Source organism: Amycolatopsis heterodermiae, from assembly GCF_034929455.1.
Lineage (GTDB): Bacteria > Actinomycetota > Actinomycetes > Mycobacteriales > Pseudonocardiaceae > Amycolatopsis > Amycolatopsis heterodermiae.
The window spans coordinates 285,979-514,711 of sequence record NZ_JAYFSI010000003.1 but is presented as its reverse complement, the minus strand read 5'-3'; the positions used below and the strand labels follow the sequence as shown (position 1 = coordinate 514,711).

The following is a 228,733-nucleotide window of genomic DNA, read 5'->3' as shown; positions in this document are numbered from 1 at the left end:
TGGTCACCCAGCTGCCGCCGCAGCTGCCCGCGACGTCGGTGGCGCCGGGGTGCGTGCCCGGCGGTGGCAGCTGCGCGCTGGGGACGCTGGCGCCCGGCCAGACCGTCGAGACGCGGATCTCGCTGGCGGCCAAGGCCGCGGCGGACACGCCGGTGTCCGGCACGGTCAGCACGAGCGGACCGGACACCGACACCGCGGACGACACAGCGAGTTCGCGGGTGGTGATCCGCCAGCCCGTGGTGCGGGTCGATCCGGACATCGGCGCCCTGGGCTTCGTGCCGCGCGTGACGGGCAGCGCCTTCCCGCCGGGCGCAACGGTCCGGCTGGCCTGGTCGGCCGGCATCTCGGCGACACCGGGGCTGGTCACCGTGGGCGCGGACGGGACGTTCCAAGCGCAGTTCCTGATCTTCCACCACGACCTGATCGGGCCGCGGACGCTGGCCGTGGACTCGGTGATCGGGCCGAAGTTCGGGACGGCCCGGTCGAACCCGATCCTGGTGGTCCTCCGCACCGAACAGCCCCCGTTCGTCACCCGCGGCTGAGGCTTCCGCCGTGCACTGCCCGTAGGGGCAACGCACGGCGCACGGCCGCACACCCGTCCGCCGGTGCCGGAGCGGGGACCGGGCGCGGAGACTCGGTGCATGGGAGCAACGGCGACGCTGTCCGAGGCCGGCCTGGTCGCGGAACCGGGCCAGGAGACGAGCTGCTCGGTGACCGTCCGGAACGCCGGGCAGGTCGTCGACCAGTTCGCGATCGACGTCGTGGGCGACGCGAGTGGCTGGGCCATCGCGGAACCCGCGACGGTCAACCTGATGCCGGGGGAGACGGGAACCGTCACCGTGCGGTTCGCGCCGCCGCGGACCTCCGACGTCCCCGCCGGCCTGATCCCGTTCGGGGTCAGGGTGTTCTCGAGCGAGGACCCCGCCGGTTCGGTCGTCGAGGAGGGCACGGTCCGGCTCGGTGCCTTCACCGACGTGACCGCCGAGATCGTCCCGGCCAAGGTGGAGGCCGCATCCAAGGCCGACTTCGAGGTCGCCGTCGACAACCGCGGCAACCGGCCGGTGGCGGTGGACCTGAGCCCGCTCGACCCGGAGGACGAGCTGGACTTCCAGCTCGAGCGCAACCGGGTCGAGCTGGCGCCGGGCCGGGCCGCGTTCATCCGGATGCGCGTCCGGCCGCGGAAGCGCTTTCTGCGCGGGCAGCCCGTCCGGCACCGCTTCCAGGTGTTCGTCACCGTCGAGGACGCCGAGCCGCTCAAGACCGAAGGCACCATGGTGCAGCGGCAGCGGCTCCCGAAGTGGCTGCTGCCCGCGCTCGCCGCGCTGCTCGTGCTCCTGCTCGCCCTCGTGACGCTGTGGTTCACCGTGCTGCGGCCCGCCGTGAAGTCGGCCGCTCGCGAAGCCGCCCAGGAACAGAACCAGGAGGTCGTGAAGGCCGCGCAGGACGCCGGAACCGGGGCCGACCAGGCGAAGAAGAACGCGGACCAGGCCAAGCAGAACTCCGAGCAGGCGATGAAGGCCGTCGGCCTGACCCCGCCGGGCGACAACGGTGCCGGAGCCGGTCCCGCGAGCACCGTGAAGGCGGCCGCCGACGGGACGCCGACGGACTTCCGGGTGGCCGCGGACGCGAAGCCCGACTCGAACGTCGACCGGTTCGCCGAGTTCCCCTACACCCTGCCGGACGAGAGCAAGACGCTGGTGGTCACCGACCTGGTCCTGCAGAACCCGCGCGGTGACACCGGAACCCTGCGCCTGCTGCGGGATTCCGGTGGCACGAAGAGCGTCCTGCTGGAGGTCGGTCTCGCGAACTTCCGCGACCTCGACCACCACTGGCTGCAGCCCTGGCGGTTCCAGCCGGGGGAGAAGATCGTGCTCGCGGTCAGCTGCCAGAACCCGGCGGATCGCGGCCACTGCACCCCGTCGGTCTCCTTCTCCGGCCGGGTCGAGTAGACCGTGCTAGATCAGCCCTTCCCGCATGGCGAACGCGACCGCGTGGGCGCGGTTGCGGAGCTGGAAGCGGTTGGTGATGTCGTGCAGGATCGACTTGACCGTCCGCTCGGAGTAGCTCAGCTCGTCGGCGATCTCCTTGGTCTCGAACCCGTCGGCGACCAGTTTCAGCACCCGGGTCTCCCGCTGGGACATCCCGGCGAGATCCCACCCGTTCGGCTGAAGGACGTCCCGTTGCAACCGCGACACCCGGGACAGCAGGCGGCCGAGGAGGTCGGGCGGCAGCGCGCCTTCGCCGGCGGCCGCGGCCTTGACGAGCCGGACGAGGGTGTCGGGCGTGGCGTCGGCCCGGCGGATGATCGCCGACACGCCGTTGCCCACGACGTCGAGCAGTTCCGAGTCCTCGACCTCGCCGGCGACCAGGACGATGCCCGCGTGTTTGGCGCACTGGAGGCTGCGCAGCAGCTGACGGGCGTCGTCGTTCAGCCGCTCCACGATGACCAGCATCACGGCGGGCTCGCCGGAGTCCCCGTCCGCGAAGCAGATTTCGGGACGTGATCGCAGGGCGGCGGTGACACCCGTGTGGGTGATGGTGTCGGTGGCGTGCAACAGAACCCGGACCTGGTCGGTGATCATCGTGAAGCCCCTCCCGCGAACGACGTCAGTTCCCTCCGGATCAAGGATCGTGCTCCGGGGGCTCGCCGAACAGGGACAGGGAGTCCCGATCTGTCCCGCATTTCGCTACTCCGATCGGGCAATGCCCGCCTCCTTGGCCTTGGCGATGGCCTGGGCGCGGTCGGTGACGCGGAGCTTGCGGAAGATGTGGGACACGTGGTTGCGCACGGTCTTCGGGCTCAGCACCAGCTGATCGGCGATCGACGCGTTGCCCATACCGCGGGCGATGAGCAGCATGATCTCCTTCTCTCGCAGGGTGAGTTGCGGGAACGACTCGTCGCGCGGGGTCGCTGCGCCCAGCAGGGACAGCACCCGGGTGGCGATCGCCGGGCTGAAGATGGCCTCGCCGTCGCCGATCACCCGGATCGCGCGGATGATCTGCTCGTTGCGCGCCCCCTTGAGCAGGTAGCCGCGGGCGCCCGCGCGCATGGCGGCGAACACGGCGGCCTCGTTCTCGAACATGGTCAGCATGAGCACGGCGGTGTGCGGGCTGGCGTGCACGATCCGCCGTGTCGCCTCGACGCCGTCGAGGCCGGGGAGGTTCAGGTCCATCAGGACGACGTCGGGTTCCAGCCGGCCCGCGTCGGCGACCGCGGTCAGGCCGTCGGCGGCCTCACCGGCGACCTCCATGCCCTCGGTGCCGTCGACCATCGCGCAGAGTGCCGCCCGCAGCACGGGATGGTCGTCCACCACGAGGACGCGCAGGGTCCCGAACACCGGCTCACTCCCTGCTGGCGAGCGGGAGCCAGGCGGCGATCCGGGTGCCCCCGGAGGGAACCGGCTCGACCCGGCAGCCACCGCCGAGGTCGCCGGCGCGTTCCCGCATCGACCGCAGTCCGGTCCCGCCGACCGCGGGAAGCGCTTCCCCGTCCGTGCCCACTCCGTCGTCGACGATTTCGACGTGCAGATCGCCGTCGCGTGGCCAAAGGTGGACGGTGCAGTGCCGGGCCCCGGAGTGGCGGGCCACGTTCACCAGTGCCTCGCGGATGATCCGGTACGCGGTGACCTCGACCTCCGCCGACAGCGGCGGCAGCTCGCCGCGGACCTCGACCTCGACCCGCAGCGGCCCGTGCTCGGCGGGCACCCGGTCGGTGAGGGTCTCGGCGTACCGGCGCACGGCCAGGACGAGCCCGGTGTCGTCGAGCGCCGGAGGGCGCGCGTCGGCCACGATCCGCCGCAGGTCGGTGATCGCGCCGAAAAGTTCGTCTTCGAGCCGGGCCAGGAGGAGCTCGGCGCGCTCCCGGTCCCGGGCGATCAGGTCGCGGGCCGCCCGCAGCCCGAGCACGGCGACCGCGAGCGTCGGCCCGAGCCCGTCGTGCAGGTCGTTGAGGACTCTCCTGAGCCGGTCTTCGTACCCGGCAGGACGAACAACGTCGGCGACGACGAATGTCCGGCGCATCTTCCCCCCGTCCGGCAGCATGGTCTGGTCCCCACCGAAACGAGGAACAGCTCTCGCGCGGGTGGTCCAACCGGCTGGTCCGTTTCCCGTAGCGGGATGGTCACCCGCTGTACTAGTCGCCGTATCCTCCCGCGGCGTTTCATCCCAGACACCCGGTTGAGGTCACGGTGTGATTCCGATGCGAAAGTGCCCGTAACGTAGCGGATCCCGAGGCCGTCCGGGTACTCCGTCTGCTGGCTGAGGTTTAGGAACGATTCACGAACTCAGCCGTCAACCGGTCGAAGTCCGACGGCTTCATGGGGCCCGGGGATCGTGGCCTGGGAGGGTGTTGTCGTCGCTCGGATGGGTTTGCTGCTCCCGAAATCGATTCTGTCTTGTATTTCGGAATGGTGTCGCGGGTCTGATTAATGGGAGCTTCATTCGCGCCATCAGACGGTCGAATTAGGTGGTGCATGCAGGGCTTGTGAACGTGATTCGCCTGTGGCCGTTTGATCGGAGAATCTGAGGGGCGTGTGCCGCGTGACATGCCTCAGGGGGTCTCAATGTCCGAAGCGACCATTGAAATGACGAAAGCCGCGTCCATCTGCGTGAACGTAGCTTGTGTGTCGGGCTGGCAGGATTCGAACCGGCGACCCCCTTGCGTTAATTCGGCAGTTGCCAGACCGGTGACCCGGGCATTGAAACGTGCGCTGACCTGGGCAGGTGTGTGTCGTCAATGTTGCTAATCGGGTTGTTACTTCAGTAGTCCGGTGTGGCGCGGATGTGGCATGCAGGCCGAGGGCTGCCGGCCACCTCTGCGCCTGCCGCTACAGCTTTAGAATGTGATCTTGATCGACACTGGCTGTTGATGATCATTTTGGCTCACAGTCTGCCAAGGAGTGTGTGTGAGGCTTGCGGGCTAGATTTCGGCACCGTACTCTGCTAGCAATCGATGGAATTCATCCGAAATTTCGGGGTCTATGTCGATCGTCAGGTGAAGGGTGATGTCAACTTCTTCCTCTCTGGCGAGTTTCTCTGTGAGGCTATCGGCGCGGGAGACAAGAACGTTGACAAATTGCCGAATCGTGTCAATTGGCATGTCGCTCATCTTTGCTTCGATCTGCATAAGCTTTCCGAGCTTCTCGTTGTCAACTCCCGAGCCGCGCAGGTTGGCGGCCCACTTCATCAAATCATCGTAGGTGCCAATTAGTCTGTTTGCGATGTGAATAATTCGGTCAGGGTCCCCTGGCTCGCCGAGCTTGCCAAATGCGGCGGTCTGAACATTGGGGGCGAAGAGTCTTGGGATCACCTCAACGGTTCCTTGGACTGAGGTGAAGCTCGCTCGCATTAATCGAAGTGCGTCATGGTCGTCTAATAGCGAGCCGCTCCGTGGTGCGTACTCCACGATGTGATCGTGATACTGCATCTCAAGAGCGTCAATTCCTTGGCGAAGTACTCCGGCGAAGAGGAGGACTTCCCAGCCTGATGGGCGTTCGGCGAGGAGCGTGCTGATGGCTTGTGAGGTTCGAGGGGTGCGGCCGTCGAACCTAGGTGCGGCTGGTGTGCGCTTCTCTCCCAACTTCTTTTTGATCGCGTCAACCACGCCTTCAAGGCCAACTGAGGCTGCGTTCAGGTACCCTATGGTGCTGTGTAGTCCAGGCAGTTCCGAGTCGTCGAGTCGAACTGGAAGAATGTAGGGCGAGCTCTGCTGGAGTGCTCGATCTTGCGCGGTCTGCCGTTCGTGTTTGGTCCACTTCTTCTCGATATAGTGCCGAGAAATAAAAAGAACCGCGTATTGCGCCCGGCGACCGTAGACTTCTTGGAGGAAATCGACAAGATTTTCGCCCCACATGGTGGAGGCGTTGTCCTCGTCGTAGAACACGCTTATTTTGAATTTTTGGAGTTCGCGGACTACATTGCGTACGTATTCTCGGTCTTCTCCTGCAAATGAAACTGCAATGTCATATTCGTAGTCCTTGACTTCAGTCACGTCGTCTCCCGCCGGTGATCGTTGATCGTGGGTCGGAGTGAGACGGTAAGGTGTGACGTAGTTGGTAAAAAAGTTATGGAAATGAAGTGGCAGCCTTTCGGTATCTCGTCGACACGGCACAGCTCAATCACGCTGCGTCAAGGGGGCGTTGTACGCCCGACCGCCGCTTGACTGCACGCTTGCCCCCTTGACGCGGCGTGATAGCTCTCCGGGAAGTCGTCGAGATGCCGGTTGGCCGCACACGGACGTGACCGTCGCGCTCGACCGGCCATCTCGGAGACCTGCCCGTCCGGTGAGGACATTCTCTCCTTCTTGAGCTGCGGCCCCGGTGCAGCCGCCGGCCGGTCGCGCGGGTGTCGGAGGCGAGCCCCGCGCGTGCGGGCCGATAGCGGCGCGGCCCCGGAGGGCTGCCTTGATGAGGTGGCCGATGTACTCGTCGTCCGGCGTACCGCCGCGCTGGCAGGGATGGCCGCCTGATCCGAGACCCTGGGGCCGTGTGACACGTATGTGGCATGCCTCGGGGTTCTCGCTGTTCCGGGCGAACTCCGGGAATGAAAAAAGCCACGTCCACCTGCGTGAACGTGGCTGATCCGGTCGGGCTGACAGGATTCGAACCTGCGACCCCTTGACCCCCAGTCAAGTGCGCTACCAAACTGCGCCACAGCCCGGACCCGCACTTCTCAGTGCGTGTGAGTACTCTAGCGCGCCCCTGAAACGGTCCTGTAACCAGGGTGCCTTGCCCGCCTGACCTGCGGAAACCCGGCAAACGCCGGTGGGTTGAGGGTCAGGCGGGCGAGGCGGGTGCTCACGCTGGGTTGTTCGCGTGGGTCAGGGTCTGCCACGCGACGAACAGGGCGTTCGTGCCGGCCGGTCGCTTGCTCTCCGTCAGGGTCTGCGTGTTGGCCATCGCGATGCCCAGGCGGCCGTGGAGGGCGTTGAAGCCCACCTCCGTCACCGGGCCCAGGCCGCGGTTGACGCTGCCTCCGCAGAGCCACGACGGGACCGCCGTGCCCAGCTCGTACTTCGACTGGAAGCCCAGGGCCTGGCGCAGGCGCTCGCCGACGTCCGTTCCGTACACGTCCTGGCCCTGGATGCGCAGCGTTTCCGCGACGTCCGCGATTGCCGCTATGCCGTATCCCGTGTGGACGAAGTCGCGGCAGGTTTCCTGGGTGAGGCCGTCCACGAACGTGCTCTGGCCCTGCCAGTAGCCGACGATCTGGTCGCGTGTGGACAGGCCGCTGCCCGGGACTGTCTTCGGCAAAGCGCCGTCCGAAGCCAAATATACATAAGCAGCGACGCGGTTGCGGTAGCGGGTCACCGCCTTGTCGAAGTTCGTCTTGTCCTCCAGGAACACCGAGATGCCGACCGCGGCCTCCATCATGGACAGTTCCCAGTTGCCGTTGCTGTTGCTGCCGTTGATGATTTTGTTCAGGTAGACGTTGCGCAGCATCGTGCCGAAGCGGCCCGAGTTCGGCCAGCTCGTGTACGTGTACTTGATGATCTCCGCCGCGCGGGGCCAGGACGAGCCAGCCCAGCCCGTCTGCAGGGGTGCGTTGCTGTTGGTGTGGTTGGTGATCGTCGCCGACCACGCGTCCATCAGGGCAATCGCTTTCTGGGCGTACCGCGCGTCACCCGAGATGTACCAGATCAGGGCGTCCGTGTACGCCGCGATCGCGTCTTCCCGCTCGTCGGTGCAGCCGTTGTTCGGGTTCGAGTACGGGCCGCATTCGACGACCGAACGCGGCTTCGCGGTGCGCGAAAGCGACGCGTACGCACTGGCTTTCGCCTGATCGTAGGCGGCTTTCCACGGCTGGGCGCCGGCGTTCACCTGCGCCTTCACGAAGTCCAGCTGCGGGCGGCTGACCAGCACGCCGGGGTGCGTGAACGTGGCCGGGGCCGCGGGGGCCGGGGTGGCGATCAGGCCCAGGGCGAGCGGGACGGCGGCGGCGAGCGTGACGACTTTCCTCCAGCGGGATGCGGACATGGTTCTCCTCGGGACGACGATGTGAGGTGGATCACCAGCGCGCTGTCTGGACAGTTTTATGGTCCAGACCACCGTCAGTCAAGGGTGCGGAAAGCCTTTCTTCGTGTCGTGAAGGAAAGAAACAGCGAAATGTTCAGCCCGCTGAACGGAAGGTGTTTTCCGTTCAGCGGGCTGAATTGCCGTGCCGCTAGCCGAGACCCGCGCTGACCGCGTTCATCAACGTCCCGGTGTCACCCGACATCTCCCACGCCATCACGCCGAGCAGGCCGCGGGACTTCAGCCAGGTCGTCTTCGCCGCGATGGACCACGCGTCGTCGAACGTCCACCACTGGCCGCCGTTGCCCGTGTAGCACGACGTCGCGACGGCCGCCGTGTCGTGGTAGACCGTGCACCCGGGGACACTCGCGATCAGGTTCGAATACCCGCGCGTGCCCGCTTCCTCGGCGAACTGCCCTGGCGCCGCGCCGGTCGCCGACTGCCATTCGCCGTGCTTCCCGCCGTCCGCGACGCCCTGCCAGCCCCGGCCGTAGAACGCCAGCCCGAGCGTCAGCCGCCGTGGATCTACGCCGGCGTTCGTGTACGCGTTGATCGCCGCTTCGGCGCTGAAATGGAAGTTGTACGGGTCGTCCGCGTCGGCGTACAGGTTGCCCTGGTGGCCGGTGCGGTTCGGCTCCCACGAGTTGTCGCTGCCCGAGCCGTGGAAGTCGTAGCCCTGCACGTTCGCGACGTCCAGGTAGCTGAAGATCTTCGACAGGTCCCAGCCGGACGCCACCTTCGCCGGGTCCGCCGGGGTGAAGGCCTGCAGCTGGTACCGCTTGCCGGTGGTCGCGCCGTACGCGTCCAGCTGCGTGCGGAACTCGGCCATCAGCGCCGTCAGGTTGTTCTTGTCGTTCGGGCTCCAGTGGTTGCCGGGGTGACCGTCGGCGCTGCCGGGCCATTCCCAGTCGATGTCGATGCCGTCGAATATCCCGGCCGCGGTGCCCGGGCCGCCCGCGCCGCCGTAGGACGCGAGGTTGCCCTTGATCCACGTGTCGACGCACGACGAGACGAACTTCTTGCGCGACGCGTCCGTGGCCGCGACGTCCGAGAAGTACTTCGAATACGTCCAGCCGCCCAGGGAAACCAGCACCTTCAGGTTGGGGTGCTTGGCCTTGAGCTTCTTGAGCTGGTTGAAGTTGCCGCGCAGCGCCTCCCAGCCGGTGTCGGCCACGCCGTCGACGGACTGGGCCGCCGCGAACGGTCGCGAGTAGTCGGCCTCGGCGTCGCCGGCGCCGTCACCCTGGCTCGGGTCCTGCGGGTTCGCCGTGGTGCCCTTGGTGACGCCGGAGAGGCACGTCAGGTTCACCGGGTCGATGTTCTCGAACGCGTACAGCAGGTGCGTCAGCTTCGCCGCCGCGCCGGTCGTCTCGAGATTCTTCACGAAGTACTGGCGCCCGTAGATGCCCCACTGCACGAAGTAGCCGACCTTCGCGTAGCCGGACACGATGTCGCCGGTCTTCGCGGTGACGGCGGCGCTCGCCGCGGACACGTTGTCGTAGCCGTCCCGCGCGCGGACGGTGAACGTGTACGAAGTGGACGGTGCCAGCCCGGTCACCACGGCGGACGTCGTCGTCACCGTGGTGGCCAGAGCAGTACCCCGGTAGACGTCGTAGCTGACGACGCCGGTGTTGTCGGTGGACGCGGTCCACGTCAGCGACACCGAGGTCGCGTCGGCCGACGTCGACCGCAGCCCGGTCGGCACGGTGGGTGCCTGCGTGTCGTTCGCCGGGTTGTTCGTCGTGACTGCGAGGGCGGCGCTCGCGGGCGACGCGGTGCCCTTGGAGTCCTTGGCCTTCACCGTGAACGAGTAGGCCGTGTTCGGCGTCAGCCCGCTGATCGTGGCACTGGTGCCGGTCACCGAGGCGGCCAGGGTCGCGCCCTGATAGACGTCATAACCCGTGACCGGCAACGAGCCGGCGGTGGACGCGTTCCAGGCCAGCGCCGCGGTGGTCGTCGTCTTCGCGACCAGGTGCAGATTGGCCGGCGCGCTCGGTGGCGTGTCCGGTGAACCGTCGCAGTTGGCGTTGTCGACGCGGCACTGGGTCGGCGTCGCGGCCGCGCTGAGCCGGAACGTCGGGCTGTACGGGTAGGTGGTGCGGCCCGGCGCCAGCGTCGCGATGTAGTACGCCGGGGTCAGCGTGACCTGGGTGCCGTTCTGCGTCACGGTGCCGTTGTCGCCGGTACTGGCGGTGACGCCGGCGGGCAGCGTGAAGGTGATCGCCCAGTTGCTCACCGACGCGGTTCCGGTGTTGGCGACGGTGTAGGTGCCGGTCGTGCCGCTCAGCGCGAGCGTCGCGGTCAGCGAACCGGCCGCGGCGGCGGGCGGGGCCAGCGCCGCGACGCCGCCCGCGGCTATCAGGAAGGCGGCGAGCGCGGAGCGTAGTCGTACGGGAGTGCGTCTCATGGCGGTTCTCCAAGCGACACGAAGCAGACGAATGTGATGGTCTAGACCACATCCGAATGTAACCCGGTGCCCGGAGATCCACGCACGCCCGAACGGCGGCAACCGTTGTCCGAACGGACTGTTAACGACCCGAGAACGTCGCCTTGCCAGGCCCGTCCGTGAGGAACGACTTCACGGCACCCCGCAGGTCTTCAGTCTCGAACAGCGAAGCCGCGATCGTCGTGATGTGCGCGTTGGCCTCCGGGACGCCACCGGCGGAGAAGTGGTCGAGGACGCGCTTGGTCGCGGCGTGCGCGCGGGTCGGGCCCTCGGCCAGGCGAGCGGCGAACGCCCGGGCCGCGGCGTCGAAGTCCTCGTCCGGCAGGACGCGGTTGACGACGTTCCAGCGCTCCATCGTCGCCGCGTCGTAGGTGTCACCGGTCATGACGAACTCCTTGGCGCGCCCGACACCCGCCCGCGCGGCGAGCCGCTGCGTGCCACCCATGGTCGGCGTCAGGCCGACGACCTTCTCGACCAGCCCGAACTTCGCGCGCGGCGCGGCCAGGATGAGGTCGCAGGCCACCGCGACCTCGAACGCCCAGGTCAGGCACAGGCCGTGCGCGGCGAACACGGTCGGGAACGGCAGCGCGGCGATCCGGTCGGGCACCGCGAGCATCTCGTCGAACAGCACCTTGGCCTCGGCGGGCGAGCCCTGGGCGTCGAACAGCGAGACGTCCACGCCGCCGCTGACGATCTTGCCCTCGGCGCGGATCAGCAGCGCCCGCGCGGGGGTGTCCTCCAGCGTGCCGATGGCGGCGGCGAGGTCGGCTTGCAGGGAAGCCGTGTAGAGGTTCAACGGCGGTGCGTCGATGGTCAGGACGGCGAGCCCGCCGTCGTGGTCGAGGCGGACCTGGTCGGTCATGCTCACCCTGCTTCTTCGGCTTCGACGATGTCGTCCCAATACTGCTGGGCGTCGGGCCGCCAGTCGACGTGTTTGTGATGGAACAGTTCACCGGCTTTCGTCCCGCTCCACTTCGCCGGGAGGAGCTCGGCGGGCAGCTGCGGGTCGAGGAACGGGAACCGCCGCCACTCGTGGACGAGCTCGGTCTGCGCCCGCAGCACCGCGCGGCCGCCCGTCGGGTTCAGGCCGGTGAAGCGGTCGATGAAGTCCTCGTAGCGGTCCTTCAGCTCGGTGAGGTCCCACGATCGGGCGACCATCGTCTCCTGGTCGCCGACCTCGCCGTAGGTCGAGGTGAACGACATGGCCTGCGCCTCGAGGCCCAGGTCGGTGACGATCTGCTGGGCCTCGCGCTGGCGGCTCAGGTCCGGGCTGACCCAGACGCCGGCGACCGGCGAGCCGAAGCCCGCCCAGGTCAGGCGGGTGCGCAGCCGGTGGCGCAGGTCGCGCTTGGCCTCCGGCACGGACACGATCAGCATCAGCCACTGCCCGTTCCACGGGCGCTCTTCGCGGCCGAACGCGTAGATCCGGTCGGCGCCCTCGGTCAGGAGACGGCGGCCCGGCGGCGTCAGCGACCAGCGCACGCGGCGCCCGACGCGTTCGGAGACGACCCAGCCCTCGGCGGCGGAGCGGGCCAGCGCCTGCCGCGCCGACTTCTCCTCGATGTCCAGGATGCCGAGCACCTCGACCAGCATCGACGTCCAGACCGGCTTGTCGCGGGGTAGCGCGTACTCGCCGAGCACGGTCATCAGGAGCGAGCGCGCGCTCGCGTGGCTGACCTCGCGACGGCGGCTGACCGTCGGCCGGGGCGCCGGCACGCGGCCTTCCCTCGCCTTCGGCCTGCGGCCGAGGGTGACCGGGGAAGCGGGCTCGCCCATTCGATGTTCACCGACCTCACTGCTGCGGGGACTGACAACCAAACAGGTTACCCACACTGAGTGATCAAAGCGCCACCGGACACACACAGTCGGTGTCATTTGACCATGATCTGACAGTTCACCACGTGCCCGTAGACTCGGCTACCTCATGAGCGCAACTCTCGTCGCGAAGGACCTGGCCGCGGGCCACGGCGATCGCCTCCTCTTCTCCGGGCTCGATCTGGTGGTCGCGCCGGGTGACGTCGTCGGCCTGGTCGGCGTCAACGGCGCCGGCAAGTCGACGCTGCTGCGGACCCTGGCCGGCCTGGCCAAGCCGGACGACGGCGAGGTCCGGCTGAACCCGCCGACCGCCACCGTCGGGCACCTGCCGCAGGAGCCGGAACGCCGGGAAGGCGAGTCGGTGCGGGCGTTCCTGGCGCGCCGGACCGGCGTCTCGGCGGCGCAGGCCGATCTCGATCGGGCCACCGAAGCGCTCACCGCGGGCGAGGACGGCTCGGACGACCGGTACGCGACCGCGCTCGACCGCTGGCTCGACCTCGGCGGCGCGGACCTCGACGACCGCGCCGGGGAGGTGGCCGCCGACCTCGGCCTGGACGTCGACCTCGACCAGCTGATGACGTCGCTCTCGGGCGGCCAGGCCGCGCGCGCCGGCCTGGCGTCGCTGCTGCTGAGCCGCTACGACGTCTTCCTGCTCGACGAGCCGACCAACGACCTCGACCTGGACGGCCTCGCGCGGCTGGAGCGGTTCGTCACCGGCCTGCGGTCGGCGACGGTCCTGGTCAGCCACGACCGCGAGTTCCTGGCCCGCACGGTCGACCGGGTCGTCGAGCTGGACCTGGCCCAGCAGCAGGTCAACACCTACGGCGGCGGCTACGAGGCCTACCTGGAGGAGCGCGAGGTCGCCCGGCGGCACGCCCGCGAGGACTACGAGGAGTTCGCCGGCACCAAGGCCGCGCTCGAGGCGCGCGGGCGGATGCAGCGCGGCTGGATGGAGAAGGGCGTCAAGAACGCCCGCCGCAAGGCGCCCGACAACGACAAGATCGGCCGCAAGTTCCGCAGCGAGGCCACCGAGAAGCAGGCGTCGAAGGCACGGCAGACCGAGCGGATGATCGAGCGCCTCGACGTCGTCGAAGAGCCCCGCAAGGAGTGGGAGCTGCGGATGGAGATCGCCGCGGCCCCGCGCGCGGGCGCGGTCGTCGCCACCCTGCGCGGCGCGGTCGTCCGGCGCGGCGGGTTCACCCTCGGGCCGGTCGACCTGCAGGTGGACTGGGCGGACAAGATCGCCATCACGGGCGCGAACGGCGCCGGGAAGTCGACCCTGCTCGCGCTGATGCTCGGACGGCTCGCCCCGGACGAAGGCACCGCGGCGCTCGGCTCCGGCGTCGTGGTCGGCGAGGTCGACCAGGCGCGCCGCCTGTTCCTCGACGACGTCCCGCTCGCGGACGCCTTCGCGCGGCTGGTCCCGGAGCTGCCCGACGCCGAGGTCCGGACGCTACTGGCGAAGTTCGGGCTCAAGGCCGCGCACGTGCTGCGGTCCGCCGCGACGCTGTCGCCGGGGGAGCGGACCCGCGCGGCCCTGGCGCTGCTGCAGGCCCGCGGCGTCAACCTGCTGGTGCTCGACGAGCCGACCAACCACCTCGACCTGCCCGCGATCGAGCAGCTCGAGGCGGCGCTCGACCGCTACCCGGGCACGCTGCTGCTGGTGACGCACGACCGCCGGATGCTCGACGCGGTGCACGTCACGCGCCGGTTCGAGGTCGGCGACGGCAAGGTCCGCGAGCTGTGATCCTCCGCGAGGCGACTCGCGAGGACGCCGACTTCCTGGCCGACATGCTCGTCGAGGCGGTGAACTGGTCGCCCGAGTGGAAGCGCAAGAGCAAGCGGCGGGTGCTGGCCGCGCCGAACACCGCGCACTACGTCACCGGGTGGCCGTTGGACGGCGACCTGGGCGTGGTCGCCGAGGTGGACGGCGCATCCGTCGGGGCGGCTTGGCTGCGTTTCTTCACGGCGGACGACCCGGGGTACGGGTTCGTCGCCGCCGACGTCCCCGAGTTGTCCCTCGGCGTGGTGGCCGCTCGGCGCGGGCGGGGCGTCGGCCGTGCGCTGATGCGGGCCGTCGAGGACCGGGCTCGTACGGCGGGCATCGAGCGGATCAGCCTGAGCGTCGAACGGAAGAACTTCGCGCAGCGGCTGTACCTGGCGGAGGGCTACGAGGTCGTCGGCGCGGGTTCGGCGGACTCCGACACCATGGTCAAGGTCGTGAGTGTTTAGGAGGGTTAGAACCCTTCTAAACACTCACGACCCGGCCACAGTGTCAGGGACGGTCGGTGAGGTACCCGCCCATGGTCGTGAAGTACTCCGCCGCTGGCAGCTCGGTGCCGTCGGCCGTGCGGACCCGCTCCACCAGGAGGCCGGGGGACTGGCCGCGCCGGGCACCCGGGCCTGCCACGATCACCACGCCGTCACCCTCCTTGATGAAGACGCGGCCCGGGGTTCCGCCGTAGTGGCCCTGCGAGACCGACGCCTTCGTGATCCGCAGCTGGTCGCCGCGGTGGTAGGCGAACGCGTTCGGGTACGGGTCGGACTGGGCGCGCACCAGCCGCTCGATGTCCTCGACCGGTGACGTCCAGTCGATCAGGCTGTCGCGCGCGGCGCGCTTGTGGAAGAAGCTGGCCTTCGAGCGGTCCTGCGGCACCGGCGTGTAGCCCGTCTCGATGAGCCGGATCGCCTCGGCGGTGATCGGCGCGATGAGATCCACGGTGCGGTGGAACAGGTCCGTCGTCGTGTCGGCCGGGCCGACCGGGATCGCGCGCTGCAGCACGATGTCGCCCGCGTCCAGCTCGCCGTCCATCATGTGGGCGGTGACGCCGACCTCGGGCTCGCCGTTGATCAGCGCCCAGATCAGCGGGGAGAACCCCGCGTAGGACGGCAGCAGCGAGTCGTGGATGTTGAGGGTGCCGTGGCGCGGCAGGTCGAAGATCTCCGGCGGCAGCCAGGTGCGCCAGTTGTTCGCCACGATCAGGTCGAGGTCGGCCGTCTTCAGCTCGGCCAGCAGCTCGTCGTCGTCCGGGCGGTTGCGGAGCAGGACGCGGATGCCGTTCTCCTCGGCCAGATCGGCGACGGAGTCGGCCCAGATCCGCTCGTACGCGTGGTCGCTCTTCGGGTGCGTGACCACCAGTGCGACCTCGTGACCCGCGTCGATGAGCGCTTGGAGGGTCCGGTGCCCCCAGGTCTGGTAGCCGAACATCGCCACGCGCATTCGAGAGTGCCTTTCCGTAGTCGGGGGACGAACATCACCACGAACGTACTAGGCGAGGCTCGCCTAAGTTAGGTTAGGGTTCCCTGAACGTTACCGGAGTGTGCGAGGGAGCGACATGACTGCAGAGGCCGGCGAACAGGTCCCGATCTACGACGTCGTCGGGGTGGGTTTCGGGCCTTCGAACCTGGCCCTCGCGATCGCGCTGGCCGAGCACAACGCCGGGCAGGGGGAGCCGGTGACCGCGCACTTCCTGGAGCGCCAGCCCCGCTTCGGCTGGCACCGCGGGATGCTGATCGACACCGCGACCATGCAGGTCTCCTTCCTCAAGGACCTGGTCACCATGCGGAACCCGACCAGCGAGTTCAGCTTCCTGAACTACCTGCACGCGGCCGGGCGGCTCGTGGACTTCATCAACCACAAGAACCTGTTCCCGCTGCGCGTCGAGTTCCACGACTACTTCGAGTGGGCGGCCGCGAAGGTCGACGACGTCGTCTCGTACGGCACCGAAGTCGTGTCCGTGAAGCCGGTCCACGACGGCGACGCGGTCGAGTTCTTCGACGTCGAGACCTCCGACGGCAGTTCGCTCCGGGCCCGGAACCTGGTGATGGGCACCGGTTTGCGGCCGCAGCTGCCCGAGGGCGTCACCGCGGGCGAGCGGATCTGGCACAACAGCGAGCTGCTCTTCCGCGTCGAACGCCTGCGCGCCACCGAGCCGAAGCGGTTCGTCGTGGTCGGCGCCGGGCAGAGCGCCGCCGAGGTCGCCGCGCTGCTGCACGACGAGTTCCCGCACACCGAGATCTGCGCGGTGTTCGCGCGCTACGGCTACAGCCCGGCCGACGACAGTTCCTTCGCCAACCGGATCTTCGACCCGGAGGCCGTCGACCAGTTCTACCGCGCGGGCGAGCTGGTCAAGGACCGCCTGATGCGCTACCACGGCGCGACGAACTACTCGGCCGTCGACGTCGAGCTGATCGACGAGCTCTACCGGCGCGTCTACCGCGAGAAGGTGCTGGGCGTGGAACGCCTGCGGCTGTTCAACGTCTCGCGCCCGGTCGAGGTGGACGACTCGGGAACGGTGCGGATCGAGTCCCTGACGACGGGTACGCAGACGCTGCTGGAGGCCGACGCGGTGGTGTACGCGACGGGCTACCGGCCGGCGGACCCGACCCCGCTGCTGGGCGAGCTGGGCGCACGCTGCCTGCGCGACGGCGAAGGCCGCCTGCGCGTGGAGCGCGACTACCGGCTCACGACGGAGTCCCCCCTGCGCGGCGGGATTTACCTGCAGGGCGGCACCGAGCACACGCACGGCATCACGTCGTCGCTGCTGTCCAACACCGCGGTGCGCGTGGGCGAGATCCTGCAGTCCATTGTGGACCGGCGGGCGGCGCCGCTGCCGCGGCAGGGGGAGTACGCGGTCAGCGCGCGGTGAGCTGCTCCCGGAGGATGTCGCCGTGCCCGGCGTGCCGGGCGAACTCCTCGATCAGGAACAGGTAGACGAACCGGAGGCTGACCTCGCCGACGACCGGGTGCGTCCACGTGTCGCCGAGTTCGAAGCGGGCCGCGATCTCGCGTGAGCGGGTGCTGGTCCGCTCGTACTCGGCGATCACGTCCGCCAGCGTCTCGTCGTCCGAGACGGCGAACCCGGCGTCGCCAGGGGTCGCGTGACCGTCGCACTCGGCTTCGTCCAGGCCGAGCACGAGCCGCTGGAACCAGCGGCGTTCGGCGACGGCGGCGTGCTTGACCAACCCGATCGGCGTGGTCAGGGACGAGACCAGCCGCCGCCGGGCGTCGGCTTCGGACAGGCCCCGCGCGGTCTCGACGAGCGCGAGCCGGTTGCGGTCGAGCATCGCCTCGAGCAGGGAACGCTCGGGGCCGGTGGTCTTTTCGGGCAGCACGAACATGGCTCTGCTTCCTGGAGGGGAGTGGCCGGACGGACCCCGGGACGTCACGAGGCGGGCCGAGCCCAGGATAGCGCTAGTCGAGCGGCGCCGGGTGGTGGCGGCTGATCGGGATCACCATCGGTGTCCCGCTCACCGGGTCCGGGGTGATCCGGCAGCGGACGTCGAAGACCTCTTCGACCAGCTCCTCGGTGATCACCTCGACCGGCTTGCCCGAGGCGGCGATCCGGCCGGCCTTCATCGCGATCACGTGGTCGGCGTAGCGGCAGGCCTGCGGCAGGTCGTGCAGCACCATCACCACCGTGCGGCCCTCGTCGCGGTTGAGGTCGACGACCAGGTCGAGCACGTCGATCTGGTGCGCCAGGTCCAGGTAGGTCGTCGGCTCGTCCAGCAGCAGCACCGGCGTGCCCTGCGCGACGGCCATCGCGATCCACGCGCGCTGGCGCTGGCCGCCGGACAGCTCGTCCACGGGCCGGTCGGCCAGCTCGGTCATCCCGGTGGCCGCCAGCGCGTCGTGCACCGCGCCTTCGTCCGAAGTGGACCACTGGCGCCACCAGCTCTGGTGCGGCGCGCGGCCGCGGCCGACGAGGTCGGCCACCGTCATGCCCTCCGGCGCCACCGGGGACTGCGGGAGGATGCCGAGGCGCTGGGCGACTTCGCGGGTCGGCAGGTCGTGGATGGACCGGCCGTCGAGGAACACCCCGCCGGACTTCGGGGTGAGCAGCCGGGCGATGGTGCGCAGCAGCGTCGACTTCCCGCAGGCGTTGGCGCCGATGATCGCCGTGATCTCACCCGGCGGGACGTCGAGGTCGAGGCCGTCGATGACGACCCGGTCGTCGTAGGCGACCCGGAGGTCCTGCACTCGCAGGGACGGTGTCATGTGCTCAGCCTCCGGAGCCGGATCGGTTGGCCCTGGCCAGCAGCCAGAGCAGGAGCGGGGCGCCGAGGACGCCGGTGACGATGCCGACCGGCAGCGCGGACGCGGTGATCTCGCGCGCGATGATGTCGCTGCCCAGCACCACGACCGCGCCGGTGAGCGCGGACGCCGTGATCGGCGGGGACGACAGCCGCGCCAGCCGCTGCGCGATCTGCGGTGCCGTCAGGGCGACGAACGAGATCGGGCCCGCCGACGCCGTCGCGAACGCGACCAGCCCCGCGCCGGCCAGCAGCAACCCCAGCCGCACCGGCTGCACCGGCGTGCCGAGCCCGGCCGCCACGTCGTCGCCGAGCAGCAGCGTGCTCATCCACCGCGACAGCGCCAGCACCACCGGCAGCAGCACCAGCAGTGCGCACAGCAGCGGGATCACGTGCTCCCAGCCGCGGTTGGCGAGGTTGCCGACCATCCAGCCGATCGCGGCTTGGGCCTCGGTGATCTGCGCCCGGCTGAGCAGGTAGTCGGTCAGGCTGGTGCACATCGCGAAGATCCCGATGCCCACCAGCAGGATCCGGTAGCCGGTCGTGCCGCGCCGCCACGCGAGCGCGTACACCAGCAGGGCGGTGAAGAGCCCGCCGAACAGGCCGAGCGTGGTCGTGCCGAGGCCGCCGCCGAAGCCGAACGAGATCCCGGCGACCACGGCCGTGGCCGCGCCCGCGTTGATGCCGATCATGTCCGGGCTGGCCAGCGGGTTGCGCGTGATCGTCTGGAACACCGCGCCGGACGCGCCGAACGCGATGCCGGCCAGCAGCCCGGTGAGGGCGCGGGGCAGCCGCAGTTCCTGCACGATGTAGCCGTTTCCGCTGTCGCTGCCGCCGAAGAGGCCGGACAGGACGTCGGACACGCTCATCGGGACGTCGCCGATCGTCATGCCCACGCAGAACAGGACGAACGTCAGCACGGCGAGGACGAGGCAGACGGTCAGCAGCCGCGGCCGGAAGCGGCCCGACACCGGCGGTGTCGTCAGCCGGAAGGTGCGTCGCGCTTGCAGCAAGGCCATGTCACGCCTCCGCGAGCTTGCGACGGCGGACCAGGTAGATGAAGAACGGCGCGCCGAGGAACGCCACGATCACACCGGCCCGGATCTCGCTGGGGCGCGCCAGGATCCGGCCGAGGATGTCGGCGGCCAGCAGCAGGCAGGGCGCGAGCACCGCGGTGTAGGGCAGCAGCCAGCGGTGGTCCGGGCCGATGACGAACCGCACCGCGTGCGGGACGATCAGGCCGAGGAACACGATCGGCCCGGCGACGGCGACGGCCGCGCCGGTCAGCAGGGTGATCGCCAGCGCGCCGCGCAGCCGCAGCGCGCCGAGCCTGCGGCCGAGCGCGATCGCGACGTCGTCGCCGAGGGCGAGGCTGTTCAGTGCCGGGCCGCTCGCGATCGCCAGCACCACGCCGATCACGAGGAACGGCAGGACCTGCAGCAGTGCTGAGCTGTCGACGCCGGCGAGGGAGCCTGCGGACCAGAAGCGGTAGCGGTTGAGGGCCACCGGGTCCGACAGCACCATCGCGCTGGTGAACGACGCGAGCAACGCCGTGACGGCGGCCCCGGCGAGCGCGAGCTTCACCGGGCTGGACCCGGCCCGGCCGCGCGTACCGAGGAAGTAGACGACCGTCGTCGCGGCCAGCGCCCCGGCGAAGGCGAACCAGATGTAGCCGTAGGCCGAGCTGACGCCGAGCACGGTGATCGAGAACACGATGGCGAACGCGGCCCCGGCGCTGACCCCGAGCAGGCCCGGGTCGGCCAGGGGATTGCGCGTCAGCGCCTGCATCACGCAGCCGGCGAGGCCGAGGCCGGCGCCCACCAGCACCGCGAGGAGCGTCCGCGGCATCCGGACACTGTGGATGATCACGGCGTCCGCGGAGCCGTCGTTGTGCCACAGCACCTGCCAGACGGCGCCGAACGAGATCTCCTTCGAACCCAGCCAGACGCTCAGCAGGCACAGCAGAACGAGGACCGCGAGGGCGGCGAGGAAACCGATCGCGCGGCCCGTGTGTGGCGGGCGTCGCGTGAGAGCGATACCTCCGGGGTCTGTTCGCACCGCACCTCCGACTGGTACCCGTTTTAGGTAAGGCTAACCGATGGTACAGGAGTGCATCCTTACCCAAGGTTTGTTAGGTTCACCTAAGTTCGCACCCCGATCGGGGTGCCGTAAGCAGCGGGAGGCTGGTCTACCGGTGAGCAACGGTGACGCTGTGCAGCAGGTCGCGGACCTCGGTTTCTGGCGTGATCGCCTCGCGTCGGCGCCGAAGGAGCTGCCGCTGCCGGTCGACCGCCCGTACCCGGCCGAGCCCGTTCCGGCGTGGCTGCCCTGGTCGCCCCCGGCGGCCGACGAGCTGACGGTGCTCGCCGCGTTCGCGGTGCTGCTGTCCCGGTACGCGGGAACCTCGGACGTGGTCGTCGGGATCGGCGCGCTGGTGCCGCTGCGGGTCGACCTGGGGGGCTCGCCCGGGTTCGCCGAGGTGGTCGAGCGCGTGCGCGCGGCACGTGACGCAGCTTTGGCGCACCAGGTTCCGTTCGGTGACCTCGTCGCCGAGCTGCAGCCCGAGCCCGGCCGTGGGGGATCGGTGCTCGTCAACGTCGGCTTCGGCGCCGAGACGGACCGGCCGCTCGACCTGAACCTGACCACCGGCGGTGCGCACTACCGCGCCGACGTCCTCGACGAGTCCACGGTGGACCGCATGCTCGGCCACCTCGAACACCTCCTGGCCGATGCCCTGAACCGTCCACAGTGGCCGGTCGAGCGGCTGGATCTGGTGCCGGAGCCGGAACTGCGCCGGATGCTCGACGAGTGGAACGACACCGACCTCGACACGCCGCTGTCGACGTTGCCGGAGCTGTTCGCCGCCCGCGTCCGCGAGGCGCCCGACTCGATCGCGCTGGTCTTCGAGGACACCGAGCTGACCTACGCCGAACTCGACGCGCGGGCGAATCGGCTCGCGCACGTCCTCGTCGAGCGCGGCGCCGGGCCCGAGCGCGTGGTCGCGCTGGCCGTACCGCGGTCGGTCGAGATGATCGTGGCGGAGCTGGCCGTGCTCAAGGCCGGCGCCGCCTACCTGCCGCTGGATCAGGACTACCCGGCCGAGCGGATCGCCTTCATGGTCGCCGACGCCGGTCCGGTGTGCGTGGTGACCACGAGCGAGCTGGCCGGCCGGTTCGACGGCGACGTCCTGCTGCTCGACGAGATCTCCCTGGACGACGCTCCTTCGACGGATCCGGGCGCGTCGATCGTCCCGGCCAACGCGGCCTACGTCATCTACACGTCCGGCTCAACGGGGCGTCCCAAGGGTGTCGTCGTGTCCCACGCGGGTGTCGCGAAGCTGGTCGCGACCCAGTCGCAGCGGTTCGGGATCGGCCCGCAGAGCCGGGTGCTGCAGTTCGCGTCGCCGAGTTTCGACGTCGCCTTCTGGGACCTCTGCCTCGGCCTGCTCTCCGGCGGGCGCCTCGTGGTGGTCCCGGCCGAGCGGCGCGTCCCCGGCCCGGAGCTGGCGGACTACGCGAACGCGCACGGCGTCGACTTCATGATCCTCCCGCCTGCACTGCTCGCCGAGTTCCCCGAGGGCTGCGACCTGCCGCGCAACAGTGTCCTGCTCGCGGGCACCGAACGCGTGTCGCCCGAGCTGGTGCGGCGGTGGGCGCCGGGCCGCCGGATGTTCAACGCCTACGGCCCGACCGAGGCCACGACCAACTCGACGCTCGGGCTTTGCGACCCGGAGATCACGCCGGGCTCGGCCGTGCCGATCGGCGTCCCGGACCCCGGCACCCGCGCGTACGTGCTTGACGCCTTCCTCGCACCGGTCCCGGTCGGCGTGGTGGGGGAGCTGTACCTCGCCGGTTCCGGCTTGGCGCGTGGCTACCTCGGGCGCGCCGGGCTGACGTCGGAGCGGTTCGTGGCCGACCCGTTCGGCTCCGGCGGGCGGCTCTACCGGACCGGTGACCTGGTGAAATGGCTGCCGGACGGCCGTCTCGTGTTCCTCGGCCGGGCCGACGACCAGGTCAAGATCCGCGGCTACCGCATCGAACTCGGCGAGATCGAGTCCGTGCTGGCCGAGCACCCGCGCGTCGGCCAGTCGGTCGTCGTCGCGCAGGACGGACACCTCTACGCCTACGCCGTGCCGGTCCCGGACCGCGCGTCCGAGCAGGGGCACGTCGCCGAGTGGCACGACGTCCACGAGGAGATGCTCGCCGGGTCCACCGGCATCGAGGAGAACTTCGCCGGCTGGAACTCCAGCTACGACGGCTCCGACCTCCCGCTCGACGAGATGCGGGAGTGGCACGCGGCGACCATCGAGCGCATTCGCGCCCTACGGCCGAAGCGGGTCCTGGAGATCGGCGTCGGCAGCGGGCTCATCCTCTCCCGGATCGCCCCGGACGCCGACACCTACTGGGGCGTCGACCTTTCCGAGAGCGCCGTCGAGAACGTCCGGCGCGAGGTCGCCGCGATGCCGGAGCTGGCGGGCAAGGTCCACCTCGCCGCGCGGCCCGCGCACGACCTCGGCGAGCTGCCGGACGAGCCGTTCGACACCGTGATCGTCAACTCGGTCGCCCAGTACTTCCCGAGCGCGGACTACCTCGCCGAGGTCGTCCGCACCGCCGCCGCGCTTCTCGCCCCGGGCGGCACGATCTTCCTCGGCGACATCCGCAACCTCCGCTCGCTGCGCGCTTTCCGCACTGCGGTCGAGCTGCGCCACGACCGCGGTGATGTCGCCGCGGTGGACCAGGCGATCGCCCGTGAAGGCGAACTCGTCCTCGATCCCGACTTCTTCCCGGCGCTCGCCCGGGGCCTCGACGGCTTCGACGTCGATCTCTGGGTCAAGCGCGGCGACGCGCACAACGAGCTGACGCGGCACCGCTATGACGTCGTCCTGCGCAATGTGCCGCCATCGCCGGTTGAGGAGCAGGTCATCGCGTTCGGTGATCTCGCTGCGGTGGAAGGATTCCTGACCGCTGAGACGCCGGAACGACTGCGGGTCACCGGCGTGCCGGACGCGCGGCTGTCCGGTGAACTCGCCGCTGTCCGTGCCCTCGACGCAGGTGATCCGACGGCGGTGCGGGCCTTGGACATCCGGGACGGCGTCGATCCGGAGGACCTGCACCGGCTTGCCGAACGGGCCGGATATCGGGTCGCGGTGACGCCCGGCGCGGCCGGTGAGCTGGAGGCCGTCTTCAGCCGTTCGTCGCCGGACGCGGCCTACCGCCCGGTGCGGGGTGCAGGTGCCCCGGCGTCGTACGCCAACAACCCGGCCGCCCGGCGCGAGACCGGCGCGCTGGTCGCTTCTCTGCGGTCGCACGTGCGCGACCGGCTGCCGCAGTACATGGTGCCCACGGCGTTCGTCGTGCTCGACAAGCTGCCGGTGCTGGCTTCGGGCAAGCTCGACCGTAAGGCCCTCCCGGCGCCGGAGCGGTTCACCGCCGGGCCGGGCCGCGCGCCCCGGAACCCCGTCGAGCAGCTGCTGTGCGAACTGTTCGCCGACGTCCTCGGCGTGCCGCGCGTCGGTCCCGATGACGACTTCTTCGCCCTCGGCGGCCACTCCCTGATGGCGACGCGGCTGATCCAGCGCATCCGCGCGGCCGTCGGCGCCGACATCCCGGTGCGCGCGGTCTTCGACGCGCCGACGGTGGCTGCCCTCGCGGACCTCCTGTCCGGTGCCGTGTCGGGCACCGAACGACGTCCGCTCGAACGCGTCGAGGATCGGCCGGAGCGGCTGCCGCTGTCGTTCGCCCAGCAGCGGCTGTGGTTCCTGCACGGCCTGGAAGGCGGGTCGGCGACCTACAACGTCCCGCTCGTCATGCGGCTGTCCGGTGAGCTGGACGTCGACGCGTTGCGCGCCGCCCTCCACGACGTGCTCGGCCGCCACGAAGCGTTGCGGACGGTCTTCCCAGTCGCGGACGGCGTGGCCTACCAGCAGGTCCTGCCCACAGGCGACGTCGCCCTCGCCGTCCGGGCGATCGCTGAGTCCGAAGTGGACTCCGCCGTGGACGGTCTCGTGCGCGCGGTCTTCGACCTCAGCGCCGGTGTCCCGGTCCGCGCCGAACTGCTGACGATCGACTCGCGACGGCACGTCCTGGTGCTGGTCGTGCACCACATCGCCGCCGACGGCTGGTCGCTGTCGCCGCTCTGGAGGGACATCGCCGTGGCGTACGGCGCCCGCCGTCAGGGTGAGACTCCACAGTGGACGCCGTTGCCGGTCCAGTACGCCGACTACACCCTGTGGCAACGCGAACTCCTCGCCACCGAGGAAGCGGCCCAGCTCGACTACTGGCGGGCGACCCTGCGCGACCTGCCCGAGCGGATCACGTTGCCGCTCGACCGGCCGCACCCGGCCGTGTCCGCCTACCGCGGCGAGTTCTTCACCTTCGGCTGGGACGCCGGGCTCCAAACCGGACTGGCGGACCTCGCGCGAGCCTGCGGCGCGAGTCCTTTCATGATCGTCCACGCGGGACTGACCGCGCTGCTGTCCCGCCTCGGTGGCGGCACCGACATCCCGATCGGCACCCCGATCGCCGGGCGCACCGACCCGGCGCTGGACGACCTCGTCGGGTTCTTCGTCAACACGCTGGTCCTGCGGGTCGACACCGGCGGCGACCCGACGTTCCGCGACCTGGTCGCGAGGGTCCGGGAGCGCAGCCTCGACGCCTACGCCCACCAGAACGTCCCGTTCGAGCGCCTGGTCGAGGCGCTCAACCCGGCGCGGTCGCTGGCGCACCACCCGCTGTTCCAGACCATGCTCGCCTGGCAGAACACCCCCGGCTCCGGCGTCGAGCTGCCCGGCCTGACCGTCACCGAGCAGCCGGTCGGCACCGGCACGGCCAAGTTCGACCTCTGGTTCTCCCTCACCGAGCACGCCGACGGCATCAGCGGCCAGGCCGAGTTCAACGCCGAGGTCTTCGACCGGTCCACTGTGGACGCAATCCTCGCGCGCCTGGAAGTCCTGCTGCGCCAGGTGGTTTCGGCTCCGGACTGCCGTCTCGGCTCGCTGGACGTCCTCACCGCGGCCGAGCGCGACGACCTCGACGCCGTCTGGTCGGGTGCCGTCGAGGACGTTCCGGCGGTCACCGTGCCCGAGCTGTTCGCCGCACAGGTCGCGCGGACACCGGACCACCCGGCGCTGGTCTTCGAGAACGAACGGCTCACCTACGCCGAGCTGGACGCCGCGTCGAACCGCCTCGCCCAGGCTCTCGTCGCCCGCGGCGCCGGTCCCGAGAAGGTGGTCGCCCTCGCGCTGCCGCGCTCGACGCACCTGGTGACGGCCATCCTCGCTGTGCTCAAAGCGGGGGCGGCCTACCTGCCGCTCGACCCGGGTTACCCGGCCGACCGGATCACCTTCATGCTCGAAGACGCCCAGCCGACCCTGGTGCTGGCCACCACGGAGACCGCTGTCCCCGGCGCGCTGCTGCTCGACGAACCCGTGACGGCGGCCGGGTTCCCGGCCAAGGCCCCGGACGTCGTCCTGCAGCCCGAAAACCCGGCCTACGTCATCTACACCTCCGGCTCCACGGGCCGGCCCAAGGGTGTCGTCGTGCCGCACGCCGGCATCGTCAACCGGCTGCTGTGGATGCAGGACGAATACGGCCTGACCGGCGACGATCGCGTGCTGCAGAAGACGCCGTCCAGCTTCGACGTGTCGGTCTGGGAGTTCCTCTGGCCGCTGCTCACCGGCGCCACCGAGGTCGTGGCCCGGCCGGACGGCCACAAGGACCCGGCCTACCTCGCGCGGCTGATCCGCGAGCACGAAGTCACGACCGTCCACTTCGTCCCGTCGATGCTCCAGGTCTTCCTGCAGGAACCGGCGGCGGGGGAGTGCACGAGCCTGCGCCGGGTCCTGTGCAGTGGTGAGGCCCTGCCGCCCGAGGCCGTCACGCGGTTCGGGCAGGTCCTGGACGCCGAGCTGCACAACCTCTACGGCCCGACCGAGGCTTCCGTCGACGTCACGTCCTGGCACACCTCGGCCGCCGAGACGACCGTCCCGATCGGACGTCCGGTGTGGAACACCCGGACGTACGTGCTGGACGCGGCACTGCGCCCGGTCCCGCCGGGCACGCCGGGCGAGCTGTACCTCGCCGGTGTCCAGCTCGCTCGCGGCTACCTCGGTCGGCCGGGGTTGAGCGCGGAGCGGTTCGTCGCCTCGCCGTTTGAGCCCGGTGAACGCATGTACCGCACCGGTGACGTGGCCCGGTTCCGCACCGACGGCGTCCTCGAGTTCCTCGGCCGCGGCGACGAGCAGATCAAGATCCGCGGCTTCCGCGTCGAGCCCGGCGAGATCGCCGCAACCCTGGCCGCGCACGACGACGTCGCGCACGCGGTCGTCGTCGCCCGGGAGGACCGGCCGGGTGACGTCCGCCTGGTCGGGTACGTCGTGCCCGCCGAGACCCCCGCGTCGGTCACGGACGAGACCGAGCAGGTCGGCGAGTGGCGCGAGCTGTACGACTCGATGTACTCCGGCGCCACCGACGACTTCGAGGGTTGGAACTCCAGCTACACCGGCGAGCCGATTCCCCGGGACGAGATGCGGGAGTGGCGCGACGCCATCGTCACGCGCATCCGCGAGACGCGGCCGCGGCGGGTGCTGGAGCTCGGCGTCGGCACCGGCCTGCTGCTGACCGAGCTGGCCCCGCACTGCGAGTCCTACTGGGGCACGGACTTCTCCGCCGAGGTCATCGCGTCGCTGGGCCGCCGGGTCGCGGCCGATCCGGCCCTCGCGGAGCGCGTCGAGCTGCGGACCGGGGACGCCGCCGACGTCTCCGGCCTGCCGGCGGGGTACTTCGACACGATCGTCCTGAACTCCGTCGTCCAGTACTTCCCGAGCGGGACGTACCTTCTGGACGTCCTGGACAAGGCGATCGGCCTCTTGGCTCCGGGCGGCACGGTGTTCGTCGGTGACGTCCGTGACCTGCGCCAGGTGCGGGCGTTCCACACCGAGGTCGCCCGCCAGCGCGGGGGAGACGTCGAGCAGGCTCTGCTGCGGGAGAAGGAACTCCTCGTCGCTCCCGAGTTCTTCGCCGGGCTGGAGGACGTCACCGCGGACATCCGCGTCAAGCGCGGCCGCGGGGTCAACGAACTCACCCAGTTCCGTTACGACGTCGTCCTCCACACGTCGCCCGTCGAGGCCCCGGCGGTCAAGACGCTGACGTGGGGCACGGACGTGTCCTCAGTGGACGAAGTCGAACTCGACGGTGGTGTCCGGATCACCGGCGTGCCGAACGGTCGCATCACCGACGGCGTCAACCCGCAGGACTGGTACGACCTGGGCGACGCCCGTGGCTACACCACGGCCGTCACGTGGTCGGCCGAAGGTGACGGCTCGGTCGACGTCCTGTTCACGAGCGGCTCGGTCGCCGGTGCCTTCCAGCCGGGAAGCGAGCCGCTGCTGTCCTACACCGGTAACCCCGGCCGCTTCCGCCGGATCAGCACCCTCTCGGCCGACCTGCGCGCGCTGGCTGCCGAGAGCCTGCCGGAGCACATGGTGCCCTCGGCGATCGTGGTGCTCGACGCGCTGCCCGTGACGGCCAACGGCAAGCTCGACCGCCGCGCCCTGCCCTCGCCCGACCCGGTCGCGCCGACGTCCGACCGCGAGCCCCGCACCCCGGTCGAACGGCAGCTCTGCGAGCTGTTCGCCGACGTCCTCGGCCTGCCCCGCGTCGGCCCGGACGACAGCTTCTTCACCCTCGGCGGCCACTCCCTGCTGGCCACCCGGCTCATCGCCCGCATCCGCACGACCCTGAACGCCGAGCTGGAAGTCCGCTCGGTGTTCGAGACGCCGACCGCCGCGGGCCTGGCCGAGCTGATCTCCGCCGGCAGCGGCCCCGCCCGCCCGCCGTTGGTCCCGGTCGAGCGGCCCGCGTCGGTGCCCCTGTCGGGCGCCCAGCAGCGGCTCTGGTTCCTGCACCACCTCGAAGGCCCGTCGGCCACCTACAACGTGCCGCTGATCATGCGCCTCGACGGCGACCTGGACGTCGAGGCCCTGCGCGCCGCACTGTCCGATGTGGTCGCCCGGCACGAGGCGCTGCGAACCCGGTTCCCGCAGCACGACGGCGTTCCGTACCAGGACATCCTCCCGGCCACCGAGGTCGAACTGCCAGTTCGCGAGGTCACCGACCTCGACACAGCGCTGACCGGCCTGGTCCGGGGCTCGTTCGACCTAGAACGGCACGCGCCGATGCGCGTCGAACTGCTGCGCTTGGGCGAGGGTGTGCATGTCCTGGCGCTCGTGTTTCACCACATCGCCTCCGACGGCTGGTCGATGGCGCCGCTGTGGCGTGACATCGCGACGGCCTACGCCGCCCGCCGCTCGGGCGAGCGTCCGCAGTGGACGCCGTTGCCGGTGCAGTACGCGGACTACACGCTGTGGCAGCAAGATCTGCTCGGCCGCGAGGACGATCCGGACAGCGTCCTCGCCGCCCAGCTCGACTACTGGCGCGACACCTTGGACGGCCTGCCCGACCGGATCGAGCTGCCCCTCGACCGGCCGCACCCGGCGAAGGCGACGTTCCGCGGCGAGCTGCACACCTTCACCTGGGACGCCGACCTCCACACCGGACTGTCCACTCTGGCCCGCGAGTGCGGCGCCAGCGTGTTCATGGTCGTGCACGCCGCCCTCGCCGCGCTGCTGACGCGGCTGGGCGCGGGCCCGGACGTCCCGATCGGCTCACCCATCGCTGGCCGTACCGACCAGGCCCTCGACGACCTCGTCGGGTTCTTCGTCAACACCCTGGTCCTGCGCGTCGACACCGACGGCGAGCCGACGTTCCGCGACCTCGTCGGGCGCGTCCGCGAGCGCAACCTCGACGCGTACGCCCACCAGGACGTCCCGTTCGAGCGCCTGGTCGAGGTCCTCAACCCGGCCCGGTCGCTGTCGTACCACCCGCTGTTCCAGGTGATGATCGCCGGGCAGAACAACACCCGCGCCGAGGTCACGCTCCCTGGCCTGACCGTCACCGAGATCCCGGTGACCACCGGGACGTCCAAGTTCGACCTCGCGATTTCGCTGACCGAGCGGGAAGCCGGGATCGCGGGCGTCCTGGAGTTCAACGCGGACGTCTTCGACCACCCGGGCGCCGACGCGATCCTGCGCCGCCTCGAAGTCCTGCTGCGCGCGGCCCTGGCCGAGCCGGACCGCGCGGTCGGCGCGCTCGACCTCCTCGAAGGCGACGAGCGCGACCTCGTGCTGACCCGCTGGGCCGGGTCCCTCGAACCGGCCGGGACGGAGACGTTCCCCGGGATGTTCGCCCAGCGCGTCCGGGAGGCCCCGGACGCCGTGGCGCTGGTGTTCGAGGACGTCGAGCTGACCTACGCCGAACTCGACGCGCGAGCCAACCAGCTCGCGCACCTGCTGATCGAGCGCGGGGCCGGGCTCGAGAAGGTCGTCGCGCTGGCCGTGCCGCGGTCGGTCGAGATGATCGTCGCCGAGCTGGCCGTGCTCAAAGCGGGTGCCGCCTACCTGCCGATCGACGTCGACTACCCGGGCGACCGGATCGCGTTCATGGTGGAGGACGCCGCGCCGGTGTGCGTGGTGACCACCCGCGAGATCGACGGCAAGCTGCCCCCCGACGTCCCGCGTGTGCTTTTGGACGACCTCGCCACGATGTCCACTGTGGACCTGGCGGTGCCGGTGAAACCAGAGAATGCGGCGTACGTGATCTACACGTCCGGCTCGTCCGGGCGTCCGAAGGGTGTGGTGCTGCAGCACTCCGGCGTCGCGAAGCTGGTCGCCACCCAAAGGGAACGCTTCGGGATCGGGCCGCACAGCCGGGTGCTGCAGTTCGCGTCACCGAGTTTCGACGTCGCCTTCTGGGACCTCTGTCTCGGCCTGCTCTCCGGCGGCCGCCTGATCGTGGTCCCGGCCGAGCGCCGGGTCGCCGGGCCCGCCCTGACCGAGTACGCGCACGAGCACGGCGCGGACTTCATGATCCTCCCGCCCGCGCTGCTCGACGCGATGCCGGGGGACTGCGACCTGCCGCGGGACAGCGTCCTGCTCGCGGGCACCGAGCGCGTGTCGCCGGAGCTGGTCCGGCGCTGGGCACCGGGCCGGCGGATGTTCAACGCCTACGGCCCGACCGAGGCGACCACCAACTCGACCCTCGGCGAGAGCGACCCGGTCGAACTCGCCGACGCGACGGTTGTGCCCATCGGCATCCCGGACCCCGGGACCCGCGCGTACGTGCTGGACGCCGGGCTGCGGCCGGTCCCGCCGGGTGTGATGGGGGAGCTGTACCTCGCCGGTTCGGGCCTGGCCCGCGGTTACCTCGGCCGCGCTGGGCTGACGTCCGAGCGGTTCGTGGCCGACCCGTTCGGCTCCGGGGGACGGCTCTATCGCACCGGTGACCTGGTGAAATGGCTGCCGGACGGCCGTCTCGTCTTCCTGGGCCGGGCCGACGACCAGGTCAAGATCCGCGGCTACCGGATCGAGCCGGGTGAGATCGAAGCCGTTATTTCCGAGCACCCGGCCGTCGCGCAGTCGGTCGTGCTGGCCCAGGACGGGCAGCTCATCGCCTACGCCGTCCCGGCCGCGAGCCGGGACGAAGAAGCCGAGCTGGACCACGTCGGCGAGTGGCGTGAGCTGCACGAGAACGTCTTCGACGACGCCGCGTCCGGTGGCTTCGAAGAGAACTTCACCGGGTGGAACTCCAGCTACGACGGCTCGGAGATCCCCCTCGGCGAGATGCGCGAGTGGCACGCGGCGACGATCGAGCGCATCCAGGCGTTGCGGCCGAAGCGGGTGCTGGAGATCGGCGTCGGGTCCGGGCTCATCCTGTCCCGGATCGCGCCGGACGCCGAGGCGTACTGGGGTGTCGACCTGTCCGAGAAGGCGATCGCCAACCTGCGCCGCGAGCTGGCCGCCACGCCGTTCGCGGACAAGGTCCACGTCGCGGCGCGGCCGGCGCACGACCTCGGCGACCTACCGGACGAGCTGTTCGACACGGTGATCATCAACTCCGTGGCGCAGTACTTCCCGAGTGTCGACTACCTCGCTGAGGTCGTCCGGACCGCCGCCGCGCGCGTCCGGCCCGGCGGGGTGATCTTCCTCGGCGACATCCGGAACCTGCGGTCCCTGCGGGCGTTCCGCACGGCGACCGAGCTGCGGCACCGCCGCCGCACCACCGTCGCGGTCGACCAGGCGATCGCCCGCGACGGCGAACTCGTCCTCGACCCGGACTTCTTCACCGCTCTTGCCCGAGACCTGGACGGCTTCGACGACGTCGACCTGTGGTTCAAGCGCGGCCAGGCACACAACGAGCTGACCCGGCACCGCTACGACGTCGTCCTCCGGAAGGCCCCGAAACCGGCCCCGGTCGACGAGCAGGTCGTCACATTCGAGTCGCTCTCGGAACTGGAACGGCTGCTGACGGACCGCCCGAACCGCTTGCGGGTGACCGGTGTGCCGAACGCCCGCCTGTCCGGTGAGCTGGCCGCCGTCGCTGCATTGGCTTCAGGGGATGCGGACGCGGCACTGTCCGCTTTGGATGGTGAATCGTCCGGAGTGGACCCGGAGGCGCTGCAGGAACTGGGCGTGAAGCTGGGTTACCGGGTATACCCGACCGTCACAGCACAGGAAGGTGCGCTGGAGGTCGTGTTCGCCACCGGCGACCCGGTGCGGATCCACCGCGCCCGGCCGGTGCGGGCCGCGCTCGCCACCCTGGGCAACCACCCGGCGGGCCAGCGTGACACGGGCGCGCTGGTGACGGCGTTGCGGGCGCACGTCCGCGACCGGCTGCCCCAGTACATGGTGCCGTCGGCGTTCGTCGTGCTCGACCGGCTGCCGCTGCTGGCCTCCGGCAAGCTCGACCGCCGCGCCCTCCCGAGCCCGGACAAGCAGGAGACCGCCGCCGGACGCGCGCCGCGCACCCCGGTCGAGGAAGTCCTCTGCGGGCTCTTCGCCGAGGTCCTGGACGCGGCCTCGATCGGCGTCGACGACGACTTCTTCGCCCTCGGCGGGCATTCGCTGATGGCCACCCGTCTCGTCGCCCGGGTGCGCGCGGTGTTCGGCGTCGAGCTGCAGGTGCGGTCGGTGTTCGAGACGCCGACCGTGGCCGGGCTCGCCGCGCTGTTGTCCACTCTGGACTCGTCGGTCGCCCGGCCCGCGCTGGTGCGCGCCGACCCGCGGCCCGGCGCACTGCCGCTGTCGTTCGCCCAGCAGCGGCTGTGGTTCCTGCACCGGCTCGAAGGCCCGTCGGCGACGTACAACATGCCGACCGCGGTCCGCCTCACCGGCGACCTCGACGTCACCGCGTTGCGGACCGCACTGTCCGATGTGGTCGAACGGCACGAAGCCCTGCGGACGGTGTTCCCGGACATCGACGGCGAAGCGCGGCAGCAGGTCCTCGACGACGTCACCAGCCCGCTGCACACCCGCGAGATCACCGAGACGATGCTTGCCGACGCGGTGTCCGAAGTGGCCCGCACGGTGTTCGAGCTGGAGTCGGAAGTCCCGTTGCGCGCGGAACTGTTGCGCTTGGGTGCCAGCGAACACGTCCTGGTCCTCGTGTTCCACCACATCGCCTCGGACGGCTGGTCGACCGCGCCACTGTGGCGTGACCTCGCGACGGCCTACACCGCCCGCCGCGCCGGCGAGCGTCCCGAGTGGACACCGTTGCCGGTGCAGTACGCGGACTACACGCTGTGGCAGCGTGACGTCCTCGGCGAGCAGGTGATCGAACCGCAGCTGGCCTACTGGCGCGAGACCCTCGCGGACCTGCCGGAACGGATCGAGCTGCCGACCGACCGGCCGCACCCGGCGGAGGCGTCCTACCGGGGTGAACAGTTCTCGTTCGGCTGGGACGCCGACCTCCACAGTGGACTCGTGGACCTGGCCCGCGCCTGCGGCGCCAGCGTGTTCATGGTCGTGCACGCCGGGCTCACCGCCGTCCTGACCCGACTTGGCGCGGGCACCGATGTCCCGATCGGCACGTCCATCGCCGGCCGCACCGACCAGGCCCTCGATGACCTCGTCGGGTTCTTCGTCAACACCCTGGTGCTGCGCGTCGGCACCGACGGCGACCCGACGTTCCGCGACCTGGTCGCCCGGGTGCGCGACCGCAGCCTCGACGCGTACGCGCACCAGGACGTCCCGTTCGAACGCCTGGTGGAGGCGCTGAACCCGACCCGCTCGCTGGCGTACGCGCCGTTGTTCCAGACGATGCTCGCCTGGCAGAACAACGCCGTCGCCGACCTCGGCCTGCCCGGCCTGACCGTCGGGGAGGAACCGGTCCGCACCGGCACCGCCCGCGCCGACCTGACGCTCTTCGTCGGCGAGCGGCCCGGCAACCAGACCGGCATCCGCGGCACGGCCGAATACAACAGCGACGTCTTCGACCGCTCGACCGTCGAGGTGATCCTCGGGCGGCTCCGGACGTTGCTGCGCGCGGCCGTCGCCGGCCCGGACACCCGGATCGGCGCGATCGACCTGCTCACCGACGCCGAGCACGACCAGCTCGCCGCCGATCCCGCGACGCCGCTGCCTGCGGAGACGGTCGCGGAGCTGTTCGCCGCCCAGGTGGCCCGGACGCCCGACGCCACGGCGCTGGTGTTCGGCGCGGACCGCCTCACCTACGCCGAGCTGGACGAGCGCGCGACGACGCTCGCCCGGGCGCTGCTCGCCCGAGGGGCCGGACCGGAGCGGGTGGTGGCCGTCGCGCTGGCGCGGTCGGTCGAACTCGTCACCGCGCTGGTCGCGGTCCTCAAGACCGGCGCCGCCTACCTGCCCCTGGACCTCAACCACCCGGCCGAGCGCGTCGAGCTGATGCTCACCGACGCCGACCCGCACCTGGTCATCGCTCACGACGGCTTTGGAGATCGCCTGGTGCGGCCGGACGCCTCCGGGCCCGAAGCAGAGTGGCCGACGGTCAGGCCGGACAACCCGGCGTACGTGATCTTCACGTCCGGCTCGACCGGCCGCCCGAAGGCGGTCGCGGGCACCCAGCTCGCGCTGGCCAACCGCCTGCACTGGGGCCGCGACCTCGTCCAGGGTGTGCGCGTGGCGAAGAGCGCGTTGACGTTCATCGACGGCTCGACCGAGCTGCTCGGCGGGCTCGTCGCGGGCGACCCGGTGGTCCTCGCCGACGACGTCACGGCCACCGACCCGCACGCCCTGGCCGAACTCGTGCGGAACAGCGGTGCCCAGGTGCTGACCGTGGTGCCCAGCCTGCTCGACACCTTCGTGGAAGACACCGCCGTCGACTCGGTGACCACCTGGATCGCCAGTGGTGAGCCGCTTTCCGCCGCCCTCGCCGAGAAGGTGGCCCGGCGGTGGCCGTCGGCGAAGCTGGTGAACCTGTACGGCTGCTCGGAGGTCGCGGGCGACAGCCTGGCGCAGGTCTGCGGGCCCGTCGCCATCGGACGGCCCGTCGCGAACACCCGCGCGTACGTCCTCGACGCCGCCCTGCGGCCGGTGCCGCCGGGCGTCCGGGGCGAGCTGTACCTGGCCGGCGCCGGGCTCGCCCGGGGCTACCTCGGCCGCCCGGCGCTGACCGCGGAACGGTTCGTGGCCTCGCCGTTCGAGCCGGGGGAGCGGATGTACCGCACCGGCGACCTGGTCCGGCGCCGTCCGGACGGTGCGCTGGAGTTCGTCGGCCGCGCGGACCAGCAGATCAAGATCCGCGGGTTCCGGGTGGAGCCGGGCGAGGTCGAAGCCGCGCTGACGGCCGATCCGTCGGTCGCTCGCGCGGTCGTGATCGCGCGTGAGAACCGGTTGATCGCCTATGTCGCACCGGCCGGTGACCCGGCCGCGCTGCGAGCAACTTTGACCGCGCGGCTGCCGGAGTACCTGGTGCCGTCGGCGATCGTCGTGCTGCCCGAGCTTCCGGTCAACGCCAACGGCAAGCTCGACCGTGCCGCGCTGCCCGACCCCGAGGTCCGGACCTCGGGCCGGGTCGCGCGGACCCCGGCCGAGCAGGCGCTGTGCGACCTCTTCGCGGACGTCCTCGGCGTCCCGGCCGTCGGCCCGGACGACGGGTTCTTCACCCTCGGCGGTCACTCCCTGCTGGCGACCCGCCTGGTCAGCCGCATCCGCGCGCTGCTCGGCGTCGAAGTCCCGATCCGGGCGGTGTTCGACGCGCCGACCCCGGCCCGCCTGGCTCAGCTGCTCGACCCCGGCCGGCAGAGCCGTCCCGCGCTGGTCCCGGCGGACCGGCCCGAGGTGCTGCCGCTGTCGTTCGCCCAGCAGCGCCTGTGGTTCCTCGACCGCCTCGACGGCTTGAGCGCGACCTACAACATCCCGTGGGCGTGGGAGCTGACCGGCCCGGTCGACACGGACGCGCTGCGGGCGGCGCTCGGCGATGTCGTGGCCCGCCACGAAATCCTCCGGACGATCCTGGTCGAGGACCACGGCACGCCCAGCCAGATCGTCCTGGAGGTGAGTGACGCCCGCGCTCGGCCGGTGCTGGTCACGGAAGCGGCGGTTGACCTCGACGAGCGCGTCACCGCCGCGGCGTCGTACTGCTTCACCCTCGACGCCGAGATCCCGATCCGGGCCACGCTCGTTTCGTCGAGCCCGGAGCGGCACGTGTTCGTGCTGCTGGTGCACCACATCGCCGGTGACGGCTGGTCGCTGCCGCCGTTGAAGCGGGACCTCGGCACCGCGTACGCCGCGCGACTGCGCGGTGAACGTCCACAGTGGACGCCGTTGCCGGTGCAGTACGCGGACTACACGCTGTGGCAGCGGGAGATGTTCGGTCGCTCGGACGACCCGGACAGCCTCCTCGGCCGTCAGGCGGCGTTCTGGCGCGACACCCTCGCCGGGATCCCGGACGAGCTGGCGCTCCCGGCCGACCGGCCGCGCCCGGCGCGCTCGACCAACGACGGCGCGGCGGTGCCGTTCACCGTCCCCGGCGACGTCCACCGCGGCCTGCGCGATCTCGCGCACGGCAGCGACACCAGCACGTTCATGGTGCTGCAGGCGACCCTCGCCGCGCTGCTGACCCGGCTCGGCGCCGGCACCGACATCCCGCTCGGCACGCCGGTGGCCGGCCGGATGGACCACGCGCTGGAGGACCTGGCCGGGTTCTTCGTCAACACGCTGGTCCTGCGCACGGACACCGGCGGCGACCCGACGTTCCGCGAGCTGCTGGCGCGGGTACGCGAGGCCGACCTGGCCGCCTACGCCCACCAGGACCTGCCGTTCGAGCACCTCGTCGAGGTGCTCAACCCGGCCCGGTCGCTGGCCCGGCACCCGCTGTTCCAGGTCATGCTCGCCGTCTACCACGCGGGTTCCGAGCCGGAGAAGCTGCTCGGTCTGGATGCGTCCTATCGGGACACCGGGCTGCGGCAGGCGAAGTTCGACCTGTCCTTCGACCTGGTCGAAACGCCCGACGGCATCGACGGCGACCTCGAGTTCAGCCTCGACCTGTTCGACGAGCCGACCGCCCGGACGCTCACCGAGCGCCTGGTGCGGCTGATGAGCGCCGTCGTCGCCGACCCGGACCGGCCGCTGAGCCGGATCGACGTCCTGGAACCTCTTGAGCGGCAACGGATCCTCGGCGAGTGGGGCACCGGCGCACCGGTGACCACGGCGGCGCCGACGGTCGTCGACCGGCTGGCCGCGCAGGTGGCGGCGACCCCGGACGCGACCGCGCTGAGCGACGCGCGGTCGAGCAGCACCTTCGCGGAGTTCGCGGCGCGGACCGACCGGCTCGCGCGGTGGCTGACGTCGCACGGTGCCGGGCCCGAGCGGGTGGTGGCGCTGGTGCTGCCGCGGTCGGCGGCGGTCGTCGAGGCGATCTTCGGGGTGTTCAAGTCGGGTGCGGCCTACCTGCCGGTGGATCCGGACCAGCCGGCGGACCGGATCGCGGCGATCCTCGCCGACTCCGGCGCTTCGCTGGTGCTGACCAGCCGTGCACTGGCCGCGCCGGTGCCGGGGGCGTTGTTCGTCGAGGACATTGTGGACAGTGCCGCAGCGTTGACCCCGCCGTCACCCGCCAACCCGGCGTACGTGCTCTACACGTCCGGTTCGACGGGCAAGCCCAAGGGCGTCGTCATCCCGCATTCGGGGCTGGTGAACCTGTTCCACAGCCACCGCGAGACGCTCTACCGCCCGGCGGTCGCCGCGGCGGGCGGGCGGCGGCTGCGGGTCGGGCACGCGTGGGCGTTCTTCTTCGACGCGTCCTGGCAGCCGCAGCTGTGGATGCTGGACGGCCACGAGGTCCACGTCGTCGACGACGACACCCGCCGCGACCCGGACCGGCTCGCCGCGGTGGTGCGCGACCGCGGGCTCGACTTCCTCGAGCTGACGCCGTCGCACTTCGCGCAGCTGGCCGCGGCCGGCGTGGTCGACGACGGCTCGTGCGCCCTGGGCGTCGTCGGAGTGGGTGGGGAGGCCGTTTCCCAGTCGCTGTGGGAAGAGCTGCGGGCGTTCCCGGGGACCGAGGCGTACAACCTTTACGGCCCGACCGAGGCCACAGTGGACGCTCTGGTCGGCCGGGTCGCGGACAGCGAACGTCCGGTTGTCGGCCGTCCGGTGCACAACGCGCGGGCGTACGTCCTCGACGGCGGCCTCACCCCGGTCCCGGCCGGCGTCCCCGGTGAGCTGTACCTCGCCGGCGCCGGGCTGGCCCGCGGGTACCACGAACGTCCCGCGCTGACCGCGGACCGGTTCGTCGCGGACCCGTTCGGGCCGCCGGGGGAGCGGATGTACCGCACCGGCGATCTGGTGCGCTGGCGGCCGGACGGGCAGCTCGAGTACCTCGGCCGCACCGACGACCAGGTGAAGGTCCGCGGCTTCCGGATCGAGCCGGGCGAGATCGAGACGGCGCTGACCCGGCATTCCGGGGTCGACCAGGCGCTCGTGATCGTCCGCGAGGACCGGCCGGGGGACATGCGGCTGGTCGCGTACACGACACCGTCGTCGGCGGATCCCGCGCGGCTGCGGGAGTTCGCGGCCCGCTCGCTGCCGGAGTACATGGTGCCCGCGGCGATCGTCCCGCTCGAGGCGTTCCCCGTGACGCGCAACGGGAAGCTCGACCGGGCGGCCCTGCCCGTGCCGGATCTCGAGGCGCGCGGCCGGGCGCCCGAGACGCCGTTGGAGAAGACCCTCTGCGAGGTGTTCGCGGAGGTGCTGGACGTCGACGCCGTGGGCGCCGACGACGACCTGTTCACCCTCGGCGGTCATTCGATGCTGCTCGTGGTCCTGCGCAACCGGATCACCGAACGGCTCGGGACCGAGCTCCCGATCGCCGAGTTCTTCCGTACCCCCACCGCGGCCGGGCTCGCCGCCCTGCTGACCGACAACCGAGGAAACTGATGCAGCGCACCCTGATGAACGCCAAGATCCACCGCGCCACGGTGACCCAGGCCGACCTGCACTACGTCGGGTCCCTGACCATCGACGCCGACCTGATGGCCGCCGCGGACATCGTCGAGGGCGAGCAGGTGCAGATCGTCGACATCACCAACGGCGCCCGGCTGGAGACGTACGCCATCACCGGCGAGCCCGGCACCGGCGTGATCGGGATCAACGGCGCGGCCGCGCACCTGGTGCACCCCGGCGACCTGGTCATCATCATCACCTACGCCCAGGTCGACGAGGCCGAGCGCGCCGCGCACCGGCCGAGGGTGGTGCATGTCGACGCCGACAACCGCCAGGTCCACCTGGGACACGACCCGGCCGAGCCGGTTCCCGGCGCGCACGCCCAGCTGTCGGGCCGCAATTGACGCAGGTGGGCGTGGACACAGGTCGGTCGCGACGGTTGCTTTTGACAGGCTCCCCTAAATAAGGTGTGCCTATCCTAAAGTTCGGCGAGAGGTTCTCATGTCCGTGTTTCAAGGCGGTGCCGGGCTCAGCCGGCGTGGATTCCTGATCGGCACCGGCGGTCTCGCCGCGGCCGCGGCGCTCACCGCGTGCGGCAGCAGTGACGACAAGCCGGCGGCCGCCGCCTCCGGGCCGTGGGAGTTCACCGACGACCGGAACCAGAAGGCCTCCCGCGACCAGCGCCCGTCCCGCGTCGTCGCCTACGCCAGCTCGGCCGCCGCGCTCTGGGACTACGGCGTCCGCCCGGTCGGCGTGTTCGGCCCGCAGAAGACGGCCGACGGCGCCAAGGAGATCCAGGCCGGCAACATCGACCTGAACGCCGTCACCTCGATCGGCAACGCCTGGGACGACTTCAGCATGGAGAAGTTCGCCGCGCTGAAGGCGGACCTGGTCGTCACCGGGCTCACCGGCACCAAGCCGACCGACCTGTGGGTGCTCAAGGACGACCTGGGCACGAAGGTGCAGGCGATCGCGCCGATCGTGGCGCTGTCGGAGTACAAGGTCACGCTGCCGAAGGTGATCGAGCGCTACGAGCAGCTCGCCGTCGCCCTGGGCGGCGACGCGAACTCGGCCGTCATCAAGAAGGGCAAGGACGACTTCCAGAAGGCGTCCGACGACCTGAAGGCCGCGATCAAGTCGAAGCCCGGCCTCAAGGTACTCGTGGTGTCCAGCGACAAGGACAACCTGTACGTCTGCAAGCCGGAGTTCTTCGCCGACCTCGCGTACTACCGCGACCTGGGCCTGGACATCATCAACGGCGCGGGCGCGGACGACTACTTCGAGACGCTCAGCTGGGAGCAGGCCGGCAAGTACCCGGCCGACCTGATCCTCAGCGACAGCCGTACGTTCGCCCTGTCGCGCCAGCAGCTCGCCGCGATCCCGACGTGGGCGCAGCTGCCCGCGGTCAAGGCGAGCCAGCTCGCCGACTGGTCGACCGAGCCGCGGTTCAACCCGGTGCTCGCGGCCCCGGTCATCCAGAAGCTGGCCGAGGTCGTGAAGGGCGCCCGCACGGACATCACCGCCTGAGGAGGCCCCCGATGACCAACCCGTTCGAAGACCCCGAAGGCACGTACCTGGTCCTGGTCAACGCCGAGAACCAGCACAGCCTGTGGCCGGAGTCCGTCGACGTCCCGCCCGGCTGGACCGTCACCTTCGGCCCTTCCGCCCGCCAGGCCTGCCTGGACCACGTGGAAGCGAACTGGACGGACATGCGCCCCAAGTCCTTGGCCGACGCCATGGACAACTGACCCTTCCCCCATACGACACGCCGGGAGCCTTCGTGGCTCCCGGCGTGTCGTCCATCTGGGTACGCGTGTCGTCCGCCCAGGTACGCGTGTCGTCCCTTCAATCACGAGTGTCGGCGTTCTGATCACACGTGCCGGCGTTCCGATCACGGTGCCGACCGGACGACACGCGTACCGGGATGGACGACACGCGTGCCTGGAGGGACGACACGGGTGATTGCGGGGTCGACACGCGTGATCCTGAAGACGACACGCCGGGACCCGCTTGGGGTCCGGCGTGTCGTTGTCCGTGAAGGCCACCTTGAGGGACTCTGAGTCCCTCAAGGTGGCCTTCACGGACCGGTCAGGTGCGCTGACCGGACCAGGCCGCCCAGAGCTTGGCGTACTGGCCTTCGGCGGCGACCAGCTCGTCGTGGGTGCCGGACTCGACCACTGCGCCCGCGTCCAGGACGACGATGCGGTCGGACGCCGCCGCCTGGGTGAGGCGGTGGGCGACCACCAGGGCCGTGCGGCCTTCGAGGGCCGCGGCGGCCGCCGACTCCAGGACGCGGGAGCCCGCGCTGCCCGCCTCGGCCGTGGCCTCGTCGAGGATCGCGATCGGCGGGTCGGCCAGCACCAGGCGGATCAGGGCGAGCTGCTGGGCCTGCGTCACCGTCAGCTGGTGACCGCCTTCGCCGACGACCGTCGCGAGGCCCTCCGGCAAGGCGTCCACCCAGGGCAGCGCCCCCACCTTCGTCAGCGCGGCCCGAAGGTCGTCGTCGGACGCAGAGGGGCGCGCCAGGCGCAGGTCCTCGGCAAGAGGGCCGGCGAAGACGTGGACCTCCTGGCTGATCAATGCGACGGTCCGGCGGGTGGCTTCGGGGCCCAGCTCGTCCAGGGGGACGCCACCGAGCGTGACCGAACCCGTACCCGGCCGGTGGATACCGGCGATCAGCTTGGCCAGCGTGGTCTTCCCGGCGCCGCTCGCCCCGACCAGCGCCACCCGCTCGCCGGGCGCGACGCCGAGGTCGACCTCCCGCAGCACCGGATGACCGTCCACATAGGAGTAACCCGCGCCCGCCGTCTTCACCGACGCGTCGACCGGGCGCGCCGGCGACGCGGGCTGGGCCTCGGCGGGCAGGTCGGCGACGCCGATTATGCGCGCGAGGCTGGCCGCGGCCGCCTGCGCGTCGTCGACCAGGGCCAGCGCCGTCGTGATCGGGCCGAACAGGCTGTGGAAGTACAGGGCCGCCGCTGTCGCCACACCGACCGTCACGGCGTCCGCCCCGACCAGTAGGAAGCCCATCGCCAGGATCGCGGACAGCCCGACGAACTCCGCGAGGTTGAGCCGTGCGTAGAACCGCGTCACCAGGCGGATCCCGCGCAGCGCCAGCTCGACCGCGCTGTCGGAGCGCTTCCGCACCCGCTCGATGTGGGCGTCGCCCATGCTGAACGCGCGGACGGTCTTCGCGCCGCCGATGGTGTCCAGCAGCTGCTGCTGTTGCGCGCCGACGGCCTCGCGCTGGCTGGCGTACAACGGTTTCGCGCGCGGCACGTACCAGCGCACGGTCCACAGCTGGATCGGCACGGCGACCAGCGCGGCCAGGAAGAACCGCCAGTCCAGCACGGCGAGCGCGCCGAGCGTGAGGACCACCGTCAGGACCGAGCGGCCCAGCTCGGGCAACGCCTCCCGGACGCCCTCCGCGACCACCGAGACGTCGTTCGTCACGCGGGCGGTGAGGTCGCCGGACCCGGCGCGTTCGACCTGCTCGAGCGGCAGCCCGAGCGCCCGCGCGACGAAGCGTTCCCGCAGCTCCGCCAGGATCGTCTCGCCGAGCCGCGACACCATCGACACGCCGAGGGCGGTCGCGATCGCCTGCGCCAGCGCGACGAGCACCAGCGCGACCACCGGCGTGACGAGCTCGGTCGCCGGCTGTTTCGACGCGACCAGGTCGACGACCCGGCCGAGCAGGGGAGCGGTGAGCAGGCCGATCGCGGTGGCCGCGACCAGCATGGTGAACGCGGCGACCGCGCGTCCCCTAGCCCGGCCGATCAGCTCGCCGAGGACGGCTCGGATGCGCGGCCCATCGGCCACGGGGAGGAGTTCGCGCGTCATGACAGCACCGCCGCCCGGTAGTCGGCCCGGCCGGCCAGCTCGGTGTGGCTGCCCTCGCAGGCGATCCGCCCGTCGTCGAGGAGGACGACACGATCGGTCGCGGCGAGCAGGGCCGGGCTGGTGGTCACGAGGATGGTCGTGCGGCCGCGCCGCAGCTCCGCCAGGCCCGCGGCGATGCGGGCCTCGGTGACGGTGTCGACGGCGGTCGTCGGGTCGTGCAGCACGAGCACCGGCGCGTCGACGGCCAAGGCCCGCGCGAGGGCGACCCGCTGGCGTTGGCCGCCGGAAAGTGATCTCCCGCGTTCGCTGACGGCAGTCGCGACGCCGTCGGGCAGCGCGCTCGCCACCTCGTCGACGGCGGCGGCCGACATCGCCTCGGCGACGCGCGGCCCGGACTCGACGTTCTCGGCCACGGTCCCCGCGAACAGGTCCGCGTCGTGCGCGGCGACCAGCACGACCTCGCGCACCCGGCTCGGGTCCACAGTGGACAGGTCGACCGCGTCGACCGAGACCGACCCGGTGGCGGGGTTGGCGGCGCGGCCGAGGCAGTCGAGCAGGTCGGTCGCGGCGGCCGGGTCGGTGGCGACCACGCCGAGCAGTTCCCCCGGCCGGGCTTCGAAGTCGACGTTGCGCAGGGCGCCCCGGCCCAGCGCGGACAGCCGCACGTGCCCGGGCGCCGGGGCCGGCAGGGTCGCGGTGCCTTCGCCGACGGCGGGCGGCGCGTTGAGGACGTCGGCGATCCGCCCGGCCGACGCCCGGCCCTGGGCGAGTTCGCCGTTGACCCACGAGAAGATCGAGAACGGCGTGATCAGGTACTGGGCGAGCCCGACCGCGGCGACCAGGTCGCCGATGGTGATGTCGCCCGCCGCGGCGAGGTTGCCGCCGACCAGCGCGACCAGCGCGATGAAGATGCCGGTCAGCGCGAGCAGCGCGCCGTTGTGCCAGGCCTGGGCGCGGGCCGCCTTGAGCGTCGCCTTCAGGGAGTCCTGACTGGTCCGGCGGTAGCGGTCGACGGCCGCGCGTTCGGCGCCGACCCCCTTGAGCACCCGCAGCCCGGCGACGAGGTCCGTCGCGATCCCCGAGGCGAAGGCGGAGCGCTCCTGCTCGGCCTCGCTGCGGCGTTCGAGGGGCTTTCCGACGAGGTGCGCGAGGTAGAGCATCGGCGGCGTGCCGAGCAGCACGAGCAGGCCGAGCGGGATCGACATGGTGAGCAGCACGACGGCACTGACCAGGAGACCGGCCAGCCCGGCGATCCCGAACGGGAGCACGCCGTTGAGCTGGCCGACGCGCTTCGCGTCCGACGTCCCGATGCTCACCAGTTCGCCGGCGAGGTTGCCGGTTTCGGCGCCGCCGCCGGGGTGCAGGACGCGGCGGCCGAGGTCGAGGCGCAGTTCGTGGGCCGCGCGTTCCGCGGCGCGCTCGCCGGCGCGGGCGCCGAGCCGGTAGCTGGTCGACAGGCCGGCGAAGAGCACGCCGAGCACCGCCAGCCAGAGCAGCAGGGTCCAGACCGAGCCGCCCGCGACGGCCTGGTCGATCACGACGCCGATCACCACCGGGACCAGCGCCTCACCGCCCTGGTGGCCCGCCGTCAGCAGCGACGCGAGCGCCACCGACCTGCGTTGCCCGGCGATCGAACGGCGGAGGACTTCCCGTCCGGTCGTGCTCACCCGCGCCTCCCTGTCCTGTCGTGGGATAGGTAAGGCTAGTCTAAGTAAAGAACCTACGGGGAAACGGTCGCGTTCGTCTCAGTGGCCGGTTCGCCGAACCGCGCGAGCGCCAGCGCGGCGGCGACGGCCAGGACGAACCCGGCCACCGCGACCAGCACGAACCCGGGCCGGGTGCGGTCGCCGAGCGCGAGCACGCCGACCAGTGACGGGAACACCGTCTCGCCGAGGACCATCATCGCGGTCGAGGTGGTGACGCTGCCGCGTTGCAACGCCGTCGCGTAGAACAGCATCGCCATCCCGCCCGCGACGGCGACGGTGTAGGTCGCCGGGTCCTTGAGCAGGTCGAGCGGCGCGAGGCTGGGGATGATCCGCCCGGCGATCGCGACGACGCCGAAGCACAGGCCGGCGACCAGGCCGAGCGCCGGCGTCCGCACCCGGCGGTTCGCCTTCCCGGCGACGATCCCGGCCCCGGCCAGCACCACGACCGCGCCGATGAGCACCAGCCGGAACCCGAGGCCGACGGGGTCCGAGCCCTCGCTTTCGGCGGCCGCGCCGAGCAGGCCCAGGCCGGCGCACACGACGACGATGGCGCCCCACTCCCGTTTGCCCAGCCGGACGCCGAGGAACCGCGCGGCGACGGCGGTCACGGCGAGGCTGGCGGCGAGCGCGGCCTGCACGACGAACAGCGGCAGGACGTGCAGGGCCACGATCTGCGCCACGAACCCGAGGACGTCCAGCAGGAGGCCGAGCACGAACTTCCACTGGCCGAGCACGCGCACCAGGAGTTTCGGGTCGACGCCGTCGGCGCCGGTGTCGGTCGCCCGAGCGGCGACCGACTGCATGACCGACGCGACGCCGTACGCGCAGGCCGCGCCCAAGGCGCAGAGGAGTCCCCACCACATGCCACCCACCCTAGGACCGTTCCCGTCCGGCGTGATCTTGGCGGCTCCCCGGATTTTGTCGGACCCCCTCGCTATCTTGTCGGCATGTCGAACACGAGTTCGAAGATGCGCCGGTCCTGGCCCGCTCGCCTGGCCTGGGACGAGCTGCGCGTGCAGCTGGACTTCCTGCAGTTCCTCCGCGCGACCGCGGTCAACAAGGTCGCCGGGCTGACTCCCGAGGCCGCCGCGGCGACACCGCTGCCGACGTCACCGCGGATGAGCGCGCTGGGTGTCCTGAAGCACCTGACCGCGGTCGAGCGCTGGTGGCTGGCGATCGAGGCGGGCGGTGCGGACCTGCCGTCCCTCTGGCCGGGCAAGCCGGACCCGAGCTGGGACCTGACGGAGGACGACACCCCGGCGTCGGTGGTCGCGGCGTACAAGGCGGAGTGGGCCCGGGTGGAGAAGGCCCTCCACGGGCTCACCCCCGACGACCGCACGAGGCGGCGCTCGGAGTTCACCGTGCGGTGGGTGCTGGCCCACGTCGTCCAGGAGACGGCGCGGCACGTGGGGCACCTGGACGTCCTGCGCGAGCTGGCCGACGGGGAGGTGGGGGAATGAAAACAGGGTGACACGCGGGAGTGCGTGGCCGTCGTCGCGGAGTACCGCCGATTTACCGGCCCCCTGGCCCTGCACGGGTGCCCAGTGGGGTTCCGGTGCCCTGTCGGCAGCCGGCTGAGACTGCCGTGCTTGTCCGGCGGTGCGGCCTGACCGGCTCGGGTCTGCCGGTCAGTCGCGGAGGCCGGTTCGGCCGGTCTGCTTGAGTCGATCGAGCCGGTCTGCTGCCTCCTGCCGGCCGACGTGGCCGGTCGAGGCGAGCCGCGGAGCGCGTTGTGCACACCGACCTCACCGGGTGTCCGGGCCAGGGGAGCAGTTGCCTCCACGACGCGCGCCACACCCGGCACGCCGCGACAGCTCGACCTGTGGCGGCTGCGGGACCGGCCGCGTCCGTACACAGTGGACGGTGCCCGGCTCGACGTCGAGCACGACGGCGCCTGGGTGGAGGTCGCCGAATGTGGCCTGGCCAGTCCCGCGGTGCTCGCGCGGGCCGGGCTCGCCCTCGGCATGGGCCTGGACCGGATGCTGATGCTGCTCAAGTGCATCCCGGACATCCGGCTGCTGCGCTCGGCCGCACCCACGGTCGCGGACCAGATGCTCGACCTCGAGCCCTGCCGCCCGGTGCCGGCCAGGTCGAGATCCGGCAGGAGACACCGTGCGCGGACCTGCCACCGCAGGCATTGGCCCGGCTCGGCGCGCGCCATGACCAAAAGAACCTGCTGGTACGCCTGGTACTCCGCCCGCTGGGTACGACGCTCTCCGACCACGGGGCCAACGTCCTGCGTGACCCCGTAGGGTGTCCGGCATGACGGATCGGCTCTACTTCCGGCAGTTGCTCGCGGGCCGCGACTTCGCGGTCGGGGACCCGGTGGCGACGCAGATGGTGAACTTCGCCTACCTGATCGGCGACCGCGAGACGCGGGACGCGGTGATCGTCGACCCGGCCTACGCCGTGCGGGATCTGCTGGACGTGCTCGCCGCCGACGGGATGCGGCTCACCGGGGTGCTCGCCACCCACCACCACCCCGACCACGTCGGCGGCGACATGATGGGCTTCTCACTGCCCGGGATCGCCGAGCTGCTCGCCGTCGAGCCGGTGCCGATCCACGTCAACGGCGCCGAGACCGAGTGGGTCCGGCGGGTCACCGGGGTGTCGGACACCGACCTGCGCGCGCACGACCACGACGACGTCCTCGAGGTCGGCGCGATCCCGATCCGGCTGCTCCACACGCCCGGCCACACGCCGGGCAGCCAGTGCTTCCTCGTCGAGGACAAGCTCGTCTCCGGGGACACGCTGTTCCTCGAGGGCTGCGGCCGCACCGACTTCCCCGGCGGGGATGCCGAGGAGATCTACCGCAGCCTGCAGTCCCTCGCCGGGCTGGCCGGCGATCCCGTCGTCTACCCCGGGCACCAGTACTCCGCCGAGCCGTCGGCGCCGCTGTCGGACGTCAAGCGGACCAACTTCGTCTACCGGCCGCGTTCGCTCGACGAATGGAAGGTCATGTTCGGCGGCTGAGAGGCCGTTCCACGGATTGAAACACCGCTATTTCACGGACTGGGAGCCGGCGTCCACGGATTGACTTCACCCGTTCGTGGCTCGAAGCTCGGGACCATGCATCACGGCGCACTCCTCGTCGCCCGCCTGCACGTCGACCTCCGGCGGCAGGCGAGCGCGGCGTGTCCGCTCGCCTGATTCCGCGCTGAAGTGCGAATACCGCTGAGCCCGAATACTGAAGTCCCGGGAGAAATCCGTGTCGATTTCCACCACGGGCGTGCTGGCGCGCGCCGAACCGGCCGCCGAACGGCCGCCCCGCAAGACCCGCCGGAGGATCGACCTGCGCCGGTGGATCAGCCCGGTGGTGCTGGTCGCGCTCTGGCAGATCGCCAGCGGCACCGGCCTGCTGCCGCCCGACAAGCTCAGCTCACCGTGGACGGTCCTGCAGGCCGGCGTCGAAGTCGCGCGCAGCGGCGAGCTCGGTGACGCGTTCGCCGTGTCGCTCGGCCGGGTCGGCGCCGGGTTCGCCATCGGCGCGATCGTCGGGGTGCTGCTCGGCATCGTTTCCGGCCTTTCCCGCTGGGGTGAGGCGCTGGTCGACCCGCCGGTCCAGATGCTGCGGACGCTGCCGTTCCTCGGCCTGATCCCGCTGTTCATCCTGTGGTTCGGGATCGGCGAGGAGACGAAGATCGTGCTGGTCGCGCTCGGCGTGGCCTTCCCGCTCTACCTGAACGTCCACTCGGGAATCCGCGGCGCCGACCCGAACCTCGTCGAAGCCTCGCGGGCGCTCGGGTTCAGCCGCGCGGAACGGCTCTGGCACGTCGTGCTGCCCGGCGCGCTGCCGCAGGCGCTCGTCGGGCTGCGGCAGTCGCTCGGCCTGGCGTGGCTCGCGCTGATCGTCGGCGAGACGGTCAACGCCGACGCCGGTGTCGGCTACCTCATCAACAACGCGCGGGAGTTCCTGCGCACCGACGTCGTGGTCGTCGGCCTCATCCTCTACGCCCTGCTCGGCCTGGTCACCGACGCGCTGGTCCGGCTGCTGGAACGGAAGGTGCTGCGGTGGCGAACCCGGTAGCGGACGTCGCGAACCTGACCAAGCGGTTCGGCGACCGGACCGTCCTCAGTGGACTCGACCTGACCATCGGCCGCGGCGAGTTCGTCGCCCTGCTGGGCCGCAGCGGCTCCGGCAAGTCGACGCTCCTGCGGGTGCTGGCCGGGCTCGACGGCGCCGTCGAAGGGAAGGCCGACGTCCACGGCACCGTCTCGGTCGCCTTCCAGCAGCCGCGGTTGCTGCCGTGGCGGAAGGTCTGGCGCAACGTCGTGCTCGGCCTGCGCCAGGACGGCGTCTCGAAGTCCCGCAACCGCGCGCTGGCCGACCGGGCCCTGGCCGAGGTCCACCTCGGCGAGCACGCCGACGACTGGCCGCTGACGCTGTCCGGCGGCGAGGCCCAGCGTGTCTCCCTGGCTCGTGCTCTGGTGCGCGAGCCGGACCTGCTGCTGCTCGACGAACCCTTCGGCGCCCTCGACGCGCTCACCCGGATCGCGATGCACCGGCTGGTCGAGGACCTCTGGCGACGGCACCTGCCGGGCGTGCTCCTGGTGACCCACGACGTCGACGAAGCCCTGCTGCTCGCCGACCGGGTCCTCGTCCTCGACGGTGGGCGCATCATCGCCGAACACCGGCCGGGCGGCTCCCGGCCACGCAACCCCGCCGACCACATCGACGTCCGCCGCCGCGTGCTGGCGGACCTGGGAGTGACCGAAGATGCGCCTGTATAAGGGAATCGCCGTCGTAGCGGCGGCGCTGGTCCTGGCCGGGTGCGGCTCGGCCGCGAAGGAGGCCGGCCCGGCGGTCGTGCCGCAGGCGGTGAGCGCGGCCGACCTGGCGAAGGTGACGCTCAAGGTCGGCGACCAGAAGGGCGGCGTCAAGTCGCTGCTCACCGCGGCGAAGGGGCTCGACAACCTGCCGTACAAGATCGAGTGGTCGACGTTCACCTCCGGGCCGCCGCTCCTGGAGGCGGCGTCGGCCGGCGCGATCGACATCGGCCGGGTCGGCAACACCCCGCCGATCTTCGCCGCCGCCGCGAAGGCGAAGATCGCCGTCGTCAGCGTCTCGAAGAGCAACGTCGAGCGCGAGGCGATCCTGGTCCCGGACGACTCGCCGCTGAAGGACGTCGCGTCCTTGAAGGGCAAGACGGTCGGTGTCGCGAAGGGCAGCTCCGCACACGGCCAGCTGCTGAACACGCTGCACAACGCCGGACTGTCCACCAAGGACATCAAGATCAGCTTCCTGCAGCCGGCCGAGGCCTACGCGGCGTTCACCCAGCACACGATCGACGCGTGGGCGATCTGGGACCCCTACACCGCGCAGGCCCAGATCGAGGCCAAGGCGCGGGTGCTGGCCGACGGCCGGGGCTCGTCCAACGGCCTGAGCTTCCAGACCGCGAGCACCGCGGCGCTGGCCGACCCCGGCAAGAACTCGGCCATCCGCGACTTCGTGGTGCGCGTGGTCAAGGCCCAGAAGTGGGCCGACGCGCATCGTTCGGAATGGGCGGCGGCGTGGGCCAAGGAGACCGGGCTCAAGCTCGAGGTGGCGCAGAAGGCCGTCGACGCGGGCCGTGACCTGCCGGCCGCGCTGGACGATTCGATCGTGAAATCGGAGCAGCAGCTCGCGGACGCGTTCACCGACGACAAGACTCTGCCGGGGAAGGTGGACTTCGCCGCGTACGCCGACCGCCGGTTCGGTCCCGACCTGGAGACGGCCCGGAAGACGTCAGGGAGCAACGGATGAGCATCAGGCTGCACTGGTTCCTGCCCACCAGCGGTGACGGCCGCACGATCGTGGAACGCTTCCACGCCAACCGGTCCGCCGGTCCGGCCGCGCAGCGCGACCCCGATCTCGACTACCTCGCCCAGGTGGCCCGCGCGGCCGAGCGGCAGGGTTTCGAGGGTGTCCTGACGCCGACCGGGACCTGGTGCGAGGACGCCTGGCTCACGACGGCGGCCTTGATCCGTGAGACGACCAGGCTGAAGTTCCTGGTCGCCTTCCGCCCCGGCGTCATCTCGCCGACGCTCGCCGCGCAGATGGCCGGCACGTTCCAGCGGCTGTCGGACGGCCGGGTGCTGCTCAACATCGTCACCGGCGGCGACGCGGTCGAGCAGCGCCGGTTCGGCGACTGGCACGACCACGACGCCCGGTACGCGCGCACCGACGAGTTCCTGACGATCGTCCGCGGCGTGTGGTCCGGGAAGCCGTTCACCTTCGAGGGTGAGCACCTGAAGGTCGAGGGCGCGACGACGCTGGCCGCGCCGGACCCGGCGCCGCCGATCTACTTCGGCGGCTCGTCGCCGGCCGCGCTGCCGGTGGCCGCCAAGCACGCCGACGTCTACCTGACCTGGGGCGAGCCGCCCGCGCAGGTGGCGGAGAAGATCGCCAAGGTCAAGGCACTGGCGGGGGACCGGGACATCCGGTTCGGCGTCCGGCTGCACACGATCTCGCGCGACACGTCGGCCGAGGCGTGGGCGGAGGCGCAGAAGCTGCTGGACGCGCTGAGTCCGGAGCAGGTCGCGAAGGCGCAGGCGCAGCTGGCCGCCAGCGAGTCGGTCGGGCAGCAGCGGATGGTGGCGCTGCACGGCGGCCGCACCGACGGCGGCGTCCGCGGCCTGGAGATCCACCCGAACCTGTGGGCCGGCGTCGGCCTGGTCCGCGGCGGTGCCGGCACCGCGCTGGTGGGCAGCCACAGCGAGGTCGCCGACCTGATCGAGGAGTACCACTCGGTCGGCGTCAGCGAGTTCGTGCTGTCCGGCTACCCGCACCTGGAGGAGGCGTACTGGTTCGGCGACGGCGTCCGGCCGGAGCTGGCCCGGCGCGGCCTGCTGGCCGACGTCCCGGCGCTGCACCGGCCGTCCCACCCCGAACGCAACGTCGCCGCGCTCTAACCCCAGCGGGTCGAGGCGTAGACGACGATGTTGTCGCGGTAGCTGCGTTTGGCCGCGTCGAAACTGCCGCCGCAGGTGATCAGCCGCAGCGCGCTGCCCGGCGCCGGCCCGTAGACGGCGTCGGTGGGGAAGGCGTTCTTCGGGTAGCGCTGGACGCGGTCGACGACGAACCGCGTCTCCTGGCCGTCGGAGCGCGTGACGAACACTTCGTCGCCGCCCTTCAGCTCGCGCAGCCGGAAGAACGGCGCCGGGCCGGCCCGGGAGTCGACGTGCGCGGCGATCACCGCTGGGCCGGGGTCACCGGGTACCGGGCCGTCGGCGTACCAGCCGACGTCCTCGAACTTCGCGGGCGCTTCGAGCTGGTGGTCGGGCCCGAGCCCGAGCGGGACGAGCGCGGGCGCGTCGATGGCGATCGCCGGGATCCGCAGGTGCACCGGGCGGACCTCGGCGGCCGTCGGCAGCGGCTGGGGCCCGGCCGCGGCCGCCGGGGTGGAGGACGACGTCACCGTCGGCGGCGGGGTGGCCGGGGCCGCCGTCGAGCAGCCCGCGACCGCCAGCGCCGTGACGAGGAGCGCGCCGAGCTCAGCGCGCACGGGCGGCCCCGCGCCGCCGCAGCACCGGCCACGCCACGAGGGCGGCCAGGAGCGCGACCACCGCGGCCGCCGGCCAGAACGGCGAGCCCGGCGACACCGGCGCCGTGCCGCCACCGCCGGTCTCGACGCCGAACTTCGGCGGGTCGGGGAGTGACGCGCCGTCGGCGATCGGGTTGGCCTTGAGCGCCCCGCCGTCTTCGGTGACCAGCAGCGTCGTCGACGTGCCGGCCTTGACGTCGACGTCCGCGGTGGACTTCACCGAGCCGCCGCTCAGCTGCAGCGGCCAGCGGCCCTGCGGGACGTCGACGTAGTTCGAGGTCATGCCGTACGCCGCGTCCTTGGCGATCGCCATGCCCTGCGGGCCGTCGACGGTGACCGGGGCGATGGCCGCCGACCCCTCGACGACGCGGACCCGGCCCTGGCCCGGACCGGGCGGGGTCAGGTCGTCGGTCACCAGCTGGCCGTGCAGCGTGCCGTCCGGGCCGTTCGCGAAGACCAGCAGGGAGTAGGCGTTGCGCTCGGCGACGTCGATGGTGGCCGACAGCGCGGGCGGGGTGGTCGCCGCGGCGTTGGCGGGCCGCATCGAGAGGGTGTACTTGCCGGGGTCGAGCGACGAGTAGGGCGTGACCGCGCCGTAGCCGGCCTTGCGGATGACGACCTTCTCGGCCTGCCCGAACGGCGCGAAGTAGATGTCCACCGGCGGGACCTTCGGGGACAGGTGCCCGACGCGGATCCAGCCGACGCCCGGCCCGGGCGCGTTCGCCGCCGCGGATGCGGGCACCGGCGCGAGTGCGCCGATCAGCAGGGCCGCGGCGATCAGCCCGGCCGGTCTGAGCAGGAGCCTGGTGCGCATGAGAGGGCCTTTCGGGGATTTCAGGGAGAGGAGAACGGGACCAGCAGTCCCGAGGGCGCGAACAACGGGTAGGTGACGAGCACGCCGTCGCGGGTCCGGGCGACGGACGAGGGGCGGAACAGGTCGCGCTGGCCGGTGTAGAACGCGGCCAGGCCGTCCTCGCCGCCGGCGAACTGCACGCGGCGGCGGGGTTGTCCGGCGGATTCTTCGCCGGGGACTTCGGGGAACGCGGTGATCTTCACCGGCTGCAGGGCCGCCAGGGCGGCGATGGTCGCGATGAGCCGGGGATCGACGCGGCCGGCCCGCAGCACGGCGGCGGCGTCCTGGCTGACGGTGATCCGGGTGGACGCGGCCAGCGCGGCACCGGCGTGGGCCCGTGCCGAGTCCTCCGACGACGCGCCCGGGTCGACCGGGGGCAGGTCGAGGCGGGAGACCGTGACCCGCTGGTCGCCGGAGCCGAACGCCGCGACGACCCCGGCGTCGGCCAGTGCGCCGTCGAGGGCGGGGTAGCGCTGGCGGAGGTCGTCGGCGTCCCGGGTGAAGACCGCCCACTCGGCGGCCGGGCAGACGGCCGCGCACGCGGCGGGCGCCGCCATCATGCCGGTGGGCCAGCCCCCGTTCGCGAGTTCGGCCCAGGCCGCGTCGTCGACGAGCAGGCGGGCGCCGGAAGCGTTGTCCCGCAACCATCCCTGCGCGTCGGTCAGCGGCCCGCTGCGGTCGGGGGACGGCTTGAGCGCGGTGAACCCGTACGCCCAGCCGACCCCGACCACCACCACGAACACGGTGGCGGCCACCACGAGCCCGGTCCGGCCCCCGGCCCGTGACTGATGCGATGCGGCCCGGCGCTGCCGGGTGATGGCCTGAGCGACCCCGGCCACGAGCAGCGGGGTCACCGGCAGCAGGAGCGCGAGCACCGCCGTGTCGGGCACCCCCGGCACGAGCAGGACCGCGACGAGCAGCAGGCCGGACACCGCGAACGGCCGCAGCGCCGCGACCGCCAGCCCGGCGACGAGCGCGAAGACCGACAGCACCGCCCAGGCCGGATCGAGCGCCACCCAGTCGGCGACGTCCGGGTGGCCGGCGGCGGCGAGGTGGGGCCGCAGCACGGCGGCGGCCGGGCCGAACGCGACGCCCAGGCCGAGGTTGAGCAGCACCGCCACCACGGCGGCCCGGGTCGGTGAGCGGCGGACCAGCAGCCAGCCGGCCGCGGGCAGCAGGAACAGCGCCAGCGGTGAGGTCAGCACGGCCGCCAGCAGGCACACCGCGGCCGCGATGTCGTGGCGGAGCTTGGCCTCGGGGGTGGTGATCAGCACCAGGGCGCCCAGCGCCCACACCGCCGCCAGGTGCTCGACGACGACCAGCCGCTGCAGGCCGAGCGCCAGCGGTGACACCGCGACCAGCAGCACCGCCGCCGTGGCCGCCCAGCGCGCCAGGCCGAGGCGGCGCGCGAGGAACCACAGCAGGACCGTGCCGATCACGGCCGCGACCAGCATCGTCTCGCGGACCGCCGCCAGCGCCGTGGCCGAGCGGCCGAACGCGTCGGACACCATCGTGTAGGCGGACAGCTGCAGCCAGCCGAACCGGCTGAGCCCGGCGCCGCCCGCGTCGGTGAACGACGTGAGGTGGCCGAGCGCGTACGCGTGGGCGACGGTCGCCGACTCGGACGGCAGGGCCGGCGTCGTGGCGGCCAGGTAGAGCACGCGGAGGCCGCCGGCCAGGGCCAGCAGCGCCAGCACGATGTCGAGGGACAGCAGCCGGTGCGCGGCCGAGGGACGCGCACCCGACTGCTCGGAAAGTGTCGCGGGGGAGTGGCCCGAGAACGTCGTCCCCCAGCTGTGCTGGGCCATTGGACGGATCGTAGCCGCTGCGGATCAGCCGTACAGCTCGGGGAGGTCACGTCATCCGGACGGCCTAGAGATCGTCCCGGAAGATCAAAAAGCCTTGCCCCGCAAGATTATTTCCGACTGTCCGCAGTGGACCCGGAAAGCGTCCGGGTCAACGCGAGTGCGACCGTGCGGACGGCGGGAGCAACCCGTTCGGTCCGCATCCGGTTGGCCCAGCCCGAAATGGACACGGCCGCGACCGCGACGCCGTGCGCGTCGAGCAGCGGGCTGGCCGCGCACACGACACCGACGCCCGATTCCTCACGTTCCAGCGCGATCCCGTCTTCGCGGATCCGGGTGAGCTGACGGCGAAGCAGCCCGGGTGCGGTGATCGTCTTGGGGCTCATGCGGGGTAATCCGGCGTCGATCACCTTGTTCACCACGGATTCCGCGGAAAACGCGAGAATTGCCTTACCGACGCCGGTCGCGTGCGCGGGGAACCGGCCGCCGATGCGCGACGGCAGCGTCGGCGCGTCCGGCCCGCGCAGGACGTCGAGGTAGACGACTTCGGTGCCTTCCAGGATCGCGAGGTGGACCGTGTTGCGCGTCGCCTCGCGGAGATCGGCGAGGTACGGCCGGGCCGCTTCGACGAGTCCTCGCCGGGGTGAGGCCAGTTGGCCGATTTCGAACAGCCGCAGCCCGAGCCGCACCGCGCCGTCCTCGCGGGTCAGCAGGCCGGTCTCGGCGAGGTGGCCGACGAGCCGGTGCACGGTGGTCTTGGCCAGCCCGGTCCGGCGGGCCAGCTCGGACACGCCGAGTGACTCGTCACCCGGGCGGAAGGCCTCGAGGAGCGCGGCGAGCCGGGCCGCGACGAGGCCGTCGCCGCTCGCTCCCTCGTTCCGCCCAGCGGTACGCATGGGTTGAGTGTGCCCGATCCGGCGCGGGACTGTCAGCTGGTGGTGCGGTCAGCGGGACAGGTCGTCGGCGCCGAGCACGAGCTTGACGCAGTGCGCGACGAGCCGCTCGCGCGTCACCTTCAGCGAGCCGTCGAGGTAGGCGACGAAGACGTTGCTCAGCGCGCCGACCAGCCCGACGGCCACGAGCTGGCGTTCGGTCTCGTCCCCGCCCGAAAGCTGCTCGCCGACGACGGCGGTGAACACCGGCAGCAGGTGCAGGCCGCGCCGGGTGAGCGCGGGGTCGGTCAGCGGGGCGAGGAGCAGGATCCGGCCCCGGCGGGGGTCGTCGACGATCAGCTCGACGAACGCGCGTACGGCGTTCTCGGCCCGCAGGGTCGGGTTCGGCGCGTCCTGCACGGCGTCGACGAGGGCTCGGCGCGCCTGCTCGCCGACGTGCTCGTAGACCGCGGCGACGAGCTCCTCGCGGTCGGCGAAGCTCTCGTAGAAGTAGCGCTCGGTGAGCTTCGCGTGCCGGCACACCGCGCGCACGCTGGTCGCGGCCGAGCCTTCGGTGCCCAGCAGCTCGAGGCCCGCGGCGACGAGCTGCTCGCGCCGGAGCGCCTTCCGGTCGTCCAGTGTCGTGCCCGCCCAGGTCCGGCCCGGCATCCCCGCTCCTCGGTTGACTACGTGTGTTGTCAGATCCTAGCCTGACAACAGCCGTAGTCAGTTCGAGACTCGACGAGGAGCCGCCGATGACCCCGCAACCGCTCGGTCCCGACTCGCTGACCTGGAAGTACTTCGGCGACTGGCGTGGCCTGCTGATCGCGCTGTGGGCCGGGTCGATGCAGAACATGCACCCGGGCCTCGGGGCCGGCGTCGAGCAGCACTCGCGGTTCTTCGAGGAGCGCTGGCAGCGGCTCTTCCGCTCGCTCTACCCGATCGGCGGGGTCGTCTACGACGGCCCGCGCGCCCACCAGACTGCTCTCGAAGTCCGCGGCTACCACGACCGGATCAAGGGGATCGACGCGCGCGGCCGTCGCTACCACGCCCTCGACCCGGACACCTACTACTGGGCGCACTCGACGTTCTTCGTCAGCACGATCCTCATCGCCGACCACTTCATGGGCGGCATCGGCGAGGCGGAGAAGCGGCGGCTGTTCGACGAGCACGTCATCTGGTGGCGGATGTACGACATGAGCCTGCGGCCGGTGCCGGAGAGCTGGGAGGACTTCCAGCGGTACTGGAAGCACATGTGCGCCGAGGTCCTGGAGGACAACAAGGCCACCCGGGACGTCCTCGACCTGCGGGGGATCGCAAAACCGCCGTTCCTGCCGTGGCTGCCGGACGTGCTCTGGCGGCCGGTGAGCGTGCTGGTCGCGCGCAACTTCCTCTGGCTGACGACCGGGCTGTACGACCGCGAGATCCGCGACCTCCTCGGCCTGCGCTGGTCCGAGCGGGACGCGCGCAGGCATCGCCGGGTGGGGAAGCTGATCAACGCCGTGTTCCGGCTCGTCCCGCACGACCGGCGCTACCACCCGCGGGCCCGGGCCGGCTGGCGTCGCGCCCGCGGCGAGGTGGCTCCGGACGCCGCCGTGGTCGAGACTCCACCCAGGAACCTGCCGCCGCTGTCCGAGCGTGGCAAACCGGAGCACTACGCGCCGAACATCTAGGAGGTCTTCGTGAAGCTGGGATTCCACGTCGGGTACTGGGGCAGCGGGCCGACCCCGGGTGCGCTGGAGGCCGTCCTCAAGGCCGAGGAGCTCGGCTTCGACTCGGTGTGGACGGCGGAGGCGTACGGCTCGGACGCGTTCACGCCGCTGGCCTGGTGGGGCTCGTCGACCAGCCGGATCCGGCTCGGCACCAACATCGTCCAGATGGCCGCGCGGACCCCGACGGCGACGGCGATGAGCGCCCTGACCCTCGATCACCTGTCGGGCGGCCGGTTCGTGCTCGGCCTCGGCGCGTCGGGTCCGCAGGTCGTCGAGGGCTGGTACGGCCAGCCGTACCCGAAGCCGCTGGCCCGCACGCGCGAGTACGTCGACATCGTGCGGCAGGTGCTCGCGCGGGAGGCGCCGGTGACGCTGGACGGCCAGCACTTCCAGCTCCCGCTGAAGGGCGGTGCCGGGCTGGGCAAGCCGCTCAAGCCGACCGTGCACCCGCTGCGCAAGGACGTCCCGATCCATCTGGCCGCGGAGGGCCCGAAGAACGTCGCGCTGTCCGCCGAGATCTGCGACGGCTGGCTCCCGCTGTTCTTCTCGCCCAAGAGCAACGACTTCTACAAGGCCGCGCTCGAAGAGGGCTTCGCGCGGCCGGGCGCCCGGCGCACCCTGGAGACGTTCGAGGTGCCCGCGTCGGTTCCGGTGATCGTGCACGACGACGTCGAGGAGGCGGCGAGCTGGATCAAGCCGTCGCTCGCGCTCTACATCGGCGGCATGGGCGCGAAGAGCGTGAACTTCCACCACGACGTCTTCGCGCGGCTGGGCTACGAGGACGTCGCGGACAAGGTCCAGGAGCTGTACCTCGCCGGACGCAAGGACGAAGCGACCGCGGCGATCCCGACCTCGCTGGTCGAGGACACCTCGCTGATCGGCCCGGCCGCGAAGATCCGCGAAGAGCTGAAGGCGTGGGAGGACACGGTCGTCACCCAGCTGCTGCTGCGCGGGGACGCGGCGACCCTGGAGAAGATCGCCGAAGCCCTCGGCTGACCCGCGAATCGACGGCGCCCGGGCGGCTTGACGGCACTTTTGTCGGGTTGCCCGGGTGGCCGGGCTCACGTACGGTCCGCAACTAACGCGAAAGTCGTTCACGTTAGTCGGGAGACCGTATGCGGGTGAGTCGTCGTCACGTCCTGGCCGGAGCCGCCGCGCTGCCCTTCGCCGCCACCGTGGCGAGACCCGCCGCGACCGCCTCCGCGCTGAAGGTCGGCGTCGGAATCGGCGACGTCACCGGGCCCGCTGCCGAGAACGGCATGATGGGCTACTCGATGCCGCAGCAGCAGACGGCCGGCATCCACCTGCGCACCCGGGCGCGCGCCTACGTCGTGGACGACGGCACGAACCGGATCGTCTTCGTCACCGCCGAGCTGGGCGCGCTCTTCCAGTCCGTCCACCAGGGTGTCCTGCGTGAGCTGGCGCGGAAGTACGGGACCACCTACACCGAGCAGAACGTGCTGCTCAACGCCACCCACACGCACTCCGCGTGCGGCGGCGACTCGCACTACGCCGCCTACGACCTGTCGATCCTCGGCTTCCAGCAGCAGACCTACGACGCCGTCGTCGCGGGGATCGTCGAGGCCATCGGCCACGCGCACGACACCCTCGCGCCCGGCGAGCTGACGCTCGGCCGGACCGAGCTGACCGAGGCCAGCGCGAACCGCTCGCGCGTCGCGTTCGAACTGAACCCGGACAAGGACCACTTCCCGCTGTCGATCGACCCGGCCGTCACCGTGCTGCGGTTCCGCCAAGGCGGCAAGGACGTCGGCGCGATCACCTGGTTCGCCACGCACGGCACGTCGATGAGCAACGGCAACCACCTGATCAGCAGCGACAACAAGGGGTACGCGGCCTACACGTGGGAGCACGACCACGCCGGCGTCCGCTACCTCGACGGCCCGCCCGGGTTCGTCGCGGCGTTCGCCCAGACCAACTCCGGCGACATGACGCCGAACCTCAACCTCCAGCCCGGCACTCCCGAGACGGAGTTCCAGAACACCCAGCGCATCGGTGAACTCCAGTTCCAGGCGGCGAAACGCGCGTTCGACGCGGCGAACGAGTCCGTGACCGGCGGTGTCGACCACCGCATGACCTACGTGGACATGTCCGCCGTCGACGTCGACCCGCGGTTCACCCCGGACGGCCGTCCACACCGGACCTGCACCGCCGCCATCGGCGTCTCGATGCTGGCCGGCAGCACCGAAGACGGCCCCGGCCTGCCGCTGCCCGAGGGCGTCAAGAACCCGTTCATCGACTGGCTCGGCGGCATCGACGCGCCGATCCCGCAGGCCCTGGCCGACGCGCAGGCGCCGAAGGTCGTCGCCGTGCCGTTCGGCGCCATGAAGCCGTACCCGTGGGCGCCCGAGGTGCTGCCGCTGCAGATCGTCCGGATCGGGCAGCTGCACCTGGTCGCCGGGCCCGCCGAGTACACGATCGTCGCCGGGCTGCGGATCCGGCGGACCGTGGCCGCGGAACTCGGCGTCCCGCTGGAGAACGTTCTCGTGCAGGGCTACTCCAACGCCTACAGCCAGTACGTCACGACGCCGGAGGAGTACGACTCGCAGCAGTACGAGGGCGCGTCGACGCTCTTCGGCCGCTACACGCTGCCCGCGTACCAGCAGGAGTTCGGCAAGCTCGCCGCCGCGATGAAGGCGGGCTCCTCGGTCCCGCACGGCCCGGTCCCGCGCGACCTGCGCGGCAAGCTGGTCAACTTCCAACCCGGGGTCGTCTTCGACAGCGCACCGCTGTTGAAGAGCTTCGGCGACGTCGTCACCGACGCGAAGAGCAGCTACCGCCGCGGCGAGCAGGTGTCGGTCGCCTTCGTGACCGGCCACCCGAAGAACGACCTGCGCCGCGACGGCACGTTCCTGGAGATCCAGCAGTACGCCGACGGCCGCTGGGTCCGCTACGCCGACGACGGCGACTGGGCGACGAGGTTCCGCTGGACCCGGACGTTCGTCTCCGAGTCCCGCGCCGAGGTCACCTGGGACATCCCGGCGAACACACCGGTCGGGAAGTACCGCGTCGTCCATTTCGGAGCGTGGAAGCACGGCCTGACCGGCGCCATCGCCCAGCTCAGCGGGACCTCCCGCGCCTTCGTCGTCTCCTGAAAGGACCAGCGTGCGCAGGACCGCCCTTCTCGCCGCTCTCGTCGCCGTGCTGACCACCATCGCGGTTCCGGCCCAGGCCGCGACCGCGAGCGTGTCCGTCCTGAGCTTCAACCTGTGGCAGCTGCCGTGGATCGCGAACCCGAACACCTCCGACAAGGAAGCCCGGGCGCAGGCGGCCGAAAAGGTCATCCGGACCCAGAGCGCCGACGTCGTCGTGCTCGAGGAGGCCTTCAGTGCCCAAGCCGAGAGTCTGCGCAGCCGCCTGATCGACGCCTACCCGTTCCAGACGCCGCTGGTCGGGCAGTCCTGCTCGACGTCACCGGGCTGGACATCGGTGAGCGGAAACTGCTCGAACTCGCCGATCGTCGTCAACGGCGGGGTCACCGTGCTGAGCAGGTACCCGATCACCGAGCAGCACCAGCTCGTCTACCGCAACTCCTACTCCGGCACCGCCGACTACCTGGCCAACAAGGGCGCGGCGCTGGTCAGGATCTTCGCGCACGGCAAGGCGCTCTGGCTCGTCGGCACGCACCTGCAGGCCGACGAAGCCCCCGACACCCTGCCGAAGGCGCACCAGATCCGGATGGCCCAGCTCGGCGAGCTGCGCGACCTCGCCGCCGCGCACGTCCCGGCGGCGGACCCGGTCGCGATCGCCGGTGACCTCAACATCGAGTACTGGGCCGGGCAGGGCCGCCGCGATGCCCTGGGCCGCTCCCAGTCCGAGCAGGGTGAGGCCGTGCTCGGCGGGACGCTGCGGACGGCCGGCGCGGGGGAGTACAGCTTCGACGCCGTCACCAACCCGGACGCGGCGAAGTCCGTCCCGGCCACCTACCGCGATTCCCTGGACTACGTCGGCTCGCTGCGACGCGCCGAGGTCGGGCCGGTACAGCTGGTGCATTACGACGGTGGCACGATTCCCTCCGACCACTACCCGGTGCGGGCCGAGATCCACTACTGAGTGCCTCATCGGTGTTCATTTCGCGAGGAGGACCATGACGACGCTGTCCGGCCGGACGCGGTTCAGGTATTCGCTCGGCTCGTTCGTCACCGGGTCCTTCGGCACGGTCCCCGGCCTGATCCTGGTCAAGTACCTGACCGACACGATGGCCGTGCCCGCCGCCGCGGCGGGCGTCATCGTGTTCCTCCCCAAGGCCTGGGACGTGCTGTTCAACCCGATCGCCGGGCGGATGTCCGACGCGAACCTGCTGAAGACCGGGAGCCGCCGCCGGTTCCTGCTGATCGGCGGCATCGGCGTCGCGATCCTCTTCGCGCTGATGTTCGCCCACCCGGGCTTCGGTTCGCCGCTGCCGGACGCGCTGTACGTGGCGATCCTGTTCACCGCCTGCGCGACCGCGTACGCGCTGTTCCAGGTGCCGTTCAACGCCCTGCCGGCGGAGCTGACCGAGTCCGCCGACGAGCGGACGAAGCTGACCAGCGTGCGCATCGGCGTCCTGGCCGTGACGATCCTGATCTGTGGCGGCGGCGCCCCGGCGATCACCTCCGGCATCGGCGGGGTCGCCGGCTACCGCGTGATGGCCGTCGTGATCGGGCTGATCGTGCTGGCCGCGACACTGCTCGTGTACTTCGGCCTCAAGGGCGCGCCGGTCGGGTCGCTGCGGCCGAACACCGTGAGCTTCAAGGACCTCTCGCGGACCATCGCGGGGTGGCGGCCGTTCCGCTGGCTGCTCGGCACGTACTTCATCCAGGCCCTCGGGATCGGCACGGTGCTGGCCGCCATCCCGTTCTTCGCTCAGCGCATCCTGGGCAGCGAGGGCTACGGCACGGTGATCTTCGTGATCTTCGTCGGCCCGGCGCTGCTGACGATGCCGCTGTGGCCGCGCCTCGGCGCGCGCGTCGGCAAGCTGAACGGCTTCCGCATCGCCACGGCGGCGTTCGCGATCGGCCTGCTCGGCCTGATCCTCGCCCAGTCGCTGCCGCTGGCGGTCATCCTCGTGTTCGTCGCCCTCTGCGGTGTCGGCTACGCGGGGATCTCGGTGTTCCCGCTGGCCATCCTGCCGGACCTGATCACGGCCGAGGAGGAGCGCACCGGCGAGACCCGCGCGGGGATCGCGGCCGGCGTGTGGACCGCGGGGGAGACGCTCGGCCTCGCGCTGGGCGCCGGGCTGTGGAGCGCGATCCTGGCGTTCGGCGGGTACGTGTCGAGCACCGACGCGACGACCGACCAGCCGCACAGCGCGATCGTCGCGATCCTGCTCGGCTCGTCGATCATCCCGGGTGTGCTGATCGCGCTGGCCCTGCCGCTGTTGCGGCGCTCGGTGCTGGAACCGCGTCATGAACCCGCCTGAGGACGTTCTCGCGTCGCTGCGGGAGCTGCGCGCGGGTGACCTGCCGACGCACGGCGGCCGCACGCTGGCCTACGTCTACGACAGCGGCCTGTCCGAAGTGGACTCCCTGGGTGCCGCCGCGCACGCGCTGGCGTCGTCGGCGAACGGCCTCGACCCGACGGCGTTCCCCAGCCTGCTGCGGATGGAGAACGACCTCGTCGCGGCGGCGTCCCGGCTGCTCGGCGACGTGCCGGGGGTGGTCGGTTCGGTGACGTCGGGCGGCACGGAGTCGTGCCTGCTCTCGGTGCTGGCCGCCCGGGACGCGCACCCGGAGATCACCGCGCCGTCGATCGTCCTGCCGACCACCGCGCACGCGGCGTTCCACAAGGCGGCGCACCTGTTCGGGCTGCGCCGGATCGACGTCCCGGTCGACCCGGTGACGTTCCGCGCGGACCCGGCCGCGATGGCCGCCGCCATCGACGACTCGACCGTGCTGGTGGTGGCGAGCGCGCCGTCGTACGCGCACGGCGTGCTCGACCCGATCGCCGAGATCGCGGCGGCAGCGGCTGCCCGGGGCGTCCGGATGCACGTCGACGCCTGCATCGGCGGCTGGGTGCTGCCGTACTTCGCTCGCCTCGGCGCGGAGATCCCACCGTTCGATTTCCGGGTCCCGGGTGTCACGAGCATTTCGGTGGACCTGCACAAGTACGCGTACTGTCCTAAAGGGACTTCCGTGCTGCTGCACGCGTCGGCGGAGCTGCGGCGGACGCACTACTTCGCGAGCGCGGGCTGGCCGGGCTACACGATGCTGAACACGACGATCCAGAGCACCCGCTCGGGCGGTCCGCTGGCCGCGGCGTGGGCGGTGGTCCGCCACCTCGGCGACGACGGCTACCTGCGCCTGGCCACGTCGACGCGTGAAGCCGTCTCGCGGATCCGCGCCGGGGTCGCCGAAATCGAAGGCTTGCGCATCCTCGGCGATCCGATCTCGACGCTGATCGCGTTCACCGGCGACGACGGTTTCGACCTGTTCACGGTGGCGGACGAAATGAAGACGCGCGGCTGGTACGTCCAGCCACAGTTCGCTCACCTGTCGTCCCCGGCGAACCTGCACCTGACGGTCACAGCAGCAAACCACGGGAGCGAAAAGGAGTTCCTGACGGACCTCGCGTCCTCAGTGGACGCAGCCCGCGCATCGGGCCCGGTGGTGATCGACCCGGCGGTCGCAGACTTCGTCGCCGCCCTGGACCCGGCGACCTTGACGTCGGACCAGTTCGCCGGCCTGCTGACCGCCGCAGGCCTAGGCGGCGCCTCAGGCCTCCCGGACCGCATGGCCCCGATCAACGCCCTCCTCGCCACCGCCCCGGCGCCCCTCCGCGAACGCCTCCTCCTGGAATTCCTCGGCGCCCTCTACACCCCGTAAATGTCCGTGAAGGCCACATTGAGGGACTCAGAGTCCCTCAATGTGGCCTTCACGGACTTGGGCTACTGGTTGCGGGAGGCCAGGCCGGAGGGGGCGGACTTGACGGCCGCGATGATCGCGTCGGCCAGGGCCAGGGCGTCTTCTTCCGTCAGTTCCAGGGCTACGCGGGCCGAGGCGCCCAGGTCCGGGTTGCGGAAGTCGATGTTGACCGTGTGCGCGTACGGCGCGTGGACCGGGTGGTCGACGTAGACCGTGCCCTCGTTCAGGCGGAACCAGCCGCGGGCGCCCTTGCCGCTGCCTTCGAGGGCGAACTTCTCGGTGAGGTAGGTGCACATGGCGGGTCCTCTCAGGCGCTGAGCGTGCGGGAGTAGAAGTCGAGGATGCGTTCCCAGCCGTCCTTCGCGGCTTCCGGCCGGTAGCTCGGCCGGTCGACGGCGAAGAACGCGTGGCCGGCGTCGGCGTAGGTGTGGAACTCGTGCTCCTTGCCGAGCTTCTCCAGCTCCGCCGCGAGCACGGCGACCTCGTCCGGGCTGGGGAACTTGTCGTCGGCGCCGAAGATGCCCAGCAGCGGGCAGGACAGGTTCGAAGCCATGCCCAGCAACGGCTTCATGAACTTCATGGCCTCCGGCGGGTCGTTGACGACGAACGCGCCGTAGCAGTCGACCGCCGCGTCGACGTCGATCGAGCAGCCGACGAGGAACGCCTGGCGCCCGCCCGAGCAGTGCCCGATGACGCCCACGCGGCCGTTCGCGTTCTCCAGCGCCTTCAGGTAGTCGGCCGCGCCGGAGACGTCGCCGACGAGGCGGTCGTCCGGGACGCCGCCGGCCGCGCGTACCGTGGCGGCCGCGTCGTCGGGGTCGGCGCCCGGGGCCTCGCGGGCGTAGAGGTTGGGGCAGATCGCGTTGTACCCCTCGGCGGCGAAGCGGCGCACCATCTCCTTGGTCGACGCGTCGTAGCCGGGCATGTGGTGGATCACCACGACCCCGCCGCGCGGTGCGGCGTCGGTGGGCCTGGCCGCGTAGGCCTCGATCTCGTCGCCGCCGTTCCCGGTGATGGTGACGGTTCCGGCGATGAGTTCGTCGGTCATCGGTTCTCCTTCGGTCCTTCGAGGGTCTGGTGGACGTAACGGGCGCCGCGCGACGCCGAGGCGATCGCGGCGACGACGGCCATTGCCGCGGCCGCGGTGAACACGATCACCAGGCCGTGGTGGAACGGCCCGGAGACCAGCTGCGGGAAGAAGTCGCCGCCGGTCAGGGCCGCCCGGTCGCCGGGCTGGAGACCGGCGAGGACGTCCGGGCCGAGCAGGTGGCCCACCGGGTTGCTGCCGAGGAACGCCGCGAACAGCGTGCTCACCGGCGGCAGCTGGGCGACGCCGTCGGCGACGTTCGCCGGGACGCCGTGGGCCTGCAGGCCGCTGGTCAGCGTCTGCGGCAGCGAGCTCGCGAGTCCGGCGATCATCAGCGAGAAGAACACGCCGATCGACAGCGACGTCCCGGAGTTCTGGAACGTCGCCCGCATGCCGGAGGCGACCCCGCGCTGCTCGGTGGGCACGCTGCTCATGATCGCCGAGGTGTTCGGCGCGGAGAACATGCCCTGGCCGATCCCGCTGACCACCAGCAGCGCGGCGAACACCGGGTACGGGAAGTTCACCGGCAGTGCCAGCAGCCCGAGGAACGCCGCCGCGACCAGGAGCAGGCCGCCGGTGGAGAACAGCCGCGCGCCGAAGCGGTCGGACAGGTACCCGGACACCGGCCCGGCGAGCAGGAACCCGACGGTCAGCGGCAGCATGTAGATGCCCGCCCACAACGGCGTCCGCTCGTAGTCGTAGCCGTGCAGCGGCAACCAGATGCCCTGCAGCCAGATGATGAGCATGAACTGCATGCCACCACGGGCGACCGACGTCAGCAACGCGGCGATGTTGCCCGCGGCGAACGCGCGGATCTTGAACAGCCCGAGGTGGAACATCGGCGCCGCCACGCGCGTCTCGATGAGGCCGAACGCCACGAGCAGCAGCACGCCGCCGCCGATGCCGCCGAGCACCAGCGGGTTGCCCCAGCCGGTCGCGGAGCCGCCGTAGGGCTGGATGCCGTAGGTGATCCCGGCGAGCAGGATCGCCGTGCCGGCGGCGAAGGTGATGTTGCCGCCCCAGTCGACCTTCGCGCGCTTCGGCGTCCCCACTTCGCGGAGGCTGCGGATCGACCAGATCGTGCCCAGCAGCCCGAACGGGACGCTCACCCAGAACACCGCGCGCCAGTCGATCTCGGCGAGCAGCCCGCCGACGACCAGGCCGAGGAACTGCCCGGCCAGCGCCGTGATCTGGTTGACGCCCAACGCCATGCCGCGCTGTTCCGTCGGGAAGGCGTCGGTGAGGATGGCCGCCGAGTTCGCCGTCAGCATCGAGCCGCCGACGGCCTGCACCACCCGCCAGCCGATCAGCCACAGCGCGCCGTTCCCGCCGTGGAACGGGTCGAACGACAACGCCACCGAGGCGATGCTGAACACGACGAAACCCAGGTTGTACATCTTGACGCGGCCGAACATGTCCCCGAGGCGCCCGAGCGTCACCACCAGCACGGCCTGCACCAGCAGGTAGCCGAGGATCATCCACAGCAGGTAGCCGATGTTGCCCGGGGCCAGGGGATCGAGGCCGATGCCGCGGAAGATCGCGGGCAGCGAGATGATCACGATCGAGCCGTCGAGGGCCGACATCAGCACGCCGAGCGTGGTGTTCGACAGCGCGACCCACTTGTAGCGGTTCGGCGCGGTTTCGGTGGCGGTCACAGCTCTCCCGCCAGCCGCTCGATCAGCGGGATGGCCGCCAGGAGCTTGCGTTGCTCGGCCGCGGTGAACTTCTCGGCCAGGGCGGTGGCCATCCGTTCGGTGGTCCGCGAGCGCCGGTCGGTGAGCAGCTGGACGCCGGTGCCGGTCACCGACATGAGCACCTTGCGGCCGTCGGTGTCGTCCTTGCGCCGGGCGACGAGCCCGCGCTCGACCAGCCCGGCGAGGGTGACGCCCATGGCCTGCGGCTTCACGCGTTCGAGGTCGGCGAGGCACCCCGGGGTGGCCGGGCCCTCCCGGTCGAGCCGGGACAGCACCGACCGTTCGGGCAGGGTCAGTTCGCCGACCACGTAGCCCTGGCGCAGCCGCCGGATCAGCCGGCCCAGGGCGACACGCAGGTCGGTGCTCGCCTGGAGCAGCTCCTCGTCCGTCACATTCGTCAACCTAGACTGATAAACCGGGGTTGATCAACTCGGACCTATCGGGTGAGGCGGGAGGTTTCGCCCGGTCGCGGCGGGCGCCCGGTGTTAGCGTCCGAAGTGGACATATGCAGCAGCACGCATCCCAGGAGGCACCGCCGATGACGATCCCGCACGTCGAGCACGCAGGCCACGACCACGTCCACGGCGACGGCTGCGGGCACGCGGCGGTCCCGCACGGCGACCACGTCGACTACGCGCACGAGGGCCACCTGCACCGCGCGCACGACGGCCACTTCGACGAGTGCGAGATCGCCGGCCACGTGCCGCACACCGGCCACGACCACACGCACGGCGAAGGCTGCGGCCACGACGCGGTCCCGCACGGCGAGCACGTCGACTACCTGCACGACGGCCACCGTCACGCGGCCCACGAGGACCACTACGACGACCACTGACGAGGTCTGGCAGGGGTGCCAGGCCGGTGCCAGCGCGGTGTGCGGCCCCTGCCAGCGGCCGACGCCACCCTGATCTGGAACACGATTCCAGAGAAGGAGCGATCATGCGCACTCCCGTCACGATCATCGGCGCCGGCCTCGGCGGCCTCACCCTGGCCCGGGTCCTGCACGTCCACGGGTTCCCGGTGACGGTCCACGAAGCCGAGCCGTCGCCGACGTCGCGGATGCAGGGCGGGATGCTCGACATCCACGACTACAACGGGCAGCTCGCCCTCGAGGCGGCCGGCCTGATGGACGAGTTCCCGGCCCTGGTGCTGGAGGGCCGCCAGGCCATGCGGATCCTCGACCAGGACGGGAAGCTCCTGTTCGAGAAGACCGACGACGGCACGGGCGGCCGTCCCGAAGTGCAGCGCGGGGAGCTGCGGCAGCTGCTGCTCGACGCGCTCCCGGAGGGCACCGTCCGCTGGGGCCACAAGGTCAGCGGCACCCGCACGCTCGCCGACGGCCGCCACGAGGTGACCTTCGACGACGGCAGCACCGTCGTCGCGGACCTGCTGGTCGGCGCGGACGGCGCGTGGTCCCGGGTCCGGCCGCTGCTCACCGACGTCGTCCCCGAATACGTCGGGACGGCGTTCGTCGAGACCTACCTCTTCGACGCCGACACCCGGCACGCGGCCACGGCGAAGGCGGTCGGCGGCGGGTCGATGGTCGCGAACGGGCCGTCCCCGGAGCGGTCGATCAACGCGCACCGGGAAAGCGGCGAGACCCTGCACGCCTACGTGGCGTTCACCGAGTCACTGGAGTGGTTCGCCGCCATCGACTTCACCGACGCCGCGGCCGCCACCGCCGCGATCGCGCGGGAGTTCGAGGGCTGGGCCCCGGAGGTCACCGCCCTGATCACCGACGCCGACACCCCGCTGGTCCTGCGCCCGCACTACACCCTGCCGTTCGGGCACCGCTGGGAGCGGGTGCCGGGCGTGACGCTGGTCGGCGACGCCGCCCACCTCACGGCCCCGAACGGCGAAGGCGCGAACCTGGCCATGCTCGACGGCGCCGAGCTGGGCCAGGCCCTCGCCGCGCACCCCGGTGACGTCGAAGCGGCCCTCGCCGCCTACGAGCAGGCCATGTTCGTCCGCAGTGAGACGCCGATCGACGAAGAGGCGCTCATGGAGAGCCTGTTCGGTGACGAGATCCCGCCTGCCCTGGCGGAGCTGTTCAAGACGTCCTGACCTCAGTGCGCGTGGACCGGACCCCACGCGGGGAAGGGGTCCGGTCCGCTCGCCACGTCGGCGAGGCACTCCCGCAGCGCGCCGAGCAGCGCGTCACCGGCCAGGTCGACGCCGATGAACACCAGCTCCTGACTCGCCTTGGAGGCGACGCCCTGGGGTTCGAACCGCGCCACCGTCCCGGCCTGGGACCACAGGCCGGTCACCCCGGGCCGGGACGCCAGCGTGAAGAACCCCTTGGAGCGCAGCACCGTCCCGAACTCGCCGGAGTCGAGCCGCCGGGCGACGAAGTCCCACAGCGCCACCGGGTCGAACGCCCGGGACGCCCGGAACACCACGCTCGAGATGCCGTACTCCTCGGTCTCCGGCACGTGGTCGCCGTTCAGCTCGGCGACCCAGCCGGGTGCCTCCTGCGCCTTGACCGCGTCGTACCGCCCCGTGCCGAACACGCGCTCCAACGGCACGTTCCCGAAGCTGCTCGTCACGACGTCGGCGGCCGGGTTGAGCCGCCGGAGCACCGCCACCAGCAGGGCCGCCTCGTCCGGGGACACGAGGTCGGTCTTGTTCAGCAGCAGCACGTCGGCGAATTCCACCTGGTCGACCAGCAGGTCGCTGACGGTCCGCTCGTCGTCTTCGTACTGGTCCAGCCGGCGCTCCACCAGGGAGTCGCCGGCCGCCAGTTCACGGGCGAAGTTCGCCGCGTCCACCACCGTCACCATCGTGTCGAGCCGGGCGACGGTGTCCAGGAACGTGAACGTCGCGGCCACCGGCATCGGCTCGGAGATCCCGCTCGACTCGATGAGCACGTGGTCGAAGCGGTCGCCGGTGCCGAGCGCCGCCACCTCCTCCAGGAGGTCTTCCCGCAGGGTGCAGCAGATGCACCCGTTGGTCAGCTCGACCAGCCGCTCCTGCGAGCGCACGAGCGCGGCGTCGATGTTGACCTCGCTCATGTCGTTGACGATCACCGCCACCCGCAGGCCGTCGCGGTTGGCGAGGATGTGGTTGAGCAGGGTCGTCTTCCCGGCGCCGAGGAACCCCGACAGCACGGTGACCGGGACGCTCACGCGTGGAAGTGGCGGATCAGCCGGCGCGAGACGAGCTGCGTCTCGCCGTCGACCTTGATCGGCACCAGGTCCACGGCGGCGGCCTTCCACTGAGATCGCCGGGCGCGGGTGTTGCTGCGCGACTTCTTGCGCTTGGGCACGGCCATCAGCGCGTCCCCCGCTTCCCGTAGCGGCGGTGGAACTTCTCGACCTGGCCGGCGCTGTCCATGATCCGCTGGGTGCCGGTCCAGAACGGGTGCGACCACGAGCTGATGTCGACCTGCACCAGCGGGTAGGTCGCGCCGTCGGACCACTCGATCGTCTTGTCCGAGGTGATGGTGGAGCGGGTCAGGAACGCGTCGCCGGTCGACGAGTCCTTGAACACCACGGGGTGGTAGTCGGGGTGGATGCCGTTCTTCATCGGTCTTCCTTTCGGTTCACCGCGGTCACGTCGTGGCGCGCCGGGTCCGTTTCCGTGTCCTCGCAGGGTTCTTCGTGCCAGTCCCCGAACGGGTCGGGATAGCGCTCCCACGCTTCGGGGCCTGCCGTCAGTTCCTCGTCGGTCAGTAGAGCGCCGCGCAGGGTCGCGTCGATCTCAGCGGGCGCTGTCTGGTCCGTCACCACGACCAGCTCCTGCGCGCGGTCGCCGTGCACCGGGTCCCAACGCAGGGACGCGAGGGTGCGGCGCTCGGGGGAGACGTCCGTCCACTCCGGACCGTCCGGCGACGCGAGCCACGGCCCGGCGTGCCCGATACCCAGGCCGCCGCCGGCCGACTCGATCCAGAACGCGACGTCCGGCTGGCTGGCCACCCAGGCCCGCCCGCGGGTGCGGACGACGCCGTCGAGCAGCACGTCGAGGGCGTCGTGCAGCCGCTGCGGGTGGAACGGCCGCCGCGCGGTGAACGTGAGCAGTTCGATGCCGCAGTCGGCGTGCAGCGGGGGCTCACCGCGCAGCAGCGCGCCGTGCATGTCGGTGACCTCGCCACGCCGCGCGTCGGCCGGGACGGCGTCGAGCACGCTGTGCCCGTCGATCCGGGCCAGCTCGACCCGGGGGATCGACGGCGCGACGCGGTCGAGGACGGCGGACGCCTTGGCCGCCTGCCACGCGTCGCCGGCCGCGCCGGCCAGCACGAGGACGTCGGCGAACTCGACCTGGGACAGCGCCACCTGCGCGACGGTCCGGTCGTCCTCCGGACTGGCCTGCAGGTTGCGCTCCTCCAGGGCGTCGTCGCCGGTCACGTCGGCGAGCCAGGTCGCGCAGTCGACGACGGTGAGCACGGCCCGCAGGTCGACGTCGTCGTGCACCGGGTGGTCGCCGACCAGGACGTTGCGGATCGCCCAGCTCACCGGCTCGGGCTCCATGGCCTCGTCGAGCCGGACGACGATTCGCCGCACCTGCGGCATCCGGGCCAGCCGCCGGAGCAGGGGGAGCAGGTCTTCGCGCAGGGTGCAGGAGACGCAGCCGTGCGCCAGTTCGAGGACGGTCAGCTGGTCGCGCTGGTCGAGCCGGAGGCGGCGGCGGACGACGCCGGAGTGGATGTCGCGCAGGTCGTGGTGGACGACGGCGGTGCCGGGCTCGGCGACGCGCAGCAGCTCGGCGAGCGTGGCGTTCGCGCCCGGGGCGAGGCCGCCGACGAGCACGAGCGGGACGCGGGGTGGGTGGGTCACAGGGGCTCCAGGAATACGGGCGGGGTACGGTGCGTAGAGTAGATGAAAACGACAACCACTATCAACTCGGGAGGGTCCGTGTCCGCCGTGTGCCAGGTCACCGGCCGCAAGCCGGGGTACGGCAAGCAGGTCTCGCACTCGCACCGCCGTACGTCCCGGCGGTGGGAGCCGAACCTGCAGAACCGCCGCTACTTCGTGCCCAGCGAGGGCCGCTGGGTGCGGCTGCGCGTCTCCGTCAAGGGGATGAAGACGATCGACAAGCGGGGCATCGAGGCCGTGTTGGCCGAGCTGAAGGCAAGGGGAGTGAAGCTGTAATGGCGAAGAGCACCGACATCCGGCCGGTCATCAAGCTGCGGTCCACCGCCGGCACCGGATTCACCTACGTCACGAAGAAGAACCGCCGGAACGACCCGGACCGGATGGTCCTGCGCAAGTACGACCCGGTCGCGCGCAAGCACGTCGAGTTCAAGGAAGAGCGCTGATGGCCAAGAAGTCGAAGATCGCGAAGAACGAGCAGCGGAAGGTGGTCGCGGCCCGGTACGTGGAACGCCGTCGTGCGCTGAAGGCCGTCATCGCTTCGCCCTCGTCGTCGCCGTCCGAGAAGGCCGAGGCGGTCGTCGCGCTGCAGAAGCTGCCGCGCGACGCCAGCCCGACGCGGATCCGCAACCGGGACACGGCCGACGGCCGCCCGCGCGGCTACCTGCGCAAGTTCGGGTTGTCCCGGGTCAAGATGCGTCAAGCCGCGCACAACGGCGAGCTGCCCGGCGTCACGAAGTCGAGCTGGTGAGCCGGATGCCGAAGCCGGCCCGGGACCGCCCCGGCAAGCGCAAGGTGAACCTGTTGCACGCCAACCGGATCACGCACGTCGACTGGAAGGACGTCGACCTGCTGCGGAAGTTCGTCTCCGACCGCGGCAAGATCCGCGCCCGCCGGGTGACGGGGTTGACGCCGCAGCAACAGAAACAGGTCGCCACGGCGATCAAGAACGCGCGCGAGATGGCCCTGCTGCCCTACCCGGGCTCGGGGCGCGCGGGCGGATAATTCAGGTGCGGCCGCTGGGCGGGCGCGCGATCATGAGCGCACGAAAGGGGGCGTCGCACCGGATGTCCTGAACCAGGAGGTCCCACGTGCACGCCCAGCTCACGGTCACGCCCGCCCAGCTGCCCGAAGTCCTGCTCAACGCCGCCGTCGTCCGGCCGGTGTTCCTCTGGGGCGCGCCCGGCATCGGGAAGTCCTCCCTCGTAAGGGATTTCGCGGCGTCGCTCGGCCTCGACTGCGTTTCGCTGCTGGGCACCCAGCTCGCGCCGGAGGACCTGATCGGCGTCCCGCAGATCGTCGACGGCCGCAGCCGCTTCTGCCCGCCCGAGCAGATCGCCCGCGACGAGCCGTACTGCCTGTTCCTCGACGAGCTGAACGCCGCCGCGCCCGACGTCCAGAAGGCGTTCTACTCGCTCATCCTCGACCGCCGCATCGGCTCGTACGAGCTGCCGCCGGGGTCGGTCGTGATCGGCGCCGGCAACCGCGCCACCGACCAGGCCCTGGCCCGCCCGATGGCGTCCGCGCTGGTCAACCGGCTCGTCCACGTGCACCTGCGCGCGTCGCCCGCCGACTGGCTGACCTGGGCGACGGGCCACGACATCCACCCGTCGGTCGTCGAGTACCTGACCCAGCGCCCGGACCACCTGTGGAGCCTTCCGCCGAAGACCGAAGAGCCGTTCTCGACGCCGCGGTCCTGGCACATGCTCTCGGACCTGCTGCACTCCTACGGCGACGCCGCGGGCGACGAGACGATCGCGCTGCTGGCGTACGCGACCCTCACCCCGCAGCACGCCGGCTCGTTCCGCGCGTACCTCAAGGTCGCCCGGCACGCCTTCGACCTCGAAGCCATCGTCAAGGGTGACGCCCGCTGGCCCGCCGACCCCGGCGACCGGGACCTGCTGTACTTCCTCGCCGAGACGTTCCGGGCCCGGCTGGTCAAGGACCTGCCCGCGGACAAGCGGCACGCGTCGGCCGCCGTCCGCCAGTTCGCGTTCCGCGCGAAGAGCCTGCTCGTCGAGCTGGCCGAGATCTCACTCGAGATGGCCCAGCTGGTCATCGCGGACGACGAGGCGGGCCACGCGCGGCTGCCGTCGTGGTTCCTGGTCGAGGCCGCCCGCGACCTGCCCCGGCTCGTGGACGCCCGCGCGTGAGCGGCGCGCAGGCCGAGGCCAAGCGACGCGCGCGCCGGGCCAAGGCGATCGACGACGGCTGGGCGCTGGCCCGCGAGCACACCGTGCTCGACCACCTGATGCGCGGCGCGAGCCTCGACAAGGAGAGCCTGACCGGCGTCGGGAGCTGGGCGGTCGTCAACGACTACGGCGTGATCACCGCGAACCGCGCCCGCGACGCCGAACCGCCGGAGTGGGCGTGGGTCTTCGCGCACCTGCTGCTGCACCTCGGCCTCGGGCACCTCGACGAACAGACGCTGAGCGACGCCGAGGCCGTCACCTCCGACCGGGAGATCGACGCGTCCTACGGCGCGGCCTGCTGTGTGGCTGTCCACCGGTTCGCCGAGGCCGTCCACGTCGGCGAACCCGTCGTGCTGCTGCCGGAACTCCCGGGTGGCGACGAGTTCTCGCTGGCCGGCGCGTGGCGCGAAACCGGCGTCCCCGGCGCGTTCGCGACGCTCGGCACCGGCGGCGCGCGGCCGTGTGTCCGGCTCGGGCCCCCGCGGAGTGCCTGGCACCTCAGGTACAACGGGAAGCCCGAGCCGTGGACCGAACGGTTCGCGCGCGGCCTGATTGCCTCCGCCACCGAGGCGATGGAACGCGCCGCGGACACGCGCGGCCAGACCCGGCACCGGCGAGCACAGGGGGAGTGGGACCGGGCTTTGGCGTGGTTCGTCTCGTCGTTCCCGCTGCTCGGCGCGATGGCCGCGGGCTTCACCCTGGTCGCCGACGCCGAGGTCGTCCGGGCCTGGGACATCGCCGTGGCCGCGGTCGACGCCGAGCACGGCGAGATCTACGTCAACCCGCACGCCGCGTTGACCGCGCCGGAATGGCGGTTCGTGCTGGCGCACGAGATGCTGCACGCCGCGCTGCGCCACGACCGCCGCGCGCTCGGGCGCGACCCGTACCTGTGGAACGTCGCCTGCGACTACGTGATCAACGGCTGGCTGGTCGCGATGGCCGTCGGCGAACTGCCCGAGGGCACGCTGCACGACCCGCAGCTGACCGGGATGTCGGCGGAGTCGGTGTACGACACGCTCACCACGGACCTCCGGCGCGCCCGCAAGCTGCTCACGCTGGGCGGCCGCGAAGCCGGGGACGTCCTGGGCGGCTGGCTGTCCGAGCCTGAGGCGGCGCAGCGCCGCTCGTCGCGCCGCGGTGAGCCCCGGCCGATGCCGTGGACGGACCGCGTCCAGGGCGTCGACCTCGACGAGTTCTACCGCCGCGCGCTCACCCAGGGGCTGGAGTACCACCGCAACCAGGGCCGCGGCCTGCTGCCGGCCGGGCTGGAGCAGGAGATCCGGGTCCTGGAGCACCCGCCGCTGCCCTGGGACGCGCAGCTGGCCCGCTGGTTCGACGAGCACGTCCGCGTCGAGCTGCCGGTGCGCAGCTACGCCCGCGCGTCCCGCCGCCAGTCGTCGACGCCGGACATCCCGCGCCCCGGCAAGGTGCGCCCCGGGCAGCTGGACCAGCGCGCCACTTTCGGCGTTGTGCTCGACACGTCGGGCTCGATGAACGCCGAGCTGCTCGGCAAGGCGCTGGGCGCGATCGCCTCCTACGCGACGGCCCGCGACGTCCCGGCGGCGCGGGTGGTGTTCTGCGACGCCGTCGCCTACGACGCCGGGTACCTGGCCGTCGAGGACATCGCCGGCCGCGTCAAGGTGCGCGGGCGCGGCGGCACGATCCTGCAGCCCGGCGTCGACCTGCTGCAGCGCGCGCCGGACTTCCCGCCGGACGGGCCGATCCTGATCATCACCGACGCGCGGTGCGACCACGTCCGGCCGCGGCGCGAGCACGCGTACCTGGTGCCTCGCGGCGCGCGGCTGCCGTTCGTGGCGCGCGGGCCGGTGTTCCGGGTTTCGTGAGAGCCTCCTCGGTATGAGTGACGAGGAGTTCACGCCGGAGATGCTGGCGTTCTGGGCCAAGGTCTTCGAGTTCGCGCGCGAAGGCCGGACCGCGGAGCTGGCCGCCTACGTCGACCGGGGGATCTCGGCCAACCTCACCAACGACAGCGGCGACTCGCTGGTCATGCTGGCCGCCTACCACGGCCACGCCGAGACGGTGGCCGCGCTGATCGAGCGCGGCGCCGACCCGAACCGCGAGAACGACCGCGGCCAGAGCCCGCTGGCCGGCGCCGTCTTCAAGAACGAGCCGGACGTCGTGCGCGCCCTGCTCGACGGCGGCGCGGACCCCCGCGCCGGGCAGCCGTCGGCGATCGACACGGCGAAGATGTTCGGCAACACCGCCCTGCTCGGCCTGCTCGAACGGTGACTCTTCGCACGCCCCGCTGGTGCGGCGCCGGTGCGTAAATAAACTCCCGCCCATGGACGACCCGCACTACCTCTCCGGCCTCCAGCTGACCGGCCGCCGCGTCGTGATGTTCGGCGGCGGCAGCGTGGCCCAGCGACGGCTGCCCCGGCTCATCCGCGCGGGCGCGCGCGTGGAACTGGTGTCGCCGCACACGACGCCGTCGGTGCAGGGCATGGTGGACGCGGGCGAGCTGGTCTGGCACGAGCGCCGCTACATCGAAGGCGACCTTCGCGATGCCTGGTACGCGCTGGCCTGCACGGACGACGCCGAGGTCAACGCGGCGATCTGCGCCGAGGCCGAGCGGGAGCGCGTGTTCTGCGTCCGCGCCGACGAGGGTGAGTCCGGCAGCGCCGTGACCCCGGCGTCCGGCCGCCACGGCGGCCTGCTGTTCGGCGTGCTCTCGGGCGGTGAGCCGCTGCGCTCGGCCGCCGTCCGCGACTCGATCCTGGACGGCCTGCACGCGGGCGCGGTCGAGGACGGCCGCAGCCCGCACCCGGAGGGCAGCCTCCCCGGCGTCGCCCTGGTGGGTGGCGGCCCGGGCGACCCCGAGCTGATCACCGTCCGCGGCCGTCGGCTGCTCTCGCGCGCGGACGTCGTGGTCGTCGACCGGCTGGCGCCCCGCGAGCTGCTCGACGAACTGGCGCCCGAGGTGGAGGTCGTCGACGCGGCGAAGATCCCGTACGGCCGCGCGGCCAGCCAGGACGTCATCAACAGCACGCTGATCGAGCGGGCCAAGGAGGGCAAGTTCGTCGTCCGCCTCAAGGGCGGCGACCCGTACCTGTTCGGCCGCGGCTTCGAGGAGGTGCTGGCCTGCGCCGAGGCCGGCGTCCCGGTGACGATGGTCCCGGGCATCACCAGCGCGTTCGCCGTCCCGGCGGTCGCGGACGTCCCGGTGACGCACCGCGGCGTCGCCCACGAGGTCGTGGTGGTCTCCGGCCACGTCGCCCCGGGCGACGACCGCTCCCTGGTCGACTGGGACCTGCTGGCCCGCATGCGCGGCACGATCGTCCTGATGATGGGCGTCGAACGGCTCGGCCAGTTCGCCAAGGCCCTCCTGGACGGCGGCCGCCCGGCCGACACCCCGGTGGCCATCATCGAGGACGGCACGATGCGCACCCAGCGCTCGCTGAGGTCCACATTGGACACGGTGGTCACCGACGCGGCGGCCTCGGGAGTCCGCCCACCCGCGGTGATCGTGATCGGCCCGGTGGCGGGCCTGGCCCAGCCCCAGTCCTCGTAGGGCATCACGCGTGATCAGAGGGGCATCACGCCGATGCCCCTTCAATCACGCGAGATGCCTGCCCGATCACGCGAGATGCCTGTCCAATCACGCGAGATGCCCGTCCGATCACGCGGGATCCGGGTTCGAGCACACCGGCTCAGTCTTCGTAGCAGCTCGCGGCGAAGTCGCGGATCGCGTCGGAGAGGCGGGTCGGGTCGAACCTCAGCTCGACCGGGCTGCGGGCCTGGACGAACTCCGCGTCCGGCATGTCGACCGCCAGGGTGTCCGCGTCGCCGAAGGGGTGGATCGGGTCGCCCTGGTGGCCGATCACCAGCGCCCGGGTGGTGATCTTGCGGCGGACCGCCTTCGGCGGCGCGATCCGGCCGAACAGGACGCCGTGCAGCAGGGCCGCCATCGGGGCCGGGCGCTGCGAGAGCGTGTCCGTGACGACGTCGACCCACTGGTTGCCGTGCGGGACCAGCGACGCCCCGAGGGCCACCGCCTGCACCGTCACCGGCAGGAACCGGGCCGCCATCAGCAGCGGGGCGAACGTGACCAGCCCCGCGACGATCGCGTTGTCCAGCACCGGCATCTCGACGATCAGCCCGCGGGCCCGGTCGGGGGCCGACACGGCGACCTCGAGGGACACGTTCGCCCCCAGGGACGTCCCGCCGATCACCGCCGAGGAGACCTCGAGGTGGTCCAGCAGCGCCAGGGTCTGTTCGGCGAACGACGGCATCGAGTACCGCCACGACTCGGTCGGGCGGTCCGAGTCGCCGTGGCCGAGCAGGTCGAGCGTGACCACCCGGAACCCGGCGCGGGCCAGCCGCCGCGCGAGCGGCGCGTGCATCCGGCGGGTGAGCATGATGCCGTGGGTCAGCACGACGACCTTGTCGCCGCTGCCGAACTCCGTGTACCAGAGCCGGTGCCCCTCGTGGTCGAACGAGCCGGTCAGCTCGATCGGCCGGGAGGAACGCCGCGCGGGCGGGGCCGGGGGTTCCGGCTCGATCAGGGTTGCGCTGCTGGCCGGGCACATGTCCCACCGTCCTCCCCGTGTCGTGGTCGTCTCTGTTCAGGAAAGCATCCCGGGGTCACATAAGCACAGTGACTCGCGCGTCAATTGACAACGTGCCAATGGCGATCGGCCGCGGGCATGGGTCAAGATGACCTCATGACCGCTACTGCTGACAGTCTGCCCGACCTCGTCTCCCTCAAGGTCGACATCGAAGGCCACGTCGCCGAAGTGACGCTCCTCGGCCCTTCGAAGGGCAACGCGATGGGCCCGGACTTCTGGCGCGAGCTGCCGCTGGTGTTCGCCGCCCTCGACGCGGACCCGCAGGTCAGGGCCGTGGTGCTGACCGGCAGCGGGGCACACTTCTCCTACGGCCTCGACCTGCCCGCGATGATGGGCGGCTGGGCGCCGCTGCTGGCGGGCGACGCCCTGGCCGGCCCGCGCAGCGAGTTCCACACCGAGGTCCGGCGGCTGCAGGCCGCGGTCAGCTCCATCGCCGAATGCCGCAAACCGGTCGTCGCGGCCGTCTCCGGGTGGTGCATCGGGGGCGGCGTCGACGTCGTCACGGCCGCCGACATCCGCCTGGCCAGCGCCGACGCCAAGTTCAGCGTTCGCGAGGTGCGCGTCGCCATCGTCGCCGACATCGGCAGCCTGCAGCGGCTCGCCCCGATCATCGGCGAGGGCCACGTCCGGGAGCTGGCGCTGACCGGCAAGGACATCGACGCCGCCCGCGCCGAGAAGATCGGCCTCGTCAACGACGTCTACCCCGACCAGGACGCGCTGCTCAAGGCCGCGCGGGAACTCGCCGCCGAGATCGCTGCGAACCCGCCGCTCGTGGTGCAGGGTACGAAGCAGGTACTGGCGGCGAACACCGAGCGCCAGGTCGCCGACGGGCTCCGGTACGTCGCGGCGTGGAACTCGGCGTTCCTGCCCAGCAAGGACCTCGGCGAGGCGGTGCAGGCCTTCATGGAGCGCCGGAAGCCGGAGTTCACGGGCGAATAGCACCCGTCGGCCTGTAAAAAGCAGAGGAGGCAGCAGGGTGAGCAACGGCGCTCGAGGCGATTCCGGGGTCCACCACGCGTTCCGCGTGGCGCGCGACTACCTGCAGCAGCACCGCGAGGACTACGACACGGCGTACCGGGACTTCGCCTGGCCGGAGTTCGACCACTTCAACTGGGCGATCGACTGGTTCGACGTCGTGGCCCACGATCCGGACAACGCCGAGCGGCTCGCGTTGTGGATCGTCGAGGAGGACGGCACCGAGAACCGCTGGACCTACCCGGAGATGTCGGGCCGGTCCAACCAGGTGGCGAACTGGCTGCGCGGGCTCGGCGTGCGCCGCGGCGACCGGCTCATCCTCATGCTGGGCAACCAGGGTGAGCTGTGGGAGACGATCCTCGCCGCGATCAAGCTCGGCGCGGTGATCATCCCGGCGTCCACCCTGCTCGGCCCGGCCGACCTGACCGACCGCGTCGAGCGCGGCGCGGCCAAGCACGTCGTGATCCGCTCGGCCGACACGGAGAAGTTCGCGGACGTCGCCGGCGACTACACCCGGATCGCGGTGGGGGAGCCGGTCGAGGGCTGGCACTCGTACTCGACCGCGTTCGCCGAGTCGCCCGAGTTCGCCCCGGACGGCCCGACGAAGGCCGCCGACCCGCTGCTGCTGTACTTCACCTCCGGCACCACGGCGAAGCCGAAGCTGGTGCAGCACACCCAGGTCTCGTACCCGGTCGGGCATCTGTCCACGATGTACTGGATCGGCCTGGAACCGGGCGACGTTCACCTGAACATCTCGTCGCCGGGCTGGGCGAAACACGCGTGGAGCAACGTCTTCGCGCCGTGGAACGCCGAGGCGACGGTGTTCCTCTACAACTACAACCGGTTCGACGCGAACGCCCTGATGTCCCAGATGGACCGGTGTGGCATCACGAGCTTCTGCGCGCCGCCGACGGTCTGGCGGATGCTCATCCAGGCCGATCTCACGGCGTTGAAGACACCGCCGAAGAAGGTCGTCGGCGCGGGCGAGCCGCTGAACCCCGAGGTGATCGACCAGGTCGAAAAGGCCTGGGGTATCACGATCCGCGACGGCTTCGGCCAGACCGAGAGCAGCGTCCAGATCGCCAACACGCCGGGCCAGGACGTCGTGCCCGGCTCGATGGGCCGTCCGCTGCCCGGGTTCGTGGTGGCGCTGGTCGACCCGGTCAGCGGCGAACGCGCTTCGGAAGGCGAGATCTGCCTCGATCTCGACCACCGCCCGGTGGGCTTGATGACGGGCTACACCGGCGACGACGAGCGCACGTCGACGGCCTTCGCGAACGGCTTCTACCACACCGGAGACGTCGGTTCGATCGACGAACGCGGCTACATCACCTACGTCGGGCGCACCGACGACGTCTTCAAGGCGTCGGACTACCGGATCTCGCCGTTCGAGCTGGAGAGCGTGCTCATCGAGCACGAAGCGGTCGCCGAAGCGGCGGTCGTCCCGGCCCCGGACCCGATCCGGCTCGCGGTGCCGAAGGCGTACGTCGTGCTGGCGGCCGGCCACGAGCCGACGGCGGACACGGCGAAGTCGATCCTGGCGTACTGCCGTGAGCACCTGGCGCCGTACAAGCGGATCCGCCGTCTCGAGTTCGCCGACCTGCCGAAGACGATCTCGGGCAAGATCCGCCGCGTCGAGCTGCGCGGCCGGGAGAACGACCCGGCGCGCGGCGCGGGCACGGAGTTCCGCGAGGAGGACTTCCCCGACCTCAAGTCCTGAGGAGCGCCGGCCGTCCGGTCAGGCGCGCGTGCCCTCGACCTGGCGGCCGTCCTCGGTCGAGCAGACCGTGACCGGGTCGTTCGCGCCGCTGCCGCACGTCCACTCGTCGAGCACGACGGGACCCGGGCCGTCGGCCGAGCTCGCCTCGGCCGGGGTCAGCTTCGCGAAGTAGTCCTTCAGCAGCGTCGCCGCCGCCGCGCAGTCGACCTTGCCGTGCGCGACGACCGCCGTCCTGGCGCCGCCCGATCCGGTGACGTCGCCGCACGGCACGCCGGGCGCCGTGCTCTCGGCCGCCGCGGCCGCGGCCGGCAGCGGGGACGTCGGCGGCGCGGCGGGCGCCGCCTCCCCGCCGCCGCAGCCGGCCAGAGCGGCGGTCGCGGCGACGAGCAGCAGGGGGTACGCGAGTGTCTTCATGGGCCCTTCAGAAGCGGACGGGACGGGACGTCATTCGGACGGCACGACGGCGGCGAAGACCGTCTGCTCGCCCTTGGTGCAGGTGGTGCCGCCCTGCGCGGCGGGCGGGCCGGACGTGCACAGCCAGCCGTTCACCGTCTCGTTCACCGCGTCGTTCGACCCGGCGCCCTGGCGGCCGGCGATCTTGCGGTGGAAGTCGGTGACCAGCTGGGTCGCCGCAACGCAGCTGACGCCGCTCGAACCGCTGTCGAACACGTACAGGGTCAGCCCGCTGGCGGCGGTGATGGTGCCGCACGCGCCGGGCACCGTCGGCGGCACCTTGGCCGGCTTCGACGCCGGGCCCGGCGCGGTGGAGCCGCCGGTGGCGGGCGGCGGCGGGGACGTCCCGGTCGTCGAGGACGACGGTGCCGAGGACGTCGCGGACGGCGGGGGAGCGGCGGACGGCGCCGGGTCGCCGGAACAGGCGGCGAGCGCGGGCAGTGCGAGGCAGGCCGCGAGCAGCGGCCGCCACGTGGTCGGGTGGGACACCGCGATCCTTCCTCCCCGGTCGGGCTGGGCCCGGTCATTCTGGCCCATCCGGGTCAGGGGCCCGGGATCGACGCGCCCAGGGGTGTGCCGGAGATTACTCCAGCCGGGTGGCGGCCGGGTCCGGTGGTCGCGGATTGTGTGTCCACAATGGACGATTAACATTCCGTTCACGCTCTGAAACACCAGCCTGTCATCAAGAATCGATCGGTCTAATTCGCGCCGCGCGGGTTAACGTCCCGGCCGCGCGTGCCGACGAACTGGGTGGAGGCCGCAGAGCTTCCCGTCCCCGACCCGCCCCGAACCCCGTGAGAGCGATGAACGCCGAAGCAGTCACCAGCCCCGAAGTGACCAGCCCCGACGCCCCGTCCAGCCCGCCGACCGTGCCCAGCACCGTCGTCTGGTGCTGCGGCCGCCCCTACGTCCTCGAGGCGAGCCCCGGCCGCGCCCGCTGGATGGGCAACGACCACCGCGGCCGCCCCGAGGCCCTGAGCAGCGCCGAACTGCAGCGACGCGGCTGGAGCCACCGCCGCGCGTGCTGAGCCGCCGCCTCTAGGGTGAGCAGGTGAGCACCGCCGCACCCGAAGACACCCCGAACGCCGAGCCGTCCCTGCTGCGACAGGCCTTCAACGTCCCCAACATGCTGTCGCTGCTGCGGCTGGCCGGCGTGCCGGTCTTCCTGTGGCTGCTGCTGGGGCCGGAGGAGGACGGCTGGGCGCTCGCGGTGCTCGTGTTCAGCGCCCTGACCGACTGGCTCGACGGCAAGCTGGCCCGCTGGCTGAACCAGATGTCGCGGCTCGGCGCGCTGCTCGACCCGGCGGCCGACCGGCTGTACATCCTGGCCACGCTCGTCGCGTTCCTGGTCCGCGAGATCATCCCGTGGTGGGTCGTGGTGCCCCTCGTGCTGCGCGAGGCCGTGCTCGGCGTGTGCGTCCTGACGCTGCGCCGCCGCGGCTTCGCGCCGCCGGAGGTCACCTACCTCGGCAAGGGCGCGACCTTCGTCCTGATGTACGCCTTCCCGTTCCTGCTGCTCGCGCAGGGTGGCTCGGACGTCGCGGCGGTGGCCCGGCCCATCGGCTACGCCTTCACCATCTGGGGCGGGGTCCTCTACGTCTGGTCCGGCGTCCTCTACGTCGTGCAGGCGCGCAACGCCCTGCGCGGCTCCGGCGGCGACTGAGCGCGACCGTTACGCCGGGTCGTGCCGTGCCGCTGCGCCGTGTGGGTGTAAGACTTCGCCCAGCACGTTTCGCCAGTGAGGGCATGAAAGGGGACCGGCGGTGTCCGCTCCTGAAGAGCTTCGTTACACCGAGGAACACGAGTGGGTCGCCACCCGCGGCGAGGACACCCTCGTCCGGATCGGCATCACCGAGTACGCGCAGGACCAGCTCGGCGACGTGGTGTTCGTCGACCTGCCCGAGGTCGGCCGCCAGGTCGGCGCGGGCGACGTCTTCGGCGAGGTCGAGTCGACCAAGAGCGTCTCGGAGCTGTTCGCGCCGGTCGACGGCGAGATCGTCTCCGTCAACAACGCCGTCGCCGACTCGCCCGAGCTGATCAACAGCGACCCCTACGGCGAGGGCTGGCTCATCGAGATCCGGCTCGAGGACCCGTCGGCGCTCGAAGCGCTCCTCGAAGCCGAGGCGTACGACGCTCTGATCAAGGGCTGAACCCCGCTCCGACCTCGGATTTCGGCCGATCGGGGCGATCTGCTCACGGTTCGCCGGTCCCGGGGCCCGGAGAAGCGATCAGGCACGGTACGTTGGCAGCTACACGTTCTTGAAGTACTGGCATCACAGCATGTGTGGAGGAGAGCTCAGGTGAGCACGAACGACGGGCCGGGCGGCGTTCCCCCGGAGCAGTCTCCGGAGCGGACCTCTGTCTTCCGGGCCGACTTCCTGGCCGAAGCCGAAGGCCACGAGTCCGCTCCGGCCGCCGAAGCCCCGGTTCAGGGCGTCGACGCCCTGCCCGCGGGTTCGGCCCTGCTGGTCGTGAAGCGCGGCCCCAACGCGGGTTCGCGATTCCTGCTCGACCGCGACACGACCAGCGCCGGGCGCCACCCGGACAGCGACATCTTCCTCGACGACGTCACGGTCTCGCGGCGGCACGCCGAGTTCCGCCGTGAAGGCGGGGAGTTCGTCGTGATCGACGTCGGCAGCCTCAACGGCACCTACGTCAACCGCGAGCCGGTCGACCAGGCCGTCCTCGCGGGCGGCGACGAGGTCCAGATCGGGAAGTTCCGCCTGGTCTTCCTGACCGGCCCGGGGCACGGGGGCCAGGGGGCGCAGTGACGGCGGCCGGGCGGCCACAACGGGACGGGTTGAGCATCGGGGCGGTTCTGGCGCAGCTGCGCCACGACTTCCCCGACGTCACGATCTCCAAGATCCGGTTCCTCGAAGCGGAAGGCCTGGTCCAGCCGGGCCGGACGCCCTCGGGTTACCGGCAGTTCGCCGTGGCGGACGTGGAGCGGCTCAAGTTCGTCCTGGCCGCCCAGCGGGATCACTACCTCCCGTTGAAGGTCATCAAGGAGCAGCTGGACGCGGCGGACTCGGGTGCCGGGCCCGTCGCGGCCCTGCCCCGGCCGCCCCGCCGCCTGGTGCCGATCGACGCGCCGGCCGAGAACGTGGGCCTGCCGGTGGCGGACGACTTCGCCGTCGGCCGGGAGCTGCGCCTGACCCAGGAGGAGCTCCTGGAGCAGGCCGGCGTCGACGCGGCCGAGCTGGCCGAGCTGCAGCAGTACGGCCTGGTCCGGTCCGGTCCCGCGGGGTTCTTCGACCCCGACGCGGTGCTGGTCGCGCGGACGGTGAAGGCGCTGACGGAGTTCGGCATCGAGCCGAGGCACCTGCGCGCCTTCCGCGCCGCGGCCGACCGTGAGGTCGGGTTGCTGGAGCAGATCGTGACCCCGGTGTACCGGCATCGTGACCCGGAGGCCAAAGCGCGGGCCGACGAGGTCGTGCGAGAGCTCGCGGCACTGTCCGTGACCCTGCACACGCTGCTGGTGAAGGCCGGGATCCGTGGCGTCACGGGCTGTTGAGCCGTAACGGGACGGTGAGATCCTCTTTGCGGTCCCATGTCAATGACTGAATGTTCGGCACCTCATGCCGTACCGTGAGAACAACGGTTTGCGGTAGGCGAGCCGAGAGTGTCCGGACAGCGAGCACAGCGCACGGATGACGGGTAGCGTCGGGAGTGAACGGCGCGAAGCGATTTCCGGCGCTGAAGCCCGTGTGCACGAGAGGGAGGCGAAGCCCGATGAGCGAAATGCGCGTCGTCGGTGTGCGGGTCGAGCTGCCCGCGAATCAGCCGATCTTGTTGCTGCGGGAGACCGAAGGCGAACGGTACCTGCCGATCTGGATCGGCTCGGTCGAAGCGACCGCCATCGCGTTGGAGCAGCAGGGGGTCCGCCCCGCCCGCCCGCTCACGCATGACCTCCTCAAAGAGGTCATCGGAGCACTGGGCCGCGAGCTCGAGCAGGTCGTGATCACCGACCTCAAGGAAGGCACGTTCTTCGCCGAACTCGTCTTCGACGGTGACATCCGGGTCTCCGCCCGGCCGAGCGACTCGGTCGCGCTGGCCCTGCGGATCGGCGTCCCCATCCACGCCGTGGACGCGGTGCTGGAGGAAGCCGGCCTGATCATCCCGGACGAGCAGGAGGACGAGGTCGAGAAGTTCCGCGAGTTCCTCGACTCCGTTTCGCCGGAGGACTTCCGCGGAGCCGACACGTAGAGACTTGCCTTGACGCGGACGTCAACGTCTAGCGTCGGGGTATGCGGATCGGAGAGCTGGCCAAGCGCACGGGTACCACCACCCGTGCGCTTCGCTTTTACGAGGACCAGGGCCTCCTCGCGGCCCGGCGCGCGGCCAACGGCTACCGCGAGTACGACGAGGACGACCTCCAGCTGGTCACCGAGATCCTGAAGCTGCAGACCGTCGGGCTGTCCCTCGACGAGACCCGGCCGTTCGTCGAGTGCCTGCGCAGCGGCCACGAGACCGGCGACAGCTGCGCGAGCTCGATCGAGATGTACCGGCGCAAGCTCGCCGAGGCCGACGCGGTCCTCGCCCGCCTCGGCGCCATCCGCGCCGAGCTCGCCGGGAAGCTCGCCGACGCGCTGGCCAGGCAGGATCCCGCCGGCGCTCCCGATCCGTGCGTCGTCCCCGAACGTCTCTGAAGGAGCCTTTTCATGTCCGAAATCGCCGAAGTCACCGATGCGACGTTCGCTGCCGAGATCCTGGGCGGTGACGTCCCGGTGCTGGTGGAATTCTGGGCCACCTGGTGCCCGCCGTGCCGGATGATCGCGCCGGTGCTGGCCGAGCTGGCCCGCGAACGCGCCGGGACGCTCGCCGTGCGCAAGATCAACTCCGACGAGAACCCGGAGACGACCCGGGCGTACCAGGTCATGTCGCTGCCGACGATGATCCTCTTCCGCCGCGGCGAGCCGGTGCTGACGATCGTCGGCGCGCTCCCGAAGGCCCGGCTCGAGGAGCGTCTCGACCGGGCCCTCGAGGCTCAGGGGGCGGTGGCCCTGACGAACGTGTCCGCGACCTCGCGGCCGTAGAGCTCCAGGTCCAGCGACGGGTCGGCCGCGTAGGCCGCGGCCACGCCGTCGACCGCCTGGGCGATCGACATCGCCATCACCTCGGGCGTGAACGGGCCGAACACGCCCTCGGCCTGGCCCTGCTTGAGCTGGCGGGCCAGGCCGTGCACCCGCAGGTCGTCGACCAGGATCTTCGTCATCACCCAGTTGTCGGCGTCGTCGGCGTTGCCGGCCATTTCGGTCAGCACCCGCACGCAGTCCGGGTACGCCCGCAGGAAGGCGATCGACGTCTCGATGTGCGCCCGCAGGTAGCCGGCCCGGTCGGCCGGGTCCAGGCCGCCGCCGGTGCGCTCCTTGAGGAACTCGTTCTTCGTCTCGACGACGGTGCTGAGCACCGCCTGCATCAGCCCGGCCTTGTTGGTGAAGTGGTACGAGATCATCCGGGTGCTGCTCAGCCCGGCGCGTTCACGGATCTTGGCGAACGTGGCCTTGCGGTAGCCGAGGTCGTTGATGACGCCGATCGTCGCGCCGATGATCTGCGCGCGGCGGGCGGCCTCGGTCACGCTGAGGCCCATCTCGGCCATCAGTTCGGTGTTTACTTGCATGAGTAAAAATTAACACGTCTGAGTAAAAGTGTCCAGGAGGTTTGAACCACTGGCCGCTGGGTACGGCGAACGGCTCAAACGCTCATCCGACCGTTGAGGCTTGCCGCGCGTCGCGTTGACCCGCCCTGTCTGGGCGCTTACCGTCGGAGAAGGTAAATCGCCACGATGTGATTCACGGTCTGGGGCCGGATCGTGGCGGTTGATCTCCGGTGGGTCCCGCTCTGGGTCCTGTCCGGCTGTCATTCGCCGGCCGCCTGGTCGGGCGAGGGGAGGCTTGCGTGGTCGAGGCTGGTTCAGAGAAGCAGCCTGTTCAGGTCGCGGCTGGTGAGCAGGGTGAACTGTTCCCCGACGACTCGCTGCCCGACGAGCTGGTCGGGTACCGCGGTCCGGCCGCGTGCCAGATCGCCGGGATCACCTACCGTCAGCTCGACTACTGGGCCCGGACGAAGCTGATCGCGCCCAGCATTCGCACCGCGCACGGCTCCGGCTCCCAGCGGCTGTACTCGTTCAAGGACATCCTGGTCCTCAAGGTCGTCAAGCGGCTGCTGGACACCGGGGTCTCGCTGCAGAACATCCGGGTCGCGGTCGACCACCTGTCCGTCCGCGGGGTCCGTGACCTCGCGAAGGTCACGCTGTTCTCCGACGGCACCACGGTCTACGAATGCACCTCACCCGAGGAGATCGTCGATCTGCTCCAGGGCGGCCAGGGCGTGTTCGGCATCGCGGTCAGCGGGGCCATGCAGGAGATCAGCGGCACCATCCACGAGTTCCCGGCCGAGCGCGCCGACGGCGGCATCGTCGAGACGCACGAACCGGACGAGCTGACCCAGCGCCGCAACGCGCGGCGGACCGGGTGATCATCACCGCGGTACGCGGAGTAAGGTGATCCTCGCAGTCGACGAAACCGCGCGGGAGAGTCCGGACCACAACCTCGAGTCCGGCGCCGAAGGAGCAAGTCCTCCCCGGAACCTCTCAGGCACCCTGGACCGCGCGGTCTAGACGCCTCTGGAAAGCGGGTCGTCAGGACACAACCTGATGGCCCCGCCGACGGTGCAAGCCCGGCTCAACCTCGGGCGAAACTCTCAGGCGCCCCTATGGGGTACGGACAGAGTGGGGAGGGTCCGGACAGCTTTTTTCGAGGATGCTGTCCGGGTCCGGCACCGCCCGTTCGCAGGAGGCCATCGTGCAGCCGTCACTAGCCTCGCTGGAACAGGGCATTCCCTTCGCCGACCGGCACATCGGGCCGGGTCCGGACGAACTCCGCCAGATCCTCGACGTCATCGGCGTCGCCTCCCTCGACGACCTCGCCGAGCGGGCCGTACCCGAGTCGCTGCGGGCGTCCGCCGGGCCGCTCGAACTCCCGCCGCCCGCCACCGAAGCCCAGGCGCTCGCCGAGCTGCGGGAGCTGGCCGCGCGGAACCGGCCGATGGCCCAGATGATCGGCCTCGGCTACCACGACACCGTGACCCCTCCGGTGATCCGCCGGAACGTCCTCGAGAACCCGGCCTGGTACACCGCCTACACGCCGTACCAGCCGGAGATCTCGCAAGGACGGCTCGAGGCGCTGCTCAACTTCCAGACGATGGTCGCCGACCTGACCGGGCTGCCCGTCGCGAACGCGTCCCTGCTCGACGAGGCCACCGCGGCCGCCGAAGCCATGACGCTCGTCCGCCGCGCCGGGAAGTCGGCCTCCCACCGGTTCGTCGTCGACGAGGACACCCTGCCCCAGACCCTCGCCGTGCTCCGGACCCGCGCCGAGCCGCTCGGCATCGAACTGGTCGTCGAAGACCTGTCCCAGGGGCTGACCGGGCTCGGCCTCGGCGGCGACTTCTTCGGGATCCTGCTGTCCTACCCGGGCGCGTCCGGCGCGGTCCGCGAGTTCGACTTCACCATCGCCGACGCCAAGAAGCACGGCGCGGCGGTGATCGTCGCGGCCGACCCGCTCGCGTTGACGCTGCTGCGGCCGCCGGGTGAGCTGGGCGCCGACGTCGCGATCGGCTCGACACAACGGTTCGGCGTCCCGATGGGCTTCGGCGGCCCGCACGCGGCGTACCTGGCGGTCCGCCAGGGCTTGGAGCGGCAGCTGCCCGGACGCCTGGTCGGCGTCTCGAAGGACGCCGACGGCGCGCCCGCGTACCGGCTGGCGCTGCAGACCCGCGAACAGCACATCCGCCGTGAGAAGGCGACGTCGAACATCTGCACCGCCCAGGTCCTGCTGGCCGTGATGGCGTCGATGTACGCGGTGTACCACGGCCCCGACGGCCTGCGCGGGATCGCGCTGCGGGCCCACCGGATGGCGACCGTGCTCGCGGCCGGCCTCTGCGAGGGCGGCGTCGAGGTCGTGCACGGCGAGTTCTTCGACACGATCACCGCGGCGGTGCCCGGCCGCGCGGACGCGGTCGTCGCGGCGGCCCGCGACCTCGGCGTGAACCTGCGGCGCGTCGACGAAGATCACGTCGGTGTCGCCTGTGACGAGACAACCACCCGTGAACGACTCTCGTTGGTGTGGAAGGCCTTCGGCGTCTCGGTGTCCGATGTGGACGGCCTGGACGAGGACACCGCGGACGCGCTCCCGGCGCCGCTGCGGCGCACGAGCGGGTTCCTCGCGCACCCCGTGTTCCACGCCCACCGTTCCGAAACCGCGTTGCTGCGCTACCTGCGGGAGCTGTCCGACAAGGACGTCGCGCTCGACCGCAGCATGATCCCGCTCGGCTCGTGCACGATGAAGCTCAACGCCACCGCGGAGATGGAGCCCGTCACCTGGCCGGAGTTCGCCGGGCTGCACCCGTTCGCCCCGGCCGACGACGCCGCCGGGCTGCTGACGGTCGTCGCCGACCTGGGCGCCTGGCTGGCCCGGATCACCGGCTACGACACGGTTTCCCTGCAGCCCAACGCCGGCAGCCAGGGCGAGTTCGCCGGGCTGCTCGCCATCCGCGCCTACCACCGTTCACGCGGCGAAGGTGAGCGGAACGTCTGCCTGATCCCGGCCAGCGCCCACGGCACCAACGCCGCCAGCGCCGTGATGGCGGGCATGCGGGTGGTCGTGGTCCGGTGTGACGACGACGGCAACATCGACCTCGGGCACCTGACGTCCACAGTGGACGAGCACCGGGCCGACCTCGCGGCCGTCATGATCACCTACCCGTCGACGCACGGGGTCTACGAGGACACCGTCGGCGAGGTCTGCGCACTGGTGCACGACGCGGGCGGGCAGGTGTACGTCGACGGCGCCAACCTCAACGCCCTGATCGGCGTGGCCCAGTACGGCCGGTTCGGCGCCGACGTCTCGCACCTGAACCTGCACAAGACGTTCTGCATCCCGCACGGCGGCGGCGGGCCGGGTGTCGGCCCGATCGGCGTCCGCGCGCACCTCGCGCCGTTCCTGCCGAACCACCCGCTGCAACCCGCGGCCGGCCCGGAGACCGGCGTCGGCCCGGTGAGCGCGGCGCCGTGGGGCAGCGCGTCGATCCTGCCGATCTCGTGGGCCTACGTCCGGATGATGGGCGCGTCCGGGCTTCGCCGGGCGACTCTGGTCGCGGTGGCCAACGCCAACTACGTCGCGCGGCGCCTCGCCAGGCACTACCCGGTGCTCTACGCGGGCCGGTCGGGTTTCGTGGCGCACGAATGCATCCTCGACCTGCGGCCGCTGACCCGGGAAACCGGCGTCACGGTCGACGACGTCGCGAAGCGGCTGGCGGACTACGGCCTGCACGCGCCGACGATGTCGTTCCCGGTGCCGGGCACGCTCATGGTGGAGCCGACCGAGAGCGAGGACCTCGCAGAGCTGGACCGCTTCTGCGCGGCGATGATCGCCATCCGCGGCGAGATCGGCCGGGTCGCGGCGGGGGAGTGGCCGCTGGCGGACTCGCCCTTGCGGCACGCCCCGCACACCGCGCGCTGCGTCACCGGCGAATGGGACCGGCCCTACAGCCGTGAGACGGCGGTGTTCCCGGCCGGCCCCGGCGGCGCGAAGATCTGGCCGCCGGTCCGCCGCATCGACGGCGCGACCGGCGACCGGAACCTCGTCTGCTCGTGCCCGCCGCCGGAGGCGTTCGCCTAGCTCGGGCTTGCGCCGGCCTCACAGGGGCGGGAGGTAGGTTGACGGCCATGGCGAGTGGTGGTGGTCCGGATCGGACGTCCGTGGTCGTGACCGGGGGCAGCGGCTTCATCGGCCGCGCCGTCGTGCGTGCCTTCCGCGAGCGAGGCGTCCCGGTCACCGTCGTCGACCGGGTCCCGTTCCCGGACGAGCTGCCCGGCGTCCGCGTGGTCACCGGCGAACTGGGCGACGCCGCCGTCCGCGAAGCGGCCGTGACGCCGGAAACCGCGGCCATCGTGCACCTCGCCGCGCTGACCTCCGTGCTGCGCTCGGTCGAACTGCCCGAGCAGACCTTCGCCGACAACGTCCTCGTGACGCAGGAACTGCTGGAGCTGGCGCGGCGCCGTGAGGTGCCGAGCTTCGTGCTCGCCTCGACCAACGCGGTCATCGGCAACGTCGGCGGCGCGACCATCACGCCCGATCTGCCGCCGCGGCCGCTGACGCCCTACGGCGCCACCAAGGCGGCGTGCGAAATGCTGCTTTCGGGCTACGCGGGCGCGTACGGAATGACGACGTGTGCGTTGCGGTTCACCAACGTCTACGGTCCGGGAATGTCCCACAAGGACAGTTTCGTGCCGCGGATGATGCGCGCGGCGCTGAACGGCGCCGGCGTCCGCGTCTACGGCGACGGGCAGCAGCGCCGCGACCTCGTGCACGTCGACGACGTCGTCCACGCGATCACGCTCGCCGTCGACAGCGGCTACTCCGGCACCGCGATCGTCGGCGCCGGGAAGTCGGTTTCGGTGCTGGAGATGGTCGAAGCCGTCCGCGAGGTGACCGGCGCGGAGCTGCCGGTGGAGCACGTCGAGGCGCCGGCGGGGGAGATGCCCGCGGTCGTCGTCGACGTCTCGGGGAGCGCGGAGACGCTCGGCTACCGGCCGTCGATGTCGCTGACCGACGGGCTCGCGACGGCGTGGAAGTACTTCTCCGGTCTCGAGCGTCCGAACGCGACGGAGTGACCGCGGGCGTGTCCGGTTTCCTCCGCCGCCACTGGCTCCTGCTCCTGCTGCTGATCCCCGCGATCGTCCTGCGCGTGCTCACCTGGCTCGCCTACCGGCCGGCCCTGCTGTACATCGACTCGTTCCGCTACATCGACAACCTGCACGCGCTGCGCGCCGACCAGCTCGACCCGATCGGCTACGACCTGGTGCTGCGCCCGCTGCTGGCGGTCGGCGGCCTGGCGTGGGTCGCGGCCGTGCAGCACGCCGGCGGGATCCTGATCGCGGTCGGCGTCTACGCGCTCGTGCTGCGCCTCGGCGGCCGGCCGTGGGTCGCCGCGCTCGCCGCGGCCCCGGTGCTGCTCGACGCGTACCAGCTGCAGATCGAGCAGAACCTCATGTCCGAGGTCGTCTTCGAAGCCGTGCTGCTCGGGCTTCTTTGGGTGCTGCTCGGCCGTGGCGCCCCCGGCTGGAAGCGCGCCGGGATCGCGGGCCTGCTCGTCGGGTTCGCCGTGCTGGTGCGGCTGATCGGGATCTCGCTGGCCCTGCCGCTGCTGGTCTACCTGGTCGTCGCCGGGGGCGCGTGGCGGCACTGGGCCGGCTGGCGCCGCGCGGGCGTGGGCCTGCTGGGGATCCTCGTCGTGGTGGTGCCCTATTCGGCGCGGGTGCATTCCGAGACCGGCAAGTGGGGCCTGACCGGGCCGTCGGGGAACATGCTCTACGGCCGCACCGCCGCCGTCGCCGACTGCGCGAACCTGCACCTGACGCCCGAACTGCAGGTGTTCTGCCCGGCTGAACCGCGCGAGACGCGGCTCGTGGACAACTACACGCACGCCGACCTCGACCCGAACTGGCCCGGCCCGCTGCCGCCCGGCGCGGACAAGGCGGCGCTCGCGCACCAGTTCGCGATCGAGGTCCTCAAGGCGCAGCCCGGCGACGTCGCGGGTGCGGTACTGAACGACTTCGCCAAGAGCTTCGCCTGGACCCGCGAACAGGACCCGACCGACGTCCCGCTCGACCGCTGGCAGTTCCAGCTCACCTACCCGCAGTGGGCCGACCAGTCCCTGATCGACCTGGTCACGCTGCAGAACGACGGCGTCGTCGCGAGCGTCGACGAGCCACTGGCGGCGTTGCTGCGCGACTACCAGCTGAACGGCGGATACGTCCCGGGCGCGGTACTCGGCATCGGCGCCCTGCTGGGCCTGCTCACGGTCTTCCGGCGGAAACGGCCGTTGGACGCGGCTCGCGCGGGCGCGCTGCTTGCGTCCACGAGCGGGCTGGTCCTGCTGTTCGCCTCGGCGGTGTTCCAGTTCTCGTGGCGCTACCAGATCCCGGCGCTCGTCCTGCTGCCGCTCGCGGGCGCGCTCGGCTTCACGACGCTCACCTCGGCCAGCCGCAAACGCCTGGGCGCCTTCCCCGACGACGTCGACACCGGCGCGCTCGACGACTTCCGCGGCCGCCACCCCGAGCTGCGGATGTCGTCACTGGTCGTGGTCATCGCCGCCTACAACGAGGCCGGCGGCATCGGCGGCGTGCTCGAGAAGATGCCGGACGAGTGCCTCGGCCTGCCCGTGGACGTGCTGGTCGTGGTGGACGGCGGCACGGACGACACGGCCGCCATCGCCGAGGACCACGGCGCGTACGTCTGCGTCGCGCCGCGTAACCGCGGCCAGGGTGCGGCCCTGCGGCTCGGCTACCACCTCGCGGCCGAGTCGGGCGCCGAGTACATCGTGACCACCGACGCCGACGGCCAGTACGACAACAGCGAGCTGGAGGCCTTGGCCGGCCCGGTCGTCGACGGCACGGCGGACTTCGTCACCGGCTCCCGCCGGTTGGGCCACGAGGAGGCCGACAGCCGGGTTCGCTGGCTCGGCGTCCGGGTGTTCGCGGTGTTGGCGTCGGTGCTGACGCGCCGCCGGATCACGGACACGTCGTTCGGCTTCCGCGCGATGCGCGCCGACCTGGCCTGCTCGGTCCCGCTCAACGAGCCGCAGTACCAGTCGTCGGAACTGCTGCTCGGCATCACCGCGCGCGGCTCCCGGGTGGTCGAGCTGCCGATGAGCATGCGGCTGCGCAAGGCGGGCAAGAGCAAGAAGGGCGGCAGCGTCGTCTACGGCGCCAACTACGCGCGGGTCATGACGGGAACGTGGTGGCGGGGCTACGTCCTGCGCCGCGGCCGTACGCCGCGCGGCGTGAAGACGAGCGCCTAACCGACGTGTCGTCCATCCCGGTACGCGTGTCGTCCATCGGGGTACGCGTGTCGTCCGTTCAATCACGCGTGTCGACCCGCCGATCACCCGTGCCGGCGCTCTGATCACGAGGCGGATGGACGACACGCGTACCTGGATGGACGACACGAGGGCCGCGTCGCCGGTGCCGACGACCGGTGCAGGTCAGGAGGCCGTGGCGCGCGCCGCGTCGCGGCCGAACACCAGCTTGTCGAGCAGCGTGAACTTCACGACGAAGACCAGGGCGTAGCTGGCCACGTACGCGCCGTCGACCAGGACGACCCACCACACGTGGGGCAGGTTCAGCGGGGTCAGCAGCGAGCCGGACAGGGTCGTCAGGCCGATCGACGCGAGCCCGCCGAGGCCGATGACCGCCAGGTAGGGCAGCAGTTCGCGGCGGACGCGGGGGCGCCCGGTGCGGCCCCAGACCCAGCGGCGGGTGACCACGAAGTTCAGCACCGCGCCGGCCGCCCAGGCCAAGGTGCTGGCCAGCACCGCGGCCCCGCCGGTGGCGAGCACCGCCAGGAGCACGACCTGGCTGACGACCGTGGCGGCGACCGACGTCGCCGCGGCGCGGCCCAGGCGGGCCCAGCCCCGGCGTCGCTTCGGGGTCTCCGTCGAAGTCTCCACTGTGCGCTGGCGCACATCGCCGGTTACGGTCGTCATGCCCCCATCCTCCCCGCGGGTCGCGCGCGCCGCCGTCCGACCCCCCTATGCATAGGAGATTCACAGGTCATTGCCAGGCGCTCATCAGCACGTGATAGATAGCGTCGGGTTCTTGCAAGCCTCTGCTACATGGTGGAATCAGCATGCTTGTCGCGTAAACGAGCAGGAAAGGCGGCACAATGCGAGTGCTGGTTCTCGGCGGTGACGGTTATCTGGGCTGGCCCACCGCGTTGCACTTATCGGACAAAGGCCACGACGTGGCCGTTCTCGACAATATGGCCCGCCGTGGCTACGACGTCGAGCTCGGCGTCGAAAGCCTGGTTCCGATCGAGACGCTCCCGGACCGGATCGCCGCGTGGGAGGAGGTGTCCGGACGGCGCATCACCAGCTACGAAGGTGACCTGCTCGACGCGGACTTCCTCTTCGACGCGGTCCGCGACTTCGCGCCGGACGCCGTGGTGCACTACGCCGAGCAGCGGTCCGCGCCCTATTCGATGATCGACCGTGAACACGCGGTGTACACGCAGCACAACAATGTCGTCGGCAACCTGAACCTGCTGTACGCGATCGCCGAAATCGACCCGTCGATCCACCTGGTCAAACTGGGCACGATGGGCGAATACGGCACGCCGAACATCGACATCGAAGAAGGCTGGCTCGACATCGAGCACAAGGGCCGCAAGGACCGCGTGCTGTTCCCGAAACGGCCGGGTTCGTTCTACCACCTGACGAAGGTCCACGACTCGCACAACATCGAGTTCACGTGCCGCGCCTGGGGGCTGCGGGCCACGGACCTCAACCAGGGTGTCGTCTACGGGCAGCAGACGCCGCAGACCGCGCTGGACCCGCGCCTGGCCACCCGCTTCGACTACGACGCGGTGTTCGGCACGGTGCTGAACCGGTTCGTCATCCAGGCGGTGCTGGGGCAGCCGCTGACGGTGTACGGCAAGGGCGCCCAGACCCGCGGCCTGATCGACATCCGCGACACCGTGGAGTGCATCCGGCTCGCCGTCGAGAACCCGGCCGACGCGGGCGAGTTCCGCGTCTTCAACCAGATGACCGAGAGCATGTCGGTCGCCGCGATCGCCGACCTCGTCGCCGAGCGGTTCCCCGGCCCGGTGCAGATCGAGCAGCTGGAGAACCCGCGGACCGAGGCCCCGGAGCACTACTACAACGTGCAGCACACCGGGCTGGTCGGCCTCGGCCTGGACCCGCACCTGCTGTCGGACACGCTCATCGAGTCGATGTTCGACATCGTCGGGGCCAACAAGCACCGGGTGAACATGGACAAGCTGCGCCCGACCGTCCGCTGGCGAGGCGCGCTCAAGAGCTGAACGGGATCAGGGTGGGCTCCTCCTCGCGGGGAGCCCGCCCTTTTCGCGCGTTCAGCCGGGCAGCTTGTCGAGAAAACCGTGCACCTTCGCGATCCGGCCGTCTTCCAGCTCGACGACGTCGAAGCCGATCGCGACCGGCTCGGCACCGGGCGTGCCGAGGTACCACTGGAACCGCGCGAGGTCGTGGTGGGCGTCAGGCTCGGCGGGCAGGCTGAAGGTCAGCCCGCCGAACTGCGCCTGCGCCCCGGCCACGAACTGGTCGATCCCGTCGTGCCCGGCAACTGAGCCGAGCGGGTCGGTGTACCCGGCCCCCTCGGTGAAGACGCCGGCGACGAGCGCCCGCCGCTTCCCGGCATCGGTCTCGTTCCAGACGGCGATGTACTGCTCCACAATGGTCCGGACGTCGGTCATCGGATGCTCCTTCGGTTGGGGGACAACGGGTTGTCGCCGTCCCTCGCTGAGCGCAACTCTGGCGCGTGGACGGCGGCCCGTCGATTACGCGCGAGGTAATGCCGCAGCGTTCGCCTGTCGTATCGAGGTTCGGCGAGGCGGGCTGCGTTCTCGCATCGGACCACCGTGATTCCCGCTCTCCTGGCTCTCGTCCGAGCCATTACCCCCGAAGTAATGGCAGCGCCCCCGTGATCGTCGTAGCGTCGCTCGGGTGACGACTTCGGTGCGGGCGGCCACGCGGCCGGTGGGTGAGCTCCTGCGGGAATGGCGCGACCGGCGCCGGATCAGCCAGCTCGACCTGGCGATCTCCGCCGACATCTCCACCCGCCACCTCAGTTTCGTGGAGACCGGCCGGTCCAAGCCGAGCCGGGACATGGTGCTGCGCCTCGGCGAGCACCTCGACGTCCCGCTGCGGGACCGGAACCGGCTGCTGCTCGCCGCCGGGTACGCGCCCGCCTACACCGAGAGTGCGCTGGGGGATCCCGAGATGACCGCCGTCCGCCAAGCCGTGCGGCAGCTGCTCACCGGGCACGAGCCGTACCCGGCCGCCGTCGTCGACCGGAACTGGAACCTCGTCGACGCCAACGCCGCGACCGGCCTGTTCGTCGGCGGCCTGGCGCCCGAGCTGACCACCAACGTGCTCCGCGCGACCCTGCACCCGGACGGCATGGCGCCGCACATCCTCAACCTGGGGGAGTGGCGCGCCCACCTGCTCGGCCGGCTGCGCCGCCAGGTCGGCCAGACCGCCGACGCCGGCCTCGCCGAACTGCTGGCCGAGCTGCGCGCCTACCCGTGCGACCAGCCGGTGCCCGAGGTGGAGGTCCCCGGACCGGGTGACATCTTCGTGCCGCTGAAGTTCCGCCACGAGGGCACCGACCTGACGTTCTTCAGCACGGTCTCGACGTTCGGCACCCCCCTCGACGTCACCGTGGCGGAGCTGGTCATCGAGTCGTTCTTCCCGGCCGACCCGGCGACCGCCGCGTACCTGCGCGAGCGGGCCGCGCTGGTGGAATGATGGGCTCCGGAAGCCCCGCGCAGCATCCGAAGTGAGGATCACCGGTTGATGGCCGTTCCGCCTTCGCTCGCCCTGTCCGACGGAGTTCGCGTCCCCCAGCTGCTGTTCGGCGTGGGCGGCCTGACGGCCAGCGAGACCGGCCGCGCCGTCCGCATCGCCCTCGACACCGGCTACCGCGGCATCGACACGTCTCCAGGCACCGAGGAGGCGCTGGGCGCGGTGCTCGCCGCGTCGGACGTCCCGCGCGAAGAGGTGTTCGTCAGCGTCAAGATGCCCGTCCAGGGCTACGATGCCACCCGCCGCGCGGCCGACCAGGTGCTGGCGGGCCTGCAGGCCGAGCGGGTCGACCTGGTCCTGGTGGACGGCACCAACGGCGCGTTCACCGACACCTGGCGCGCCCTGTCCCGGATGCGGGGCGACGGCCGCGCCCGCGCGATCGGCGTCGCCGGGTTCAGCGCGGCCGAGCTGCGCCGGCTGATCGACTCCACCGGCACCGTCCCGGCGCTCAACCTCGTCGAGTTGCACCCGTGGCTGCAGCAGCTCCCGCTGCGGGAGTTCCACGACGCGCACGGCATCCTGACCGGCGCGTCGAGCCCGGCCGCGAACGGCGCTCTCCTGTCCAACGAGACGGTCACCGCGCTGGCGGCCAAGTACGGCAAGACCCCGGCCCAGATCGTGCTGCGGTGGCACCTGCAGAACGGCACCGTCGCGGTGGCGGCGTCGGCCACCACGACCCGGACCCGCGAGAACTTCGGGGTGTTCGACTTCGAGCTGGCCGACGACGACCTCGCCGTGCTGTCCGAGCTCGACAACGGCACGCGGGTCGGCCCGTCCTGAGCCTCAGGCGGCCTTGATCCCCGCGGCGGTGAAGTCGGCCTGCTGGGCCGGCTGCTCCAGGTACTCGCGGAAGGTCTGAGCGGCGCGCAGCACGGTGTCGTCGATGCCCGGCCCGGTCAGCCCGACGAACGGGTAGTCGGCCGACCGCGCGGTGGCGACCGACTGGGCGGGCGAGCCGATCAGCTCGGGCTTCTTGGTGGTGAGCTCGCTGACCCAGTACGTCGACTCGGGCAGCCACGCGGAGGGAAGCCCGCCGATCGCGTTGAGGTTGGCGCGGCCGACCAGCGCGTCGAGCACCTGCGCCGAGGGCTTGGCCTCGATGGTCACGTGCACGCACTGGCCGTGCACGACGGTCGCGGCCTGGTTCCAGCGGTTCGCCGCGGCCTCCAGCGGCTTCTGCGCGCTCGGGGTGACGATCACGCGCATCTGCGAGGTGCCGCCGGAGCAGCTGGCGGCCTGGGCCTCGGCGCGGCTGTTGAGCTCGCTGTCGGCCCAGTTCCAGCCGACGATGCCGAGTCCGATGAGCGCAGCGAGCACGACGCAGGCGATCGGCCAGCCGGCGATCTTGCGGCGCGGGGCCTTCTTGCCGACGATGCGGTGGGAGCCGGTCGCCTCGCCCTTGCCGAGGGTCCGGTGCGAGCCGGTCTCTTCGCTCTTGGCCGCGACCCGGTGGGAGCCGGTGTCGTCGCTCTTGCCGGCCACGCTGCCGGTCGCGCGCAGGACGGTGGTTTCTTCGAGGTCGCTGAGGGCGCGCTGGGACTCTTCGCCGCGGCGGTGGGGCCCGGTGCCTTCGCCACGCCCGGGAGCCCGCCGCGAGCCGAGGGTGTCCTTCCGGCCGGCCCGGCGGGAGCCTTCGCCCTTGCCGGACGCGGGGAAAGCCCCGGTGGAACCGCCCCGGCCGGGGGTGCGGAACGAGCCGGTGTACTCACCGCGGACGGGAGCGCCGGTGTCGTCGCCGCGGGCGGGGGCGCGGAAGGTGCCGGTGGACTTGCCGCGAGCGGGAGTCTCGGGGGCCTCGGGGGTGGGGGCGCGGAAGGTGCCGGTGGACTTGCCACGGGCGGGAGTCTCAGGGGCATCGGGGGTTTCGCCGCGGGCCGGGGCGCGGAAGGTGCCGGTGGACCTGCCACGAGCGGGGGCGTCGAACGAACCGGTCGAGTCGCCGCGGCCCGGGGTGCCGCTGGCTTCGCCACGGCCGGGAGTTCCGGAGGACTTGCTTCGGGCGCCGGTGTCGAACGAGCCCGTGGATTCGCCGCGCGCCTGGGTGCCGGACGGGTCGGCGGCCTTGCTTCGGGTGGCGGCGCGGAAGGTCCCGCTGGCTTCCCCTCGACGGGCGGTGCCGGAGGAGTCGGTGGCTTCGCCGCGGGCCGGGCCGCTGGGCGCGCCGGTGGACTTGCCGCGGGTGGCGGCGCGAAAGGTCCCGCTGGCTTCGCCGCGAGTGGTGGTGCCGAAGGATTCGCTGCGGGCGGGGGTACCGGGCGTGCCGGTGGCCTTGCTTCGGGTGGCGGCGCGGAAGGTGCCGCTCGCTTCGCCGCGCGCGGCGGCGCGGGAAGAACTGCTGCCTTCTCCCCGGGCGGGAGTACCGGAGGAGTCACCGCGGGTGGCGGCGCGGGAGGTGCCGCTCGCTTCGCCGGGGGCGGGAGTGCCGGGGGACTCGCCTCGGGTGGCGGCGCGGAAGGTTCCGCTGGCTTCGCCACGGCGGGAAGTCCGGTGTGGACCGGTGCCCTCGGCCTGGCCGAACGCCTGGAAACCCCCACTCGCGTCAGCGCGGCCGGGAGCATGCGGGTCGGAGATGCGCGGACCGGTCACCTCGGGCTGACCGAACGCCTCGAAAGCGCCACTGGTTTCACTGCGGCCCGGGGTCCGGTGTGGACCGGGGGCTTCACCCTGGCCGAAGGCATGGAAGGAACCGCTGCGCCGGCGGGCCTCTTCGCCGGGGCCGAAGGCCTCGAAGGCACCGTTCGGCTCACTCGGGCGGGTGGTCTGATGGGATCCGGTGGACTCGCCCGGGCGCGGGCGCCGCGGGGTGGCGGGCCGGCCCTCGCCGGGGACGCGCGGCGCCCCGGTGCGGTCCAGGGGGTGCGGCACCGGCTCGTCCTCCCGGGCGTGTCGCCCCATCGTCGTCCTTTCGAGGGTGAGCGCATGTCAAGCACGCGCAGCTATGCAATGAAACCGTTATCACCCTAACAGGTGATCAGCAGCCTCGGAATAATCTGACTCACAGTCGTGTTGCCGGTGCTCTCCTCACTCGGCTGGGCTGACCAGGCGATGGCAGTGCGCGATCAGCCGAGCACGCAACGGCGTCGCCCGGCGGGCGAAACCGGCCTGCGCGCGAGCGTATTCGGCCCGGCCCTCCGGGGTCTCGATCCGCACCGGCGGGTAGCCGAGGTCCGCCAGGTCGTACGGGCTCGCCCGCATGTCCAGCTCACGAATCTCGGCGGCGAGCTCGAAACAGTCGGCGACGAGCTCCGCGGGCACGAACGGATCGAGCTTGTAGGCCCATTTGAACAGGTCCATGTTCGCGTGCAGGCACCCCGGCTGCTCGAGGGTGACCTGCGTCGCCCGCGTCGGCTCCAGCGCGTTGCGCGGCCGCGCGGGCGGGGTGAAGAACCGGAACGCGTCGAAGTGCCCGCACCTGATCTCCAGCGACTCGACCACCGTGTCGGTGCCCGCGGACCCGAGACGCAGCGGAACCTGGCCGTGGCGCACCGAATCGGCGGGCTCGCGGTAGACCATCGCCCACTCGTGCAGCCCGAAACAGCTCAGCCGCGGCGCGCGCGACGCCGTCGCGCTCAGCAGGCCGAGCACGAACTCGGCCGTCTTCGCCTTGCGCTCGGTGAACCCCGACGGGTCGAGGACGACGCCGTCGGCCGTCTCGACATACCCCTTCCGGTCCAGGAAACGCCGCGCCGCGGGCCCGGCGAGCGCGACGCCGGGCCCGGGCTGCCAGCGTTCGAGGTGACCCGGCCGGTGCGAGTAGTAGGTGAACAGGAAGTCCAGCACCGGGTGCTTCTCGCCCCGCGACTTGCGTTCCTGGTGCGGGACGGTCCACCGGCGCATCCGGCCGGCGTGCGCCGCCTCCCGGGCCAGCCAGTCCGGTTCGGCGAGCACGGCGAGTACGCCCGAGCCGGTCATGCGCCCACGTGGGTGCCGTCGCGCACGGTGCCCACGTACTCCTCGACGAGATCCTCGAGCGCGACGACGCCCACGGCGTTCCCGGCGAGGTCGAGGGCCCGCGCCAGGTGGCTGCCCTCCTTGCGCATCGCCGAAAGCGCCACGTCCAGCCGGGCGTCGGCCCGCAGCTCGGTCAGCGCCCGCGTCTTCGAGGCGGGCACGATCGTCGCCGGGTCCTCGCCGGCCAGGTCGAGGACGTCCTTCACGTGGATGTAGCCGGTCAGCCGCCCGTCGTCGGTGCACACCGGGAACCGCGAGAAGCCGGTGGAGGAGACCGCCCGCTCGACGTCGCCGAGCGTCGGCCCGCACGGCAGGGTCGTCAGGTCGGCCGTCGGCACCAGGACGTCGGACACCGTCTTCTGCACCGAGGACAGCGTCTGCGTGAGCCGCCGGTGCTCGGACTGGTCGATCAGGCCTTCGCGGCGTGACTCGCTGAGCAGCTCGGCCAGCTCGTCGGACGTGTAGGCCGTCTCCAGCTCGTCCTTCGGCTCGACCTTCACCGCGCGCAGCAGCGAGTTCGCGACGAAGTTCAGCAGCCAGATGAACGGGTTCGCGATCTTCACCCAGCCGACGTGCACCGGCACCAGCCACAGCGCGAGCTTCTCCGGCTCGGCGATGGCGAGGTTCTTCGGGACCATCTCGCCGATCAGCACGTGCGCCACGGTGATGAAGGCCAGCGCGATCGCGAACGAGATCGGGTGCAGCAGCCCTTCGGGCAGCCCGAGCAGGTCGAAGAACGCCGAGAGCCGGTGCGCGACGGCGGGTTCGCCGAGACGCCCGAGCAGCAGCGAGCAGATGGTGATGCCGAGCTGCGCGCCGGCCAGCATCAGCGAGACGTGCTTGCTCGCGTTGATCACGATCTTCGCACGCGTCTTGCCCTGCTCCAGCAGGGCTTCCAGCCTGTCGCGCCTGGACGAGATGAGCGTGAACTCCGCGCCCACGAAGAAGGCGTTGAGCAGCAGCAGGAGCACCACGAGGGCGATGTTCAGCCAGTCGCTCACGAGGCCACCTCCTGTTCGGCCTGTTCCGCCGGTTCCTCGGTGCGGACCGGGGCCACTTCGACCTCGGCGACGCGGCGTTTGTCCATCGTGGTGACGGTGAGCCGCCAGCCGTCGACCTCGGCGGCGTCCCCCTCGGCGGGGATCTTGCCCAGCCGTTCGAGGATCAGGCCGGCGATGGTCTCGTAGTCGCCGTCCGGCATCCGGAACCCGGTGACGTCGGTGACCTCGTCCGGGCGCAGCTGCCCGGACACCAGCCAGCTGTCGGTGCCGACCTGCTGCGACGCCGGCGCTTCGCGGTCGTCGTGCTCGTCGCGGACGTCGCCGATGATCTCCTCGACCACGTCCTCCAGCGTCACCAGCCCGGCCGTGCCGCCGTACTCGTCGACGACGATCGCCAGCTGGAACCGCGAGTCGCGCAGGCGGTTGAGCAGGTCGTCACCGGGCAGGGACTCGGGCACGGTCGGCACCGGCCGCATGACCGACCCGATCGGGACGTTCGCCCGGTCGGCGGCGGGCACGGCGAAGGCCTGCTTCACGTGCACCGCGCCGCGGACGTCGTCGAGGTCCTCGGCGTGCACCGGGAACCGCGAGAAGCCGGTGCGGTTCGAGATGGCGATGAGGTCCTCGATGGTGTCGTCCACCTCGAGCGCCTCCAGCTGCACACGCGGGGTCATCAGCTCCTCCGCGGTGCGCTCGCCGAACCGCAGCGAGCGGTCCAGCAGCTCCGCGGTGGACGTGTCGAGCGTGCCGCTCTCGGCGCTGGACCGCACGATCGAGCCCAGTTCCTGCGGTGAGCGCGCCGACCGCAGCTCTTCCTGCGGCTCGACGCCGAACTTGCGCACCAGGAAGTTCGCGCTGTTGTTCATCAGCGTGATGAGCCAGCGGAACAGCAGGGAGAACCGCGAGTGGTAGCCGGTGACCGCGCGGGCGGTCGGCAGCGGCCGGGCAATCGCGAGGTTCTTCGGCACCATCTCGCCGAGGATCATCGACAGCGAGGTGGCGATGACCAGGGCGAGCACGATCGACGCGCCCGCGGCGAACGCCGTCGGCAGGCCGATCCCGGTCAGCAGCGGCCGGACGAGCTCACCGATCAGCGGCTCGGCCAGGTAACCGGTGATGAGCGTGGTCAGCGTGATCGCGACCTGGGCACCGGACAGCTGGAACGAGAGCGTCCGGTGGGCTTTCTGGACGGTCAGGGAGCGGCGGTCGCCGACCTGGCGGACGTTGGCGTCCACCGTGCTGCGTTCCAGCGCGGTCAGGGAGAACTCGGCCGCGACGGCGAGTCCGGTGCCGACCGTCAGCAGCACGAAGAGGAGGACGCCGAGCACGGCGAAGAGGATTTGCATCATTCCGCACCCGCCGTGGTGGCGGTGGGCGAACCTATCGGACAGCCGGGTCGGTCACCCGGCCCGGTACTGTCACCGGGTGACTGCGCTGCGCGCACGAAACGGTCACTCCTAGCGGGAAATCGGCGTGTACTGCGATTATGCGGACAATCTTATCGTGTCCCCGCGCGCGAGGTGCCGGATACGGGTGTGTCGGCGCGCTCACCTCGCCGGGTGATTCAGCGCGGGCGGCGCCCGAGCAGGGCGACGAGGCGGGTCGTGGGCCCGGCCGCGCGCCCGACCGCGACCGGCGGGTCGAACAGGCCGAGGCCCTGCCAGTCGTCCACCCACGGGCGCACGATGTCGATCAGCCGTTCGGCCAGCGGCTCGGTGACGGGGCTCGGCAGGCTGAGCGCGGTCGCGAGGTCCCAGCTGTGCACGGCGGCGTCGACGGTCATCTGCCAGCCGTACTCGCGGGCCGGGACCAGGCCGTAGGAAAGGTGCACGGCGCGTTCGAGCACACCGTCGTCGAGGAAGGCTTCCCGCGCGGCTTCGGCGGCCGTGTCCCAGGCTTCGACCGGGTCGTCGCCGAGGACGTCGCCGTCGAACCGGTCGCCGACGTCGTCGAGGGTGGCGCCGGCGAGCAGCGAAGGCGCCCAGAGCTGCTCGGCGACGAGGTGGTTCACGAGGTCGCGGACGGTCCACTTGGTACACGGCGTCCGGTGGCCCCAGTCGCCGGACCCGGCGGCGTGCACCGCGTCGCCGAATGCCCGGATGGCCTGGCCGTGCGCCTCGAGGAGATCCACGCGGGCCATTGGAACACGGCCGCTCAGGCGGTGCCGGGCCGGTGCCGCCGCACGGTCTCCTCGACGAGGTCGAGCACCGGGCCGAGGCCGGCGCCCGGCAGGCCCATCGCCAGGTGCGAGACCAGTCCTTCGAGGACCAGTTCGAGGAAGGCGGTGAGGACGTCGACGTCGACGTCGTCACGCAGGTTCCCGGCCTCCCGCTGCCGCAGCAGCCGCAGCCGCGTCGCGGTGGTCAGCTGCTCGGAGCGCTCGGCCCAGCGGGCGCGGAACTCCGGGTCGGTGCGCAGCCGCCGCGAGACCTCGAGGCGGGTGCCGAGCCAGTCGGCGGGATGTTCGCCGTCGCCGGCCAGCAGGTCACGCATGACCTGCACCAGGCCCTGTTCGGCGACGACGTCGGCCATCCGGATGGCGTCGTCCTCGGCGAGGGCGAGGAAGAGCGACTCCTTGTCGCGGAAGTGGTGGAAGATCGCGCCGCGGGAGAGTCCGGTGGCTTCCTCCAGGCGCCGGACTGTGGCACCTTCGTAGCCGTAGCGCGCGAAGCACACCCGCGAGCCGTCGAGGATCTGGCGCCGTCTTGCGTCGAGGTGATCCTGGCTTACGCGTGGCATCCTCGAATCCTGACACCGCGGACCCGGATCTCGCAATCCGTACGTACGTCTTGTGACCCGCAGTGGCCGGGAACCGCCCGGAAGTCCCCATCGTCTGAAGCTTGCCCCGATTCGCTGACACGGAGTGAGACGGTTGGCTAGTCTTTGCACCATCACGGTGGGTGAACTGAGGGGAAGGGGCGAGTCGTGATCATCGGCGAAGCCGGACAGGCGGCGCAGGCGCTGTGGGGCGACGCGTTCGCGAACTCGGCCCCCGTCTACGGCGGCGGGGGACAGGGCGGCCAGTTCAAGATGGACCCCGAAGAACTCAACGCCGTGATCGGCCAGTGGGAGGACGTCCTCGACAAGATCGTCGACGACGGCGAGAAGATCAACAGCCTTCGATACGGTGCCGGGTTGGCTCCGGGACAGGATCCGGTCAGCGGCAGCTACGCGTCGACGACGGGCGAGTCGATCTCCGCCCTTCAGCGCCAGAACGACTCCATGCGCAAGTACGCGCAGGAATACATCAAGAAGCTGAAGGAAGCGCAGTCGAAGACCGTCGTGACCGATCAGGATCTGTCGAGCACCTTCAAGGTTTAGGGTGAGCTGAACTTGTTCCGAAGCAAACTCAAGGTCATCGGTGCAATGCTGCTGGTTTCGGCCGCACTCACGGCTGCCTGCACCTCGACGACCGGAGGCGCGGCGTCGCCCGCACCGTCAGCTTCCGCTTCGGCGGGAGCGCCGACGCCGGATCCGGAAGTGCCCAAGGTGCCCGGGCCACCCCTCGACGCCGGCAAGTACGTCGCCGAAACCTGTTCGATCGTCCCCAAGGACGTGCTGGCCTCATTGCGGTACACCGACGCGGGCGAATACCAACCGCAAGGCAATACCCCGACCTCTCAGGCTGGTCCGACGTGCCTGTGGAAGCTGCGGGGTGAAGGTATCGGCTTGTCGGTCATCCTCGGCACCGGGAATCGTGAGCGGGGCGCCGGCGGTTTGGCGGGCGCCTACGCCGCATACCGACGGGGTGTGATCACCAGGTTCCTGGAGCGCGCTCCGGACGTGGAGGGCTACCCGGCGATCTACGTGGATGTCCAGGACGAGCGCTCGATGGGCTCCTGTGGACTCGACGTCGGTATCGCCGACGACCTGGCCTTCGACGTGTACGCCCAGGGATACCAGGGACAGGACGACTCGTGCGCGGCTGCCAACCAGGTCGCGGCGAGCATCATCAAGACACTCAAGGGGGCTTGACGAGTGGATGGCAAGCAGATCTTCGACAACTTCACGCAGGGTGACACCACTGGGCTGCAGCAGACGGCGCAGATCGTTCGCGCGCTGTCCGACGCCTACATGGAGCACGGTGCGAGCATCAAGGCCCTCCAAGCACGCATGGTGAACTCGTGGAGCGGTCCCGCCGCGGACGCCGCCAACTCGGGTGCGGGTCCGATGGAACGGGCCTTCCACGACAGTTCGGCGCCTCTGGACGCGACCACAAATTCCGTCAAGACCCAGGCCGCGGCTTTCGAGGACTCGAGCTACACCGTCGTCGAAGTGCCGCCGAAGCCCGACAAGCCCAGCGCCTGGAGTGTCGGCCTGAAGGCTGCCATCCCGATCGCCGGGCCGTTCATGGCCGCCGACGACATCGACAACTACCAAGAGGGCATCGCGAAGTACAACGCGGCGAACGAGACCAACGTCCGCGTCATGGACCAGTACAGCAGCGCCACCGACAGCACCCGGTCCGCCTTGCCCACGGAGTACGGCGTCCTCGAGTCCGACGGCGCCGCGATCTCGGTGAAGACCCCGGCGGGGCCGCCACCGGTCGGGCCGCCGCCCACCCCGCCCGCGCACGTGGAGCACCACACGTCGACGACCGAAAACAACAACAACAACGACCACACCTCGACCTCCAGCGTCGACACCACGCAGACCGGTGGGAAGGACCAGCCCGGTGGCACCGACCGGCCTGGCGGCACCGATCGACCGGGTGGGACGGACCGGCCCGGCGGGACCGATCGGCCCGGTGGCACGGACCGGCCCGGCGGGATCGGTGAGGACACGACCCGGCCGACCGGTTCGACGACGCTGCCGACCGGCAGCAAGCCCGGCCAGGCGACCGGTTCGGACCGGCCCGGCAAGACGCCGCCCGGGACCGGTGGGGTCGACTTCTACCCGACCGGTACCGGTGGCGGTGGCGGTGGCGGTGGTCAGAACTACTCCAACACCTTCGGGGAACCCGGCGGCACGGGCACGGGCACCGGCACCGGCTCTGGCCCCGGTGGGCGTGGTCCGTCCAGTGGCAGCGCCGGCGGGCGGCTTCTCGACTCCAACGGCCGTCCGATCGGGGGCGCCGGGGGAACAGGGAGTGGCGGTGGATCCGGCGCCGCGGGGGAGCGGGGGCTCGGCAGCGGGCGCGGGTCCGGTATGGGCAGTCTTGGCAACGCGGCCGCCGCGGAGGCCGCTGCCGCTCGGTCGGCCGGGGGGCGGGCCGGGCAGGCCGGCGGGCCGATGGGTGCCGGCGGGCGGCGCGGCGAAGGTGAGGAAGATGATGAACACCAGCGGCCGGACTACCTGATCGAGGCGGACCCGGACGCCATCTTCGGGACCGACCAGCGGACCAGTCCGCCGGTCATCGGCGAGTAGAGCGAGTAGGCGGGTGGACGTGGCAACAGGCCGGGTGGATGTTCCGGTCGAAGCACTGGCCGCGCTGGCGGAGCGCGAGCAGGTCGGCCAGCTGCACATCACCCTGCGGCCGGAGCCGCTGTGGCTCTCGGACGAGGAGCGTGACGAGGCCGGCCGGCGGATCGACGACGCGCTGGCGGAGGCCGGGCTGGTCGACCGGCGTGGGCGGGCCTCCGTCGACTTCCTCGACTGGCTGCCGCTGCTGGTGGCACCGGCACGGGAGTGTTACGGCTGGGTCGGCACGGGCGGCCAGACGTACGGCGTGCTCGCCGCGGCGAAGGGGCTTCAGGCGATCCTGGCCGTTTCCGACGGGACGCACGTCGGCGTGCAGGAGATCGACCGCAACCGGCTCGCCGAGTCGCTCGTCGAGCAGCTGCCGCCGGTCGGGCCGGGCGGCGGCAACCCGCGCACGGTCCGGGTGGCGGACCTGGCCGAGGCCGCCCGCCGCGGGGCCGACGCCCACCCGCTGTCCCCGGCGATCGCCGACGTCGTCAGCCTCGTGCAGCGACCGGTGACCGGCAGCGGCGAGCTCTACGTCGGACGCCGGGACGACGTCGGCCGCCACACCTGCCTGCGCCAGCCGCTGCACTACGCCGACACCGACTGGGGCCGCTACCTCAGCTACACCGCCGGCGCGGGTGAGGACGAGGTCATCCACATCGGCCCGGCGGGCCCGCGGGAGCTGGCGGAGACGCTCGACGAGCTGGCCGGCTCGCTCAACTGAGTCGAAAAGCCGCCCCGTCGCCGCTAATGTGACAGCGCTGTTGTATTCCGCTGGGAAGGACGCGCTGATGGCTGGGCTGTACCCCGTGATCGAACCGTACGAGCACGGCATGCTCGACGTCGGCGACGGACACGAGATCTACTGGGAGACCTGCGGGAACCCGGACGGCAAGCCCGCGCTGGTGGTGCACGGCGGTCCCGGCTCCGGCTGTTCGACGAACCTCCGCCGGTACTTCGACCCGGCGAAGTACCGGGTCGTGCTCGTCGACCAGCGCGGCTGCGGCCGCAGCACCCCGCACGCCGGGGCCCCGGCCGCCGACCTGTCCGCCAACACCACCGACCACCTCGTCGCCGACTTCGAACTGCTCCGGACACGGCTCGGCATAGAGAAGTGGCTGCTGTTCGGCGGTTCGTGGGGGTGCGTGCTCAGCCTGACGTACGCGCTGCGGCACACCGACCGGGTCAGCGAACTGGTCCTGATGGGCCTGGCGACCGACCGGTTCCTCGAGGTCGAGATGCTCATCCGCGGCCTCGGCGCGTACTTCCCGGAGGGCTTCGCGAAGTTCCGCGACGGCGTTCCGGAAGCCGAGCGCGACGGCGACCTCTCCGCGGCCTACAACCGGCTGCTGCTGGACCCGGATCCCGAGGTCCACCACAAGGCCGCGGCCGGCTGGTGTGCCTGGGAAGACGCGATGCTCCCCGGCGTCCCGCCGCACGACGTCTTCGAGGACCCGGTCTACCGGCTCTGCTTCGCGAGGCTGGTCACGCACTACTTCAGCAACCGGGCGTTCCTGCCCGACGGCGAGATCCTGCGCAACCTGGGCAAGCTCGCGGGCATCCCCGCCGTGCTCGCCCAAGGCGTGCTCGACACGAGCAACATCACCGGCACTCCGTGGCTGCTGCACCACGGCTGGCCCGGCAGCGAACTGGTCCTGCTCGACGACGTCGGGCACAGCACGCAGGACGTCTCGATGCAGGACGTCCTGGTCGGGGCCACCGACCGGTTCGCGAGCTGAAGGCCGTGGTCCGTGCGGCGAGGCGCCGCACGGACCTCCCGGCTCACGGGATGAGCAGCGCCGGCTCACCCTCGGGGGCCAGCGCCGCTTCGGCGCGCGCGGCCCGGTTCGTCTCCGCCAGCTTCAGGCCGGTGACCCGCAAGGGGATCCGGTCCATCTTCCAGTCGGCCAGCAGCAGCGCGACCTTGGACTGCATCTCGGTGCGCAGCCGCAGGAACGAGTCGGCCGGGTCGGCGCCGACCTCGCCCAGCAGCAGCCACCACGCCCAGGCCGCGGCACCGGCGTTGGCCACGAAGTCCGGCACGACGGCCACACCCCGCGCCGAGAGCGCTGCTTCGGCTTCCGGTGTCGTCGCCGCGTTGGCCGCCTCGATGACGACCTTCGCCTTGACCAGGTTCTCGTTGTCCGGCCGCAGCGCGTAGGAGATCGCCGCCGGCACGAAGATGTCCGCGTCGGTCGAGACGACGGCGTCCCGCGGGAGCACCTTGATCCCGGCCGGCAGCCGCTTGCGGTCCACCTCGCCGAAGCGGTCGCGCAGGTCGAGCAGCGCGGGGATGTCGAGGCCTTCGGGCGCGTAGAGCGTGCCCGCGGCGTCGGCGACCGCGACGACCTTCATCCCGGCTTCGTGCAAGTAGAAGGCCGCGCCGCCACCCATGGTGCCGATGCCCTGGATCGCCACGGTCGTCTCGCGCACGTCCCAGTCCCACGCCGACGCGACGCCGAGGCACGCCTGCGCCACGCCGTAGCCGCCGACGACGTCGCCGAGCAGCAGCCCGCCGGGCACCGGGGCGTTGAGGCCGGCCTGGACCCGGCGCAGGGTGCGCTCCGGATCGGCCGACCGGCCGATCGCGGCGTGGTACGACTGCTCCAGCCCGAGGTCGGCGAACACCGCGTCGATCAGGTGCTGCGGGACGCCGAGGTCCTCCGCGGTCACCCAGTGCGCGTCCAGCCAGGGCCGGAGGAACGAGCAGAAGCGCGTCAGGACGCCGAAGGCGCGCGGGTCCTTCGGGTCGAAGTCGATGCCGCCCTTCGCGCCGCCGACCGGCAGGTTGAAGGTCGCGGTCTTGTTGGCCATGCCCCGGGCGAGGTCCTCGACCTCACTCATGGTGCAGCCTGCCCGCATGCGGGTGCCGCCGGTGGCGACGCCGGAGACCAGGCTGTGCACGACGAGGTAGCCGTTCGCGCCGGTGACGGGGTCGGTCCACGAGAGCCGCATCAGCGGCTCGGCGTTGCGGGGGGTCATCAGGGCCACTACCTCCGGGGAGTCGGGGGCGGCCTCGTGACCGCCACCACGAGCGTGCGCCCCGGGTGGCGTTCGCGTCCATTTAACGCTGCTGCACGATCTCGTTTAGGTTTGGTGCATGGAGCTTTCGTTGCATCGGCTGAAGATGCTCCGCGAGCTGCACCGCCGGGGCACCGTCACCGCCGCCGCGGCGGCCCTGCACTACACCGCTTCGGCGGTGTCGCAGCAGCTCGCGCAGCTGGAACGGGACGTCGGGGCCAAGCTGTTCGAACGGCTGGGCCGCCGGGTCCAGCTCACCGAGCTGGGCAAGCTGCTCACCGAGCACGCCGAGGAGATCCTCGGCTCGGTCGAGCGGGCCACGCTCGCACTCGAGGAGGCGCAGGACGCGCGGACCGTCCGGCTGGTCGCCGGCGTCTGGGCGTCGGTGGCCTCCGGCCTGCTCCCCACAGCGCTGAACACGCTGGCCGGTTCGCACCCGGGCATCGAGGTCCGGACCCGGGAACTGGCCCCGGAGGACACCGCCGAGGCGGTCCGGGACGGCGTGCTCGACCTGTCCTTCGTCATCGACTACTCCGACGCGCCGATGCCGTGGGACGCCGGACTGGAGCGGGCCGTCGTGGCCGTCGAACGGCTGCACGCGGCCGTGCCGAGGGGTGCGGTGCCCACGGGTTCGGCGTCGCTCGACGACCTCGCCGAGCACCCCTGGATCCTGGCCAGCCCGAAGTCGCACTTCGGCCGGGCGATGCGCACGGCGTGCCGGCGCCACGGGTTCGCCCCCAAGATCAACCACGAGGTCGAGGAGCAGTCCACGGCGATGGCCATGGTGGGCGCCGGGCTCGGCATCACCCTCGTCTCCGACCTGGGCCTGCGCCTGCTGCGCCCGCCCGGGATCGACGTCGTCACGCTCACGACACCGCTGCTGCGGACGGTGTCCATCGCCTACCGCCGGACCGCGTTCCGGCGGCCCGCGCTGCACCTGGTGATCGAGGCCGTTCGGGCCTCGGCCGCCGAACTGGGGCTGGGCACGGAATCCGCTTTGCCCTGATCCGGGACTTCTTACGGAGTGGTGACCCCGTCCTGAGGGGCAGGATCACCCCTGAATTTGTCGTACCCCGCGTGTAGCGTCCGAAGTCGAGAAAGTTCCACCACACGGGACAGGATTGACATGACAGAAGCGTCTACGGTGCACGAGTTTCCCGAAAAGTCGGGTAGTGCGTCGAACCGCACCGCGCGGGTCCTGGCGGACCGCGCGGCCGGGGAGGCGTATGTGGCATCGGTGTGCTTCAAGCACGGTCCACCGCGCCTGACCGGCGTCGAGCTGGAGTTCACCGTGCACCACGCCGACGACCCGGCAAGACCCCTCGATCCCGACCTCCTCGCCACGGCGCTGGGCCCGCACACCCCGCGGACACTGCGCCCCGACAGCCCCGCGACCCCGCTCCCGGCCGGTTCACCAGTGAGCCTCGAGCCCGGCGGCCAGGTCGAAATCTCCGCCCATCCCCAGGCCACGCTGCGTGAACTCGACGCGGTCGTCTCGGCCGATCTCCGCCACCTGGGTGAACTCCTCGCCTCCCGCGGCCTCCAGCTCGGTGAATCCGGTATCGACGCGCACCGCGCGCCGCGCCGGCTCCTGAGCACGCCGCGCTACGCGGCGATGGAACGCCGGTTCGCGCCGATCGGTCCCGGCGGCCTCACGATGATGTGCAGCACCGCCGGCCTGCAGGTGTGCCTCGACGCCGGGGAGGCCGAGCACCACGCCGCCCGCTGGGCGGCCGCGCACGCCATGGGCCCGCCGCTGCTCGCCCTCTTCGCCAACTCCCGCGTCCACGCCGGACGCGACACGGGGTACGCCTCCGCCCGCTGGCTCGCGGTGCACGACACCGAGGCCATCCGCACGCGCACGGCGGGCGTGTCGGACGACCCGGCGGCGGAGTGGGCCGCGCGCATGATGGACACCCCGCTGATGGTGCTGCCCCGCGAAGACCGGCCGTGGGACGCGCCGGAGGGGCTGACGTTCGCCGACTGGATCGAGGGCCGGGGCTCGGCGGCGCTGCTGCCGAGGCCCACGTCGGCGGACCTCGACTACCACCTCAGCACCATGTTCACCCCCGTCCGCCCGCAGGGGTACCTGGAGATCCGGTACCTCGACGCGCAACCACCGGGTGAGTGGCTGGCACCGACCGCGCTGGTCGCCGCGCTGCTCGCCCGTCCGTCCACGGTGGACAAGGTGCGCGGCCTGTGCGCGCCGGTGGCGGACCGGTGGACGGGGGCGGCGGGCCGCGGCCTGGCCGATCCGGAGCTGGCGGCCGTCGCGGCCGCGCTGGCCGACCTCGGCTGCGCCGAGCTGGGCAGCACCGGGCTGAGCGCGGAATCCGTAACCGAGATCAGCGAGAGCGTGCAGGGGCGCGCGTACCGATCGAGGAGCGAAGCATGACCACCACGGAGTCGAACGAACTGGGCGCCGAGCAGCTGCGCGCCCGTGCGGCGGAGGCACTGACCCGGGCCCGGGCGCGCAGTATCGCGCTGACCGACGCGGTCGACGACGAAGACCTGATCAAGCAGCACTCCAAGCTGATGTCGCCGCTGGTCTGGGACCTGGCGCACATCGGCAGCCAGGAGGAGCTGTGGCTGGTCCGCGACGTCGGCGGCCGGGAGCCGCTGCGCCCGGACATCGACGACATCTACGACGCGTTCCAGCACGCCCGGGCCGACCGGCCGGCGCTGCCGCTGCTCGGCCCGGCCGAGGCGCGCAGCTACGTCCGCGAGGTGCGGGAAAAGGCGTTCGACGTGCTGGAGCGGGTGCCGCTGCAGGGGCGCCGGCTCACCGAGCGGGCCTTCGCGTTCGGCATGGTGACCCAGCACGAGCAGCAGCACGACGAAACCATGCTGGCCACGCACCAGCTGCGCCAGGGCGACCCGGTGCTGCACGCGCCCGAGCCGCCGCCCGCGCGGTCGGGTGCCCTGCCCGCCGAGGTCCTGGTGCCCGGTGGCGCGTTCACCATGGGCACCTCGGCCGAGCCGTGGGCGCTGGACAACGAGCGCCCGGCGCACGAGCTGGCCGTCGACGCGTTCTGGATGGACACCACACCGGTCACTTCCGGGGCCTACGCCGAGTTCCTCGACGGCGGCGGGTACGACGACGAGGCCTGGTGGAGCCCGGAAGGCTGGGCCTACCGCACCCGGAACGGCATCACGGCACCGCGGTTCTGGAAGCGCGAGCAGGACGGCTGGTGGCGCACCCGGTTCGGGGTCTACGAGCGGATCACGGCCGACGAGCCGGTCGTGCACGTCTCGTACTTCGAGGCCGAGGCGTACGCGGCCTGGGCGGGTCGCCGGCTGCCGACCGAGGCCGAGTGGGAGAAGTCCGCGCGGTTCGACCCGGCCACCGGCCGGTCGCGCCGCTTCCCGTGGGGTGACGAGGAACCGGGCGCCGAGCACGCCAACCTGGGCCAGCGGCACCTGCGCCCGGCTCCGGCGGGCGCGTACCCGGCCGGCGCGTCACCCACCGGCGTGCACCAGCTGATCGGCGACGTCTGGGAGTGGACGAGCACCGACCTGTACGGCTACCCGGGCTTCGCGCCGTTCCCGTACCGGGAGTACTCCGAAGTGTTCTTCGGGCCCGAGTACAAGGTGCTGCGCGGCGGCTCGTTCGGCACCGACTCGGCGGCGATCCGGGGCACGTTCCGCAACTGGGACTACCCGATCCGGCGGCAGATCTTCGCCGGCTTCCGCACGGCCCGCGACGCGGGCCCGGGCGAGGTGGGCTAGGCGCCATGTGCAGGCACATCGCCTACCTCGGCGCGCCCGTTTCGCCCGCCGAGGCGGTTTTCCGCGCGCCGCATTCGCTGCTGGTGCAGTCCTACGCCCCGGCGGACATGCGGGGCGGCGGCACCGTGAACGCCGACGGCTTCGGGCTGGGCTGGTACCTCGGCCCGGACGAGCTGCCCCTGCGGCACCGGCGCTCGACTCCACTGTGGACGGACGAGGCGCTGCCGCCGCTGGCCGCGGCGGTCACCACCCACGCGTTCGTCGCCGCGGCCCGCAACGGCACCACCGGCATGCCGGTGACCGAGGCGGCCGCGGCGCCGTTCACCACGGGCCGGTGGCTGTTCAGCCACAACGGCGTCGTCCGCGGCTTCCCGGACTCACTGGCCGAACTGGCCAAGACCCTGCCGGTCACCGAGCTGCTGACCCTGGAGGCGCCGACGGACTCGGTCGTGCTCTGGGTCCTGCTGCGGGCCCGGCTCGCGGCCGGGGAAGACCCGCTCGCGGCGGTGGCCTGGCTGACGACCGCCGTCGAGGCGGCCGCACCCGGCTCCCGGCTCAACTTCCTGCTCACCGACGGCGAAACGCTGATCGGCACCACCTGGACGCACGCACTGTCCCTGCTGGAAACCCCGGAGGGCGTGCTGCTGGCGTCCGAACCCGTGGACGGCGATCCGCGCTGGACGCCCGTCCCGGACCACCACGTCGTGCGCGCCACCGCGGCCGGCGTGGAACTGCTTCCCCTGACCGAGGAGGACATCTCATGACCGAACCCGATCTCGACCACCACCGTTCCGGCGACGCCGTCACCGGCGAACTGCGTGCGGACGTCGTCGCCGGGCTCACCGCCGAGCGGAAGTGGCTGCCGCCCAAGTGGTTCTACGACGCCGAAGGCAGCGAGCTGTTCGAGAAGATCACCCAGCTGCCGGAGTACTACCCGACCCGCAGCGAGCGCGAGGTGCTGGCCGCGCACGCCGGTGACGTCGCGAAGCTGACCGGCGCGCACACGCTCGTCGAGCTGGGGTCCGGCTCGAGCGAGAAGACCCGGCTGCTGCTCGACGCGCTCACCGGCCACGGCACGCTGGAGGCGTTCGTCCCGCTCGACGTCTCCGAGTCCGCGCTGGCCGACGCCGCCCGGTCGATCTCGGCGGACTACCCGGGGCTGACGGTCCGGGGCGTCGTCGGCGACTTCACCCAGCACCTGGCCCTGCTGCCCGGCGGCCAGCCGCGGGTTGTGGCCTTCCTCGGCGGCACGATCGGGAACTTCCTGCCCGCCGAGCGCGCCGAGTTCCTGCGGTCGGTGCGGGAGGTCCTCGACGAGGGGGAGTGGCTCCTGCTGGGCACCGACTTGGTGAAGGACGCCGAGACGCTGGAGCGGGCCTACGACGACGCGGCCGGGGTCACGGCGGAGTTCGACATGAACGTGCTGCGGGTGATCAACGCCCGGCTCGGCGCGAACTTCGACCTCGACGAGTTCGAGCACGTCTCGCACTGGGACGCCGAGCACGAGTGGATCGAAATGCGGCTGCGCGCCCGCACCGACCTGACCGTCGAGATCCCCGGTGCGGACCTGACCGTGCACTTCGCCGCGGGGGAGCACATCCGGACCGAGATCTCCGCGAAGTTCCGGCCCGGCGGCGTCGAGGCGGAGCTGGCCGCGGCCGGGTTCGCCCTCGAGAAGTGGTGGACCGACTCCCAGCAGCGCTTCGGGGTGAGCCTGGCAAGATCTGTGCGTGGCTAATCCTCTCCGGGCACTGGCCCGGGCCCTCGGCACGAAGCCGTGGCTGATGCGCTCGGCCGGCGTGGTCGTCTGGGCGGACAAGAAACTGCACAAGGTGTTCGGCGGCCGGGTGAGCCTCGTGGCGCTCGCCGGGCTGCCGTCCCTGCGCCTGACGACCACCGGCCGCAAGAGCGGGCTGCCCCGCAGCACGAACCTGCTCTACTTCCCGCACGGCGGCGACTTCGTGCTGACCGGGTCCAACTGGGGGCGCCCGAACAACCCCGCCTGGACCCTCAACCTGCGGGCCGACCCCAAGGCCGAGGTCGCGCTCGCCGGACGGCCCGTCGCGGTCGTCGCCCGCGAGCTCGAAGGCGAGGAGTACGCCGCGATGTGGCGCGAGCTGCTCGAGTTCTGGCCCGGGTACGCGATGGAGCAGGAGGAGGCCGGGCGCCCGTTGCCCGTTTTCGTCCTGAATCGGGTCGCCCGATAGGTTCCCACCATCCTTTTGGACGGTGACGGCTTTCACCGGTTTGTGCCAGTCTCTCCCGGGTAACGCGCCGTGATGCCTCGAGTGCGCGGCGAGTGCGTGACCTAGGGAGGAACGTCTTGCGGAGATCCACAAGGGGCCGGGTACGCTCGTTCGCGCTGGTGGGAGCGCTCGTGGCGGGGATCGGCCTCGCCGGCACGGCCGGCACCGCGGCCGCGGCGCCGGACGCGGCGGCCAAGCCCGCCGTCGTCGGGGCGACCGCGCCGGTCGCCTGGGGGACCTGCTCGGCCGACACCCTGGCCGGGGTGCCCGCGGACCAGGTGAAGCTGTACAGCTGCGCGCGCTACCGCGTGCCGATCGACCACGACAACGCTTCTCTCGGCACCATCGACATCGCGCTGCTGAAGCGCGCCGCGCGCACCCCGGCCTCGCGGGTCGGCTCGCTGTTCCTCAACCCCGGCGGCCCCGGCGGTTCGGGCCTGCGGATGCCGATCAGCGGCCAGTTCTACTTCCAGCCGCAGGTGGTCGACCGCTTCGACCTGATCGGCTTCGACCCGCGCGGGGTCGGGCAGAGCAACCCGCTGCGGTGCTTCACCACGCAGGAGGACGCGGACGAGGTCTTCGGCGCCCAGATCCCGGTGCCGCTGAGCCGCGCCGAGATCTCCGGCACGCTGGCCAGCTACCGCGACTACGGCCAGTTCTGCAAGAACAACGCGGGTTCGCTGCTCAACCACATGTCCACCAAGGACGTCGTGCGCGACCTCGACACGCTGCGCGCGGCGGTCGGTGACAAGAAGCTGACCTACGTCGGCTTCTCCTACGGCACGCTCATCGGCTCGACCTACGCGTCGATGTTCCCGAAGCAGTCTCGCGCGATCGTCATCGACGGCAACGTCGACCCGCAGCTGCGCACCAAGGACGGCGTCGAGTACGACCGCGAGCGGGCGCAGGGCTTCGAGGTCTCGCTCGACGGGTTCCTCAAGCGCTGCGACCAGGTCGGCGCCAAGTGCGCGTTCAGCGACGGCACCCCGCGGGCGAAGTTCGACGAGCTGCGCGAGTACCTGCGCAAGCAGCCGATCACCATCCCCGGCGGCGGCTCGGTCGACATCAACGCCTTCACCGGCGCGGTGTCGAGCGTCCTGTACTCGCCGTCGGCGTTCCCCGGCCTGGCCGAGGACCTGCAGTCGCTCTACGACGCGATCCACCCCGCGGGCGCGCAGGCGCAGACCCTGCAGGCCCGGCAGCTCAAGGTGATCACGAAGGGCAAGCAGGGCCTGGCCGACCAGAACCCGGACAGCCCCTACACGAGCGACGACTCGTACTTCGCGGTCAACTGCTCCGACAAGCCGTTCAAGATCAAGCAGGAGCAGGTGCCGGGCATCGCCAGCAGCTGGGAGCGCGAGTCGCCCACCTTCGGCCGTTACCAGGCGTTCGCCGACACGGCGGGCTGCCCGGTGTGGCCGGCGAAGAAGCCGGACGTCTACCGCGGTCCGTGGCAGGCTAAGACCGACGTCCCGGTCGTCGTGGTAAGCAACTACTACGACCCCGCGACGCGCTACAAGTTCGGCCAGCGGATGGCCGCCGAGCTCGGCAACACCCGGCTGCTGTCGGTCGACGCGTTCGGCCACTGCATCCTCGGTGACGCCCTCGGCGTCGACCAGGCCGTGGCGGCGTACCTGACCGACCTCAAGGTGCCGGCCAACGGCCAGGTGTTCCAGCCGAACGTCCAGCCGTTCGAGACGGCGGTCGCGAAGGGCTGACACGCGAGTTCCGGCGCGGGCCGGGTGACGCCGAACGGGCGTCACCCGGCCCGTTTCACTGGGGTCCCAGCAGCCGGTCCAGCAGTTCCCCGGTCGCTTCGGCGGCGTCGGCGGCCGCGGCCGCGTGGTCCTCGGCGCGGGCGACCAGCATCGCGATCTCGTTCACCCCGGCGAGCAGGACGTGCGCGTAGAAATCCACCCGCGGAACGGGGATCCGGCCGTCGGCGGCCACCCGGCGCAGCAGGGCCTTGATGCTGCCGAGGGTGCGCCGCTCGTCGGCCTCGCGCCAGCGCTGCCAGCCGAGCACGGCGGGCGCGTCGATCAGCAGCACCTGGCGCACCACCGGGTCGCCGGTGCTCCGGATCCACGCCTGGCAGGCGGCGCGCAGCGTCTCCGCCGGGTCCGTGACGCCGCGGGTCGCCACCACGCCGTCGGCCTCGACCCGCTCGTACACCGTGTCCAGCACGGCGGCGAAGAGCGCGTCCTTGCCGGCGTAGTGGTGGTAGAGCGCGCCGCGGCTGACGTCGGCGGCCTTCAGCACGGCTTCGATCGACGTGCCGTCGTACCCGTGCTCGGTGAAGAGGCCGGTGGCGACCGCGACGAGGTGGTCGCGGGTCGCCTGGCCACGGTCGATCTTCTTGTTCATGCCGGTCGGCTGCCTCCGTCGTTGACAAACCGACTGTCGGTCTGTTGATACTAGACCGACAGTCGGTTTTCTTCTGGAGGGACTCTACCGATGGACCTGCGAACCTGGGCGGAGCACCGCGGCCGCGTGTCGACCGCGTCCGGCGACGTGAGCTACACCGACGTCGGCGAGGGGCCGGTCGCGCTCTTCGTGCACGGCGCCGGGACGAGCAACCTGTTGTGGCGCACGGCGATCACCGAGCTGGCGGGGGAGCGCCGCTGCGTCGCGCCCGACCTGCCGGGCCACGGCGCCTCGCCGGTGACGCCCGAGCAGGACCTGAGCCTGAACGGACTCGCGCGGCTCCTCGGAGACTTCTGCGACGCCCTGGACCTGGGTGAGCTCGACGTGGTCGCCAACGACACCGGCGGCGCCGTCGCCCAGGTCTTCGCCGTGCACCACCCGGACCGGTTGCGGACGCTCACGCTGACCAACTGCGACACCCAGGGCAACCTGCCGCCCGAGGCGTTCCGCCCGGTCGTCGAACTGGCCGAGCGCGGGCAGCTCGCGCCGCTGGCGGTCCGGCTCGCCGCGGACCCGCAGCGGGCGCGGACCGGTGCGCTCGCCGGGGGTTACGAGCGGCCGGAGCAGGTGCCGGACGAGGTCCTGGACGCCTTCACTCGCCCGGTGTTCGGGACGCTCGACGCGGCCCGGCAGTTCGAGCGCCTGCTGACCTCGGTCCGGGGTGAGGAGCTCGACGCGATCGAGCCGCTGCTCAAGGAGTTCCGCGTCCCGACGCTCCTGGTGTGGGGGACCGGCGACCCGAACTTCGGGATCGAGTGGGCGTACCGGTTCGCCGACGCCGTCCCGGGCGTCACCGAGGTCGTCGAGGTGCCCGGCGCGAAGCTGTTCTTCCCCGACGAGCGGCCCGAAGATCTCGTGCCGCACCTGCGGCGCCACTGGGCGTAGTGATCATCACAGCGCAAGCCGCCTGCCAGGCGTTATAGTGGTGCGGTTGATCAACCACGAGCAACGGAAGCGAGGTGAGCGGCACATGCCAGCGGACAGTCGTCGGACGGCCAGGCGCGCGCTCACCGGAGGCTTCCGGCTGGGCTGATCTCGTCCGGCCGCCCTCTGTCCGGCAGTGCGCGCACGCCGGAAACGAGACGGATCATGACCATCTTCGAAATGCTGCTGCGCGTGGGCACCGGGGTCGGCCTGGGCGCCGTCATCGGGTTCGAGCGCCAGTTCCGCGCCCGCATGGCCGGGCTGCGCACCAACGCCCTCGTCGCGGTCGGCGCGACGCTGTTCGTCCTGCTGTCCGCGCACGGTTTCGGCGGCCTCGCGAGCAGCGCGGACGCCGACCCGACGCGGGTGGCCGCGCAGATCGTCTCCGGCATCGGGTTCCTCGGTGCCGGCGTGATCCTGCGTGACGGCCTCAACGTCCGCGGCCTCAACACCGCGGCGACGCTGTGGTGCTCGGCGGCCGTGGGCTCGCTCGCCGGCTCCGGGCTGTACGCCGTGGCGCTGGCCGGGACCGTGGTCGTCGTCGGGGTGAACGTCCTGCTGCGGCCGCTCGGCCGCGTCGTCGACCGCCGCCCGGACTCGGGCGACGAGACCCCGGCGCGCTACGAGTTCCAGGCGGTGACCCGCGACGACTCCGAGGCCCACGTCCGGGCCCTGCTCGTGCAAGCGCTGGCACGCACGGACTTCCGGCTGCTGTCGGTGCTGAGCACGGACCGCCCGGAGGACCGCACGGTCGAGGTCCGCGCCGAGCTGGCCGCCGACGAGCGCGACGACGCCCAGATGGAGTCCGCGGTGTCCCGGCTGTCGCTGGAGCCCGCGGTGTCGAGCGTGCGCTGGGACGCCGTCACGGTGTAGCGAGGAACTCCCCGAGCAGCTCGCGGAACGCCCGGGCCGCGGCGGCCGTCTCGGCCAGCAGGTCCAGGACGAACGGGTCACGGAACTCCATGCCGCTGATCCCCGGCGAACTCAGGACCAGCCCGCCCACCCCGGTCCGGATACGCCAGCGCGAAGACGAGGAACACCCGGCCGCCGAAGGAGGTGCTTCAGATCTTCGTGGTGGGAAAGGAATCCGAGGGCTTCGGTGAGTCACCTCTGCCATCGGCCGCTCTCTTCGTACGCCAGATCGCTGTTTCCCCCATGCCGCAACGGTAACGAAAAAGGCCTCCCCGCCGGGACCGGCGGGGAGGCCTTTCGTACAAGCGGAAACCCTTACGCCTGCGTCATCTTCCGCAGCACGTACTGCAGGATGCCGCCGTTGCGGTAGTAGTCCGCCTCGCCCGGGGTGTCGATGCGGACGTCCGCCTCGAACTCCACCTTCGTGCCGTCGGCCTTCGTGGCGGTGACGTGCACCGTGCGCGGGGTGTCCCCGTCGTTCAGCGCCGTGATGCCCGCGATGTCGAACGTCTCGGTGCCGTCCAGCTTCAGCGACGCCGCCGACTCGCCCTGCGGGAACTGCAGCGGGATGACGCCCATGCCGATCAGGTTGGAGCGGTGGATCCGCTCGAACGACTCGGTGATCACCGCGCGCACGCCCAGCAGCGAGGTGCCCTTGGCCGCCCAGTCGCGCGACGAGCCCGAGCCGTACTCCTTGCCGCCCAGCACGACCAGCGGGGTGCCGGCCGCCGCGTAGTTCTGCGCCGCGTCGTAGATGAACGACTGCGGGGCGTCGTCCTGGGTGAAGTCGCGGGTGTAGCCGCCCTGCACGTCGTCCAGCAGCTGGTTGCGCAGCCGGATGTTCGCGAAGGTGCCGCGGATCATCACCTCGTGGTTGCCGCGCCGCGAGCCGTAGGAGTTGAAGTCCTTCTTGTCCACGCCGTGCTCGGTGAGGTACTGCGCGGCCGGGGTGCCCGGCTTGATCGCGCCGGCGGGGGAGATGTGGTCGGTGGTGACCGAGTCGCCCAGCTTCGCCAGCACCCGCGCGCCGGAGATGTCGGTGACCGCGGCCGGCTCCGGCGTCATGCCCTCGAAGTACGGGGGCTTCCGCACGTAGGTGGACTCGGCGTCCCACTCGAAGGTCTTGCCCTCCGGGGTGGGCAGCGACTTCCAGCGCTCGCCGCCGTCGAAGACGTCCGCGTAGTCCTTGGTGAACATCTCCTGCGTGATCGCGTAGTCGATGGTCTCCTGGATCTCCTGCGCCGTCGGCCAGATGTCCTTGAGGAAGACGTCGGTGCCCTGCGCGTCCTGGCCCAGCGGCTGGTTCGCGAAGTCGAAGTCCATCGTGCCGGCCAGCGCGTACGCGATGACCAGCGGCGGCGACGCGAGGTAGTTCATCTTCACGTCGGGGTTGATCCGGCCTTCGAAGTTCCGGTTGCCCGAGAGCACCGAAACCGCGGTGAGATCGTTCTCCTGGATCGCCGCGGAGATCTCGTCCGAGAGCGGGCCGGAGTTGCCGATGCACGTGGTGCAGCCGTAGCCGACCAGGTGGTAGCCCAGCTTCTCCAGGTACGGCCACAGGTTGGCCTTGGTGTAGTAGTCGGTGACGACCTGCGAGCCCGGCGCCATCGACGTCTTGACCCACGGCTTGACCGCGAGGCCCTTGTCGACGGCGTTGCGCGCGAGCAGCGCGGCGCCGAGCATGACCGACGGGTTCGAGGTGTTGGTGCAGGAAGTGATCGAGGCGATCACCACGGCACCGTGGTCGAGCACGAACTCGCCGCGGTCCGAGGTCGAGACCTTGACCGGCTTGCTCGGACGGCCCGACGCGCCGTTCGCGGCCGAGGAGGTGACCGGCGCGGCGTCGTCCTCGGCGAAGGACAGCGACGGGGAGTCGCTGGCCGGGAAGGACTCCTCGGAGGCCTCGTCCATCTTGGTGTGCGGCGTGACGTCCTCGCCGTCCACGTAGTCGTGGATCGACTTGCGGAACGACGACTTCGCGTCCGACAGCTCGATGCGGTCCTGCGGGCGCTTCGGGCCGGCGATCGACGGGACGACCGTCGAGAGGTCCAGCTCCAGGTACTCGGAGAAGGCCGGCTCGTGCGATGCGTCGTGCCAGAGGCCCTGCTCCTTGGCGTAGGCCTCGACCAGCGCGACCTGCTCGGCCGAGCGGCCGGTCAGCTTGAGGTAGCGGACGGTCTCCTCGTCGATCGGGAAGATCGCCGCGGTGGAGCCGAACTCGGGGCTCATGTTGCCGATGGTGGCGCGGTTGGCCAGCGGGACCTGGCCGACGCTCTCGCCGTAGAACTCGACGAACTTGCCGACCACGCCGTGGCGGCGCAGCATCTCGGTGATCGTGAGCACGACGTCGGTGGCGGTGACGCCGGCCGGGATCTCGCCGGTCAGCTTGAAGCCGACGACGCGCGGGATGAGCATCGACACCGGCTGGCCCAGCATGGCGGCCTCGGCCTCGATGCCGCCGACGCCCCAGCCCAGCACGCCCAGGCCGTTGACCATGGTGGTGTGCGAGTCGGTGCCGACGCAGGAGTCGGGGTAGGCCTGGCCGTTGCGGGACATGACCGTGCGCGCGAGGTGCTCGATGTTGACCTGGTGCACGATGCCGGTGCCCGGCGGGACGACCTTGAACTCGTCGAAGGCGCCCTGGCCCCAGCGCAGGAACTGGTAGCGCTCGCGGTTGCGCTCGTACTCGATCTCGACGTTGCGCTCGAAGGCGTCGGGGCGGCCGAAGACGTCGATGATCACGGAGTGGTCGATGACCAGCTCGGCCGGGGCCAGCGGGTTCACCTTGTCCGGGTCGCCGCCGAGGTCCGTGACCGCTTCGCGCATGGTGGCGAGGTCGACGACGCAGGGGACGCCGGTGAAGTCCTGCATGATCACGCGGGCCGGCGTGAACTGGATCTCGATCGACGGGTCGGCCTTCGGGTCCCACGAGGCAAGCGAGCGGATGTGGTCGGCGGTGATGTTCGCGCCGTCCTCGGTGCGCAGCAGGTTCTCGAGCAGGATCTTCAGGCTGTAGGGCAGCCGCTCGGCGCCCTCGATCTTGTTCAGGCGGAACACCTCGTACGAGGCGTCGCCGACCTTCAGCGTGTCTTTGGCGCCGAAGCTGTCCTTGCTGGCAGGTGCGGTCACGTCTAACTCCAGTGGCATGGACTTCCGCGCCGGTGCGGCGGTCGAGTCCCGGGTCAGTTCGGTCGGGTTCGGTGAGGCGAGTCTTGCGCACCCTCACCGTAGGACCGGATTCGGGATGGCACACCTCGCGGTGCTTCAAACAGTACGCGTGTCCTGTTTGAGGGACAAGACGACACGCGGTGTGGGCTGCGCCATCCGCGGCGGGGGTCCCTCAATAAGGGGAATTGGTGCCTACGGTGTGTAAGTTTCCGCTGAGGCTTGTGATAGTGGTGTGACTGCAGTGACGCGCGATGTGCGCAGGTGAGCGGAGGTGGCGGTCGTGCCGGAACGGCGCAGGGGCTGGTGTGTGCCGAGCGGGCGCCGTGGACTGACCGTGAGCACGCTCGCCCTGGTGATCTTGTTCGGCGCCGGCGGCACGGGCCTCGCGGCGCCCCCGCCGCCGCCCAATCCGAGCGACTCGGAGCTGAACTCGAGCAAGGCCCAGGCGAACGCGAAGGCCGGTGAGGTCGGCCGGCTGACCAACCAGCTGGCCCAGGCCGAGCAGAAGCTGTCGCAGCTGCAGGACGACGTCGAGCTGAAGCAGGAAGAGGCCAACAAGGCCCTGGTCGACCTGCAGTCCGCCCAGGACGCCGCGGCGCAGGCGGAGAACGACGCCAAGGCCGCCCGGACCCAGGCGGACGCGGCGGCCGCGGCGATCGAGAAGGCCCGCAACGACCTGAAGACCTTCGCCGCCGCCAGCTTCCAGCAGGGCAGCACGGTCGGCTCGCTCTCGGCGTACCTGAGTGCCGACAGCCCCAAGGACATGCTGGCCCGCGCGCAGTTGCTCGACGCCGTCGGCGGCGACCGGCTCAACGCCCTCGACCGGCTCCAGCAGGCGCAGACCGACAAGTCCAACAAGGACTCCGCGGCCCGCAAGGCCGCGGAGATCGCCCAGCAGAAGCAGGACGCCGCGCGCAAGGCGAAGGACGGCGCCGACGCCGCCCAGACCGCCGCCGTCACTGCGCAGGACAACCAGCAGACGCAGAATTCGGCTCTCGAAGCCAACAAGTCGAGCGTCGAGCAGCAGCTCTACACCGCGCAGGCCAAGGTCAACGGCCTGCAAGGGCAGCGCCAGCGCTACCAGGACTGGCTCGCCCAGAAGCAGCGCGAGGACGACGAGCGCGCCCGCCAGGCCGCGCTCGGCTCGTCCGGGGGCGGCGGTGGCCGCCCGTCCGCCGGGCCCGCGCCCTCGGCCCCGGCCGGCGCGTCCATCGAAGCCGTGATCGCCCGCGCCCTGTCCAAGCTCGGCATGCCCTACGCCTGGGGCGGCGGCAACGCGAGCGGCGCGACCCGCGGCATCCGCGACGGCGGGGTCGCCGACCGCTACGGCGACTACAACAAGATCGGCTTCGACTGCTCCGGCCTGATGATCTACGCCTTCGCGGGCGTCCGGTCCCTGCCGCACTACAGCGGTTACCAGTACACGGCCGGCCGCCGCGTCCCGCTGTCCCAGATGCGCCGCGGCGACATGCTGTTCTACGGCGGCGCGGGCGGCATCCACCACGTCGCGCTGTACCTCGGCGGCGGCCAGATGGTCGAGGCCCCGCAGTCCGGGCTCCGCGTCCGGGTCGCCCCGGTGCGCTACGGCGGCATCATGCCGTACGCGACCCGCCTGGTCGGCTGAAACCCGCTCGACGCCGTCGCCTGCGAGCCGCCAGGATCGCCCGGTGGACGACGAACTGAACGCACTGCGCCGCACGCGGCTGCGCTGGAACACGCCCCTGTCCGAGACCCACGCCGAACTGCTGCTCGACCGGATGGACCTCGGCGCGGGCCACCTCGTGGATCTCGGCTGCGGCTGGGGTGAACTGCTGCTGCGGGCGCTCCGCCGGGCGCCCGGGCTGCGCGGGACCGGCGTCGACACCGACGTGACCGGCCTCGAACGCGGTCGCGCGGCGGCCCGGGAACGCGGGGTCGACGTCGAGTTCACCGAGGCGGACGCGGCGAGCTGGGGCGGACCGGCCGACCGGGCGTTCTGCGTTGGTGCCGCCCACGCTTTCGGCTCGACGAAGGCTGCCCTCGAAGGGCTCGCGCGAGTGGTGCCGTCCGGGCGTCTGCTCTACGGAGACGGTTTCTGGGCCGCTCCACCGAACCCGGCGGCGGCGGAGATCTTCGGCCCGGACACGCTGACCCTGCCGGACCTGCTCGACGCCGTGGATGCCGCCGGATGGCGGGTGCTGCACCTGAGCACCGCCGACCAGCTGGAATGGGACGACTTCGAGTCGTCGTCGCGCCGCGCCTGGCAGGAGTGGCTGCTGGCGCACCCCGCCGACCCGCGGGCGCCCGAGGTGCGTGCCTGGCTCGACGAACGGCAGCGGCAGTACGTCGGGGACTACCGGGGTGTGCTGGGGCTCGTTTACCTCGTGCTGGGCCGCTGAGTCTCGCGCTTCAGCTTGCGCCAGCCACCCGCGCGATTGTTGGCGATGATCTGCCGGAACATCGCGGTCAGCGCGGGCGCGTTGATCGGTTCGCCTTCGCGGAAGGCGACCGTCCGCGCCGTCTTGTTGTCGTGCCCGGCGGTGATGATGCCGTCCGGGTCGGGGACGATGCCGCCGTCGTAGACGAAGACGTTGACGTGGTCCTTCGCTGCGAGCAGGGCGCAGATGTTGCCCTCGAGCACGAAGTACGGCTGCCGGGTGCGCTTGATCGTCTCGGTCACCTCGGGGTCGGCCGCGTGGACCAGCTCGCGGACCTCGCGGCAGATCGCCTGCTGCCACCCGGGCAGGGCGTCGATGTAGGCGTCCACGCGCGGTTCGACGGTGTAGGACATGGGCCGAGTATGCGGCTAAAGTTCGCCGGATGCGCTACGCGGGGATCGTGGTGGCCGGCAGGCCGGCCCGCAGACCGTCCGGTGTGGACGAGCGGGCCCCGGCCGTGGGCGGCAAGCCGTTGCTGGCCCGCGCGATCCACGCTCTCGACGGCGCTGAACGCGTGATCGCCGTCGGCCCGCGGCGCCCCGGTTTCGACGTCGTGTGGACCCGGGAGCCCGTGCCGGGCACCGGGCCGGTCGCCGCGCTGGCGGCCGGGCTCGCGTTCGTGCCCGAAGACGTCGAAGCGGTCGCGGTGCTCGCGGCCGACCAGCCCGGGGTCCGCCGGTCCACAGTGGACCGGCTGGTCGCCGCGGTCGGCGGGGCCGACGGCGCGGTGCTCGTCGACGCGGCGGGCGCCCGGCAGTGGCTGCTCGGCGTCTGGCGGGTCGCGGCGCTGCGGGCCGCGCTGCCCGAGGACCTGGCGAACGCGGCGCTGCGGCGGACGCTCGGCGCGCTGGACATCGTCGACGTCCCGGCCGAGCCGGGGGAGACCGACACCCCCGAGGACCTGGACCGCCCGTCCTGACGCGGTGCTTCACAGATGTCACACCGGGCACGGTGTTGGCTACTCGCACGGGCCTACGCGTGCGTCCGCGTGCCGGGCGGACGAACCACCGGGGGACGCAGTACGGTCGCACCGCGTGATCAACGTCGCGGGGGCGGCGCACGGACTTATGAGGAGGCAGAGTGACCGAGCCCGGCTACGCCGAGGGCGGGAACGGCCAGCAGGCCGCGACGCCGGCGCGGGACGCCCAGTTGCTGGAGCGGACCGTGTTCGAGGTCAAGCGGATCATCGTCGGCCAGGACCGCCTGGTCGAGCGGATGCTGGTCGGCCTGCTGGCCAAGGGCCACCTGCTGCTCGAAGGCGTGCCCGGGGTCGCGAAGACCCTGGCCGTCGAGACGTTCGCCCGGGTCGTCGGCGGCTCGTTCTCGCGCGTGCAGTTCACGCCGGACCTGGTGCCCGCGGACATCCTGGGCACCCGGATCTACCGCCAGGGCGCCGAGCGGTTCGACGTCGAGCTCGGCCCGGTCGTGGCGAACTTCGTGCTCGCCGACGAGATCAACCGCGCACCGGCGAAGGTGCAGTCGGCGATGCTCGAGGTGATGGCCGAGCGGCACGTCTCGATCGGCGGGCAGACGTTCCCGATGCCGGACCCGTTCCTGGTCCTGGCCACGCAGAACCCGATCGAGAACGAGGGCGTGTACCCGCTGCCGGAGGCGCAGCGCGACCGCTTCCTGTTCAAGATCCTCGTCGAGTACCCCTCCGCCGAGGAGGAGCGCGAGATCATCTACCGGATGGGCGTCACCCCGCCCACCCCGCACGAGGTGCTCAGCCCGGCCGAGCTGGTCCGGCTGCAGGGCGTCGCGTCGCAGGTCTTCGTGCACCACGCGCTGGTCGACTACGTCGTCCGCCTCGTGCTGACCACCCGCACGCCGAACGAGCACGGCCTCGCCGACGTCGCCGGCTGGGTGTCCTACGGCGCGTCGCCGCGCGCCAGCCTCGGCATCATCGCCGCCGCACGGGCGCTGGCCCTGGTCCGTGGCCGTGACTACGTGCTGCCGCAGGACGTCGTCGACGTCGTGCCGGACGTGCTGCGCCACCGCCTCGTGCTGTCCTACGACGCGCTGGCCGACGGCGTGCCCATCGACCACATCATCACCCGCGTGCTGCAGACCGTGCCGCTGCCGCAGGTCTCGGCCCGGCCGCAGGCCGGGACCGGCCAGGGCGGCCCGGTCCCGGCGGGCGCGCCGGTCAGGTAACCCGGCGATGGCGAAGAAGGACAAGGGCGAACGCCCTTCCTGGGCGCCGCCGATCCTGCGCGGCGACCGGATGGAGGCCGGGCTCCGGACCCTGGAGCTCGACGTCCGCCGCCGGCTCGACGGGCTGCTCCAGGGCAACCACCTCGGCCTGGTGCCGGGGCCGGGGTCCGAGCCCGGCGAGGCGCGGCCGTACCAGCCCGGCGACGACGTGCGCCGGATGGACTGGGCGGTCACCGCCCGCACGACGACCCCGCACATCCGCGAGACGGTGGCCGACCGCGAGCTGGAGACCTGGGTGGTCGCCGACCTGTCGGCGAGCCTCGACTTCGGCACGGCCCTGTGCGAGAAGCGCGACCTGGTGGTCTGCGCGGTCGCGGCGGTCGCGCACCTGACCGGGGGCGGCGGCAACCGGATCGGCGCGCTGCTGTCGAACGGCGCCGAGACCACTCGCGTCCCCGCTCGCGGCGGCCTCGCGCACGCCCGCGGGCTGGTCCGCAAGATCGCCGCGACCCCGCGGGCCCCCGAAGGCACCCGAGGCGACTTCGCCGACGCCCTGGAAGCGCTGCGCCGGCCGCCGCGCCGCCGTGGCCTGGCCGTGGTGATCTCGGACTTCCTGGGCGAGCCCACCTGGGAGCGGCCGCTGCGCGCGCTCGGCGGGCGGCACGAACTGATCGCGATCGAAGTCCTCGACCCGCGCGACATCGACCTGCCCGAGGTGGGCACCGTCGTGCTGGCCGACCCGGAGACAGGGAAACAGCGCGAAGTGCACGCTTCGGCCTTGCTGCGCAAGGAGTTCGGGGCCGCGGCCCACGCCCACCGGCAGACGGTGGCGGCCGGCCTGCGGCGAGCGGGTGCCGCGCACCTGACGCTGCGCACCGACGGCGACTGGATCGCCGACATGGTGCGGTTCGTCGTCGCCCGCAAGCGGCGCTGGTCGGGGGGTGTCGCGTGAGCTTGACGGGCTTCACCGCGCCGTGGTGGTTCCTGCTGCTGATCGCGGTCGCCGCGGTCGCGATCGGGTACGTCCTGGCCCAGCGGGCGCGCCGGAAGCGGACCATGCGGTTCGCGAACCTGGAGCTGCTGGAGAAGGTCGCGCCGAAGAGCCAGGGCTGGGTCCGGCACGTGCCGGCGGTGCTGATCGTGCTGTCGCTGCTGGTGCTGACCGTGGCGCTGGCCGGCCCGACCGCCGAGCAGAAGGTGCCGCGCAACCGGGCGACCGTGATGCTGGTGATCGACGTGTCGCTGTCGATGGAGGCCACCGACGTCGCGCCGACGCGGCTGAAGGCGGCCCAGGACGCGGCGACGCAGTTCGCGCAGAACATGACCCCGGGGATCAACCTGGGGCTCATCTCCTTCGCGGGCACGGCGACGGTGCTGGTCAACCCGACCACCGACCGCAACGGCGTCATCAAGGCGATCGAGAACCTGAAGCTGGCGCAGTCCACGGCCACCGGCGAAGGCATCTTCGCGGCCCTGCAGTCGGTGGAGAGCTTCTCCAGCGTCGTGGGCGGCGCCGACGGCCCGCCGCCGGCGCGCATAGTGCTGATGTCGGACGGCAAGCAGACGGTCCCGGAGGACCTGTACGCGGCCCGCGGCGGCTACACGGCGGCGCAGGCGGCGAAGCAGGCGGGCGTCCCGATCTCGTCGATCTCCTTCGGCACCACGCACGGCTCGGTCGACATCGAGGGCAAGGCCCAGCCGGTGAGCGTCGACGACGAGTCGCTGCGCGAGATCGCCCGGCTCTCGGGCGGCGAGTTCTACAAGGCGGCGAGCGCGGAAGAGCTGAAGAAGGTCTACGGCGACCTCGGCGAGCAGATCGGCTACGAGATCAAGGACGCCGACGCGAGCAAGCCGTGGCTGGTGGTCGGCACGCTGATCCTCATGCTGGGCGCCGCGGCCAGCCTGTTCTACGGCCAGCGGCTCCCCTGAGCGAAGGCGGCACTTTCCCGGGAAAGTGCCGCCTTTTCAGGCGCGGCGGACGCCGTACAGGCTCCCCGCCAGGAGGGTGACGCCGGAGAGCGTGCCGCTCACGAACGGGACCCACGGCAGCGCCGCGGAACCGAGCAGCGCCAGGCCGACCACGCCCAGCACCGTCAGGACCGCGCCGACCACCAGGATCGAGCGGGTCTTCCACGCCGACGCCAGGGCCACGAAGTGCAGTCCGACGATCGTGGCGATCCACGCGACGTTGGCCTGCACCGGCGCGTCGAGCAGGCTGAGCACGAAGAACCCGGCGATCAGCAGCACCACCTCGCCGATGACGATCACCCGGTAGCTCGGCCCGAACATCGGCCGGTCGTCCAGGGTGGGGCGCCCGCCCGCGCGGAACCCGACGACCACCACGGCGGCCAGCGCGAGGATCGCGAGGCCGCGCAGGATCCAGCCGGCCACGGCCGGCAGCGGGTCACCGGAGTTGACCAGGACGAACACGGCACCGAACGCGGCGCCGATGAGCGCCCCCAGGAATTGCTGTCGCACCGGGCGAACCTACCGGACGCCGATCACGCCTCCGGAACGGCGAACCCGTTCTGCCGCCACGCCTCGTAGATCGCGATCGCCGCGGTGTTGGCGAGGTTGAGCGACCGGCTGGTCGGCAGCATCGGCAGCCGCACCCGGTCGGTGACCTCCGTCGCCTGCTGGACGTCGGCGGGCAGCCCCACCGACTCCGGCCCGAACAGCAGGACGTCGCCGGGCGTGTAGACGACGTCGACGTGCAGCCGGGAAGCCGACGCGCTGAACGCGTAGACCTTCGCGGGCAGCAGCGCCTGCCACGCCGCATCGAGGTCCGCGTGGACGTGCACCCGTGCGAGGTCGTGGTAATCGAGCCCGGCGCGCCGCAGCTGCTTGTCCTCCAAGGTGAACCCGAGCGGTTCGACCAGGTGCAGCTCGCAGCCGGTGTTGGCCGCGAGGCGGATGGCGTTGCCCGTGTTGGGCGGGATTTCGGGGTGGTAGAAGAGAACGCGGAACATCGGCTCAGCTCTCGGGGAGGAAACCGGCGTACGCCTTGCGAACGGCGTCGGGCGGTGCGGCGGGGCGCAGCGTCGCCGGGTCGATGAACACGTAGCGCACGGTTGCCTCGCTGATCAGCACGCCGCCGCGGCGGATCTCGAAGTCGTGGATCATCGACGTCGTCCCGAGGTGGCTCAGGTACTGGGAGACGACCAGTGCGTCGTCGTACCGGGCGGGCGCGCGGAACTTCAGGTTCGCCTCCGCGACCACGACGTCCGTGCGCTGGGCGAGGAACTCGTCGTGGGAGCCGAACAGGACCTTCTCCGCCTCGAAAGCGCACATGTCCACGTAGGCCATGTAGTGGGCGTTGAAGACGATGCCCTGGCCGTCGCACTCGTGGTAGCGCACGCGCAGCGGCATCTCGGCGATCGGGCGGCGAGGTTCGGTCACCGGGCCAATCTAGCGGTCAGCCGTGCAGCGCCCGGTAGGCCGTGGCCGCGCCGGGCTGCAGCGGCACCGGCTGGGTGCCGATCAGCGTGCGGACGTCGAGGAACTGCGTCCCGACGGCCTCCGCGGGCACCAGGTCGGTCGCCCGCTCGACCAGCAGCCGGACGACCGCGGCGGCGACGTCGTCGGGCAGGGCGGGGGAGCAGACCAGGAGGTTCGCCACGCCGATCGTGCCCAGCGCGCCGACGCCCCGGTAGGCGCCTTCGGGCACCTGGACCTGGTCGTAGACCGGCCCGTACGTGCCACGCAGCGCCGGGACCAGCGCATCCAGCGGGAGCAGCGCGATCGGCGTCGTGCGGGTGAGGTCCGCGAGCTTCGGCGTCGGCACCCCGCCGGACCACAGCATCGCGTCGACGCGCCGGTCGGCCAGCGCGTGGACGGCGTCGTCGAACAGCAGGTGCCGGGCGTCGACGACCACTCCGGCCTTGGCGAACACGCGCTCGCCCAGCTGGGCCGCGCCGGACCCGCCCGCGCCCAGCGACACCGGGCGGCCGGCCAGGTCGGCGAGCCGCCGGGCCGGGCCGTCCGCGCGCACCACCAGCTGCAGGTAGTTCTCGTAGACGCGGCCGAGCGCGAGCAGCGGCACCTTCCCGGTGAACGGCGCGCCGCCGCCGATCGCCGTCTGCGCGACGTCGGCGAGCACCAGCCCGAGGTCCGCCCGCCCGGTTCGCACCAGGTCGACGTTGGCGACGCTCGCCTCGGTCGGCACTGCGGTGGCGTGCAGCCGCGGTTCCGCCTTGCTCAGCTCCGTCGCCAGCAGTTCGGCGAAGGCGAGGTAGAAGCCGCCGCGCTCACCGGCGGCGATGGTCAGCGTCCGCTCGGGACCGGTGTACCCGGACGACGAGCACCCGGCCAGCGCGAGGCCGAGACCGCCGAGCAGCGCGGTGCGCCGCGTGATCGTCATGGCCCCTCCGCCAGCGGCAGGGTGACCCGCACTTCGAGGCCGTGCGGCTCGGCCTGGCGCAGCTCCAGGACGCCGCCGCGGGTGCGCACCTGCTGGTGCGCGATGGCGAGGCCGAGCCCGGTCCCGCGTGGCGCGCCTTCGCCGCCCGCGCGCCAGAAGCGTTCCGTCGCCCGGGCCCGGTCCTCTGTGGACAGTCCGGGGCCGTCGTCGCGGACGACGAGCGTCGCGGTTTCGGCGCCGGCCTCCCAGTCCGTGGTGATCTTCGCGCCGCGTCCGGCGTAGTGGACGGCGTTGTCCAGCAACACATCCAGGATCTGCGCGAGCTCACCTTCCGGGCACCGGACGGTCACGGGCTCGTCGTGGCTCGGCGGCGGGACGAGGGCCGCCCCGGCGTCGTCGGCGGCCGGGCGCCAGGCGTCGACGCGCTCGGCGAGCACGGCCGCGAGGTCGCACGGCTCGTCGGCGGACCCGGCCGCCACGCGCGTCGCGGTGCTCTCGGCCAGCGCGAGCGCCAGGAGACCGTCCAGCAGCTTCTCGAGGCGTTCGACCTCGGCCACCGTCGCCCGGTAGGTGGCGCCCTCGGCCTGCCCGGCCAGGGAGTCGACGCGCAGCCGCAGCGCGGCCATCGGGTTCCGCAGCTGGTGCGAGGCGTCGGCGACGAGCCGGTGCTGCTGGTCGGCGGCTTCGAGCACGGCCTCGGACATCCGGTTGACCTCGGCGGCCAGCGACCGCAGTTCCTGCGGCCCGGCGCGTTCCGGGACGTGCGCGCGGTGCCCGGCGGCGACGGCCAGCACGCCGGTCTCCAGCTCGTGCAGCGGCCGCACCATCCACCGGGCCAGGAGCACCGCGAGCAGCACGAACACGACCGCGACGAGCAGCGCACCCGCGGCGATGGTCCCCCAGCGGGCGGCGACGTCCGCGGCGGCCGCCGTCACCGAAGCCCGCAGCACGACTACGCCGGCGACCCGGGTCCCGGTCCCGACCGGCCGCGCGAAGTACGCCGGTTCGGTCGACAGCGGCCCGAGCCGGTCGACCCGCGGGCCCGGCTCGTTGCGCATGGTCGCCTCGACCAGCGCGTGCACGGCGGGATCGGCCGCGGTCAGCCCGCCCGCCTGCACCAGCGGCAGGCGCCGGGCGTCGACGATGACGACGCCTTCGCCGTAGAGATCGGCGTAGCGCGTCGCGTCGGCGTTGAGCGCGGCCGGGTCCCGGGTGTCGACGGCCTGCTGAGCCAGCACGACGAACCGGTCGACGTCGGCGGTGCGGGAGATGACCAGCTCCTGGGTGCGCTGCTCGGCCGTGGAAAGCAGCAGCGGCACGGCGAACGCGGCCACCACCGCCAGCGCCAGGGCGACCAGGACCACCAGCAGGCGGGTGCGCACGGGTCAGTCCCGGCCGAGCCGGTAGCCGAAGCCGCGGATCGTGGTGAGCAGGCCCGGCCGGTCCAGCTTGGCGCGCAGCCCGGTGAGGTGGACGTCGAGGGAGCGCGAGACCGCGAGGTAGGCGTCACCCCAGACCTCGTCCATCAGCTGCTGGCGGCTGACCGCGGTGCCGAGGCGCGCGGCGAGCACGGCCAGGATCTCGAACTCCTTGGTGGTCAGCGCGACGTCCGCACCCGCCACCCGCACCCGGCGCGCGGCCAGGTCGATCTCGACGTCCTCGACGTGCACCACGTCACCGGCGGGGGCGTTCCGTGCGACCGCGCGCCGCGCGACGGCGTCCATCCGGGCCAGCAGTTCCGCCAGCCGCACGGGTTTGGTCAGGTAGTCGTCCGCGCCGAGACGCAGGCCGCGCACGACCGAACGCTCGTCACCACGGGCGGTCAGCACGATCACCGGGACCGGGGAGACCGCGCGGATCTTGCGCAGCACGTCGAGGCCGTCGATGTCGGGCAAGCCCAGGTCGAGCAGGACGAGGTCGGCGTCGCGGTGGCGGTGCAGCGCGTCGGCGCCGCGGCCGACGCTGGTGACCGGATGACCGCGCGCGTGCAGCGACTCGGCGAGCGCGCCGGCGACCCCGGCGTCGTCTTCGACGAGGAGCACGCGCACGGCCATCCCCTTCTCAGCGTTCGCCCGCGGCCACCGGATCCGGCCGTTCCTCCAGCTCGGAGCTCTTCGAAGTCTCCCGCATTGTGCCGTAGACGATCAGGGAGACCAGGACACAGCCCGCGACGTACCAGAAGAAGACCGACTCGTGCCCGGCGCTCTTCAGCGCCTGCGCGATCAGCTCGGCGGTGCCGCCGAAGATCGCGACGGTCAGCGCGTAGGGCAGGCCGACGCCGATGGCGCGGATCTTCGTCGGGAACAGCTCGGCTTTCACGATCGCGTTGATCGACGTGTACCCGGCGACCACCACCAGTCCGGCGAGGACCAGGAAGAACGCGCCGACCGGGTTCCGCGTCGAGCCCATGACCGTCATGATCGGGACGGTCAGCAGCGTGCCGGCGATGCCGAAGAACAGCAGCAGCGGACGGCGGCCGATCCGGTCGGACAGCTTGCCCGCCAGCGGCTGCAGGATCGCGGCCAGCAGGATCGCCGAGAACAGGATGATCGTGACCGTGCGCCGCGGGATGTGGGCGGTGTTCTCGAGGAACTTCTGGCTGTAGGTGGCGAAGGTGTAGAACGCCACCGTGCCGCCCAGGGTGAGGCCGACGACGAGCGCGATCTCCTTGGGGTACTTGGCCAGCGCGCGCAGCGTTCCGCGGTCGCCGGGCGCGTCGTCGCCCTTTTCCTTGGTGAAGCTCGCGGATTCGTCCATGCCGCGGCGCAGCCACATCACGCTGAGCGCGGCGATGGTGCCGACGCCGAACGCGGTCCGCCAGCCCCACGCCGTCAGCTGCTGCTCGGTGAGCAGCGCCTGCAGGATCAGCTGGAGGCCGAGCGCCAGCAGCTGGCCGCCGTAGAGCGTCACGTACTGGAAGCTGGAGTAGAAGCCGCGCTTGCCGGGAGTGGCCACTTCGGACAGATAGGTCGCCGAGGTGGAGTATTCGCCGCCGACCGACAGGCCCTGGATGAGCCGGGCGATGAGCAGCAGGATCGGCGCGGCGATCCCGATCGTCTGGTAGCCGGGCGTGACGGCGATCAGCAGCGAGCCGCCCGCCATCAGCGTGACCGACAGCACGAGCGCGCTGCGGCGGCCGAACCGGTCGGCGAACCGGCCGAGCATCCACCCGCCGAGCGGCCGCATGAGGAACCCGACGGCGAACACCGCGGCGGTGCCCAGGAAGGCGGCCGTCGTGTCGCTCGTGGGGAAGAAGGACTTGGCGAAGTAAGTGGTGAACGCCGCGTAGGCGTACCAGTCGTACCACTCGACCAAATTGCCGATCGAGCCACGCAGCACGTTGCCGATCACGCGCTTCTCGCTCACGCCCGCGCCGCCGGTGCCGCTGATCCGGGTTGTCATCGTCGACCTCCTGTGTTGCGACTCACGGTGACCAGGTCACGGACAACCAGCAAGACCAGACGGCGCTTCCTAACCGCCGCTTAGGACGATGACGTTCGCCTCGGTACATCTAGGTCCGGGTAGGTTTGAGTTCTTGGTACCGCCCGCGACGACCTCCGTCCGGCTGACGTACCGCGCTCTGCGCGCGACCGTGACCGTTCATGATCATGTTTCGCCCTCTGGCCAGTTGGTCGGTGCGGCAAAGCGAAGACAGCGGCTAGTCGGCGGGCCACTCGTACGACAGCTCGTAGCGGTCGGCGGGGAGGGTCATGTCGTTCATCTCCAGCGGTGTGCCGTCGACGGCGTACGCGACGCGGGTGACCGTGATGACCGGAACGCCGTCGGCGAGCTGGAGCTGCGTCGCCTCGGCGGGCGTCGGCATCCGCGCGCCGACGTGCTCGGCGAACGAGCCGATCGCGCGTCCGGACTCTTCGAGCCGCGCGTACGTGCCGCCTGGTCCTGTGTCGACGTCCTCGATGGCGGTGCCGCGCGTCAGATCGCGCGGGAGGCGCGACACCGCGAGTTGGACCACCAGTCCGTCGGCGCGCATCACGCGGTCTCGGACGGTGACCTCGACTCCCTCGTCGATGGCGAGGTGACCGGCCGCGCGGGTGTCGGCTGACTCGAAGCGGATCTTGACAGACGTCGATGGTGTGAAGCCGCTTGCCGCGGCGTCGGCGAGGAACGCGCCGCGATTGCGATCGCGCGCCTCGCGGGACAGGCGCGACCGAGCGATGCGCTGGATGCTGGCCGGCGGTCGGACGAACACGCCGCGTCCGTGCTCGGAGGTGACCAGACCTTCGCCGCGTAGGACGTCGACGGCTTCGCGCACCGTCGGACGCGAGACGCCGTACGTGTCGACGAGGTCGTGCTCGCTCGGCAACTTTGCGCCCGGTGAGAACTCGCCGGAGACGATCTTCTCGCGGAGGTCGGCCGCGACCTGACGAAACGCGGGCACACCGCTCTTGCGATCGATCATCACTCGATTCTCCCACTTGCCAACTTGTCTTGACAAGTTCACACGCAGATGCCACGGTCGGTTGTCAACACGTCATGACAAGTAGTCGGCAGGGACCAGATGATGGCGGCAGTGATCCATATCGACCCGGAGGCGATTCATTCGGTCGTCGAGGGGGAGTGGCATCGGGTCAGGTTCGCGGGGATACCGGAGTCAGGGCAGGGAATCACGATGCTGTGCGGTCTGACCGCCACTGCCGAGTTCCGTCCGCTGGCCGACCGGCGCGCGCACGGTGTGCCGCACCAGTGTCCGAGCTGCGAGGTCATCCATCGACGTGAGCGCGGCATCGCGCCGATCCGGATCAAGCGAAGTCCGGCGTGAGCTGGTGGATTCGCGACGGCGGAATGGAAGTCGTTGAGGACGAGAACGGCGTCGTCGTCGACGCTTCGGACGGTCGCGAAATGTAAGCAACAACGCACCGGCGTCCCGTTGGGTAACCGTCGCGCCGTCTTCGTCACGCTCCGTCCCGCTACCGGCCGGTACTCCCCGGTCCGGCCCGCCGGCCGGGCGGCGTGCCGTGTGGTCTTGCCGACACCTTGCCGGTTACCTGCAGGTATGGCGGGCGTGGCTGCGCGCCCGGAGCGGCCTCCCGATAGCCTCGTGCCGTCAAACGCGCACGGTCGAAAGAGGGAGAAAGCTGTGGGACGGTCGGTCTTGGTCACCGGGGGCAACCGGGGTATCGGTCTGGCGATCGCCCGGGATCTCGCCGAACAGGGCCACCAGGTCGCCGTCACGCACCGGGGCTCCGGCGCGCCCGAGGGGCTCTTCGGGGTGCAGGCGGACGTCACCGACACCGAGCAGGTCGACGCGGCGTTCAAGCTCGTCGAGGAGCACCAGGGCCCGGTCGAGGTGCTCGTGTCGAACGCCGGCCTGACCGACGACACGCTGCTCATGCGGATGAGCGACGAGCAGTTCGAGCGGGTCATCAACGCCAACCTGACCGGCGCCTACCGGGTCGCGAAGCGGGCCTCGCGCGGCATGCTGCGCGGCAAGTGGGGCCGGTTCGTCTTCATCTCCTCGGTCGTCGGCCTCTCCGGCTCCGCGGGCCAGGCGAACTACGCGGCGAGCAAGGCCGGCCTGGTCGGCTTCGCGCGCTCGCTCGCGCGTGAGCTGGGCTCGCGCAACATCACCTCGAACGTCATCGCGCCCGGCTTCGTGCGCACCGACATGACCGACGAGCTGCCCGAGGAGCGCAAGAAGCAGATCCTCGCGCAGGTGCCCTCCGGCCGGTACGCCGAGCCGTCGGAGATCGCCGCCGCCGTGCGCTACCTGGCTTCGGACGACGCCGGCTACGTCAACGGCGCGGTGCTGCCCGTCGACGGCGGCCTCGGCCTCGGCCACTGACTTCTGCCTTATCCCGAACCAAGACTTGGAGGACCTGTGCCCGGACTGCTCGAAGGCAAGCGCCTGCTGATCACCGGCATCATCACCGACGCCTCGCTCGCCTTCCACGCGGCCAAGATCGCCCAGCAGGAGGGCGCGAAGGTGGTCCTGACCGGCTTCGGCCGCCTGTCGCTGGTCAAGACGATCGCGAAGCGGCTGCCCGAGCCGGCGCCGGTGATCGAGCTGGACGTCACCAACCAGGAGCACCTCGACAGCCTCGCCGACAACGTCCGCGAGCACGTCGACGGCCTCGACGGGGTGCTGCACTCGATCGGGTTCGCCCCGCAGAGCTGCCTCGGCGCGCCGTTCCTGGACGCGCCGGCCGAGGACGTCAAGGTCGCCGTGGACGTCTCGGCGTACTCGTTCATGTCGCTGTCGAAGGCGTGCCTGCCGCTGCTGGGCCGCGGTTCGTCGATCGTCGGCATGGACTTCGACGCCCGCGTCGCGTGGCCGGTCTACAACTGGATGGGCGTCGCGAAGGCCGCGCTCGAGTCGGTGAACCGGTACCTGGCCAAGGAACTGGGCCCGCAGGGCATCCGCGTCAACCTGGTCAGCGCCGGCCCGATGAAGACGATGGCCGCGAAGTCGATCCCGGGCTTCTCGGACCTCGAAGACGGCTGGGGCGACCGCGCGCCGCTCGGCTGGGACAGCTCGGACCCGGACCCGACGGCGAAGAGCGTCTGCGCGCTCCTGTCGGACTGGCTCCCGGCGACCACCGGCTCGATGATCATGGTCGACGGCGGGGTCCACGCCCTCGGCATCTGAGCCTCACACGGTGATCGGCTCGCGGTCGTCGTTCCGCTGGACGGCGACCGCGACCGTGAGGGCGGCGACCGTCGCCGCGCCGAGGAGGATGCCCGTCCACGCGACGCTCGGGAAGCCCAGCCCGGCGCCGATCGCGACGCCGCCCAGCCACGGCCCGATCGTGTTGCCGACGTTGAACGCCGCCGTCGTGCTGGCGCCCACGAGCGTCGACGTGCCGCCGGCGACGGCGTAGGTCCGCACGTTCAGCGCCGGGTTCGCGCCGAACCCGGCGGCCCCGAAGACGAGCACGGCCGCGACGGCGACCGCCGGGTCGGTGGTCAGCGCCAGGACGAGCAGGGACACGAGCGCCAGTCCGATGCAGCCGTAGAGCGTCGCGAACGGGTGCCGGTCGGCCAGCCGCCCACCGGCGGTGATCCCGATGAGCGCGCCGACGCCGAACAGCGCGAGGACGCCCGGGATCCACGCCTGGGGCAGACCGTCCGTCTCGGTCAGCAGGGGAGCGAGATAGCTGAACGCGGCGAAGATCATGGCCTGGCACAACGCGATCACGCCCAGCGCGAGCCACACCCGGCCCCGCCGGTAGAGCCGCAGTTCGGAACGGACGCTCATCCCGCCGCCGGTCGTCTCCGGCACCAGCGCGGCCACTCCGGCCGCCGCCAGCAGGGTCACCGCCGCCACCGCCCAGAACGCCGTCCGCCAGCCCGCGTGCTGGCCGATGAACGTGCCGGCGGGCACCCCGGCGATGTTCGCCACGGTCAGCCCGCCGACCAGCACCGCCATCGCGCGCCCGCGCCGCTCGACGGGGACCAGCGCGATCGTCGTCGCCACGGCGACGGCCCAGAAGCCCGCGCAGGCCAGTGCGGCGACGACCCGGGTCGCGAACAGCAGCGCATATCCGGCGGCGAGCGCGCCCACGACGTGCGCGGCGATGAAGACGGCGAGCAGCACCAGCAGCGTCCCGCGGCGGGGGAGCCGCAGCGTGCCGATGGCCAGCAGCGGCGCGCCGACCACCATGCCGATGGCGAAGGCGGAGATGAGCAGCCCGGCGTCGGGGATGCTCACGCCGAGGTCGGCGGCCATGCCCGGGAGCAGGCCGGTGATCATGAACTCGGACGTGCCCAGCGCGAACACGCTGAGCCCGAGGACGAAGACGGCCAGGGGCACGGGTCCTCCTTGGTTGTGGATCGGTCAGTACAAAACGCGGGCAGCCTCGAACGCTTTCAGGCTGGTGTTCAGGCGACGACGGCGGAGAGCGCGAGGTCGGCGACGGCGTACATGGCCTCACGGCTGGTGTCGCGCCGGGACATCACCTTCAGGCCGGTGACGGTGTTGAGGACGAACTGCGCGACGTCGGCCGGATCCCGGCCGGAGCGCAGGCTGCCGTCGAGCACGCCTTCCCGGGCGCACTCGGTGAGCATCGCCAGGTTCCGCTCGGTGTCGCTGCGCAGGGCAGCACCGATTCCGTCGTCCGGCATGCCCAGCTCGGCGAGGGTGTTCACGACCAGGCAGCCGCGGCGGTTCCGCTCGAGTTCGCTGTCGATGGTCGTGGTGAGCAGGGCCGTGAGCCGTTCGGCGGCCGTGCCCGGCCCCTCGAGGAGGGCCTGCCGGGCTGTGAGCTGGCTGTCCGTGTAGTGCGTCAGCGAGCGCTCGAACAGGGCTTTCTTGCTGGTGAAGGTGTTGTAGACGCTGCTGCGGCCGAGCCCGGTGGCGTCGCACAGGTCCTGCGTCGACGTCGCCTCGTAGCCGTGCGCCCAGAACGCGTGCATCGCGCTCTCGACGGCGGCGGACTCGTCGAACTCCCGTGGCCTGGCCATGGGGACACCGTACCAGGGTTTTGGACTGGTCGATTCATAACGGGGCCGCGTCAGCGTGCGGGGCGCCACAGCGGCAAGATGACCGAGGTGGGATACGACGCGTTGCTGTGGCTTTCGTTCGGCGGTCCGGAGGGGCCTGACGACGTCATGCCGTTCCTGGAGAACGTCACCAAGGGTCGCGGCGTACCGCGCGAGCGGCTCCTGGAGGTCGCCGAGCACTACCGGCACTTCGACGGCGTCTCGCCGATCAACAAGCTGAACCGCGACGCGATCGCCGCGGTCGAGAAGCAGCTCGCGGCCGCCGGTGTCGACCTGCCGGTGCACTTCGGCAACCGCAACTGGCACCCGATGGTCGAGGACACCCTGGCGTCGCTGACCGAGGCCGGCGCCAAGCGGGTTCTCGTGTTCCCCACGAGCGCGTACGGCGGCTACTCGGCGTGCCGCCAGTACGACGAGGACATCGAGCGCGCCCGCGCGGCGGTCGGCGAAGGTGCCCCCGAACTGGTGAAACTGCGCCACTTCTTCGACCACCCGCTGTTCGTCTCGGCGGTCGCCGACGGCGTGCGCGCCGCCCACGCGTCGCTGGGTGACGTGCCGGGCGTCCGCACGGTGTTCACCGCGCATTCGGTGCCGGAGAGCGCGGACCTCGCCGCGGGCCCCCCGGCGGAGGGCGGCCGCCGCTACTCGCGCCAGATCGCCGAAGCGGCGCGGCTCGTCGCGGCCGAGGCGGGCATCGCGGAGTACGACGTCGTGTGGCAGTCGCGGTCCGGCCCGCCGCAGGTGCCGTGGCTGGAGCCGGACATCGTCGACCACATCGACGCGCTGCACGCCGCGGGCGTGCCCGGGGTGGTCGTCTCGCCGATCGGCTTCGTCTCGGACCACCTCGAGGTGATCTGGGACCTGGACAACGAAGCGGCCGAGCGAGCGGCCGAGCACGGAATGGCGTTCGCCCGAGCAGCCACGGCGGGTGCCGACCCCCGGTTCGCGGAGCTGGTGGTGGAACTGATCCGCGAGCACACGCACGAGGCGGCGCCGCGCAAGCTGTCCCCGTTCCCGGCGGGCGGCTGCACGATCAACGGCGCACCCTGCGCGATCGGCTGCTGCGAGCCCGCGAAACGCCCCAGCCGCTGACAAGCGCCCCGATGTGGCTGCTTCGTGGAGAGTTCGCACGGCGAGCGATCCGCACCGCATCGGACAGCGGCTTCAACGCCTACCTGCCGCCGCCGAAGGCCAAGGGATCATGAGTCCCTTGGTCAGCCTTCGCGGGCCGTCTGCTCCGCGAACACCCGCACCGCTTCGTTGACCGCCGCGCAGCGAGCGATCCGCACCGCGTCCGACAGCGGCTTCAGCGCCTGCGCCCGCAGGTTCGACGCCGATGCCGACAGCGCCCCACCCGGGTCGTCCGTCTCCGCGATCGCCAGGATCGCCGAGATCTCCTCCGCACGCTGCAGCACCCGCAGTGACCGCCCCGGCGTTCCCGCCGGCCAGTCGACGTCCGGGCGGGAACGCAGGTGCGCCGTCAGTTCCGCGCGTACCCCCGGCCGGTCCGAAGCCACGTTCAGCGCCTGCAGTGCGCCGGCGCTCGCGCGGATCGCGTCCGTCAGGCCGTGCTCGGCTTCGCCCAGCGCCACGTACTCCGGCGGGGCGGCCAGCGGGACGAGCGAGAACACCGTCCAGCGCATCAGGCCTTCGGCGACCGGTTCCGGTACCAGGCCGAACCCGAGTTCGGGGAGCACCACGGCGTCGCCCGCGCGCAACGCGGCTTCGGTGAACGGCCCGCCGCCGCCGAGTCCGCGGACGTCGCCCGGGACCGGCAGCACGAGCCGCATGCTTTTCGCTCCCTGCGAACGCAGGGCCATGAGCAGCTGCACGGGGGTGGCCGCCCGGTTGAAGGCCAGCGGGAGCTCGAACGCCTCCGCGGCGGGCGCGTCGGCGGCCACGACGTCGTGCGCCTCACCCCACGCGAGCAGGGCGTCGAGCACATCGTCGGACGCGGCGGCTCCGTTGAGCCACGCGCTGGACCAGACGGCGAAGGTCGCACTGGGTCGGCACACGACGCCCTATTTTACCGGGCCGCCCGAACTCCGCCGAGCGCGCCCACGCTGGAGTCGCTCCACATCGACTCCCCGCCGATCCGGCAGTAGCGTCGAACGGGTGAACGTAGTTCCAGACGCTCTTCCCCGCACCGCCGGGGCCCTGCGCGCGGCCGGGTACGAGCCGCGCCCGATCGCCCAAGAGATCCACGACAACCTGCTCACCGCCCTTCGCACCGGTGAAGACGCCTGGCCGGGCATCGTCGGGTTCTCCCGCACCGTGCTGCCGCAGCTCGAACGCGCGCTGCTGGCCGGCCACGACGTCGTCCTGCTCGGCGAACGCGGCCAGGGCAAGACCCGCCTGCTGCGCACCCTCTCCGGGCTCCTCGACGAGTGGACGCCCGTCATCGAGGGCTCCGAGCTGGGTGAGCACCCCCTGCAGCCGATCACGCCCGCGTCGATCCGCCGCGCCGCCGAGCTCGGTGACGAGCTGCCCGTGACCTGGCGCCACCGCTCCGAGCGCTACACCGAGAAGCTGGCGACGCCGGACACCTCGGTCGGCGACCTGATCGGCGACGTCGACCCGGTGAAGGTCGCCGAAGGCCGCAGCCTGGGCGACCCCGAGACCATCCACTTCGGTCTCGTCCCGCGCGCCCACCGCGGCATCGTCGCCATCAACGAGCTGCCCGACCTCGCCGAGCGCATCCAGGTCGCGCTGCTCAACGTGATGGAGGAGCGCGACATCCAGGTCCGCGGCTACACGCTGCGGCTACCCCTGGACGTCCTGCTCGTGGCCACCGCGAACCCCGAGGACTACACCAACCGCGGCCGGATCATCACCCCGCTGAAGGACCGCTTCGGCGCCGAGATTCGCACGCACTACCCGCTGGACGTCGAGTCCGAGGTGGCCGTCGTCCGGCAGGAGGCCCACCTGGTGGCCGAGGTCGGCGAGCCGCTGCTGGAGGTCATCGCCCGGTTCGTCCGGAACCTGCGGGAGTCGCAGGTCATCGACCAGCGCTCCGGCGTTTCGGCGCGGTTCGCGGTCGCGGCGGCGGAGACGGTCGCCGCGGCGGCCCTGCGCCGCTCGGCGCTGACCGGTGAGGAACCCGCCGTGGCCCGGCCGGTCGACCTCGACGCGGTGCCGTCGGTGCTGCGCGGCAAGATCGAGTTCGAGCCGGGCGAGGAAGGCCGCGAGGTCGAGCACCTCGTGCACCTGCTGCGCCGGGCGATCGCCGAGACCGCGCGCGAGCGGTTCGCCGGGCTCGACCTGCGTCCGCTGGCCGACGCGGTCGCCGACGGCCACCTGGTCGCCACGGGCGAGCGCGTGCCGGGCGAGGACGTCCTCAAGGCCCTGCCGGAGCTGCCCGTGCTCCACCAGGTCGCCGAGCGCGCCGGTGTCGGTGCCGACGAGCCCGCCGGCCGGATCGCGGCCGCCGTCGAACTCGCCCTCGAATCGCTGTTCCTGGCGCGACGGCTCGCCAAGGACTCCGACGACACGACGACCGTCTACGGCCGATGACCGCGGTCCCGCTTCCCGACGGCTACTCCTACGGCCCGTGGCACGACGGGCCGGACCCGCTCGCGCCCCCGGCCGACCTGCGGGACGCGCTCGACGAGATCGGCCGCGACGTGATGGCCGGCTCGTCGCCGCGGGCCGCGTTGGAGGAATTGCTCCGGCGCGGCACCGACCGCACCGCGGGCCTGGACGAGCTGACCCGGCGCCTGTGGCAGCAACGGTCCCGCATCCAGCGGCGCAACAACCTCGACGGCACCCTGCGGGAGGTCCAGCGCCTGCTGCAGGAGGCCCTCGACGCCGAGCGGCGCGAGCTGTTCCCCGACCCGGACGACGAAGCCCGCTTCCGCGAAGCCCAGCTGGACGCTCTGCCGCCCGGCACGGCCGCGGCCGTCAACGAGCTGTCCGAGTACGACTGGCGCTCCGAGCAGGGCCGCGAGAACTACCAGAAGATCCGCGACCTGCTCGGCCAGGAGCTGATGGAGTCGCGGTTCCAGGGCATGAAGCAGGCGCTGCAGAACGCCGGGCCCGAGGACGTCGAGCGGATCAACGAGATGCTCGGCGACCTCAACGACCTCCTGGCCGCGCACGCCCAGGGCGCCGAGGACATCCAGGAGCGCTTCGACGCCTTCATGGACAAGCACGGCGAGTTCTTCCCGGAGAACCCGCAGAACGTCGAAGAACTGATCGACGCTCTGGCGGCCCGGTCCGCCGCGGCCCAGCGGATGCTCAACTCGATGTCCGCCGAGCAGCGCGCGGAGCTGGCCGAGCTGACGCAGCAGGCATTCGGCGACCCGCGGCTCGCGCAGCAGCTGTCCAATCTGGACGCCCAGCTGCGCGCGGCGCGGCCGGGTGAGGACTGGACGTCGTCGGAACGCTTCCGCGGCAAGAACCCGCTGGGCATGGGCGAAGGCGCCCAGGCGATGGCGGACCTCGCCGAGCTGGACGCGCTGGCCGAGCAGCTGAGCCAGTCGTACCCCGGGGCGAGCCTGGACGACATCGACCTGGAGGCGCTGGAGCGCCAGCTCGGGAAGGACGCCGGCGTGGACGCGCGGCGACTGTCCGAACTGGAGCGTGAGCTGCGCCGCCAGGGCCTGTTCGAACGCGCCGCCGACGGGACGCTCCGGTTGTCGCCCAAGGCGTTGCGGCGCCTCGGCGAGACGGCGCTGTCGGACATCGTGAACGCGCTGCGCGGCAAGACCGGCGACCGCGAGACCGAGTCCGCGGGCGCGGCGGGGGAGCCGACCGGCGCGTCGCGGCCGTGGCGGTTCGGGGACATGCAGCCCTGGGACGTGCCGCGGACGATCCGCAACGCCGTGCTGCGCACCGTTTCGGTGGGGGAGTCGGCGGTCCGGCTGGACGTCGAGGACGTCGAGGTGGTGGAGACCGAGCACCGCTCCCGTGCCGCGGTGGCGCTGCTGGTCGACACGTCGTGGTCGATGGTGCAGGAAGGCCGGTGGCTGCCGATGAAGCGCACCGCGCTGGCGCTGCACCAGCTGATCAGCACCCGCTTCCGCAACGACGCGCTGCAGCTGATCACCTTCGGCCGCTACGCGACGTCGGTGGAGCTGCCGGAGCTGGTCGGCCTGGAGGGCGCGTGGGAGCAGGGCACCAACGCCCACCACGCGCTGCTGCTGGCCGGCCGGCACCTGCGCCGCCACCCGGACGCCCAGCCGGTGGTCCTGATGGTCACCGACGGCGAGCCGACCGCCCACCTGGAACCGGACGGCGAAGCGGTTTTCGACTACCCACCCCAGCCGCGAACCCTCCACAAGACACTGTCCGAAGTGGACCGCCTGGCCAAGCTGGGCGCCTCGGTGACGGTCTTCCGCCTGGGCGACGACCCCAGACTGACGGCCTTCGTGGACGTCATCGCCCGCCGCTCCGGAGGCCGGGTGGTGGCCCCGGACCTGGACGGCCTGGGCGCGGCGGTGGTCGGCGACTACCTGCGCACCCGTCGCCGCTGACGGTGGTTGGTGGTGCTCCGCGGTCACCGGACGGTGATCTGGTGGCTGCGGGGCCAGCGGGTTGGCTGAAGTTCGGGCGGTGGTTTTGCGTGACCGGTGACCGGTTGCTGCGGCAGTCGTTGAACGGCGCCTGGTGGCTGCGGGGCTGGGCGGGTGTCCGGCGGCAGCTTCGCGTGGCTGGTGACCGGCGCCGCTGGCGGCTGCCCGTGGCTGATGGATGGCGAGTTCGAGGCGACGGTTCCGGAGGTGGCGCGGTGGTTTCGCGCGGTTGTTGACCGGCGCGGCTGACAGCTGCTCGCTGGTGCTCAGCGGTCGCCTAATGGTGCCTGGTGGCTGCGCGGTCAGTGGGCTGATCTGGTGTTGGGCGGTGGTTTCGTGTGGCTGGTGACCGGTCGCTGGAGCTCAGCGGTGGCTGAATGGCGCCTGGTAACTGCGGAGCTGGCGGGCCGGTTTCGGGGGCTATGGGTGCCAGGCCAGTGCTCTGCCACAACCTGATCCGCGCTGCGGCGGCTGGATGACCCGCGGGGGTCGCCCGGACCTGGGTTGGCCTGGGCGCGGGGATGGTCGGTGGTTACCTGCAGAACCGAAGCGCTGTTCGGTGATACTGGGCGATCTCTGAAGGGCGACTTGGCGGTTGTGAGGTCGGCAGACTTCGGCGGATGCGGGCGCCTCGGTATCGCGCGGCTGTTGGCCGGCGCGCCGGCCCGCTGTTCGGTCGTCGTTGCCGCATGGCGAAGTGCGGCTGGTGGGCCGGTTTCGGCGGATGCGGGCGCCCGGGCGCGGCCCGAGGTCGCGAGGAGGCTTCTCCGCGACCGGCGCTGCGGCGGTGGTGGCCGCCTACCTGCGCACCCGGCGCCGCCGACCCGGCTCCGGCAGCTCCGCAAGGTCCTTCGCGGCCTGCCGGGTGTACGGGTGGGCCGGCCCCAGCACCCGCCGGTAGTCGGCGGCGACGGCGGTGAGCGTCTCCCGGCCGGCTGGGCCCTGCGCCAGACCCAGGTTGCGCCGGGCGTTGAGGGTGGCCGTGTGGTCCGGGCCGAGCAGTCTCGTGCGGTCCCGGACCGTGCGTTCGAACAGGCTCATGGCCTCCGCGGACTGCCCGTCCGCCAGCAGCGCCCGGGCCAGGAACAGCCGGATCCGGACGGTTTCGAGATCCTCGGAGCGCTCGGAACCCAGCCGTCGCAGCAGGCGGATCGCGTCGCCGGGACGGCCCGCCTCCTGGTAGGCCACCGCCAGCCACGGCGAATCGGGGGCGTGCAGCGTGATGGCCTCCGCCGCCCGGCCCGCGCGGGCACACGTCCGGGCCAGGTCCTCTCGCGCCGCGAGGGTCGCCGGGTGGCTCGCGCCGTGCACGCGGACGTGCTCCCGCAGGTTCTCCTCGAACACCGGCACGGCCACCCCGGCCAAGTCGGCGGACCGGAGCGTCCGGCCGAAGCTGGCGCGGGAGCGCAGCGTGATGCGGTGGTCCGGGCCGAGGACCCGCGCCGCGTGGTCGAGGTTCGTCTCGTGCACCTTGAGGGCGCGGTCGAGCAGCCCGGCGCCCTCGCAGGCGATGCCCAGGGCCTCACTCGCGTCGAGGGTGGCTTCGGCGTCGGGACCGAGCACCCGCACACGCCGTTCGAGGACGCGCTCGGACAGCGTCACGGCTTCGGTGGCCCGTTCGCTCGCGAGACACGCTCTCCGGAGCGCCCGCACGGCCCGTTCGGTGCCGGGGTGGCGGGGCGGCAGGTAGGCGTCGTGGTCGGCCACCACCTCCCGGCCGAGGGCGCGGGCCTGCGCGAACGCTCCGGCCGCGGTCAGGGCGCGCACCGACCGGCGCCGCAGCCGCATGATTCGCGCCAGCCGCGGTGCCGCCTCCGCCGGGAGCAGCGCGCGGAAGTGCGGCCAGAGCGCGCTCACGTGCCGGGCGAGGCCGGGATCGGAGTCGTCCAGCACGGCGCACGCCCGATCGAGCGCGGCCGCCAGGCGGTCCTCCGCGTGGAGCCGGCCGAGCACGGCCCGCCGGGTCAGGTCGTGCATGGTGACGGTCTCGCCGCCGACGTCGAAGCCGATCAGCGACGCCTCGGCCAGCGCCCCGAGGACGGCGTCCACCGCGACCGGGTCGGGCCCCAGCCGGTGCACCCGGTCCCGCCGGACGCCGGGGGCGAGCAGCGCCAGGAACTCCGCGACGCCGCGGGCCCGCCCGTCGCGGGCCACGACCAGCCGCAGCGCCTCCAGCACGGTGTCCTCGACGCACCCCGGCTCCCGCTCCGGCAGGGAAACCGACGCGTGCGGCAGGCTCTCGACGTAGGACGCGAAGCCGGTGCCCCGCCGCTTGACCACGCCGCTGGCCTGGGCCAGGGCGAGCGGCAAGCAGCCCAGCTCCCGGGCCAGCCCGAGGGCGCCGTCTTCCCGGCCCGACCGCGCGGCCAGGAACTCGGCGGCCTCGGCCTCGTCGAACCCGCTCACCGCGACCGTCCCGCCGAGGACCTCGAAGTCCGGCACGCTCGTCGTGATCAGCACGCGGGCCCGCGCGGGCAGCCACTGGTTGAGCACGTCGGGGTCGGTCGCGCCGTCGACGACCACGACGGGCCGGTCCGCGGCGTCCAGCCACGCCAGCGCGGCGCGCGCGGCCGTCTCGGCGTCGACGACGCAGCCCGCCACGCCGGCCCGCCGGGCCAGTTCGGCGTAGGACAGCACGATGTCCGCCGGGGCGGCGACCCAGACCACAGTGGACGCTTCGGCGGCGGCGCGGGCGTACGCGGCGGCGAGCTGGGTCTTCCCGGCCCCGCACGCGCCGAGCAGGACGCAGAACCCGCCCTCGTCGAAGGCCTCGTCGATCTTCGCCAGGAGCCGGTCACGCCGTACGTACGGTGACGGCTCGGCCGGCACCCGGCCCAGCACGACCTGCGTCCCCGGCGCCCGGTTCCGGCGCGGCCGGACGAGGGCGGCGAGCGCCGTGACCAGGGCCTTCATCGAGCAAGGTTAACCGCGCTCGCGCCCGGGCGACGGCTACGGAAGGGTGACGCTTGACCCTGACGCAGCGTGAGACACCACCGTGGTCTCCGCAAGGGCCACAGGGCCGCAGAGGAGGGGAAACGATGGGGCATCCCGTGGGCAAGGTCGCCGCGCTGGCCGGGGTCACCGTCCGGACGCTGCACCACTACGACGAGATCGGCCTGCTCCGCCCGAGCGGGCGGACGCCGTCGGGGTACCGCAGCTACGACGACGAGGACCTCGACCGGTTGCAGCGCATCCTGTTCTACCGGGAGCTCGGGTTTCCCCTCGAGACGATTGCGACCCTCGTCGACGACCCGGGCATCGACGCCGACGCGCACCTGAAGAGGCAGCGGGAGCTGCTGGTGACGCGGATGGGCGAGCTCGGGCGGATGGTCGCGGCCGTCGATCGTGTGATGGAGGCGAGAGCCATGGGCAACGCGTTGACGCCCGAGGAGAAGTTCGCGGTGTTCGGCGGGTTCACCGAGCCGGACGGTTACGCGGAGGAAGCCGCGCAGCGCTGGGGGAACACCCCCGAGTGGCAGGGCGCGGCGGCACCGTCCAAGGAGGACCTGGCGGCGGGCGAGGCGGTCCGGCAGGACTGGGTGGGCCGGCTGAACGCGGTCCTCGACGCCGGAGGCGCGCCGGACGGCGCCGAGGCGATGGACCTGGCCGAGGAGCACCGGGCGATGCTGGGCCGGGTGATGGGGGAGTGCTCGTACGAGACGCAGGCGCGGATCGGTGAGCTGTACGTCACCGAACCGGTCCAGCTGGGCTTCCTCGTCCGCGAGGACGAGCAGCGGCCGGGCGCCGGCGCGTTCGTCCGCGACGCCATCAGGGCGAACGCGGCGCGGCGGGGCTAGCACTGCCCCAGGTGGGGGACCTGTCCCACCGGGCGGGAGGGTGGCGGAGCGAACGCTTACAGTCGAGGGTATGCAGACTTGGTCATCGGTCGACGTGCCCCGCATCCCCGGCACCCCCCGCCCGCTGCGGCTCCACGACACGGCCACCGGGCAGGTCCGCCCGACCGCGCCCGGCGCCACCGCCCGGATGTACGTCTGCGGCATCACGCCCTACGACGCGACACACCTGGGGCACGCCGCGACGTACCTCGCCTTCGACCTGGTGAACCGAATCTGGCGGGACAACGGGCACGACGTCCACTACGTGCAGAACGTCACGGACATCGACGAGCCGCTGCTGGAGCGAGCCCAGCGGGACCAGGACGACTGGGTCGTGCTGGGCATGCGCGAGACGGCGCTGTTCCGCGAGGACATGACCGCGCTGCGCGTCCTGCCGCCGAAGCAGTTCGTCGGCGCGGTGGAGAGCATCCCGGAGATCGTCGAGGTGATCGCGAAGCTGCTGGCCAACGGCAGCGCGTACCGGGCCGACGACGCCGAGTACCCGGACGTGTACTTCGACCACACCGCGACCGGCCGGTTCGGCTACGAGTCCAACTACGACGAGCCGACCATGAACAAGTTCTTCGCCGAGCGCGGCGGCGACCCCGACCGCGCCGGCAAGCGCCACCCGCTGGACGCGCTGCTGTGGCGGGTCGCCCGCGAGGGTGAGCCGTCGTGGGAGTCCGAGCTCGGCGCGGGCCGCCCGGGCTGGCACATCGAGTGCAGCGCGATCGCCGTCAACCGCCTCGGCCTCGGCTTCGACCTCCAGGGCGGCGGCTCCGACCTGATCTTCCCGCACCACGAGTACAGCGCGGCGCACGCCGAGGCCGTGGCCAAGGACGGCCAGTTCGCCCGCCACTACGTCCACGCGGGCATGATCGGCCTCGACGGCGAGAAGATGTCGAAGTCCCGCGGGAACCTGGTGTTCGTCTCGCGGCTGCGCGCCGACCAGGTCGACCCGGGCGCGATCCGGCTCGCTCTGTTCGCCGGTCACTACCGCGCCGACCGCGCGTGGACGGACTCCCTGCTGGCCGACGCCGAGACGCGGCTGGCGCGCTGGCGCGAGGCCGTCTCGCTGGCGACCGGCCCGTCCGCCGAGGACACGATCACGCGGCTGCGCGACCACCTCTCCGACGACCTCGACACGCCGAAGGCCCTCGCGGCGATCGACGCGTGGGCGAACGAGGCCCTCCGCCGTGACGGCACCGACCCGACGGCCCCGGGCCTGATCCGCATCGCGGTCGACGCCCTCCTGGGCATCACACTCTGAAAAGCCGTGAATGTCGCATTGAGGGACTCAGAGTCCCTCAATGCGACATTCACGGACGGTGTATAACGACCTATACCGCGGCGGGGTGGCCGGCGGCTAGGGCCAGGTGGTCGCCGGTCCAGTCGCGGCGCAGCCAGCGGTCGTGGGACGCGATGACGACCGCGCCCGGGGCCGTGTCCAGGGCGGCGAACAGCTCTTCCGCCAGGGTCAGCGAAATGTGGTTCGTCGGCTCGTCCAGCAGCAGCACGTCCGGCGGCTCGGCGAGCAGTACCGCCAGCGCCAGCCGGCGGCGCTGGCCCACCGAAAGCGCTCCGACGGGTTGCTTCAGGTCGCGGGACGCCAGCAGGCCCAGGCGGCTCAGCGGGGGAGCCTCCTCGCCGAGCGCGTCCCGGTACACCTGGTGCGCCGACCGCGCCGGGTCCGGGAACACGACGTCCTGCTCCAGCAGGCCGACCCGCACCCCGTGTCCGAAGTGGACCGTCCCGCCCGCGGGGGACAACCGTCCCGCGAGGACGGACAGGAGCGTCGACTTCCCGGCACCGTTCCCGCCGGTGACGAGCAGTCGGGCCGAGCCGTCGACGTCGAGCCGCGGCAGGTGCAGCCGGCCCGGGACTTCCAGCTCCCGCACCGAGATCGCCGGGCCGTCGCCCGCCGAACGGCCGGTGAGCGGCGCCCGGAACCGCAGGGGCGCCGGGGGTTTGCGCACCTGGTCGCGCTCCAGGTTCTCGAGCCGCTGCTCGGCGTCGCGCACCCGCCGCGAGATCGTCTTCTGGACGCGGGCGCCCTTGAAGTGGTGGATGAACTTGTCGTTGTCCCGCGGCGCCCGGCCGTAGGCGACGTTCCGCGCGGTGACGGCGACCGTCTCGCGCAGTTCCTTCAGCTCCTCCTGTTCTTCGGCGAAGCGCTGTTCCCAGCGGGCGCGCTCGGCCTTCTTGTGCCCGAGGTAGTCGCTGTAGCTGCCGCCGTACCGGACCGCGCCGCCGGCCTGGCGGTCGGCCGCGGCCGGGTCGAGGTCGACGATGTCCGTGCACACCGCGTCGAGGAAGACTCGGTCGTGCGAGGACAGCACGACGATCCCGGTCAGCTCCGCGAGGTGGCGTTCCAGGAACTCCATCCCGGCGTCGTCGAGGTGGTTGGTCGGCTCGTCCAGCAGCAGGGTCTCCGGACGCCGGATCAGCAGCGCGGCCAGCCCGAGCCGGGAGCGCTGCCCGCCGGACATCGTGCCCAGCGGCCGGTCCGGCTCGATCCCGCCGAGGCCCAGCCCGTCGCAGACGAGCTTCGCGCGGCGGTCGGCGTCCCAGAGGTCGTGGGCCTGCGCCCACTCCAGGACCCGGCCGTACTCGTCGAGCACGGCCGCGTCGTCGGGCCGTTCGGTCATCGCCGTGGTCAGCTCGTCGAGCCGGATGGTGGCGGCGCGGATCTCGGCGAGCGCGCCGTCGACGACGTCGGCGAACGTCGCGTCCAGCGGAAACGGCAGCTCCTGCAGCAGGAACCCGACGTCCGGGCCGCGAAGCACCTCGCCGGAGCGGGGTTCTTCGAGCCCGGCGAGCAGGCGCAGCAGGGTGGACTTGCCGGTGCCGTTCTCGCCGACCAGGCCGAGGCGCTGCCCGGCGGACGCGGTCAGCGAGACGCCGTCGAGCACCACGCGGGTGCCGTAGCCGAAGACGACGTCCTTGGCCTGCAAGGGGAAAACGAGACTAGACATGCGCGATCACCGGGCCCGGATGAGAAGAAGCGGAAATCCCGCCGGGCGTCGTGGCACGCGGGAGCGTCGGCTCGACCGGGTGCCGCCTCGGAAGCGGGATGGGCGCGGTTCAGTTCCTCATAGTGGAGCCAGGTTAACGCAACGACTGTAGAGTTAGTCAACTCGATATGACGTGGGTCACATCTGGCACGTGTGCGGCCGCCTGTTCTGCCGCGGTGGTGCCGTCGGTGAGGAACCCGAGCAGGGCGGTGAGCTGGCGCCGGTCCAGGCGGGCGAGCCGCTCGCCGACGAACCGGGCCATCGGCGCGTACAGCTCGGCGAGCTCGGCCATCCGGTCCGGCAGGGGCCGGACGACGAGCCGGCGCCGGTCGGCGGGGTCGGGCGCGCGCTCGGCGAGCCGGTGCAGCTCCATCCGGTCGAGCAGCCGGGTGAACGCGCCGGTGGTCACGCCGAGCAGCCGGGCCAGCTCGGTCGGGGAGTCACTGACGCCGCCGTGGAGCAGGTGCAGGCAGTGCAGCTCGGTGGGGGTCACGGCCATCCGCTCGGCGACCGCGGCGTGGAAGAGCGCGGTAGAACCCACGAACCGGGGGAGGGCGAGAGCGGCGGCGGTAGCGAGTTCGCGCTGGTCGGGCAACATCCATCCAAGGTGAAGTGACGACGCAGTCACTGCCTGGCGCAGCCGCTGCCCGGCGAACGATAGCGGAGCCGGTTGACAAACCCGCAGGCGGGACCAACTATGAAAGAGAACTTTCGAAACAACTCTTTCAGGTAGGGGACCGATGGCCGAGCTGCCTCCGCGCAAGCGGATCGAGGACGTCGAACTGCTGCGGGCGCTGGCGCACCCGCTGCGGTCGGCGCTGCTGAACCACCTCACGGCCGTCGGCCCGCGCACCGCGAGCGAGTGCGCGGAGGCCGTCGGCTCGACCGCGTCCAACTGCAGCTGGCACCTGCGGCAGCTCGCGCAGTACGGCCTCGTCGAGCGGTCCGACGCCGAGGACGGCCGAGAGCGGCCGTGGCGTGCCCGGCAGGTCGGGCTCGAGATGGGGGAGCTGGCCGACGACCCGGCGCACCGGGCCGCCCAGCTCGGCATGGTCGGCGCGACGCTGGGCCACGAGCAGGAGCTGACCCAGCGCTACCTGGACTCGCTCGACAGCCTCGACCCGGCCTGGCGGGCGGCGGCCGGGCTGAGCACGTACACGCTGCGCGTCACGCCGGCGGAGCTGACCCGGCTGACCGAGGCGATCGACGCCCTGGTCCGGCCCTACATCACCCCGATACGGACGGACACGCCCGCCGACGCCCGCTCGGTGCACGTCGGCCTGCGGGCGTTCCCGCGCATCGACCACACAGGAAAGGCGGAAGGATGAAGCAGCTGCTGGGGGTACCCGCGTTCGCGCGGCTTTGGGTGGCCGCGTTCTTCGGCGAGACGGCCGAGTGGATGCTGCAGGTCGCGCTGCCGGTCTACGTCTTCCAGCGCACCGGCTCCGCGGCGACGACGGCGCTGAGCATCGTGCTCGGCCTGCTGCCCGCGGTGCTGCTCAGCCCGGTCGCCGGGGTGGTCGCCGACCGCTGGAACCGGCGCGCGGTGCTGTTCGGCGTCTGCTGCGGGCTCGCCGTCGTGGCGCTGCCGTTGCTGGGCGAACCGGGGATCGGGGTCGTGTACGCGGTGATGGCCGGGCAGGCGGCGCTCGCGTCGGTGTTCGAGCCCGCGCGCAACGCCCTGGTGCCGGAGCTGGTCGGCGTCGAGGAGGTCACCGGCGCGAACGGCCTGATGGGCGTCAACGGCAGCGTCGCCCGGCTGGCCGGGGGCTGGGCCGGCGGCGCGTTGCTGGGCTTCGGCGGGCTCGTGGACGTCATCACCGGTTACCTCGCCGTCCTGGCTGTTGCCGCGGCTTTGCTGGCGAAGCCGTTCCGCCGGGTCAACGCCCCGGCGCCCGTGGCGGCGCGCGAACCGGTGGTGCGGGCCTGGCTGGACGGCCTCCGCGAGCTGACGCACAACCGGCGGTTGTGGCGGACCGGGCTCGCCCTGGCGTTGACCTCACTGGCCCAGGGCATGTTCCTGGTCCTGTTCGTGGTCTACGTCCTGGACGTGCTCGGCGGCAGCGAGGCCGACGCGGGCCTGCTGCGGGGCGTCCAGGCGGTCGGCGGGCTGGCCGCCGGGTTCGCCCTGGCCACGGTGGCGCGCCGGGTGGCGCCGGCCGCGCTGCTCGGCTGGGGCGCGATCGCGCTGGGGCTGCTGTCGGCGGTGATCTGGAACCTGGCGCTGGCGACGACGGCGCTGGGCGTCTACGTCGGCCTGTTCGCGCTGGTCGGCGCGCCCGGCGTGGTCGTCGGCGCGGGATTGCTCTCGGAGATCCAGAGCGCGGTGCCGCCGGAGCGGGCGGGCCGGGTGCTGAGCACGGCGTTCGCCGGCATGGCGATCTTCTCCACCGTGGGGGCGCTGCTGTCCGGGACGCTCGTCGCCGCCACCGGGCCCGAAGTGCTGCTCAACGTGCAGGCCGGCGTCTACGTCGTCGCCGGAGCACTGGTGCTCGTGCGGAAAACCGGCCGGATCCGCGGGATCCAGGACGTTCCCGAGACCGCGGTGGTTACGGTGGAGGGGTGCCGCACCTCTTCGCCACCAGCGACCTCCACGTGACCCACGAGGGCAACGGCCCGATCCTCGACGCCGTCGTCCCCGAAACCCCGGAAGACTGGCTGCTCGTCGCCGGCGACGTCGCCGAGCAGGCGGAAGCCACGATCGGGACGCTCAAGACGCTGCGCGAGCGGTTCGCGAAGGTCGTCTGGGTGCCGGGCAACCACGAGCTGTGGACCACGAAGAACGACGACTGCCAGCTGCGCGGCCAGGCGCGCTACGAGTACCTCGTCGAGCAGTGCCGCGAGATCGGCGTGCTCACTCCCGAGGACGAGTTCCCGGTCTGGACGCACGGTCCGCGCCCGCTGACGATCGCGCCGCTGTTCCTGCTCTACGACTACAGCTGGCGGACCCCCGCCGCCGAGGGCAAGTCCCTGGAGGAGGCGTTGCGCCAGGCCCGCGAGGCGGGCGTGGTCTGCACCGACGAGTACTTCCTGTACCCGGACCCGTACCCCAGCCGCCAGGCCTGGTGCGAGGACCGGCTGAAGATCAGCACCGAGCGCCTCGACGCGATCCCCGAGGACCACGGCACGATCCTGATGTCGCACTGGCCGCTGCACCGGCACCCGACCGAGCCGCTGTACTGGCCGGAGTTCGCCCTGTGGTGCGGCTCGACGAAGACCGAGGACTGGCACCTGCGCTACCGCGCCGAGATCGCCGTGTACGGCCACCTGCACATCCCGCGCACCACGGAGGCCGACGGCGTCCGCTTCGAAGAGGTCTCCCTGGGCTACCCGCGCGAGTGGCGCAAGCGCGCGCGGGGCGCGGTGCCGATGCGCCGCATCCTCTGGCCCTCCTGACCTGAGTCGCACTTTCGCCGGGAAAGTGCGGCGGAGTCACGTCCTGCGCGTCACTTTCGCCGTGAAAGTGTTGCGGAGTTACGGTCTCCGGATCGTTGCGTCACCCGGTTGGGCTGGGCCGTCGTGGGGCTTCGGTGGGCGATGTCCGGTTGGCCGCGCCGGGACCGGCGCGGCCAGGATTTCCGGGGCTGCGGTTGTGCGCAGCTCGATCGCGATGGCCGCGCGGATCGCCGCGCCGGCGAGCGGCGCTGTGCCGATGCTGCGGTGGTGCCGATTGTCGCTCAGGGGCCGTGGGCACGCGCGCGGGCCGCGGTCATGATCCAGCGTTCCCGTCAGGAGTCGGCGCGGCGGCGTTCGCGGAGGGCGCGGACCCGGCCGCGGCTGGCGCACGCCGGGGATGGGCACCAGCGGCGTCGGCCGCCCGGGTCGGCGAACACGCCCCGGCAGTCCTGCTCGGGGCAGACTCGCAGGTCGTCACGCAGGGGGCCGGTGAGCCAGTCGGCCGCCTGCAGCGCGAGCCTGCTCAACGCATCCGTCACCGTCGCCGGGGCGCTGCGGTGGAGCCGGTCGAGCGCGGCCAGGTGCACCGGCTCGGCGCGGAAGAACACCGTCAGCGCCCGGACCTGGTCCGCCCGCGGCGCGACGCCGTCGACCGCGCCGAGCGCCAGTTCTCGTAGCGCCTCGCGTAGTCGGTGTGCTGCGTCGAGGTCGGCGTCGGTGATCCGGGCCAGCGGCGCCAGCTCGACCTGGGCTAGCCACTCGGCCAGCCGGTCGAGGGTCGGCATGCGCTCGACCGGGTTCGCGCCGAAGTGGCGGCCGCGCGTCGCGAGCAGGTCCAGCCAGGGGGCGCCGCTGTCGAAGCGGAAGGCGAGGTCGTCAGGCACCTTGGCAGTGTAACGGGTAAGGCGTTACAGTGGCGGCATGACTGGGGAACCGCAGGTACGGACGGTGCTGGGTGACATCGACCCGGCCGAGCTGGGCGTCACGAACTCCCACGACCACCTCTTCTTCGCCTCGAAGCTGCTACCGGGCCAGGAGCTGGACGACCCGACCGCGGCGATCGAGGAGCTGCTGCACTTCAAGGCCGCCGGCGGGGCGGCGCTGGTCCAGTGGACGCCGTACGGCCTCACCCGCCGGACCCGGGAACTCGCCTGGATATCGCGGGAGATCGGGGTGCACGTGGTCGCGGCCACCGGCCTCCACCGGGCGGAGCACTACGCGCCCGCGATCCTCCATCGCGTGGTCGACGACCTCGTGAAGGTGTTCGTCGCCGACCTGACCGAAGGTACCCAGCCCGCCGACCTGCCCGACGAGCCGCGCACCGGACCGCGCGCCGGCCTGATCAAGGTCGCCGGGGCGTTCCACGTGATCGACCCCCACGCCCGGCTGACCATGACCGCCGCCGCGGTCGCCCACGAGGAGACCGGTGCCACCATCGCCGTGCACCTGGAGCTCGGCACGGCAGCGCTCGAGACGGTCCACCTGCTGTGCGACCAGCTCGGCGTTTCGCCGGATCGGGTGATCCTCGGGCACCTCAACCGCAACCCGGACGCCCGGCTCCAGCGGGAGATCGCCGAGACCGGCGTGTTCCTGGGGTTCGACGGCCCGTCCCGGGCCAACCACGCCACCGACTGGCGGCTCTTCGACGGCCTCGAGGCGCTCGTCGAGGCGGGCCACGGCGGGCAGATCCTGCTGGGTGGCGACACCACGACGGCCGCGGCCCGGATGGTCACCGGCGGCGGCCCGGGTGCGCCCTACCTGCTCACGACGCTCGCGCCGCGGCTCACCAAGCTGCTCGGCGGCGACGTCGTCACGGCCATGCTGGTGGCGAACCCCGCCCGGGCGTTCGCCACCAGCTGGACCGAGTAGCTCAGCGGAGGCCGAAGCCTTCCTGGCCCCCGTTGCCGCCACGACCGCGGCGGCGTAGGTAGCGCTCGAACTCGGCGGCGATCTTGTCGCCGCTGACCTCCTCGGGCTCGACCTCGCTCTGCGCATCGCCGCGCTCTTCGAGACCGCGGACGTACTCACTGATCTCTTCGTCCTCGTCGGCCATCTCGCTGACCGTGCGCTGCCACTCCTCGGCCTGCTCCGGCAGCGCGCCCAGCGGGATCTCGACGTCGAGGATGTCCTCCAGCTTGTGCAGCAGCGCGAGCGTCGCCTTCGGGGACGGCGGGTGCGACACGTAGTGCGGCACCGCGGCCCAGATCGAGACGGCCGGGATGCCGGCCTGGACGCAGTAGTCCTGCAGGATCCCGACGATGCCGGTCGGGCCCTGGTAGTTGTTCAGGTCGAGCCCGTACAGGGACGCGGTGTCCTTGTCGTACGCCGTCCCGGTGACCGGGACCGGCCGGGTGTGCGCGGTGTCGGCGAGCAGCGCGCCGAGCGTCACGACCGTGGCGACGTCCAGCTGCTGGATGTGTTCGAGCAGCTCGGCGCAGAAGGCACGCCAGCGCATGTTCGGCTCGGGGCCCTGCACGAGCACCACGTCGCGGTCGAACCCGTCGGGGCGGCACACCGACAACGTCGTCGTCGGCCAGTCGACGCGGCGGGTGACGCCGTCGACCATCCGGACCGTGGGCCTGCTGACCTGGAAGTCGTAGTAGTCGTCCGGTTCCAGCTCGGCCAGTGGTGTGGCGTCCCAGTTGAGCTGCAGGTGCTCCACGGCGCGGCTGGCCGCGTCACCTGCATCGTTCCAGCCTTCGAAGGCGACCACCATCAAGGGCCGGGAGGGTTCGGGGCGGTCGCCAGGCGGCCGCGGGGTCTCGTCGACGGGCTCACTCACCGGACCAGCCTACGACCACCGGCCGTGGGCTGTTCAGCATGTCCGACCGCCTGTCGTCGCAGTTCGCCGACGCCCTGGCCGCCCGGGCGCCGGTGGCCGGCGGGGCGATGGGCACGGCCCCGCAGGCCCACGACCTGAGCCTGGACGATTTCGTGGGCCTCGAGGACTGCAACGAGGTCCTCAACGTCACCCGTCCGGTCCACCGGGGTTTCCGGAGGCCGGGGCGGACGCGGTCGAATCCAACACTTTCGGGGCGAATGTTGGCGGGCCTTCTACCGACCACGGGAGTCGGGCGAGGTCGACGTGGTCCCGTTCACCGTCGTGACCATGGGCCGACCATGCGAACGAGCTGACCGAGGCGCTCGCCGGGTACTGGCACCGCCGCATCCGGCAGGAGCTGACCTTCCGCGGCGGTGTGGCGGTCGCCTCAGAGGACCCCGAGGACGTCGAGGAGTTCTTCGCGCTCGGCTACCGTGGAGCACGGTTCTCACCGGGCTGTGGCGCCTGTCCCGATCTCGAGGTCTGCCACCACCCCGAAGCCAACCACTTCACCACCCGACCCTCGGAGGGGATCCACTGTGGACGGTCTCGACGCCGTGTTGTTCGACATGGACGGAACACTGGTCGATTCCGAGAAGCTGTGGGACGTCGCGCTCTACGAGACGGCGGAAGCCCTCGGCGGCAAGCTGTCGGAAGAGACCCGGATGACGCTCGTCGGGTCGAACATGGACGACACCTCCGCGTGCCTGCTCGAGGTCGCGGGCCGCGCCGTGACGCGCGAGGCGGTCGCCGAGACCGGGACGCTGATCCGCCGCCGCACGGCCGGGCTGTTCGACGACGCGCTGCCGTGGCGCCCGGGCGCCCGCGAGGTGCTGGCCGCGGTGCGCGCGGCGGGCCTGCGCTCGGCCCTGGTCACCTCCACCGAGCGGGACCTGACCGACCTGGCGCTCAACACGATCGGCCGCGAGTTCTTCGACGTCACGGTGTGCGGCGACGAGGTCGAGGGCCACAACAAGCCGCACCCGCGCCCGTACCTCAAGGCCGCCGAACTGCTCGGTGTCGCCCCGGAACGCTGTGTCGCGGTCGAGGATTCGCCGCCCGGGACGGCGTCCGCGGTGGCCGCGGGCTGCACGGTGCTGGTGATCCCGAACGACGTCGAGGTCGAGCCGGGGGAGCGGCGCGTCTTCCGGGACACGCTCGTCGGCGTCGACGTGCCGGCGCTGGCGGCCCTGCTGGGCTGAGCACGACCATGTCGCTTTTCCGCTAGCCGCGGCCCGCGGGCTCGGTGATGCTGGGGTGGTGCACGAAGACTTCGAGGGGTGCGTGCGGGCCGTCCTGAGCAAGGACGCCCGGTTCGACGGGTGGTTCTACACGGCCGTCGTGACGACCCGGATCTACTGCCGGCCCAGCTGCCCGGGGGTGCCGCCGAAACGGCGGAACATGCGCTTCTACCCCAGCGCCGCGGCCGCCCAGCAGGCCGGTTTCCGGGCGTGCAAGCGCTGCCGCCCGGACGCGAGCCCGGGCTCGCCGCTGTGGAACGAGCGCGCGGACCTGGTCGCGCGGGCGATGCGGTTGATCGCCGACGGCGTCGTCGACACCGAGGGCGTGCGCGGCCTCGCCGACCGGCTCGGGTACAGCGTCCGGCAGATCGAGCGCCAGGTGTTCGCGGAACTCGGCGCCGGGCCGCTGGCGGTGGCGCGGGCCCAGCGCGCGCAGACCGCGCGGACGCTCATCGAGACGACCACCCTGCCGATGACCGAACTGGCGCTCGCGGCCGGGTTCGGCAGCATCCGGACGTTCAACGACACCGTCCGCGCGGTGTTCGCCCTGTCGCCGACCGAGCTGCGCGCCCGCGCGAAGGGCAAGCCTTCGGCAGCCGCCGGGGCGATCCCGCTGCGGCTGCCCTACCGCAGGCCGCTGTGCCCGGACAACCTGTTCGGGCACCTGGTGGCCACCGGCGTGCCGGGCGTGGAGGAGTGGCGGGACGGCGCCTACCGCCGGACGATGCGGCTGCCGCACGGCCACGGCGTCGTCGCGCTGCGGCCCGAAGACGGCCACATCGCCTGTCGGCTCACCCTGACCGACCTGCGTGACCTGCCCGCCGCCACCAGCCGCTGCCGCCGCCTGCTCGACCTGGACGCGGACCCGGTGGCCGTGGACGACCAGCTCGCCACCGACCCGCTGCTCGCCCCGCTGGTGGCGGCCGCGCCGGGCCGCCGCGTGCCGCGCACGGTGGACGGCGCCGAGTTCGCTGTGCGGGCGGTGCTGGGGCAGCAGGTGTCGACCGCCGCCGCGCGGACGCACGCCGCCCGGCTCGTCGTCGCGCACGGCACCCCGGTCGAGGACCCCGAGGGCGGTCTGACGCACCTCTTCCCGTCACCCGAGGCGCTGGCCGGGCTCGACCCGGAGACGCTCGCCATGCCGCGCAGCCGCCGTCGCACGCTGCTGGGCCTGGTGGACGCCCTGGCCGGCGGCGGCCTCGACCTCGGCGCGGGCAGCGACTGGGCCGGGACCCGGGCCGCGTTGAGCGCGTTACCCGGCTTCGGGCCGTGGACCGTCGAGAGCATCGCGATGCGCGCGCTGGGCGACCCGGACGCGTTCCTGCCCACCGACCTCGGCATCAAGTACGCGGCGGAGACCCTCGGCCTCGGCGGCCAGGCCGCGATCGTCAGCCGCTCCGCGGCCTGGCGCCCGTGGCGCGCGTACGCCACCCAGCACCTGTGGGCCACCGGCGACCACGCCATCAACCGCATGCCCGCCGCCTGACCCCGTTCGACAGGAGAATCATGCGTTCCCACGCTGTCGTGGACAGCCCCTTCGGCCCGCTCACCCTCGTCGCCCAAGGCGACGCGCTCTGCGGGCTGTACATGGTCCAGCAGCGGCACCGGCCGGACGAACTCACCTTCGGCGAGGCCGATCCGGGCGCCGGGATCTTCGCGCGCGCCGAGACCGAGCTGAAGGAGTACTTCGCCGGGCAGCGCCACGAGTTCGAGGTGCCGCTGACGTTCGTCGGCACGCCGTTCCAGCAGCTGGTCTGGGCCGAGCTGCGGAAGATCCCTTACGGCACCACGACTTCCTACGGCGAGCTGGCCGACCGGCTGGGCAAGCCGTCGGCGTCGCGCGCGGTCGGGCTGGCCAACGGCAAGAACCCGATCGGCATCATCGTGCCGTGCCACCGGGTGGTCGGGGCCAACGGCTCGCTGACCGGCTACGGCGGCGGCATCGAGCGCAAGCGCTACCTCCTCGACTTCGAACAGGAGCACGAAACGCGCTTCTGACCTCGACGGATCCCACTCCTCGGGAGGCGGCGTCCACGAAGGTGTGACATCGGCGGCACCCGCACCGGCCCGGGGCGCCACCGGCCCGGCCGGGATGGAAGGATCTGCAGACCGTGAAGACCTTCGATGAGCTGTTCGCGGAGCTTGCCGAGCGCGCGCGTTCCCGTCCCGACGGGTCCGGCACCGTCGTCGCCCTCGACGCGGGAGTGCACGCCCAGGGCAAGAAGGTGCTGGAGGAAGCCGGCGAGGTGTGGATCGCCGCCGAGCACGAGTCCGACGACCGCCTCGCCGAGGAGATCTCCCAGCTGCTGTACCGGGTGCAGGTGCTGATGCTCGGCCGTGGCCTGTCGACCGAGGACGTCTACCGCTACCTGTGACGGGTGGTCCACCGCTGAACGAGGAGAGAAGCGAAATGCTGCGTGTTGCCGTGCCGAACAAGGGAGCCCTCGCCGCAGCGGCGACGGAGATGCTCGGCGAGGCGGGCTACCGGAAGCGGCATGAGCAGCGCGACCTGACCGTGCTGGACCCGATCAACGAGGTCGAGTTCTTCTTCCTGCGCCCCAAGGACATCGCGATCTACGTCGGCTCCGGCGACCTGGACCTCGGCATCACCGGCCGCGACCTCGCGCTCGACTCCGGCGCGCCGGTCGAGGAGCTCCAGGCGCTCGGCTTCGGCGGCTCGACGTTCCGCTACGCCGCCCCGGCGGGCCAGGACTGGAAGCCGGCCGACCTGCAGGGCAAGCGGCTCGCGACGTCGTACCCGCGGCTGGTGCGCGACGACCTCGCGCGCCACGGCGTCACCGCCGAGGTGATCCGCCTCGACGGCGCGGTCGAGATCTCGATCCAGCTCGGGGTCGCGGACGCGATCGCCGACGTCGTCGAGTCCGGCCGGTCGCTGCGGCAGAACAACCTGGTGGCCTTCGGCGACCCGATCTGCGTCTCGGAAGCCGTGCTGCTGCAGCGGAAGGGCACCGAGCAGAGCAAGGCGAAGAGCCAGCTCGCGGCGCGCCTGCGCGGTGTCGTGTTCGCGCAGCAGTACCTGATGCTGGACTACGACTGCCCGCGGACGCTCGTCGAGCGCGCCATCGGCATCACACCCGGCCTGGAGTCGCCGACGGTCGCCCCGCTCGCCGACGACGACTGGGTGGCCGTGCGCGCGATGGTGTCGCGCAAGGACGTCAACCGGGTCATGGACGAGCTCGCCGAGGTGGGCGCGAAGGCCATCCTGGCGTCCGACATCCGGTCCTGCCGCCTCTGAGCCTGCCGCGGCCCTCGTGAGTGGTTGGGACGGTTCTAACCGCCCCAACCACTCACGACGGGGTCAGCGGGGGCGGTGCGGTTTCTTCGGCAGCAGGTCGTAGAGGCCCTTGCGGGCGCCGTTGTCGTTGTTGTTGCGTGCCACCGCGACCTCGGAGATGAAGTCCTCGAAGACGAACTCCTCGTCGGCCGGGACCACCGCGGGCGCCGAGTTCTGCTCCAGGTAGCTGTCCAGCGTGCCGGCGATCTCGCGGAACGACAGGGCTTGCAGCGTTTCCGGCGCGTACGTCGTCACCGGGACGCCGTGCGCGGCCGCCTCGTTCATCACCACGCCCAGCGGCAGGTGCGACAGCATCGGGATGCCGAACTCGTACATCTCCTGCAGCGCCGCGGCCGCGTAGTGCGAGATCGGCCGCCGGTAGAGGCTCGGGACCAGCCCGAACCACGACAGCGGCTGCCGTCCGACGGTCTGCTCGACGTAGCGCACCTGGTCCGCCAGCAGCCGCAACGCGCGGATGGACGTCTTGTCCGGCTGCACCGGGACCAGTATCCCGTGCGAGGCCGCCAGCGCGTTGTTCGTCAGCACGTCCAGCGCCGGCGGGCAGTCGATGATGCAGTGGTCGTAGTTGGCGAACTGGATGACCCGGGCCAGCTGCCAGCCGGGCACGCGGAACGAGTCGAGCCGCCGGATCAGGTCGAACATCCCCGGTGACGTCGGGATGACGTCGAGCGCGCCGCCACGGCCGAGGTTGCTGCGCGGGTGCGGCACGACGAGGTCTTCGATCGGCCCCTTCCACGTCTTGGCCAGGGCTTTCGCCAGGGTCGGCGCGTCACCGCGGATCTCGGCCAGGCCGAGCATCTCGGTCGTCGCGTGTCCCTGCGGGTCGAGGTCGACCAGCAGCACCCGCCGGCCGCGCTCGGCCAAGGCCGCCGCGGTGCCGACGCTCAGCGAGGTCTTGCCGACCCCGCCCTTCTGGTTGACCACCGAGGTGATCTGCATGCCGGAGCGCTCCTCATGTCGGTCGTTCCGCGAAGGTTATTGGATGCGGGCCCGTTCTGGGTGGCTATCCGCCCCCGGCCTGTCGCGGGCGCACCATCAGCGCCTGCGCGCCGGTGGCCACCGGGCCGTCGGCGTCGTGCAGGATGCTCGTCGCCGTGCCGACGCCGTGCTTGCCGACCAGCGTGACGGCGTCGAGGCCGATCCACTCGCCCGCGGGCGGCCGGCGCAGGTGCACGGTGAGCTCGGAGTTGATGAACCACCACCGGCGCGGGTCGAGGTAGTTGGACACGCCGTTGCCGGAGTCGGCGACCGCGAACAGGCGCTGCAGCCCGCTCGGCTCCTCGCCGTCGACCAGCGGGACGCGCTGGCGGGCCCACACCGCGGCCGGGCCGGGCACGTCCATCGCGCCGCGGACGGCGCGCCACTCCAGCGCGTCGAGGTAGCCGCCGTTCCAGCCCTCCGGCCACGCCGACTCGGTGACGGTGTCCGGCGCCGGCAGCAGCGGGCCGCCGTCGGTGCTCACCTCCGCCGTGTCCGACGTCGCGATGCGCCACGCCGAGGCCCGCGCGACGCCCCGCTCGGCCGAGGCCAGCTCGGCCTGCAGCAGCTCGACCGACCGGCCGGGCCGCTCCACCCGGGCGCGGACCGTCAGCTCGGTGACCGGCGCCGGGCCGAGGATCTCCACGGTCACCCGAGCGAGTTCGGCCGGGTGCCGCTGTTCGACGTTTTCGAGCGCCCGCACCAGCAGTGCCGACGGCGGCCCGAAGTGCTGGGAGTCCGGGGACCACGGCCCGGCCGTGTGCGCGGTCGCGGTGAACCGGCCCTCGCCGTGGGGGACGTAGAACGCGTCGGCCATCAGTCGGCCCGGTCCAGGGGCGTCTCTTCGCCCGCGTCGGGCTCCGGCCAGCCGGGGTAGGCCGGCGGGGTGCCGCCGTACTCGGGGCAGTGCGCCTGGTGGTCGCACCAGTTGCACAGCTTGCTCTTGTTGGGCCGGAAGTCGCCGGTCTTGCCCGCCTTGAGGATGGCCTGCCAGATGGCTTCCAGCGTCCGCTCGAAGCGGATCAGCTCGGCTTCGTCGGGGGTGTAGGCCAGCGACTGGCCGTCGGTCAGGTACATCAGCTTCAGCTGCCGCGGCACGATCCCGCGCAGCCGCCACAGCACCACGGCGTAGAACTTCATCTGGAACATCGCCTTGGCCTCGCCGATTTCGCGCGGCGCGGCCCCGGTCTTGTAGTCGACGACGCGGATCTCGCCGGTCGGCGCGACGTCGACCCGGTCGATGTAGCCGCGCAGCAGCACGCCCGAGCCGAGCTCGATCTCGACGTGCAGCTCGCAGGCCTCCGGTTCGAGCCGCCGCGGGTCTTCGAGCCCGAAGTAGGCGTCCAGCAGTTTTTCGGCCGACCGCAGCCATTCCGCGTGGTCGTCCGGCTTTTCGGCGTCGAACAGCTCGGTCCACTCCGGACGGTCGGCGGACAGCTCGGTCCACGCCGGGCCCAGCAGCTCACGCGCCTTCGGCGGCACCCGTTCGCCCGCGGGCAGCGCGAAGAGCCGTTCGAGTACCGAGTGGACGAGCGTGCCGCGCAGCTGGGCCTTGGTCGGGACCTCCGGCAGCCGGTCGACCGCGCGGAACCGGTAGAGCAGCGGGCACTGCTTGAAGTCACTGGCCCGGGACGGCGACAGGGCGGGCCGCCGCCGCACCTGCGTGGCGACGGCGGAGTCCGCGGCTTGCACGGGGACGAGCGGGTCCGTGGTGACGGTGTCGGCGTCGGGCATGGGCAGAGCGTAACGCCGGGGTACGACAGTTCCGGCGACCGCAACGCCCGCACCGGTACCCGGATGGCGAACACGCGTACCTGGACGGCGAACACGCGTACCTGGACGGACGACACGGCCACGGGCGTCGTGTCGTCCGTCCAGGTACGCGTGTCGTCCTCCTGGGTACGCGTGTCGTCCGGTCGGGGTGACCGGTGACACGACCCGGTCGCGGGCGGGGCCGGATCACCCGCTCCTGACACCCGGGGCTCTAGGCTCTCCGGCATGGCCGCGACCAGTGAGCAGGGCACCGGGGGCTCCCGGCAGGCCGTCCTCGGGGACGGCGGTGGTCTCGTGCTGTTCCGCGTCGCCGGTGTCCCGGTGCTGCTGGCGCCGTCGTGGTGGATCGGCTCGCTGATCGTCGTCGTGCTGTACGCGCCGCTGGTCGGGCGGCTGCTCCCGGACGTCTCCCCGCTGATGTCGTGGCTGCTCGCCGCGGCGTTCGCGCTGCTGCTGGGGTTGTCGGTGCTCCTCCACGAGCTCGGCCACTGTCTGGTCGCGTTGAGATTGGGCATTCCGGTCCGGCGGCTGCGCCTGTTCCTCCTGGGTGGGCTGTCCGAAGTCGCCCGCACCCCGAAACGGCCCGGCGACGAGGGCCTGGTCGCCGCGGCGGGTCCGGCCGTGTCGCTCGTGCTGGGCGGGTTCTGCGGGCTGCTGATGTTCGCCGTGCCGCCCGGCGGCGCGGTCTGGCTGCTGGTCGCCGAATGCGCGGTGGCGAACCTCGCGGTCGGCGTGTTCAACCTCCTGCCCGGACTGCCCCTGGACGGCGGGCGGCTGGTCCGCGCCGGCGTCTGGGCGGCCACCGGCACCCGAGCCAAGGGCACCCGCGCCGCGGTGGCCGGTGGCGCGGTGGTGGCCGCGGGGCTGCTCGTGTGGGCGCTGTGGGGCCTGGCGACCGACAGCCCCGATCGCTGGCTGCGACTCGGCGTCTGCGTGGTCACGGCGTGGTTCGTGATCCTGGGCGCGCGGTCCGAACTGGCCGCCGAACGGCGCCGCGGCTGGCCCGAGGGCCTGGTGCTGGGCGAGCTGGTCCGGCCGGTGCTGCAGCTGCCGGCCGAAAGCCCGGTGTCGGACGCGCTGGCCGCGTCGGCGGGCCGGGGCGTGGTGCTGGTCCGCGCGGACGGCGTCGCGGCCGGCCTGCTGGACGAAGGCGCGGCGGAACGGCTGGCGAGCACCTCGCCGCACGCGCCGGCCGAGCTGGCGGCCGAGCCGATCCGGGCCGAGACGGTGCTGCTGGCCTCCGAACCGGGGGAGGAGGTCGTCGAGCGGGTCCGCGAGACCCCGGCGTGGCAGTTCCTCGTGGTCGACGACGAGGGCCGCCCCGCGGGCGTGCTGCGCCGGGACGACCTGCGGGCCGCCCTGAACCGCCGCACCCGCTGAGGTCATGACCCGGGCGGCCTGCGAAGATCTGTCGTCGGTCGTTTCCGGGGTTCTGGAGGAAGTGTTGTCGGTCAGCGGACCGTTTCGTGCGGGTGATCGGGTTCAGTTGACCGACTCGAAGGGGCGGCACTACACCCTGACGCTGGCCGACGGCGGTGAGTACCACACGCACCGCGGCGGTCTCGCGCACGACGACCTCATCGGCCGTCCCGAGGGGTCGGTGGTCACCTCGGCGGGCGGCTCGACCTACCTCGCGCTGCGGCCGCTGCTGCCGGACTACGTGCTCTCCATGCCCCGCGGCGCCCAGGTGATCTACCCGAAGGACGCCGCTCAGATCGTCATGTGGGGCGACATCTTCCCGGGCGCTCGGGTGCTCGAGGCCGGTGCCGGTTCGGGTGCGCTGACGTGCTCACTGCTGCGCGCCGTCGGCTCGGCCGGGCACGTGAGCTCGTACGAGATCCGTGACGACCACGCCGTGCACGCCGAGCACAACGTCGTGAAGTTCTTCGGCGAGAAGCCGGCCAACTGGTCGCTCACGGTCGCGGACCTGGCCACGCACGAGGGCGAGGTCGACCGGGTCGTGCTCGACATGCTGGCCCCGTGGGACCAGCTCCCGAACGTCGCCGCCCACCTGGTGCCGGGCGGCGTGCTGACGGTCTACGTCGCGACGGTCACCCAGCTGTCCCGCGTCACGGAGTCGCTGCGCGAGCAGCAGTGCTGGACCGAGCCGGAGTCCTGGGAGACGCTGATGCGCCCCTGGCACGTCGTCGGCCTGGCGGTCCGCCCGGACCACCGCATGGTGGCCCACACGGCGTTCCTGCTGACGGCCCGGCGCCTGGCCGACGGCACGGTGTCCCCGCGCGTGTCGCGACGGCCCGCCAAGGGCAAGGGCTGAGAGCTTGGCCGCACACCGGGGATTCCGGCTCGCGGCCTGGCGATTCCGTCGGTCTGCTTCGCCGGGGCCGATCTCGAGGGCGCGAAGCTGCGCGACGCGAAGCTCGCCGGAGCAACCCTGACGGACGTGATCCTGCGGAACGCGGACCTACGGGGAGCCGACCTCACTGGCGCGGACCTCACTGGCGCCAACCTCGACGGCGTCGAGTCGGACGGGACCACGCGCCGGCCGTCGGGGTTCGAGGTGCCGGGCTAACCCGGCACGCACCACTTGCCGCTCTCCTTGTGCAGCGGGAACGGCGTGTCCTTGGTTCCGCCCGCGGCCTCGACGTGGACCACCGCCGTCGCCGACTCGCCACGCAGTTCCGGGGGTTTCGGGAGCGTCGCCGTCACCGGGCCCGCCGCGTCCCAGGTCCGCTGCAGCCCGGCCAGCGCTTCGGCGGTCTGCGGGCGGCAGGTCAGCTTGCCGAACGCCGCCGAGTCGTGCCGGGTGATCGCGTCGACGATCGCCTTGGCCAGCACGTCCACCGCCGCCGTGTCGACCTCGTCCGGGGGCGCGGACGTCGAGGTGCGGGTCGCCGGGGGCGGGGTGGTCGCCGATGGCGGCGTGGACCCGGACGGCGCGACGAGCAGCAGTCCCAGCACGACGCCCGCCCCCGCCACGCCGACGAGGACGAGCCCGGCCGTCAGCGCGCGGTTCACCGCCGGCGCGGCCTCACGAGCCGTCCGCCTGCACGTTGGACAGGCACCAGAGCCCGGACTCCTTGGCCGCCGACATCGTGCCGACCTTGGTCGCCTTGCCGTCGGTGGCCGAGTACCGGACCGTGGCCTTGTCCCCGGTCTCCTGCGGGTCGCCGGTGAGCTTCACCGTGACCTTCGGGATGGACCCCGTGGTGCCTTCGAAGACGCTCCGGCAGATGACGTTGCCGAGGGCCTTCTCGTCACCCGCGTTGTACGCGTCGATCGTCGAGGCGAACAGCTCCGGCGAGCTGGGCTTGCCGCCGGGGGCGGGGCCGCCGGCCGGCTTCGTGCCCTTCGTCGACGGGCTGGTCGGCGACGTGGACTTGGGGGTGGTCTTCTTCGGCGCCGACGTCGGGGCGGGGGAGCTGCTGCTCGCGGGCGGCGCGGCGGTGGTGTTGTCGTCCCCGTTGAGGGCCAGCACCAGCGCCGTCACGCCACCGCCGACGACGATGACGGCGCCCACCGCGATGCCGATGATGAGCCCGGTTTTCTTCTTCTTGGGCGGCGGAGCGTCACCGAAGCCGCCGCCACCGCCGCCGTACGGGTCGTAGCCGCCGAAGTTCTGCTGGGGCTGGCCGTAGCCGCCCTGCTGCGGCTGGCCCCACGGGTCCTGCTGGCCGCCGTACGGGGGCTGAGAGCCAGGCTGGGGCGGGTAACCGCCCTGCGGCGGCTGCCCGTAGGGATCCGGCTGGCCGAACTGCTGGGTGCCGCCGTAGCCGGGCTGGGGCTGGGGACCGCTCTGGGGGTAGCCACCCGGCTGGGGCTGGCCGTAGGGCCCGGGCTGCTGCCCGTGGCCGCCGGGCTGCTGGCCGTAGCCGCCCGGTTGCTGCGGCGGGTAGGTCATGAGTGATGCCCCCTAGCGTTCCTGCGCCGTGATTCGGCCATCCGGTGGCCGCGTCGGCCCGATGCTAGTCACCGCGCGTGCTCGCCGCGCGGTTAGGGCGGAACTGGCCGGAATTGCCCGGCTTGGGCACGGTTGGCGCCGCCGGGGGCTGGGTACTCCCGTCGTGCTTGCTTCGTCCGGCACCGGAAGACCCCGCTCCGACTTCGTGTCACGGCACACAAATGGCCCCTTGTGCTGCGGGAATGTCCGTGCTGGACGGAGGGAAGAAACCGCGACGCGCCGATCTTGTGATGCGGAAAGGCCTTTTCTTGTCGGTGATCGCCGGTACCGTGGAATGAAAAGCACTCCGAGGAGGTGCCCGATGCATCATGACCTTCCCGGAGGTCGGCGCGAGGAGGCCGACCCTTCAGCAACATCCGGAGCTGGGACGACGGCGGACGAGCAAGCTCGGCAGATCCGTTTTCTCGAGGAGGAAGTGGCGCTGCTGCGCCGCAAACTGACCGACTCGCCACGGCAGAACCGGGTTCTCGAGCAGCGACTCGCCGAGGCCTCGGAAAGGGTGAGCCAGCTCACCGAGCGCAACACCAAACTGGTCGAAACCCTGCGCGAAGCGCGAGGACAGCTCCTCGCTCTCCGTGAAGAGGTCGACCGGCTGGCCCAGCCACCGTCCGGGTACGGCGTGTTCGTCACGGCGTACGAGGACAACACGGTGGACGTGTTCACGGCCGGCCGGAAGATGCGGGTGTCCGTTTCACCCGCGGTGGAGATCTCGTCGTTGCGACGCGGCCAGGCGCTGCGGCTCAACGAAGCCCTGACCGTGGTCGAGGGCGGCGACTTCGAGCGCACCGGCGAGGTGTGCGCGTTGCGCGAGGTGCTCGCCCCCGACGTCGAGGGCGCGAGCCCCCGTGCGCTGGTGGTCGGGCACGCGGACGAGGAGCGGGTGGTCCTGCTCTCCGATCTGCTGGCGGAGCAGCCGCTGAAGCCCGGCGACTCGCTCCTGGTCGACTCCAAGGCCGGCTACGCGTACGAGCGCGTGCCGAAGGCGGAGGTCGAGGACCTGGTGCTGGAGGAGGTGCCGGACGTCCGCTACGAGGACATCGGCGGCCTCACCCGGCAGATCGAGCAGATCAGGGACGCGGTCGAGCTGCCGTTCCTGCACGCCGACCTCTACCAGGAGTACCAGCTGCGCCCGCCGAAGGGCGTCCTGCTCTACGGCCCGCCGGGCTGCGGCAAGACGCTCATCGCCAAGGCGGTCGCGAACTCGCTGGCCAAGAAGGTGGCGGCGGCGCGGGGCGACAACGAGGACGGGAAGTCCTACTTCCTGAACATCAAGGGTCCCGAGCTGCTCAACAAGTTCGTCGGGGAGACCGAGCGGCACATCCGCCTGATCTTCCAGCGGGCGCGGGAGAAGGCCTCCGAGGGCACCCCGGTGATCGTGTTCTTCGACGAGATGGACTCGATCTTCCGGACCCGTGGGTCGGGCGTTTCGTCCGACGTGGAGACCACGATCGTCCCGCAGCTGCTCTCCGAGATCGACGGTGTCGAAGGCCTCGAAAACGTCATCGTCATCGGTGCCTCGAACCGTGAGGACATGATCGACCCGGCGATCCTGCGGCCGGGCCGGCTCGACGTCAAGATCAAGATCGAGCGTCCGGACGCCGAAGGCGCGAAGGACATCTTCTCCAAGTACCTGGCCGAAGGCCTGCCGATCCACGCCGACGACCTCGCCGAGTTCGGCGGGGACTCGAAGGCGACGTTCGACGCGATGATCCAGCACACGGTCGAGCGGATGTACGAGGAGAGCGACGAGAACCGGTTCCTCGAGGTGACCTACGCCAACGGGGACAAGGAGGTCCTGTACTTCCGTGACTTCAACTCGGGCGCGATGATCCAGAACATCGTGGACCGGGCGAAGAAGTCGGCCATCAAGTCGGTGCTGGAGACCAACCAGCCCGGCCTGCGCGTGCAGCACCTGCTGGACGCGATCGTCGACGAGTTCGCGGAGAACGAGGACCTGCCGAACACCACCAACCCGGACGACTGGGCCCGGATCTCCGGCAAGAAGGGCGAGCGGATCGTCTACATCCGCACGCTCGTCACCGGCAAGAACCAGGACTCGGGGCGGGCGATCGACACCGCCACGAACACCGGGCAGTACCTGTAGTACCCGAACATCCGATGGGGCGGTCGCCGCGGCGGCCGCCCCATCGGCGTGTCCGGGGTCAGTCCCGGGCCGGTTCGGCTTCGGGCGTCGGCAGGAGGGTCTTTCGGCGGACGCGCAGCCGTCCGTGCGCGGCGAGAATGCCCAGCACCACCAGGATCGCGCCGGCAGGCTGGTTCCAGCTGACCGGTTCGTGCAGCACCAGGACGCCCAGCAGCACGCCGACGACCGGTGTGAGGTAGGTCACCGCCGACGCGTTGGCCGCGCCCCAGGCCGCGATGATCCGGACGTTCCAGGCATAAGCCAGGCCCGTGCCGAAGACGCCGAGGGCCACCATGCTCAGCACGACCGAGAGCGTCAGGTGGATCGGCGTGGTCGCGATGGCCGGCGCCAGCAGGCCCAGGATGACCGTCGCCGATGCGGTCTGCCCGAACGCGACGACCACCGGGTCCGCGCCGCGCGGGGAGACGAACCGGCGCATGTAGACGAAGCACGCGCCGTAACAGGTCGTGGCGCCGAGGCAGGCGAGCTGAGCCGTCAGCTGGTGCGAGACGTCGACGCCGTGCCACACCCCGACGATCGTGAGCACGCCCAGGAAACCGAGCAGCAGCCCCAGCACCCGCGGCGGCGTGAACCGCTCCTCGGGCAGCGCCGCCGCGGCCAGCAGCATCGTGATGAGCGGCGTCGTCGCGTTGAAGATACTGGCCAAACCGGACGAAATGTACTGCTCGGCCCAGGAGAACAGCAGGAACGGCACGACGCACAACAGCACCGACACGACCGCGAGATGCCCCCACAGAGCGGGATCGCGGGGGAGCGCGCGACGGCGGGCGACGAGCACCGCGGCCAGCGCCAGCGCGCCCAGCGAGACCCGCGCCAGCGCGACCTGGGCGGGGGAGAGGCCGTCGAGGCCCACCTTGATGAACAGGAAGCTCGCACCCCATACGATCGCCAGCAACGCGAACCGCACGGTGACCCCGAAACCCATGACGCGTAGTCAAGCCGGGCGACCGCCTGCGGGGCCAGCGGTTTTCGGTCGTCGTGGTGTGTATAACGACCTATACTGCCGGGGTAGAATTCAAGCCCATGGGGGACACAGCATGGAAACGGGCGATCGAGCACGTCGCAGGCAGGGTGTCGGGGCCGCCGCTGGCCGCCGACCTGGACGTCACCGTGCATTTCCACCCGGACCGGCTGGTGGGGGACGTGCCGTTGCTGCGGCGCGGCGTCTACCGCTCGCACTTCGAGACCGGCACCAGCAACGGCGTCCGCGCGGCCCAAGTACGGCTCGCTCAACTACCGCCGCCGCCCGGCCGGTGGCTCGGTCCGGTTCGGCTCGTCCCATCTGCGGCTCAAGCGGGACGTGCTGCGGCGGACGACCTTCTGCTACCCGGACAGCTTCGGCGAGCCGGCCGACTTCGGCACCGCCGGGCACATGCCGCTGGTGCCGCTCGCCGAAGCGGCCGAAGCGGCCGAAGCGGCCGAAGCGGCCGAAGCGGCCGAAGCGGCCGAAGCGGCCGAAGCGGCCGAAGCGGACGAACTCGACGACCACATCGAGGCCCACGTGCACGGCCCGCTCCGGCTGGACGCGCACGTCGAGGCGCTGGTGCTGGACCCGGCGTTCCGCGGGACCGACGTCGAGGCGGCTGCGGCCGGGCTGCCGGTCCCCATCGAGTGGCACCACGGGTTCCGGCTCCCCGTGGCGATCCTGGCCGAGCACGCGGACTACCGGGGTGAGGACGTCGTGCGGGCCGGCCAGGAAATCGCCGAGCGCGGGTGGCTCGACGCCCGCGTCATCGGTGACGCCGTGCGTGCCGGCCGGCACGATCCCCAGACCCTCAAGCGCGTCTGGCACTGCACCGCGCGCTTCGGGCTACGCGGTGACGCCGGCCGGTAGCAGCGCCTCGGCCAGCCGCCGCCACCACGGCATGGCCGACCCTCCGGGCTCGATCCCGACGACCTGGACGCCGACGTGGTCGGCCCCCGCGTCGAGGTGCTCGCCCAGCCGGGCGGTGATCGTGTCGAGGTCGCCCCAGACGACGAGGTCGTCGACGATCCGGTCGCTCCCGCGGCCGCCGTCGATGTCGGCCTCGGTGTAGCCGAGCCGCCGGAACTTGGCGACGTTGTACTTCTGCGTCAGGTACGGGTGCAGGTGTGCCCGGGCGATCTGGCGGGCCCGGCCGGGGTCGGTCTCGAAGAGCACGGCCTGCTCGACGCCGAGGAACGCGCCGCCCAGGATCTCGCGCGCCTGCGCGGTGTGCCGCGGTGTCACGTGGTAGGTGTGCGCGCCGGCGGTGCGGTCACGGGCCAGTTCCAGCATCTTGGGCCCGTACGCGGCCAGGATGCGCCGCTCGGGCCCGCTCGGCGCCGGGTTGGCGCTGGTGACGGCGTCCATGGCGTCGAGGTACTCGCTCATGGCCCGCAGCGGGCTGGTCGTCCCGGGACGGCCGCCGCCGAAGCCGAGACCCAGGACGTGCCGGTCCGGGTGGGCGTCGGCCAGCAGCAGGGCCGCGCCGCGCGTCCACCGCGGCTCCCGCGCCCAGATCTGCGCGATGCCGTTGACGACCGCGAGGCGCGTGGTCGAGGCCAGCAGGAACCCGGCGTGGGTCAGGGCTTCCCGGCCGTCGCGTTCCGGGATCCAGAGCGCCGGCCAGCCCTGGTCCTCCAGTTCCTGCGCGGTGTCGCGCATCCGGCTCGCCGGCTGGTCTTCGAAGTCGAACGTCCAGATCCCGTAGCGGCCCAGCCGCGTGTTCTCGAGCGTGCCCATGGATCGAAGTATCGCAGAAAGTCGATATGAGTCAACGGCCGCCAGGGCGGCAGGGGAGGGGAGTGGTTCAGAGCGAGCGGCCGAGGATCTCGACGATGCCGGCGATCCGCTCCTCGTCGCGCCGGTAGTGCGTCCACTTGCCGACCCGGGTCGCGCGCACCAGCCCGGCGCGCTGCAGGGACGCCATGTAGGCCGAGACGGTCGACTGGGCCAGGCCGGCCTTAGCCTGGATGTGGCTCACGCACACCCCGGCCTCGACCACCATCCGGCCGCGCTCCTCGAGGAAGTTCTCCTCCGGCTCCCGCAGCCACCCGAGGATCTGCAGCCGCACCGGGTTCGCGAGCGCCTTGAACACCTCGAGCAGCTGCTCGACCTCCGGCACGGAGCCGGTGCGCGTCGTCATCGTGCCGATGGTAGATCACATCGCGACAGCCCGATGCGACACGGCGTGGGCTCCCCGCCTACGTGCGTATAACGACCTATACTTCCCGGCCGTGAGCGAAGAAACCCGGCCCCGCGCGCCCATCACCGAAGCCGACGTCATGGCCTGGCTGGAGACGACGGCCGCCGCCGTCGACGCGGAGGAGGTCAGCGCCCAGGAGCTGATCGACATCCTCGGCGAGCTCCGCCGCGCCTCCGCGGCCTGCGCCGACGCGTCCGACTGGGCGCTGCTCGCCGCCCGCGAAGGCGGCGCCAGCCTCCGCCAGATCGCGCCCGTCTTCGGCAAGGGGTACGTCCGGGCCCCGGCCGCGCGCCTCGAGAAGCTGCACCGCCAGGCCCAGACGGCCGGCCAGTGGCTCGCCATCCTCCGGCACAAGCAGAACGGATGAGGACAACGATGGAAGGCGCAGATCGCATCGCACTCGGCCTGGCCGCGCTGGGCCGGCCCGCCTACATCAACCTGGGGCGGGACGGGGCGCTGCCGGCCGTGCGCGACGTGGCTTCGATGCGGGCCGCGACGTTCACCGTGCTCGACGACGCCTACGCCGCCGGGATCCGGCGGGTCGACGTCGCCCGCTCCTACGGGCGCTCGGAGGAGTTCCTGGCCGGGTGGCTCGACGAGCGCGGGCACACCGACGTCGACGTCTCGAGCAAGTGGGGGTACGCCTACGTCGGCGGGTGGCGGCTCGACGCCGAGGTGCACGAGGTGAAGGAGCACTCGGCGGCGCGGTTCGCCGCGCAGTGGGCGGAAACCCTGGCCCTGCTGGGGGATCGGGTGCGCCTCTACCAGGTCCATTCGCTCACTGTGGACAGTCCACTGTTCACCGACGAGCCGCTGATCGAGGCGCTGGCGGAACTCTCCGCGAACGGCGTCGCGGTCGGGTTCTCGACGTCCGGGCCCGCCCAGGCCGACGCGATCGAGCGCGCGTTCGGGCTGGAGGTGGCCGGGCGGCCGGTGTTCTCGGCGGTGCAGTCGACGTGGAACCCCCTGGAACCCTCGGCCGGGACGGCGCTGGCCGCGGCGCACGCGGCCGGGAACCGGGTGCTGGTCAAGGAAACCCTGGCCAACGGCAGGCTCGCGGTCGAGGCGCCGCGAGCGGTGCTGGACATCGCCGAGGCGCACGGGACGGGCCCGGACGCGGTCGCCGTGGCGGCGGTGCTGGCGAACGACTGGGTGGACACGGCCGTCATCGGCCCGGCCAGTTCGCCGCAGCTGGCGGCGAACCTGCGCGCCACCACGCTTTCCCTGAGCACGGACGAGGAAGCCGTGCTGGCCGGGCTGGCGGAGGATCCAGGGGAGTACTGGCGTCACCGGTCCTCTTTGGGGTGGCACTGAGCGGCTGCACTACTCTTCGCAAGCACACACGGACAACGGGAAGGCCGGAGCAGGTGCGTCATCGCCAGGTGGTTGCCTTGGCCGCGGTCGCGTTGGTCGGCCTCACGGGATGCGACGGGCCCGACCCGAACAACCTCGAGACGTACTACGACGATCCGGCCCCGTCGGCCACGCAGCCCGTGCGGACCCCCGAGGTCCAGGTGCCGGCCCCGAAGGCGGCTCCGGTCACCCCGGCGGCCCCGGACCCCGGGCCGCTCGTGGAGCGGGTGCTGCTGACCGATCAGGACGTCGCCGAAGAGGGCGTGGAGCCCGGTTCCGGTGCGGCGTCGGGCTGCCTGTCGGACGAGCCGTCGGCGACGAGCCGGACCGCGAGCTGGCGGTACCCGAGCGGGTCGGTGCTGCGGCACCGGGTCGCCGCGTACCCGGACCGCCCGGGCGCCGACGTCGTGGCGAACGCGGTGTGCGCCGGGCACCAGGTGGAGCTCCCGGCCCAGGCCGGGGTCGAGCGCCAGGGCGCCTGGTGCGACGGCAAGACGTGCACCGTGCTGCTGGCGAAGGGCACGCTCGTGTCAGGGCTGACCGTCTCGGCGAGCACCGAGGCACGGGCGATCGACGCGGCGAAGCGGCTGCTGCCCGCGATGACGGCGAAGCTGACGGCGCCGGCGGCTCAGCCGTAGCGGCGGAACCACTCCTGGACGCCCTCGCGGCCGTCGGGGATGAACGGCAGCTCCGGTGCCGGGTCGTCGATCCAGGCGCGCAGCTCGGCCAGCGGGATCCAGCGGCCTTCGACGATCTCCTCGGCCTGGTGGCGGATCGGGCCGTCCCAGCGGACCTCGAAGGCGAATTTGTGGCAGCGGTTGCGGCCGTCGTCGTACACCTTCGTGAACAGCGGAACGGGTTCCACCCCGTGGACGCCCAGCTCTTCGGCCAGTTCGCGGCGGGCGCACTCGGCCGGTGACTCGCCGGCGGCGACCACACCGCCCGCCCAGCAGTCCCAGGTGGACGGGAAGACGTCCTTGCCGGGGGTGCGGAGGTGCACGTAGACCGCGTTTCCGTCACCCGAACGGACCAGCACGACGCCGGCGGCGTGCCACAGGGCCTCCGCGCGGACGCGGGAGCGGGTGGCCGAGCCGACCACCGAGCCGGTCCGGTCATAGAGGGCAACGAGTTCGTCACTGCCTGGCATGGGTGCATCGTCCCACTAGGCCCACCCCGTAGGGTGGTGGACATGCGGCGGATCATGGGAACCGAAGTCGAGTACGGCATCTCGGTGCCGGGCGACGCGACGGCGAACCCGGTACTCACCTCGACCCAGGTCGTGCTCGCCTACGCGGCGGCGGCGGACATCCCGCGCGCGCGGCGGGCGCGGTGGGACTACGAGGTGGAGTCGCCGCTGCGCGACGCGCGCGGGTTCGACCTGACCGGCCCCGGCGGGCCGGGTCACGACCCGGACGTCGAGGACCTCGGGGCGGCGAACGTCATCCTGACCAACGGGGCGCGGCTCTACGTCGACCACGCGCACCCGGAGTACTCGGCACCCGAGGTGACGAACGCGCGGGACGCGGTCATCTGGGACAAGGCGGGCGAACGGGTGATGGAGGAGGCCGCGCTGAAGGCGGCGTCCGTGCCCGGGCAGCCCCCGCTCCAGCTGTACAAGAACAACGTCGACGGCAAGGGCGCCAGCTACGGCACGCACGAGAACTACCTGTGCGCGCGGTCGACCCCCTTCACCGCGATCATCGCCGGGCTGACGCCGTTCTTCGTGTCGCGGCAGGTGATGACCGGGTCGGGCCGGGTCGGGATCGGGCAGCAGAGCGAGGAAGCCGGGTTCCAGCTCTCCCAGCGTGCGGACTACATCGAGGTCGAGGTCGGCCTGGAGACGACGCTGAAGCGCGGGATCATCAACACCCGCGACGAGCCGCACGCGGACGCGGACAAGTACCGGCGGCTGCACGTCATCATCGGCGACGCGAACATGTCCGAGTACTCGACCTACCTCAAGGTCGGCACGACTGCGCTGGTGCTGGACCTGATCGAGTCCGGCATCCGCTTCGACGACCTGAAGCTGGACGAGCCGGTCAAGGCCGTGCACCAGATCAGCCACGACCCGACGCTGAAGGCGCAGGTCGCGCTGGCGAACGGCAAGAAGTACACCGGGCTCGACCTGCAGTTCGCCTACCACGAGATCGCTTCGCAGAACCTTGAGCGCACGGGCGCGGACGAGGCGGCCAAGGAGGTGCTGCGCGTCTGGGGCGAGGTGCTGGACGCGCTGGCGCGGGACCCGCAGGAGTGCGCGGACCGGCTGGACTGGCCGGCGAAGCTGCGGCTGCTGGAGGGCTACCGCCAGCGGGACAGCCTCGCCTGGGGCGCGCCGCGGCTGCGCCTGGTGGACCTGCAGTACTCGGACGTGCGGCTGGCGAAGGGCCTGTACAACCGGCTGGTCACGCGCGGGTCGATGAAGCGGCTGGTGACCGAGGAAGAGGTGCTGGCCGCGGTGACGACGCCGCCGTCGGACACGCGAGCCTACTTCCGGGGCCGGGCGCTGGAGAAGTACGCGAGCTCGATCGCGGCCGCGTCGTGGGACTCGGTCATCTTCGACGTCGGCAAGGAGTCGCTGGTGCGGATCCCGACGCTGGAGCCGCTGCGGGGGACCAAGGCGCACGTCGGCAAGTTGCTGGACAACGCGGCGACGGCGGAGGAGCTGGTGGAGGCGCTCACCGGTTCGGACTAGGCGGTACGCACACGGAACGCGGCGTTGACCCCGAATGTCGGGGCCGCTGGGTAGGCTAGGAAACATCAGCCACACCGGGAGGCGAGATGGCCCAGGAAAAGATCGAAAAGCACGGCGGTGGTGACTCCGACGAGGAGTTCGACGACACCGGCGCGGCGGGTCAGGAACGGCGCGAGAAGCTCGGCGAGGACGTCGACACGATCCTCGACGAGATCGACGACGTGCTGGAAGAGAACGCCGAGGACTTCGTCCGCGCTTACGTGCAGAAGGGCGGCGAGTAGCCGCTCGGGCGCCGCGCCCTTGCCGACCGTTCAGCTGGCGGCCGGGGTTCCGCGTGGTGGTGACCGTGGTCCGTGCGGGCCGGGGTCACCGGGCGCGGGGCACCGGCCCCCATGGCCCGCACAGATGGGATTTTTGAGCACGTATGGACAACACCAGGGGCATCTCGGGTCCCGCGCTGCCGGCCGCGTACTTCTCGTCGGCGTCGTCGTCGTTTTCGGACTTCCTGCGGGTGCAGGCGCCGGAACTGCTCCCTGAGCGCCGGGTGTCCGGTGGTGGTGTGGCGGAGCTGGGCGTGCCGCACGGGACGACGATCGTCGCGCTGACGTTCGCGGGCGGTGTGCTGATCGCGGGCGACCGGCGGGCGACGTCGGGGAACCTGATCGCGAGCCGCGACATCGAGAAGGTGCACGTCACCGACGAGTACTCGGCGGTGGGCATCGCGGGCACGGCGGGGCTGGCCGTGGAGATGGTGCGGTTGTACGCCGTCGAGCTGGCGCACTACGAGAAGATCGAGGGCGTTTCGCTGTCCCTGGACGGCAAGACGAACAAGCTGGCCGGGATGGTCAAGGCGAACCTCGAGATGGCGATGGCCGGGCTGGCGGCGATCCCGCTGTTCGTCGGGTACGACCTGGAGGCCGAGGACGCCAAGCACGCGGGCCGGATCGTCTCCTACGACGCAGCGGGCGGGCGCTACGAGGAGAACGGCGGGTACGCCGGGATCGGTTCGGGTTCGCTGTTCGCGAAATCCGCGCTGAAGAAGCTCCACGACCCGGACGCCGACGTCGAGGGCGCGACGCGCGTCGCCGTCGAGGCGCTGTACGACGCGGCCGACGACGACACCGCCTCGGGCGGGCCGGACCTGGTGCGCCGGATCTTCCCGAGCGTCGTGACGATCACCGCGGAGCACGGGGCCGTGCAGCTGCCCGAGTCGGAGACGGCGGCGGTCGCGGAGGCCGTGGTGGCCGGCCGGATCGAGCGCCAGCAGCAGCGGCTCTCCTGAATGCGCCGGACTGAACCAGTGAACGCCGAAACACCGAAAGACCTGGAGCGCACACCGTGACGATGCCGTTGTATGCCTCTCCCGAGCAGCTGATGCGGGAGCGTTCCGAGCTGGCGCGCAAGGGCATCGCGCGCGGCCGGAGCGTGGTGGTGCTGAAGTACGCGGGCGGCGTGCTGTTCGTGGCCGAGAACCCGTCGGCGACGCTGCACAAGGTCTCCGAGATCTACGACCGGATCGGCTTCGCCGCGGTCGGGCGCTTCAGCGAGTTCGAGAACCTGCGGGTGGCCGGGATCCGGCACGCCGACCTCAAGGGCTACCAGTACGACCGGCGCGACGTGAGCGCGCGGGGCCTGGCGAACGCCTACGCGGCGACGCTGGGCAGCATCTTCACCGAGCAGCTGAAGCCGTTCGAGGTGGAGATCTGCGTGGCCGAGGTCGGGGCGAGCGCGGCGGAGGACCAGCTGTACCGGCTGACCTACGACGGCTCGATCTTCGACGAGCCGCAGTACATCGTGATGGGCGGCCTGACCGAGAAGATCGCGACGAAGCTGAAGGAGACGTTCGAGGACGGCCTGGACCTGCAGGCGGCGCTGGGCGTGGCGGTCGCCGCGCTGCGCACGCCGACCCAGCCGGCCGCGACGACGTCCACCTCGGCCGGTTCGTCGTCGTCTTCTTCGTCGTCCGCGTCGGCGAGCGCCTCCGCGAACGGCAACGGCGAGGCCGACCCGATCAAGCTGGAGGTCGCGGTGCTGGACCGCGACCGCCCGCGGCGCTCGTTCCGCCGCCTGACCGGCGCGGCGCTGGACGCGCTGCTGCCGGTGCCGGACCCGGTGGTCGACGAGCCGGAGAAGCCGGAAGGCGAATAGTCCGTACGAAACGGGGCGTGGTCGGTGACCACGCCCCGTTTTCGCGTCTGTGGTCAGGCCGGGCGGCGGGCGAGCGCGAGCAGGTGCGCGCTGGCGTGGACGAGGTGCGGGTCCCGCTCGGCGAGCCGCGCGGCGCGCAGGGCGGCCTCGACCCGGCTGTCGAACGCGGTGAGCCCGGCTTCGTCGAGTGCGGGCCACGCCGGGCCTTCGACGCCGTAGACGCCGGTGCCGGTGAAGCCCGCCGCGGCCAGTTCGTCGTGGAGTTCGGTGGCCGTGTGCCAGTGGGTCGGCACGAAGCCGACGTGGCCGTCGTAGGCGCCGGTGGTGACGACGTCGCGGATCGGCGCCACGCGGTCGTCCGTGAGGGTGCCCGCGGCGCCGGTTTCGAGCAGGGACAGGTACCGGCTGATGCCCGCGGCCGCGACCAAGCCGCCCGGGCGCAGGACCCGCCGGGCTTCGGCGAGCGCCCGGGCCCGGTCCGCGGCGTCGACCAGGTGGTACAGCGGCCCGAGGAGCAGGACGACGTCCCAGGCCGCGGAGTCGACGGCGAGCTGCCGGGCATCACCCACCCGCGCCGTGACGCCGGGCACCGCGGACGCCGTGGCGACGTGACCGGGGACGACGTCGACGAGGTGCACGGTGTGGCCTTCCCCGGCGAGCCACGCGGCGTGCACCCCGGTGCCGCCGCCGACGTCGAGGACCCGGGCGTGGCCGGGGAGGAAGCGGTGCAGCAGCTCCCGGGTGCGCAGGTACTCGAGCCGGCCGTGGGGCGTGCGGGCGAGCCGGGACGTTTCGGGCGGGCCGGTCGCGTAGTGCGTTTCGAGGTCCATGATCCATGGTCGCAACCCCGGGCAACCGGCTTTCAGGACGTGGCGGGGGACTGCCGGAAGTTCTGGTCGGCGAAGGCGAGCAGGTACGGCAGCGTCGCCCGGGCCGTGTGCCAGGTGTGGTTGAAGCCGCGTTCGGCGTGGACGACCGCGTCTTGGCCGCGGGCGTGGAGGGCGTCGGCGATGCGGTGGGCCGTGGTGACGTCGGTGGGCGCGCCGGTGCCGACGGCGAGCATCACCGAGATCGGGGCCGGGAACTTCATCGTCGGCAGGTAGCGGCGCGGGGTGTTCGCGGCGATGGCGGCCTGGTCGCCGCCGAGGACGCCGATCGAGTCGTTGAGGTCGTCATAGGGCAGGGCGATGATCAGGGTGGCGAACTCGTCGACGTGGTGCAGGCCGATGTTGAGCGCGCCGAACCCGCCGCCGGACATGCCGCCCAGCGCACGGTGGGCGCGGTCGGCCAGCGTGCGGTAGCGGTGGTCGATCGCCGGGACGACCGTGCTCGCCAGGTAGGTCTCCAGCCGCGGGCCGCCGGGGACGTCGAGGCACTCCCAGTCGGTGCTGGGCACGCCGGCGGTCATGTCCACGCTGACCACGATCATCGGGTTGATCGCGTTCGCCTGCTGCAGCGCCTGGAGGGTGCCCGGGGCGTCGCCGGAGGTCAGCCAGTCGCGCGGGCCGCCGTAGGGGTAGCCGTGGATCAGGTAGACGACGGGGTAGCGGCGGCCGGCGTTGGCGGGGTCGCCGTACCCGGGCGGCAGGATGACGTAGTTGCTGCCCGACGGGATGCCGTGCGCGGGGTCGGGGAGCTGGACGACGTCGATCTTCTGGCCCGCAGCCGCTACGCCGGTCCCGCCGCGGGGCGCCGACGACGAAGGAGCCTCGGGCGCTTCCTTGTCGTCGTCGAGCAGGTGCCCGGCGAGGTTGACGGCGCCGGGGCCGCGCTGGAGCAGCCGGGCCAGGTCGTCGGACGTGCGGACGTACCCGACGTAGCTGTTCACGGCCGTGACCGCGCCGAGCAGCAGGAGGACGCCGACGGCGGTGAGGCCCCACCGGCGGGCGCGCCGCCGGTGCGCGAGCGCGATCACCGCCGCCAGCACGGCGACCGCGGCCGTGGCGAAGGCCAGCCAGATGAACGGCGATTCGAACGGCCCGAGGTCCCGGGCGCGCGCCGTGACGTCACCCGGCAGCACCGGATCGACGGCGACCTGCGGGCTCACGCGCGCCACTCCATCAAAACCCCACTAGTCCCCTGGTCGCGGGCAGGACGGCCCGCATGTCGATCTTGACGCTAGCCGGGGGACCCTGTGGGTTCGTTGAGAGAAAGTAAAAGAAGATTAAAGGCGGTAGATGGTGAGGGCGCTGGGCCGGGACCGAAAGCGGAACCGGTTGCCGAGCGGGCCGACCTCGCCGTCGGTGGCGACGCGGCGGTGGCCGTCGAGCAGCTCGACGTCCAGCTCGGGCAGGTCGAGCTCCTGGTAGACGTGGCTGGCCGCGAGGGTGCGGGTGACCATCGCCAGCAGGAACCGGGCCCGGGAGTAGGGCAGGTCGGCGCGCAGGTAGCGGATGTCCAGCAGGCCGGTGTCGAGCGCGGGACGGCGGCTGGGCGCGAACCCCTTCGGCGCGTACGTGCCGTTGCCCACGAACAGCAGCCACACCTGCGTGAGCTTGCCGTTGAGCCGGACGGTCAGCGGCCTCGCGTGCCGCAGCGTCCGGGCCAGCGCGATCGCGGCCGAGGGCCACTTCGGGTGCTTTTCCTGCAGCTTCTCGCGGAGCCGGACCATCTCCGGGTAGCCGCCGAGGCTCGCGGTGTTGACGAACCAGCGGTGCGCCGGGCCGTCGGGCCCTTCGACCGCGACCTCACCGAGGTCGATGCCGACGGCGTTGCCGACCTCGGTGGCCGCGTCGGCGTCGGGCATCGACTGGATGCCGATGTCGCGGGCGAAGTGGTTGAGCGTGCCCGCCGGGATCAGCGCGAGGGGGAGGTCGCGCTCGGCCGCGACGGACGCCACCGCCGCGACGGTGCCGTCACCACCCGCGACGCCGAGGGCGCGGACGGTCCCGCGCGCGTCGATCTCGGCTTCGAGCTGGGCGCGCAGGTCCCGCTCGGGGTCCGGGTACAGGATCTCGGCCTTCGGCCAGGCGTACCGGGCGTCCTCGGTCGGGTCCTGGCCCTGCACCCCGGAACCGGGGTTGACCAGCACGAGCATGTCCTCGCCGTCGACCATCTCGGGCGCGTCCGCGTCGTGGGCGGTGCGGCCGGGGACGTCGTCGTGCAGCGGCCACCAGTGCCGGGTCGCCAGGCCGACGCCGGTGCCGATGGCGATGCCGACGCCGACGTCGGAAGGCCAGTGCACGCCGGTGTGGACGCGCGAGTAGGCCACGGCCAGCGCGAGCGGCGCGACGGCGAGCCCGGCCCGCGGCGACTCCATGGCCACCGCCGTCGCGAAGGCGGCCGCGGAGGCGGAGTGGCCCGAGGGGAACGACGACGACGTCGGGCGTTTCCGCAGGCGGCGGTGCATCGGCATCTCCTCCTCGGCCGGGCGGCGGCGGGGGAAGAGGGGCTTGCCGATGAGGTTCGCGGCGGCGCTCGCGCCGGCGATGGCGACGACCCCGCGCAGCGCGCCGCGGCGGGTCGCGCCCGGGCGGACGGCGAGCCCGGCGGCGACCACCCACCAGAGGCGGGACTTGTTCGCCGACCGGGACAGCGCCATCAGCGCGTCGTCGGCCTTGGTGGCCGGAAGACGGGCGCTGCGGCGCATCAGGGCGCGGTCGGTCCGGCCGACCCGCCGGAACGCCCGGATGAGCTGGTGTGACAAGAGGTCCGCCTTCGTCGCGACGTCAAGGGATGTGCTCCAATCGTGCCTGATTCGGGGGCATTTCACCGTCTGTGGCCTACTGGGGGCGTGTCGACGCCCGAACGGCCCACCGTCGAGGGGGGTGCAGCGCCTACTCTGGTGGGATGCAGCGGCGGATCTTTGGCATCGAGACCGAGTTCGGGGTCACGTGCACTTTCCACGGCCAGCGCAGGCTCTCTCCCGACGAGGTGGCGCGCTACCTCTTCCGGCGGGTCGTCTCGTGGGGCCGTTCTTCGAACGTCTTCCTGTCCAACGGCTCGAGGCTCTACCTCGACGTCGGCTCGCACCCCGAGTACGCGACGGCCGAGTGCGACGACCTGGTCCAGCTCGTCACGCACGACAAGGCCGGCGAGCGGATCCTCGAGGACCTGCTGGTCGACGCGGAGCGGCGGCTGGCGGACGAGGGCATTGGCGGCGACATCTTCCTGTTCAAGAACAACACGGACTCGGCGGGCAACTCGTACGGCTGTCACGAGAACTACCTGGTGACCCGCGCGGGTGAGTTTTCCCGGATCGCGGACGTGCTGCTCCCGTTCCTGGTCACCCGCCAGCTCATCTGCGGCGCCGGGAAGGTCCTGCAGACGCCGCGGGGCGCGGTCTACTGCCTGTCGCAGCGGGCCGAGCACATCTGGGAGGGCGTCTCGAGCGCCACCACCCGCTCGCGCCCGATCATCAACACCCGCGACGAGCCGCACGCCGACGCCGAGCGCTACCGGCGCCTGCACGTCATCGTGGGCGACTCGAACATGGCCGAGCCGACGACGATGCTCAAGGTCGGCTCGGCGAACCTGGTGCTCGAGATGATCGAGGCCGGCGTCCAGTTCCGCGACTTCACCCTCGACAACCCGATCCGGGCGATCCGCGAGATCAGCCACGACCTCACCGGCCGCCGCCAGGTGCGCCTGGCCGGCGGGCGCGAGGCCTCGGCGCTGGACATCCAGCGCGAGTACCACGCCCGCGCGGTGCAGCACCTCAAGGACAACGGCTCGAGCCCGGCCAACGACAAGGTCATCGAGCTGTGGGGCCGGGCGCTGGACGCGGTCGAGCAGCAGGACTTCGGCAAGATCGACACCGAGATCGACTGGGCGATCAAGCACCGGCTGGTCGAGCGCTACCGGCACAAGCACGACCTGGACCTGTCCAGCCCGCGCATCGCGCAGCTCGACCTGGCCTACCACGACATCCGCCGCGGCCGGGGCATCTTCGACCTGCTGCAGCGCAAGGGCCTGGTCCGCCGGATCACCGACGACGGCGAGATCGAGGCGGCCAAGGACACCCCGCCGCAGACGACCCGGGCGAAGCTGCGCGGCGACTTCATCGCCGCCGCCCAGGCCGCCGGGCGCGACTTCACCGTCGACTGGGTGCATCTCAAGCTGAACGACCAGGCCCAGCGCACGGTGCTGTGCAAGGACCCGTTCCGCTCGGTCGACGAGCGCGTCGAACGCCTGATCAGCTCGCTCTAGCCCAGGTCCGTGAAGGCCACATCGAGGGACTCTGAGTCCCTCGATGTGGCCTTCACGGCTTTAAACGCTACGAAAGTCGCTGGGCGGGTGCGGCAGGATCTGCCCATGCGTGTGCTGCGTGCGGTGGTTCTCGTCCTCGGTCTTCTGGTGGCGCTCGCGGTGCCGGCGTCCGCGTCCGGGCACCTGCCCAAGTGGGACGTGACGCCGACCGGCGTCACCGCCCAGTTCCGCGGGCTGTCCGCGGTCAGTGCCCGGGTCGCGTGGGTCAGCGGCACCCAGGGCACCGTGCTGCGCACCGTCGACGGCGGCCGGACCTGGAAGTCCGTCGGGCCGCCGGACACAGGTACGCTCGAGTTCCGCGACGTCGAGGCCTTCGACACCGACCACGCCGTGATCCTCTCGATCGGCCCCGGCACCGACTCCCGCGTCTACCGGACCGACGACGCCGGCGCGCACTGGCGCCAGACGTTCCAGAACACCGACGCCGCCGCGTTCTACGACTGCCTCGCCTTCTTCGACCCGTGGCGCGGCCTGGCGATGAGCGACCCCGTGGACGGCAGGTTCCGGATGCAGGCCACCTTCGACGGCGGCCGCAGCTGGCGGCAGGTCCCGGACAGCGGCTTCCCGGCCGCCCTGCCCGGTGAGGCCGGGTTCGCCGCCAGCGGCCAGTGCGTCACCACCTCGGGCCCGTTCGACGCCTGGCTGGCCACCGGCGGCGGCGCCACCGCCCGCGTCCTGCACTCCGGCGACGGCGGCCGCCACTGGAGCGCGTCGGACACGCCGTTGCCGAGCAGCCCGTCGGCCGGCGTGTTCGCCCTTGCGTTCCGCACGCCGTGGCAGGGCGTCGCGATCGGCGGCGACTTCGCCAACCCGACCGCGCCCGGCCCCGCCGTCGCGCTGTCGAACGACCGCGGCCGCACCTGGCGCACCCCGGGGCGGTACCCGGCCGGGTACCGCTCCGGGCTGGCCTGGCGCGGCGGCACGGTCCTCGCCGTCGGCCCCGGCGGCAGCGACCTCAGCCCGGACGGCGGCCGGCACTGGACGTCGTTCGACACCGGCAGCTTCGACACCGTGGACTGCACCCCGCTGGGCAGCTGCTGGGCGTCCGGCGCCAAGGGCCGCGTCGCCCGGCTCGGCTAGAGCACCTGGCCGGTGGGGCGGACCATGATCTCGTTGACGTCCACCGACGGCGGCTGCTGCAGCGCGTAGAGCACCGCGCGGGCGATGTCGTCCGGCACCAGCTGCGGCTTCTTGCGCTGCTCCTCGTTGAGGATGTCGGTGTCGGTGATGCCGGGCTGGATCAGTGTGACGCGCACGCCGGTGCCGACGGCCTCCTCGCGGATCGCCCCGGCCATGCCGGTCACCGCCCACTTCGTCACCGAGTACAGGCTCGCGTTGCGGATGTAGCGGCCCGCGACCGAGCCGGTGATCAGCAGGTGCCCGGTCGACTCCGCCAGCGCGGGCAGCACCGCGCGGGCGGTGTAGGCCGCGCCGAGCACGTTGATGCGGACCATTTCCTCCCACGCCGTCGGGTCTGGGTCGCCGGTGCCGAAGAACGACGTTCCGACGCCGATCCCGGCGTTGGCGAATGCCGCGTCGAGCCGCCCGAACCTCGCGACGGTCTCGGCGACGGCGCCGGAGATGGCCGCCCAGTCCGCGACGTCGGCGCCCAGCGCCAGCGCCCGGTCTTCGCCCAGTTCGGCGGCCAGCGGCGCGACGGACTCGGCCTTGCGGGCCACGAGGGCGACCTGGAAACCGGACGCGGCGGCCAGCCGCGCGGTCGCGGCACCCAGGCCGCGGGAGGCACCGGTGATGAGGAGAACACGATCATCCATGCCCCCAGGCTAGGGAGAACTCACGGTGTCAGCACGAGACGGCCGCGCAGCCCGCCCGCGGCCAGCCGTTCGTGGGCCTCCGCCGCGGCGGAGAGCGGCAGCACGTCCGCGACGCGCGGGCGCAGGACGCCCGCCGCGGTGAGGTCGGCCAGCCGTGCGCCGTCGGCGCGGATCCAGACGTGGCGGACGCGGATCCCGCGCAGGGGAAGCGGCGCGGCCCCGGCGGCGAAGGCGACGAACTCGCCGCCGCCACGGACGGCGTCGAGCGCGTCCAGCCCGAGCAGCGCGGTGTCGAGAACGGCGTCGACCCCACCCGGGACCAGGGCGCGCACGCGATCGGCCAGGTCCGGCCCGCGCGGCACGAACTCGCCCGCGCCGAATGTCCTGACCTGCGCTTCATCGGCAGCACCGGCCACGGCGACCACCCGGAGCTTCCGGGTGTGCGCGAGGGCGACGGCGTAGCCGCCGACCGCGCCCGCCGCACCGGTGACCAGCAGGGTCCTGCCGGTCCCGGCGAGATCGAGGGCCTGGGCGGCGGTGAGGGCGTTGAGCGGCAGGGTCGCGGCTTCGGCGGGGGAGAAGCCCGCCGGAGCCGGGGCGACGGCCGAGGCGTCCAGCACGATCCGCTCGGCGTAGGCGCCCAGCGGCGCGGCGATCCGGTCGCGCAGCCCGATCACGGCCTCGCCCACGCGGAACCCGGTGCCGGCCTCGACCACGCCCGCGACGTCCCAGCCCAGGCCGAGCACCTCCCGCGGCGGGATCACCCCGGCTTCGGTCAGGATCCCGGACCGGGTCGCGGCGTCGACCGGGTTCACCGCGGCCGCCGCCACCCGGATCCGCACCTGACCCGGGCCCGGCTCCGGCACCGGGACGTCGGCGGGTTCGATCACTTCCGGGCCGCCGAACCGGCGGACCACCATCGCACGCATCTCTCGCTCCTTCGCGGGTCCGATCTTCCCCGCGAACGTATGGGGAGCTACTCTCCAACGGGAAGTACGCACCTGCAGGTGCCTGCCGTACCAGGAGGTTCGCCCGTTGCCCACCCGCACGGCGGAGCAGAAGCGACTGGCCGAAAAGGCCGCCTACGACGCCTATCTCGCCGCCTGCCCCACCCGGAAGCTGCTCGACGAGATCGCCGGCAAGTGGGTCAGCCTCGTCCTGGTCGCGCTCGGTGACGGCCCGATGCGCTACAGCGACCTTTCGCGGCGCATCGCCGGGGTGAGCCAGAAGATGCTCACCCAGACCCTGCGGGTGCTCGAACGCGACGGCCTGCTGCACCGCGAGGTGACCCCGTCGGTGCCCGTCCGCGTCGACTATTCCCTTACGCCGCTGGGGGAAAGCCTCCGCGCGCTGATGTCCGCGTTCAAGGACTGGGCGGAGTCCAACTTCGACGAGGTCAGCACCGCGCGCGCCGATTACGACGCGCGTACGCCGGACCTCACGATCGGGCCGGGCGGAGCGGGCTAGGCTCTACCGGGTGTCCACCGCACGCGCCGAACGGCTGGTCAATCTGGTGCTGGCCCTCCTGTCCACCCGGCAGTACCTCACTGCCGAGCGGATTCGCGGCATCGTGCCCGGATACGGCGACGCGTCCAGTGACGACGCCTACTTCCGGATGTTCGAGCGGGACAAGACCGAGCTGCGCGAGCTGGGCATCCCGCTGGAGACCGGCCGCAACTCCGCCTTCGACGCCATCGAGGGCTACCGCATCGCCCGCCGCGACTACGAGCTCGGCGAAATCGACCTGGCGCCCGACGAGGCCGCCGCGGTCGCGCTGGCGTCCCGGCTGTGGGACTCCCCGGAGCTCACCGGGCAGGCCCAGGGCGCGCTGGTCAAGCTGCGCGCCGCCGGCCTCGAGGTCGACGACCAGGCCCGGACCGTCATCGAACCCCGCGTGCGCGCCGAACCGGCGTTCGGGCCGCTGCTCGCGGCGGTCCAGAGCGGCCAGGCCGTGCGCTTCGAGTACCGCCGCAGCGGCTCGCCCGAACGCATCATGCGCACCCTCGAACCGTGGGGCGTGGTGTCGTGGAAGGCCCGCTGGTACGTCGTCGGGCACGACCGCGACCGCGGCGCCACCCGCTGCTTCCGCCTCTCCCGGGTCACCGGCCAGGTCCGGCCCGTCGGGAAGCCCGGCGCGGTGCACCGCCCGGACGGCGTCAACCTGCTCCAGCTCGTGTCGGCCACCTCGGGGGACTCCGAGCCGGCCCCGGTCACCACCGCGCGGCTCTGGGTCGCCGACGGCCGCGCCGCCGGCGTCCGCCGCCGCGGCACCGTCATCGGGCGCTCCGCCGTCGACGGCCAGGAGGGGGACCTCGTCGAGATCGGCCTGCTCTTCCCGGAGTCGGCCGCCGACTGGATCACCGCGCAGGGCCCGGACGTCGTCGTGCTGGACCCCGACGTGCTGGCCAAGACCGTGCAGGACAGGCTGGAGGCCGTCGTCGCCCGGCAGCAGCAGGGGAGCGTCCGATGAGCGGCTCCGGCGACCGGATGCCCCGCCTCCTGGCGCTCGTGCCCTACCTGCTCGCGCGGCCGGGGATCCGCGTCGACGAGGCCGCGCAGGACTTCGACGTCACGCCGAAGCAGCTGCGCAAGGACCTCGAGCTGCTCTGGATGTGCGGGCTGCCCGGCTACGGCCCCGGCGACCTGATCGACCTGTCCTTCGAGGGTGACACCATCGTCGTCACCCACGACGCCGGGATGAACCGGCCGCTGCGGCTCACCGGCGGCGAGGCGACCGCGCTGCTGGTCGCGCTGCGGGCGCTGGGGGAGACCCCGGGCGTGGTCGACGGCGACGCCGTGCGCCGGTCCATCGCCAAGATCGAGGCCGCCGCCGGGCAGGCCCAGCCGGCCGGGGTGATCGTCGGCGGCGGGGTCCGCGAGGGCAAGAAGACCGCGCGGAACCGCGAGGAGGTCGCCCGGGCCCTGCGCGACGGGCGGGCGCTGCGGATCCGCTACTACACCGCGTCGAAGGACCAGATCACCGAGCGCACCGTCGACCCGATGAGGCTGCTCATCGTCCAGGCCGTCGGCTACCTCGAAGCCTGGTGCCGCCGCGCCGAGGGCGTCCGGCTGTTCCGGCTCGACCGGATCGACGAGCTGACCGTGCTCGACGAGCCGTCCCGCCCGCCCGCGCACGCCCACCCGACCGACATCTCCGAAGGTGTCTTTCGCGAGCGTCCCGATCAGCGGGAGGCCGTGCTCGTCCTCGACCCGGACGCACGCTGGGTAGCCGAGTACTACCCGTGCGAGGAGCTCGACGAGCTCGACGGCGGCCGCCTCCGGATCCGGATGCGCTACGCCGACCAGTCCTGGATGGTGCGCCTCGTGCTGGGCCTGGGCGGGGAAGCGCTGGTCGAAAGCCCGGCCGACCTGGCCTCCGACGTCGGCCGCCGGGCCGCCGACGCGGTGGCCCGAGCCCGTCACCTTCCGTCAACCTGCGACCACTAGGCTGACCGCGTGCCGTACCTGCCCACCATCGTGCTCGCCGCCCTCGGCCTGCTGCTGCTCGTGTTCCTGCTGGTGCGCACGGCGCGGGTCTTGCGTGCTTTCAAGCAGACCGCAAGCATGGTGGCTACGAACACCCAGGACCAGGCCGGACTCGTCCGCGCCCGGTCGGCAGCCTTGCGCGTCGCGTTCGCGCAGCGCCGCCGGAAGCCGGAAAACCAGTAACATCCCTACCAGACGCAGATAGGAGGCCACCATGCTGAACGGATTGCAGCCGTGGCATTTGATCATCTTGGTGCTCGTCGTCGTGCTGTTGTTCGGGGCCAAGAGGCTTCCCGACGCGGCCCGGTCCATCGGCAAGTCCATGAAGATCTTCAAGGCCGAGACCAAGGACCTCACCGGCGAGCACAAGGCCACCGCGGCCGAGGACGCCGAGCCGGTCGAGACCAAGCAGATCCCGGCCACGCCGGTCGTGCCCGCCGCCCCGTCGGCCACCGACCAGCAGGTCGCCGACCTGCAGCGGCAGCTCGACGAGCTGAAGAAGCAGCAGCAGGCGCCGGCCGCCGAGCAGAAGAACGCCAGCTGAGCCAGCCCACCACCGGTCCCTGGTCCACGGAGCGCGTCTAGCCGGGCGCGCTCCGGGGGACTCCGACGAGAACGGAAACCCCAGTGGCGGAAGCCGCCTCCGGAAACGGGGAGAAGAGCGCCTCGAAGCGGCGCAAGCGCGGCCGCCGAGCCAACCCCGACGGCACGATGACGCTCATCGAGCACATCTACGAGTTCCGCCGTCGCCTCGGCCTGGCGCTGCTCGCCGTCGTCATCGGCGGGATCTTCGGGTTCATCTGGTTCAGCACCAAGCTGGGGCCGGTCCCGTCGCTCGGCGAGATCATGAAGGCGCCGTACTGCGCCATCCCGCCGGACCGCAGGCTCAACGGCTTCCAGGGCTGCCAGCTGCTGCAGACCGTGCCGTTCGAAGCGTTCATGATCCAGATCAAGGTAGGCGTGGCCGCCGGTGCGGTCGTGCTGGCCCCGGCGTGGCTCTACCAGATCTGGGCGTTCATCGCGCCGGGCCTCTACACCAAGGAACGCCGGTACGCGCTGACCTTCGTGTCGTTCGCGTCCGTGCTGTTCGCCGCCGGTGCGGTCCTGGCCTACATCCTGTTCCCGCACGCGCTGCAGCTGCTGATGGGCTTCGGCCAGGGCGAGTTCATCACGGCGCTGACCGCGGACAAGTACATCTCGTTCATGCTGTCGCTGCTGGTCATCTTCGGGATCAGCTTCGAGCTGCCGCTGCTGGTCGTGATGCTCAACCGCGTCGGCGTGGTCAAGTACGTCCAGCTCAAGAGGTGGCGCCGCGGCATCGTGTTCGCGCTGTTCGTCTTCGCCGCCTTCGCCACCCCCGGCTCGGACCCGTTCTCGATGCTGGGCCTGGCCGCCGCGCTGACCGTGCTGTTCGAGATCTCGATCCAGATGGCGCGCTTCCACGACCGCAAGAAGGACAAGCTCCGGTCCGAAGAGGGCTGGGACAAGCTGGCCGACGACGAAGCCGCGCCGTTCGACTACACGCCGAGCAAGGTCGACGACGAGCCGTCCACGCCGACCACCTCCGGCGGCCGCTCGTCCGGCACCGACGACATCACGTAGTGGGGATCCACGCCGCGCTCGCCGTGCACCCGGCCTCGGGGCACGGCGCCGCCGCCCGGATCGCGGACACGGTCGCCGAGCGGCTCCGCACCGCCGTCGACCGGCTCGACGTCCTCGTGGCCAACACCGTCGAGGAGTCCCGCGCCCTGATGCGGACCTCGCACGACGCCGGTCTCGACGTCCTCATCGTGCTCGGCGGTGACGGCGCCGCGCACCAAGGTGTCCAGTTCTGCGCGAACCACGACGTCGCGCTCGGCCTGGTCCCGGCGGGCACCGGCAACGACTTCGCCCGCGCCCTCGGCGTCCCGGGCGAGCCCCTGCCCGCGGTCGACGCGCTGGTGGCGGCCCTGCGCTCCGGCGCGCGCCGGCGGATCGACCTGGGCCGCGTCGGCGAGACGTGGTTCGCGACGGTCCTGTGCGCGGGGTTCGACGCGAGCGTCAACGAACGCGCCAACCGGATGCGCTGGCCCTCCGGTCCGCGCCGCTACGACCTGGCGATCCTCGCCGAGCTGGCGTCCTTCCACTCGCGTCCGGTGGTCATCGAGACCGGCACCGACCGCCTGGAGCTCGACGCGACGCTGGTGGCGATCGGCAACACCCGGTTCTACGGCGGCGGCGTCCCGATCTGCCCCACGGCCGACCCCGAGGACGGCGTCTTCGACGTCACGGTCATCGGCCACGCGACCCGCCGCGGCCTGCTCCGCATGCTCCCCGGCCTGCGCACCGGCAACCACGTCACCCACCCGGCCGTCCGCACCTTCCGGGCCGCCTCGGTCACCCTGACCGGCAACACCTGGCCGGCCTACGCCGACGGCGAGCCCCAGGGCGCGGTCCCGGTGACGGTCAGCTGCGTTCCCGGGGCCCTGACGGTGCTGGCCCCTCAATAGCCCCCGGCCTCGCCGACCAGCTCGCGGAACCGCGCGGGCGCCATCAGCTGCCCCTGCGCCAGGTAGACACCACCGCAGCGGTGGCAGAACCAGCCCTGCTCCCACAACGCCTGCGCGGCCGGGACCCCGGCCCGGCGCCGCCGGTGCGCGCGCAGCCGCCGGACGTAGAGCCAGACCAGCGTCCCCAGCCCGCCGAACACGGCCGCCGACGGCAGCGCCAGCAGCACGATCCCGAGCACCAGGGCGCCCGTCCCGCCCGGGGGCGGATCGCCGACCGCGGAGAACGGCAGCCACAGGAAGCAGCTCCCGGCCATCAGGAGCAGCACCATCCCGGCCACCAGGCCACCGTTGCGGCGCGGGGGAGGGAAGGGGTCGAGCGCCCGCGCGACCCCGGTGACCGACACCCCGGACACCTGGCTGCTCGTGTAAATGACCCCGTCCCCGGCCGGCACGGCCACCGTCGGGCCCTGGCCCCGGAAGTAGGAGTGCCCGCCGTAGTAGACCGCGGGCACGTGCTGGACCTGGTCCAGCTGCCCGCAGCTCGGACAGGGTGCGGTCATGGTGGCCTCCTTCAGCCGCTCCGACGCCGAAACGGCCAGGCAGGTTCCCTCTGCATGTGTATAACGACCTATACTGCCGGGTTTGATTCGGGCCTTCGGCCCGGCCAACTGCGAACAAACGGGCAACGAGAGGGGACGGACGACCACGTCACGCCACGCCGTCGGTCACGCCGCGTGCAAACTGTCGGTGGCATGTGGAACCCTGACGAGGTGGCCAGTAGCCCTTCTCCTTCTCCGGCCGAGGCCTATGCGGCCTCCGCGCGCCGGGGGCAGTACCCCCAGCTGACCCGCTTCGCCGCGGAGTCCTCCTTCGAGTTCGACGAGTTCCAGATCCGCGGGTGCGAAGCCCTCGAGGGCGGTCACGGTGTGCTCGTCTGCGCGCCCACCGGGGCGGGGAAGACGATCGTCGGCGAGTTCGCCGTGCACCTGGCGCTGGCCGAGGGGCGCAAGTGCTTCTACACCACGCCGATCAAGGCGTTGTCGAACCAGAAGTACGGCGACCTCGTGGCGCGCTACGGCGCGGACGCGGTCGGCCTGCTCACCGGGGACACGTCGATCAACGGCAACGCGCAGGTGGTCGTGATGACCACCGAGGTGCTGCGGAACATGCTGTACGCCGGTTCCTCGACGATCACCGACCTCGGGTACGTCGTGATGGACGAGGTGCACTACCTGGCCGACCGGTTCCGCGGCGCGGTCTGGGAAGAGGTGATCCTGCACCTGCCGGAGCACGTCCGGGTGGTCGGGCTGTCGGCGACGGTCAGCAACGCCGAGGAGTTCGGCGAGTGGCTGGTCGAGGTCCGCGGCGACACCGCGGTGGTCGTCGACGAGCACCGCCCGGTGCCGCTGTGGCAGCACATGCTGGTCGGGAACCGGATGATGGACCTGTTCGCGGGGGAGGACGTCCACGCGCCCGGGGCCGAGCTGCGGATCAACCCGACCCTGGTGCGCCGCACCGAGGAGATCGGCCGTCAGTACGCGCCCGCCGGCTTCCGCGGTCCGCGCGGGGCCCGCCGGGGTGGGCCCCGGATGCCGCGGTTCCGGCCGCCGTCGCGGGTCGAGGTCGCGGAGCAGCTGGACCGGGCGGGGTTGCTGCCGGCGATCGTGTTCATCTTCTCGCGGGCGGGTTGTGACGCCGCGGTCAACCAGTGCGTCCGGTCGGGGCTGCGGCTCAACGGTCCCGGGGAGATCGACGAGATCCGCCAGGTGATCGAGGAGCGCACGTCGGAGCTGCCCGAGGGTGACCTCGGGGTGCTCGGCTACTGGGAGTGGCGTGAGGCGCTCGAGCGCGGCATCGCCGGTCACCACGCCGGGTTGCTGCCGGCGTTCAAGGAGACGGTCGAGGAGCTGTTCGTCCGGGGGCTGGTGAAGGTCGTGTTCGCGACCGAGACGCTCGCGCTCGGGATCAACATGCCCGCCCGGACCGTGGTGCTCGAACGGCTGGTGAAGTACAACGGCGAGGCGCACGTCGACCTGACGCCGGGGGAGTACACCCAGCTCACCGGCCGGGCCGGGCGTCGCGGGATCGACGTCGAGGGGCACGCCGTGGTGGCGTGGCAGCCGGGTGTCGACCCGAAGCAGGTCGCCGGGCTCGCCTCGACGCGGACCTACCCGCTGCGGTCGTCGTTCCGGCCCGGCTACAACATGGCCGTGAACCTGGTCGCCCAGGTGGGTGCCGAGCAGGCCCGTGACCTGCTGGAACAGTCGTTCGCGCAGTTCCAGGCCGACCGGTCGGTGGTGGGCACGGCCCGCCGGATCGAGCGGAACCGGGAAGCGCTCAAGGGCTACACGAACGCGGTGACCGGCGACTTCGACGAGATGCTCGAGTACGTCGAGCTGCGGGCGAAGATCTCGACGCGGGAGAAGGCGCTGTCGCGGCAGAACACGGCCGTGCGCCGCGCCGGCACGGCCGAGTCGCTGGAGAAGCTGCGCAAGGGTGACGTCATCGCGGTGCCGGCGGGCCGTCGCGCGGGGCTGGCCGTGGTGGTCGACCCGGGGCTGGACCCGATCCGGGAGCCGCGGCCGGTCGTGGTGACCGAGGACCGCTGGTCGGGGCCGTTGTCGGTGGCGGACTTCCCGGCTCCGGTCGAGGCGCTGGGCCGGATCAAGCTGCCCAAGCACATCGAGCTGCGTTCGCCCAAGACCCGCCGTGACATCGCTTCGACGCTGCGCAGCGCGGGGATCTCCCTGCCCGGCAGGCAGCGGCGGACCTCGGGGGCCAATGAGGACGGTGAGCTGGCGGCGCTGCGGCGGGCCCTGCGGGCGCACCCGTGCCACGGGCTGGCCGAGCGGGAGGCGAACCTGCGCTGGGTCGAGCGGTACCAGCGGCTGACCACCGAAACCGAGCAGCTGGAGCGGAAGGTCGCGGCGACCACGCACTCGCTGGCGCGGGCGTTCGACCGGATCCTCGCGTTGCTGGGCGAGCGCGGTTATCTCGGGCCGGAGTCCGCCGGTGACGGCGAGGACCGCGTCACCGAGCACGGCCGTCGCCTGACCCGGCTCTACAGCGAGTCCGATCTGCTGGCCGCCGAGTGCATCCGGCACGGCGTGTGGGAGAAGCTCGGCCCGGCCGAGCTGGCCGCCGTCGTCTCGACGCTGGTGTTCGAGGCGCGCCGGGACACGGCGGGGGAGCCGCGGCTGCCCGGTGGTGCGGTTCCGGAGGCGTGGGAGGAGACCGCGCGGCTGTGGGTGGAGCTGACCGAGGACGAGCGGCGCCACCGGCTCGACCGCACGCGCGAGCCCGACGCAGGGTTCGCGTGGCCGGTCTACCGCTGGGCGCGCGGCGAGTCGCTGGAGAAGGTGCTCACGGCGGCGGAGGCCAACGGCCAGGAGCTGTCGGCGGGCGACTTCGTGCGCTGGTCGCGTCAGGTGATCGACCTGCTCGACCAGATCCGGGACGTGCTGGGCAAGACCGACCGGGTCGGCGCGACGGCGGCCGAAGCGGTCAAGGCGCTGCGTCGCGGGGTTGTCGCCGCGGGTGCGGCGTGAGCTGGGTGTGAGGGCTGGTCCGGACGGCGCAGCGGGTGAGCGTGGACCCGTGTGCTCGGCTCGGACCTGTGGTTGGATCGGCGACGAACCGTGCGTACGCGGCTCGGCGGCGACATCGGGTTGGGCACGAGATGAACGAAGCAGGCGGAGGCAGACGATGAGCACGCCGTATGGCGGCAACGACCCACAGCAGCCCCAGTACGGGCAGCAGCCGGGCGGCGCGTACCCGCCGAGCGGCCCGCAGGAGCAGCCCCAGTGGGGCCAGCAGCCGCCGCCGTACGACCCCAACCAGCAGCAGTGGGGTCAGCCGCAACAGCCCCAGCAGTGGGGTCAGCAGCCTGGTGGTTACACGCCGCCGCAGCAGCCGCAGTGGGGCCAGCAGCCGCCGCCCTACGGGCAGCAGCCCGGCGGCGGGTATCCGCAGAGCGGCCCCCAGCAGCAGCCGCAGTACGGCCAGCAGCCCGGCGGGGCGTACCCGCAGAGCGGGCCGCAGCAGCAGCCGCAGTACGGGCAGCAGCCGCCCGGGCAGCAGGGCCAGTACGACTACGGGCAGCAGCAGTTCCCCGGCGCGACTCCCGCTCCGGAGGGCGAGAAGCCGGCGAAGTCCAAGAAGGGCCTGCTGATCGGCATCATCGTGCTGGTCGTGGTCGTCGCGGTGGTCGGCGTTCTCGGCTTCGTCGCGCCCGGGTTCTTCAAGACGCAGGTCTTCAACAACACCCAGATGCAGACCGACGTGCAGAAGCTGCTGACCGACACGTACAAGATCGACGGCGTCACCGGCGTCACCTGCCCGGCCGAGCAGAAGGTCGAGGACGGCGCGAAGTTCGAGTGCACCGCCACGATCGCCGGGAAGCCGCAGCAGATCGCGATCACCGTGAAGGGTGACGGCGGCAACTACGAGGTGTCACCACCCGCCACGAAGTAGCTTCATCCCGATCGGCCGAGGTCCGGCTGCCGCGGATTGCGGTGGCCGGATCTCGCTGTTTCCGGCGATGATCCGGGTATGACCGACTTCGACATCCGGACGCTGCGCGACGACGAGCACCGCGCGGCCGACGACCTCTTCCGCGAGACCCTGCACGCTGCGCCCAACACCGACACCGAGTGGGAACGCACCGCGCGGGCCTACCAGCCCGGTGGCTCGATCGGGGCGTTCGATCCGGCCTTCATCGGGACCGCCCGCTCGTTCGACGCCGAGCTGACGGTGCCCGGCGGGGCCCGGTTGCCGCAGGCCGGGGTCACCGGCGTCGGGGTGCGCGCGGACCGGACCCGGCGCGGCGTGCTGCGCGCGATGATGACCGCCCAGCTCGAGGACTTCGCCGCGCGTGGTCTCGTGTTCGCGACCCTGGGTGCCTCCGAAGCCGGCATCTACGGGCGGTTCGGCTACGGCCTGGCGACGCGGTGCCGCACCTACAGCATCGACCGGCACCGGGCGCGGCTGCGGCCGGATCTCCCGTTCGCCGGGGAGATCGAGCTGATGGGGCTGGACGACGCCGTGGCAGCCCTGCCCGGCGTCTACGAGCGCCTCGAGCACCGGCCCGGGATGATGACCCGGCCGGAGGTGCTGTGGCGGCTGTACGAGGGCCACGCCCGTCGCGCGACCGAAGTGGTGAAGAGCGTCGTGCACCACGGCCCGGACGGGCCGGACGGCTTCGCGAGCTACTCGGTCGGTGGTCTGCACGAGCACCCGTGGACCAAGAAGCTGGACGTGTTCGACATGTTCGCCGGCACGCCGGCCGCGTTCGCGGGGCTGTGGCGGTTCCTGCTGGGCATCGACCTGGTCGACAAGATCGTCGCCCCGGGACGGCCGCTCGACGAGCCGGTGGAGCTGATCCTCGCCGACCACCGCCGCGGCAACGTCGACCGGGTGGGTGACGAGCACTGGCTGCGGCTCGTCGACGTCCCGAAGGCGCTCGCCGCCCGCGGGTACGGCCACGCGGCGCCCGTCGTCATCGAGGTCGCGGACCCGCTGCTGCCCGCGAACACCGGCACCTACCGGATCACGCCCGACGGTGCCGGGCGCACGGACGAACCGGCCGCGCTCGCCCTCGACGTCACCACGCTGGGGATGCTGTACCTGGGGACGTGGCGCGCGTCGGCGCTGGCGACCGCGGGGCGGATCGAGGTCCGTGACCCGGCCGCGCCGGAGGCCGCCGACGTCCTCTTCGGCACGCGCGTCCAGTCGTGGTGCGGCACCTTCTTCTGAGCCGGGCGAAAACGGGATGCCGGAAGGCGGACGTCCCGGCATCATCGGGGCCATGACCGACTTCGCCGTCCGCCTGATCACCGAAGCCGAGCGTCGCAGCACGTTCGACCTGCTCAGCCGCTCGCTGCACAGCAACCGGGTCAGTGACGAGGACTGGTCGCGCTACGGGGAGTCCTGGCCGGCCGAGCACAAGTTCGCCGCGTTCGACGGCGACGTCCCGATCGGCGTCGCCAGCTCCTACGAGACCGAGATCGCCGTGCCCGGCGGCCGCGTGCTCGGCGTCGCGGCGGTCGACGGGGTGGGGGTGCGCGCCGACTGGACCCGCCGCGGCGTGTTCAGCGCGATGATGGCCGCGCAGCTGGCCGACGTCGCCGCGCGCGGCCTGCCGCTGGCCGCGTTGCACGCCAGCGAGCCGACCATCTACGGCCGGTTCGGCTACGGTTCCGCGGCGCTCGGCAAGACCGCGTGGATCGACCGGCCCGCGGCGCGCCTGCACGAGCGCGTCCCGGCCGGCGGGCGGGTGCGGATGCTCACCCCGGACGAGGCTGTGAAGGAGATTCCCGGGCTGTACCAGCGGATCGGGCTGCACCGGGCCGGCATGATGGGCCGCCCGGAGGTGTGGTGGCCGATCATGCACGACCGGCTCGCCGGCCCGGACGGCCACCACGTCACGGTCGTCCACAGTGGACCGGACGGGGACGACGGCTTCGCGGTGTACGCCACCGTCGACCGCCGGACCCCGGAGTCGCCGGACAAGGGCGTCATGCTGAAGGTCCGCGAGCTGCACGCGGCCGACCCGGTCGCCCGCGCCGCGCTGTGGCGGTTCCTGCTGTCGGTGGACCTGGTCTCCGGCATCCGCGCGCGGTTCCGCCCGGTCGACGAGCCCCTGGCGGCGATGATGGCCGACCACCGCCACGCCCTCACAGCCGACGTCGAGGACGACCTGTGGGTGCGCCTGGTCGACGTCGTGGCAGCTCTCGATGCCCGGACGTACCGGTCCGCTGCGCCGGTGGTCCTCGCCGTGGTGGACCGGAAGCTGCCGGCCAACGCCGGGCACTACGAGGTGGGTCCGTCGGGCGCCCGACGCACGGAGGCCGCGGCACACCTGACCCTGGAGGTCGACACCCTGGCGATGCTGTACCTGGGGGAGTGGAGCGCGACCGCTTTGGCCGAGGTCGGCCGGATCACGGCCCGCGATTCGGCGGCGCTGGCCCGGGCGGACGAGCTGTTCACCACGGTCACCGCACCTTGGTGCGGCACGTACTTCTAGGGGCGCGGCGGTCGGTGCCCACCGTCCCGCACGAACGGACCGTTCGTGACCGATTCGGCGCGAACGGTCCGTTCGCGCGCCACCCGCTGGGGCGCCAAAGGGCCATTCGCACTCACCGCCTCGGTGCGAAGGGTCCGCTCGCGCACACCGCCTCGGCGCGAAAGGGCCGTTCGCGCCAAGGCAGTACAAGCGGACCGTTCGCGCCCCAGGAACGGCACCGGACCATGGCTCGGCCGAGAGGATGCGCAGCCGCGCCCACCGACCGGCCGCGTACCGCTAAGCCCCCGGCAGCGCCTTAAGCAGCCGCTCGACCGAGTTGCCCAGATTCCACCGCTCCGCCAGCTCGGCAACCCGGTCCGGGTCCGCCGGCGCAGTAGGCACCGCGTCCGGGCGCGACTGCTCCACAGGTGCGTCGACCGCCACGCGGACCACCGTCGGGGCCACCGCCAAATAGTCGGCCGCGTCGGCCAGTCGCAACCGGGTCTTCAGCGGGACCCGGTTGTCGCTCGCCGCGGAGGCTTTCAAGAGGGCGTCCAACGAGCCGAACTCCGTGATGAGCTTGGCCGCGGTCTTCTCGCCGATTCCGGCGACGCCCGGCAGGCCGTCCGAGGGGTCGCCGCGCATCATGGACATGTCCGCGTACGCCGGGCCGGCCGTCTCGCGGGGGAGGCTGTAGCGCTCGGCGATCTCGTCCGGGCCCAGCTGTTCGGCCTTGGCCCAGCCCTTGCCGACGTAGATGACCGACGTCGGGGTCGGCTTGGTGCGCACCAGCTGGAACAGGTCGCGGTCGCCGGTGATGACCTCGACCGCGTCCTTCTTCTCGCGGTGGGCCAGTGCGCCGATGACGTCGTCGGCTTCGTAGCCGGCCGCCTCCGCGGTGGCGAACCCGAACGCTTCCAGGACGTCGAGGATGATCGGCACCTGCGGGGTGAGGGTGTCGGGGACCTCTTCGACGTCGGGGTCGGCGCCGGTGGTCTCCTCGGCCACGCGGTGGGCCTTGTAGCTCGGCAGCAGGTCGGTCCGGAACTTCGGCCGCCAGTCCGCGTCCAGGCAGCACACCAGCCGCGACGGGTGCCGGTCGGTGATGATCCGCGCGATCGTGTCGGTGAACCCGCGCACGGCGTTCACCTGGGTGCCGTCGGCGGCCCGCATCGAATCGGGCAGGGCGAAGAACGAACGGAAGTACAGGCTCGCGGAGTCGAGCAGCGCAAGGGGTCCGGTCACCCGCACAGCCTCCCACGCCCCCGCCGGTGTGCCGTAGCGCTCGGGTCCGGCATGTCGCGGGCCCGGGCGAGTGGATCACCGGGACGGCCCGGCTAGGCTCGTCCCATGTCGCGCCGTTCCCTCCACACGCCCGCCCCCGACGCCGCAGCCCTCCGCGCCCGCCTGGACCGCGCCCGCACCGCCGCGGCCGCCGCGGACACCGACGCCCTGCTGATCGCGCCCGGTTCCGACCTGCGCTACCTGATCGGCCAGGCCGGCGGCTCGTTCGAGCGCCTCACCACCCTCGTCGTCCCGGCCGACGGCACGCCCGCGCTGGTCGTGCCGAAGCTGGAGGCGCCCGGGTACGCCGACGTGCCGACCGACGAGCTCGGCGTCGACCTGCTGACCTGGGTGGACGGCGACGACCCGTACAAGCTCGTCGCTGACCGGCTCGGCAAGGCCGGCCGCGTCGCGGTCAGCGACTTCACCCCGGCCCTGCACGTGCTGGCCCTGCGCGCGGCGCTCGGCGAGGCCGAGCAGACGCTCGCCGGCCCGGTCGTGCGCGAGCTGCGGATGCGCAAGGACGCCGCCGAGATCGCGTCCCTGCGGGACGCCGGCGCGGCCATCGACCGGGTGCACGCCCGCGTCCACGAGTGGCTGCGGGCCGGGCGCACCGAGGCCGAGGTCGGCGCGGACATCGCCGCGGCGATCGTGGAGGAGGGGCACGTCCAGGCGGACTTCGTGATCGTCGGCTCGGGCCCGAACGGCGCCAGCCCGCACCACGACGTCTCCGACCGCGTCATCAACCAGGGTGACGTCGTGGTCGTCGACATCGGCGGGCCGCTCCCGGCCGGGTACAACTCCGACTCCACCCGGACCTACGCGGTCGGCGAGCCGCGCGACGCCGACGTCGCCGAGACGTACGCGGTGCTGCAGCGCGCCCAGGCCGCCTCGGTCGCCGCGGTCAAGCCGGGTGTCACGGCCGAGCAGGTCGACGCCGCCGCGCGCGACGTCATCACCGAGGCCGGGTTCGGCGAGTACTTCATCCACCGCACCGGGCACGGCATCGGCCTGGACGTGCACGAGGAGCCCTACATCATCGCGGGCAACACGCTGCCGCTGGAGCCGGGCATGGCCTTCAGCGTCGAGCCGGGCATCTACCAGCCGGGCCGCTGGGGCGCCCGCATCGAGGACATCGTGATCGTCACCGCCGACGGCGTCGAGTCCGTCAACAACCGACCGCACGAACTCGTCGTGCTGGACGCATGACCACCGGTGGCCTGGAGCCGCTCGACCAGTCGATCGTCGAGGAACTCGCGGCCGACGGGCGCCGCAGCTTCACCGACCTCGCCGAACGCGTCGGGCTTTCGGTGTCGGCCGTGCACCAGCGGGTGCGCCGCCTCGAACAGCGCGGCGTCATCCTCGGGTACACCGCGCGGCTCGACGGCGAGCAGATCGGGCTGCCGCTGACGGCCCTGATCTCGCTGACGCCGAACGACCCGGGTGCGCCCGACGACTACCCGCAGCGGATCCAGCACATCAAGGAGATCGAGTCCTGCTACTCGGTGGCCGGCGACGAGTCGTACATCCTGCTGGTGCGCGTCCAGTCGCCGCTGGCGCTGGAGGACCTGCTGCGGCGGATCCGGGAGGCCGCGAAGGTGTCCACTCGCACTACGGTGGTGCTCTCTACGCCGTTTGAGGGACGTTCGCCTACGTTCTGACACCGGCCGGGTGGCCGGTCACCGGGGGACTGGTACGGTAAAAGGTATGGCAACACGTAAGGTGACTCTTTCGCTCGATAGCGGCGCCTTGGATTTCGCTGAACGAGCCGCGAAAGCACACGGGATCTCGGTCTCGTCCTGGCTGTCGAAGGCGGCCCGGCGCGAGGCGGTACGCACGGGCTACACCCCGCAGAAGCCGGAGCCGGCCACCGCGGAGTTCGACGAGGCCGAGCGCAGCGCGGCGGAAAAGGATCTGCGTGCGCAGGGGTGAAGTCTGGACGTACCACCCCCCGACCGATCCGGCCCGGCAACGCACCGTGGTGCTGCTGTCCTCGGACGGGGTGAACGAGTCCGAGCGGCCGTGGCTGCTCGGCACCGAACTGCTCGACCGCGACCCGCAGGACATCCTCGGTGTGGCGATCGACGCCCGCTACTGGGTGTCGACGCTCAACCTCACGCGGCTCTACCGCCCGTGGTTCGACGAGCGCCTCGCGGAGATCGACCAGGAGGTCCAGGAGCGCATCGACATCGCGCTCCGCGCTGCCCTCGACCTCTGACCGCCCCGGGGTAGGGGAGGGCCTTCCTGGGGTGCCCCTTGCCTGCGAGTAGGGGAGTTTCGGTGCTGCCCCGCGTCAGGATCCCGGGACAGCACTCGAACCAGCGTGCTCAACTGCCTTCTTTAAGTGTATAACGCCCTATACTGCCCGGCGCTGGTGAAAAACCAGCTGGTCTCGCAAGCACTTACGCCACCTCATAAGCAAAGCAAAGAACGACGGGGGTCAGCGGGCCACGACCTCCGGGGCCGGGTGGAGTTTGCCGTCCGCGCCCGCCAGGCAGGACGCGTTGCCTTCGCGGCTGGCCATGAACTCCGTCAGGCAGTTCGCGATCGCGGTGTGGCCGGCGGCGTTGGGGTGGAACGACTCCTGCAGCGCGTGGCCGGCCCGGTCGGCCTGGCCGAGGTCGGCGAGCTGGAGCGTCAGGCGGGTGAACCACTCCGTCGCGGGGTTGGCGCCGCCGCTGCACGCTTCGTGCTTCACGCCGGCCTTCGCGAGGTCCAGGAACCGGGCGCCGGTGCGCTGGGCCGCCGTCTTGATGCCGGAGGACAGGACGCCGATGCCGGTCTGGGAGATCCAGCGCAGGTCCTCCACCCGGAACGGGCAGCCGTTGAGGCTGCGCAGCTCTTCGGGGACATCCGGGCCGATCGGCGCGGCGTAGGACTGCAGGATCAGCTGGTAGTCGGCGGGCACGTAGCCCGCCTGGGCCAGTACTTTCTTGACGTCGGAGACGGCGGCGGTCACCTTCGGGACCATGGCGTCCACTTTGGACTGCCAGCTCTGCTTGAGCGCTTCGCTGCACGGCGGGCCGCCGGGGCTGAACCACGCCTTGAAGCAGTCGGTGACCTGGTTGGAGAACTTCGGGTCGTCGTTCGCGCCGACGGCGATGACCACGGCGGCGACGCGGTGGTCCTTGACCAGGGCGGCCAGCTGCTGGGCCTGGGAGCCCTCGGTCCACTGCTTGACGCCGCCGAGGGCGACCTGTCCGGCGGGTGCGCCGGAGCAGGCGAGGTTGACGTGGGCGGTGATGCCGGGGACGGCGATCTTCTCGACGAACGCGTTGGGAGAGCGGTGACACCAGTCGCCGCCTTGGCCGTTGGTGGCCGGGGTGTACTGGCCGGCGCCTTCGCCGGAGGCGGTGCTGTCGCCCATGGCGACGACGGTGAGGGGTCCGGTGCCGGGCGGGCCCTGGCGGGGCTGGGGTTGCCCGGTTTTGCTTTCGGAGCCGAAGAAGACGAACAAGCCCACGAGCAGGGCCACGCTGACGAGGACCAGCGCTCCCCAGTACCACCGAAGTCGTCGCATCACGGCTGATTCTACGGATCAGGCGATCGGTTCCGGTGGTGGCCACCGTGCGTGACCGGTCACACGGGCAGCCAGGTCCGGGCGAGTCCGATGAGGGATTTCGTGAGGGTTTCGGGGGCGAGTTCGCGGTCGTGCAGCCAGTGCCGGACCTGTTCGGCCGAGAGAGCGGCCAGGAGGACGTCGGCGGCGATCTCCGGGTCGGTGGCGCCGCCGGTTTCGAGCAGGTGGCGGCAGTGGCTGCGCCAGAGGGTGTGGGCGCCGGTGCGGAAGCGGGCGCCGGTGGTGGCGGTCTCGGACAGCAGGACGAGGTCGAGCTGCCGGTCCAGGAGTTCGAGGTAGGCCTCGATGAACGCGGCGAGCCGGTCGGCGGGGCGTGCGTCGGGGCCGAGTGGGGGTGGGCCGGTGAGGATTCGTTGTTGTAGTTCGGATTCGCGTTCGTCGAGCAGGGCCATGGCGAGTCCGCCCTTGTCGCCGAAGCGGCGGTAGAGCGTGCCTTTGCCGACTCCGGCGGCGGCGGCGACGTCGTCCATGGTGACGGCGTCCACGCCGCGTTCGGCGAAGAGGGCTTCGGCGGCGGTGAGGACGCGGATCCGGTTGCGGGCGGCGTCGGCGCGTTCGCGGACGGGTGCGCCGAGGACCGGGAGTTCGGTCGGCGTTGACGAAGCGGACTCTGGTCCGCTAACGTTCGAGGACATAAGCGGACTCTAGTCCGAATTCTGGTCCGGCGGAAGCCGACCCCCTTCGAGGAGCATCGTCATGCCCGATCTGCTGCACATTTCCGCCTCCCCACGTGGGGAAGAGTCCCAGTCGCTGCGTCTGGCAGCTACTTTCCTGGACACCTACCGCGAGGTGCACCCGGGCGCCGAGATCGACGAGTGGGACCTCTGGGACGGCTCGTTGCCCGCGTTCGGGCCCGCCGCGGCCGGCGCCAAGATGACGGTCTTCGGTGGCGGTACGCCGCAGGGCGAGCAGGCGGTGGCGTGGCAGGCGGCGCGCGACGCCTTCGCGCGGTTCGACGCCGCCGACCGGATCCTGTTCAGCGTGCCGATGTGGAACTCGGGTGTGCCGTACGTGCTCAAGCAGTTCGTCGACGTCGTGTCCCAGCCCGGCTGGGTGTTCGGGGTCGACGCCGTGACCGGGTACGAGCACCTGCTGGCGGGGCGGGACAAGCGGGCCGCCGTCGTCTACACGAGCGCTGTGTGGGGGCCGGGGCTCGGGCGGGAGTTCGGGGACGACTTCCAGGCGCCGTTCTTCACCGGCTGGCTCAACTGGACGGGCATCGACGACGTCACGGAGATCCGGTTCCACCCCACGCTGACCGGAGACGCGGCGGAGCTGGGCCGGATCGCGCACGAGGCCGCCCGGGACGCGGCGAAGACGTTCTAGCCGGCTTCGGTGAGGTCGGTGGTGGCGGCGAGTTCGACGGCGACGTCGGTGATGGTGTGCCGGGCCGGGTTGTCGTTGCCGGGCAACCAGACCAGCTCGGTGCGGGCGATGTCGCCGTCCAGGGGGACGAAGGCCACGCCGGTGCGCCGGAGGCTGTGGGACGAGCGGGTGAGCCGGGTGACGCCGACCCCGGCGGCGACGAGACCGAGCAGGCCCTGCACGGTCGCCGCGCGGTGCACGACCCGCGGGGTGTAGCCGGCGGCGGCGAAGTCGTCGTCGTAGCTGCGGTGCCAGGGTTCCCAGCTGCTGCGGGGGGTCAGCACCCAGGGCTCGTCCGCGAGGTCGGCGAGGGTGAGCGTCGCGCGTCCGGCCAGGGGATGGTCTTCGGGGAGGACCGCGCAGACCTCTTCGGTGATCAGGGTCCGTGACGCGAGGCCGTCGACCAGGGGTGGCCGGGTGAAGGCCAGGTCGAAGTGGTGCTCGCGCAGGCCGTCGACGAGTTCGGCGATCGAGGCCTCGGCCGTGTGGACCTCGAGGCCGGGGAACCGTTCGCGGACGGCGCGGACCACCGGTGGCAGCAGGTAGTTCGCCGTGGTGGTGAGGAACGCGAGCCGGACGCGGCCGATCTCCCCGCGCACGGCCCGGCCCAGCGTCGCGACGGCTTCTTCGGCGCGGGCCAGTACCGCGCGGGCTTCGGGGAGGAACAGTGCGCCGACGGCGGTGAGGCGGGTGCCGCGGGCGTCGCGGTCGAACAGCCGCGCGCCGAGGGTGCGTTCGAGCACGGTGATCTGCTGGGAGAGGGACTGCTGGGCGATGTGGAGGCCGGCGGCGGCGCGGGTGAAGCTGGTTTCGTCGGCGACGGCGACGAAGTAGCGCAGCTGCCGCAGCTCGGGGGTCACAGGCTCCGACTGTAGCCGTGGTAGGGGATCGGTGTTGGCCGTGTGTGCGTGATCGTCCCCAGGATGGAGGGAGGAAACGCACTGGGAGGAACACGGAGATGACGAACACCGACGGCCGCGTCTGGCTGATCACCGGCTGCTCTTCCGGCTTCGGCCGGGAGGTGGCGCTGGCCGCGCTCGCGGCGGGCGACCGGGTGCTGGCCACGGCCCGGCGGCCGGAGACCCTGGCGGACCTGGAAGCGGCGGGCGGGGACCGGGTCCGGACGGCGGCCCTGGACGTCACCGACGCCGGTCAGGTCGACGCGGCGGTGAAGCTCGCGCTGGAGACGTTCGGCCGGATCGACGTCGTGGTCAACAACGCGGGCAACGGTTCGGTCGGCGCGGTCGAAGAGCTCACGATGGCCGAGCTGCGGACGCTGATGGAGGTGATGTTCTTCGGCGCGGTCGAGGTGACCAAGGCGGTGGTGCCGCACCTGCGTGCGCAGGGCAGCGGGACGATCGTGCAGATCAGCTCGATGGGCGGGCAGCTGTCGATGCCCGGTTTCGGGGCGTACTGCGCGGCGAAGTTCGCGCTGGAGGGGCTGTCGGAGGCGCTGGCCGCGGAGGTGGCGCCGTTCGGGGTGCGGGTGCTGATCGTCGAGCCGGGTGCGTTCCGCACCGAGTTCGGCGGCGGCCGCATGCACCGTTCCCGCACGATCGACGCCTACGCGGTGTCGACGTCGGGTACCCGCGACGCCGTCGAGGCCATGGACGGCTCGCAGCCGGGCGACCCGGCGAAGGCCGCCGCGGCGATCGTCCGGGCCGTGGACAGCGACGACGCCCCGCTGCGGCTGGCTCTGGGCGCGGACGCCGTGGAAGCGATCCGGGGACACCACGAGTCCCTGGCGGCGGACCTCGCCGCCTGGGAGGACGTCAGCCGCGCGACCGCGTTGAGCTAGTCGAGCAGGGCGGTCAGGACGCCGTCGAGGAGGCGGACGCGGCGGTCGGCGATGCGGTGGACCTCGTCGTCGTGGGTGGCGACGATGACGGCCGCGCCTTCCGCCGCGCATCGGCGCAGCAGCTTCAGGACCCGGGGGGTGCTGCCGGCGTCGAGGTGGGCGGTCGGCTCGTCGGTGAGCAGGACGCGGGGGCGTCCGGCGACCGCGCGGGCCAGGGCCACCCGCTGCTGCTGCCCGAAGGAGACCTCCAGGGGGTAGCGGTCGCCGAGGTCGCCGATGCCCAGGTCGTCGAGCAGTTCGGTGACGCGGTCCTGGATCGCTGTGCGGGACGGGCGGGGGATGTCGGAGCGCAGCCGCAGGGGCAGGGCGACGTTCTCGGCGATGGTCAGCTCGTTGGCCAGCCCGAGGGCCTGGGGCAGCACCGCGCAGGTGTGCCACGGTGGCGCGCCGCTGATGGGGACGCCGTCGAGGAGGACGCAGCCGGAGTCGGGGGAGTCGAACCCGCACAGCAGGGCCAGCAGCGCGCTCTTGCCGGACCCGGACCGGCCGGAGACGGTGACCAGCTCACCGGCGGCGACGCGCAGTTCGAGCCCGCGCAGCACCTCGATGTCGCCGCTGGGGTGGGCGAAGCTGCGGCGCAGGCCGACGGCCTCCAGCATCGACGGGATGATCTCGTCGGTGGTCACGGCTGGGGCTCCCGTTCTTCGACGCCTTCGAGGGCGCCCTTGTGGAGGCGGGCGACGCGGGCGCCGAGGTCGATGAGGCGTTCGTCGTGGGAGGCCACCAGGACCGCGAAGTCCTGGTCCACCAGGTACTGCAGGGTGTCGAGTACCAGGTCGGCGGACGCTTCGTCGAGCTGGGACGTCGGTTCGTCGGCCAGGATCACCGTCGAGCGGGCCGCGAGGACGCACCCGAAGGCCAGCCGCTGCTGCTGGCCGCCGGAGAGCGCGGAGATCTTCCAGTCGCCGGTGCCGTGCAGGCCGAGCTGGGCGAGGATGTCGTCCGGACGGCAGTCGGTCCCGGCGGACTCGGCGGCCGCGCGCAGGTTGTCCGCGACCGACAGGTAGGCCAGCAGGTTGTCGGCCGGGTTCTGGAAGACCAGCCCCAGGTGGTGGCGCCGCAGGGTGCGGCGTTCGCGGTGCTTGAGCTTGCGGACGTCGGCACCCTGGAACGTCAGGCTGCCGCGGGCGGGCTGCTCGAACAGCCCGAGTACCCGCAGGAGGGTGGACTTCCCGGAGCCGGACGGCCCGGCGAGCACGGTCATGCCGCGGGCCGGGACGTCGATGCTGACGTCGTTCACGCCGGTGACGATCCCAGCGGGCGTCTGGTAGTCGACGCCGATGCCGCGGAGGGAGAAGATCGGTTTTTCAGGCACGGATCAGCTCCGCGGTCCGGGCGGTGCGCACCGAGCGCACCGCGATCCAGCCGGCCAGGCCCACCACGAGCACGCCCACGGCCAGCACGGTCAGCACGAACGGCAGCGGGTCCGGCAGTTCCGAACGGGGCGCGAGGAACGTCGCCGGGTCGAAGCGCGGCACCGACAGGCCCGCCACGGAGATCCCGCACACCACCCCGACCGCGATGGCCAGCCCGCTGAGCGCGCCCAGCTCCATGAGGTGGCTGGCCAGCAGGGTCCGTGGCCGCATGCCCATCCGCAGCACCAGCGCCCCGGCGAGGGCGTTCTGCCGCCGCCGGACCTCGACGGCCACGAGCAGGGCGAGGATCGCGACGACGCCGAGGACCGCGCCGAGCAGCGCGACGAAGGAGAACGTCCAGGACACGACGAAGAACGGCAGGCCGTCGAGCGCGGTCTCGCGGCTGACGCGGTTCGGGATGAACACCCCGGCGGCCCGCAGCTCGGCCGTGGCGTCGGCCATCGAGGACGTCGTCAGCACGCTCCACTTGGGAATCCGGTCCAGCTGGGCGTGGCTGAGGGCGGTGCGGGAGACGACGTAGCCGGGTGAGGTGCCGATCATCGGGAACACCGGCAGGTCGCCCACGGGTGCGGCGTCGGCGAGTCCGCCGGGCAGCTGCGCGGACTGGCCGGGCCGGTGCCCGATCCGGATCACCGGGGTGCCGTGCGGGTCGGGCTGGGAGATCTTGCGCAGCAGGCCGTCCAGGTCACCTGCCGGGATGCTGCCGACCGCGGCGCCCTTGCCGAACGTCGCGGGGTCGATCACCAGCACCACGCTGCCGGTGCCGGTCAGCTCGCCGACGACGGTGCTGGTGCCGGCCAGCGGCGCCGGCATCGCGACCGCGCCCATGCCGATCGGGCTGTCGGTGTCGAGGCGGGCGTCGCTGCCGACGAAGATCGCCGACTTCGTGTCGAGGGCGTCCTCCTGGCCGTTGGCGATGCCGATCCCGGTGGCCAGCGTGCCGATCGCGAGGGTGCCGATGACGAGCACCCCGGTCACCGGGGCACGGGCGCCCGCCAAGCGCCGGATCGCCAGCTGCAGCGCGGGCCGGGACCAGAACCGGGCGCGGTGCGAGGCGCGCAGCGCGAGCCACGCCAGCCGCGCGGTCAGCAGCCCGACGGTCAGCACGACGAACACCGGGTAGGTCAGGGCCAGCGGGTCGATCTGGGGTAATGGATTTCCGAGGCGTGAGCCGCTGCTGTAGTGGGTCAGGCGGGTCCAGCCGAGCCAGGCCATGCCCGCGGTCGCCAGCTCCCACGGGAAGTAGGCCAGCAGCCGCACCCGGTTGCCCTTGCGGCGGACCCGGCCGAGTTCGAACTCGCGGTGTGCCCGCACGGCGACGACGAGGCCGAGCAGCGCCAGGGACACCAGGAGCACGGCGGCGGCGACGATGCCGGCGCGCAGTTCGGCGTCCGCGTCGGGCGCGCCGGGTGGTCCGTAGACGCCGAGCAGGAGGCGGGCGGCGACCGCGCCGGCCGCGCCGCCGAGCAGGATCGGCAGGCCCAGCTCGGCGACGGCGAGCCAGCCCAGCGCGCCGGGTCCGGCGCCGCGGGCGGAGAGCAGGCGCAGCTGGGCGTGACGCCGCTGGTACCACTGCAGGGCGACGGAGCCGAGGCCCGCGCAGCCGACCAGGACGCTGATCACCGCGAGCGGCAGGATCGAGACGAGGACGTTTTCCTGGGCTTGGCGGGCGATCGTCACCGAGCGTTCGAAGGTTGGGACGTCGGCCGCGACGGTGCTGCCGAGGCCCTGGGCGGTGAGGTCGGCGCGGACGTCGGCGACCAGGTCCCGGGAGCGCTGCAGGAGGTCTTCGGCACCGCTGAGGGTGGTGGGTGGCGGGACGTAGAACGAGATGTGGAAGTACTGCATGGTCGGCAGGCCGATGGCGCGGACGGCGTTGTCGAAGGTCGCGCGGTCGGTGGCGAAGACGATCGAGTCGATGGGGTCGTTGGCCAGCCGGTCGACGACGGCGCCGGACTGCTGGGAGCACCACCAGCGCGGCGGCGGGTCGAGCAGGTCGCGGTAGATGCCGGTGACCGGGGGCAGCGGGGTGCCCTGGACGCTCGGGCGGGCGCCGAGGCCGATGTGCTCGGCGTCGGCGACGACGCTGCCGAGCCACAGGCCGGGTGCGCGGGTGCCCTGCTGCAGCGTGAGGTTGTCGAGCCCGGCCTGGTCGCGGTAGCCGAGGCGGATCTTGTAGTGCGGGTCGCCGTTGAACTGGGTGCCGGGCAGGACGGTGGTGTACTGGCCGACGACCGGGGCGCCGAAGCCGTGGGCGCCGGCGTGGCGCTGGACGGCGGCGGTCATCGCGGGGATGTCCTTGACCGGCATGTTGCCCTTGCCGAACACCGGGCCGTAGGCGTCGGGGCAGACGATCCCGCTCTGGTAGGCCACGGCGGCGCCGCCGGCCGCGGAGGCCTGCAGGACCGCGGCCGTGCCGAGGAAACACGCGAGCAGTGAGGTCACCGCGGCCACGATCAGCGTCAGGGGGCTGGTGAGAGCGGCCTTCGGTGCCGCACGCCACGGCATGGTCACTCTGAGTTGTTCGATCTTCCCCCACATCACCCGCATGGACGCGCACGCTACCGGGAGGCCCCAGGAACCGGAACGTTTTTCTCCCGATCGTTGCTCACGGGGTGTGGTCGAAGGTGTCGAAAAGGACCGGCGCAAGGGGTGCGGCCATCCGGCCGGTTTAGTGGTCTAGACCTTGACGTACCGATTGGTCTGATCCAATCCTGAGGACGTCCCGCCGTGCGACGCCGCAGCACGGCTCCCCGCCGGCTTTGGAGCGCAAGTGCGTCGACGCAGACCTTTCTCCCGATTGTCCGTTTCCCTTGCCCTGGCGGCGTTCTCGGCCGGTTCGCTGGTCGCCGCGGCCGGCACCGCCCAGGCCGCCACGCCGCTGCCTTCCCACGTCTTCGCCCCCTACTTCGAGGCGTGGACGGGGGAGAGCCCGGCCGCGCTCGCCCAGGCGTCCGGGGCCAAGCACCTGACGATGGCGTTCATCCAGGCCGCCACCAAGGGCTCGTGCACCGTCTACTGGAACGGTGACACCGGGATGCCGATCGCCAACGGCACCTTCGGCGCCGACATCGCCACCATCCGCTCCCGCGGCGGTGACGTCATCCCGTCGTTCGGCGGCTACACCGCCGACAACACCGGCACCGAGATCGCCGACAGCTGCACCAACGTCGACTCGATCGCCGCCGCCTACGAATCGGTGATCACCACCTACGACGTCCCGCGCCTCGACATGGACATCGAGGACAACTCGCTCACCAATTCAGCCGGGATCGACCGGCGCAACAAGGCGATCAAGAAGGTCCAGGACTGGGCCGCCGCCTCCGGCCGGTCGCTGCAGATCTCCTACACCCTGCCCACGACCACCCGGGGCCTGGCCGACAGCGGCCTCGCCGTGCTGCGCAACGCCGTCACCAACGGCACCCGCGTCGACGTCGTCAACATGATGACCTTCGACTACTACGACAACGCCGCGCACGAGATGGCCACCGACACCCAGACCTCGGCCACCGGCCTGGTCTCCCAGCTCGCCGGCCTGTACCCGGGCAAGACGCAGGCGCAGCTGTGGGCCAGCGTCGGGATCACCGAGATGATCGGCGTCGACGACTTCGGCCCCGCCGAGACGTTCACCACCGCCGACGCGGCCACCGTCTACAACTGGGCCGTCTCCAAGGGCATCAACGAACTGTCCTTCTGGGCGCTGCAACGGGACAACGGCGGCTGCCCGGGCGGGGCCGCGGCGGACAACTGCTCCGGCATCAGCCAGTCCCAGTGGTTCTTCAGCCACGCCTTCGAGCCGTTCACCGGCGGCACGACCGTGCCGGGCAACGACTTCTCCCTCGCCGCGAACCCGTCCTCGGCCGCGGTGAACCCGGGCGCCTCGACGTCGGCGACGGTCACCACCGCCGTGACGTCCGGCTCCGCCCAGCCGGTCACCCTCTCGGTCTCCGGCGCGCCCGCCGGGGTCACCGCGTCGGTCAGCCCCGGCTCGGTCACCGCCGGCGGCAGCGCGACGCTCTCGGTCGCCACCACCTCGGCCGCCGTCCCCGGCGTCTACCCGCTGACCGTCACCGGCGCCGGGACCTCCGGCAGCCACAGCGCCACCTTCACCCTCACCGTCAACGGCACCGTGCCGACCGGCTCGGTCGTCAACGGCGGGTTCGAGACCGGCGCGCTGAGCCCGTGGGTCGGCGCGGGCGACTCGGTCGTCTCCTCGCCCGCGCACTCGGGCACGAAGGCGCTGCAGGTGGCGGCGACGGCGTCGTCCACCGGTGAGGCCGCGCAGAACATCACGCTCGCGCCGAACCACGCCTACACCCTCAAGGCGTGGGTGCAGGGTAGCTACGCCTACCTCGGGGTCCGGGGCGGCGCGACCGCCAGCACGTGGACCTCGGCCAGCGGCTGGACGCAGCTGTCGGTGCCGTTCACGACCGGCGCGTCGGGAGCCGTGACGATCTACGTCCACGGCTGGTACGGCCAGGGGTCGGTGTACGCCGACGACTTCACCCTCGGCTGAGGAAGAACGGCCCGGTCCGCCCCGCACCTGCCCGCGGGGCGGACCGGGCCGTTCGGCCGTACCCCCGCTGCGCAAGGTGGAGGTTGGCCGGGGCACCGCGGACCGAAAGACTGGATCTCCCGCCAGCGAGGAGGACTCCATGCCCCACATCCCGCTCGACCCGGAGCTGCCCGGGATCCGGTCGCTCATGGCCTACCGGCCCGAGACCGCGGTCCCGCTCAACCTGCTGGCCCAGACACTCCTGCGCGGGCCGAGCAGCCTGACGGTCGGCGAGCGCGAGCTGATCGCGGCGGTCGTGTCGAACGGCAACGAGTGCCGCTTCTGCCACGGCAGCCACGCCGCCGCGGCGGCCGAAACCCTCGACGGCGGCCGCGCGGTGGTCGACGCGGCGTGCGCCGGGGTCGACGACGCGCCCGTGTCGGAGAAGCTCAAGGCGCTGCTGCGGATCGCGCTGGCCGTGCGGGAGACCGGCCGCAACGTCACCGACGAGCTCGTCGCCGCGGCCCGGGCCCAGGACGCGACCGACCTCGAACTGCACGACACCGTGCTGATCGCGGCCGCGTTCTGCATGTACAACCGCTACGTCGACGGGCTCGCCACGGTCGCGCCCGAAGACCCCGCGGCCTACGAGCAGATGGGCAAGGTCCTGGCCGCCGAGGGCTACGGACGCTGACGCACGCCGGCGGCGGGCCTACGCGGGCTGCAGCACGAAGTCGTAACGGGCTTCGAGCCACGGCTCGTCGGAGTGCCCGCCGTCCGGGGTCGGCCCCGGCTCGCGGGACTCGAAGGTCACGACCAGCTCCTGCTTGGTGCCGAACACGACGTCGCTGTCGAGGTACTCGGCGCCCTCCTGGAACAGGTGCGTGATCAGCGGCTCGTACCCGGCCGCGTTGATCAGGAAGTGCACGTGCGCCGGCCGGTAGTGGCTGATGTCGGTGCCGCTGATCAGCTCGCCGACCGGGCCGTCCATCGGGATCGAGTAGCCCTTCGGCGCGATCGTGCGCAGGCAGTACGACCCGTCGGCGCGCGTGGCGTACTTCGCGCGCAGCCGCGCCTCGTCGATGCCGGGGATCTGCGACTCGTACGCGCCTTCCTCGTCGGCCTGCCAGACGTCGAGGACCGCGCCGCCGACGGGGGAGCCGTCGAGGCCGGTGACCGTGCCGGTGACGTAGAGCGGCGCGCCCGGGAGGCCGTCGGACATGTCGCCGCCGAAGTCCTTCTCCGGTGAGCCGTCGATGTGGAACGGGCCGAGCACCGTCGCGGGCGTGGCCTTCGCGTCGAAGGCGTGGTTCATCTGCACGACCAGCATGCTCAGGCCCAGTACGTCGGAGGCGAGGATGAACTCCTCGCGCTTCTCGTCGCTGATCTGCCCGGTCTCGGTGAGCCACTTCATCGCGGCCATCCACTCGGTCTCGCTCAAGCGGACTTCGCGGGCGAAGGCGTGCAGGTGACGCACGAGCGCGGCCATCAGCTCCGCGGTCCGCGGGTCGTGCGCGCTCGCCCAGCGCCGCGCGGCGAGCTCGGTGATGTTGTCCTCGGTGACCAGCTGCATCGGCGTTCCTCTCAGGATTCCGGGTCCGGGGCGACGGACCGGTTGTTCAGGTCGACCGACAGGAAGATGTCGTTCGCGACGGGGTGGCGCAGCTCCTCGGCGAGCTGCCCGATCAGCCCGGCCGTCCGGGCCAGCAGCGCGAACCCGCGCAGCAGCTCCAGCGGCAGGCCGAGGTCGGCGAGCGCGGCGCCGCAGACGCCCGCGCCGTTGAGCGGCAGCGTCTTGCCGAGCACCTGGGGGTGCACCCGGCCGATCGCCGCGAACAGCTCCAGGTGCGGGCCGCGCAGGCCCTCTTCGGCGGCGATCTCGAACAGCCGCGCCGTGCGCGGGTCGCCGTCCTTGTGCACGTGGTGCCCGAGCCCGGGGACGAACTTCCGTTGCGCCCGCATGCTTTCGACGGTCTTCAACGCCAGCGCGTCCCACCCGGCCTCGTCGGTCGGCAGCTCGACACCCGTGAGGACGTCGTGGAGGAACCGGCCGCAGTCCTCGGTGACACCGAGGAAGCGCGAACCGCCGCCGAGCAGGCCCGCGGCGAGCGCGCCCTGGACCGAGTCGGGTGCCGAGAGGTAGGTCAGCCGGGTGACGATCGCGGTCGGGGTGAACCCGTGGTCGGCGAGGGCGGCCAGTACCGCTTCGAAGACCCGCGTTTCGCCTTTGGACGGACGCCGTTGCGTGGCGAGCCAGAACGCCAGCTCGCCGAAGCCGACCTCGCCCATCACGTCCTGGGCGAGGTCCTGGCCGAGCAGGGTGATCTTGTCCCGAGTGGACGCACCGAGGGCCGTTTCGTAGACCGGCTGGTCAGCCATCGCCGTCCTCCCGTGGGGTGGTCAGCCACGCTCGCAGCTCGGCGCCGTGCTCGTCCAGCTCCGGCGGGGGCAGCCGGTAGGCGGCGGGGGTGGCGGAGAAGCGGATGGGGTGGCGGGTGGTCGGCACCGCGCGGTCGCCCTCGCCGACCTCGACGATCGGGTCGAGGCCGAAGCGCTCGGCCATCGCGAAGCCGCCGTCGATGGTGTTGATCGGCCCGCACGGCACACCGACCTTCGTCAGCGCCTCGAACCACTCGACCGCGCCGCGCGTGGCCAGCCGCTCAACGAGGATCGGCCGGAGTTGCTCGCGGTTCTTGGTGCGGTCGGCGTTGCGCGCGAACCGCGGGTCGTCGGGGACGTCGGGCAGGTCCAGGACTTCGCACAGCCGGCGGAACTGGCCGTCGTTGGCCGCGGCGACGATCAGGTCGTTGTCCGCGGTGGGCAGCGGCTCGTACGGGAAGACGCTGGGGTGGGCGTTGCCCATCCGGTACGGCACCACCCCGCCGGCCGCGTAGGCCGAGCTGTGGTTGACCAGCCCGGTCAGCGCCGAGGACAGCAGGTTGACCTCGACGTGCTGTCCTTCGCCGGTGGTGTCGCGGTGGCGCAGCGCGGCGAGGATGCCGATCACGGCGTGGTTGCCGGCCATCACGTCGAACACCGAGATCCCGGCCCGGTACGGCGGGCCGTCCGGGTCGCCGGTCAGGCTCATCAGCCCGGAGATCGCCTGCACCATCAGGTCGTACCCGGGCACGTGCGCGCCCTCGCCCGAGCCGAACCCGCTGATCGACGCGTACACCGACCCCGGGTTGGCGGTCCGGACGCTGTCGTAGTCGAGGCCGTACTTGGCCAGGCCGCCCGGCTTGAAGTTCTCGATCAGGATGTCCGCGCGGGCCGCCAGCTCGCGGGCGACGACGGCGTCGGCTTCGTCGCGCAGGTCCAGGGCGATGGAGCGCTTCCCGCGGTTGATCCCCAGGTAGTAGGTCGAGACGTCGCCGCGCACCGGCGGCATCCACGTCCGGGTCTCGTCACCCTGCGGGCCTTCGACCTTGACGACCTCGGCGCCCAGGTCGGCCAGCAGCATCGTGGCGTACGGCCCGGCGAGCACCCGGGAGAAGTCCGCGACCAGCAGCCCGGTCAGCGGACCGGCCGCGTTGTTGTCCACCCGAACCCTCGCCTTCCGACGTCCGTCAGTCGGACGTGTGTCCGCTCAGTCTGGGGTAGCGGGCTCGCCGCGGTCAAGACGCCGGGACCGTCACGTGCGGGACGTCGGCCAGCCGGGCGAAGTCGGCGCTGATGTCCCCGGCGGCCTGCAGCAGCAGCGGCAGGTGGTGCTCCAGCAGCCGGTCGACCGGCGTCTCGGCGGCGTGGCAGTTGACGTTGACCCCGGCGATCACCCGGCCCGACCCGTCGCGCAGCGGCGCGGCGACCGACCGGATACCCAGCGCGAGCTGCTCGTCGGTCAGCGCCCAGCCACGGGCCCGGACCTCGCGCAGTTCGGCGTCGCGCTCGGCCCGGTCCGGCCGCCAGCGCGCGACCAGCCCGGAGCGCGTCGGCTCGGCCAGCACCGCCTCGAGTTCGTCGAGGGGCAGCGCGGCGAGCTGGACCTTGCCCAGCGACGTCGGCAGCGCCGGGAACCGGGTGCCGATCTGCACGGTGAGCCCCACGATCTTCGGCACCGCCACCCGGGCCACGTAGACGATGTCCGAGCCGTCGAGCTGGGCGATCGAGCACGATTCGTTGGTGCGCGCGACCAGCCGTTCCAGGTGCGGGCGGGCGACGTCCCACAGGCCGGCCGAGCGCACGTAGGCGACGCCGAGGTCGAGCACCCGCGGCGTCAGGGAGTAGCCGCGGCCGTCGGTGCGGACGTAGCCGAGCTCTTCGAGGGTCAGCAGGATCCGCCGGGCCGTCGGGCGGGCCAGGTTCGCCGCCGTGGCCACCTCGGCCAGCGTCATCGCCTGCTGGTGCGGGCGGAACGCCGTGATGACCTCGAGCCCGCGCGCGAGCGCTTCGATGAAGTCGGGACCGGTTCCCTCGCGTGGCATCGCGACCTCCCTCTGGCATGGCACGGCCCTCACGGGCAGCGTAGCGGCGGGGATTGACACCGGCCCGGCACTGGGCAAAAGTGACTGCGCCCAGCCTGTGTCCGTCCAGCGGACGAGTGTACGCAGAAATTGCGCAGAGAAGAGGCAGCGATGACGCAGCCCACCGACGGCAGACCCGTACTCCTGCGGGGCGGCACGGTGCTGACCCTCGACGAAAGCCGCCGGGTCCTCGGCGACACCGACGTCCTGGTCACCGGCGACCGGATCGCCGCGATCGGCCCCGCGCTGGAGGCCCCGCCGGGCGCGGTCGAGATCGACGCGGCGGGCGGCATCGTCATGCCGGGCATGATCGACACCCACCGGCACATGTGGCAGACGGCCATGCGCGGCTACGGCGCCGACTGGACGCTGACCCAGTACTTCGTCTGGTACTACCTGGAGTGGGGCAAGATCTTCCGTCCCGAGGACATCCACGCCGGCAACCTGCTGGGCGCGTGGGAAGCCCTCGAAGCGGGCGTCACGACCACAGTGGACTGGTCACACGGCCTGCAGACCACCCAGCACGCCGACGCCGCCGCCGACGCCCTCGAGGCCGTGCCCGGCCGGTTCGTGCTGGCCTACGGCAACATCCAGGACGCCCCGGCCACCTGGACGGGCACGCCGGAGTTCCGCGACTTCGTCTCCCGCCGCGCCGGCGGCGACCTCGGCTTCCAGCTCGCCTTCGACGTCACCGGCGACCCGGCGTTCCCCGAGAAGCCGGCGTTCGAGGTGGCACGCGAGCTGGGCGTGCCGGTGACGACCCACGCGGGTGTCTGGGGCGCGACCGGCGACGACGGCATCCGGCTGATGTACGAGAACGGCTTCATGACGCCGGAGACGGTCTACGTCCACAGCGCGTCCCTCTCGGCCGACTCCTACCACCGCATCGCGGCCACCGGCGGCTCGGTGTCGGTGTCGACCGAGAGCGAGCAGAGCGCCGGGCAGGGCTACCCGCCCACCTGGGCCCTGCGCGCCTACGGCATCCCGGTGTCGCTGTCGATGGACACGTCGGTCTGGTGGAGCGGCGACCTGTTCTCGGCGATGCGCTCCACCCTCGGCGCGGACCGCTCGCGCGAGCACCTGGAGGCCCACAAGCTGGGCGAGACGGTGACGCACGCGGCGTTGCGCGCGGAGCAGGTGGTGGAGTGGGCCACCCGCGGCGGCGCCACGGCTTTGGGTCGCTCGGCCGACCTGGGCAGCCTCGAGGTCGGCAAGAAGGCGGACGTGGTGCTGCTGAAGAACGACGCCTCGCCGGTGTCGTTCCCGCTGCTGAACCCGTACGGCCACGTGGCGTTCCAGGCGCAGCGGGCCGACGTCCACACGGTCCTGGTCGACGGCCGGATCGTGAAGGCCGACGGCCGGCTCGTCGGCGTGGACCTGCCCGCGGTCCGCCGCGAGGTGGAGTCCACAGTGGACTACCTGCGCTCCCAGCTGGGCGAGGAAGCGTGGCGGCAGGGGATGAACCCCGACGTCCCCGAGACGAAGGTGCTCGACAACCCGTACACCTACACCACCTACCAGAGCGACTCCACCCACGGCGGCTAGCCGGTCAGAGGCTCTTCGCCCACTCTGCGACGGTCACGACGTCGCCGCGGCGGGCGAAGACGTCGTTCACCAGCGTGTCGTGCAAGGCCGGGTTCCGGTCGGCGCAGGCGTCGGACAGCACGGTGACCGCGTAGTCGAGGTCGACGGCCTGCAGGGTGGTGGACAGGACGACGCCGCTCGTGGCGATCCCGGCCAGCACCAGGTGGGTGACGTCCTGCGCGTCGAGGAGCTGCCGGAGGTTGTTGCCGGCGAAGGCGCTGACGCGGTTCTTGACCACGACGATCTCGCCGCCGTCGGGCGCGACGTCGTCGTGGATGGCGGCGTCGGGGTCGTCGGCGGTGAACAGGTGGCCGGGCAGGGAACCGAACATCCTGTTGCGCGGGTGGGCGTCGACGTGGCCTGCGCGCAGCTGGACGACGATGTGGATGACCGGAACCCCGGCGGCGCGGGCGGCCTCGAGCGCCTCGACGGCGCGGGGCAGGTAGTCGTCGGGAACGTGCGTGAGGTTGGCGCGCTGCAGGTCCATCAGCAGCAGGGCGGTGCGGGACAAGGAGATGCCTTTCAGTCGGTTCCCGGCGCGCGGACGCGGCCGAGGGTGCGGTCGAAGAGCGTGACGAGCAGGTAGAGCACGCCGGCGGCGAGCATCACCCAGGCCAGCTCGTGCATGCCGCCGGTGTCGGCGCGGTCGCCGAAGGAGATCGCGGTGGTGGCGGACGCGATCATCGAGCCGACGTAGGCGAAGGTGCGCAGCAGCCCGGCCGAGGACGCGGTGCGCTCGGGGTCGGCCTGGAAGTAGACGGCGTTCTGCAGGGCCAGGTTGTTCAGCCCCTGCGGGACACCGAAGATCAGCGCGACCAGCAGCAGCATCCACAGTGGACTCTCCCCGCCCAGGGTGAGCATCACCAGGCAGGCCGCGATCTGCCCGACCGCGCCGACCAGGAGCTTGCCGCGCACGCCCCGGCGTCGCCCGGCCACGAGCGAGACGCCGATCGCCGTGACGAACATCGGGATCTGCACCAGCCCGGCGTGGAACGCCGAGAGCCCGAACCCCTCCTCGGTCCACTGGCTGAAGCCGTAGAGGAAGGAATAGGCCACGACGTAGGCGACGACCGCGCGGGCGTAGGTCGCCAGCAGCGGGGTGTTGCCGCCCAATACCCGCAGGTCGATGAACGGGCTCGCGGCCCGCAGCTCCCGCACCCCGAACGCGGCGCCCGCGGCGACGGTGATCACCAGCAGGTACCCGTTGCGGAGATGCAGGTTCATCAGGAACAGCAGCAGCGACACGAGCATCGCGGCGAACAGGCCCATGCCGGGCAGGTCCAGCCGGGCGGCCAGGTTGCCGCGCTCGGGGGAGTCTCCGGTGTGCTTGGGCAGGCGCAGCAGTCCCAAGAGGACGGCCGCGGCCGCGAGCGGGACGTTGAGCGCGAACGTCGCCCGCCAGCCACCCACTCCGATCAGCAGCCCGCCCAGCAGCGGGCCGACGACGGCGATGGTCTGGTTGGCCACGGCCAGCGCGGTCAGCACCCCGTTGGGGTTGTCCTCACCCGTGCGCCGGGACTCGCTGCGCAGCAACGCCATCGAGGCGGGATAACCGGCGCAGGTCCCGAACCCGAGCAGGACCCGCGACGCGATCAGCACCTCCATGTTCGGCGCGAACGTGCCCAGCACGCCGGCCAGGCCGACGAGGGTGGTGCCGGCGAGGAACAACCGCCGCGGGCCGAAGAGGTCGATGAGCCGGCCCATCACCGGCTGGCCGAGCGAGGTGGCCAGGTACAGCGCGGACACCAGCCACGCCGTTTCCGACGGCGGCGCCCCCAGCGCGCGGCCGATGGGGATCAGCGCGACGGAGATGATCGTGGAGTTGATCGGGTTCAGCACCGAACCCAGCAGCATCGGCGGCAGCAGCCGCCGGTCGAACCTGGTCGCGGTCGCCGTCCGTTCACTCATCGGTCAGCCTTTCCAGTACGTCCATGGCGGCGATCACCACCTGTCGTTCTTCTTCCGTGCACCGCTCCTGCAGCTGCCCGGCGAGCCATTCGCTCCGGGCCTGGCGCCCCACCTCGACCCGCTTGAGCCCCTCGGTGGTCAGGCTGACCAGCACGCGCCGCCCGTCGTCGGGGTCCGGGTTGCGCTCGATCAGCCCCAGCGCGGCGAGCGCCGCGAGCGTCGAGGTCATCGACTGGTGCCGCACCCCCTCCGCGGCGGCGAGCTGGCTGGCCGTGACGCCCTGCCAGCCGCTGAGGCGCGCGAGGACGGAGGCCTGGCCGAAGGTGAGGTCCTCGTCCTGCGCGGCGTTGAGGATGCGGCGCCGCAGCCGGCCGATGACCGTGCGGACCACCTGGGAGGCCTGGATCGAGGACGGCGCGAAGTCTTCACTCACAATGTGCAGCTTAGACTGCGCATCACAAACTGTCCAGTTTTGACTGCGCACTTTCCGGGCACGACGGAACCCGGCGACGACGGACGTCGCGGGCTACCTCGAGGCGTTCCGCGTGCTCGACGCGTATTCGGTGAGCGCGGTGCGGTTCTGCAGGTTCGACTTGGCCATCAGGCTCGCCACGTGCTTCTCCACCGTGCGCGGCGAGATGTGCAGGCGGCGGGCGATGTCCTTGTTGCCCATGTTGTCCGCCAGCAGCTGCAGCACCTCGTACTCCCGCACGGTCACCCCCGCGGAGCGCAGGTCGGCCGGGAGCCGGTCCGAGCCTTCGCGGCGCTGGCCCACCGGGGCGCCGATCTTGCGCAGCAGGCCGCGGCACGCACTGGCCACGGCCGTGATGCCGGCCTGGTGGAAGTACTCCTCGGCTTCTTTCAGCCACGTGACCGGGTCGCCCCAGCCGTCGGCCGCGGCGGACTCGGCGATCATGCGCAGCCCGAGGTGACGGCTGACCGGGAACGGCGCTGCGGTCTCGACCGCCCGCGCGAGCGCCTCGTCGGCGAGGCCGGCCTCGCCCGCGCGGCCGTGCCGCACCGCCTCGCCCAGCTGCACGAACTGCCGGTTCCAGCGCATCCCGCTGACCGCGGCCCGGGGGCCGTCGAGATCGGTCTCCGTCCCGTCGAGCGCCTCGATCAGCAGGCGCAGCCCGTGCTGGCCCGCCAGGTGGAACCGGCTCGGCTGCTGCTCTTCCAGCGCCATGACCTGCGCCAGCTCGCGGCGCGCGCGGTCGGCGTCCTCTTCGAGCAGCGAACAGAACACCTGCGCCAGCCCGACGCTCAGCACGAGCTCCTGCGCGCCGGCGCCGCCCTCCGCGCGGAAGTCCTCGAGCGCACGTTCCATCCGCGGCCGGTCCGCCTGGTGCGCGGCCACCATCGCGCGGGTCATGTGCGTGTACTGCTGCAGCGCGACCAGCCGGAGCCGGCCCAGCACCGCGAGGTTCTCGCCCAGGATCGTCTCCGCCTGCGCGAACTCGCCCCGCATCACCGCGTGCACCGCGCGGCTCGCGTCGACCGCACAGGTCAGCGTGATCGCCCCGGTGCGCTGGGCCTCCGCGCGGGCCAGGTCGAACGTGCGGACGTCGCCCTCGGCGAGCATCCGGTGCCCGCCGAGGCGGACGAGCACCTGGGTGCGCAGGTGCGTCAGCTGGTGCCGCTCGGCCATCCGCCGCGCGAGCTGCAGGTACCGCTCGGCCTCGGCCAGGTCCGTCTCCAGCGCCACCATGCCGAGGACCTGCAGCGCCTGGCACGACACGAACGGCACGCCGGCACGCTCGGCGACCTCCCACGCCTGCTCGGCCAGCTTCCGGGCCCGCTCGGTGTGCGCCGGACCCGGGATGTCGAGCCACAGCGACGCTTCGACGGCGTCGAGGCCGGCCTTCTGCTCTTCGGTGATCTCACCGCCGAGCGGGGCGCGGGCCTGCTCGATCTGGTTGAGGCACTCGTCGTACCGCCCGCCGATGTAGGCCGCCCACGCCAGCTGGATGTGCAGGTCGACGGCCCGTTCCAGGCGGCCGATCTCGGCGAAGCGGGCGGAGAACTCGACGGCCCGGTCGAACTGCCCGGTCTGCCCGAGCGCGTGCAGCAGCGACTCCAGGGCGTCGGCCCGGTCGTCGGGGCCCGCCGTGGCCAGCAGCTCGACGGCGCGGATCAGCATCGTCACCGCCGTGTCGGCCGCGCCGCCGTCGAGCGCGCGGCGGCCGGCCTCGGCGAACAGCCGCCCGGCGCCGGGGTGGTCCATCGCCGTCAGCCGCAGCGTCGCGGCCAGCGCGCACAGCTCACCGGGCAAACCGGGGTGCAGCTGCTCGACGGCGTCGGCCGCCCGCCGCGCCAGGTTGGCCTTCGTCGAAGGCACGAGCCGGGCCAGCAGGGCCTCGGCGGTCAGCGGGTGGCGGAAGGCGTACCAGCCCGGGGTGGTCTCATCGGTGGTGACCAGGTGCGCGGCGACGCTGGCGCTGATGTGGTTGTGCAGCATGCGGTCGTCCATGTCGGTCACCGCCTGCACCACCGAAAGCGGGAACCGCCGGCCCAGCACCGCGGCCACCGACAGCAGCGTCTCGCCGTCCGCGCCGAGCGCGTCCACCCGGGTGGCGATGCTGCTGATCAACGCCTCGGGCACCCGGGCCTGCAGCTCGCCCACCACCTGCCAGCCGGACGGCCCGCCGACGAGCAGGCCGTCGCCGAGCATGCCGTGCAGCAGCTCCTCGACGACGAACGGCACCCCTTCGCTGTTCTGCCACAACAGGTTCGCGACGGCGGCGGGAACCATCGCCGGTTCGGTCTCCAGGCAGGCGGCCGCGAACTCGCGGGTGCGCCCGGCGTCCAGACGGGTCAGCTCGAAGGTGTGGCTCGATGAGCGCTGCGCCGCCGCGGTCGCCAGGCGCAGCGCCTCACCCGGCTCGTTGCGCAGCGTGCCGATCAGCATCACCTGGCTGGAGGCCAGGTTGTCGACGAGGTACTCGACGATGAACAGCGACTCGGCGTCGGCGTTGTGCAGGTCCTCCAGCACGATCAGGCAGCCGCCGTCGCGGCCGGCGACCGACAGCAGCCGGAACACCGCTTCGGCCAGCACGAGCAGGTTGCCGTTGTCGTGCGGCCGGTCGCCGCGGTACCAGTCGGGCACGAGCCGGGCGAGCACCGGCACGAGCGGGTCGAGCTCGGGCGCCGAGGGCGGGAGCCCGCCGCGGAAGTGCGACAGCAGCGCTTCGGCCAGCGGCCGGAACGGCACCATCGGGCCGATCGAGCTGGCCCGGCCGCGCAGCACCGGCACCCCGCTCGCCAGCGCCCGCGAGGCGATGTCGGCCGCGAGCCGGGACTTCCCGATTCCGCCCTCGCCGACAAGGAAGAAGGCCCCACCGTGGTCGGTGCGGGCCTCCTCCAAAGCCTGGGACAGGGCGTCGAGCTCCCTGTCGCGCCCGATCAGGCGCGTAGAACGGATGCCCATCGCGGTCACTATAACCGGACGGGACCCCTCCGGACGTAGGCCGAATTGCCCACGCCCGGAGCGTCTCACTATTCGGCGAAACCGCCGGTGACGACCGTGATGTCCATCGTGGTCAGAGAGTTCTGGCTCGCGCGCGCCGCCTTGCCCGAGAGGGCGTGGTTGCGGGCACCGCAGCGGGAGGTGCGGGGGAGGATCAAGTCGCCGATCGGGTTGTCCTGGCCGGCGAAGTCGTGCTCGGTCATGCGGGTGGCTCCACTCTCGGTAGTACTGGGGGGATGAGGGGT

Annotated in this window: 214 protein-coding genes, 1 tRNA gene, 2 pseudogenes and 1 riboswitch (2 of these 218 running past the window's edge); of the genes and pseudogenes, 123 read left to right on the top strand and 94 right to left on the bottom strand. The window is 71.9% G+C overall.

Going from position 1 to position 228,733, the window contains the following annotated elements; genetic code table 11:
* Positions 1-542: the end of a VWA domain-containing protein gene (locus tag VA596_RS18215; protein WP_323328637.1), read on the top strand. The gene continues 3,481 nt to the left of window position 1, outside the view; 542 of the gene's 4,023 nt are visible here — the last part of the coding sequence; its start codon lies beyond the left edge, outside the window; its stop codon occupies positions 540-542.
* A 99-nt stretch (positions 543-641) separates the two neighbouring features.
* Positions 642-1,949: a COG1470 family protein gene (locus VA596_RS18210; RefSeq protein ID WP_323328635.1), complete on the top strand. Its 1,308-nt coding sequence runs from the start codon at positions 642-644 to the stop codon at positions 1,947-1,949.
* Positions 1,950-1,955: 6 nt separating this feature from the next.
* Here VA596_RS18210 and VA596_RS18205 read toward each other — a convergent pair whose 3' ends face one another.
* The 9 genes from VA596_RS18205 to VA596_RS18165 all read right to left on the bottom strand — a co-directional run bounded on the left by VA596_RS18205 (position 1,956) and on the right by VA596_RS18165 (position 12,231).
* Positions 1,956-2,582 (bottom strand): response regulator transcription factor, encoded by a 627-nt coding sequence (locus VA596_RS18205; RefSeq protein WP_323328633.1) that lies wholly within the window; start codon positions 2,580-2,582, stop codon positions 1,956-1,958.
* Positions 2,583-2,687: 105 nt separating this feature from the next.
* Complete coding sequence (locus tag VA596_RS18200) at positions 2,688-3,338, bottom strand: response regulator transcription factor (RefSeq protein ID WP_323328630.1); 651 nt, start codon at positions 3,336-3,338, stop codon at positions 2,688-2,690.
* Between the two features lie 4 nt (positions 3,339-3,342).
* Positions 3,343-4,020, bottom strand: a complete 678-nt coding sequence (locus VA596_RS18195; protein ID WP_323328628.1) for a sensor histidine kinase — start codon at positions 4,018-4,020, stop codon at positions 3,343-3,345.
* An 898-nt stretch (positions 4,021-4,918) separates the two neighbouring features.
* Positions 4,919-5,989: a toll/interleukin-1 receptor domain-containing protein gene (locus VA596_RS18190; RefSeq protein ID WP_323328626.1), complete on the bottom strand. Its 1,071-nt coding sequence runs from the start codon at positions 5,987-5,989 to the stop codon at positions 4,919-4,921.
* 594 nt (positions 5,990-6,583) lie between these two features.
* A tRNA-Pro gene (locus VA596_RS18185) sits at positions 6,584-6,657 on the bottom strand.
* Positions 6,658-6,794: 137 nt separating this feature from the next.
* On the bottom strand, positions 6,795-7,973 hold the full coding sequence (locus VA596_RS18180) for an alginate lyase family protein (RefSeq protein WP_323328624.1): 1,179 nt from the start codon (positions 7,971-7,973) through the stop codon (positions 6,795-6,797).
* 187 nt (positions 7,974-8,160) lie between these two features.
* Positions 8,161-10,416 (bottom strand): glycosyl hydrolase family 18 protein, encoded by a 2,256-nt coding sequence (locus VA596_RS18175; RefSeq protein ID WP_323328622.1) that lies wholly within the window; start codon positions 10,414-10,416, stop codon positions 8,161-8,163.
* A 121-nt stretch (positions 10,417-10,537) separates the two neighbouring features.
* Entirely contained in the window at positions 10,538-11,317 is a 780-nt protein-coding gene (locus VA596_RS18170) for an enoyl-CoA hydratase/isomerase family protein (RefSeq protein WP_323328620.1), read from the bottom strand.
* A gap of 2 nt (positions 11,318-11,319) precedes the next feature.
* The gene (locus VA596_RS18165) at positions 11,320-12,231 is read right to left on the bottom strand and encodes a PaaX family transcriptional regulator (protein WP_410171893.1); all 912 of its coding nucleotides are present in this window, start codon (positions 12,229-12,231) and stop codon (positions 11,320-11,322) included.
* Positions 12,232-12,379: 148 nt separating this feature from the next.
* Between VA596_RS18165 and VA596_RS18160 the strand changes: the two genes are divergently transcribed.
* Both VA596_RS18160 and VA596_RS18155 read left to right on the top strand, forming a co-directional pair.
* Positions 12,380-14,017: an ABC-F family ATP-binding cassette domain-containing protein gene (locus VA596_RS18160; RefSeq protein ID WP_323328618.1), complete on the top strand. Its 1,638-nt coding sequence runs from the start codon at positions 12,380-12,382 to the stop codon at positions 14,015-14,017.
* Complete coding sequence (locus VA596_RS18155) at positions 14,014-14,502, top strand: GNAT family N-acetyltransferase (protein WP_323328616.1); 489 nt, start codon at positions 14,014-14,016, stop codon at positions 14,500-14,502. The genes VA596_RS18160 and VA596_RS18155 overlap by 4 nt, the downstream gene beginning before the upstream one ends.
* 43 nt (positions 14,503-14,545) lie before the next feature.
* On the opposite strand, the gene VA596_RS18150 is transcribed toward VA596_RS18155, so the two are convergent.
* Complete coding sequence (locus VA596_RS18150) at positions 14,546-15,490, bottom strand: methionyl-tRNA formyltransferase (protein ID WP_323328614.1); 945 nt, start codon at positions 15,488-15,490, stop codon at positions 14,546-14,548.
* A 115-nt stretch (positions 15,491-15,605) separates the two neighbouring features.
* Here VA596_RS18150 and VA596_RS18145 point away from each other — a divergent pair, with 115 nt between their 5' ends.
* Positions 15,606-16,919, top strand: coding sequence for a lysine N(6)-hydroxylase/L-ornithine N(5)-oxygenase family protein (locus VA596_RS18145; RefSeq protein ID WP_323328612.1), 1,314 nt, complete (start codon positions 15,606-15,608; stop codon positions 16,917-16,919).
* On the opposite strand, the gene VA596_RS18140 is transcribed toward VA596_RS18145, so the two are convergent.
* The 4 genes from VA596_RS18140 to VA596_RS18125 all read right to left on the bottom strand — a co-directional run bounded on the left by VA596_RS18140 (position 16,906) and on the right by VA596_RS18125 (position 20,361).
* Entirely contained in the window at positions 16,906-17,391 is a 486-nt protein-coding gene (locus VA596_RS18140; protein ID WP_323328610.1) for a DinB family protein, read from the bottom strand. The genes VA596_RS18145 and VA596_RS18140 overlap by 14 nt on opposite strands.
* A 73-nt stretch (positions 17,392-17,464) precedes the next feature.
* Entirely contained in the window at positions 17,465-18,268 is an 804-nt protein-coding gene (locus VA596_RS18135) for an ABC transporter ATP-binding protein (protein ID WP_323328608.1), read from the bottom strand.
* A gap of 4 nt (positions 18,269-18,272) precedes the next feature.
* Positions 18,273-19,322: a FecCD family ABC transporter permease gene (locus VA596_RS18130; RefSeq protein WP_323328606.1), complete on the bottom strand. Its 1,050-nt coding sequence runs from the start codon at positions 19,320-19,322 to the stop codon at positions 18,273-18,275.
* Position 19,323: 1 nt separating this feature from the next.
* On the bottom strand, positions 19,324-20,361 hold the full coding sequence (locus VA596_RS18125; protein WP_323328604.1) for a FecCD family ABC transporter permease: 1,038 nt from the start codon (positions 20,359-20,361) through the stop codon (positions 19,324-19,326).
* 136 nt (positions 20,362-20,497) lie between these two features.
* On the opposite strand from VA596_RS18125, the gene VA596_RS18120 reads away from it, so the two are divergent.
* The 4 genes from VA596_RS18120 (at position 20,498) to VA596_RS18105 (ending at position 40,305) form a co-directional block, all read left to right on the top strand.
* Complete coding sequence (locus tag VA596_RS18120) at positions 20,498-38,551, top strand: non-ribosomal peptide synthetase (protein WP_323328602.1); 18,054 nt, start codon at positions 20,498-20,500, stop codon at positions 38,549-38,551.
* On the top strand, positions 38,551-38,961 hold the full coding sequence (gene panD / locus VA596_RS18115) for an aspartate 1-decarboxylase (protein WP_323328600.1): 411 nt from the start codon (positions 38,551-38,553) through the stop codon (positions 38,959-38,961). The genes VA596_RS18120 and panD overlap by 1 nt, the downstream gene beginning before the upstream one ends.
* A 97-nt stretch (positions 38,962-39,058) precedes the next feature.
* The gene (locus VA596_RS18110) at positions 39,059-40,084 is read left to right on the top strand and encodes an ABC transporter substrate-binding protein (protein ID WP_323328598.1); all 1,026 of its coding nucleotides are present in this window, start codon (positions 39,059-39,061) and stop codon (positions 40,082-40,084) included.
* 11 nt (positions 40,085-40,095) lie between these two features.
* Positions 40,096-40,305, top strand: coding sequence for an MbtH family protein (locus VA596_RS18105; protein WP_323328596.1), 210 nt, complete (start codon positions 40,096-40,098; stop codon positions 40,303-40,305).
* A 340-nt stretch (positions 40,306-40,645) separates the two neighbouring features.
* Here the strand turns inward: VA596_RS18105 and VA596_RS18100 are convergent, their stop codons facing one another.
* The 3 genes from VA596_RS18100 to VA596_RS18090 are packed head-to-tail and all read right to left on the bottom strand — an operon-like array spanning position 40,646 to position 44,966.
* A complete protein-coding gene (locus tag VA596_RS18100) occupies positions 40,646-42,397 on the bottom strand; it encodes an ABC transporter ATP-binding protein (RefSeq protein ID WP_323328594.1) in 1,752 nt (583 codons plus the stop codon).
* A complete protein-coding gene (locus tag VA596_RS18095) occupies positions 42,394-44,064 on the bottom strand; it encodes an ABC transporter ATP-binding protein (protein ID WP_323328593.1) in 1,671 nt (556 codons plus the stop codon). Before VA596_RS18095 ends, VA596_RS18100 begins: the two co-directional genes overlap by 4 nt.
* A gap of 53 nt (positions 44,065-44,117) precedes the next feature.
* A complete protein-coding gene (locus VA596_RS18090; protein ID WP_323328591.1) occupies positions 44,118-44,966 on the bottom strand; it encodes a DMT family protein in 849 nt (282 codons plus the stop codon).
* Positions 44,967-45,050: 84 nt separating this feature from the next.
* On the opposite strand from VA596_RS18090, the gene VA596_RS18085 reads away from it, so the two are divergent.
* The 8 genes from VA596_RS18085 to VA596_RS18055 all read left to right on the top strand — a co-directional run bounded on the left by VA596_RS18085 (position 45,051) and on the right by VA596_RS18055 (position 50,994).
* Positions 45,051-45,563: a DinB family protein gene (locus VA596_RS18085; RefSeq protein WP_323328589.1), complete on the top strand. Its 513-nt coding sequence runs from the start codon at positions 45,051-45,053 to the stop codon at positions 45,561-45,563.
* Positions 45,564-45,833: 270 nt separating this feature from the next.
* Positions 45,834-46,355, top strand: coding sequence for a tRNA ligase subunit PheS family protein (locus tag VA596_RS18080; RefSeq protein WP_323328587.1), 522 nt, complete (start codon positions 45,834-45,836; stop codon positions 46,353-46,355).
* Positions 46,356-46,365: 10 nt separating this feature from the next.
* Positions 46,366-47,076 carry an MBL fold metallo-hydrolase gene (locus VA596_RS18075; RefSeq protein ID WP_323328585.1) on the top strand — a complete coding sequence of 237 codons (711 nt, stop codon included), beginning with the start codon at positions 46,366-46,368 and terminating at the stop codon, positions 47,074-47,076.
* 96 nt (positions 47,077-47,172) lie between these two features.
* Positions 47,173-47,253 (top strand): putative leader peptide, encoded by an 81-nt coding sequence (locus VA596_RS50670; protein ID WP_400535415.1) that lies wholly within the window; start codon positions 47,173-47,175, stop codon positions 47,251-47,253.
* A gap of 58 nt (positions 47,254-47,311) precedes the next feature.
* Positions 47,312-48,130 (top strand): ABC transporter permease, encoded by an 819-nt coding sequence (locus tag VA596_RS18070; RefSeq protein ID WP_323328583.1) that lies wholly within the window; start codon positions 47,312-47,314, stop codon positions 48,128-48,130.
* Positions 48,115-48,834 carry an ABC transporter ATP-binding protein gene (locus tag VA596_RS18065; RefSeq protein ID WP_323328581.1) on the top strand — a complete coding sequence of 240 codons (720 nt, stop codon included), beginning with the start codon at positions 48,115-48,117 and terminating at the stop codon, positions 48,832-48,834. Before VA596_RS18070 ends, VA596_RS18065 begins: the two co-directional genes overlap by 16 nt.
* Entirely contained in the window at positions 48,821-49,846 is a 1,026-nt protein-coding gene (locus tag VA596_RS18060) for an ABC transporter substrate-binding protein (protein ID WP_323328579.1), read from the top strand. Before VA596_RS18065 ends, VA596_RS18060 begins: the two co-directional genes overlap by 14 nt.
* On the top strand, positions 49,843-50,994 hold the full coding sequence (locus VA596_RS18055) for an LLM class flavin-dependent oxidoreductase (RefSeq protein ID WP_323328577.1): 1,152 nt from the start codon (positions 49,843-49,845) through the stop codon (positions 50,992-50,994). The genes VA596_RS18060 and VA596_RS18055 overlap by 4 nt, the downstream gene beginning before the upstream one ends.
* On the opposite strand, the gene VA596_RS18050 is transcribed toward VA596_RS18055, so the two are convergent.
* From VA596_RS18050 to VA596_RS18030, 5 genes are all read right to left on the bottom strand, one after another.
* Positions 50,991-51,587: a class F sortase gene (locus VA596_RS18050; protein ID WP_323328575.1), complete on the bottom strand. Its 597-nt coding sequence runs from the start codon at positions 51,585-51,587 to the stop codon at positions 50,991-50,993. The two genes, VA596_RS18055 and VA596_RS18050, sit on opposite strands and share 4 nt — an antisense overlap.
* Positions 51,577-52,440 (bottom strand): DUF4397 domain-containing protein, encoded by an 864-nt coding sequence (locus tag VA596_RS18045; RefSeq protein ID WP_323328573.1) that lies wholly within the window; start codon positions 52,438-52,440, stop codon positions 51,577-51,579. Before VA596_RS18045 ends, VA596_RS18050 begins: the two co-directional genes overlap by 11 nt.
* A 20-nt stretch (positions 52,441-52,460) precedes the next feature.
* Complete coding sequence (locus VA596_RS18040; RefSeq protein ID WP_323328571.1) at positions 52,461-54,287, bottom strand: glycosyl transferase; 1,827 nt, start codon at positions 54,285-54,287, stop codon at positions 52,461-52,463.
* 107 nt (positions 54,288-54,394) lie between these two features.
* Positions 54,395-55,180 carry an IclR family transcriptional regulator gene (locus VA596_RS18035; protein ID WP_323328569.1) on the bottom strand — a complete coding sequence of 262 codons (786 nt, stop codon included), beginning with the start codon at positions 55,178-55,180 and terminating at the stop codon, positions 54,395-54,397.
* A 48-nt stretch (positions 55,181-55,228) separates the two neighbouring features.
* The gene (locus VA596_RS18030; protein ID WP_323328567.1) at positions 55,229-55,825 is read right to left on the bottom strand and encodes a TetR/AcrR family transcriptional regulator; all 597 of its coding nucleotides are present in this window, start codon (positions 55,823-55,825) and stop codon (positions 55,229-55,231) included.
* Between the two features lie 86 nt (positions 55,826-55,911).
* Here VA596_RS18030 and VA596_RS18025 point away from each other — a divergent pair, with 86 nt between their 5' ends.
* The 6 genes from VA596_RS18025 (at position 55,912) to VA596_RS18000 (ending at position 63,689) form a co-directional block, all read left to right on the top strand.
* Positions 55,912-56,829 (top strand): oxygenase MpaB family protein, encoded by a 918-nt coding sequence (locus VA596_RS18025; RefSeq protein ID WP_323328565.1) that lies wholly within the window; start codon positions 55,912-55,914, stop codon positions 56,827-56,829.
* A 9-nt stretch (positions 56,830-56,838) separates the two neighbouring features.
* Positions 56,839-57,864, top strand: a complete 1,026-nt coding sequence (locus tag VA596_RS18020) for an LLM class F420-dependent oxidoreductase (protein WP_323328563.1) — start codon at positions 56,839-56,841, stop codon at positions 57,862-57,864.
* A 119-nt stretch (positions 57,865-57,983) separates the two neighbouring features.
* A complete protein-coding gene (locus tag VA596_RS18015; protein WP_323328561.1) occupies positions 57,984-59,981 on the top strand; it encodes a neutral/alkaline ceramidase in 1,998 nt (665 codons plus the stop codon).
* A 10-nt stretch (positions 59,982-59,991) separates the two neighbouring features.
* Positions 59,992-60,939: a sphingomyelin phosphodiesterase gene (locus VA596_RS18010; protein ID WP_323328560.1), complete on the top strand. Its 948-nt coding sequence runs from the start codon at positions 59,992-59,994 to the stop codon at positions 60,937-60,939.
* 34 nt (positions 60,940-60,973) lie between these two features.
* Positions 60,974-62,287 carry an MFS transporter gene (locus tag VA596_RS18005; RefSeq protein WP_323328559.1) on the top strand — a complete coding sequence of 438 codons (1,314 nt, stop codon included), beginning with the start codon at positions 60,974-60,976 and terminating at the stop codon, positions 62,285-62,287.
* The gene (locus tag VA596_RS18000; protein ID WP_323328557.1) at positions 62,274-63,689 is read left to right on the top strand and encodes a pyridoxal phosphate-dependent decarboxylase family protein; all 1,416 of its coding nucleotides are present in this window, start codon (positions 62,274-62,276) and stop codon (positions 63,687-63,689) included. The genes VA596_RS18005 and VA596_RS18000 overlap by 14 nt, the downstream gene beginning before the upstream one ends.
* Before the next feature lie 62 nt (positions 63,690-63,751).
* Here the strand turns inward: VA596_RS18000 and VA596_RS17995 are convergent, their stop codons facing one another.
* The 4 genes from VA596_RS17995 to VA596_RS17980 all read right to left on the bottom strand — a co-directional run bounded on the left by VA596_RS17995 (position 63,752) and on the right by VA596_RS17980 (position 66,901).
* Positions 63,752-64,024 carry a DUF6295 family protein gene (locus VA596_RS17995; protein ID WP_323328555.1) on the bottom strand — a complete coding sequence of 91 codons (273 nt, stop codon included), beginning with the start codon at positions 64,022-64,024 and terminating at the stop codon, positions 63,752-63,754.
* An 11-nt stretch (positions 64,025-64,035) separates the two neighbouring features.
* Entirely contained in the window at positions 64,036-64,776 is a 741-nt protein-coding gene (locus VA596_RS17990; RefSeq protein ID WP_323328553.1) for a dienelactone hydrolase family protein, read from the bottom strand.
* Positions 64,773-66,398, bottom strand: a complete 1,626-nt coding sequence (locus tag VA596_RS17985) for an MFS transporter (RefSeq protein WP_410171897.1) — start codon at positions 66,396-66,398, stop codon at positions 64,773-64,775. The genes VA596_RS17990 and VA596_RS17985 overlap by 4 nt, the downstream gene beginning before the upstream one ends.
* A gap of 68 nt (positions 66,399-66,466) precedes the next feature.
* Positions 66,467-66,901: a MarR family winged helix-turn-helix transcriptional regulator gene (locus VA596_RS17980; protein ID WP_323328549.1), complete on the bottom strand. Its 435-nt coding sequence runs from the start codon at positions 66,899-66,901 to the stop codon at positions 66,467-66,469.
* Positions 66,902-67,047: 146 nt separating this feature from the next.
* Here VA596_RS17980 and VA596_RS17975 point away from each other — a divergent pair, with 146 nt between their 5' ends.
* Positions 67,048-67,344 (top strand): hypothetical protein, encoded by a 297-nt coding sequence (locus tag VA596_RS17975; protein ID WP_323328885.1) that lies wholly within the window; start codon positions 67,048-67,050, stop codon positions 67,342-67,344.
* 104 nt (positions 67,345-67,448) lie between these two features.
* A complete protein-coding gene (locus VA596_RS17970) occupies positions 67,449-68,573 on the top strand; it encodes an FAD-dependent oxidoreductase (RefSeq protein WP_323328547.1) in 1,125 nt (374 codons plus the stop codon).
* Positions 68,574-68,575: 2 nt separating this feature from the next.
* Here VA596_RS17970 and VA596_RS17965 read toward each other — a convergent pair whose 3' ends face one another.
* Genes VA596_RS17965 through mrf form a run of 4 tightly spaced genes read right to left on the bottom strand, consistent with a single transcriptional unit; the run spans position 68,576 to position 71,281 of the window.
* Entirely contained in the window at positions 68,576-69,634 is a 1,059-nt protein-coding gene (locus tag VA596_RS17965; protein WP_323328545.1) for a GTP-binding protein, read from the bottom strand.
* On the bottom strand, positions 69,631-69,780 hold the full coding sequence (gene rpmF / locus VA596_RS17960) for a 50S ribosomal protein L32 (protein WP_323328543.1): 150 nt from the start codon (positions 69,778-69,780) through the stop codon (positions 69,631-69,633). Before rpmF ends, VA596_RS17965 begins: the two co-directional genes overlap by 4 nt.
* The gene (locus tag VA596_RS17955; RefSeq protein ID WP_323328541.1) at positions 69,780-70,034 is read right to left on the bottom strand and encodes a type B 50S ribosomal protein L31; all 255 of its coding nucleotides are present in this window, start codon (positions 70,032-70,034) and stop codon (positions 69,780-69,782) included. Before VA596_RS17955 ends, rpmF begins: the two co-directional genes overlap by 1 nt.
* Positions 70,031-71,281, bottom strand: a complete 1,251-nt coding sequence (gene mrf / locus VA596_RS17950; RefSeq protein ID WP_323328539.1) for a ribosome hibernation factor-recruiting GTPase MRF — start codon at positions 71,279-71,281, stop codon at positions 70,031-70,033. The genes VA596_RS17955 and mrf overlap by 4 nt, the downstream gene beginning before the upstream one ends.
* Positions 71,282-71,359: 78 nt before the next feature.
* On the opposite strand from mrf, the gene rpmB reads away from it, so the two are divergent.
* The 8 genes from rpmB to cobA all read left to right on the top strand — a co-directional run bounded on the left by rpmB (position 71,360) and on the right by cobA (position 77,038).
* Positions 71,360-71,596: a 50S ribosomal protein L28 gene (gene rpmB, locus VA596_RS17945; RefSeq protein WP_323328537.1), complete on the top strand. Its 237-nt coding sequence runs from the start codon at positions 71,360-71,362 to the stop codon at positions 71,594-71,596.
* Complete coding sequence (rpmG, locus tag VA596_RS17940; RefSeq protein ID WP_323328535.1) at positions 71,596-71,763, top strand: 50S ribosomal protein L33; 168 nt, start codon at positions 71,596-71,598, stop codon at positions 71,761-71,763. Before rpmB ends, rpmG begins: the two co-directional genes overlap by 1 nt.
* On the top strand, positions 71,763-72,068 hold the full coding sequence (gene rpsN / locus VA596_RS17935; RefSeq protein WP_323328533.1) for a 30S ribosomal protein S14: 306 nt from the start codon (positions 71,763-71,765) through the stop codon (positions 72,066-72,068). The genes rpmG and rpsN overlap by 1 nt, the downstream gene beginning before the upstream one ends.
* Positions 72,065-72,322, top strand: a complete 258-nt coding sequence (rpsR, locus tag VA596_RS17930; RefSeq protein WP_323328531.1) for a 30S ribosomal protein S18 — start codon at positions 72,065-72,067, stop codon at positions 72,320-72,322. Before rpsN ends, rpsR begins: the two co-directional genes overlap by 4 nt.
* Before the next feature lie 86 nt (positions 72,323-72,408).
* Positions 72,409-73,470, top strand: coding sequence for an ATP-binding protein (locus VA596_RS17925; protein ID WP_323328529.1), 1,062 nt, complete (start codon positions 72,409-72,411; stop codon positions 73,468-73,470).
* Complete coding sequence (locus tag VA596_RS17920; RefSeq protein ID WP_323328527.1) at positions 73,467-75,353, top strand: vWA domain-containing protein; 1,887 nt, start codon at positions 73,467-73,469, stop codon at positions 75,351-75,353. The genes VA596_RS17925 and VA596_RS17920 overlap by 4 nt, the downstream gene beginning before the upstream one ends.
* Positions 75,354-75,366: 13 nt before the next feature.
* Positions 75,367-75,759 (top strand): ankyrin repeat domain-containing protein, encoded by a 393-nt coding sequence (locus VA596_RS17915; protein WP_323328525.1) that lies wholly within the window; start codon positions 75,367-75,369, stop codon positions 75,757-75,759.
* A 52-nt stretch (positions 75,760-75,811) separates the two neighbouring features.
* Positions 75,812-77,038: a uroporphyrinogen-III C-methyltransferase gene (gene cobA, locus VA596_RS17910; RefSeq protein WP_323328523.1), complete on the top strand. Its 1,227-nt coding sequence runs from the start codon at positions 75,812-75,814 to the stop codon at positions 77,036-77,038.
* Positions 77,039-77,177: 139 nt separating this feature from the next.
* Here the strand turns inward: cobA and VA596_RS17905 are convergent, their stop codons facing one another.
* On the bottom strand, positions 77,178-78,056 hold the full coding sequence (locus VA596_RS17905) for an alpha/beta fold hydrolase (RefSeq protein WP_323328521.1): 879 nt from the start codon (positions 78,054-78,056) through the stop codon (positions 77,178-77,180).
* Positions 78,057-78,191: 135 nt separating this feature from the next.
* On the opposite strand from VA596_RS17905, the gene VA596_RS17900 reads away from it, so the two are divergent.
* Both VA596_RS17900 and VA596_RS17895 read left to right on the top strand, forming a co-directional pair.
* Positions 78,192-79,034, top strand: coding sequence for a crotonase/enoyl-CoA hydratase family protein (locus VA596_RS17900; RefSeq protein ID WP_323328519.1), 843 nt, complete (start codon positions 78,192-78,194; stop codon positions 79,032-79,034).
* 37 nt (positions 79,035-79,071) lie between these two features.
* Entirely contained in the window at positions 79,072-80,790 is a 1,719-nt protein-coding gene (locus VA596_RS17895; RefSeq protein WP_323328517.1) for an AMP-binding protein, read from the top strand.
* Between the two features lie 18 nt (positions 80,791-80,808).
* On the opposite strand, the gene VA596_RS17890 is transcribed toward VA596_RS17895, so the two are convergent.
* Complete coding sequence (locus VA596_RS17890) at positions 80,809-81,204, bottom strand: hypothetical protein (protein ID WP_323328515.1); 396 nt, start codon at positions 81,202-81,204, stop codon at positions 80,809-80,811.
* Positions 81,205-81,234: 30 nt separating this feature from the next.
* Positions 81,235-81,732, bottom strand: a complete 498-nt coding sequence (locus tag VA596_RS17885; RefSeq protein WP_323328513.1) for a hypothetical protein — start codon at positions 81,730-81,732, stop codon at positions 81,235-81,237.
* A 314-nt stretch (positions 81,733-82,046) separates the two neighbouring features.
* Between VA596_RS17885 and VA596_RS17880 the strand changes: the two genes are divergently transcribed.
* From VA596_RS17880 to trxA, 8 genes are all read left to right on the top strand, one after another.
* On the top strand, positions 82,047-82,271 hold the full coding sequence (locus VA596_RS17880) for a hypothetical protein (RefSeq protein WP_323328511.1): 225 nt from the start codon (positions 82,047-82,049) through the stop codon (positions 82,269-82,271).
* Between the two features lie 23 nt (positions 82,272-82,294).
* Positions 82,295-82,906 (top strand): CDP-alcohol phosphatidyltransferase family protein, encoded by a 612-nt coding sequence (locus tag VA596_RS17875; protein WP_323328509.1) that lies wholly within the window; start codon positions 82,295-82,297, stop codon positions 82,904-82,906.
* A 100-nt stretch (positions 82,907-83,006) separates the two neighbouring features.
* Positions 83,007-83,393 carry a glycine cleavage system protein GcvH gene (gene gcvH, locus VA596_RS17870; RefSeq protein ID WP_323328507.1) on the top strand — a complete coding sequence of 129 codons (387 nt, stop codon included), beginning with the start codon at positions 83,007-83,009 and terminating at the stop codon, positions 83,391-83,393.
* A gap of 150 nt (positions 83,394-83,543) precedes the next feature.
* Positions 83,544-84,014: a glycogen accumulation regulator GarA gene (gene garA, locus VA596_RS17865; RefSeq protein ID WP_284750621.1), complete on the top strand. Its 471-nt coding sequence runs from the start codon at positions 83,544-83,546 to the stop codon at positions 84,012-84,014.
* Positions 84,011-84,757: a transcriptional regulator FtsR gene (ftsR, locus tag VA596_RS17860; protein WP_323328503.1), complete on the top strand. Its 747-nt coding sequence runs from the start codon at positions 84,011-84,013 to the stop codon at positions 84,755-84,757. The genes garA and ftsR overlap by 4 nt, the downstream gene beginning before the upstream one ends.
* A 218-nt stretch (positions 84,758-84,975) precedes the next feature.
* A complete protein-coding gene (locus VA596_RS17855; RefSeq protein WP_009078856.1) occupies positions 84,976-85,449 on the top strand; it encodes a bifunctional nuclease family protein in 474 nt (157 codons plus the stop codon).
* 41 nt (positions 85,450-85,490) lie between these two features.
* Positions 85,491-85,892: a MerR family transcriptional regulator gene (locus VA596_RS17850; protein WP_323328499.1), complete on the top strand. Its 402-nt coding sequence runs from the start codon at positions 85,491-85,493 to the stop codon at positions 85,890-85,892.
* 12 nt (positions 85,893-85,904) lie between these two features.
* Positions 85,905-86,279, top strand: a complete 375-nt coding sequence (trxA, locus tag VA596_RS17845; RefSeq protein ID WP_323328497.1) for a thioredoxin — start codon at positions 85,905-85,907, stop codon at positions 86,277-86,279.
* Here the strand turns inward: trxA and VA596_RS17840 are convergent.
* A complete protein-coding gene (locus VA596_RS17840) occupies positions 86,231-86,863 on the bottom strand; it encodes a TetR/AcrR family transcriptional regulator (RefSeq protein ID WP_323328495.1) in 633 nt (210 codons plus the stop codon). The genes trxA and VA596_RS17840 overlap by 49 nt on opposite strands.
* Before the next feature lie 278 nt (positions 86,864-87,141).
* Here VA596_RS17840 and VA596_RS17835 point away from each other — a divergent pair, with 278 nt between their 5' ends.
* The 4 genes from VA596_RS17835 to VA596_RS17820 all read left to right on the top strand — a co-directional run bounded on the left by VA596_RS17835 (position 87,142) and on the right by VA596_RS17820 (position 94,107).
* Complete coding sequence (locus tag VA596_RS17835) at positions 87,142-87,720, top strand: MerR family transcriptional regulator (protein ID WP_323328493.1); 579 nt, start codon at positions 87,142-87,144, stop codon at positions 87,718-87,720.
* 42 nt (positions 87,721-87,762) lie between these two features.
* Positions 87,763-87,862: riboswitch (glycine riboswitch) on the top strand.
* A 184-nt stretch (positions 87,863-88,046) separates the two neighbouring features.
* The gene (gene gcvP / locus VA596_RS17830; RefSeq protein WP_323328491.1) at positions 88,047-90,923 is read left to right on the top strand and encodes an aminomethyl-transferring glycine dehydrogenase; all 2,877 of its coding nucleotides are present in this window, start codon (positions 88,047-88,049) and stop codon (positions 90,921-90,923) included.
* 47 nt (positions 90,924-90,970) lie between these two features.
* Positions 90,971-91,918: an NAD-dependent epimerase/dehydratase family protein gene (locus VA596_RS17825; protein WP_323328489.1), complete on the top strand. Its 948-nt coding sequence runs from the start codon at positions 90,971-90,973 to the stop codon at positions 91,916-91,918.
* 8 nt (positions 91,919-91,926) lie between these two features.
* On the top strand, positions 91,927-94,107 hold the full coding sequence (locus VA596_RS17820) for a glycosyltransferase family 2 protein (RefSeq protein ID WP_323328487.1): 2,181 nt from the start codon (positions 91,927-91,929) through the stop codon (positions 94,105-94,107).
* Positions 94,108-94,290: 183 nt separating this feature from the next.
* Here the strand turns inward: VA596_RS17820 and VA596_RS17815 are convergent, their stop codons facing one another.
* Positions 94,291-94,791: a GtrA family protein gene (locus VA596_RS17815; RefSeq protein WP_323328485.1), complete on the bottom strand. Its 501-nt coding sequence runs from the start codon at positions 94,789-94,791 to the stop codon at positions 94,291-94,293.
* Between the two features lie 179 nt (positions 94,792-94,970).
* Here VA596_RS17815 and VA596_RS17810 point away from each other — a divergent pair, with 179 nt between their 5' ends.
* A complete protein-coding gene (locus VA596_RS17810) occupies positions 94,971-96,125 on the top strand; it encodes an NAD-dependent epimerase/dehydratase family protein (protein WP_323328483.1) in 1,155 nt (384 codons plus the stop codon).
* A 51-nt stretch (positions 96,126-96,176) separates the two neighbouring features.
* Here VA596_RS17810 and VA596_RS17805 read toward each other — a convergent pair whose 3' ends face one another.
* A complete protein-coding gene (locus VA596_RS17805) occupies positions 96,177-96,536 on the bottom strand; it encodes a nuclear transport factor 2 family protein (protein ID WP_323328481.1) in 360 nt (119 codons plus the stop codon).
* Between the two features lie 250 nt (positions 96,537-96,786).
* On the opposite strand from VA596_RS17805, the gene VA596_RS17800 reads away from it, so the two are divergent.
* Together VA596_RS17800 and VA596_RS17795 are read left to right on the top strand one after the other, a co-directional pair.
* Positions 96,787-97,590: a helix-turn-helix domain-containing protein gene (locus VA596_RS17800; RefSeq protein ID WP_323328479.1), complete on the top strand. Its 804-nt coding sequence runs from the start codon at positions 96,787-96,789 to the stop codon at positions 97,588-97,590.
* A 48-nt stretch (positions 97,591-97,638) separates the two neighbouring features.
* Positions 97,639-98,427 carry an aldo/keto reductase gene (locus VA596_RS17795; RefSeq protein ID WP_323328477.1) on the top strand — a complete coding sequence of 263 codons (789 nt, stop codon included), beginning with the start codon at positions 97,639-97,641 and terminating at the stop codon, positions 98,425-98,427.
* A gap of 3 nt (positions 98,428-98,430) precedes the next feature.
* Here VA596_RS17795 and VA596_RS17790 read toward each other — a convergent pair whose 3' ends face one another.
* The 6 genes from VA596_RS17790 to VA596_RS17765 form a co-directional block, all read right to left on the bottom strand.
* Positions 98,431-100,542: a hypothetical protein gene (locus VA596_RS17790; RefSeq protein WP_323328475.1), complete on the bottom strand. Its 2,112-nt coding sequence runs from the start codon at positions 100,540-100,542 to the stop codon at positions 98,431-98,433.
* A gap of 126 nt (positions 100,543-100,668) precedes the next feature.
* A complete protein-coding gene (locus VA596_RS17785) occupies positions 100,669-101,559 on the bottom strand; it encodes a 3-methyladenine DNA glycosylase (RefSeq protein ID WP_323328473.1) in 891 nt (296 codons plus the stop codon).
* Positions 101,556-102,599 carry a hemolysin family protein gene (locus VA596_RS17780; protein WP_323328471.1) on the bottom strand — a complete coding sequence of 348 codons (1,044 nt, stop codon included), beginning with the start codon at positions 102,597-102,599 and terminating at the stop codon, positions 101,556-101,558. The genes VA596_RS17785 and VA596_RS17780 overlap by 4 nt, the downstream gene beginning before the upstream one ends.
* A complete protein-coding gene (locus VA596_RS17775) occupies positions 102,596-103,948 on the bottom strand; it encodes a hemolysin family protein (RefSeq protein ID WP_323328469.1) in 1,353 nt (450 codons plus the stop codon). The genes VA596_RS17780 and VA596_RS17775 overlap by 4 nt, the downstream gene beginning before the upstream one ends.
* Before the next feature lie 215 nt (positions 103,949-104,163).
* Positions 104,164-104,730 carry a TIGR03086 family metal-binding protein gene (locus tag VA596_RS17770; RefSeq protein WP_323328467.1) on the bottom strand — a complete coding sequence of 189 codons (567 nt, stop codon included), beginning with the start codon at positions 104,728-104,730 and terminating at the stop codon, positions 104,164-104,166.
* A 23-nt stretch (positions 104,731-104,753) separates the two neighbouring features.
* On the bottom strand, positions 104,754-105,338 hold the full coding sequence (locus tag VA596_RS17765; protein WP_285451531.1) for a TetR/AcrR family transcriptional regulator: 585 nt from the start codon (positions 105,336-105,338) through the stop codon (positions 104,754-104,756).
* 186 nt (positions 105,339-105,524) lie between these two features.
* Here VA596_RS17765 and VA596_RS17760 point away from each other — a divergent pair, with 186 nt between their 5' ends.
* From VA596_RS17760 to pip, 5 genes are all read left to right on the top strand, one after another.
* On the top strand, positions 105,525-105,920 hold the full coding sequence (locus tag VA596_RS17760; protein WP_323328462.1) for a hypothetical protein: 396 nt from the start codon (positions 105,525-105,527) through the stop codon (positions 105,918-105,920).
* A gap of 12 nt (positions 105,921-105,932) precedes the next feature.
* Positions 105,933-106,574, top strand: coding sequence for a DUF3558 domain-containing protein (locus VA596_RS17755; RefSeq protein WP_323328460.1), 642 nt, complete (start codon positions 105,933-105,935; stop codon positions 106,572-106,574).
* A gap of 3 nt (positions 106,575-106,577) precedes the next feature.
* Positions 106,578-107,966 carry a WXG100 family type VII secretion target gene (locus VA596_RS17750; protein WP_323328459.1) on the top strand — a complete coding sequence of 463 codons (1,389 nt, stop codon included), beginning with the start codon at positions 106,578-106,580 and terminating at the stop codon, positions 107,964-107,966.
* Between the two features lie 34 nt (positions 107,967-108,000).
* Positions 108,001-108,729 (top strand): ESX secretion-associated protein EspG, encoded by a 729-nt coding sequence (locus tag VA596_RS17745; protein WP_323328457.1) that lies wholly within the window; start codon positions 108,001-108,003, stop codon positions 108,727-108,729.
* Positions 108,730-108,796: 67 nt separating this feature from the next.
* Positions 108,797-109,744: a prolyl aminopeptidase gene (gene pip / locus VA596_RS17740; protein ID WP_323328455.1), complete on the top strand. Its 948-nt coding sequence runs from the start codon at positions 108,797-108,799 to the stop codon at positions 109,742-109,744.
* A 43-nt stretch (positions 109,745-109,787) separates the two neighbouring features.
* On the opposite strand, the gene VA596_RS17735 is transcribed toward pip, so the two are convergent.
* Positions 109,788-110,987 carry a Glu/Leu/Phe/Val dehydrogenase dimerization domain-containing protein gene (locus VA596_RS17735; RefSeq protein WP_323328453.1) on the bottom strand — a complete coding sequence of 400 codons (1,200 nt, stop codon included), beginning with the start codon at positions 110,985-110,987 and terminating at the stop codon, positions 109,788-109,790.
* Positions 110,988-111,105: 118 nt separating this feature from the next.
* On the opposite strand from VA596_RS17735, the gene VA596_RS17730 reads away from it, so the two are divergent.
* From VA596_RS17730 to VA596_RS17700, 7 genes are all read left to right on the top strand, one after another.
* The gene (locus tag VA596_RS17730; RefSeq protein ID WP_323328451.1) at positions 111,106-112,032 is read left to right on the top strand and encodes a LysR family transcriptional regulator; all 927 of its coding nucleotides are present in this window, start codon (positions 111,106-111,108) and stop codon (positions 112,030-112,032) included.
* A 120-nt stretch (positions 112,033-112,152) separates the two neighbouring features.
* Positions 112,153-113,421, top strand: coding sequence for a glutamate-cysteine ligase family protein (locus VA596_RS17725; protein WP_323328448.1), 1,269 nt, complete (start codon positions 112,153-112,155; stop codon positions 113,419-113,421).
* Positions 113,418-114,755 carry an ergothioneine biosynthesis protein EgtB gene (egtB, locus tag VA596_RS17720; protein WP_323328446.1) on the top strand — a complete coding sequence of 446 codons (1,338 nt, stop codon included), beginning with the start codon at positions 113,418-113,420 and terminating at the stop codon, positions 114,753-114,755. Before VA596_RS17725 ends, egtB begins: the two co-directional genes overlap by 4 nt.
* A gap of 5 nt (positions 114,756-114,760) precedes the next feature.
* Positions 114,761-115,519 carry an ergothioneine biosynthesis protein EgtC gene (egtC, locus tag VA596_RS17715; protein WP_323328444.1) on the top strand — a complete coding sequence of 253 codons (759 nt, stop codon included), beginning with the start codon at positions 114,761-114,763 and terminating at the stop codon, positions 115,517-115,519.
* Positions 115,516-116,493 carry an L-histidine N(alpha)-methyltransferase gene (egtD, locus tag VA596_RS17710; RefSeq protein WP_323328443.1) on the top strand — a complete coding sequence of 326 codons (978 nt, stop codon included), beginning with the start codon at positions 115,516-115,518 and terminating at the stop codon, positions 116,491-116,493. Before egtC ends, egtD begins: the two co-directional genes overlap by 4 nt.
* A gap of 46 nt (positions 116,494-116,539) precedes the next feature.
* Positions 116,540-116,962, top strand: coding sequence for a nitroreductase family deazaflavin-dependent oxidoreductase (locus tag VA596_RS17705; protein WP_323328883.1), 423 nt, complete (start codon positions 116,540-116,542; stop codon positions 116,960-116,962).
* Positions 116,963-117,132: 170 nt separating this feature from the next.
* Positions 117,133-118,719, top strand: a complete 1,587-nt coding sequence (locus VA596_RS17700) for an alpha/beta hydrolase (protein WP_323328441.1) — start codon at positions 117,133-117,135, stop codon at positions 118,717-118,719.
* A 55-nt stretch (positions 118,720-118,774) separates the two neighbouring features.
* On the opposite strand, the gene VA596_RS17695 is transcribed toward VA596_RS17700, so the two are convergent.
* On the bottom strand, positions 118,775-119,365 hold the full coding sequence (locus VA596_RS17695) for a TetR/AcrR family transcriptional regulator (protein WP_323328439.1): 591 nt from the start codon (positions 119,363-119,365) through the stop codon (positions 118,775-118,777).
* A 90-nt stretch (positions 119,366-119,455) separates the two neighbouring features.
* On the opposite strand from VA596_RS17695, the gene VA596_RS17690 reads away from it, so the two are divergent.
* Both VA596_RS17690 and VA596_RS17685 read left to right on the top strand, forming a co-directional pair.
* Complete coding sequence (locus VA596_RS17690) at positions 119,456-120,310, top strand: alpha/beta fold hydrolase (protein ID WP_323328437.1); 855 nt, start codon at positions 119,456-119,458, stop codon at positions 120,308-120,310.
* Between the two features lie 204 nt (positions 120,311-120,514).
* Entirely contained in the window at positions 120,515-121,222 is a 708-nt protein-coding gene (locus VA596_RS17685) for an MgtC/SapB family protein (RefSeq protein ID WP_323328435.1), read from the top strand.
* A gap of 354 nt (positions 121,223-121,576) precedes the next feature.
* Here VA596_RS17685 and acnA read toward each other — a convergent pair whose 3' ends face one another.
* The gene (gene acnA / locus VA596_RS17680; protein ID WP_323328434.1) at positions 121,577-124,408 is read right to left on the bottom strand and encodes an aconitate hydratase AcnA; all 2,832 of its coding nucleotides are present in this window, start codon (positions 124,406-124,408) and stop codon (positions 121,577-121,579) included.
* 328 nt (positions 124,409-124,736) lie between these two features.
* On the opposite strand from acnA, the gene VA596_RS17675 reads away from it, so the two are divergent.
* A complete protein-coding gene (locus tag VA596_RS17675; protein WP_323328881.1) occupies positions 124,737-126,053 on the top strand; it encodes an NlpC/P60 family protein in 1,317 nt (438 codons plus the stop codon).
* Positions 126,054-126,096: 43 nt separating this feature from the next.
* Positions 126,097-126,807, top strand: a complete 711-nt coding sequence (locus tag VA596_RS17670) for an SAM-dependent methyltransferase (RefSeq protein WP_323328432.1) — start codon at positions 126,097-126,099, stop codon at positions 126,805-126,807.
* Here VA596_RS17670 and VA596_RS17665 read toward each other — a convergent pair.
* Positions 126,786-127,199 carry a DUF1801 domain-containing protein gene (locus VA596_RS17665; RefSeq protein WP_323328430.1) on the bottom strand — a complete coding sequence of 138 codons (414 nt, stop codon included), beginning with the start codon at positions 127,197-127,199 and terminating at the stop codon, positions 126,786-126,788. The genes VA596_RS17670 and VA596_RS17665 overlap by 22 nt on opposite strands.
* A 29-nt stretch (positions 127,200-127,228) precedes the next feature.
* Between VA596_RS17665 and mobA the strand changes: the two genes are divergently transcribed.
* The 4 genes from mobA (at position 127,229) to VA596_RS17645 (ending at position 130,929) form a co-directional block, all read left to right on the top strand.
* Positions 127,229-127,765, top strand: coding sequence for a molybdenum cofactor guanylyltransferase (mobA, locus tag VA596_RS17660; RefSeq protein WP_323328428.1), 537 nt, complete (start codon positions 127,229-127,231; stop codon positions 127,763-127,765).
* A gap of 161 nt (positions 127,766-127,926) precedes the next feature.
* The gene (locus VA596_RS17655; protein WP_323328426.1) at positions 127,927-129,000 is read left to right on the top strand and encodes an AAA family ATPase; all 1,074 of its coding nucleotides are present in this window, start codon (positions 127,927-127,929) and stop codon (positions 128,998-129,000) included.
* Positions 129,001-129,007: 7 nt separating this feature from the next.
* The gene (locus VA596_RS17650; RefSeq protein ID WP_323328423.1) at positions 129,008-129,952 is read left to right on the top strand and encodes a DUF58 domain-containing protein; all 945 of its coding nucleotides are present in this window, start codon (positions 129,008-129,010) and stop codon (positions 129,950-129,952) included.
* On the top strand, positions 129,949-130,929 hold the full coding sequence (locus tag VA596_RS17645; protein ID WP_323328422.1) for a VWA domain-containing protein: 981 nt from the start codon (positions 129,949-129,951) through the stop codon (positions 130,927-130,929). Before VA596_RS17650 ends, VA596_RS17645 begins: the two co-directional genes overlap by 4 nt.
* A 36-nt stretch (positions 130,930-130,965) precedes the next feature.
* Here the strand turns inward: VA596_RS17645 and VA596_RS17640 are convergent, their stop codons facing one another.
* The 8 genes from VA596_RS17640 to VA596_RS17605 all read right to left on the bottom strand — a co-directional run bounded on the left by VA596_RS17640 (position 130,966) and on the right by VA596_RS17605 (position 137,780).
* Complete coding sequence (locus VA596_RS17640; protein WP_323328420.1) at positions 130,966-131,478, bottom strand: hypothetical protein; 513 nt, start codon at positions 131,476-131,478, stop codon at positions 130,966-130,968.
* Between the two features lie 23 nt (positions 131,479-131,501).
* Positions 131,502-131,969 carry a tRNA (cytidine(34)-2'-O)-methyltransferase gene (locus VA596_RS17635; RefSeq protein ID WP_323328418.1) on the bottom strand — a complete coding sequence of 156 codons (468 nt, stop codon included), beginning with the start codon at positions 131,967-131,969 and terminating at the stop codon, positions 131,502-131,504.
* 4 nt (positions 131,970-131,973) lie between these two features.
* Positions 131,974-132,399: an acyl-CoA thioesterase gene (locus tag VA596_RS17630; RefSeq protein WP_323328416.1), complete on the bottom strand. Its 426-nt coding sequence runs from the start codon at positions 132,397-132,399 to the stop codon at positions 131,974-131,976.
* Positions 132,400-132,415: 16 nt separating this feature from the next.
* Entirely contained in the window at positions 132,416-133,360 is a 945-nt protein-coding gene (locus tag VA596_RS17625; RefSeq protein ID WP_323328414.1) for a TAXI family TRAP transporter solute-binding subunit, read from the bottom strand.
* Positions 133,357-134,742 (bottom strand): sensor histidine kinase, encoded by a 1,386-nt coding sequence (locus VA596_RS17620; protein ID WP_323328412.1) that lies wholly within the window; start codon positions 134,740-134,742, stop codon positions 133,357-133,359. The genes VA596_RS17625 and VA596_RS17620 overlap by 4 nt, the downstream gene beginning before the upstream one ends.
* Before the next feature lie 3 nt (positions 134,743-134,745).
* Positions 134,746-135,414, bottom strand: coding sequence for a response regulator transcription factor (locus tag VA596_RS17615; protein WP_323328410.1), 669 nt, complete (start codon positions 135,412-135,414; stop codon positions 134,746-134,748).
* 7 nt (positions 135,415-135,421) lie between these two features.
* Positions 135,422-136,762, bottom strand: a complete 1,341-nt coding sequence (locus VA596_RS17610) for an MFS transporter (protein WP_323328408.1) — start codon at positions 136,760-136,762, stop codon at positions 135,422-135,424.
* A 256-nt stretch (positions 136,763-137,018) separates the two neighbouring features.
* Positions 137,019-137,780, bottom strand: a complete 762-nt coding sequence (locus VA596_RS17605) for a GntR family transcriptional regulator (protein WP_323328406.1) — start codon at positions 137,778-137,780, stop codon at positions 137,019-137,021.
* Between the two features lie 102 nt (positions 137,781-137,882).
* Here VA596_RS17605 and VA596_RS17600 point away from each other — a divergent pair, with 102 nt between their 5' ends.
* From VA596_RS17600 to fabI, 3 genes are all read left to right on the top strand, one after another.
* The gene (locus tag VA596_RS17600; protein WP_323328404.1) at positions 137,883-138,140 is read left to right on the top strand and encodes a hypothetical protein; all 258 of its coding nucleotides are present in this window, start codon (positions 137,883-137,885) and stop codon (positions 138,138-138,140) included.
* 318 nt (positions 138,141-138,458) lie between these two features.
* The gene (locus tag VA596_RS17595) at positions 138,459-139,163 is read left to right on the top strand and encodes a beta-ketoacyl-ACP reductase (RefSeq protein WP_323328402.1); all 705 of its coding nucleotides are present in this window, start codon (positions 138,459-138,461) and stop codon (positions 139,161-139,163) included.
* A gap of 36 nt (positions 139,164-139,199) precedes the next feature.
* Positions 139,200-139,967 (top strand): enoyl-ACP reductase FabI, encoded by a 768-nt coding sequence (gene fabI, locus VA596_RS17590; protein WP_323328400.1) that lies wholly within the window; start codon positions 139,200-139,202, stop codon positions 139,965-139,967.
* Positions 139,968-139,970: 3 nt separating this feature from the next.
* Here fabI and VA596_RS17585 read toward each other — a convergent pair whose 3' ends face one another.
* Positions 139,971-141,131, bottom strand: a complete 1,161-nt coding sequence (locus tag VA596_RS17585; protein WP_323328398.1) for a Cmx/CmrA family chloramphenicol efflux MFS transporter — start codon at positions 141,129-141,131, stop codon at positions 139,971-139,973.
* Between the two features lie 68 nt (positions 141,132-141,199).
* Positions 141,200-141,781 (bottom strand): TetR/AcrR family transcriptional regulator, encoded by a 582-nt coding sequence (locus VA596_RS17580; protein ID WP_323328395.1) that lies wholly within the window; start codon positions 141,779-141,781, stop codon positions 141,200-141,202.
* A gap of 87 nt (positions 141,782-141,868) precedes the next feature.
* On the opposite strand from VA596_RS17580, the gene VA596_RS17575 reads away from it, so the two are divergent.
* Positions 141,869-142,912 (top strand): ferrochelatase, encoded by a 1,044-nt coding sequence (locus VA596_RS17575; RefSeq protein ID WP_323328878.1) that lies wholly within the window; start codon positions 141,869-141,871, stop codon positions 142,910-142,912.
* Positions 142,913-143,034: 122 nt separating this feature from the next.
* On the opposite strand, the gene VA596_RS17570 is transcribed toward VA596_RS17575, so the two are convergent.
* Positions 143,035-143,835, bottom strand: a complete 801-nt coding sequence (locus VA596_RS17570) for a hypothetical protein (protein ID WP_323328394.1) — start codon at positions 143,833-143,835, stop codon at positions 143,035-143,037.
* Between the two features lie 100 nt (positions 143,836-143,935).
* Here VA596_RS17570 and VA596_RS17565 point away from each other — a divergent pair, with 100 nt between their 5' ends.
* The 3 genes from VA596_RS17565 to VA596_RS17555 all read left to right on the top strand — a co-directional run bounded on the left by VA596_RS17565 (position 143,936) and on the right by VA596_RS17555 (position 147,582).
* Complete coding sequence (locus VA596_RS17565; RefSeq protein WP_323328392.1) at positions 143,936-145,333, top strand: ATP-binding protein; 1,398 nt, start codon at positions 143,936-143,938, stop codon at positions 145,331-145,333.
* Positions 145,330-147,294, top strand: coding sequence for a vWA domain-containing protein (locus VA596_RS17560; protein ID WP_323328390.1), 1,965 nt, complete (start codon positions 145,330-145,332; stop codon positions 147,292-147,294). Before VA596_RS17565 ends, VA596_RS17560 begins: the two co-directional genes overlap by 4 nt.
* 153 nt (positions 147,295-147,447) lie before the next feature.
* Positions 147,448-147,582 carry a hypothetical protein gene (locus VA596_RS17555; RefSeq protein WP_323328388.1) on the top strand — a complete coding sequence of 45 codons (135 nt, stop codon included), beginning with the start codon at positions 147,448-147,450 and terminating at the stop codon, positions 147,580-147,582.
* A 549-nt stretch (positions 147,583-148,131) separates the two neighbouring features.
* Here the strand turns inward: VA596_RS17555 and VA596_RS17550 are convergent.
* Positions 148,132-150,246, bottom strand: a complete 2,115-nt coding sequence (locus tag VA596_RS17550) for a tetratricopeptide repeat protein (RefSeq protein WP_323328386.1) — start codon at positions 150,244-150,246, stop codon at positions 148,132-148,134.
* A gap of 125 nt (positions 150,247-150,371) precedes the next feature.
* Here VA596_RS17550 and VA596_RS17545 point away from each other — a divergent pair, with 125 nt between their 5' ends.
* Together VA596_RS17545 and mshC are read left to right on the top strand one after the other, a co-directional pair.
* Complete coding sequence (locus VA596_RS17545; RefSeq protein ID WP_323328384.1) at positions 150,372-151,130, top strand: MerR family transcriptional regulator; 759 nt, start codon at positions 150,372-150,374, stop codon at positions 151,128-151,130.
* A gap of 70 nt (positions 151,131-151,200) precedes the next feature.
* Positions 151,201-152,439 (top strand): cysteine--1-D-myo-inosityl 2-amino-2-deoxy-alpha-D-glucopyranoside ligase, encoded by a 1,239-nt coding sequence (gene mshC / locus VA596_RS17540; protein WP_323328382.1) that lies wholly within the window; start codon positions 151,201-151,203, stop codon positions 152,437-152,439.
* Between the two features lie 70 nt (positions 152,440-152,509).
* Here the strand turns inward: mshC and VA596_RS17535 are convergent, their stop codons facing one another.
* Together VA596_RS17535 and VA596_RS17530 are read right to left on the bottom strand one after the other, a co-directional pair.
* Positions 152,510-154,144 (bottom strand): ABC-F family ATP-binding cassette domain-containing protein, encoded by a 1,635-nt coding sequence (locus tag VA596_RS17535; protein ID WP_323328380.1) that lies wholly within the window; start codon positions 154,142-154,144, stop codon positions 152,510-152,512.
* Between the two features lie 157 nt (positions 154,145-154,301).
* Positions 154,302-154,778 (bottom strand): MarR family winged helix-turn-helix transcriptional regulator, encoded by a 477-nt coding sequence (locus VA596_RS17530; RefSeq protein ID WP_323328876.1) that lies wholly within the window; start codon positions 154,776-154,778, stop codon positions 154,302-154,304.
* A 145-nt stretch (positions 154,779-154,923) separates the two neighbouring features.
* Here VA596_RS17530 and VA596_RS17525 point away from each other — a divergent pair, with 145 nt between their 5' ends.
* Genes VA596_RS17525 through VA596_RS17515 form a run of 3 tightly spaced genes read left to right on the top strand, consistent with a single transcriptional unit; the run spans position 154,924 to position 157,579 of the window.
* Positions 154,924-155,511 carry an ArsR/SmtB family transcription factor gene (locus VA596_RS17525; protein WP_323328378.1) on the top strand — a complete coding sequence of 196 codons (588 nt, stop codon included), beginning with the start codon at positions 154,924-154,926 and terminating at the stop codon, positions 155,509-155,511.
* Positions 155,508-156,782, top strand: a complete 1,275-nt coding sequence (locus VA596_RS17520; RefSeq protein WP_323328376.1) for an MFS transporter — start codon at positions 155,508-155,510, stop codon at positions 156,780-156,782. Before VA596_RS17525 ends, VA596_RS17520 begins: the two co-directional genes overlap by 4 nt.
* Entirely contained in the window at positions 156,746-157,579 is an 834-nt protein-coding gene (locus VA596_RS17515; protein ID WP_323328374.1) for a metallophosphoesterase family protein, read from the top strand. The genes VA596_RS17520 and VA596_RS17515 overlap by 37 nt, the downstream gene beginning before the upstream one ends.
* 332 nt (positions 157,580-157,911) lie before the next feature.
* Here the strand turns inward: VA596_RS17515 and VA596_RS17510 are convergent, their stop codons facing one another.
* Entirely contained in the window at positions 157,912-158,463 is a 552-nt protein-coding gene (locus VA596_RS17510; protein WP_323328372.1) for a CGNR zinc finger domain-containing protein, read from the bottom strand.
* 37 nt (positions 158,464-158,500) lie between these two features.
* Here VA596_RS17510 and VA596_RS17505 point away from each other — a divergent pair, with 37 nt between their 5' ends.
* A complete protein-coding gene (locus VA596_RS17505) occupies positions 158,501-159,448 on the top strand; it encodes a phosphotriesterase family protein (RefSeq protein WP_323328370.1) in 948 nt (315 codons plus the stop codon).
* 1 nt (position 159,449) lies between these two features.
* Here the strand turns inward: VA596_RS17505 and VA596_RS17500 are convergent, their stop codons facing one another.
* Positions 159,450-160,361, bottom strand: coding sequence for a PAC2 family protein (locus tag VA596_RS17500; protein ID WP_323328369.1), 912 nt, complete (start codon positions 160,359-160,361; stop codon positions 159,450-159,452).
* Between the two features lie 258 nt (positions 160,362-160,619).
* Between VA596_RS17500 and VA596_RS17495 the strand changes: the two are divergent.
* From VA596_RS17495 to hisG, 6 genes and pseudogenes are all read left to right on the top strand, one after another.
* Positions 160,620-160,917: pseudogene (locus VA596_RS17495) on the top strand (hypothetical protein); the annotation flags it as partial.
* 22 nt (positions 160,918-160,939) lie between these two features.
* A complete protein-coding gene (locus tag VA596_RS17490) occupies positions 160,940-161,602 on the top strand; it encodes an HAD family hydrolase (protein ID WP_323328367.1) in 663 nt (220 codons plus the stop codon).
* Positions 161,603-161,660: 58 nt separating this feature from the next.
* A complete protein-coding gene (locus VA596_RS17485) occupies positions 161,661-163,127 on the top strand; it encodes an AlkA N-terminal domain-containing protein (protein ID WP_323328365.1) in 1,467 nt (488 codons plus the stop codon).
* Positions 163,128-163,147: 20 nt separating this feature from the next.
* Complete coding sequence (locus VA596_RS17480; RefSeq protein ID WP_323328362.1) at positions 163,148-163,639, top strand: methylated-DNA--[protein]-cysteine S-methyltransferase; 492 nt, start codon at positions 163,148-163,150, stop codon at positions 163,637-163,639.
* 113 nt (positions 163,640-163,752) lie between these two features.
* Positions 163,753-164,016 carry a phosphoribosyl-ATP diphosphatase gene (locus VA596_RS17475; RefSeq protein WP_247023247.1) on the top strand — a complete coding sequence of 88 codons (264 nt, stop codon included), beginning with the start codon at positions 163,753-163,755 and terminating at the stop codon, positions 164,014-164,016.
* Positions 164,017-164,051: 35 nt separating this feature from the next.
* Positions 164,052-164,897 carry an ATP phosphoribosyltransferase gene (hisG, locus tag VA596_RS17470; RefSeq protein WP_323328359.1) on the top strand — a complete coding sequence of 282 codons (846 nt, stop codon included), beginning with the start codon at positions 164,052-164,054 and terminating at the stop codon, positions 164,895-164,897.
* Positions 164,898-164,960: 63 nt separating this feature from the next.
* Here the strand turns inward: hisG and VA596_RS17465 are convergent, their stop codons facing one another.
* The 3 genes from VA596_RS17465 to VA596_RS17455 all read right to left on the bottom strand — a co-directional run bounded on the left by VA596_RS17465 (position 164,961) and on the right by VA596_RS17455 (position 167,669).
* Positions 164,961-165,896 (bottom strand): ParA family protein, encoded by a 936-nt coding sequence (locus VA596_RS17465; RefSeq protein WP_323328357.1) that lies wholly within the window; start codon positions 165,894-165,896, stop codon positions 164,961-164,963.
* Positions 165,897-165,960: 64 nt separating this feature from the next.
* Positions 165,961-166,752, bottom strand: coding sequence for a thioesterase family protein (locus VA596_RS17460; protein ID WP_323328355.1), 792 nt, complete (start codon positions 166,750-166,752; stop codon positions 165,961-165,963).
* The gene (locus VA596_RS17455) at positions 166,752-167,669 is read right to left on the bottom strand and encodes a RecB family exonuclease (protein ID WP_323328353.1); all 918 of its coding nucleotides are present in this window, start codon (positions 167,667-167,669) and stop codon (positions 166,752-166,754) included. The genes VA596_RS17460 and VA596_RS17455 overlap by 1 nt, the downstream gene beginning before the upstream one ends.
* Positions 167,670-167,933: 264 nt before the next feature.
* On the opposite strand from VA596_RS17455, the gene VA596_RS17450 reads away from it, so the two are divergent.
* The 3 genes from VA596_RS17450 (at position 167,934) to VA596_RS17440 (ending at position 170,238) form a co-directional block, all read left to right on the top strand.
* The gene (locus VA596_RS17450) at positions 167,934-169,088 is read left to right on the top strand and encodes a site-2 protease family protein (protein WP_323328351.1); all 1,155 of its coding nucleotides are present in this window, start codon (positions 167,934-167,936) and stop codon (positions 169,086-169,088) included.
* Positions 169,089-169,152: 64 nt separating this feature from the next.
* Positions 169,153-169,983, top strand: coding sequence for a tRNA (adenine-N1)-methyltransferase (locus tag VA596_RS17445; protein WP_323328874.1), 831 nt, complete (start codon positions 169,153-169,155; stop codon positions 169,981-169,983).
* A 21-nt stretch (positions 169,984-170,004) separates the two neighbouring features.
* Positions 170,005-170,238, top strand: a complete 234-nt coding sequence (locus VA596_RS17440) for a pentapeptide repeat-containing protein (RefSeq protein WP_323328873.1) — start codon at positions 170,005-170,007, stop codon at positions 170,236-170,238.
* Here the strand turns inward: VA596_RS17440 and VA596_RS17435 are convergent.
* Positions 170,235-170,684, bottom strand: coding sequence for a hypothetical protein (locus VA596_RS17435; RefSeq protein ID WP_323328349.1), 450 nt, complete (start codon positions 170,682-170,684; stop codon positions 170,235-170,237). The genes VA596_RS17440 and VA596_RS17435 overlap by 4 nt on opposite strands.
* Positions 170,685-170,697: 13 nt before the next feature.
* Positions 170,698-171,567, bottom strand: a complete 870-nt coding sequence (locus VA596_RS17430) for a hypothetical protein (RefSeq protein WP_323328347.1) — start codon at positions 171,565-171,567, stop codon at positions 170,698-170,700.
* Between the two features lie 361 nt (positions 171,568-171,928).
* On the opposite strand from VA596_RS17430, the gene arc reads away from it, so the two are divergent.
* Positions 171,929-173,731: a proteasome ATPase gene (gene arc / locus VA596_RS17425; RefSeq protein ID WP_323328345.1), complete on the top strand. Its 1,803-nt coding sequence runs from the start codon at positions 171,929-171,931 to the stop codon at positions 173,729-173,731.
* A 58-nt stretch (positions 173,732-173,789) separates the two neighbouring features.
* Here arc and VA596_RS17420 read toward each other — a convergent pair whose 3' ends face one another.
* Positions 173,790-174,716, bottom strand: coding sequence for a DMT family transporter (locus VA596_RS17420; RefSeq protein WP_323328343.1), 927 nt, complete (start codon positions 174,714-174,716; stop codon positions 173,790-173,792).
* 98 nt (positions 174,717-174,814) lie between these two features.
* Here VA596_RS17420 and VA596_RS17415 point away from each other — a divergent pair.
* Positions 174,815-175,625, top strand: a pseudogene (locus VA596_RS17415) (DUF3626 domain-containing protein).
* Here the strand turns inward: VA596_RS17415 and VA596_RS17410 are convergent.
* Together VA596_RS17410 and VA596_RS17405 are read right to left on the bottom strand one after the other, a co-directional pair.
* The gene (locus tag VA596_RS17410) at positions 175,602-176,495 is read right to left on the bottom strand and encodes a TIGR03620 family F420-dependent LLM class oxidoreductase (protein ID WP_323328341.1); all 894 of its coding nucleotides are present in this window, start codon (positions 176,493-176,495) and stop codon (positions 175,602-175,604) included. The pseudogene VA596_RS17415 and the gene VA596_RS17410 overlap by 24 nt on opposite strands.
* 67 nt (positions 176,496-176,562) lie before the next feature.
* Positions 176,563-176,898 (bottom strand): ArsR/SmtB family transcription factor, encoded by a 336-nt coding sequence (locus VA596_RS17405; RefSeq protein ID WP_323328339.1) that lies wholly within the window; start codon positions 176,896-176,898, stop codon positions 176,563-176,565.
* Between the two features lie 91 nt (positions 176,899-176,989).
* Between VA596_RS17405 and VA596_RS17400 the strand changes: the two genes are divergently transcribed.
* From VA596_RS17400 to VA596_RS17390, 3 genes are all read left to right on the top strand, one after another.
* Positions 176,990-177,325, top strand: a complete 336-nt coding sequence (locus VA596_RS17400) for a hypothetical protein (RefSeq protein ID WP_323328337.1) — start codon at positions 176,990-176,992, stop codon at positions 177,323-177,325.
* Between the two features lie 8 nt (positions 177,326-177,333).
* Positions 177,334-178,272, top strand: a complete 939-nt coding sequence (locus VA596_RS17395) for an aldo/keto reductase (RefSeq protein WP_323328335.1) — start codon at positions 177,334-177,336, stop codon at positions 178,270-178,272.
* A gap of 68 nt (positions 178,273-178,340) precedes the next feature.
* Positions 178,341-178,949 carry a hypothetical protein gene (locus VA596_RS17390; protein WP_323328333.1) on the top strand — a complete coding sequence of 203 codons (609 nt, stop codon included), beginning with the start codon at positions 178,341-178,343 and terminating at the stop codon, positions 178,947-178,949.
* On the opposite strand, the gene VA596_RS17385 is transcribed toward VA596_RS17390, so the two are convergent.
* Positions 178,940-179,458: an NUDIX domain-containing protein gene (locus VA596_RS17385; RefSeq protein WP_323328331.1), complete on the bottom strand. Its 519-nt coding sequence runs from the start codon at positions 179,456-179,458 to the stop codon at positions 178,940-178,942. The two genes, VA596_RS17390 and VA596_RS17385, sit on opposite strands and share 10 nt — an antisense overlap.
* A gap of 42 nt (positions 179,459-179,500) precedes the next feature.
* Here VA596_RS17385 and dop point away from each other — a divergent pair, with 42 nt between their 5' ends.
* The 4 genes from dop (at position 179,501) to prcA (ending at position 183,151) form a co-directional block, all read left to right on the top strand.
* A complete protein-coding gene (dop, locus tag VA596_RS17380; RefSeq protein WP_323328329.1) occupies positions 179,501-181,003 on the top strand; it encodes a depupylase/deamidase Dop in 1,503 nt (500 codons plus the stop codon).
* An 86-nt stretch (positions 181,004-181,089) separates the two neighbouring features.
* On the top strand, positions 181,090-181,284 hold the full coding sequence (locus VA596_RS17375) for a ubiquitin-like protein Pup (protein ID WP_013226725.1): 195 nt from the start codon (positions 181,090-181,092) through the stop codon (positions 181,282-181,284).
* A gap of 143 nt (positions 181,285-181,427) precedes the next feature.
* Complete coding sequence (gene prcB / locus VA596_RS17370; protein ID WP_323328326.1) at positions 181,428-182,285, top strand: proteasome subunit beta; 858 nt, start codon at positions 181,428-181,430, stop codon at positions 182,283-182,285.
* A gap of 56 nt (positions 182,286-182,341) precedes the next feature.
* On the top strand, positions 182,342-183,151 hold the full coding sequence (gene prcA / locus VA596_RS17365) for a proteasome subunit alpha (protein WP_323328324.1): 810 nt from the start codon (positions 182,342-182,344) through the stop codon (positions 183,149-183,151).
* Positions 183,152-183,204: 53 nt separating this feature from the next.
* On the opposite strand, the gene VA596_RS17360 is transcribed toward prcA, so the two are convergent.
* The 3 genes from VA596_RS17360 to VA596_RS17350 all read right to left on the bottom strand — a co-directional run bounded on the left by VA596_RS17360 (position 183,205) and on the right by VA596_RS17350 (position 186,797).
* On the bottom strand, positions 183,205-183,981 hold the full coding sequence (locus tag VA596_RS17360; protein ID WP_323328322.1) for a class I SAM-dependent methyltransferase: 777 nt from the start codon (positions 183,979-183,981) through the stop codon (positions 183,205-183,207).
* A gap of 32 nt (positions 183,982-184,013) precedes the next feature.
* Positions 184,014-185,198 (bottom strand): alpha/beta hydrolase, encoded by a 1,185-nt coding sequence (locus tag VA596_RS17355; protein ID WP_410171892.1) that lies wholly within the window; start codon positions 185,196-185,198, stop codon positions 184,014-184,016.
* A 117-nt stretch (positions 185,199-185,315) separates the two neighbouring features.
* Positions 185,316-186,797: a bifunctional phosphatase PAP2/diacylglycerol kinase family protein gene (locus VA596_RS17350; protein WP_323328318.1), complete on the bottom strand. Its 1,482-nt coding sequence runs from the start codon at positions 186,795-186,797 to the stop codon at positions 185,316-185,318.
* 143 nt (positions 186,798-186,940) lie between these two features.
* On the opposite strand from VA596_RS17350, the gene pafA reads away from it, so the two are divergent.
* Entirely contained in the window at positions 186,941-188,299 is a 1,359-nt protein-coding gene (gene pafA, locus VA596_RS17345; protein WP_323328316.1) for a Pup--protein ligase, read from the top strand.
* 114 nt (positions 188,300-188,413) lie between these two features.
* Positions 188,414-189,439, top strand: coding sequence for a WD40/YVTN/BNR-like repeat-containing protein (locus tag VA596_RS17340; protein ID WP_323328871.1), 1,026 nt, complete (start codon positions 188,414-188,416; stop codon positions 189,437-189,439).
* Here the strand turns inward: VA596_RS17340 and VA596_RS17335 are convergent.
* Together VA596_RS17335 and VA596_RS17330 are read right to left on the bottom strand one after the other, a co-directional pair.
* On the bottom strand, positions 189,436-190,134 hold the full coding sequence (locus VA596_RS17335) for an SDR family oxidoreductase (RefSeq protein ID WP_323328314.1): 699 nt from the start codon (positions 190,132-190,134) through the stop codon (positions 189,436-189,438). The genes VA596_RS17340 and VA596_RS17335 overlap by 4 nt on opposite strands.
* Before the next feature lie 20 nt (positions 190,135-190,154).
* Positions 190,155-191,063, bottom strand: coding sequence for an NADP-dependent oxidoreductase (locus VA596_RS17330; RefSeq protein WP_323328312.1), 909 nt, complete (start codon positions 191,061-191,063; stop codon positions 190,155-190,157).
* Positions 191,064-191,169: 106 nt separating this feature from the next.
* Between VA596_RS17330 and VA596_RS17325 the strand changes: the two genes are divergently transcribed.
* The 7 genes from VA596_RS17325 to VA596_RS17295 all read left to right on the top strand — a co-directional run bounded on the left by VA596_RS17325 (position 191,170) and on the right by VA596_RS17295 (position 196,109).
* Positions 191,170-191,601, top strand: coding sequence for a winged helix-turn-helix transcriptional regulator (locus VA596_RS17325; protein ID WP_323328310.1), 432 nt, complete (start codon positions 191,170-191,172; stop codon positions 191,599-191,601).
* Positions 191,602-191,611: 10 nt separating this feature from the next.
* On the top strand, positions 191,612-192,604 hold the full coding sequence (locus tag VA596_RS17320) for a helix-turn-helix transcriptional regulator (protein WP_323328308.1): 993 nt from the start codon (positions 191,612-191,614) through the stop codon (positions 192,602-192,604).
* The gene (locus tag VA596_RS17315; protein ID WP_323328306.1) at positions 192,601-193,581 is read left to right on the top strand and encodes a helix-turn-helix transcriptional regulator; all 981 of its coding nucleotides are present in this window, start codon (positions 192,601-192,603) and stop codon (positions 193,579-193,581) included. Before VA596_RS17320 ends, VA596_RS17315 begins: the two co-directional genes overlap by 4 nt.
* A gap of 9 nt (positions 193,582-193,590) precedes the next feature.
* Positions 193,591-193,803 carry a bacteriophage holin gene (locus tag VA596_RS17310; protein WP_323328304.1) on the top strand — a complete coding sequence of 71 codons (213 nt, stop codon included), beginning with the start codon at positions 193,591-193,593 and terminating at the stop codon, positions 193,801-193,803.
* A gap of 31 nt (positions 193,804-193,834) precedes the next feature.
* On the top strand, positions 193,835-194,164 hold the full coding sequence (tatA, locus tag VA596_RS17305; RefSeq protein WP_323328302.1) for a Sec-independent protein translocase subunit TatA: 330 nt from the start codon (positions 193,835-193,837) through the stop codon (positions 194,162-194,164).
* Positions 194,165-194,247: 83 nt separating this feature from the next.
* Positions 194,248-195,222 carry a twin-arginine translocase subunit TatC gene (tatC, locus tag VA596_RS17300; protein WP_323328300.1) on the top strand — a complete coding sequence of 325 codons (975 nt, stop codon included), beginning with the start codon at positions 194,248-194,250 and terminating at the stop codon, positions 195,220-195,222.
* A complete protein-coding gene (locus VA596_RS17295; protein ID WP_323328298.1) occupies positions 195,222-196,109 on the top strand; it encodes a diacylglycerol/lipid kinase family protein in 888 nt (295 codons plus the stop codon). Before tatC ends, VA596_RS17295 begins: the two co-directional genes overlap by 1 nt.
* Here VA596_RS17295 and VA596_RS17290 read toward each other — a convergent pair.
* A complete protein-coding gene (locus VA596_RS17290) occupies positions 196,103-196,669 on the bottom strand; it encodes a hypothetical protein (RefSeq protein ID WP_323328296.1) in 567 nt (188 codons plus the stop codon). The genes VA596_RS17295 and VA596_RS17290 overlap by 7 nt on opposite strands.
* A gap of 192 nt (positions 196,670-196,861) precedes the next feature.
* Here VA596_RS17290 and VA596_RS17285 point away from each other — a divergent pair, with 192 nt between their 5' ends.
* The 4 genes from VA596_RS17285 (at position 196,862) to VA596_RS17270 (ending at position 203,133) form a co-directional block, all read left to right on the top strand.
* Entirely contained in the window at positions 196,862-199,657 is a 2,796-nt protein-coding gene (locus tag VA596_RS17285; protein WP_410171891.1) for a DEAD/DEAH box helicase, read from the top strand.
* 157 nt (positions 199,658-199,814) lie between these two features.
* Positions 199,815-200,582, top strand: coding sequence for a DUF4333 domain-containing protein (locus VA596_RS17280; protein WP_323328294.1), 768 nt, complete (start codon positions 199,815-199,817; stop codon positions 200,580-200,582).
* Positions 200,583-200,660: 78 nt separating this feature from the next.
* Positions 200,661-201,863: a GNAT family N-acetyltransferase gene (locus tag VA596_RS17275; protein ID WP_323328292.1), complete on the top strand. Its 1,203-nt coding sequence runs from the start codon at positions 200,661-200,663 to the stop codon at positions 201,861-201,863.
* Between the two features lie 52 nt (positions 201,864-201,915).
* A complete protein-coding gene (locus VA596_RS17270; protein WP_323328290.1) occupies positions 201,916-203,133 on the top strand; it encodes a GNAT family N-acetyltransferase in 1,218 nt (405 codons plus the stop codon).
* A gap of 276 nt (positions 203,134-203,409) precedes the next feature.
* Here the strand turns inward: VA596_RS17270 and VA596_RS17265 are convergent, their stop codons facing one another.
* Positions 203,410-204,357, bottom strand: a complete 948-nt coding sequence (locus VA596_RS17265) for a 5'-3' exonuclease (protein ID WP_323328288.1) — start codon at positions 204,355-204,357, stop codon at positions 203,410-203,412.
* A gap of 105 nt (positions 204,358-204,462) precedes the next feature.
* Between VA596_RS17265 and VA596_RS17260 the strand changes: the two genes are divergently transcribed.
* The 4 genes from VA596_RS17260 to VA596_RS17245 are packed head-to-tail and all read left to right on the top strand — an operon-like array spanning position 204,463 to position 206,614.
* Positions 204,463-205,605 carry a M24 family metallopeptidase gene (locus VA596_RS17260; RefSeq protein WP_323328286.1) on the top strand — a complete coding sequence of 381 codons (1,143 nt, stop codon included), beginning with the start codon at positions 204,463-204,465 and terminating at the stop codon, positions 205,603-205,605.
* Complete coding sequence (locus VA596_RS17255) at positions 205,602-206,057, top strand: Lrp/AsnC family transcriptional regulator (protein ID WP_247051868.1); 456 nt, start codon at positions 205,602-205,604, stop codon at positions 206,055-206,057. The genes VA596_RS17260 and VA596_RS17255 overlap by 4 nt, the downstream gene beginning before the upstream one ends.
* Before the next feature lie 46 nt (positions 206,058-206,103).
* A complete protein-coding gene (locus VA596_RS17250) occupies positions 206,104-206,328 on the top strand; it encodes a hypothetical protein (protein ID WP_323328284.1) in 225 nt (74 codons plus the stop codon).
* Positions 206,315-206,614, top strand: coding sequence for a hypothetical protein (locus tag VA596_RS17245; protein WP_247051866.1), 300 nt, complete (start codon positions 206,315-206,317; stop codon positions 206,612-206,614). Before VA596_RS17250 ends, VA596_RS17245 begins: the two co-directional genes overlap by 14 nt.
* A gap of 222 nt (positions 206,615-206,836) precedes the next feature.
* Here VA596_RS17245 and VA596_RS17240 read toward each other — a convergent pair whose 3' ends face one another.
* Positions 206,837-207,916, bottom strand: a complete 1,080-nt coding sequence (locus VA596_RS17240; RefSeq protein ID WP_323328282.1) for a GDSL-type esterase/lipase family protein — start codon at positions 207,914-207,916, stop codon at positions 206,837-206,839.
* Positions 207,917-207,975: 59 nt separating this feature from the next.
* Entirely contained in the window at positions 207,976-208,611 is a 636-nt protein-coding gene (locus VA596_RS17235; RefSeq protein ID WP_323328280.1) for a TetR/AcrR family transcriptional regulator, read from the bottom strand.
* 61 nt (positions 208,612-208,672) lie between these two features.
* Here VA596_RS17235 and VA596_RS17230 point away from each other — a divergent pair, with 61 nt between their 5' ends.
* Positions 208,673-209,302 carry an FMN-dependent NADH-azoreductase gene (locus tag VA596_RS17230; RefSeq protein ID WP_323328278.1) on the top strand — a complete coding sequence of 210 codons (630 nt, stop codon included), beginning with the start codon at positions 208,673-208,675 and terminating at the stop codon, positions 209,300-209,302.
* On the opposite strand, the gene VA596_RS17225 is transcribed toward VA596_RS17230, so the two are convergent.
* Positions 209,299-210,201 (bottom strand): LysR family transcriptional regulator, encoded by a 903-nt coding sequence (locus VA596_RS17225; RefSeq protein WP_323328276.1) that lies wholly within the window; start codon positions 210,199-210,201, stop codon positions 209,299-209,301. The two genes, VA596_RS17230 and VA596_RS17225, sit on opposite strands and share 4 nt — an antisense overlap.
* A 98-nt stretch (positions 210,202-210,299) precedes the next feature.
* On the opposite strand from VA596_RS17225, the gene VA596_RS17220 reads away from it, so the two are divergent.
* Positions 210,300-211,139, top strand: a complete 840-nt coding sequence (locus VA596_RS17220; protein WP_323328274.1) for an oxidoreductase — start codon at positions 210,300-210,302, stop codon at positions 211,137-211,139.
* On the opposite strand, the gene VA596_RS17215 is transcribed toward VA596_RS17220, so the two are convergent.
* Genes VA596_RS17215 through VA596_RS17205 form a run of 3 tightly spaced genes read right to left on the bottom strand, consistent with a single transcriptional unit; the run spans position 211,136 to position 215,083 of the window.
* On the bottom strand, positions 211,136-211,798 hold the full coding sequence (locus VA596_RS17215; RefSeq protein WP_323328867.1) for an ABC transporter ATP-binding protein: 663 nt from the start codon (positions 211,796-211,798) through the stop codon (positions 211,136-211,138). The genes VA596_RS17220 and VA596_RS17215 overlap by 4 nt on opposite strands.
* Before the next feature lie 23 nt (positions 211,799-211,821).
* Positions 211,822-212,514: an ABC transporter ATP-binding protein gene (locus VA596_RS17210; RefSeq protein ID WP_323328272.1), complete on the bottom strand. Its 693-nt coding sequence runs from the start codon at positions 212,512-212,514 to the stop codon at positions 211,822-211,824.
* Positions 212,507-215,083, bottom strand: a complete 2,577-nt coding sequence (locus tag VA596_RS17205; RefSeq protein ID WP_323328865.1) for an FtsX-like permease family protein — start codon at positions 215,081-215,083, stop codon at positions 212,507-212,509. The genes VA596_RS17210 and VA596_RS17205 overlap by 8 nt, the downstream gene beginning before the upstream one ends.
* Before the next feature lie 292 nt (positions 215,084-215,375).
* Here VA596_RS17205 and VA596_RS17200 point away from each other — a divergent pair, with 292 nt between their 5' ends.
* Positions 215,376-217,091: a glycosyl hydrolase family 18 protein gene (locus tag VA596_RS17200; RefSeq protein ID WP_323328270.1), complete on the top strand. Its 1,716-nt coding sequence runs from the start codon at positions 215,376-215,378 to the stop codon at positions 217,089-217,091.
* Between the two features lie 139 nt (positions 217,092-217,230).
* A complete protein-coding gene (locus VA596_RS17195; RefSeq protein WP_323328268.1) occupies positions 217,231-217,764 on the top strand; it encodes a carboxymuconolactone decarboxylase family protein in 534 nt (177 codons plus the stop codon).
* A gap of 18 nt (positions 217,765-217,782) precedes the next feature.
* Here the strand turns inward: VA596_RS17195 and VA596_RS17190 are convergent, their stop codons facing one another.
* From VA596_RS17190 to VA596_RS17175, 4 genes are all read right to left on the bottom strand, one after another.
* Positions 217,783-218,643 carry a dioxygenase family protein gene (locus tag VA596_RS17190; RefSeq protein WP_323328266.1) on the bottom strand — a complete coding sequence of 287 codons (861 nt, stop codon included), beginning with the start codon at positions 218,641-218,643 and terminating at the stop codon, positions 217,783-217,785.
* 11 nt (positions 218,644-218,654) lie between these two features.
* Entirely contained in the window at positions 218,655-219,449 is a 795-nt protein-coding gene (locus tag VA596_RS17185; protein WP_323328264.1) for a citryl-CoA lyase, read from the bottom strand.
* Positions 219,442-220,611 carry a CaiB/BaiF CoA transferase family protein gene (locus VA596_RS17180; RefSeq protein WP_323328262.1) on the bottom strand — a complete coding sequence of 390 codons (1,170 nt, stop codon included), beginning with the start codon at positions 220,609-220,611 and terminating at the stop codon, positions 219,442-219,444. The genes VA596_RS17185 and VA596_RS17180 overlap by 8 nt, the downstream gene beginning before the upstream one ends.
* A gap of 73 nt (positions 220,612-220,684) precedes the next feature.
* Positions 220,685-221,491: an IclR family transcriptional regulator domain-containing protein gene (locus VA596_RS17175; protein WP_323328260.1), complete on the bottom strand. Its 807-nt coding sequence runs from the start codon at positions 221,489-221,491 to the stop codon at positions 220,685-220,687.
* Positions 221,492-221,641: 150 nt separating this feature from the next.
* On the opposite strand from VA596_RS17175, the gene VA596_RS17170 reads away from it, so the two are divergent.
* The gene (locus VA596_RS17170; RefSeq protein ID WP_323328258.1) at positions 221,642-223,075 is read left to right on the top strand and encodes an amidohydrolase family protein; all 1,434 of its coding nucleotides are present in this window, start codon (positions 221,642-221,644) and stop codon (positions 223,073-223,075) included.
* Between the two features lie 4 nt (positions 223,076-223,079).
* On the opposite strand, the gene VA596_RS17165 is transcribed toward VA596_RS17170, so the two are convergent.
* From VA596_RS17165 to VA596_RS17140, 6 genes are all read right to left on the bottom strand, one after another.
* On the bottom strand, positions 223,080-223,625 hold the full coding sequence (locus tag VA596_RS17165; protein WP_323328255.1) for a cysteine hydrolase family protein: 546 nt from the start codon (positions 223,623-223,625) through the stop codon (positions 223,080-223,082).
* Between the two features lie 11 nt (positions 223,626-223,636).
* Positions 223,637-225,022, bottom strand: a complete 1,386-nt coding sequence (locus tag VA596_RS17160) for an MFS transporter (protein ID WP_323328254.1) — start codon at positions 225,020-225,022, stop codon at positions 223,637-223,639.
* Positions 225,015-225,455 carry a MarR family winged helix-turn-helix transcriptional regulator gene (locus tag VA596_RS17155; RefSeq protein ID WP_323328252.1) on the bottom strand — a complete coding sequence of 147 codons (441 nt, stop codon included), beginning with the start codon at positions 225,453-225,455 and terminating at the stop codon, positions 225,015-225,017. The genes VA596_RS17160 and VA596_RS17155 overlap by 8 nt, the downstream gene beginning before the upstream one ends.
* A 93-nt stretch (positions 225,456-225,548) precedes the next feature.
* The gene (locus tag VA596_RS17150; RefSeq protein ID WP_323328250.1) at positions 225,549-228,449 is read right to left on the bottom strand and encodes a helix-turn-helix transcriptional regulator; all 2,901 of its coding nucleotides are present in this window, start codon (positions 228,447-228,449) and stop codon (positions 225,549-225,551) included.
* A gap of 68 nt (positions 228,450-228,517) precedes the next feature.
* Positions 228,518-228,691, bottom strand: a complete 174-nt coding sequence (locus VA596_RS17145) for a hypothetical protein (RefSeq protein WP_323328249.1) — start codon at positions 228,689-228,691, stop codon at positions 228,518-228,520.
* Between the two features lie 41 nt (positions 228,692-228,732).
* Position 228,733 carries a 1-nt sliver of a hypothetical protein gene (locus VA596_RS17140; protein WP_323328247.1) on the bottom strand. It continues 176 nt past the right edge of the window, so just 1 of its 177 coding nucleotides falls inside the window; its start codon lies off the right edge, out of view; only part of the stop codon is in view: it crosses the right edge, with 1 base visible at position 228,733.

Coding starts and splice junctions, on each gene's coding strand:
- VA596_RS18210 (WP_323328635.1), top strand. CDS start 642: ATGGGAGCAACGGCGACGCTGTCCGAGGCCGGCCTGGTCGCGGAACCG.
- VA596_RS18205 (WP_323328633.1), bottom strand. CDS start 2,582: ATGATCACCGACCAGGTCCGGGTTCTGTTGCACGCCACCGACACCATC.
- VA596_RS18195 (WP_323328628.1), bottom strand. CDS start 4,020: ATGCGCCGGACATTCGTCGTCGCCGACGTTGTTCGTCCTGCCGGGTAC.
- VA596_RS18180 (WP_323328624.1), bottom strand. CDS start 7,973: ATGTCCGCATCCCGCTGGAGGAAAGTCGTCACGCTCGCCGCCGCCGTC.
- VA596_RS18175 (WP_323328622.1), bottom strand. CDS start 10,416: ATGAGACGCACTCCCGTACGACTACGCTCCGCGCTCGCCGCCTTCCTG.
- VA596_RS18170 (WP_323328620.1), bottom strand. CDS start 11,317: ATGACCGACCAGGTCCGCCTCGACCACGACGGCGGGCTCGCCGTCCTG.
- VA596_RS18165 (WP_410171893.1), bottom strand. CDS start 12,231: ATGGGCGAGCCCGCTTCCCCGGTCACCCTCGGCCGCAGGCCGAAGGCG.
- VA596_RS18160 (WP_323328618.1), top strand. CDS start 12,380: ATGAGCGCAACTCTCGTCGCGAAGGACCTGGCCGCGGGCCACGGCGAT.
- VA596_RS18150 (WP_323328614.1), bottom strand. CDS start 15,490: ATGCGCGTGGCGATGTTCGGCTACCAGACCTGGGGGCACCGGACCCTC.
- VA596_RS18145 (WP_323328612.1), top strand. CDS start 15,606: ATGACTGCAGAGGCCGGCGAACAGGTCCCGATCTACGACGTCGTCGGG.
- VA596_RS18140 (WP_323328610.1), bottom strand. CDS start 17,391: ATGTTCGTGCTGCCCGAAAAGACCACCGGCCCCGAGCGTTCCCTGCTC.
- VA596_RS18135 (WP_323328608.1), bottom strand. CDS start 18,268: ATGACACCGTCCCTGCGAGTGCAGGACCTCCGGGTCGCCTACGACGAC.
- VA596_RS18130 (WP_323328606.1), bottom strand. CDS start 19,322: ATGGCCTTGCTGCAAGCGCGACGCACCTTCCGGCTGACGACACCGCCG.
- panD (WP_323328600.1), top strand. CDS start 38,551: ATGCAGCGCACCCTGATGAACGCCAAGATCCACCGCGCCACGGTGACC.
- VA596_RS18110 (WP_323328598.1), top strand. CDS start 39,059: ATGTCCGTGTTTCAAGGCGGTGCCGGGCTCAGCCGGCGTGGATTCCTG.
- VA596_RS18105 (WP_323328596.1), top strand. CDS start 40,096: ATGACCAACCCGTTCGAAGACCCCGAAGGCACGTACCTGGTCCTGGTC.
- VA596_RS18100 (WP_323328594.1), bottom strand. CDS start 42,397: ATGACGCGCGAACTCCTCCCCGTGGCCGATGGGCCGCGCATCCGAGCC.
- VA596_RS18090 (WP_323328591.1), bottom strand. CDS start 44,966: ATGTGGTGGGGACTCCTCTGCGCCTTGGGCGCGGCCTGCGCGTACGGC.
- VA596_RS18085 (WP_323328589.1), top strand. CDS start 45,051: ATGTCGAACACGAGTTCGAAGATGCGCCGGTCCTGGCCCGCTCGCCTG.
- VA596_RS18075 (WP_323328585.1), top strand. CDS start 46,366: ATGACGGATCGGCTCTACTTCCGGCAGTTGCTCGCGGGCCGCGACTTC.
- VA596_RS50670 (WP_400535415.1), top strand. CDS start 47,173: ATGCATCACGGCGCACTCCTCGTCGCCCGCCTGCACGTCGACCTCCGG.
- VA596_RS18060 (WP_323328579.1), top strand. CDS start 48,821: ATGCGCCTGTATAAGGGAATCGCCGTCGTAGCGGCGGCGCTGGTCCTG.
- VA596_RS18055 (WP_323328577.1), top strand. CDS start 49,843: ATGAGCATCAGGCTGCACTGGTTCCTGCCCACCAGCGGTGACGGCCGC.
- VA596_RS18045 (WP_323328573.1), bottom strand. CDS start 52,440: ATGCGCACCAGGCTCCTGCTCAGACCGGCCGGGCTGATCGCCGCGGCC.
- VA596_RS18040 (WP_323328571.1), bottom strand. CDS start 54,287: ATGGCCCAGCACAGCTGGGGGACGACGTTCTCGGGCCACTCCCCCGCG.
- VA596_RS18035 (WP_323328569.1), bottom strand. CDS start 55,180: ATGCGTACCGCTGGGCGGAACGAGGGAGCGAGCGGCGACGGCCTCGTC.
- VA596_RS18030 (WP_323328567.1), bottom strand. CDS start 55,825: ATGCCGGGCCGGACCTGGGCGGGCACGACACTGGACGACCGGAAGGCG.
- VA596_RS18025 (WP_323328565.1), top strand. CDS start 55,912: ATGACCCCGCAACCGCTCGGTCCCGACTCGCTGACCTGGAAGTACTTC.
- VA596_RS18015 (WP_323328561.1), top strand. CDS start 57,984: ATGCGGGTGAGTCGTCGTCACGTCCTGGCCGGAGCCGCCGCGCTGCCC.
- VA596_RS18005 (WP_323328559.1), top strand. CDS start 60,974: ATGACGACGCTGTCCGGCCGGACGCGGTTCAGGTATTCGCTCGGCTCG.
- VA596_RS18000 (WP_323328557.1), top strand. CDS start 62,274: ATGAACCCGCCTGAGGACGTTCTCGCGTCGCTGCGGGAGCTGCGCGCG.
- VA596_RS17995 (WP_323328555.1), bottom strand. CDS start 64,024: ATGTGCACCTACCTCACCGAGAAGTTCGCCCTCGAAGGCAGCGGCAAG.
- VA596_RS17990 (WP_323328553.1), bottom strand. CDS start 64,776: ATGACCGACGAACTCATCGCCGGAACCGTCACCATCACCGGGAACGGC.
- VA596_RS17985 (WP_410171897.1), bottom strand. CDS start 66,398: ATGTCGGCCCTCGACGGCTCGATCGTGATCATCTCGCTGCCCGCGATC.
- VA596_RS17975 (WP_323328885.1), top strand. CDS start 67,048: ATGACGATCCCGCACGTCGAGCACGCAGGCCACGACCACGTCCACGGC.
- VA596_RS17970 (WP_323328547.1), top strand. CDS start 67,449: ATGCGCACTCCCGTCACGATCATCGGCGCCGGCCTCGGCGGCCTCACC.
- rpmF (WP_323328543.1), bottom strand. CDS start 69,780: ATGGCCGTGCCCAAGCGCAAGAAGTCGCGCAGCAACACCCGCGCCCGG.
- VA596_RS17955 (WP_323328541.1), bottom strand. CDS start 70,034: ATGAAGAACGGCATCCACCCCGACTACCACCCCGTGGTGTTCAAGGAC.
- rpmG (WP_323328535.1), top strand. CDS start 71,596: ATGGCGAAGAGCACCGACATCCGGCCGGTCATCAAGCTGCGGTCCACC.
- rpsN (WP_323328533.1), top strand. CDS start 71,763: ATGGCCAAGAAGTCGAAGATCGCGAAGAACGAGCAGCGGAAGGTGGTC.
- VA596_RS17915 (WP_323328525.1), top strand. CDS start 75,367: ATGAGTGACGAGGAGTTCACGCCGGAGATGCTGGCGTTCTGGGCCAAG.
- cobA (WP_323328523.1), top strand. CDS start 75,812: ATGGACGACCCGCACTACCTCTCCGGCCTCCAGCTGACCGGCCGCCGC.
- VA596_RS17905 (WP_323328521.1), bottom strand. CDS start 78,056: ATGTGCCCGGCCAGCAGCGCAACCCTGATCGAGCCGGAACCCCCGGCC.
- VA596_RS17900 (WP_323328519.1), top strand. CDS start 78,192: ATGACCGCTACTGCTGACAGTCTGCCCGACCTCGTCTCCCTCAAGGTC.
- VA596_RS17890 (WP_323328515.1), bottom strand. CDS start 81,204: ATGAAGACACTCGCGTACCCCCTGCTGCTCGTCGCCGCGACCGCCGCT.
- VA596_RS17880 (WP_323328511.1), top strand. CDS start 82,047: ATGAACGCCGAAGCAGTCACCAGCCCCGAAGTGACCAGCCCCGACGCC.
- VA596_RS17855 (WP_009078856.1), top strand. CDS start 84,976: ATGAGCGAAATGCGCGTCGTCGGTGTGCGGGTCGAGCTGCCCGCGAAT.
- VA596_RS17850 (WP_323328499.1), top strand. CDS start 85,491: ATGCGGATCGGAGAGCTGGCCAAGCGCACGGGTACCACCACCCGTGCG.
- trxA (WP_323328497.1), top strand. CDS start 85,905: ATGTCCGAAATCGCCGAAGTCACCGATGCGACGTTCGCTGCCGAGATC.
- VA596_RS17840 (WP_323328495.1), bottom strand. CDS start 86,863: ATGCAAGTAAACACCGAACTGATGGCCGAGATGGGCCTCAGCGTGACC.
- VA596_RS17825 (WP_323328489.1), top strand. CDS start 90,971: ATGGCGAGTGGTGGTGGTCCGGATCGGACGTCCGTGGTCGTGACCGGG.
- VA596_RS17815 (WP_323328485.1), bottom strand. CDS start 94,791: ATGACGACCGTAACCGGCGATGTGCGCCAGCGCACAGTGGAGACTTCG.
- VA596_RS17810 (WP_323328483.1), top strand. CDS start 94,971: ATGCGAGTGCTGGTTCTCGGCGGTGACGGTTATCTGGGCTGGCCCACC.
- VA596_RS17805 (WP_323328481.1), bottom strand. CDS start 96,536: ATGACCGACGTCCGGACCATTGTGGAGCAGTACATCGCCGTCTGGAAC.
- VA596_RS17795 (WP_323328477.1), top strand. CDS start 97,639: ATGGCCGTTCCGCCTTCGCTCGCCCTGTCCGACGGAGTTCGCGTCCCC.
- VA596_RS17790 (WP_323328475.1), bottom strand. CDS start 100,542: ATGGGGCGACACGCCCGGGAGGACGAGCCGGTGCCGCACCCCCTGGAC.
- VA596_RS17785 (WP_323328473.1), bottom strand. CDS start 101,559: ATGACCGGCTCGGGCGTACTCGCCGTGCTCGCCGAACCGGACTGGCTG.
- VA596_RS17775 (WP_323328469.1), bottom strand. CDS start 103,948: ATGATGCAAATCCTCTTCGCCGTGCTCGGCGTCCTCCTCTTCGTGCTG.
- VA596_RS17765 (WP_285451531.1), bottom strand. CDS start 105,338: ATGCCACGCGTAAGCCAGGATCACCTCGACGCAAGACGGCGCCAGATC.
- pip (WP_323328455.1), top strand. CDS start 108,797: ATGGCTGGGCTGTACCCCGTGATCGAACCGTACGAGCACGGCATGCTC.
- VA596_RS17735 (WP_323328453.1), bottom strand. CDS start 110,987: ATGACCCCCCGCAACGCCGAGCCGCTGATGCGGCTCTCGTGGACCGAC.
- VA596_RS17730 (WP_323328451.1), top strand. CDS start 111,106: ATGGAGCTTTCGTTGCATCGGCTGAAGATGCTCCGCGAGCTGCACCGC.
- VA596_RS17725 (WP_323328448.1), top strand. CDS start 112,153: ATGACAGAAGCGTCTACGGTGCACGAGTTTCCCGAAAAGTCGGGTAGT.
- egtB (WP_323328446.1), top strand. CDS start 113,418: ATGACCACCACGGAGTCGAACGAACTGGGCGCCGAGCAGCTGCGCGCC.
- egtC (WP_323328444.1), top strand. CDS start 114,761: ATGTGCAGGCACATCGCCTACCTCGGCGCGCCCGTTTCGCCCGCCGAG.
- egtD (WP_323328443.1), top strand. CDS start 115,516: ATGACCGAACCCGATCTCGACCACCACCGTTCCGGCGACGCCGTCACC.
- VA596_RS17705 (WP_323328883.1), top strand. CDS start 116,540: ATGCGCTCGGCCGGCGTGGTCGTCTGGGCGGACAAGAAACTGCACAAG.
- VA596_RS17695 (WP_323328439.1), bottom strand. CDS start 119,365: ATGAACAAGAAGATCGACCGTGGCCAGGCGACCCGCGACCACCTCGTC.
- VA596_RS17690 (WP_323328437.1), top strand. CDS start 119,456: ATGGACCTGCGAACCTGGGCGGAGCACCGCGGCCGCGTGTCGACCGCG.
- VA596_RS17685 (WP_323328435.1), top strand. CDS start 120,515: ATGACCATCTTCGAAATGCTGCTGCGCGTGGGCACCGGGGTCGGCCTG.
- acnA (WP_323328434.1), bottom strand. CDS start 124,408: ATGCCACTGGAGTTAGACGTGACCGCACCTGCCAGCAAGGACAGCTTC.
- VA596_RS17665 (WP_323328430.1), bottom strand. CDS start 127,199: ATGTCCTACACCGTCGAACCGCGCGTGGACGCCTACATCGACGCCCTG.
- mobA (WP_323328428.1), top strand. CDS start 127,229: ATGCGCTACGCGGGGATCGTGGTGGCCGGCAGGCCGGCCCGCAGACCG.
- VA596_RS17650 (WP_323328423.1), top strand. CDS start 129,008: ATGGCGAAGAAGGACAAGGGCGAACGCCCTTCCTGGGCGCCGCCGATC.
- VA596_RS17635 (WP_323328418.1), bottom strand. CDS start 131,969: ATGTTCCGCGTTCTCTTCTACCACCCCGAAATCCCGCCCAACACGGGC.
- VA596_RS17625 (WP_323328414.1), bottom strand. CDS start 133,360: ATGACGATCACGCGGCGCACCGCGCTGCTCGGCGGTCTCGGCCTCGCG.
- VA596_RS17615 (WP_323328410.1), bottom strand. CDS start 135,414: ATGGCCGTGCGCGTGCTCCTCGTCGAAGACGACGCCGGGGTCGCCGGC.
- VA596_RS17610 (WP_323328408.1), bottom strand. CDS start 136,762: ATGACAACCCGGATCAGCGGCACCGGCGGCGCGGGCGTGAGCGAGAAG.
- VA596_RS17605 (WP_323328406.1), bottom strand. CDS start 137,780: ATGATCGATCGCAAGAGCGGTGTGCCCGCGTTTCGTCAGGTCGCGGCC.
- VA596_RS17600 (WP_323328404.1), top strand. CDS start 137,883: ATGGCGGCAGTGATCCATATCGACCCGGAGGCGATTCATTCGGTCGTC.
- VA596_RS17580 (WP_323328395.1), bottom strand. CDS start 141,781: ATGGCCAGGCCACGGGAGTTCGACGAGTCCGCCGCCGTCGAGAGCGCG.
- VA596_RS17560 (WP_323328390.1), top strand. CDS start 145,330: ATGACCGCGGTCCCGCTTCCCGACGGCTACTCCTACGGCCCGTGGCAC.
- VA596_RS17550 (WP_323328386.1), bottom strand. CDS start 150,246: ATGAAGGCCCTGGTCACGGCGCTCGCCGCCCTCGTCCGGCCGCGCCGG.
- VA596_RS17545 (WP_323328384.1), top strand. CDS start 150,372: ATGGGGCATCCCGTGGGCAAGGTCGCCGCGCTGGCCGGGGTCACCGTC.
- mshC (WP_323328382.1), top strand. CDS start 151,201: ATGCAGACTTGGTCATCGGTCGACGTGCCCCGCATCCCCGGCACCCCC.
- VA596_RS17535 (WP_323328380.1), bottom strand. CDS start 154,144: ATGTCTAGTCTCGTTTTCCCCTTGCAGGCCAAGGACGTCGTCTTCGGC.
- VA596_RS17525 (WP_323328378.1), top strand. CDS start 154,924: ATGGCCGAGCTGCCTCCGCGCAAGCGGATCGAGGACGTCGAACTGCTG.
- VA596_RS17520 (WP_323328376.1), top strand. CDS start 155,508: ATGAAGCAGCTGCTGGGGGTACCCGCGTTCGCGCGGCTTTGGGTGGCC.
- VA596_RS17505 (WP_323328370.1), top strand. CDS start 158,501: ATGACTGGGGAACCGCAGGTACGGACGGTGCTGGGTGACATCGACCCG.
- VA596_RS17480 (WP_323328362.1), top strand. CDS start 163,148: ATGCGTTCCCACGCTGTCGTGGACAGCCCCTTCGGCCCGCTCACCCTC.
- hisG (WP_323328359.1), top strand. CDS start 164,052: ATGCTGCGTGTTGCCGTGCCGAACAAGGGAGCCCTCGCCGCAGCGGCG.
- VA596_RS17465 (WP_323328357.1), bottom strand. CDS start 165,896: ATGCAGATCACCTCGGTGGTCAACCAGAAGGGCGGGGTCGGCAAGACC.
- VA596_RS17460 (WP_323328355.1), bottom strand. CDS start 166,752: ATGGCCGACGCGTTCTACGTCCCCCACGGCGAGGGCCGGTTCACCGCG.
- VA596_RS17455 (WP_323328353.1), bottom strand. CDS start 167,669: ATGCCCGACGCCGACACCGTCACCACGGACCCGCTCGTCCCCGTGCAA.
- VA596_RS17450 (WP_323328351.1), top strand. CDS start 167,934: ATGGCCGCGACCAGTGAGCAGGGCACCGGGGGCTCCCGGCAGGCCGTC.
- VA596_RS17430 (WP_323328347.1), bottom strand. CDS start 171,567: ATGACCTACCCGCCGCAGCAACCGGGCGGCTACGGCCAGCAGCCCGGC.
- arc (WP_323328345.1), top strand. CDS start 171,929: ATGCATCATGACCTTCCCGGAGGTCGGCGCGAGGAGGCCGACCCTTCA.
- VA596_RS17420 (WP_323328343.1), bottom strand. CDS start 174,716: ATGGGTTTCGGGGTCACCGTGCGGTTCGCGTTGCTGGCGATCGTATGG.
- VA596_RS17410 (WP_323328341.1), bottom strand. CDS start 176,495: ATGGGCACGCTCGAGAACACGCGGCTGGGCCGCTACGGGATCTGGACG.
- VA596_RS17405 (WP_323328339.1), bottom strand. CDS start 176,898: ATGACGACGCGCACCGGCTCCGTGCCGGAGGTCGAGCAGCTGCTCGAG.
- VA596_RS17395 (WP_323328335.1), top strand. CDS start 177,334: ATGGAAGGCGCAGATCGCATCGCACTCGGCCTGGCCGCGCTGGGCCGG.
- VA596_RS17385 (WP_323328331.1), bottom strand. CDS start 179,458: ATGCCAGGCAGTGACGAACTCGTTGCCCTCTATGACCGGACCGGCTCG.
- dop (WP_323328329.1), top strand. CDS start 179,501: ATGCGGCGGATCATGGGAACCGAAGTCGAGTACGGCATCTCGGTGCCG.
- VA596_RS17375 (WP_013226725.1), top strand. CDS start 181,090: ATGGCCCAGGAAAAGATCGAAAAGCACGGCGGTGGTGACTCCGACGAG.
- prcB (WP_323328326.1), top strand. CDS start 181,428: ATGGACAACACCAGGGGCATCTCGGGTCCCGCGCTGCCGGCCGCGTAC.
- VA596_RS17360 (WP_323328322.1), bottom strand. CDS start 183,981: ATGGACCTCGAAACGCACTACGCGACCGGCCCGCCCGAAACGTCCCGG.
- pafA (WP_323328316.1), top strand. CDS start 186,941: ATGCAGCGGCGGATCTTTGGCATCGAGACCGAGTTCGGGGTCACGTGC.
- VA596_RS17335 (WP_323328314.1), bottom strand. CDS start 190,134: ATGGATGATCGTGTTCTCCTCATCACCGGTGCCTCCCGCGGCCTGGGT.
- VA596_RS17330 (WP_323328312.1), bottom strand. CDS start 191,063: ATGCGTGCGATGGTGGTCCGCCGGTTCGGCGGCCCGGAAGTGATCGAA.
- VA596_RS17315 (WP_323328306.1), top strand. CDS start 192,601: ATGAGCGGCTCCGGCGACCGGATGCCCCGCCTCCTGGCGCTCGTGCCC.
- tatA (WP_323328302.1), top strand. CDS start 193,835: ATGCTGAACGGATTGCAGCCGTGGCATTTGATCATCTTGGTGCTCGTC.
- VA596_RS17290 (WP_323328296.1), bottom strand. CDS start 196,669: ATGACCGCACCCTGTCCGAGCTGCGGGCAGCTGGACCAGGTCCAGCAC.
- VA596_RS17285 (WP_410171891.1), top strand. CDS start 196,862: ATGTGGAACCCTGACGAGGTGGCCAGTAGCCCTTCTCCTTCTCCGGCC.
- VA596_RS17280 (WP_323328294.1), top strand. CDS start 199,815: ATGAGCACGCCGTATGGCGGCAACGACCCACAGCAGCCCCAGTACGGG.
- VA596_RS17275 (WP_323328292.1), top strand. CDS start 200,661: ATGACCGACTTCGACATCCGGACGCTGCGCGACGACGAGCACCGCGCG.
- VA596_RS17270 (WP_323328290.1), top strand. CDS start 201,916: ATGACCGACTTCGCCGTCCGCCTGATCACCGAAGCCGAGCGTCGCAGC.
- VA596_RS17260 (WP_323328286.1), top strand. CDS start 204,463: ATGTCGCGCCGTTCCCTCCACACGCCCGCCCCCGACGCCGCAGCCCTC.
- VA596_RS17255 (WP_247051868.1), top strand. CDS start 205,602: ATGACCACCGGTGGCCTGGAGCCGCTCGACCAGTCGATCGTCGAGGAA.
- VA596_RS17250 (WP_323328284.1), top strand. CDS start 206,104: ATGGCAACACGTAAGGTGACTCTTTCGCTCGATAGCGGCGCCTTGGAT.
- VA596_RS17240 (WP_323328282.1), bottom strand. CDS start 207,916: ATGCGACGACTTCGGTGGTACTGGGGAGCGCTGGTCCTCGTCAGCGTG.
- VA596_RS17235 (WP_323328280.1), bottom strand. CDS start 208,611: ATGTCCTCGAACGTTAGCGGACCAGAGTCCGCTTCGTCAACGCCGACC.
- VA596_RS17230 (WP_323328278.1), top strand. CDS start 208,673: ATGCCCGATCTGCTGCACATTTCCGCCTCCCCACGTGGGGAAGAGTCC.
- VA596_RS17220 (WP_323328274.1), top strand. CDS start 210,300: ATGACGAACACCGACGGCCGCGTCTGGCTGATCACCGGCTGCTCTTCC.
- VA596_RS17215 (WP_323328867.1), bottom strand. CDS start 211,798: ATGCTGGAGGCCGTCGGCCTGCGCCGCAGCTTCGCCCACCCCAGCGGC.
- VA596_RS17205 (WP_323328865.1), bottom strand. CDS start 215,083: ATGCCGTGGCGTGCGGCACCGAAGGCCGCTCTCACCAGCCCCCTGACG.
- VA596_RS17195 (WP_323328268.1), top strand. CDS start 217,231: ATGCCCCACATCCCGCTCGACCCGGAGCTGCCCGGGATCCGGTCGCTC.
- VA596_RS17190 (WP_323328266.1), bottom strand. CDS start 218,643: ATGCAGCTGGTCACCGAGGACAACATCACCGAGCTCGCCGCGCGGCGC.
- VA596_RS17185 (WP_323328264.1), bottom strand. CDS start 219,449: ATGGCTGACCAGCCGGTCTACGAAACGGCCCTCGGTGCGTCCACTCGG.
- VA596_RS17175 (WP_323328260.1), bottom strand. CDS start 221,491: ATGCCACGCGAGGGAACCGGTCCCGACTTCATCGAAGCGCTCGCGCGC.
- VA596_RS17170 (WP_323328258.1), top strand. CDS start 221,642: ATGACGCAGCCCACCGACGGCAGACCCGTACTCCTGCGGGGCGGCACG.
- VA596_RS17160 (WP_323328254.1), bottom strand. CDS start 225,022: ATGAGTGAACGGACGGCGACCGCGACCAGGTTCGACCGGCGGCTGCTG.
- VA596_RS17150 (WP_323328250.1), bottom strand. CDS start 228,449: ATGGGCATCCGTTCTACGCGCCTGATCGGGCGCGACAGGGAGCTCGAC.
- VA596_RS17145 (WP_323328249.1), bottom strand. CDS start 228,691: ATGACCGAGCACGACTTCGCCGGCCAGGACAACCCGATCGGCGACTTG.